General features: G+C 69.4%; 220 protein-coding genes, 5 tRNA genes and 1 pseudogene (2 of these 226 running past the window's edge). 125 read left to right on the top strand and 101 right to left on the bottom strand.

All coding sequences use genetic code 11. The features are described from left to right. Positions 1 to 1,587, bottom strand: the 5' portion of a protein-coding gene (locus tag QUC20_RS11115; protein ID WP_289329903.1) for an alpha-galactosidase. The gene continues 621 nt to the left of window position 1, outside the view; only the first 1,587 of its 2,208 coding nucleotides appear in the window; the start codon lies at positions 1,585 to 1,587; its stop codon lies beyond the left edge, outside the window. A gap of 76 nt (positions 1,588 to 1,663) precedes the next feature. Here QUC20_RS11115 and QUC20_RS11110 point away from each other — a divergent pair, with 76 nt between their 5' ends. Further along, on the top strand, positions 1,664 to 3,490 hold the full coding sequence (locus QUC20_RS11110; RefSeq protein WP_289329902.1) for a beta-L-arabinofuranosidase domain-containing protein: 1,827 nt from the start codon (positions 1,664 to 1,666) through the stop codon (positions 3,488 to 3,490). 22 nt (positions 3,491 to 3,512) lie between these two features. On the opposite strand, the gene QUC20_RS11105 is transcribed toward QUC20_RS11110, so the two are convergent. Then, positions 3,513 to 4,529, bottom strand: coding sequence for a LacI family DNA-binding transcriptional regulator (locus tag QUC20_RS11105; protein WP_120264858.1), 1,017 nt, complete (start codon positions 4,527 to 4,529; stop codon positions 3,513 to 3,515). Positions 4,530 to 4,621: 92 nt separating this feature from the next. Here QUC20_RS11105 and QUC20_RS11100 point away from each other — a divergent pair, with 92 nt between their 5' ends. From QUC20_RS11100 to QUC20_RS11065, 8 genes are all read left to right on the top strand, one after another. After that, complete coding sequence (locus tag QUC20_RS11100) at positions 4,622 to 5,806, top strand: Gfo/Idh/MocA family protein (RefSeq protein ID WP_289329901.1); 1,185 nt, start codon at positions 4,622 to 4,624, stop codon at positions 5,804 to 5,806. After that, the gene (locus QUC20_RS11095; RefSeq protein ID WP_120264860.1) at positions 5,803 to 6,510 is read left to right on the top strand and encodes a ThuA domain-containing protein; all 708 of its coding nucleotides are present in this window, start codon (positions 5,803 to 5,805) and stop codon (positions 6,508 to 6,510) included. Before QUC20_RS11100 ends, QUC20_RS11095 begins: the two co-directional genes overlap by 4 nt. Next, a complete protein-coding gene (locus QUC20_RS11090; protein WP_120264861.1) occupies positions 6,483 to 7,577 on the top strand; it encodes a Gfo/Idh/MocA family protein in 1,095 nt (364 codons plus the stop codon). The genes QUC20_RS11095 and QUC20_RS11090 overlap by 28 nt, the downstream gene beginning before the upstream one ends. Beyond that, complete coding sequence (locus QUC20_RS11085; protein WP_289329900.1) at positions 7,574 to 9,091, top strand: alpha-N-arabinofuranosidase; 1,518 nt, start codon at positions 7,574 to 7,576, stop codon at positions 9,089 to 9,091. Before QUC20_RS11090 ends, QUC20_RS11085 begins: the two co-directional genes overlap by 4 nt. Before the next feature lie 146 nt (positions 9,092 to 9,237). Beyond that, a complete protein-coding gene (gene truB / locus QUC20_RS11080; protein WP_289329899.1) occupies positions 9,238 to 10,170 on the top strand; it encodes a tRNA pseudouridine(55) synthase TruB in 933 nt (310 codons plus the stop codon). Beyond that, positions 10,167 to 10,535, top strand: a complete 369-nt coding sequence (locus QUC20_RS11075) for a hypothetical protein (protein ID WP_120264864.1) — start codon at positions 10,167 to 10,169, stop codon at positions 10,533 to 10,535. The genes truB and QUC20_RS11075 overlap by 4 nt, the downstream gene beginning before the upstream one ends. 34 nt (positions 10,536 to 10,569) lie before the next feature. Beyond that, positions 10,570 to 11,022, top strand: a complete 453-nt coding sequence (locus QUC20_RS11070; RefSeq protein WP_120264865.1) for a hypothetical protein — start codon at positions 10,570 to 10,572, stop codon at positions 11,020 to 11,022. After that, positions 11,019 to 11,990, top strand: a complete 972-nt coding sequence (locus QUC20_RS11065) for a bifunctional riboflavin kinase/FAD synthetase (RefSeq protein ID WP_120265174.1) — start codon at positions 11,019 to 11,021, stop codon at positions 11,988 to 11,990. Before QUC20_RS11070 ends, QUC20_RS11065 begins: the two co-directional genes overlap by 4 nt. Before the next feature lie 44 nt (positions 11,991 to 12,034). On the opposite strand, the gene deoC is transcribed toward QUC20_RS11065, so the two are convergent. Next, positions 12,035 to 12,751, bottom strand: coding sequence for a deoxyribose-phosphate aldolase (deoC, locus tag QUC20_RS11060; protein WP_120264866.1), 717 nt, complete (start codon positions 12,749 to 12,751; stop codon positions 12,035 to 12,037). 92 nt (positions 12,752 to 12,843) lie between these two features. Here deoC and QUC20_RS11055 point away from each other — a divergent pair, with 92 nt between their 5' ends. From QUC20_RS11055 to QUC20_RS11035, 5 genes are all read left to right on the top strand, one after another. Then, on the top strand, positions 12,844 to 13,056 hold the full coding sequence (locus tag QUC20_RS11055; protein ID WP_120264867.1) for a heavy-metal-associated domain-containing protein: 213 nt from the start codon (positions 12,844 to 12,846) through the stop codon (positions 13,054 to 13,056). Further along, on the top strand, positions 13,056 to 15,353 hold the full coding sequence (locus QUC20_RS11050) for a heavy metal translocating P-type ATPase (RefSeq protein WP_289329898.1): 2,298 nt from the start codon (positions 13,056 to 13,058) through the stop codon (positions 15,351 to 15,353). The genes QUC20_RS11055 and QUC20_RS11050 overlap by 1 nt, the downstream gene beginning before the upstream one ends. Positions 15,354 to 15,379: 26 nt before the next feature. Continuing rightward, positions 15,380 to 16,024 carry a hypothetical protein gene (locus QUC20_RS11045; RefSeq protein WP_289329897.1) on the top strand — a complete coding sequence of 215 codons (645 nt, stop codon included), beginning with the start codon at positions 15,380 to 15,382 and terminating at the stop codon, positions 16,022 to 16,024. A 217-nt stretch (positions 16,025 to 16,241) separates the two neighbouring features. Continuing rightward, positions 16,242 to 18,395, top strand: a complete 2,154-nt coding sequence (locus QUC20_RS11040) for a DEAD/DEAH box helicase (protein WP_289329896.1) — start codon at positions 16,242 to 16,244, stop codon at positions 18,393 to 18,395. Positions 18,396 to 18,666: 271 nt separating this feature from the next. Next, a complete protein-coding gene (locus QUC20_RS11035; RefSeq protein ID WP_120264870.1) occupies positions 18,667 to 19,695 on the top strand; it encodes a 6-phosphofructokinase in 1,029 nt (342 codons plus the stop codon). Positions 19,696 to 19,774: 79 nt separating this feature from the next. Here QUC20_RS11035 and QUC20_RS11030 read toward each other — a convergent pair whose 3' ends face one another. Next, positions 19,775 to 21,166, bottom strand: coding sequence for a threonine/serine exporter family protein (locus QUC20_RS11030; RefSeq protein WP_289329895.1), 1,392 nt, complete (start codon positions 21,164 to 21,166; stop codon positions 19,775 to 19,777). 154 nt (positions 21,167 to 21,320) lie between these two features. On the opposite strand from QUC20_RS11030, the gene QUC20_RS11025 reads away from it, so the two are divergent. Beyond that, on the top strand, positions 21,321 to 22,607 hold the full coding sequence (locus QUC20_RS11025; RefSeq protein WP_120264872.1) for an aspartate kinase: 1,287 nt from the start codon (positions 21,321 to 21,323) through the stop codon (positions 22,605 to 22,607). Between the two features lie 94 nt (positions 22,608 to 22,701). Beyond that, a complete protein-coding gene (gene thrC / locus QUC20_RS11020) occupies positions 22,702 to 24,105 on the top strand; it encodes a threonine synthase (protein ID WP_289329894.1) in 1,404 nt (467 codons plus the stop codon). Positions 24,106 to 24,227: 122 nt separating this feature from the next. On the opposite strand, the gene coaBC is transcribed toward thrC, so the two are convergent. Next, positions 24,228 to 25,439: a bifunctional phosphopantothenoylcysteine decarboxylase/phosphopantothenate--cysteine ligase CoaBC gene (coaBC, locus tag QUC20_RS11015; protein ID WP_289329893.1), complete on the bottom strand. Its 1,212-nt coding sequence runs from the start codon at positions 25,437 to 25,439 to the stop codon at positions 24,228 to 24,230. A 71-nt stretch (positions 25,440 to 25,510) separates the two neighbouring features. Here coaBC and QUC20_RS11010 point away from each other — a divergent pair, with 71 nt between their 5' ends. The 6 genes from QUC20_RS11010 (at position 25,511) to QUC20_RS10985 (ending at position 31,689) form a co-directional block, all read left to right on the top strand. Next, complete coding sequence (locus QUC20_RS11010) at positions 25,511 to 26,227, top strand: NRDE family protein (protein ID WP_289329892.1); 717 nt, start codon at positions 25,511 to 25,513, stop codon at positions 26,225 to 26,227. A 94-nt stretch (positions 26,228 to 26,321) separates the two neighbouring features. Continuing rightward, entirely contained in the window at positions 26,322 to 27,380 is a 1,059-nt protein-coding gene (locus QUC20_RS11005; RefSeq protein ID WP_289329891.1) for an aspartate-semialdehyde dehydrogenase, read from the top strand. 63 nt (positions 27,381 to 27,443) lie between these two features. Next, on the top strand, positions 27,444 to 28,916 hold the full coding sequence (locus QUC20_RS11000; RefSeq protein WP_289329890.1) for a malate:quinone oxidoreductase: 1,473 nt from the start codon (positions 27,444 to 27,446) through the stop codon (positions 28,914 to 28,916). A gap of 5 nt (positions 28,917 to 28,921) precedes the next feature. Beyond that, positions 28,922 to 29,536, top strand: a complete 615-nt coding sequence (locus QUC20_RS10995; RefSeq protein ID WP_289329889.1) for a thymidine kinase — start codon at positions 28,922 to 28,924, stop codon at positions 29,534 to 29,536. Positions 29,537 to 29,637: 101 nt separating this feature from the next. Beyond that, positions 29,638 to 30,357: a FadR/GntR family transcriptional regulator gene (locus QUC20_RS10990; RefSeq protein ID WP_289329888.1), complete on the top strand. Its 720-nt coding sequence runs from the start codon at positions 29,638 to 29,640 to the stop codon at positions 30,355 to 30,357. Positions 30,358 to 30,405: 48 nt separating this feature from the next. Continuing rightward, on the top strand, positions 30,406 to 31,689 hold the full coding sequence (locus QUC20_RS10985; RefSeq protein ID WP_120264880.1) for an alpha-hydroxy acid oxidase: 1,284 nt from the start codon (positions 30,406 to 30,408) through the stop codon (positions 31,687 to 31,689). Between the two features lie 118 nt (positions 31,690 to 31,807). Here QUC20_RS10985 and QUC20_RS10980 read toward each other — a convergent pair whose 3' ends face one another. From QUC20_RS10980 to QUC20_RS10965, 4 genes are all read right to left on the bottom strand, one after another. After that, complete coding sequence (locus QUC20_RS10980; protein WP_120264881.1) at positions 31,808 to 32,572, bottom strand: HAD-IIB family hydrolase; 765 nt, start codon at positions 32,570 to 32,572, stop codon at positions 31,808 to 31,810. Between the two features lie 61 nt (positions 32,573 to 32,633). Next, positions 32,634 to 32,707 (bottom strand) — tRNA-Pro (locus tag QUC20_RS10975). 48 nt (positions 32,708 to 32,755) lie between these two features. Further along, positions 32,756 to 33,685 (bottom strand): metallophosphoesterase, encoded by a 930-nt coding sequence (locus QUC20_RS10970; protein WP_289329887.1) that lies wholly within the window; start codon positions 33,683 to 33,685, stop codon positions 32,756 to 32,758. Next, positions 33,685 to 36,222, bottom strand: coding sequence for a transglycosylase domain-containing protein (locus tag QUC20_RS10965; RefSeq protein WP_120264883.1), 2,538 nt, complete (start codon positions 36,220 to 36,222; stop codon positions 33,685 to 33,687). The genes QUC20_RS10970 and QUC20_RS10965 overlap by 1 nt, the downstream gene beginning before the upstream one ends. Positions 36,223 to 36,329: 107 nt before the next feature. Between QUC20_RS10965 and sp36 the strand changes: the two genes are divergently transcribed. The 3 genes from sp36 (at position 36,330) to QUC20_RS10950 (ending at position 38,857) form a co-directional block, all read left to right on the top strand. Then, positions 36,330 to 36,551 carry a Sp36 family protein gene (sp36, locus tag QUC20_RS10960; RefSeq protein ID WP_094261190.1) on the top strand — a complete coding sequence of 74 codons (222 nt, stop codon included), beginning with the start codon at positions 36,330 to 36,332 and terminating at the stop codon, positions 36,549 to 36,551. Next, positions 36,548 to 37,015 carry a RidA family protein gene (locus QUC20_RS10955; protein WP_289329886.1) on the top strand — a complete coding sequence of 156 codons (468 nt, stop codon included), beginning with the start codon at positions 36,548 to 36,550 and terminating at the stop codon, positions 37,013 to 37,015. Before sp36 ends, QUC20_RS10955 begins: the two co-directional genes overlap by 4 nt. Before the next feature lie 102 nt (positions 37,016 to 37,117). Beyond that, entirely contained in the window at positions 37,118 to 38,857 is a 1,740-nt protein-coding gene (locus QUC20_RS10950) for a Na+/H+ antiporter (protein ID WP_289329885.1), read from the top strand. A gap of 39 nt (positions 38,858 to 38,896) precedes the next feature. On the opposite strand, the gene acs is transcribed toward QUC20_RS10950, so the two are convergent. Beyond that, entirely contained in the window at positions 38,897 to 40,861 is a 1,965-nt protein-coding gene (gene acs / locus QUC20_RS10945) for an acetate--CoA ligase (RefSeq protein ID WP_289329884.1), read from the bottom strand. A gap of 413 nt (positions 40,862 to 41,274) precedes the next feature. Between acs and QUC20_RS10940 the strand changes: the two genes are divergently transcribed. The 9 genes from QUC20_RS10940 to QUC20_RS10900 all read left to right on the top strand — a co-directional run bounded on the left by QUC20_RS10940 (position 41,275) and on the right by QUC20_RS10900 (position 50,608). Then, entirely contained in the window at positions 41,275 to 42,291 is a 1,017-nt protein-coding gene (locus QUC20_RS10940) for a TadA family conjugal transfer-associated ATPase (protein WP_289329883.1), read from the top strand. Continuing rightward, the gene (locus QUC20_RS10935) at positions 42,288 to 43,190 is read left to right on the top strand and encodes a type II secretion system F family protein (protein ID WP_120264889.1); all 903 of its coding nucleotides are present in this window, start codon (positions 42,288 to 42,290) and stop codon (positions 43,188 to 43,190) included. Before QUC20_RS10940 ends, QUC20_RS10935 begins: the two co-directional genes overlap by 4 nt. A gap of 90 nt (positions 43,191 to 43,280) precedes the next feature. Then, the gene (locus QUC20_RS10930) at positions 43,281 to 43,481 is read left to right on the top strand and encodes a DUF4244 domain-containing protein (RefSeq protein WP_289329882.1); all 201 of its coding nucleotides are present in this window, start codon (positions 43,281 to 43,283) and stop codon (positions 43,479 to 43,481) included. Continuing rightward, positions 43,478 to 43,816, top strand: a complete 339-nt coding sequence (locus tag QUC20_RS10925) for a TadE family type IV pilus minor pilin (protein ID WP_120264891.1) — start codon at positions 43,478 to 43,480, stop codon at positions 43,814 to 43,816. Before QUC20_RS10930 ends, QUC20_RS10925 begins: the two co-directional genes overlap by 4 nt. After that, positions 43,816 to 44,133, top strand: a complete 318-nt coding sequence (locus tag QUC20_RS10920; RefSeq protein ID WP_289329881.1) for a helicase — start codon at positions 43,816 to 43,818, stop codon at positions 44,131 to 44,133. Before QUC20_RS10925 ends, QUC20_RS10920 begins: the two co-directional genes overlap by 1 nt. A gap of 353 nt (positions 44,134 to 44,486) precedes the next feature. Further along, the gene (gene topA, locus QUC20_RS10915) at positions 44,487 to 47,192 is read left to right on the top strand and encodes a type I DNA topoisomerase (protein WP_289329880.1); all 2,706 of its coding nucleotides are present in this window, start codon (positions 44,487 to 44,489) and stop codon (positions 47,190 to 47,192) included. After that, the gene (gene tmk / locus QUC20_RS10910; protein WP_289329879.1) at positions 47,189 to 47,827 is read left to right on the top strand and encodes a dTMP kinase; all 639 of its coding nucleotides are present in this window, start codon (positions 47,189 to 47,191) and stop codon (positions 47,825 to 47,827) included. Before topA ends, tmk begins: the two co-directional genes overlap by 4 nt. Before the next feature lie 76 nt (positions 47,828 to 47,903). Next, a complete protein-coding gene (locus QUC20_RS10905) occupies positions 47,904 to 49,058 on the top strand; it encodes a DNA polymerase III subunit delta' (protein ID WP_120264895.1) in 1,155 nt (384 codons plus the stop codon). Next, positions 49,055 to 50,608, top strand: coding sequence for an alpha/beta hydrolase (locus QUC20_RS10900; protein WP_289329878.1), 1,554 nt, complete (start codon positions 49,055 to 49,057; stop codon positions 50,606 to 50,608). Before QUC20_RS10905 ends, QUC20_RS10900 begins: the two co-directional genes overlap by 4 nt. A gap of 180 nt (positions 50,609 to 50,788) precedes the next feature. On the opposite strand, the gene QUC20_RS10895 is transcribed toward QUC20_RS10900, so the two are convergent. The 4 genes from QUC20_RS10895 to QUC20_RS10880 all read right to left on the bottom strand — a co-directional run bounded on the left by QUC20_RS10895 (position 50,789) and on the right by QUC20_RS10880 (position 54,384). Then, positions 50,789 to 51,595 (bottom strand): nucleotidyltransferase domain-containing protein, encoded by an 807-nt coding sequence (locus QUC20_RS10895; RefSeq protein WP_289329877.1) that lies wholly within the window; start codon positions 51,593 to 51,595, stop codon positions 50,789 to 50,791. 134 nt (positions 51,596 to 51,729) lie between these two features. Beyond that, a complete protein-coding gene (locus tag QUC20_RS10890; protein ID WP_181574219.1) occupies positions 51,730 to 52,389 on the bottom strand; it encodes a methionine ABC transporter permease in 660 nt (219 codons plus the stop codon). Next, positions 52,382 to 53,419, bottom strand: a complete 1,038-nt coding sequence (locus QUC20_RS10885) for a methionine ABC transporter ATP-binding protein (RefSeq protein WP_289329876.1) — start codon at positions 53,417 to 53,419, stop codon at positions 52,382 to 52,384. The genes QUC20_RS10890 and QUC20_RS10885 overlap by 8 nt, the downstream gene beginning before the upstream one ends. A 68-nt stretch (positions 53,420 to 53,487) precedes the next feature. Then, complete coding sequence (locus tag QUC20_RS10880; RefSeq protein ID WP_289329875.1) at positions 53,488 to 54,384, bottom strand: MetQ/NlpA family ABC transporter substrate-binding protein; 897 nt, start codon at positions 54,382 to 54,384, stop codon at positions 53,488 to 53,490. 230 nt (positions 54,385 to 54,614) lie between these two features. Here QUC20_RS10880 and QUC20_RS10875 point away from each other — a divergent pair. Then, positions 54,615 to 54,690 (top strand) — tRNA-Thr (locus tag QUC20_RS10875). Positions 54,691 to 54,759: 69 nt separating this feature from the next. Here QUC20_RS10875 and QUC20_RS10870 read toward each other — a convergent pair. Continuing rightward, positions 54,760 to 55,887 (bottom strand): Gfo/Idh/MocA family protein, encoded by a 1,128-nt coding sequence (locus tag QUC20_RS10870; protein ID WP_289329874.1) that lies wholly within the window; start codon positions 55,885 to 55,887, stop codon positions 54,760 to 54,762. Then, positions 55,884 to 56,648, bottom strand: a complete 765-nt coding sequence (locus QUC20_RS10865) for a sugar phosphate isomerase/epimerase family protein (RefSeq protein ID WP_183045433.1) — start codon at positions 56,646 to 56,648, stop codon at positions 55,884 to 55,886. The genes QUC20_RS10870 and QUC20_RS10865 overlap by 4 nt, the downstream gene beginning before the upstream one ends. 189 nt (positions 56,649 to 56,837) lie before the next feature. Here QUC20_RS10865 and QUC20_RS10860 point away from each other — a divergent pair, with 189 nt between their 5' ends. The 4 genes from QUC20_RS10860 (at position 56,838) to QUC20_RS10845 (ending at position 60,727) form a co-directional block, all read left to right on the top strand. Beyond that, positions 56,838 to 57,416 carry a TetR/AcrR family transcriptional regulator gene (locus tag QUC20_RS10860; protein WP_289331515.1) on the top strand — a complete coding sequence of 193 codons (579 nt, stop codon included), beginning with the start codon at positions 56,838 to 56,840 and terminating at the stop codon, positions 57,414 to 57,416. Positions 57,417 to 57,485: 69 nt separating this feature from the next. Further along, positions 57,486 to 57,881, top strand: a complete 396-nt coding sequence (locus QUC20_RS10855) for a hypothetical protein (protein WP_289329873.1) — start codon at positions 57,486 to 57,488, stop codon at positions 57,879 to 57,881. Between the two features lie 60 nt (positions 57,882 to 57,941). After that, entirely contained in the window at positions 57,942 to 60,146 is a 2,205-nt protein-coding gene (locus tag QUC20_RS10850; RefSeq protein WP_289329872.1) for an MMPL family transporter, read from the top strand. Next, positions 60,143 to 60,727, top strand: coding sequence for an isochorismatase family protein (locus QUC20_RS10845; RefSeq protein WP_289329871.1), 585 nt, complete (start codon positions 60,143 to 60,145; stop codon positions 60,725 to 60,727). Before QUC20_RS10850 ends, QUC20_RS10845 begins: the two co-directional genes overlap by 4 nt. A gap of 4 nt (positions 60,728 to 60,731) precedes the next feature. Here the strand turns inward: QUC20_RS10845 and QUC20_RS10840 are convergent, their stop codons facing one another. The 5 genes from QUC20_RS10840 to QUC20_RS10820 all read right to left on the bottom strand — a co-directional run bounded on the left by QUC20_RS10840 (position 60,732) and on the right by QUC20_RS10820 (position 67,051). Beyond that, positions 60,732 to 62,300, bottom strand: coding sequence for a serine/threonine-protein kinase (locus tag QUC20_RS10840; RefSeq protein ID WP_289329870.1), 1,569 nt, complete (start codon positions 62,298 to 62,300; stop codon positions 60,732 to 60,734). Positions 62,301 to 62,404: 104 nt separating this feature from the next. Then, positions 62,405 to 63,724 (bottom strand): ABC transporter permease, encoded by a 1,320-nt coding sequence (locus QUC20_RS10835; protein WP_289329869.1) that lies wholly within the window; start codon positions 63,722 to 63,724, stop codon positions 62,405 to 62,407. Next, positions 63,724 to 64,476: an ABC transporter ATP-binding protein gene (locus QUC20_RS10830; protein WP_120264906.1), complete on the bottom strand. Its 753-nt coding sequence runs from the start codon at positions 64,474 to 64,476 to the stop codon at positions 63,724 to 63,726. The genes QUC20_RS10835 and QUC20_RS10830 overlap by 1 nt, the downstream gene beginning before the upstream one ends. Beyond that, positions 64,473 to 66,086, bottom strand: coding sequence for an efflux RND transporter periplasmic adaptor subunit (locus tag QUC20_RS10825; protein WP_289329868.1), 1,614 nt, complete (start codon positions 66,084 to 66,086; stop codon positions 64,473 to 64,475). The genes QUC20_RS10830 and QUC20_RS10825 overlap by 4 nt, the downstream gene beginning before the upstream one ends. After that, positions 66,083 to 67,051 carry a hypothetical protein gene (locus QUC20_RS10820; RefSeq protein WP_289329867.1) on the bottom strand — a complete coding sequence of 323 codons (969 nt, stop codon included), beginning with the start codon at positions 67,049 to 67,051 and terminating at the stop codon, positions 66,083 to 66,085. The genes QUC20_RS10825 and QUC20_RS10820 overlap by 4 nt, the downstream gene beginning before the upstream one ends. Before the next feature lie 113 nt (positions 67,052 to 67,164). On the opposite strand from QUC20_RS10820, the gene QUC20_RS10815 reads away from it, so the two are divergent. The 4 genes from QUC20_RS10815 to QUC20_RS10800 all read left to right on the top strand — a co-directional run bounded on the left by QUC20_RS10815 (position 67,165) and on the right by QUC20_RS10800 (position 70,684). Then, on the top strand, positions 67,165 to 68,517 hold the full coding sequence (locus QUC20_RS10815) for a D-alanyl-D-alanine carboxypeptidase family protein (protein ID WP_289329866.1): 1,353 nt from the start codon (positions 67,165 to 67,167) through the stop codon (positions 68,515 to 68,517). A gap of 234 nt (positions 68,518 to 68,751) precedes the next feature. Then, positions 68,752 to 69,303 carry a CGNR zinc finger domain-containing protein gene (locus QUC20_RS10810; protein ID WP_289329865.1) on the top strand — a complete coding sequence of 184 codons (552 nt, stop codon included), beginning with the start codon at positions 68,752 to 68,754 and terminating at the stop codon, positions 69,301 to 69,303. Between the two features lie 45 nt (positions 69,304 to 69,348). Further along, positions 69,349 to 70,218 (top strand): WcbI family polysaccharide biosynthesis putative acetyltransferase, encoded by an 870-nt coding sequence (locus tag QUC20_RS10805; RefSeq protein ID WP_289329864.1) that lies wholly within the window; start codon positions 69,349 to 69,351, stop codon positions 70,216 to 70,218. A 172-nt stretch (positions 70,219 to 70,390) separates the two neighbouring features. Then, positions 70,391 to 70,684: a hypothetical protein gene (locus tag QUC20_RS10800; RefSeq protein WP_120264912.1), complete on the top strand. Its 294-nt coding sequence runs from the start codon at positions 70,391 to 70,393 to the stop codon at positions 70,682 to 70,684. Between the two features lie 124 nt (positions 70,685 to 70,808). Here the strand turns inward: QUC20_RS10800 and QUC20_RS10795 are convergent, their stop codons facing one another. Next, positions 70,809 to 71,483: a TetR family transcriptional regulator gene (locus tag QUC20_RS10795; protein WP_120264913.1), complete on the bottom strand. Its 675-nt coding sequence runs from the start codon at positions 71,481 to 71,483 to the stop codon at positions 70,809 to 70,811. Positions 71,484 to 71,605: 122 nt separating this feature from the next. Between QUC20_RS10795 and QUC20_RS10790 the strand changes: the two genes are divergently transcribed. Then, positions 71,606 to 73,009, top strand: a complete 1,404-nt coding sequence (locus QUC20_RS10790; protein ID WP_289329863.1) for a DHA2 family efflux MFS transporter permease subunit — start codon at positions 71,606 to 71,608, stop codon at positions 73,007 to 73,009. Positions 73,010 to 73,087: 78 nt separating this feature from the next. Here QUC20_RS10790 and QUC20_RS10785 read toward each other — a convergent pair whose 3' ends face one another. Next, entirely contained in the window at positions 73,088 to 74,107 is a 1,020-nt protein-coding gene (locus QUC20_RS10785; protein ID WP_289329862.1) for an NADP-dependent oxidoreductase, read from the bottom strand. A gap of 82 nt (positions 74,108 to 74,189) precedes the next feature. Further along, positions 74,190 to 74,579 (bottom strand): DUF1304 domain-containing protein, encoded by a 390-nt coding sequence (locus QUC20_RS10780; RefSeq protein ID WP_289331514.1) that lies wholly within the window; start codon positions 74,577 to 74,579, stop codon positions 74,190 to 74,192. A gap of 93 nt (positions 74,580 to 74,672) precedes the next feature. On the opposite strand from QUC20_RS10780, the gene QUC20_RS10775 reads away from it, so the two are divergent. The 4 genes from QUC20_RS10775 (at position 74,673) to QUC20_RS10760 (ending at position 78,810) form a co-directional block, all read left to right on the top strand. Further along, a complete protein-coding gene (locus QUC20_RS10775; RefSeq protein ID WP_289329861.1) occupies positions 74,673 to 75,257 on the top strand; it encodes a TetR/AcrR family transcriptional regulator in 585 nt (194 codons plus the stop codon). 114 nt (positions 75,258 to 75,371) lie between these two features. Continuing rightward, complete coding sequence (locus tag QUC20_RS10770) at positions 75,372 to 76,271, top strand: SDR family oxidoreductase (protein ID WP_289329860.1); 900 nt, start codon at positions 75,372 to 75,374, stop codon at positions 76,269 to 76,271. After that, positions 76,268 to 77,266, top strand: a complete 999-nt coding sequence (locus tag QUC20_RS10765) for a gluconate 2-dehydrogenase subunit 3 family protein (RefSeq protein WP_289329859.1) — start codon at positions 76,268 to 76,270, stop codon at positions 77,264 to 77,266. The genes QUC20_RS10770 and QUC20_RS10765 overlap by 4 nt, the downstream gene beginning before the upstream one ends. Next, complete coding sequence (locus tag QUC20_RS10760; RefSeq protein WP_289329858.1) at positions 77,263 to 78,810, top strand: GMC oxidoreductase; 1,548 nt, start codon at positions 77,263 to 77,265, stop codon at positions 78,808 to 78,810. The genes QUC20_RS10765 and QUC20_RS10760 overlap by 4 nt, the downstream gene beginning before the upstream one ends. Before the next feature lie 24 nt (positions 78,811 to 78,834). Here QUC20_RS10760 and QUC20_RS10755 read toward each other — a convergent pair whose 3' ends face one another. The 3 genes from QUC20_RS10755 to QUC20_RS10745 are packed head-to-tail and all read right to left on the bottom strand — an operon-like array spanning position 78,835 to position 81,993. Further along, a complete protein-coding gene (locus QUC20_RS10755; RefSeq protein WP_120264921.1) occupies positions 78,835 to 80,352 on the bottom strand; it encodes a tripartite tricarboxylate transporter permease in 1,518 nt (505 codons plus the stop codon). A gap of 1 nt (position 80,353) precedes the next feature. Continuing rightward, a complete protein-coding gene (locus tag QUC20_RS10750) occupies positions 80,354 to 80,974 on the bottom strand; it encodes a tripartite tricarboxylate transporter TctB family protein (protein ID WP_120264922.1) in 621 nt (206 codons plus the stop codon). Continuing rightward, positions 80,971 to 81,993 carry a tripartite tricarboxylate transporter substrate binding protein gene (locus QUC20_RS10745; protein WP_434543671.1) on the bottom strand — a complete coding sequence of 341 codons (1,023 nt, stop codon included), beginning with the start codon at positions 81,991 to 81,993 and terminating at the stop codon, positions 80,971 to 80,973. The genes QUC20_RS10750 and QUC20_RS10745 overlap by 4 nt, the downstream gene beginning before the upstream one ends. Positions 81,994 to 82,144: 151 nt before the next feature. Between QUC20_RS10745 and QUC20_RS10740 the strand changes: the two genes are divergently transcribed. The 3 genes from QUC20_RS10740 (at position 82,145) to QUC20_RS10730 (ending at position 84,925) form a co-directional block, all read left to right on the top strand. Next, positions 82,145 to 83,425: a sensor histidine kinase gene (locus QUC20_RS10740; RefSeq protein ID WP_289329856.1), complete on the top strand. Its 1,281-nt coding sequence runs from the start codon at positions 82,145 to 82,147 to the stop codon at positions 83,423 to 83,425. Continuing rightward, complete coding sequence (locus tag QUC20_RS10735; RefSeq protein WP_289329855.1) at positions 83,422 to 84,180, top strand: response regulator; 759 nt, start codon at positions 83,422 to 83,424, stop codon at positions 84,178 to 84,180. The genes QUC20_RS10740 and QUC20_RS10735 overlap by 4 nt, the downstream gene beginning before the upstream one ends. Positions 84,181 to 84,241: 61 nt before the next feature. Continuing rightward, the gene (locus QUC20_RS10730) at positions 84,242 to 84,925 is read left to right on the top strand and encodes a HEAT repeat domain-containing protein (RefSeq protein WP_289329854.1); all 684 of its coding nucleotides are present in this window, start codon (positions 84,242 to 84,244) and stop codon (positions 84,923 to 84,925) included. 16 nt (positions 84,926 to 84,941) lie between these two features. Here QUC20_RS10730 and QUC20_RS10725 read toward each other — a convergent pair whose 3' ends face one another. After that, entirely contained in the window at positions 84,942 to 85,280 is a 339-nt protein-coding gene (locus QUC20_RS10725) for an SH3 domain-containing protein (RefSeq protein ID WP_120264925.1), read from the bottom strand. 55 nt (positions 85,281 to 85,335) lie between these two features. Between QUC20_RS10725 and QUC20_RS10720 the strand changes: the two genes are divergently transcribed. After that, positions 85,336 to 86,190, top strand: a complete 855-nt coding sequence (locus tag QUC20_RS10720; RefSeq protein ID WP_289329853.1) for a PhzF family phenazine biosynthesis protein — start codon at positions 85,336 to 85,338, stop codon at positions 86,188 to 86,190. A gap of 24 nt (positions 86,191 to 86,214) precedes the next feature. Here the strand turns inward: QUC20_RS10720 and QUC20_RS10715 are convergent, their stop codons facing one another. From QUC20_RS10715 to QUC20_RS10705, 3 genes are all read right to left on the bottom strand, one after another. Next, positions 86,215 to 86,493: a PLDc N-terminal domain-containing protein gene (locus QUC20_RS10715; RefSeq protein ID WP_220700934.1), complete on the bottom strand. Its 279-nt coding sequence runs from the start codon at positions 86,491 to 86,493 to the stop codon at positions 86,215 to 86,217. Positions 86,494 to 86,577: 84 nt separating this feature from the next. Beyond that, on the bottom strand, positions 86,578 to 87,618 hold the full coding sequence (locus QUC20_RS10710; protein WP_289329852.1) for a YdcF family protein: 1,041 nt from the start codon (positions 87,616 to 87,618) through the stop codon (positions 86,578 to 86,580). Positions 87,619 to 87,640: 22 nt separating this feature from the next. Next, entirely contained in the window at positions 87,641 to 88,084 is a 444-nt protein-coding gene (locus QUC20_RS10705) for a MarR family winged helix-turn-helix transcriptional regulator (RefSeq protein WP_289329851.1), read from the bottom strand. 57 nt (positions 88,085 to 88,141) lie between these two features. On the opposite strand from QUC20_RS10705, the gene QUC20_RS10700 reads away from it, so the two are divergent. From QUC20_RS10700 to QUC20_RS10690, 3 genes are read left to right on the top strand one after another with little or no spacing between them, the layout of a single operon-like run. Next, positions 88,142 to 88,510, top strand: a complete 369-nt coding sequence (locus tag QUC20_RS10700) for a VOC family protein (RefSeq protein WP_289329850.1) — start codon at positions 88,142 to 88,144, stop codon at positions 88,508 to 88,510. A 20-nt stretch (positions 88,511 to 88,530) separates the two neighbouring features. Next, entirely contained in the window at positions 88,531 to 88,773 is a 243-nt protein-coding gene (locus QUC20_RS10695) for a hypothetical protein (protein ID WP_120264930.1), read from the top strand. A gap of 48 nt (positions 88,774 to 88,821) precedes the next feature. Then, positions 88,822 to 89,154 (top strand): hypothetical protein, encoded by a 333-nt coding sequence (locus QUC20_RS10690; RefSeq protein WP_120264931.1) that lies wholly within the window; start codon positions 88,822 to 88,824, stop codon positions 89,152 to 89,154. A 31-nt stretch (positions 89,155 to 89,185) separates the two neighbouring features. Here QUC20_RS10690 and QUC20_RS10685 read toward each other — a convergent pair whose 3' ends face one another. The 3 genes from QUC20_RS10685 to QUC20_RS10675 all read right to left on the bottom strand — a co-directional run bounded on the left by QUC20_RS10685 (position 89,186) and on the right by QUC20_RS10675 (position 91,583). Beyond that, a complete protein-coding gene (locus QUC20_RS10685; protein WP_289329849.1) occupies positions 89,186 to 89,428 on the bottom strand; it encodes a glycine zipper domain-containing protein in 243 nt (80 codons plus the stop codon). A gap of 79 nt (positions 89,429 to 89,507) precedes the next feature. Further along, positions 89,508 to 89,849, bottom strand: a complete 342-nt coding sequence (locus QUC20_RS10680) for a histone-like nucleoid-structuring protein Lsr2 (RefSeq protein ID WP_120264933.1) — start codon at positions 89,847 to 89,849, stop codon at positions 89,508 to 89,510. 78 nt (positions 89,850 to 89,927) lie between these two features. Further along, positions 89,928 to 91,583, bottom strand: coding sequence for a catalase (locus QUC20_RS10675; protein ID WP_289329848.1), 1,656 nt, complete (start codon positions 91,581 to 91,583; stop codon positions 89,928 to 89,930). 479 nt (positions 91,584 to 92,062) lie between these two features. Between QUC20_RS10675 and QUC20_RS10670 the strand changes: the two genes are divergently transcribed. Continuing rightward, entirely contained in the window at positions 92,063 to 93,367 is a 1,305-nt protein-coding gene (locus QUC20_RS10670) for an ABC transporter substrate-binding protein (RefSeq protein WP_289329847.1), read from the top strand. A gap of 137 nt (positions 93,368 to 93,504) precedes the next feature. Beyond that, the gene (locus QUC20_RS10665; RefSeq protein WP_289329846.1) at positions 93,505 to 97,794 is read left to right on the top strand and encodes a polysaccharide lyase family 8 super-sandwich domain-containing protein; all 4,290 of its coding nucleotides are present in this window, start codon (positions 93,505 to 93,507) and stop codon (positions 97,792 to 97,794) included. A 139-nt stretch (positions 97,795 to 97,933) separates the two neighbouring features. Here the strand turns inward: QUC20_RS10665 and QUC20_RS10660 are convergent, their stop codons facing one another. From QUC20_RS10660 to QUC20_RS10650, 3 genes are read right to left on the bottom strand one after another with little or no spacing between them, the layout of a single operon-like run. Continuing rightward, on the bottom strand, positions 97,934 to 99,022 hold the full coding sequence (locus tag QUC20_RS10660) for a glycoside hydrolase family 130 protein (RefSeq protein WP_289329845.1): 1,089 nt from the start codon (positions 99,020 to 99,022) through the stop codon (positions 97,934 to 97,936). Between the two features lie 31 nt (positions 99,023 to 99,053). Beyond that, positions 99,054 to 99,947, bottom strand: a complete 894-nt coding sequence (locus QUC20_RS10655; protein WP_289329844.1) for a carbohydrate ABC transporter permease — start codon at positions 99,945 to 99,947, stop codon at positions 99,054 to 99,056. Further along, a complete protein-coding gene (locus QUC20_RS10650) occupies positions 99,947 to 100,906 on the bottom strand; it encodes a carbohydrate ABC transporter permease (RefSeq protein WP_289329843.1) in 960 nt (319 codons plus the stop codon). Before QUC20_RS10650 ends, QUC20_RS10655 begins: the two co-directional genes overlap by 1 nt. 196 nt (positions 100,907 to 101,102) lie before the next feature. On the opposite strand from QUC20_RS10650, the gene QUC20_RS10645 reads away from it, so the two are divergent. Beyond that, positions 101,103 to 102,200 carry a LacI family DNA-binding transcriptional regulator gene (locus QUC20_RS10645; RefSeq protein ID WP_289329842.1) on the top strand — a complete coding sequence of 366 codons (1,098 nt, stop codon included), beginning with the start codon at positions 101,103 to 101,105 and terminating at the stop codon, positions 102,198 to 102,200. A gap of 35 nt (positions 102,201 to 102,235) precedes the next feature. Here the strand turns inward: QUC20_RS10645 and QUC20_RS10640 are convergent. After that, positions 102,236 to 102,308 (bottom strand) — tRNA-Lys (locus QUC20_RS10640). A 187-nt stretch (positions 102,309 to 102,495) separates the two neighbouring features. Further along, complete coding sequence (locus tag QUC20_RS10635; protein WP_120264938.1) at positions 102,496 to 103,167, bottom strand: fasciclin domain-containing protein; 672 nt, start codon at positions 103,165 to 103,167, stop codon at positions 102,496 to 102,498. Between the two features lie 236 nt (positions 103,168 to 103,403). Between QUC20_RS10635 and sigK the strand changes: the two genes are divergently transcribed. The 4 genes from sigK to QUC20_RS10615 all read left to right on the top strand — a co-directional run bounded on the left by sigK (position 103,404) and on the right by QUC20_RS10615 (position 106,940). Beyond that, entirely contained in the window at positions 103,404 to 104,003 is a 600-nt protein-coding gene (sigK, locus tag QUC20_RS10630) for an ECF RNA polymerase sigma factor SigK (RefSeq protein ID WP_289329841.1), read from the top strand. Beyond that, positions 104,000 to 104,833: an anti-sigma factor gene (locus QUC20_RS10625; RefSeq protein WP_289329840.1), complete on the top strand. Its 834-nt coding sequence runs from the start codon at positions 104,000 to 104,002 to the stop codon at positions 104,831 to 104,833. The genes sigK and QUC20_RS10625 overlap by 4 nt, the downstream gene beginning before the upstream one ends. 120 nt (positions 104,834 to 104,953) lie before the next feature. Further along, positions 104,954 to 105,592, top strand: a complete 639-nt coding sequence (locus QUC20_RS10620) for a DNA-directed RNA polymerase subunit beta (RefSeq protein ID WP_289329839.1) — start codon at positions 104,954 to 104,956, stop codon at positions 105,590 to 105,592. 463 nt (positions 105,593 to 106,055) lie between these two features. Beyond that, the gene (locus tag QUC20_RS10615; protein WP_120264940.1) at positions 106,056 to 106,940 is read left to right on the top strand and encodes an aminodeoxychorismate lyase; all 885 of its coding nucleotides are present in this window, start codon (positions 106,056 to 106,058) and stop codon (positions 106,938 to 106,940) included. A 130-nt stretch (positions 106,941 to 107,070) separates the two neighbouring features. Here QUC20_RS10615 and QUC20_RS10610 read toward each other — a convergent pair whose 3' ends face one another. The 8 genes from QUC20_RS10610 to QUC20_RS10575 form a co-directional block, all read right to left on the bottom strand. Continuing rightward, positions 107,071 to 107,907 carry a type IV toxin-antitoxin system AbiEi family antitoxin domain-containing protein gene (locus QUC20_RS10610; protein WP_289329838.1) on the bottom strand — a complete coding sequence of 279 codons (837 nt, stop codon included), beginning with the start codon at positions 107,905 to 107,907 and terminating at the stop codon, positions 107,071 to 107,073. Between the two features lie 615 nt (positions 107,908 to 108,522). Beyond that, positions 108,523 to 109,302, bottom strand: a complete 780-nt coding sequence (pstB, locus tag QUC20_RS10605) for a phosphate ABC transporter ATP-binding protein PstB (RefSeq protein ID WP_023954907.1) — start codon at positions 109,300 to 109,302, stop codon at positions 108,523 to 108,525. A gap of 18 nt (positions 109,303 to 109,320) precedes the next feature. Continuing rightward, positions 109,321 to 110,418, bottom strand: coding sequence for a phosphate ABC transporter permease PstA (pstA, locus tag QUC20_RS10600; protein WP_120264942.1), 1,098 nt, complete (start codon positions 110,416 to 110,418; stop codon positions 109,321 to 109,323). 1 nt (position 110,419) lies between these two features. Next, entirely contained in the window at positions 110,420 to 111,373 is a 954-nt protein-coding gene (gene pstC, locus QUC20_RS10595; protein ID WP_120264943.1) for a phosphate ABC transporter permease subunit PstC, read from the bottom strand. A 78-nt stretch (positions 111,374 to 111,451) separates the two neighbouring features. Next, entirely contained in the window at positions 111,452 to 112,555 is a 1,104-nt protein-coding gene (pstS, locus tag QUC20_RS10590) for a phosphate ABC transporter substrate-binding protein PstS (protein WP_120264944.1), read from the bottom strand. A gap of 162 nt (positions 112,556 to 112,717) precedes the next feature. Then, positions 112,718 to 113,656: an NUDIX hydrolase gene (locus tag QUC20_RS10585; RefSeq protein ID WP_289329837.1), complete on the bottom strand. Its 939-nt coding sequence runs from the start codon at positions 113,654 to 113,656 to the stop codon at positions 112,718 to 112,720. Then, positions 113,653 to 115,821, bottom strand: a complete 2,169-nt coding sequence (locus QUC20_RS10580; protein ID WP_120264946.1) for an RNA degradosome polyphosphate kinase — start codon at positions 115,819 to 115,821, stop codon at positions 113,653 to 113,655. The genes QUC20_RS10585 and QUC20_RS10580 overlap by 4 nt, the downstream gene beginning before the upstream one ends. Before the next feature lie 50 nt (positions 115,822 to 115,871). After that, on the bottom strand, positions 115,872 to 116,570 hold the full coding sequence (locus tag QUC20_RS10575; protein ID WP_120264947.1) for a winged helix-turn-helix domain-containing protein: 699 nt from the start codon (positions 116,568 to 116,570) through the stop codon (positions 115,872 to 115,874). 108 nt (positions 116,571 to 116,678) lie between these two features. Here QUC20_RS10575 and QUC20_RS10570 point away from each other — a divergent pair, with 108 nt between their 5' ends. From QUC20_RS10570 to QUC20_RS10550, 5 genes are all read left to right on the top strand, one after another. Next, positions 116,679 to 116,969 carry a hypothetical protein gene (locus QUC20_RS10570; protein ID WP_120265182.1) on the top strand — a complete coding sequence of 97 codons (291 nt, stop codon included), beginning with the start codon at positions 116,679 to 116,681 and terminating at the stop codon, positions 116,967 to 116,969. Between the two features lie 183 nt (positions 116,970 to 117,152). Continuing rightward, positions 117,153 to 117,758 (top strand): nitrobindin family protein, encoded by a 606-nt coding sequence (locus tag QUC20_RS10565; protein WP_120264948.1) that lies wholly within the window; start codon positions 117,153 to 117,155, stop codon positions 117,756 to 117,758. Then, on the top strand, positions 117,758 to 118,846 hold the full coding sequence (gene ygfZ / locus QUC20_RS10560; RefSeq protein ID WP_289329836.1) for a CAF17-like 4Fe-4S cluster assembly/insertion protein YgfZ: 1,089 nt from the start codon (positions 117,758 to 117,760) through the stop codon (positions 118,844 to 118,846). The genes QUC20_RS10565 and ygfZ overlap by 1 nt, the downstream gene beginning before the upstream one ends. Before the next feature lies 1 nt (position 118,847). Further along, positions 118,848 to 119,966 carry an FUSC family protein gene (locus tag QUC20_RS10555; protein ID WP_289329835.1) on the top strand — a complete coding sequence of 373 codons (1,119 nt, stop codon included), beginning with the start codon at positions 118,848 to 118,850 and terminating at the stop codon, positions 119,964 to 119,966. Between the two features lie 409 nt (positions 119,967 to 120,375). Continuing rightward, complete coding sequence (locus QUC20_RS10550) at positions 120,376 to 121,050, top strand: HEAT repeat domain-containing protein (protein ID WP_120264950.1); 675 nt, start codon at positions 120,376 to 120,378, stop codon at positions 121,048 to 121,050. Between the two features lie 24 nt (positions 121,051 to 121,074). On the opposite strand, the gene QUC20_RS10545 is transcribed toward QUC20_RS10550, so the two are convergent. Continuing rightward, a complete protein-coding gene (locus tag QUC20_RS10545; RefSeq protein WP_289329834.1) occupies positions 121,075 to 121,893 on the bottom strand; it encodes a class I SAM-dependent methyltransferase in 819 nt (272 codons plus the stop codon). Positions 121,894 to 121,933: 40 nt separating this feature from the next. Here QUC20_RS10545 and QUC20_RS10540 point away from each other — a divergent pair, with 40 nt between their 5' ends. Beyond that, a complete protein-coding gene (locus QUC20_RS10540) occupies positions 121,934 to 122,683 on the top strand; it encodes a phosphoglyceromutase (protein ID WP_120264952.1) in 750 nt (249 codons plus the stop codon). A gap of 64 nt (positions 122,684 to 122,747) precedes the next feature. Here QUC20_RS10540 and phoU read toward each other — a convergent pair whose 3' ends face one another. After that, a complete protein-coding gene (phoU, locus tag QUC20_RS10535) occupies positions 122,748 to 123,434 on the bottom strand; it encodes a phosphate signaling complex protein PhoU (RefSeq protein WP_289329833.1) in 687 nt (228 codons plus the stop codon). A gap of 171 nt (positions 123,435 to 123,605) precedes the next feature. On the opposite strand from phoU, the gene QUC20_RS10530 reads away from it, so the two are divergent. Further along, a complete protein-coding gene (locus QUC20_RS10530) occupies positions 123,606 to 124,814 on the top strand; it encodes a sensor histidine kinase (protein ID WP_120264954.1) in 1,209 nt (402 codons plus the stop codon). Then, a complete protein-coding gene (locus tag QUC20_RS10525) occupies positions 124,811 to 125,494 on the top strand; it encodes a response regulator (RefSeq protein ID WP_289329832.1) in 684 nt (227 codons plus the stop codon). The genes QUC20_RS10530 and QUC20_RS10525 overlap by 4 nt, the downstream gene beginning before the upstream one ends. 131 nt (positions 125,495 to 125,625) lie before the next feature. On the opposite strand, the gene QUC20_RS10520 is transcribed toward QUC20_RS10525, so the two are convergent. Beyond that, positions 125,626 to 126,141 carry a DNA modification methylase gene (locus QUC20_RS10520; RefSeq protein ID WP_120264956.1) on the bottom strand — a complete coding sequence of 172 codons (516 nt, stop codon included), beginning with the start codon at positions 126,139 to 126,141 and terminating at the stop codon, positions 125,626 to 125,628. A gap of 155 nt (positions 126,142 to 126,296) precedes the next feature. Between QUC20_RS10520 and QUC20_RS10515 the strand changes: the two genes are divergently transcribed. Then, complete coding sequence (locus QUC20_RS10515) at positions 126,297 to 126,779, top strand: CarD family transcriptional regulator (RefSeq protein WP_076690104.1); 483 nt, start codon at positions 126,297 to 126,299, stop codon at positions 126,777 to 126,779. Positions 126,780 to 126,801: 22 nt separating this feature from the next. Further along, a complete protein-coding gene (ispD, locus tag QUC20_RS10510; protein WP_289329831.1) occupies positions 126,802 to 127,983 on the top strand; it encodes a 2-C-methyl-D-erythritol 4-phosphate cytidylyltransferase in 1,182 nt (393 codons plus the stop codon). Between the two features lie 108 nt (positions 127,984 to 128,091). On the opposite strand, the gene QUC20_RS10505 is transcribed toward ispD, so the two are convergent. Both QUC20_RS10505 and QUC20_RS10500 read right to left on the bottom strand, forming a co-directional pair. Then, positions 128,092 to 128,586, bottom strand: coding sequence for a GNAT family N-acetyltransferase (locus tag QUC20_RS10505; RefSeq protein WP_289329830.1), 495 nt, complete (start codon positions 128,584 to 128,586; stop codon positions 128,092 to 128,094). Position 128,587: 1 nt separating this feature from the next. After that, on the bottom strand, positions 128,588 to 129,517 hold the full coding sequence (locus QUC20_RS10500) for a DMT family transporter (RefSeq protein WP_289329829.1): 930 nt from the start codon (positions 129,515 to 129,517) through the stop codon (positions 128,588 to 128,590). A gap of 72 nt (positions 129,518 to 129,589) precedes the next feature. On the opposite strand from QUC20_RS10500, the gene cysS reads away from it, so the two are divergent. The 4 genes from cysS to QUC20_RS10480 all read left to right on the top strand — a co-directional run bounded on the left by cysS (position 129,590) and on the right by QUC20_RS10480 (position 135,279). Continuing rightward, complete coding sequence (gene cysS / locus QUC20_RS10495; protein ID WP_289329828.1) at positions 129,590 to 130,990, top strand: cysteine--tRNA ligase; 1,401 nt, start codon at positions 129,590 to 129,592, stop codon at positions 130,988 to 130,990. Next, positions 130,983 to 131,972, top strand: coding sequence for a 23S rRNA (guanosine(2251)-2'-O)-methyltransferase RlmB (rlmB, locus tag QUC20_RS10490; protein WP_120264961.1), 990 nt, complete (start codon positions 130,983 to 130,985; stop codon positions 131,970 to 131,972). The genes cysS and rlmB overlap by 8 nt, the downstream gene beginning before the upstream one ends. Before the next feature lie 162 nt (positions 131,973 to 132,134). Then, positions 132,135 to 134,585 carry a glycogen/starch/alpha-glucan phosphorylase gene (locus tag QUC20_RS10485; RefSeq protein WP_434543670.1) on the top strand — a complete coding sequence of 817 codons (2,451 nt, stop codon included), beginning with the start codon at positions 132,135 to 132,137 and terminating at the stop codon, positions 134,583 to 134,585. Between the two features lie 55 nt (positions 134,586 to 134,640). Further along, positions 134,641 to 135,279 carry an NAD(P)-dependent oxidoreductase gene (locus QUC20_RS10480; RefSeq protein WP_289329827.1) on the top strand — a complete coding sequence of 213 codons (639 nt, stop codon included), beginning with the start codon at positions 134,641 to 134,643 and terminating at the stop codon, positions 135,277 to 135,279. Between the two features lie 49 nt (positions 135,280 to 135,328). On the opposite strand, the gene QUC20_RS10475 is transcribed toward QUC20_RS10480, so the two are convergent. Together QUC20_RS10475 and QUC20_RS10470 are read right to left on the bottom strand one after the other, a co-directional pair. Continuing rightward, entirely contained in the window at positions 135,329 to 136,633 is a 1,305-nt protein-coding gene (locus tag QUC20_RS10475) for a DUF4032 domain-containing protein (protein WP_289329826.1), read from the bottom strand. Between the two features lie 85 nt (positions 136,634 to 136,718). After that, on the bottom strand, positions 136,719 to 137,822 hold the full coding sequence (locus QUC20_RS10470) for an ABC transporter ATP-binding protein (RefSeq protein WP_120264964.1): 1,104 nt from the start codon (positions 137,820 to 137,822) through the stop codon (positions 136,719 to 136,721). A gap of 246 nt (positions 137,823 to 138,068) precedes the next feature. Here QUC20_RS10470 and QUC20_RS10465 point away from each other — a divergent pair, with 246 nt between their 5' ends. Together QUC20_RS10465 and QUC20_RS10460 are read left to right on the top strand one after the other, a co-directional pair. Beyond that, positions 138,069 to 139,049, top strand: coding sequence for a DsbA family protein (locus QUC20_RS10465; RefSeq protein WP_120264965.1), 981 nt, complete (start codon positions 138,069 to 138,071; stop codon positions 139,047 to 139,049). A gap of 65 nt (positions 139,050 to 139,114) precedes the next feature. After that, positions 139,115 to 139,187, top strand: a tRNA-Thr gene (locus QUC20_RS10460). A gap of 131 nt (positions 139,188 to 139,318) precedes the next feature. Here QUC20_RS10460 and QUC20_RS10455 read toward each other — a convergent pair. Further along, entirely contained in the window at positions 139,319 to 139,666 is a 348-nt protein-coding gene (locus QUC20_RS10455; RefSeq protein ID WP_289329825.1) for a hypothetical protein, read from the bottom strand. A gap of 201 nt (positions 139,667 to 139,867) precedes the next feature. On the opposite strand from QUC20_RS10455, the gene QUC20_RS10450 reads away from it, so the two are divergent. Further along, a complete protein-coding gene (locus QUC20_RS10450) occupies positions 139,868 to 140,197 on the top strand; it encodes a DUF7882 family protein (RefSeq protein ID WP_289329824.1) in 330 nt (109 codons plus the stop codon). Between the two features lie 48 nt (positions 140,198 to 140,245). On the opposite strand, the gene QUC20_RS10445 is transcribed toward QUC20_RS10450, so the two are convergent. The 4 genes from QUC20_RS10445 to QUC20_RS10430 form a co-directional block, all read right to left on the bottom strand. After that, a complete protein-coding gene (locus QUC20_RS10445; protein ID WP_289329823.1) occupies positions 140,246 to 140,602 on the bottom strand; it encodes a DUF7882 family protein in 357 nt (118 codons plus the stop codon). 193 nt (positions 140,603 to 140,795) lie between these two features. Continuing rightward, on the bottom strand, positions 140,796 to 141,155 hold the full coding sequence (locus QUC20_RS10440; RefSeq protein ID WP_289329822.1) for a hypothetical protein: 360 nt from the start codon (positions 141,153 to 141,155) through the stop codon (positions 140,796 to 140,798). 85 nt (positions 141,156 to 141,240) lie between these two features. Then, a complete protein-coding gene (locus QUC20_RS10435) occupies positions 141,241 to 141,516 on the bottom strand; it encodes a hypothetical protein (RefSeq protein ID WP_289329821.1) in 276 nt (91 codons plus the stop codon). Between the two features lie 22 nt (positions 141,517 to 141,538). Then, entirely contained in the window at positions 141,539 to 141,904 is a 366-nt protein-coding gene (locus tag QUC20_RS10430) for a DUF7882 family protein (RefSeq protein WP_120265016.1), read from the bottom strand. 119 nt (positions 141,905 to 142,023) lie between these two features. Here QUC20_RS10430 and QUC20_RS10425 point away from each other — a divergent pair, with 119 nt between their 5' ends. Further along, the gene (locus QUC20_RS10425; RefSeq protein ID WP_289329820.1) at positions 142,024 to 142,977 is read left to right on the top strand and encodes a DMT family transporter; all 954 of its coding nucleotides are present in this window, start codon (positions 142,024 to 142,026) and stop codon (positions 142,975 to 142,977) included. Positions 142,978 to 142,984: 7 nt separating this feature from the next. On the opposite strand, the gene QUC20_RS10420 is transcribed toward QUC20_RS10425, so the two are convergent. From QUC20_RS10420 to QUC20_RS10395, 6 genes are read right to left on the bottom strand one after another with little or no spacing between them, the layout of a single operon-like run. Next, positions 142,985 to 143,959: an NAD-dependent epimerase/dehydratase family protein gene (locus tag QUC20_RS10420; protein ID WP_289329819.1), complete on the bottom strand. Its 975-nt coding sequence runs from the start codon at positions 143,957 to 143,959 to the stop codon at positions 142,985 to 142,987. Beyond that, positions 143,956 to 146,637, bottom strand: coding sequence for an alpha/beta fold hydrolase (locus tag QUC20_RS10415; protein WP_289329818.1), 2,682 nt, complete (start codon positions 146,635 to 146,637; stop codon positions 143,956 to 143,958). Before QUC20_RS10415 ends, QUC20_RS10420 begins: the two co-directional genes overlap by 4 nt. Beyond that, entirely contained in the window at positions 146,631 to 147,725 is a 1,095-nt protein-coding gene (locus tag QUC20_RS10410) for a 3-oxoacyl-ACP synthase III (protein WP_120265020.1), read from the bottom strand. Before QUC20_RS10410 ends, QUC20_RS10415 begins: the two co-directional genes overlap by 7 nt. Positions 147,726 to 147,777: 52 nt before the next feature. Beyond that, positions 147,778 to 148,227, bottom strand: a complete 450-nt coding sequence (locus QUC20_RS10405; RefSeq protein ID WP_289329817.1) for an ImmA/IrrE family metallo-endopeptidase — start codon at positions 148,225 to 148,227, stop codon at positions 147,778 to 147,780. Further along, a complete protein-coding gene (locus tag QUC20_RS10400) occupies positions 148,196 to 148,561 on the bottom strand; it encodes a helix-turn-helix domain-containing protein (RefSeq protein ID WP_289329816.1) in 366 nt (121 codons plus the stop codon). Before QUC20_RS10400 ends, QUC20_RS10405 begins: the two co-directional genes overlap by 32 nt. A gap of 49 nt (positions 148,562 to 148,610) precedes the next feature. Further along, a complete protein-coding gene (locus QUC20_RS10395; RefSeq protein ID WP_183045419.1) occupies positions 148,611 to 148,949 on the bottom strand; it encodes a helix-turn-helix domain-containing protein in 339 nt (112 codons plus the stop codon). 56 nt (positions 148,950 to 149,005) lie between these two features. On the opposite strand from QUC20_RS10395, the gene QUC20_RS10390 reads away from it, so the two are divergent. Next, complete coding sequence (locus tag QUC20_RS10390; protein WP_120265023.1) at positions 149,006 to 149,275, top strand: helix-turn-helix domain-containing protein; 270 nt, start codon at positions 149,006 to 149,008, stop codon at positions 149,273 to 149,275. Positions 149,276 to 149,299: 24 nt separating this feature from the next. On the opposite strand, the gene QUC20_RS10385 is transcribed toward QUC20_RS10390, so the two are convergent. Together QUC20_RS10385 and msrB are read right to left on the bottom strand one after the other, a co-directional pair. Further along, positions 149,300 to 149,836: a nitroreductase family protein gene (locus tag QUC20_RS10385; protein WP_120265024.1), complete on the bottom strand. Its 537-nt coding sequence runs from the start codon at positions 149,834 to 149,836 to the stop codon at positions 149,300 to 149,302. After that, positions 149,833 to 150,240 carry a peptide-methionine (R)-S-oxide reductase MsrB gene (gene msrB, locus QUC20_RS10380; protein WP_120265025.1) on the bottom strand — a complete coding sequence of 136 codons (408 nt, stop codon included), beginning with the start codon at positions 150,238 to 150,240 and terminating at the stop codon, positions 149,833 to 149,835. The genes QUC20_RS10385 and msrB overlap by 4 nt, the downstream gene beginning before the upstream one ends. Positions 150,241 to 150,306: 66 nt before the next feature. Between msrB and QUC20_RS10375 the strand changes: the two genes are divergently transcribed. From QUC20_RS10375 to groL, 5 genes are all read left to right on the top strand, one after another. Further along, a complete protein-coding gene (locus tag QUC20_RS10375; RefSeq protein ID WP_289329815.1) occupies positions 150,307 to 151,302 on the top strand; it encodes a DUF2332 domain-containing protein in 996 nt (331 codons plus the stop codon). A gap of 9 nt (positions 151,303 to 151,311) precedes the next feature. Next, on the top strand, positions 151,312 to 151,554 hold the full coding sequence (locus tag QUC20_RS10370; RefSeq protein ID WP_120265027.1) for a DUF3263 domain-containing protein: 243 nt from the start codon (positions 151,312 to 151,314) through the stop codon (positions 151,552 to 151,554). 29 nt (positions 151,555 to 151,583) lie between these two features. Next, positions 151,584 to 152,168 carry a LytR C-terminal domain-containing protein gene (locus QUC20_RS10365; protein ID WP_120265028.1) on the top strand — a complete coding sequence of 195 codons (585 nt, stop codon included), beginning with the start codon at positions 151,584 to 151,586 and terminating at the stop codon, positions 152,166 to 152,168. 121 nt (positions 152,169 to 152,289) lie between these two features. After that, positions 152,290 to 152,493, top strand: coding sequence for a cold-shock protein (locus tag QUC20_RS10360; protein WP_023954799.1), 204 nt, complete (start codon positions 152,290 to 152,292; stop codon positions 152,491 to 152,493). Positions 152,494 to 152,666: 173 nt separating this feature from the next. Continuing rightward, positions 152,667 to 154,286, top strand: a complete 1,620-nt coding sequence (groL, locus tag QUC20_RS10355) for a chaperonin GroEL (protein ID WP_120265029.1) — start codon at positions 152,667 to 152,669, stop codon at positions 154,284 to 154,286. A 60-nt stretch (positions 154,287 to 154,346) separates the two neighbouring features. On the opposite strand, the gene QUC20_RS10350 is transcribed toward groL, so the two are convergent. The 3 genes from QUC20_RS10350 to QUC20_RS10340 form a co-directional block, all read right to left on the bottom strand. Further along, a complete protein-coding gene (locus tag QUC20_RS10350) occupies positions 154,347 to 154,634 on the bottom strand; it encodes a WXG100 family type VII secretion target (RefSeq protein WP_289329814.1) in 288 nt (95 codons plus the stop codon). Between the two features lie 131 nt (positions 154,635 to 154,765). After that, complete coding sequence (locus tag QUC20_RS10345; RefSeq protein ID WP_396652176.1) at positions 154,766 to 156,424, bottom strand: sensor histidine kinase; 1,659 nt, start codon at positions 156,422 to 156,424, stop codon at positions 154,766 to 154,768. A gap of 142 nt (positions 156,425 to 156,566) precedes the next feature. Continuing rightward, positions 156,567 to 157,259, bottom strand: a complete 693-nt coding sequence (locus tag QUC20_RS10340; RefSeq protein WP_023954791.1) for a response regulator transcription factor — start codon at positions 157,257 to 157,259, stop codon at positions 156,567 to 156,569. A gap of 88 nt (positions 157,260 to 157,347) precedes the next feature. On the opposite strand from QUC20_RS10340, the gene QUC20_RS10335 reads away from it, so the two are divergent. After that, positions 157,348 to 158,352: a CPBP family intramembrane glutamic endopeptidase gene (locus QUC20_RS10335; protein WP_120265031.1), complete on the top strand. Its 1,005-nt coding sequence runs from the start codon at positions 157,348 to 157,350 to the stop codon at positions 158,350 to 158,352. Between the two features lie 24 nt (positions 158,353 to 158,376). On the opposite strand, the gene QUC20_RS10330 is transcribed toward QUC20_RS10335, so the two are convergent. The 3 genes from QUC20_RS10330 to QUC20_RS10320 are packed head-to-tail and all read right to left on the bottom strand — an operon-like array spanning position 158,377 to position 162,085. After that, the gene (locus QUC20_RS10330) at positions 158,377 to 160,020 is read right to left on the bottom strand and encodes a DNA repair helicase XPB (protein ID WP_120265032.1); all 1,644 of its coding nucleotides are present in this window, start codon (positions 160,018 to 160,020) and stop codon (positions 158,377 to 158,379) included. A 60-nt stretch (positions 160,021 to 160,080) separates the two neighbouring features. Then, the gene (locus QUC20_RS10325; protein WP_289329813.1) at positions 160,081 to 161,808 is read right to left on the bottom strand and encodes a helicase-associated domain-containing protein; all 1,728 of its coding nucleotides are present in this window, start codon (positions 161,806 to 161,808) and stop codon (positions 160,081 to 160,083) included. A 1-nt stretch (position 161,809) separates the two neighbouring features. Next, positions 161,810 to 162,085 carry a multidrug ABC transporter ATPase gene (locus QUC20_RS10320; RefSeq protein ID WP_120265034.1) on the bottom strand — a complete coding sequence of 92 codons (276 nt, stop codon included), beginning with the start codon at positions 162,083 to 162,085 and terminating at the stop codon, positions 161,810 to 161,812. A 112-nt stretch (positions 162,086 to 162,197) separates the two neighbouring features. Here QUC20_RS10320 and QUC20_RS10315 point away from each other — a divergent pair, with 112 nt between their 5' ends. Further along, positions 162,198 to 162,581 carry a cold-shock protein gene (locus QUC20_RS10315; protein WP_023954781.1) on the top strand — a complete coding sequence of 128 codons (384 nt, stop codon included), beginning with the start codon at positions 162,198 to 162,200 and terminating at the stop codon, positions 162,579 to 162,581. Further along, the gene (locus QUC20_RS10310) at positions 162,565 to 163,227 is read left to right on the top strand and encodes a DUF3027 domain-containing protein (RefSeq protein WP_289329812.1); all 663 of its coding nucleotides are present in this window, start codon (positions 162,565 to 162,567) and stop codon (positions 163,225 to 163,227) included. The genes QUC20_RS10315 and QUC20_RS10310 overlap by 17 nt, the downstream gene beginning before the upstream one ends. Before the next feature lie 76 nt (positions 163,228 to 163,303). On the opposite strand, the gene serC is transcribed toward QUC20_RS10310, so the two are convergent. After that, positions 163,304 to 164,416, bottom strand: coding sequence for a phosphoserine transaminase (gene serC, locus QUC20_RS10305; protein ID WP_289329811.1), 1,113 nt, complete (start codon positions 164,414 to 164,416; stop codon positions 163,304 to 163,306). Between the two features lie 124 nt (positions 164,417 to 164,540). On the opposite strand from serC, the gene QUC20_RS10300 reads away from it, so the two are divergent. From QUC20_RS10300 to QUC20_RS10290, 3 genes are all read left to right on the top strand, one after another. Continuing rightward, positions 164,541 to 165,239: an iron-dependent transcriptional repressor DtxR gene (locus tag QUC20_RS10300; protein WP_289329810.1), complete on the top strand. Its 699-nt coding sequence runs from the start codon at positions 164,541 to 164,543 to the stop codon at positions 165,237 to 165,239. A gap of 262 nt (positions 165,240 to 165,501) precedes the next feature. Beyond that, complete coding sequence (locus QUC20_RS10295; protein WP_289329809.1) at positions 165,502 to 166,377, top strand: M23 family metallopeptidase; 876 nt, start codon at positions 165,502 to 165,504, stop codon at positions 166,375 to 166,377. 314 nt (positions 166,378 to 166,691) lie between these two features. After that, positions 166,692 to 167,189, top strand: coding sequence for an HNH endonuclease (locus QUC20_RS10290; protein WP_120265052.1), 498 nt, complete (start codon positions 166,692 to 166,694; stop codon positions 167,187 to 167,189). A gap of 16 nt (positions 167,190 to 167,205) precedes the next feature. Here the strand turns inward: QUC20_RS10290 and QUC20_RS10285 are convergent, their stop codons facing one another. Further along, positions 167,206 to 167,856 (bottom strand): TetR/AcrR family transcriptional regulator, encoded by a 651-nt coding sequence (locus tag QUC20_RS10285; RefSeq protein WP_120265053.1) that lies wholly within the window; start codon positions 167,854 to 167,856, stop codon positions 167,206 to 167,208. Positions 167,857 to 167,923: 67 nt separating this feature from the next. On the opposite strand from QUC20_RS10285, the gene QUC20_RS10280 reads away from it, so the two are divergent. Both QUC20_RS10280 and QUC20_RS10275 read left to right on the top strand, forming a co-directional pair. After that, on the top strand, positions 167,924 to 168,847 hold the full coding sequence (locus tag QUC20_RS10280; RefSeq protein WP_120265054.1) for an ABC transporter ATP-binding protein: 924 nt from the start codon (positions 167,924 to 167,926) through the stop codon (positions 168,845 to 168,847). Between the two features lies 1 nt (position 168,848). After that, a complete protein-coding gene (locus QUC20_RS10275) occupies positions 168,849 to 169,604 on the top strand; it encodes an ABC transporter permease (protein ID WP_289329808.1) in 756 nt (251 codons plus the stop codon). A gap of 23 nt (positions 169,605 to 169,627) precedes the next feature. Here QUC20_RS10275 and QUC20_RS10270 read toward each other — a convergent pair whose 3' ends face one another. Then, positions 169,628 to 170,182 (bottom strand): CGNR zinc finger domain-containing protein, encoded by a 555-nt coding sequence (locus tag QUC20_RS10270; protein WP_120265056.1) that lies wholly within the window; start codon positions 170,180 to 170,182, stop codon positions 169,628 to 169,630. 140 nt (positions 170,183 to 170,322) lie between these two features. Between QUC20_RS10270 and QUC20_RS10265 the strand changes: the two genes are divergently transcribed. The 6 genes and pseudogenes from QUC20_RS10265 (at position 170,323) to QUC20_RS10240 (ending at position 179,006) form a co-directional block, all read left to right on the top strand. Further along, the gene (locus tag QUC20_RS10265; RefSeq protein WP_289329807.1) at positions 170,323 to 171,471 is read left to right on the top strand and encodes an epoxide hydrolase family protein; all 1,149 of its coding nucleotides are present in this window, start codon (positions 170,323 to 170,325) and stop codon (positions 171,469 to 171,471) included. A 31-nt stretch (positions 171,472 to 171,502) separates the two neighbouring features. Beyond that, positions 171,503 to 172,039, top strand: a complete 537-nt coding sequence (locus tag QUC20_RS10260; RefSeq protein WP_289329806.1) for a hypothetical protein — start codon at positions 171,503 to 171,505, stop codon at positions 172,037 to 172,039. 86 nt (positions 172,040 to 172,125) lie between these two features. Next, positions 172,126 to 172,722: pseudogene (locus QUC20_RS10255) on the top strand (diacylglycerol/lipid kinase family protein); the annotation flags it as partial. A 632-nt stretch (positions 172,723 to 173,354) separates the two neighbouring features. Further along, positions 173,355 to 174,056 carry a DnaE2-dependent mutagenesis accessory factor ImuA' gene (gene imuA', locus QUC20_RS10250; protein WP_289331512.1) on the top strand — a complete coding sequence of 234 codons (702 nt, stop codon included), beginning with the start codon at positions 173,355 to 173,357 and terminating at the stop codon, positions 174,054 to 174,056. Between the two features lies 1 nt (position 174,057). Beyond that, positions 174,058 to 175,599 (top strand): DNA polymerase Y family protein, encoded by a 1,542-nt coding sequence (locus tag QUC20_RS10245; protein WP_289329805.1) that lies wholly within the window; start codon positions 174,058 to 174,060, stop codon positions 175,597 to 175,599. Then, a complete protein-coding gene (locus QUC20_RS10240) occupies positions 175,599 to 179,006 on the top strand; it encodes an error-prone DNA polymerase (RefSeq protein ID WP_289329804.1) in 3,408 nt (1,135 codons plus the stop codon). The genes QUC20_RS10245 and QUC20_RS10240 overlap by 1 nt, the downstream gene beginning before the upstream one ends. A 123-nt stretch (positions 179,007 to 179,129) precedes the next feature. On the opposite strand, the gene QUC20_RS10235 is transcribed toward QUC20_RS10240, so the two are convergent. The 13 genes from QUC20_RS10235 to QUC20_RS10175 all read right to left on the bottom strand — a co-directional run bounded on the left by QUC20_RS10235 (position 179,130) and on the right by QUC20_RS10175 (position 191,236). Then, positions 179,130 to 180,497 (bottom strand): alpha-amylase family glycosyl hydrolase, encoded by a 1,368-nt coding sequence (locus QUC20_RS10235; RefSeq protein ID WP_289329803.1) that lies wholly within the window; start codon positions 180,495 to 180,497, stop codon positions 179,130 to 179,132. A gap of 62 nt (positions 180,498 to 180,559) precedes the next feature. Continuing rightward, positions 180,560 to 181,879 (bottom strand): MFS transporter, encoded by a 1,320-nt coding sequence (locus QUC20_RS10230; RefSeq protein ID WP_289329802.1) that lies wholly within the window; start codon positions 181,877 to 181,879, stop codon positions 180,560 to 180,562. Then, on the bottom strand, positions 181,876 to 182,460 hold the full coding sequence (locus QUC20_RS10225; protein ID WP_183045422.1) for a winged helix-turn-helix domain-containing protein: 585 nt from the start codon (positions 182,458 to 182,460) through the stop codon (positions 181,876 to 181,878). The genes QUC20_RS10230 and QUC20_RS10225 overlap by 4 nt, the downstream gene beginning before the upstream one ends. A 90-nt stretch (positions 182,461 to 182,550) precedes the next feature. Beyond that, positions 182,551 to 183,294: an SDR family oxidoreductase gene (locus tag QUC20_RS10220; RefSeq protein ID WP_289329801.1), complete on the bottom strand. Its 744-nt coding sequence runs from the start codon at positions 183,292 to 183,294 to the stop codon at positions 182,551 to 182,553. A 292-nt stretch (positions 183,295 to 183,586) separates the two neighbouring features. Continuing rightward, positions 183,587 to 184,276 carry a response regulator gene (locus tag QUC20_RS10215; protein ID WP_289329800.1) on the bottom strand — a complete coding sequence of 230 codons (690 nt, stop codon included), beginning with the start codon at positions 184,274 to 184,276 and terminating at the stop codon, positions 183,587 to 183,589. Beyond that, positions 184,273 to 185,469 (bottom strand): sensor histidine kinase, encoded by a 1,197-nt coding sequence (locus tag QUC20_RS10210; RefSeq protein WP_289329799.1) that lies wholly within the window; start codon positions 185,467 to 185,469, stop codon positions 184,273 to 184,275. Before QUC20_RS10210 ends, QUC20_RS10215 begins: the two co-directional genes overlap by 4 nt. After that, positions 185,466 to 186,308, bottom strand: coding sequence for a hypothetical protein (locus QUC20_RS10205; protein WP_289329798.1), 843 nt, complete (start codon positions 186,306 to 186,308; stop codon positions 185,466 to 185,468). Before QUC20_RS10205 ends, QUC20_RS10210 begins: the two co-directional genes overlap by 4 nt. Further along, positions 186,308 to 187,234 (bottom strand): ABC transporter ATP-binding protein, encoded by a 927-nt coding sequence (locus tag QUC20_RS10200; RefSeq protein WP_289329797.1) that lies wholly within the window; start codon positions 187,232 to 187,234, stop codon positions 186,308 to 186,310. The genes QUC20_RS10205 and QUC20_RS10200 overlap by 1 nt, the downstream gene beginning before the upstream one ends. Positions 187,235 to 187,464: 230 nt before the next feature. Further along, positions 187,465 to 188,016 carry a GNAT family N-acetyltransferase gene (locus QUC20_RS10195; RefSeq protein ID WP_289329796.1) on the bottom strand — a complete coding sequence of 184 codons (552 nt, stop codon included), beginning with the start codon at positions 188,014 to 188,016 and terminating at the stop codon, positions 187,465 to 187,467. Next, the gene (locus QUC20_RS10190; protein WP_183045423.1) at positions 188,013 to 188,390 is read right to left on the bottom strand and encodes an SdpI family protein; all 378 of its coding nucleotides are present in this window, start codon (positions 188,388 to 188,390) and stop codon (positions 188,013 to 188,015) included. Before QUC20_RS10190 ends, QUC20_RS10195 begins: the two co-directional genes overlap by 4 nt. A 23-nt stretch (positions 188,391 to 188,413) precedes the next feature. After that, the gene (locus QUC20_RS10185) at positions 188,414 to 190,009 is read right to left on the bottom strand and encodes an SNIPE associated domain-containing protein (RefSeq protein ID WP_289329795.1); all 1,596 of its coding nucleotides are present in this window, start codon (positions 190,007 to 190,009) and stop codon (positions 188,414 to 188,416) included. Positions 190,010 to 190,198: 189 nt separating this feature from the next. Beyond that, the gene (locus QUC20_RS10180; RefSeq protein WP_071917931.1) at positions 190,199 to 190,480 is read right to left on the bottom strand and encodes a HesB/IscA family protein; all 282 of its coding nucleotides are present in this window, start codon (positions 190,478 to 190,480) and stop codon (positions 190,199 to 190,201) included. Positions 190,481 to 190,597: 117 nt separating this feature from the next. Then, a complete protein-coding gene (locus QUC20_RS10175; protein ID WP_289329794.1) occupies positions 190,598 to 191,236 on the bottom strand; it encodes a hypothetical protein in 639 nt (212 codons plus the stop codon). Positions 191,237 to 191,321: 85 nt separating this feature from the next. Between QUC20_RS10175 and QUC20_RS10170 the strand changes: the two genes are divergently transcribed. The 3 genes from QUC20_RS10170 to QUC20_RS10160 all read left to right on the top strand — a co-directional run bounded on the left by QUC20_RS10170 (position 191,322) and on the right by QUC20_RS10160 (position 193,518). Next, positions 191,322 to 191,393, top strand: a tRNA-Arg gene (locus tag QUC20_RS10170). A 72-nt stretch (positions 191,394 to 191,465) separates the two neighbouring features. Continuing rightward, positions 191,466 to 191,786, top strand: coding sequence for a nucleotide pyrophosphohydrolase (locus tag QUC20_RS10165; RefSeq protein ID WP_120265072.1), 321 nt, complete (start codon positions 191,466 to 191,468; stop codon positions 191,784 to 191,786). Beyond that, positions 191,773 to 193,518: a DNA/RNA helicase domain-containing protein gene (locus tag QUC20_RS10160; RefSeq protein WP_289329793.1), complete on the top strand. Its 1,746-nt coding sequence runs from the start codon at positions 191,773 to 191,775 to the stop codon at positions 193,516 to 193,518. Before QUC20_RS10165 ends, QUC20_RS10160 begins: the two co-directional genes overlap by 14 nt. Positions 193,519 to 193,574: 56 nt before the next feature. On the opposite strand, the gene QUC20_RS10155 is transcribed toward QUC20_RS10160, so the two are convergent. Both QUC20_RS10155 and QUC20_RS10150 read right to left on the bottom strand, forming a co-directional pair. Continuing rightward, entirely contained in the window at positions 193,575 to 194,201 is a 627-nt protein-coding gene (locus QUC20_RS10155) for a response regulator transcription factor (RefSeq protein WP_289329792.1), read from the bottom strand. Beyond that, positions 194,198 to 195,409, bottom strand: a complete 1,212-nt coding sequence (locus tag QUC20_RS10150) for a sensor histidine kinase (protein WP_289329791.1) — start codon at positions 195,407 to 195,409, stop codon at positions 194,198 to 194,200. The genes QUC20_RS10155 and QUC20_RS10150 overlap by 4 nt, the downstream gene beginning before the upstream one ends. 139 nt (positions 195,410 to 195,548) lie before the next feature. Here QUC20_RS10150 and QUC20_RS10145 point away from each other — a divergent pair, with 139 nt between their 5' ends. From QUC20_RS10145 to QUC20_RS10135, 3 genes are all read left to right on the top strand, one after another. Beyond that, positions 195,549 to 196,457, top strand: a complete 909-nt coding sequence (locus QUC20_RS10145; RefSeq protein ID WP_289329790.1) for a CPBP family intramembrane glutamic endopeptidase — start codon at positions 195,549 to 195,551, stop codon at positions 196,455 to 196,457. An 83-nt stretch (positions 196,458 to 196,540) separates the two neighbouring features. Continuing rightward, a complete protein-coding gene (locus QUC20_RS10140; protein ID WP_289329789.1) occupies positions 196,541 to 197,092 on the top strand; it encodes a LysM peptidoglycan-binding domain-containing protein in 552 nt (183 codons plus the stop codon). A gap of 20 nt (positions 197,093 to 197,112) precedes the next feature. Further along, on the top strand, positions 197,113 to 197,340 hold the full coding sequence (locus tag QUC20_RS10135) for an RNA-binding S4 domain-containing protein (RefSeq protein WP_289329788.1): 228 nt from the start codon (positions 197,113 to 197,115) through the stop codon (positions 197,338 to 197,340). A 268-nt stretch (positions 197,341 to 197,608) separates the two neighbouring features. On the opposite strand, the gene QUC20_RS10130 is transcribed toward QUC20_RS10135, so the two are convergent. Then, positions 197,609 to 198,316 carry a GAF and ANTAR domain-containing protein gene (locus tag QUC20_RS10130; RefSeq protein ID WP_289329787.1) on the bottom strand — a complete coding sequence of 236 codons (708 nt, stop codon included), beginning with the start codon at positions 198,314 to 198,316 and terminating at the stop codon, positions 197,609 to 197,611. A gap of 22 nt (positions 198,317 to 198,338) precedes the next feature. After that, positions 198,339 to 199,040 (bottom strand): GAF and ANTAR domain-containing protein, encoded by a 702-nt coding sequence (locus QUC20_RS10125; protein ID WP_120265080.1) that lies wholly within the window; start codon positions 199,038 to 199,040, stop codon positions 198,339 to 198,341. A 632-nt stretch (positions 199,041 to 199,672) separates the two neighbouring features. Here QUC20_RS10125 and QUC20_RS10120 point away from each other — a divergent pair. Continuing rightward, the gene (locus tag QUC20_RS10120; protein WP_289329786.1) at positions 199,673 to 199,900 is read left to right on the top strand and encodes an RNA-binding S4 domain-containing protein; all 228 of its coding nucleotides are present in this window, start codon (positions 199,673 to 199,675) and stop codon (positions 199,898 to 199,900) included. Positions 199,901 to 199,975: 75 nt separating this feature from the next. Here QUC20_RS10120 and QUC20_RS10115 read toward each other — a convergent pair whose 3' ends face one another. Next, entirely contained in the window at positions 199,976 to 200,167 is a 192-nt protein-coding gene (locus tag QUC20_RS10115) for a hypothetical protein (RefSeq protein ID WP_289329785.1), read from the bottom strand. Between the two features lie 110 nt (positions 200,168 to 200,277). On the opposite strand from QUC20_RS10115, the gene QUC20_RS10110 reads away from it, so the two are divergent. The 6 genes from QUC20_RS10110 (at position 200,278) to QUC20_RS10085 (ending at position 204,695) form a co-directional block, all read left to right on the top strand. After that, complete coding sequence (locus QUC20_RS10110; RefSeq protein ID WP_289329784.1) at positions 200,278 to 201,012, top strand: hypothetical protein; 735 nt, start codon at positions 200,278 to 200,280, stop codon at positions 201,010 to 201,012. Beyond that, positions 200,987 to 201,187 carry a hypothetical protein gene (locus QUC20_RS10105; protein ID WP_289329783.1) on the top strand — a complete coding sequence of 67 codons (201 nt, stop codon included), beginning with the start codon at positions 200,987 to 200,989 and terminating at the stop codon, positions 201,185 to 201,187. The genes QUC20_RS10110 and QUC20_RS10105 overlap by 26 nt, the downstream gene beginning before the upstream one ends. Positions 201,188 to 201,236: 49 nt before the next feature. Then, positions 201,237 to 202,880 carry an ABC-F family ATP-binding cassette domain-containing protein gene (locus tag QUC20_RS10100; RefSeq protein WP_289329782.1) on the top strand — a complete coding sequence of 548 codons (1,644 nt, stop codon included), beginning with the start codon at positions 201,237 to 201,239 and terminating at the stop codon, positions 202,878 to 202,880. A gap of 430 nt (positions 202,881 to 203,310) precedes the next feature. Then, positions 203,311 to 203,967: a hypothetical protein gene (locus tag QUC20_RS10095; protein WP_289329781.1), complete on the top strand. Its 657-nt coding sequence runs from the start codon at positions 203,311 to 203,313 to the stop codon at positions 203,965 to 203,967. A gap of 25 nt (positions 203,968 to 203,992) precedes the next feature. Beyond that, positions 203,993 to 204,208 carry a helix-turn-helix domain-containing protein gene (locus QUC20_RS10090; RefSeq protein WP_434543636.1) on the top strand — a complete coding sequence of 72 codons (216 nt, stop codon included), beginning with the start codon at positions 203,993 to 203,995 and terminating at the stop codon, positions 204,206 to 204,208. A 91-nt stretch (positions 204,209 to 204,299) separates the two neighbouring features. Then, positions 204,300 to 204,695 (top strand): hypothetical protein, encoded by a 396-nt coding sequence (locus QUC20_RS10085; RefSeq protein ID WP_289329779.1) that lies wholly within the window; start codon positions 204,300 to 204,302, stop codon positions 204,693 to 204,695. Between the two features lie 13 nt (positions 204,696 to 204,708). Here the strand turns inward: QUC20_RS10085 and QUC20_RS10080 are convergent, their stop codons facing one another. Both QUC20_RS10080 and QUC20_RS10075 read right to left on the bottom strand, forming a co-directional pair. Further along, entirely contained in the window at positions 204,709 to 205,095 is a 387-nt protein-coding gene (locus QUC20_RS10080) for a GntR family transcriptional regulator (RefSeq protein WP_289329778.1), read from the bottom strand. After that, positions 205,092 to 206,156 (bottom strand): hypothetical protein, encoded by a 1,065-nt coding sequence (locus tag QUC20_RS10075; protein WP_289329777.1) that lies wholly within the window; start codon positions 206,154 to 206,156, stop codon positions 205,092 to 205,094. Before QUC20_RS10075 ends, QUC20_RS10080 begins: the two co-directional genes overlap by 4 nt. A 126-nt stretch (positions 206,157 to 206,282) precedes the next feature. Here QUC20_RS10075 and QUC20_RS10070 point away from each other — a divergent pair, with 126 nt between their 5' ends. The 3 genes from QUC20_RS10070 to QUC20_RS10060 are packed head-to-tail and all read left to right on the top strand — an operon-like array spanning position 206,283 to position 208,010. After that, positions 206,283 to 206,528, top strand: coding sequence for a helix-turn-helix domain-containing protein (locus tag QUC20_RS10070; protein WP_120265088.1), 246 nt, complete (start codon positions 206,283 to 206,285; stop codon positions 206,526 to 206,528). Continuing rightward, entirely contained in the window at positions 206,525 to 207,517 is a 993-nt protein-coding gene (locus QUC20_RS10065) for an SRPBCC family protein (protein ID WP_289329776.1), read from the top strand. The genes QUC20_RS10070 and QUC20_RS10065 overlap by 4 nt, the downstream gene beginning before the upstream one ends. Before the next feature lie 34 nt (positions 207,518 to 207,551). Next, complete coding sequence (locus QUC20_RS10060; RefSeq protein WP_289329775.1) at positions 207,552 to 208,010, top strand: DUF805 domain-containing protein; 459 nt, start codon at positions 207,552 to 207,554, stop codon at positions 208,008 to 208,010. 6 nt (positions 208,011 to 208,016) lie between these two features. Here QUC20_RS10060 and QUC20_RS10055 read toward each other — a convergent pair whose 3' ends face one another. Both QUC20_RS10055 and QUC20_RS10050 read right to left on the bottom strand, forming a co-directional pair. Continuing rightward, positions 208,017 to 208,421, bottom strand: coding sequence for a hypothetical protein (locus QUC20_RS10055; RefSeq protein WP_289329774.1), 405 nt, complete (start codon positions 208,419 to 208,421; stop codon positions 208,017 to 208,019). Positions 208,422 to 208,525: 104 nt separating this feature from the next. Next, a complete protein-coding gene (locus QUC20_RS10050) occupies positions 208,526 to 209,956 on the bottom strand; it encodes a carboxylesterase/lipase family protein (RefSeq protein ID WP_289329773.1) in 1,431 nt (476 codons plus the stop codon). Between the two features lie 209 nt (positions 209,957 to 210,165). On the opposite strand from QUC20_RS10050, the gene QUC20_RS10045 reads away from it, so the two are divergent. From QUC20_RS10045 to QUC20_RS10030, 4 genes are all read left to right on the top strand, one after another. Next, positions 210,166 to 211,485, top strand: coding sequence for an ABC transporter substrate-binding protein (locus tag QUC20_RS10045; RefSeq protein ID WP_120265092.1), 1,320 nt, complete (start codon positions 210,166 to 210,168; stop codon positions 211,483 to 211,485). 64 nt (positions 211,486 to 211,549) lie between these two features. Then, entirely contained in the window at positions 211,550 to 212,443 is an 894-nt protein-coding gene (locus tag QUC20_RS10040; RefSeq protein ID WP_183045425.1) for a carbohydrate ABC transporter permease, read from the top strand. After that, positions 212,437 to 213,375, top strand: coding sequence for a carbohydrate ABC transporter permease (locus QUC20_RS10035; protein WP_289329772.1), 939 nt, complete (start codon positions 212,437 to 212,439; stop codon positions 213,373 to 213,375). The genes QUC20_RS10040 and QUC20_RS10035 overlap by 7 nt, the downstream gene beginning before the upstream one ends. 4 nt (positions 213,376 to 213,379) lie before the next feature. After that, positions 213,380 to 214,711, top strand: a complete 1,332-nt coding sequence (locus QUC20_RS10030; RefSeq protein WP_289329771.1) for a cellulase-like family protein — start codon at positions 213,380 to 213,382, stop codon at positions 214,709 to 214,711. Between the two features lie 6 nt (positions 214,712 to 214,717). On the opposite strand, the gene QUC20_RS10025 is transcribed toward QUC20_RS10030, so the two are convergent. Further along, a complete protein-coding gene (locus tag QUC20_RS10025) occupies positions 214,718 to 215,581 on the bottom strand; it encodes an AraC family transcriptional regulator (protein ID WP_289329770.1) in 864 nt (287 codons plus the stop codon). Between the two features lie 89 nt (positions 215,582 to 215,670). Between QUC20_RS10025 and QUC20_RS10020 the strand changes: the two genes are divergently transcribed. Then, entirely contained in the window at positions 215,671 to 218,970 is a 3,300-nt protein-coding gene (locus tag QUC20_RS10020) for a DUF5107 domain-containing protein (RefSeq protein ID WP_289329769.1), read from the top strand. After that, positions 218,967 to 219,995 carry an alcohol dehydrogenase catalytic domain-containing protein gene (locus tag QUC20_RS10015; protein WP_289329768.1) on the top strand — a complete coding sequence of 343 codons (1,029 nt, stop codon included), beginning with the start codon at positions 218,967 to 218,969 and terminating at the stop codon, positions 219,993 to 219,995. The genes QUC20_RS10020 and QUC20_RS10015 overlap by 4 nt, the downstream gene beginning before the upstream one ends. A gap of 27 nt (positions 219,996 to 220,022) precedes the next feature. Here QUC20_RS10015 and QUC20_RS10010 read toward each other — a convergent pair whose 3' ends face one another. Beyond that, on the bottom strand, positions 220,023 to 220,376 hold the full coding sequence (locus QUC20_RS10010; RefSeq protein ID WP_259455396.1) for a helix-turn-helix domain-containing protein: 354 nt from the start codon (positions 220,374 to 220,376) through the stop codon (positions 220,023 to 220,025). Between the two features lie 4 nt (positions 220,377 to 220,380). Then, positions 220,381 to 222,357, bottom strand: a complete 1,977-nt coding sequence (locus QUC20_RS10005) for an ABC1 kinase family protein (protein WP_289329767.1) — start codon at positions 222,355 to 222,357, stop codon at positions 220,381 to 220,383. Positions 222,358 to 222,460: 103 nt separating this feature from the next. On the opposite strand from QUC20_RS10005, the gene QUC20_RS10000 reads away from it, so the two are divergent. The 3 genes from QUC20_RS10000 to QUC20_RS09990 form a co-directional block, all read left to right on the top strand. Next, positions 222,461 to 224,275: a DEAD/DEAH box helicase gene (locus QUC20_RS10000; RefSeq protein ID WP_289329766.1), complete on the top strand. Its 1,815-nt coding sequence runs from the start codon at positions 222,461 to 222,463 to the stop codon at positions 224,273 to 224,275. 143 nt (positions 224,276 to 224,418) lie between these two features. After that, entirely contained in the window at positions 224,419 to 224,553 is a 135-nt protein-coding gene (locus QUC20_RS09995) for a hypothetical protein (RefSeq protein ID WP_289329765.1), read from the top strand. Between the two features lie 57 nt (positions 224,554 to 224,610). Next, positions 224,611 to 224,916, top strand: the beginning of a protein-coding gene (locus QUC20_RS09990) for a DUF1349 domain-containing protein (protein ID WP_289329764.1). It continues 321 nt past the right edge of the window; the window shows 306 of its 627 coding nt (coding positions 1-306); it begins with the start codon at positions 224,611 to 224,613; the stop codon falls past the right edge of the window.

Raw genomic sequence — 224,916 nt, 5'->3', positions numbered from 1 at the left:
GTCATGGCTGTCGGACGGATGGATCCGGTCGGTCCGCTCGAGGATGCCCAGGTCGACCCGTCCGCCGCCCGAGGCGCAGCTCTCGATCTCGAGGTCGGGGTGCCGACGGCGGAGTTCATCGATGAGTCGGTACACCGCAAGGGTCTGCTCGTGGACCGCGGGGGCGCCCGAGGCGGGGTGCCCTGCGGCGATGAGGTCGCGGTTGTGATCCCACTTGAGGTAGCTCACACCGACGTCCTCGATGAGCCCGTCGAGCACTCCCAGGACGTGGTCGAACGCGGCGGGCTGTGTGAGGTCGAGTACCTGCTGGAACCGGTAGCGCGGGGGAAGCTCGGGCCCAGCCCGCAGGATCCATTCGGGGTGCGCGCGGGCGAGGTCGGAGTCCTCGTTGATCATCTCGGGCTCCACCCAGAGCCCGAACTCCATGCCGAGCGCACGGACCTCGTCGGCCAGCGGACGGAGGCCGTCGGGCCAGGCGACGGGGTCGGGTGACCAGTCGCCGAGCCCGGCGCGGTCGTCGTTGCGCCCGCGGAACCAGCCGTCGTCGAGAACGTAGCGTTCGACGCCGAGCTCCGCCGCGCGGCCCGCCAGGTCGACGAGCACACGGTGGTCGTGATCGAAGTACACCGCCTCCCAGACGTTCATCGTGACGGGACGGGGGCGGCGTGAGGAACGCGAGAGTGCGCGCAGGTGAGCGTGGAAGCGAGCTGCAGCGTCGTCGAGACCGTATCCGTAGCTGCCGAACACCCAGGGTCCGGCGTACTCCTCGCCGGGCGCCAACCGGATCTCGCCGGGGAGGAGCGACTCGCCGCCCCGGAAGTGCAGGCGCCCGTCGGTGCGCTCGACGGTGTGCTCGTGGTTCCCGCTGAATCCGACGTGTCCGATCCACACCTCGCCGGCGTCCGCGGAGAAGCCGGGCGTGCCGACGGCCTGCACGAGCGTCGCGTCGAGGCCGGTTCGTCCGCGCCGGGAGGTGCGCGTGTGGTCGCCGCGGACGACCGGATGCCGCTGAGGGATGCGTTCGTGCCCCCACCGACCGGTGAAGTCGAGGACCTCCTGCGCCCATGTCGGCACCGGAAGGGCGACGGCGAGTGCCTGGACCTCGAGAGGCGCGGGGGTCGTCGCGGCGATCGCGGTGTTTCGGACTCGCGCGCGGGTGCGGAGGAGGCCGTCGCGCGTGAGATCGATCTCTAGCGTGAGCTCGATCTCCGCCGTGTCATCGTGAAGGACCGCGCCGACCCGCCCCGCCCCCGCCGAGGTCACGCCCGGTCCGGCTTCGGCGCCATCGACGGCGAGCGAGCGCAGTGCGAAGCGCGGCGCCCATCCCGAGCCTCCTCGATGTGCCGAGAGCCCCGGCGCCCCGAACCACCCGCGGCTGTGCTCCGGGAGCACACTCGCGCGGTACGGAACGTCGGAATCGCCGTCGATCCCGCTCCTCCTCTCAGCTGCGACGAACGTGAGGAGGTCGGGCTCCGACGATGTCAGGGCCGCGCCCCAATGGACGATCTCCGGCATCCCATCATCGGTCGTCGCGATGACGACGGAGACGTCCTCGGCACTGAGGTGGATCACGCGCATGGAATCCATGCTCCTATTCTGCTGACATCGCTCGGGCGGTACAGTCAGAGATCGATCTCAGCACATCGAAGGAGATGGCACAACCATGACCACATCCGCTCTCGCGCCGGACAGCGTCCGGCTGCTGCCGGGTACCTACGATCGCCGTCGTCGCGTCAATCGCGACTATCTCGTATCGCTCGACGAACGCGCTCTCGTGCAGAACCACCGCATCGAGGCGGGCATCGGCGACCAGGCCTGGCACCTGAAGCCCTCGGTCACCCCGGGAGTCGAGAGCGGCTGGGGACGCCACTGGGGGTGGGAGACGCCCGGTGCCCTCTTGCGGGGACACTTCGTCGGCCACTGGATGTCGGCTGCCGCGCGCGAGGTCGCCGTCACCGGCGACCCGGTGCTGCGCGGCAAGCTGTCAGTGGTGCTCGACGAGCTCGAGGCCTGTCAGGACGCGGGCGAGGGATGGGTGTTCGGTATCCCGCGGACGTTCCTGCGCCGGCTCGCCGAAGGTCGCGAGGTGTGGGCGCCGCAGTACAACATCCACAAGACCTTCATGGGTCTGGTCGACGTCCACCGAGACCTCGGCGACGAGCGCGCCCTGCGTATCGCCCACCGTGCTGCCGGGGTGCTCGCGGAATGGGCTCGGGCGTTCGGGCGCGAGGAGTTCCAGGCCCTCCTCGAAGTCGAGACGGGCGGCATGCTCGAAGTCTGGGCCGACCTGCTCGAAGCCACCGGCGATGACGACCTCTACCGCGACCTGCTCGATCGATACGACCACCGGTCGCTCTTCGACGGTCTGCTGGCGGGCGAGGACATGTTGACCAACATGCACGCCAACACGACGATCCCCGAGGTGCTCGGCGCCGCACGGGCGTTCGAGGTCACCGGCGAGGAGCGCTGGCGCCGCATCGTCGAGGCGTACTGGGACTGGGCCGTCGCCCGCCGCGGGACCTTCTGCACCGGGGGACAGACCTCGGGCGAGATCTGGACGCCGCCGTTCTCCTTCGCTGCACGGCGAGGCGCGAAGACGCAGGAGCACTGCGCGGTCTACAACATGATCCGGCTCGCGGACGTGCTCTACCGATGGACCGGTGATGCGTCGTACCTCGATTACATCGAGGCGAATCTGGTCAACGGCATCCTCGCGCAGCAGCATCCCGGCACCGGCATGGTGAGCTACTTCCTGCCGCTGCAGAGCGGAGCACGCAAGGAGTGGGGATCGCCCACGGAGGATTTCTGGTGCTGCCACGGCACGCTCGTGCAGGCGCACACGCGCCACGCGTCGCTGGCGGTGTACGCCGACGCCGAAGCCGTCACGATCGCTCAGTACATCCCCGTCCGCGCCGACATCGACACGCCATCCGGCGAACTCGCGGTCGAGGTGCGCACCCTCGACGACGCGCTGTACGTCGGTCCCGATGCGAACGCGGGCCCCGGCGGATCGACGCATCGGCCGCACGCGCTGCGGGTCTCGGTCGTGATCGAATCAGCGCCGACGGTGAGCGGTCGCGTGCGGATGCGCGTGCCCGCCTGGACCGTGGGTGACGTGGATGTCCGGTCGGAAGCGGCCGCGGTGCACCGTGATCGCTTCATCGAGATCGATCATCCCGGCGGGCGAACCGAGGTCGAGCTGGGTTTCGGATTCGAGCTGCGGACGGTGCCGCTTCCCGACGAGCCCGCCACCGTCGCCTTCGTCGAGGGTGGCGTGGTCCTCGCGGGGCTCGTCGACCGGGAGACGCCGCTCGTCGGCGACGTCTGCGACCCGACGACGCTGCTCGCGGCGGACGACGAACGCCAATGGTCGCAGTGGCTCACGCGGTACCGCAGTGTCGGGCGCTCGGCCGGCATCCGTTTCGTGCCGCTGAACGAGGTCGTCGACGAGCGTTTCGCGGTCTACTTCCCGGTCGTCACGCCCGCGTGAGCCGCCTCGGCGGCACGGCCGGTCAGCGCGGGCGGCCGGTCGAGCCGCGGGCTACGAGGACCGTCGGCAGCTCGACCACTTCGTCGGCGAGCTGTGCACCGCCGGCCATCTGCGCCAGGAGCGTGACGGCCGCGGCCGCCATCTCGCGGATGGGCTGGCGGATGGTGGTGAGCGGGGGGTGCAGCCACCGCGCCCCGCGTACGTCGTCGTACCCCACGACGAGGACGTGGCGCCCCACGGCGAGTCCCGCTTCGGCGATGGCCCGGTAGGCGCCGGCGGCCATCTCGTCGGAGCAGGCGAACAGCCCGATGGGACCGTCGCCGCCGAGGTCGTCGAGCGCTGCGGCGCATGCCCGCCGCGCGTCCGCCGCGCCCCAGTCAGCCGTCGTCAGAACGCGAGGCGCCCCCGGCGCCGCCTCGTCGAGCGCCGAGAGGAAGCCCTCGATCCGCGCGCGGCCGTACCGGTACGACGGTGCCCCGCCGATCACGATGAAGCGGCGGGCGCCCTGTGCGAGGAGATGCTCGGCCGCCGCCGAGCCGCCCGCGTGATCGGTGTTCCGCACGCTCGGCACATGCTGGGTGGTACCCGACGGCGGCTCGAGCAGCACGACGGGGATGCCGGCGCCGTGCATGATCTCCAGCTGCGCCGTCGTGGGCAGGATGAGACCGAGCACGACCCCCGCCGACCCTCGGGAGCGGATGCGGGCCGGCCAGTCGTCATCGGGATCGTCGCGCTCGGCGGTGAGGACGAGATCGTAGTTCAGGCGCGAGGCCGCGGTGTGCGCGCCCGCGACGACCTCGTCGGTGTAGGGGTCGTGGAAATGTCCGAGAACCAGATCGAAGATGCGAGACGTCCCGCCGCGGGGTCGGCCCCGCGGGGTGCCGTTGCGCGCGTAGCCGAGCTGCTCGGCGGCTGCGAGCACGCGTGTGCGGGTCTCGGGCGACAGCTCGCCGCGACCGCGCAGCGCCCGCGAGACGGTCGCCACGCTGACCCCGGCTGCTGCGGCGACGTCGGTGAGGCTCGGGCGGGTAGCGGGCATGTTCCCTATTTTGCGCAAACCGCGCCGTCCGCGTCGAGAGGCTGTGACATCGTGGTCCGCGATCACACGCACCGGTGCGGAGGGAGACGAGGATGTCGAGACGATTGCGCATCGCGATCATCGGAACCGGGTTCATGGGACGGATGCACGCGCACGCCTGGCGCACCGCTCCGCGCTTCTTCGACCTGTCGATCGAGCCGGAGGTCGTCGTGCTCGCGGGAAGCGACGCGCAGCGCGCCGCCGACGCCGCGTCACGCTTCGGTATCGCCGAGTCGAGCGACGACTGGCGCAGCGTCATCGCACGCGACGACATCGACGCCGTCGACATCTGCACCCCCGGCGACACCCATGCCGAGATCGCGCTCGCCGCGCTCGACGCCGGTCTGCACGTGCTGTGCGAGAAGCCGCTGGCCAACGACGTCGCCGACGCCGATCGGATGACGGATGCCGCCGCTGCTGCGGCCTCGCGCGGAGTCGTCGCCATGTGCGGCTTCAGCTACCGCCGAACGCCCGCCCTCGCTCTGGCGCGACGCTTGATCGAAGAAGGACGCATCGGCCGGATCCGGCACGTGCGCGCGCAGTACCTGCAGGACTGGCTCACCGATCCGGACGCGCCGTTCACCTGGCGCCTCGATCGCGAACGCGCGGGATCGGGCGCGCTCGGCGACATCGGCGCGCACAGCATCGACACCGCCCAGTGGCTCACGGGAGCGCGCATCACGAGCGTCTCGGGCGTCCTGCGCACCTTCGTCGACGAGCGCCCCGTCCTCGACGAACGCGTCGGGCTCGGCGGTCGTGCGGGTGCCGGTGCCGCGACCGAGCACGTGACCGTCGACGACGCCGCGGCGTTCACGGCATCCTTCTCCGATGGTGCGCTCGGCGTCTTCGAGGCGACGCGCATGGCCACGGGACACCGCAACGCCAACCGCATCGAGATCAGCGGTGACCGCGGAGCGGTCGCCTTCGACTTCTCACACCTGAACGACCTGCTCTTCGCCGACGCGACACTGCCCGCCGGTGAGCAGGGTTTCCGGCGCATCGACGCTACCGAGCCCGAGCATCCCTACGCAGGAGCCTGGTGGCCGGCGGGACACGGGCTCGGATACGAGCACCTGTTCACGCATCAGAGCGTCGACTTCGTCCGTGCCGTCGCGGGCGAGGTCGAGGCGCATCCGTCGTTCGCCGAAGCGGCGCAGGTGCAGCGCGTCCTCGCGGCGGTCGAGGAGAGCGCGTCAACCGACAGCAGAAGCATCCGAGTGGAAGGGGTCAGCTCATGACCGCGAGACAGGCGCTCATCGTCCGAGGCGGATGGGAAGGGCACAAGCCCGTCGAGGCCACGAACCTCTTCGTCCCGTTCCTCGAGGAGAACGGCTTCGAGGTCCGCATCGAAGAGGACAACGAGGTCTACACCGACCGCGCGACGATGGAGCGCACCGACCTGATCGTGCAGTCCGTCACAATGTCGAAGATCTCGCGCGAGGCCTTCGCGGGCCTGCGCGACGCGGTCGAGCGGGGAACCGGACTGGCGGGCTGGCACGGCGGCATCGCCGACTCGTACCGCGACAACTCCGACTACCTCCAGCTCATCGGCGGACAGTTCGCGACGCACCCCGCGAAGCACCCCGACGCCCGCGTCGGCGACGAGACCGACAACTACCTCTGCTACACCGTCGACCTCACCGAGGCGGGTCGCCGCTCGGAGATCATGGCCGGTCTCGAAGACTTCACGCTGCGCACGGAGCAGTACTGGGTGCTCTCCGACGACCTCAACGACGTGCTCGCGACGACGACGCATCCCGTGCAGCCCTACCACCCGTGGCACCGCCCCATCACCTCGCCCGCCGTCTGGACGCGCGAGTGGGGACAGGGCCGCATCTTCGTCGCGACGCCGGGGCACAGCCTCGTCGTGCTGCGCGACGTCAACGTCCGCACCATCATCGAAAGGGGGATGCTGTGGGCGAGCCGCACGGCATCGGTGTAGTCGGCCTCGGGGTCATCTCGGGCCAGTATCTCGAGACGCTGGGCGATCACCCCGCCGTCCGTATCGCGGCGGCGGCAGACCTCGACGCCGACCGCGCCCAGGCGGTCGCCGAGAGGTTCCCCGGTGCCCGTGCCCTGTCGGTGGCCGAGCTCGTCGCTGACCCAGCCGTGCAGACCGTGCTGAACCTGACGATTCCCGCGGCGCACGGCGAAGTGGCGCGTGCCGCGCTCGCCGCCGGCAAGAACGTCTACGGCGAGAAGCCGCTGGCCGCCACGTTCGACGAAGCGCTCGGCGTCATGGCCGGCGCGAACGGCGCGTGGGTCGGTGGCGCCCCCGACACCGTGCTCGGGTCCGGTGTGCAGACCGCGCGAGCGGTCGTGGATGCCGGTGAGATCGGCCGACCGGTCGCAGCCGTCGCGACGTGGCTGTCGTCGGGCCATGAGGCCTGGCACCCGCATCCCGACTTCTACTACCGCGAGGGCGGCGGGCCGCTCTACGACATGGGGCCGTATTACCTCACCGCGCTGTTCCACGTGCTGGGGCCCGTCGTCAGCGTGTCGGGTGCGTCGTCGCGATCGCGCGATGAGCGCACGATCGGCTCGGGCCCGCGAGCGGGGGAGCGCATCCCCGTCGAGATCGACACGCATGTCACCGGTGTGCTGGAGCACGCCGGCGGTGCGGTGTCGACGGTCACCTTCAGCTTCGACGCCGCCGCGACGCACGCCGCGCCGATCGAGGTGCACGGTGAGAGCGCGTCGCTGACCCTGCCCGACCCCAACTTCTTCGACGGCGACGTGACCCTGCGTCGACCGCGTGCCGGGGAGTGGACGGCGATCGCACCGCGCGCGGGCTACCGCGGCGCGGGTCGCGGTATCGGGGTCCTCGACTTCGTGCGCGGGGGCCCGGGCGCCGGACGTGCGAGCGGCGAGGTCGCCCTGCACGTCCTCGAGATCATGAGCGCCCTCACCCGATCGGCCCGAGACGGCCGCCGCATCACCCTGACCACGACCGCGGAGCGTCCTCCGCTGGTCCCGCTCACCGAGCACGAGCACTGGAGAACCACATGACCTCGTCCGCCCGTGCGGTCATCGACCTCGACGTCGTCGGCGATCGCATCAGCCGCCACATCTACGGGCACTTCGCCGAGCACCTCGGCCGCTGCATCTACGACGGCTTCTGGGTGGGCGAGGATTCGGCGATCCCCAACATCCGCGGCATCCGCACCGACATCGTCGAAGCGCTCCGCGCGCTCGACATCCCGAATCTGCGCTGGCCGGGCGGATGCTTCGCCGACACGTACCACTGGCGCGACGGCATCGGTCCGCGCGAGCAGCGGCCGAAGATCGCCAACACGAACTGGGGCGACGTCGTCGAGAGCAACCACTTCGGAACCCATGAGTTCATGGACCTGTGCGACTTGCTCGGCACCGAGGCCTACGTCAACGGCAACGTCGGCAGCGGCACGGTGCAGGAGATGTCGGAGTGGGTCGAATACCTCACGCGCGACGACGACAGCCCCATGGCGCGTCTGCGCCGCGAGAACGGACGCGACGAGCCCTGGCGCGTGCCGTTCTGGGGCATCGGCAACGAGCCCTGGGGGTGCGGGGGCAATCTGTCACCGGAGTTCTATGCGGAAGAGGCGCGGCGCTACGCGACCTACTGCCACGACCACGGCGAGAACACGTTGACGCTGATTGCCGCCGGTGCCAACGAGGACGACTTCGAGTGGACGCGCGTGCTGGTGAAGTCGCTCGTCGAATCGCACGCCGCGAACCTGTACGACAAGCACCCGTACCAGGCGATCTCGTTCCACTACTACACGCACACCGGATCGGGCATCAACCGCGAGGACGCGACGACCTTCACCGACGCGCAGTTCTACGACACGATGGCCTACGCGCTCGACTTCGAGCGGGTCGTGCGCGGGCACGTCGCGGTCATGGACTCGTACGACCCCGACAACCGGGTGAGCCTCGTCTGCGACGAGTGGGGCACGTGGTGGAACGCCGAGAAGGGGACGAACCCGGGCTTCCTGTTCCAGCAGAATACGATCCGCGACGCGCTCGTGGCCGGCATCCACTTCGACATCTTCCACCGCTACGCGCGGCGCATCTCGATGGCCAACATCGCCCAGACGGTGAATGTCTTGCAGGCGATGATCCTCACCGACGGCGACAAGCTCGTCCTCACCCCGACCTACCACGTGTTCGAGATGAACAAGGGGCACCAGGACGCCCGAGCGCTCGGCGCTCACATGCTCGACGCCCCGACCACGGCGGCGCGACGCGGGGAGCTGCCGTTGGTGTCGATGTCGGCCTCGACGAAGGAGGGGTCGGCGCTCATCTCGCTCACCCATCTGTCGGCGGATGAGGAGTGCGAGGTGCGCATCGACCTGCGCGGCCGCGGTGCCCGCGTGACGCGAGCCCGTGTACTGGGAGCCGACAGCGCCACGACGTTCAACGATGCCGACGTCCCCGACCGTGTCGAGCCGCGGCCTCTCGCGACCGCCCTCGACGACGGTGAGCTGGTCGTGACGATGCCGCCGCACTCGTTCGCGACCGTCGAGCTGGCGCTGGACTGATCGCGCGGGACCGGCGCGCGTGGGGTGAGGCGCAGTTCCGAGCTTCGGGCGCAGATGAAACCGCGCCCGGTGCGACGAACTGCGCCCGAAGCGTCGGCGGTGGGCGCCGGGCCGAGCCGCGCGAGGCGTCGCCGTAGGCTGGAGGCATGCCCGAAACCGCGCCCCGCGGCATCCTGCTCGTCGACAAGTCGGGCGGGATGACCAGTCACGACGTCGTCTCCCGAGCCCGCCGAGCCCTCGGCACCCGCAAGATCGGCCACGCCGGCACGCTCGACCCGATGGCGACGGGGCTGCTGGTGCTCGGCGTGGGAGCGGCGACCCGCCTGCTGACCTACATCGTCGGCCTCGACAAGACCTACGAGGCGACGATCCGCCTCGGCGTCTCGACGGACTCCGACGATGCCGACGGCGCGGTGACCAGGCACGCGACGGATGCCGCGCTGGCCGCCGTCGACCGTGCGGGCATCGATCGCGGCATCGCGGCGCTCACCGGCGCGATAGATCAGGTGCCGAGTCGGGTGTCGGCGATCAAGGTCGGCGGGAAGCGGGCGTACGACCTGGCGCGCGCGGGGCAAGAGGTCGAGCTGAAGGCGCGACGGGTCACCGTCTCACGCTTCGATGTGCGGGAGGTCCGCGAGGTCGCGCTCGACGTCACTCCCGCCCGCGAAGGCGGGCCATCCCGAGCGATCGACGTCGACGTCGTCGTCGACTGCACGAGCGGCACCTACATTCGCGCCCTGGCCCGCGATCTCGGCGCCGCCCTCGACGTGGGCGGTCACCTCACGGCGCTCCGGCGCACCCGCATCGGACCCTTCGACGTGTCGGATGCCGTGACCGAGATCGTCCCGGACCTCGAACTCCTGCGCGATGCGGATGTCGCCGCGACCGTGCTCGGCGCCTTCGACGTGAGCGCCGACGAGGCCCGCGACCTGCGTCACGGCAAGCGACTCGTCGGAGCAGCCGCGCGCCTGTCGGCGCCGCATCCCGCTGCGATCGATCCCGACGGCCGGCTCGTGGGGATCGTCGAGCGTCGCGGCGATGACGTCAAGAGCCTCATGAACATGGCGGAGGACGCATGATCACGGTCTTCACCATCGTTCAGGTCGCCGTGGCGGTCGCCGCGGGCCTGCTCTGCACGGTGCTCGGTCTCGCGAACCGCCGCCCGAGCGACCTCTCGGTCGGAGCGCTCGCCCTCGTCGAAGTGCTTCTGATCGCCCAGGTCGTCGTCGCGATCATCGCCCCGCTGGCGGGCAATGCGCCGTCGGGCAGCCTGCTGGAGTTCTGGGTGTATCTCGTCTCGGCCGTGCTGCTGCCGCCGGCCGCTGTGTTCTGGGCCCTCATCGAACGCAGCCGCTGGAGCACCGTCATCCTCGGTGTCGCCGCCCTGTCCGTGGCGATCATGGTGTGGCGGATGCAGGTGATCTGGACGGTTCAGGTCGTCTGAAGCCGCCCGCGCGCCGCCTATCATTGGTGAGGTCATGGATCATCCCCGCCCTCGAATGACCGGCATCGGCCGCGTCCTGGTGGTCGTGTACGCCGTCATGGCGCTCGCCGCGACGGGACGCTCATTCGTGCAGATCGTCGAGGACTTCGCCAACGCCCCGCTGGCGTACTCGCTGTCGGCGGCAGCCGCGCTCGTGTACGTGCTGGCGACGGTGGCGCTCGTGAGATCGAGCTCGCGCGCCTGGTACGCCGTCGCGTGGGTCGCGATCTGCTTCGAACTGGTGGGAGTCCTCGTCGTCGGTACGCTCAGCCTCGTGCTGCCCGAACTGTTCTCGCACGACGCCACGGTGTGGTCGGGCTACGGCTTCGGGTACTTCTGGGTTCCACTCGCCCTGCCCTTCGTGGGCATCTGGTGGCTCGTGTCGCATCGCGACGGCGCAGCGGACCGCGACGAGCGTCCGGCCGTCCTGGAGGGATCGTCATGGTGACCGTGTATCGAGACCCCGCCGAGGTGCCCGCGGACTTCGGTCCGAGCGTCGTGGCCATCGGCAAATTCGACGGCGTGCACTCCGGACACCGCGCCGTCATCGACCGGGCCCGGGTCGACGCCGCGGCCCGCGGTGCGCGCGTGGTCGCGGTCACCTTCGACCGCAATCCGCTCAGCCTGCTGCGTCCGGAGCTCTGCCCCGAGCCGCTCGTCGCGCTCGATCAGAAGATCGGTCTTCTCGCTGCGGCGGGTGTCGACGCCGTCCTCGTGCTGCGATTCGACGCCGAGCTCGCCGCGCTCTCGGCACGCGACTTCGTCGAGGGCATCCTCGTGCGCGCTCTCGGCGCCGTCGGAGTGCTCGTCGGCGACGACTTCCGGTTCGGACGCGGCGGCGAAGGGGATCCCGACGTGCTCACCGCTCTCGGGCGTGAGCACGGATTCGACGTCGACGTCGTCACAGACGTCCGCGCACGCGACGCCGGTCGTCGCGTGTCGTCGACCTGGGTGCGCGACCTGCTCGCGGCGGGCGACGTCGCGGGTGCCGCTCGCCTCCTGGGCAGACCCCACGCGGTCGAAGCGGAGGTCGTGCACGGGCTGAAGCGGGGCCGCGAGCTCGGGTATCCGACCGCGAACCTGGCGACCGACGCCGCGGGCTTCATCCCGGCGGACGGTGTGTACGCGGGCTGGCTGGTCGATCTCGGAATGCCCGGAGCCGACGGGATGCTGCCCGCGAGCGTCATCCGCTATCCGGCGGCGATCTCCGTGGGCACCAACCCCACGTTCGACGACGTGCCGCAGCGCCAAGTCGAGGCGTACGTGCTCGACGAGACCGATCTCGACCTCTACGGTCACCGCGTCGAGGTGCGCTTCACAGCCCGCATCCGCGGGATGGTCGCTTTCGCGGGCATTCCCGCGCTGATCGAGCAGATGGACGACGATGTCGTCCGGGTGCGCGAGGCGCTCGCCTGAGGACAGCGCCTCGCGCACCCGGAGCGGGCCGGAGCCCGCGAGGGTCAGTACGACGATTCGTCGACTGCGCCGGTGGCCTCGCCACCGGCTTCGAGTCGGCGCGCTTCGCCGAGGATCGTCGCGCTGCCGCTCGTACCGAGGCGCGTCGCGCCCGCATCGAGCATCGCGACGGCATCGGCGAAGCTGCGCACGCCGCCGGACGCCTTGACCTGCACGGCTTCGCCGACGTTCTCGCGCATCAGCCGGACGTGGGCGACCGTCGCGCCGCCGCCGGCGAACCCGGTCGAGGTCTTGACGAAGTCGGCGCCGCCTGCCTCGGTCAGACGGCTGCCGCGTGCGATCTGCTCGTCGTCGAGGAGGCTGGTCTCGAGGATGACCTTGACGATCTTGCCCTCGGCGGCCTCGACCACGGCTCGGATGTCGTCGACGACGACGTCGTCGAAGCCCGACCGCAGCGCGGCGATGTTGACGACCATGTCGAACTCCGAGGCGCCGTCGGCGGCGGCCTGGCGGACCTCGGCGACCTTCGCCGCGGTGGAGGTGGTGCCGTGGGGGAAGCCGATGACGGTTCCGACGGCGACGCCGGTGCCCTCGAGGCGTGCGACGGCATGAGGGATGTCGGAGGGTCGCACGCAGACGGAGAAGACCTGCCACTCGGCGGCGATGTCGAGCTCGGCGTCGACCTGCTCGCGGGTCAGTTCGGGCTTGAGGATGGCGTGGTCGAGGGTCGCGGCGAGCTCGCGCTCGGAGATCGTGGACATGGTTTCAGCGTACGCCGTCCCGATGTCCGAGCATCGACGGGAATACCCCAGGGGGGTATCCTGTTGAGGTCGCTGAACGAAAGAGGATCATCATGACGACTCAGACCTACTCCGTCGAGGGCATGACCTGCGGCCACTGCGCCGCAGCGGTGACCCGCGAACTCGGACTCGTCCCCGGCGTCTCCGACGTCGCCGTCGACGTCGATGCCGGAACCGTCGCGGTCACGGCCGTGCAGCCGCCCGACGACGACGTCGTCTCGGCTGCGGTGGCCGAGGCCGGCTACACGGTGACCGGACGCCGCTGATGTCCGCTGACACCGCCGGGCCGGAGAGCAGCCACGCTGTCCTCGACATCGAGGGGATGACGTGCGCGAGCTGTGTCGCCCGGGTCGAGAAGCGTCTGCAACGCCTGGACGGTGTCCGCGCGACGGTGAACCTCGCGACCGAGACGGCGCGCGTGGAGCATCCTGCGGCCGTGTCGGTCGACGAACTCGTCGAGGCAGTGGGCGAGGCCGGGTACACCGCCCGCGTCCGCGCCCCGCAGCGTCGGCAGCAGCCGCACCCCGCCGGGGAGCACGACCAGCACGCGGACCACGACGCCGACGGCGGCCACCAGCACGACGTCGAGGACGTGCCGGGGCGGACGACCCTGCGCACCCGCCTGATTTGGGGCATCGTGCTGGCGGCGCCCGTCGTGGTGCTCGGCATGGTGCCCGCGTGGCAGTTCCCCGGATGGCAATGGGTGTCGCTCGTCCTCACCGCGCCGGTGGTGTTCTGGGCGGGCTGGCCGTTCCATCGCGCGACGTTCGCGAATGCGCGCCATGGCGCGCTGACGATGGACACCCTCGTCACCCTCGGCACCTTCGCCGCGTTCGCCTGGAGCCTGTGGGCGGTGCTGTTCGGCTCCGCCGGGCGTATCGGCATTCGTCACGACGTCGTCCTCTTCGGGCCCGTGCACGACCCGACATCGCTCGTGTACTTCGAGGTCGCCGCAGCCGTCACGGTGCTCATCCTGCTCGGACGGTACATCGAGCAGCGGTCGCGGCGGCGCGCGGGAGCCGCCCTGCGCGCACTGCTCGAGCTCGGGGCGACCGACGTCGAGCTGCCGGACGGTCGACGCGTCGGGATCGAGACCCTTCGGGAAGGCGACGAGTTCGTCGTGCGGCCCGGTGGGAAGGTCGCGACGGACGGCGTCGTGGTCGACGGCGCAGCGGCGGTCGACGAGAGCATGCTCACAGGCGAATCGGTGCCGGTCGACGTCGGACCCGGCTCCGAGGTGACCGGGGGCACGATCGCGTCGGGTGGACGCCTGCGGGTTCGCGCCACCTCGGTCGGCGACGAGACCCGTCTCGCGCACCTGGCACGTCTGGTCGACGAGGCACAATCGGGTAAGAGCCGCGTGCAGCGCCTTGCCGACCGCGTCTCGGCGGTGTTCGTCCCCGTCGTCATCGTCGTCGCCGCGCTCACCCTCGTCGGCTGGATCGTCGCAGGCGCGCCCGTGGCGGCGGGGTTCACCGCCGCCGTGGCGGTGCTCATCATCGCCTGCCCGTGCGCCCTCGGGCTCGCGACGCCCATCGCCGTCCTGGTCGGCACCGGGCGTGGCGCCGAGCTCGGCATCCTGATCACCGGTCCCGAGGCCCTGGAAGCCGCCGAGCGCATCGACGTCGTCCTCATGGACAAGACCGGCACCCTGACCGAAGGGCGGATGTCGGTCGCGTCGGTGGCCACGGCGGCCGGGGTCGACCGCCACGAGGCGCTGCGGGCGGCCGGCGCCGTCGAATCGGCTTCGGAGCACCCGATCGCACGTGCGATCGTCGCCGCCGCCGGCGCGGTGCCTGCGGTGACCGAGTTCACGGGGGTCTCGGGAGGCGGTGTCCGCGGCTCGGTCGATGGGCGCGATGTCACCGCGGGAAGCATGGCTTTCGTCACCGAACGCCTGGGGTCTCCGGCCGCCGAGCTCGACGCGGCCGCGCGCGACGCTGCGGAGTCCGGAGCATCCGTCGTCGCCGTCGGGTGGGACGGCGCCGTCCGCGCGGTCATCGCGGTCGCGGATCGCGTCCGCGACGACGCTCGCGATGCCGTGGCGCGACTGCACCGCACCGGTGCATCCGTCGTCCTGGTCACGGGTGACAACGCTGGTGCAGCCGCGGCGGTGGCTCGCGAGCTGGGCATCGACGAGGTCGTCGCCGACGTGCGGCCGGAGGGCAAGCTCGACGAGGTGCGACGGCGCCAGGCGGCGGGGGAGCGGGTCGCGATGGTCGGCGACGGCGTCAACGACGCCGCCGCCCTGGCCGCCGCCGATCTCGGTATCGCGATGGGCGGCGGGACGGATGCCGCCAAGCACGCCAGCGACATCACGCTGACCGCAGGAAGCCCCCGGGCGGTGGCCGAGGCCATCGAACTCAGTCGCCGCACCCTCGGGATCATCCGCGGAAACCTGTTCTGGGCGTTCGCGTACAACGTCGCCGCCGTGCCGCTGGCGGTCGCCGGACTGCTCAACCCGATGGTCGCCGCGGCCGCGATGGCGTTCTCGAGCGTCTTCGTCGTGCTCAACAGTCTGAGGCTGCGATCGGCACTGCGGCCCGCGCGCCGGAGCGCGTAGCCGACCGGTCTCGTTAGGATCTGCTCATGGCCGTCACACACCGCACAGCTCTCCGCTTCATCCCGGTCGTAGCGGCGGTCGCGCTGCTGGCCACGGCATGCGCTACTCCCGCTGGGGGAGCTGCTACGCCCGCTCCGTCCGAGTCAGCCGCGACGCCGTCGCCCGCGCTCACTCCATCGGAGACGCCGAGCCCGGTCGAGACGCGGTCGACGACCGACGAGATCAGTCTGCCGTCGTCGTGCGACGAGCTCTTCACGGGTGACCTGCGGGCCACGCTCGACGCGGAGATCGCCCCGCTGAACGATCCTGGCGTGACGATGTACTCGACCGAGAACGCCGAGGCTCTCACGGTGCTCGAGTCGGGTGTGCCGAGCCTGCGTTGCACGTGGGGCAGGCCCTCCGACCGGGGCATCGCGACGACCGTGTCGCTCGTCTCGGCCGCCCAGGCTGACCTCATCGCTGACGCGCTGTCCACCGCGGGCTTCGGCTCGGAGGAAGCATCCGGCGGCGTCTACTTCCGAACGTCGCAGCAGATGCTCTCGATGGACGAGGAAGTCGTCGACTTGGGCGAGACCCACTTCCTTCGCGGGAACGCGTGGGTGTCGACGCGATGGGTCAACTACGGTCCTGATTCCTACACCCCCGGCATCGTCGCTCAGCTCTGGCCCTGAATCACGCCCCACCGCGCACACCTCGCGGGGCGCGCCGGTCGTGGCATAGAATGGTCGGCGGGGACATCGTCGGGTTCGACGCCGCAGCTCGCTGAAGCGAGTGCCCGCGGCCGGCCGGCGCGATCGCCCTTCGCTCGCATGACGCTTCGGTGTCCGTCCGAGCGGCACCCGTACGTTCCGTCACGACGGAATCCCGGCACTCAGGCTCAGGAGGAGCATGCCGACCATGGCCACCGCCGCAGCGACCGCCAACCGCCGACGAAAGTCCTCGTCCGCCCGACGCGACGACGACGCGCCGTTGATCCCGATCCTCGCGCGCAAAGTGCGCGAGGTCGAGGCCAAGGCGCAGCGCGGCAAGCTCGGACCGACCAATCGCGTCAAGTTCCAGGTCATCGCGTTCCTGGTGCGCGAGGAGCGCGCGCGGGTGAAGGCCGACGAGAACATCTCGACCGCTGCCCGAGCAGAGCTGCTCAAGCGACTCGACGGTGTCGCGACCATCCTCGCCAAGACCGCCGCGCGAGACACGTCTCTCATCCAGCTGCTCGAGGTCGACCAGGCGACCTCACCGGTCGCCAAGCGCATGCGGCGCGACTGGCTGCTCGAGTCGGGAGCCGAACTGCCCGAGGACGAGCTGATCATCACCGACATCGTGCCGGTGCAGGCGCCCGTCGTGCCGGCGGCGCTCGCCGAGCGTCAGGTCACGCCGCCGCAGGTGCTCGCACGTCGCGAGTCGAACCCCTTCCTCGCTCCCGACCCCGAGCTGCACAAGCCGCACGACACGCCGCGTCGTCGCCTCGACGGCTGGGAGCTGATGGGCCCGCTCTACAAGGCGTTCGAGACCGGCGCCGGCGGGGCGGCGGCCTCGATGGACCTGCCCCCCGTGCCCGAGTTCGATCGTCTGTCGCCCAAGGGCCTCGAGATCATGCCGCACCAGTCGCGGTTCCTCGAGGCGGTGCGCGCCGGTCACCGCTCGTTCCTCCTCGCCGACGAGCCGGGCCTCGGCAAGACGGCGCAGTCGGTGCTCGCGGCATCCGTCGCCGGCGCTTACCCGCTGCTGGCCGTCGTGCCGAATGTGGTGAAGATGAACTGGGCCCGCGAGGTCGAGCGCTGGACGCCGCAGCGCCGCGCGACGGTGATCTCGGGCGACGGCGATCAGATCGATGCCTTCGCCGACGTCTTCATCGTCAACTACGAGGTGCTCGACCGTCACCTCTCGTGGCTCGGATCCATCGGTCTACGCGGCATGGTCGTCGACGAGGCGCACTTCATCAAGAACCTCGGCTCGCAGCGTTCGCAGAACGTCCTCGCCCTCGCGGGCCGCATCCGCGAGCAGGTCCGCGACCCGCTCATGCTCGCCCTCACCGGAACCCCGCTGATCAACGACGTCGAGGACTTCGACGCGATCTGGCGCTTCCTCGGGTGGACCAACGGCGAGAAGCCCGGGCCCGTCCTCATGGAGCGGCTCGACGAGACCGGCCTCACGCCCGCCGACAAGGCGTTCTACCCGGCTGCCCGCGACGCCGTCATCTCGATGGGCATCGTGCGCCGCAAGAAGAAGGACGTCGCCGCGGATCTTCCCGACAAGCTCGTCGCAGACCTGCCCGTGCAGCTCGACGACGAGTACGGTCGGTCGATCCGCCAGGCCGAGCACGAGCTCGGCGAGCGTCTGGCCGCTCGGTACCGCCGCATCATCGAGGCGCGCGGCGACCGTGTGCTCATCGGTGAGGCCGACTCCGACATCGTGCGCCTCGTCGCGACGCAGGAGCTCGAGGAGTCGAAGGCCGCCGGCACCGGTGCCGAGAACGTCTTCACGATGGTCCGCCGCATCGGTCAGGCCAAGGCCGTGCTCGCCGCCGACTACGCAGCGCAGCTGCAGCGCTCGGTCGGCAAGGTCGTGTTCTTCGCCAAGCACATCGACGTCATGGATGCCGCGGAGGCCCACTTCGCGGCTGCCGGGCTTCGGACCGTGTCGCTGCGTGGCGACCAGACTGCGACCGCGCGTCAGGACGCGATCGACGCGTTCAACAACGATCCCGACGTCGCCATCGCGGTGTGCTCGCTGACGGCCGCCGGTGTCGGCGTGAATATGCAGGCGGCCTCGAACGTGGTGCTCGCCGAGCTGTCGTGGACGGCCGCCGAGCAGACGCAGGCGATCGACCGCGTGCACCGCATCGGTCAGGAAGAGCCCGTCACCGCGTGGCGGATCATCGCCGCCCACACCATCGACACCAAGATCGCCGAGCTCATCGACTCGAAGCAGGGGCTCGCGGCCCGCGCTCTCGACGGTGAGGCCGTCGATCCCACCTCGAGCGACTCCGTGCAGCTGTCGGCCCTCATGCACCTGCTCCGCCAGGCGCTGGGCGCGGACTGAGCCGCATCCGTCGCCGTATCGGTGCGATGACCGTCGAGACGGCTGGATGAGGCGGTAGTCGAAGTCGAGTCGTCGACGAACGCGAACCGCGCCACGACGGCGCCGCTCTGGGCGCGTCTGCCGGTGTCGGTGATGGATGCGACGTCCGCCCGCCCCGCGGCAGCGAGTTCTTCCGGTGGGCTTCGCCTGGCAGCACTCGCGTCGCGACGATAGTCTCGACCTGAGGCAGCGTCGCCACACTCCACCCTGAGCAACAACGAAGGATCTCCCCATGAAGATCGGCATCCTCACCAGCGGCGGCGACTGCCCCGGACTCAACGCTGTCATCCGAGGCGTCGTGCTCAAGGGCACCACCTCGTACAACATCGAGTTCGTCGGCATCCGCGACGGCTGGCGCGGTGTCGTCGATGGCGACTTCTTCCCCCTCACCCGTCACGAGGTGAAGGGTCTGTCCAAGGTCGGCGGCACGATCCTCGGCACGAGCCGCACCAACCCGTACGAAGGCCCCCGCGGCGGCGCCGAGAACATCGCCGCGACCCTCGACAAGCACCGCATCGACGGCATCATCGCCATCGGCGGCGAGGGCACGCTCGCCGCGGCCAACCGCCTGGCGAACGACGGCATCAACGTCCTCGGTGTGCCCAAGACGATCGACAACGACCTGAAGGCGACCGACTACTCGTTCGGCTTCGACACCGCCGTCAACATCGCCACCGACGCGATGGACCGACTGCGCACGACCGGTGACTCGCACCAGCGCTGCATGGTCGCCGAGGTCATGGGTCGCCACGTGGGCTGGATCGCGCTGCACGCCGGCATCGCCGCCGGTGCCCACGTCATCTGCATCCCCGAGGTGCCGATGTCGATCGAGGAGATCACCGCCCAGGTCACCAAGGCCTTCGACCGGGGCCGGGCCCCGCTCGTGGTCGTATCGGAGGGCTTCAAGCTGACGGGCCAGGACGAGGCATACAGCGACAAGGGCCTCGACGCGTTCAACCGTCCGCGTCTCGGCGGTATCAGTGAAGTGCTGGCCCCCGAGATCGAGCGCCTGACCGGCATCGAGACCCGCGCCACCGTGCTCGGCCACATCCAGCGCGGTGGCTCGCCCTCGGCGTTCGACCGCGTGTTGGCCACGCGCCTCGGACTCGCGGCCGCCGATGCGCTCGTCGACGGCGCGTGGGGTCAGATGGTCTCGCTCAAGGGAACCGATATCGTCCGCGTCTCGTTCGACGAGGCCCTCGGCGAGCTCAACACGGTTCCGCTGTACCGCTACGAGGAGGCCGCCGCTCTGTTCGGCTGATCCGCCACGTCGAAACGGCCGCGTCTGCGGCGGGCCCCGCGCCCGCTCGCGACGCGGCCGTTCCGCGTCTCTCGGCTGCTCAGCGCACCCGCGCTCGCGCTCGGATGACCGATCCGAGCGACGCGCGGAGCGGCTGACCGAGGTAGATGCCGAGCGATGCGCCCACCGCGAGCGCGATGCCCACGGTCGCGGCTGCCGCGAGGGTGCTGAACCCGGTCAGCAGGGTCGCGGGACTGTCGCCCGATTCGACGACGCCGAGGAGCCCGCGGAACACCGCGGCTCCGGGCACCATCGGCAGGATCGCGGCTGTCGTGATCGCGACGGACGGCACGTGCAGACGATAGGCGGCGAGGATGCCGACGAGGCTGCCGACGAACGCGCCGACACCGCTCGCCGCCGCCGTCTCGAAGCCGAGCGAGGCCGCAGCCACGTAACCCAGCCAGGCCACGACGCTGAGGGCGACGCTGACGACGATGATGCGCAGCCCGGCTCCGTTGATCACGGCGACCGCGAGGGCGATCAGGCCCGCGCCGAGGAACTGCAGCGGCACGGGTCCGAGCGGTAGCGCCTCCGTCGGCGCCTCGAGGCCCAGCCCGATGACGCGGGCCGTCTCGATCCCCGCGAGGATGCCGAGCACGACGCCGAGCGTCTGCGTCACGAGCTCGAGGATGCGGCCCATGGCCGTGAGCGCGAACCCGTCGATGGCGTCCTGAGCCGCGCCGACGACGGTCAGTCCCGCGAGCATCAGCACGATGCCGGACGCGACGATGACCGACGGGCGCATGGTCATCGCGGCTTCCCACCCTGTCGCGCGGAGGAGGGGGGAAGCCGCTGCCACGATCGTGAGCACGAACGCTCCGGCGATCTGGCTGAAGAAGAACGGCACGCGCGCCCGGCCGAGCAGGAACTGCGTGATCGCCGCGGATCCGGCGGCGAGGAACGACAGCACGATGACGAGCCAGTTCGCCCCGAACATCACCGCGACACCGACCGCCAGCAGCGCCTGCGCGGCGACGGCAACGGGCTGGTGGTATCGGAAGGGCGTCCGACGGATGCCGCGGAAGCGCAGTGCCGCGGCATCCAGGGGGAGTCCCGCGCGGATCTCGGCCACGAGCGCCTGAAGCCGCTGCAGTCGGGAATGGTCGGGCGCGGCGCCGCGGACGACCCGCATGAGCGTGATCGGCCGGTCCTCGCCGCTGCGGTGATGGGCGACCGTGATCGAGTTGTACGTGACGTCGACGTGCACCGGGTCGAGACCGTAGACGCCCGCGACCCGCACGATCGTCAGGGTCACCTCGCTCGCGGGCGAGCCCGCCACGAGCATCGTCTCGCCGAGCCGGATCGCCAGATCGAGCACCCGTACCGCGAACGCGTCGTCGATCACGGGGATCATCTCGGTCGCCGGTCCGCCGGCCGGATCGGACGTGTGGACGAGCGCGTTCAGCGCCGTGAAGAGCGAGCGGCGTCCCATGTGTTCCAGCCTAGATCCGCATGTCCGCGGTGCAGCGCGTGAGCGGTCGTCACATGGCGCCCGGCGCATGGGACGCTCCGTAAGATGGTGCGGTGGGCGCGGCATCCGGGCGCCCGTAGCAATCGCGCCGGCACCGGCATCCGGGAGTCTCCACATGGCATTGATCGTGCAGAAGTACGGCGGGTCGTCCGTCGCCGACGCGGAGAGCATCAAGCGGGTCGCGAAGCGTATCGTCGACACGCGCCGCGCCGGTCACGACGTCGTCGTCGCGGTGAGCGCCATGGGCGACACGACCGACGAGCTGCTCGATCTCGCGAACGAGGTCGCCCCGATCCCGGCCCCGCGTGAGCTCGACATGCTCCTCAGCTCGGGCGAGCGGATCTCGATGGCGCTCCTGGCGATGGCCATCCACTCGATGGGCTTCGAGGCGCGCTCGTTCACCGGCAGCCAGGCGGGCATGATCACGGATGCGACGCACGGTGCCGCGCGCATCGTCGACGTCACGCCCGTGCGGCTGCGCGAAGCCCTCGACGAGGGGGCGATCGTCATCGTCGCGGGGTTCCAAGGGTTCAACCGCGACACCCGCGACATCACGACGCTCGGCCGCGGCGGATCCGACACGACCGCCGTCGCACTCGCCGCGGCGCTCTCAGCCGACGTCTGCGAGATCTACAGCGACGTCGACGGCATCTACACCGCCGACCCGCGCGTCGTGCCCAAGGCCCGCAAGCTCGGAGTGGTCTCGGCGGAGGAGATGCTCGAACTCGCCGCGAACGGCGCCAAGGTCCTCTACATCCGTGCGGTGGAGTACGCCCGCCGTCACGGCGTCATGATCAACGCCCGGTCGACGTTCAGCTCCGGATCCGGCACGTTCGTGCTCGGTCCGGGGATGTCGCCGCCCGAAGGCCGAAAGGAAGAAGAGATGGAAGAGCCGATCGTCGCGGGCGTCGCCACCGACCTCAGCCAGGCCAAGATCACCGTCATCGGCGTGCCCGACGTTCCGGGCAAGGCCGCCGAGATCTTCAAGATCGTGGCGAAGTCGGGCGCGAACGTCGACATGATCGTCCAGAACGTCTCGGCCGCGGCGACGGGGCGCACCGACATCTCGTTCACGCTGCCGAAGACCGATGCGACGATGGCGCTCCGTGCCCTCGCGGGCGAGCAGAACGAGGTCGGCTTCGAGAGCCTCGTGCACGACGACCAGATCGGAAAGCTGTCGGTCGTCGGCGCGGGAATGCGAACGCATTCGGGCGTCTCGGCCACGCTCTTCGAAGCGCTGTCGAACGCCGGCGTCAACCTCGAGATGATCTCGACCTCGGAGATCCGCATCTCCGTCGTCGTCCGCGGCGACGAGCTGGCCGAGGCCGCCCGCGTCGTGCACACCGCGTACGGACTCGACGGCGACACCGAAGCCGTCGTCTACGCCGGCACCGGCCGCTGACGTCCGTCCGGTCGTCGACAGCCGCGTCGTCGCCGGGCAAGCGAACCACCTGCGAGAATCGAAAGCCGTCCCCGACCCGTCCCGAGGAGCCCGCGTGCTGTACATCTCGACCCGAGGCGGCGCTGAGCCGCTGCCGTACTGCGACGCGCTCCTCGAGGGGCTCGCGACCGACGGCGGCCTCGCCGTGCCGCAAGAGATGCCCCGTGTCTCGTCCGAGACGCTCGAGCGCTGGCGCGCGCTGACCTACCCGCAGCTGGCCACCGAGGTGCTCGCTCTCTTCGCCACCGACATCGAGCGCGACGACCTCGCCCGCATGACCGAGGCCGCGTATGCGCCCTTCCCCGACGCCGTCGTTCCGCTGCGCCGCATCGGCGGCGGGATGACGCTGGTCGGGCTCTCGGAAGGGCCGACGCTGGCCTTCAAGGACCTCGCGATGCAGTTCCTCGGTCAGGTCGTCGAGCACGCCCTCGCGCGTACCGGCTCGGTTCTCAACGTGCTGGGTGCCACATCGGGTGACACCGGCTCGGCGGCCGAGTACGCGCTGCGCGGCAAGGAGCACATCGCCGTCTTCATGCTGTCGCCGCAGGGCCGCATGAGCCCGTTCCAGCGTGCGCAGATGTTCTCACTCGACGAGCCCAACATCCACAACATCGCCATCGAGGGCGTCTTCGACGACTGCCAGAACCTCGTCAAAGAGCTCGCGGGCGACCTCGGGGTCAAGCGCGAGCTGCACCTCGGCGCCGTGAACTCGATCAACCTCGCGCGCATCACGGCGCAGGTCGTCTACTACTTCTGGGCATGGCTGCGAGCCACCGACGCCGACGGTCACGCCGAGGTCTCGATCACGGTGCCCTCCGGCAACTTCGGCAACATCCTCTCCGGGTTCTATGCGCGCGAGATGGGCCTTCCGATCCGCCGGCTCGTGCTGGCGGCGAACGAGAACAACGTGCTCGACGAGTTCTTCCGCACCGGCATCTATCGCCCCCGCTCCGCGGCGCAGACGCTGCAGACCTCCAGCCCGTCGATGGACATCTCCAAGGCGTCGAACCTCGAGCGCTTCATCTTCGAGCTCGTCGGCCGCGACCCCGAGCGGGTCGTCGCGGCCTGGCGTGAGCTCGAGTCGCAGGGCTTCGCCGACTTCTCCGCCGACCTCGCTCGCTTCACCGCCGAGTTCGGCATCGTCAGCGGAACCTCGACGCACGCCGATCGCCTCGCGACCATCCGCGAGGTGCACGACGAAACGGGCGAGATCATCGACCCGCACACCGCGGACGGCGTCACGGTGGCCCGCGAGTACGTCGAGCCCGGTGAGATCATGCTCGTCCTCGAGACGGCCAAGCCCGAGAAGTTCGCCGAGACGATCCGCGAGGCCATCGGGGTCGAGCTGAGCTACTCCGACGAGCTGCAGGCCATGCTCGATGCGCCGCAGCACGTCATCGACCTGCCCGACGACGCCGCGGCGCTCACCGCGTTCATCCGCGAGCGCGCGCTCCGCTGACGTCCCGACCGGCGGTGATACATCCGTCGGACCGGTGGTGCTGGTGATGCCCGCACGGCGCCGCGAGTGCTCATGAGCACCGCGTGTCCGACGGATGCATCGCGCTCGGTCCGCTGACGTGCTCAGCCCGCGGCGCGGGCGGCGACGATCGCGTCCCACACCGCATGAGCGACGGTGCTCTTCGGCCCTGAGGCCTCGGCGACGACCGCCCCACCGTCTCCGATGACGGCGACGGTGTTCTCGCCCGCACCGAAGCCGGCATCCCACCCGACCTCGTTCACGACGAGCAGGTCGACGCCCTTGCGTTCGCGCTTGCGTCGGGCGCGTGCGAGCAGGTCCTCGTCGGCGGTCTCGGCAGCGAACCCGACGATGACCTGACCGCCGCGGCGGGAGGCGGCGAGCCCGGCGAGGATGTCGTCGTTGGGAACGAGGTCGATCGTCGCCAGCGGCCCGTCTTCCTTTCGCAGCTTGTGTTCCGACACCCGCGCAGCGCGGTAGTCGGCGACGGCCGCGACCATGATCACGACATCCGCGGTGGCGGCGGCATCCGTCATCGCCTTGCCGAGCTGAGCCGCGGTCTCGACGTGCCGGGTCGTGACGCGCGGATGAGCCGCGACGGTGTCGAGGACCCCGGCGTCGACGGATGCCGCGACGAGCGTCACCGTCGCACCGCGGCGGGCGGCCTCCGCGGCGATCTCGGCACCCTGGCGGCCGCTCGATCGGTTGCCGAGGAACCGCACCGGGTCGAGCGGCTCGCGGGTGCCCCCGGTCGAGACCGCGACGTGCACGCCGTCGAGGTCGGCGGTCTCGGGGGAGGCGAACGAGAGCGCGGCCGCCACGATGTCATCCGGCTCCGACATGCGCCCCGGTCCGCTGTCGCCGCCAGTCAGCGGGCCGTCCGCCGGGCCGACGATCAGCACGCCGCGCTCGCGCAGCGTGGCGATGTTCGCCCTCGTCGCCGGATGCCGCCACATCTCGGTGTGCATCGCGGGAGCGACTGCGACAGGGGCCGTCGTGGCGAGGAGCGTCGTGCCGAGCAGATCGGATGCCAGACCCGCGGCCATTGCGGCGATCGTGTTGGCCGTCGCGGGGGCGACGATGACGAGGTCGGCACTCTGTCCCAGGGCCACGTGCCGCACGCGGGCGACGTCGTCGTGCACCGAGGTCGTGACGGGGTTGCGGCTGATGGCCTCCCACGTCGTGAGGCCGATGAAGCGCAGCGAGTCGTCGGTGGGAATGACGTGGACGTCGTGCCCCTCTTGCACCAGCAGACGCACGAGATGGACGCTCTTGTAGGCGGCGATGCCCCCGGTGACCCCGACTACGATGAACATGCCCCCGATCCTCCCACGGCCCCGGACGGGGTGCGCGGAGCGACCGTCGGGCGCCGAGAGCGAGTGATCACATGTGCACCGTCGTCATCCAGGTGCCCGCCGATCCGACCCGTCCGGTTCGGCTGCTGGCCGTCCGAGACGAGGATCCGGCGCGTGCATGGGATCCGGTCGGTCCGTGGTGGCCGGAAGCGTTCCCGGGGGTCGTCGGCGTGCGCGATCGTCGCGCCGGGGGCGCCTGGCTGGCAGCAGACCCCGCAGCCCGCCGTCTCGCGGTCATCCTCAACCGAGCCGATGTCCTGCCGGACGATGCGCCCGCGCTCTCGCGCGGCGGCATCGTGCTGGATGCCGTCGCCGGTCGCCCTCCCGTGGGCGCTCCGTCCACGCACGGCTTCAATCTCGTCGACGTCTCCGCCGCCGGGGTCCGGGTGTCGATGTGGGATGCCGCGACCCTGCGGACGGTCGAGCTGGGTCCCGGGACCCACATGATCGCCCACGACGACGTCGACGATCCGCGTACGGCCCGCATCCGTCGCTGGCTCGGCGAGTTCGCCGCCGCCGCTCCCGATCTCGACCGCGCGGACGGTCTGCAGCCGTGGCTCGACGTGCTCCAGGACACCGCGGCCACCCCGGCGACCGATGACGCCGCGATCATCCGCGACAATCGCCCCTACGGCGTGCCGACGCTGTCGCTGCTCGTCTGCACGGCGTCGGTCGGAACCGACGGCGTCGAGCTCGCTTACGGTGCGCTCGACGTGCCGGGAGAGTGGAACCGCCCCGAGATGGCGTGAATCGCGCGGTCATCGACCGTCACGTGGCCGGGAGCCGCATCGGCGCGCCGATAGAATCACCGGAACCCGATCCCGCTTCACGCAAGGAACAGCTATGACCCGCATCTCCGATTCCGGACTCTCCGTCGCCGTCGTCGGCGCCACCGGCCAGGTCGGAAAGGTGATGCGCGAGATCCTCGTCGAGCGGAACTTCCCGATCGGCGAGCTGCGCCTGTTCGCCACCGCTCGCTCCGCGGGGACCTCGATCGAGTTCGCCGGTCACGCCGTCATCGTCGAGGACATCGCCACCGCCGACCCCGCCGGCATCGACATCGCCCTCTTCTCCGCCGGTGCGACCGGTTCGCGCGCGCACGCCCCGCGGTTCGCCGAGGCGGGCGCCGTCGTCATCGACAACTCCAGCGCTTGGCGCATGGATCCCGAGGTTCCCCTCGTCGTCAGCGAGGTCAACCCCCACGCCACGGTCAACCCGCCCAAGGGCATCATCGCGAACCCCAACTGCACCACGATGGCCGCGATGCCCGTGCTGAAGGTGCTCGACACCGAGGCCGGCCTCGAGCGCCTCATCGTCTCGACCTATCAGGCGGTCTCGGGCTCGGGCCTCGCGGGGGCCGAGGAACTGCTCGGCCAGGTCGAGGGAGTCCTCGCGCAGGGCCGCACGCTCGATCTCGTGCATGACGGCTCCGCGGTCGACTTCCCCCAGCCCGAGAAGTACATCGCGCCGATCGCGTTCGACGTCATCCCGTTCGCGGGCAGTCTCGTCGACGACGGCGACAACGAGACCGACGAGGAGAAAAAGCTCCGCAACGAGAGCCGCAAGATCCTCGAGCTGCCCGACCTGCGGGTCGCCGGTACCTGCGTGCGCGTCCCGGTCTTCACGGGCCACTCGCTGTCGATCCACGCCGAGTTCGCGCGCGACATCACGCCGGAGCGGGCACGAGAGATCCTGTCGGCGGCGCCCGGCGTCGTGCTCGAAGAGGTGCCCACGCCCCTGCAGGCCGCCGGCAACGACCCGAGCTACGTGGGCCGCATCCGCGCCGACCAGTCCGCCCCGGCAGGCAAGGGCCTCGTTCTCTTCATCAGCAACGACAACCTCCGCAAGGGCGCCGCGTTGAACGCGGTGCAGATCGCGGAGATCGTGGCCGAGCGCCTCTGACGCGAAGGCGGGGCCGCGGTGCGGCGGGATGACGCCCGCCGCACCGGGATAGACTGGTGCATCGTGAGTGAAAAGGTCGACGTCGTCCTGATCGGCGGGGGCATCATGAGTGCCACGCTCGGTGTGCTGCTGAAGCAGCTCCAGCCCGATTGGAAGATCGAGGTGCACGAGCGCCTGTCGGATCTGGCGCAGGAGAGCTCGAACCCGTGGAACAACGCGGGCACGGGCCACGCTGCGCTGTGCGAGCTGAACTACACGCCCGAGGCGTCGGACGGCTCCGTCGATCCGGGCAAGGCGATCACGATCAACGAGCAGTTCCAGCAGAGCCGTCAGCTGTGGGCGTCGCTCATCGAGCGCGGCATCCTGGACGAGCCCTCCACGTTCATCAACGCGACGCCTCACATGACCTTCGTCCGCGGTGAGAAGGACGTCGCCTTCCTCAAGCGGCGCTACGAGGCGCTGAAGGACCAGCCGTTGTTCGCGGGCATCGAGTACTCCGAGGACTCCCGTGTCATCAACCAGTGGGCGCCGTTGCTGATGCAGGAGCGGCGCAAGGGCGAGCCGTTCGCCGCGACGCGCGTTCCGGCGGGCACGGATGTCGACTTCGGGTCGCTGACCCGTCAGCTGTTCTCCCACCTGCAGGAGCAGGGCGTCGAGGTCATCACCGACCGCGAGGTGCGGACGATGACCCGGCAGAAGGACGGCTCGTGGCGAGTCTTCTGGCGCAATCGCCTGGGCAGGACCCCCGGCCACACCGACGCGCGATTCGTGTTCGTCGGCGCGGGCGGCTGGGCGCTGAAACTGCTGCAGAAGTCGGGGATCCCCGAGATCAAGGGGTACGGCGTCTTCCCGATCGGCGGACAGTTCCTCAAGACCACGAACCCCGCCGTCGTGTCGCAGCACAAGGCGAAGGTGTACTCGCAGGCCTCCGTCGGCGCTCCGCCGATGTCGGTTCCCCACCTCGACACGCGCGTGGTCGACGGTGAAGCCTCGCTGCTGTTCGGACCGTTCGCGACGTTCAGCCCGAAGTTCCTCAAGAACGGTCGCATCACCGACATCGTCGCCCAGGTGCGTCCGCACAACCTGTTGCCGATGCTGAAGGTCGCCGTCGACAATCCGAGCCTGATCTCGTACCTCATGGGCGAGCTGCTGAAGAACCACCGCAAGAAGGTCGACTCGCTTCGGGTGTTCATGCCGACCGCGAAGGACGAGGACTGGGAGCTGATCCAGGCCGGCCAGCGCGCTCAGGTCATGAAGAAGGACCCCAAGAAGGGCGGCGTGCTGCAGTTCGGCACCGAGGTCGTGACCTCGGCCGATGGCTCGATCGCGGGCCTGCTGGGCGCCTCGCCGGGCGCTTCGACCGCGGCATCCATCATGCTCGGACTGCTGAAGACCTGCTTCCCCGATCGCATCGCTGGCTGGGAGCCCGAGCTGAAGAAGCTCATCCCGAGCTACGGCCAGCCGCTCAACCCGCGCGCCGATGCGGCCCGCGCGTCGATCGCGGCGACGGCCGAAGCGCTCTCGATCAACCCCTGACGGGCATGGCCAAGCTCTACTTCCGTTACGGGGCGATGAACTCCGGCAAGTCGACGGCTCTGCTGCAGGCGGCTTACAACTACGAGGAGCGCGGCCAGCACGTCCTCCTCGCGAAGCCCGAGATCGACACCAAGGGTGCCGGGCAGATCGCCAGCCGGCTGGGTGTCGAGCGCGACGTCGACTTCCTCGTCGGCGGCGACGACGACCTCCGAGCCGTGTTCGGCGTCCATCGCGAGCGTGTGCGGGCGGAGACGGGGGCGGATGTCGCGTGCCTCCTCATCGACGAAGCGCAGTTCCTGACGTCGGAGCAGGTCGACGATCTGCTCCGGACCGTGGTCGAGGAGAACGTGCCGGTGCTCGCCTACGGCATCCGCACCGATTTCCAGACCCGGGCCTTTCCCGGATCCGCTCGTCTGATGGAGCTCGCGCACAGCCTCGAAGAGCTCAAGACGATCTGTCGCTGCGGGCGGAAGGCGCTGTTCAACGCCCGTCTGGTCGGCGGCCGCTTCGTGTTCGAGGGCGACCAGGTGGCGATCGACGAGCTCGCCCGCGACCGCGTCACCTACGAGTCGATGTGCGCCGAGTGCTACCTCCGCGAGTCGGGCGGTCGTCTCGCCTGACGAGTCGGGCCTCTGATACGTTTCACGACGCGGCCGTCTCGGGCTTTGCGCGGTCAGACCACAAGATGTATCGTGGTCCGGCCACCAACGAGAGGGGCGTCATGGCTGACGGAACCCCGGCGCGCGCCTGGCGCGTCGTACTGGAGAAGATCGAGTCCGATCTTCTCGCCGGCAAGCTCGGTCCCGGCGACCGGTTGCCATCCGAACGCGACCTCGTCGCCCAGCTCGGGGTCGGACGTTCGAGCGTGCGAGAGGCGTTGCGCGTGCTCGAAGTCATGGGCCTCATCCGCACCGCGACCGGTTCGGGCCCCAGCGCCGGCGCGATCGTGGTCGCGCGGCCGACCGGCGGCATGCAGGCTCTGCTCCGCCTGCAGGTGGCCGCGCAGGGCTTCGCGATCTCGGATGTCGTCGACACTCGTCTGCTGCTCGAGGAGTGGGTCGCGGGGGAGCTCGCCAGCTCGTCCGACGTCGATCTCGATCGGGCGCGCGAGGCGTTGCATGCGATGGATGCCCCCGGCCTCAGCCCCGCCGACTTCCTCGCGCTCGATGCGCAGTTCCACGTCGCCCTGGCCGAGGCATCGGGCAACGAGGTCGTCGCGGCGATGATGGCAGGCCTCCGCTCGTCGATCGAGGACTACGTGCTCGAAGGCGCCGCGCGCATCCCTGATTGGAACAGCGCGGTCGACCGGCTGCGCGACGAGCACAACGCGATCGTGGCCGCGATCGACGAGCAGCGCGTCGCGGATGCCCGCATCGCTGTGCGCGATCACATCACCGGGTACTACGCGTCCGCGAACCCCGTCCGGCCCGAATCCGCCTGAACCATCCGGCCCGACCCCTTCGGCCATCTGCCGGAACAGAGGAGAAACATGGTCACCCGCCAGCTGCCCAAGATCCCCGAGCTGCTCGAACTCATGCAGTTCAAAGCTCCCGACCTCAACGGTCGTCGTCGCCGGCTCTCAGCGGCCCTGACGATCGACGACCTGCGGACGATCGCGAAGCGTCGCACGCCCAAGGCCGCATTCGACTACACCGACGGTGCCGCGGAGGGCGAGATCTCGCTCGCGCGAGCGCGCCAGGCGTTCCAGGACATCGAGTTCCACCCCGACATCCTGCGTCCGGCCGAGTCGGTCGACATGTCGACGGAGATCCTCGGCGGACGTTCGGCGCTGCCCTTCGGCATCGCCCCGACGGGGTTCACGCGCCTCATGCAGACCGAGGGCGAGAGCGCCGGGGCATCTGCGGCGGGAGCCGCCGGCATCCCGTTCACCCTCTCGACGCTCGGGACGACCTCGATCGAGGGTGTGCGCGCCGCCAACCCGCATGGGCGCAACTGGTTCCAGCTCTACGTCATGCGCGATCGCGAGATCTCGTACGGTCTGGTGAAGCGGGCCGCGGAGGCGGGCTTCGACACGCTCATGTTCACCGTCGACACCCCGGTCGCCGGCGCGCGACTGCGTGACAAGCGCAACGGATTCTCGATCCCGCCCGCCCTGACCGTCGGCACGATCGTCAACGCGATCCCGCGGCCCTGGTGGTGGATCGACTTCCTCACCACACCCAAGCTCGAGTTTGCGTCGCTGACGACGACCGGCGGCACCGTCGGCGAGCTCCTCAACGCCGCGATGGACCCGACGATCAGTTACGACGACCTCGAGGTCATCCGCGGCATGTGGCCTGGAAAGATCGTCGTGAAGGGCGTGCAGAACGTCGAGGACTCCAAGCGTCTCATCGACCTCGGCGTCGACGGCATCGTGCTCTCGAACCACGGTGGTCGCCAGCTCGACCGTGCACCCGTGCCGTTCCACCTTCTGCCCCAGGTCGTGCGTGAAGTCGGCAAGGATGCGACGGTCATGGTCGACACCGGCATCATGAACGGCGCCGACATCGTCGCCTCGGTCGCGCAGGGCGCGAAGTTCACGCTCATCGGGCGCGCGTACCTCTACGGCCTGATGGCGGGCGGTCGCCAGGGCGTCGACCGGACGATCGCGATCCTCCGCAGCGAGATCGAGCGCACGATGCAGCTGCTCGGTGTCTCGAGCCTCGACGAGCTCGAGCCGCGTCACGTCACGCAACTGCAGCGGCTCGTGCCGATCGCAGGCTCAGCGCCGCGCCGCACCGCCGCGCGCGCCAAGACCGCGTCTCGAGCCTGACGGCGGGACGCGCGGCGGGACAGGCGGGTAGCAAAGCAACGGGCCCCGGAGCCGGCAGTCGGTCGACTGCGGGCTCCGGGGCCCGGATGCGTTCCGCGATGTCGTCCGCGTCAGCGGGTCATCGCAGGGGGAGCGTGGGGATGAGCTGGTCGAGGAAGTCGGCGGTGTCCTCCCAGCCCTCGACCGCGTGGCACGCCACGCCCATCGCGAGCACGGGGTAGTCGTTGCCGTTCTCGTCGAGGCGGTCTCCGACGAACAGGATGTCGTCCTGGGGGATGCCGGACTGCTCGATGAGACGCGTCATGCCGTAGGCCTTGTCGATGCCGCGCTCGGTGATGTCGACGGACGTCGACCCGCCCGCGCGCACCTCGAGGTCGGGGATGCGGTCTGCCACCGCCGCGCGGAGTGCGTTCTTCTTCTCGCCGGTCGGATCCCACGCCATCTTGGCGTCGACGGGAGCCTGCTGACCCAGTGCGGAGAAGGTGATCTGCGATCCGCGGTCCTCGAGAATCGGGCCCCAGGTCTCGCTCTCCCACAGGTCGAGGCGGCGCGCTTCCTCCTCGACCGCGGCGAGGGCGCGCGACTTCTGGTCGTCGGTCAGCGACCGAGCGTAGATCGTCTCGATGCCGGCGGGGGAGAGGCGGTAATACTGCGTGCCGCACGTCGGCAGCAGGTGGAAGTGCGACAGCAGCTCGGCATCCGTCTCCGGCAGCTGGTCGACGACCTGCGCCGTGAACTGCGCGAGCTGTCCGCCCGAGATGATCGCGACCTCGACGCGGGCCGCGAGATCCAGGAGCTGGCGTCCGATGCGGGGATCGATGGCGCTCTTCGAAGGGGCGAGGGTGTCGTCGAGGTCGAAGGCGACCAGGCGGGGGATGGGCATCCGTGCTCCGTTCTCCGGTGGCATGAAAGAGGCCCCGCCTCGCGGCGGAGCCTCTTCGCTGTCGGGGTGACAGGATTTGAACCTGCGGCCTCGTCGTCCCGAACGACGCGCGCTACCAAGCTGCGCCACACCCCGTGGCAACCCTCCAAGCTTACCCCGATCTCGTCCGGAAGACGAATCGGCTCACGCTCGCGCGCGCAGGGTGAGGACGGATGCCTCGGGGCGGCAGCCGAACCGTACGGGGGCGTAGATCGAGTGGCCGAGGCCGGCGCTGACGTTGAGCGGCACGTCGTCGGGTCCCCACGTGCTGAGCCCCCGCGCCTGGTCGAGCGGGATGTCGCAGTTGGCGACGAGAGCGCGCGACGAGAAGGGGATGCGGACCTGCCCGCCGTGCGTGTGGCCGCCGAAGATCATGTCGGTTCCCAGGTCGACGAAACGGTCGAGCACGCGACGATACGGGGCGTGGGTGACGCCGAGCGTCAGGTCAGCGCGCTTGCGACCTTCCAGAGCCGCCAGGGCGCCGGGGAGGGCGTCGAGGTCGTCCCAGTCGCGGTGCGCGTCGTCGACACCGACACCAGTGATCCGCAGCCCGGAGACGCGCACCGCAGCGGCCGCGTTGTCGAGCTCGGACCAGCCGAGGTCGTCGGTGAAGAAGGCATCCATCGCCTCGGTGTCGAGCTTCGCGGCGGTCTGGGGGTACTTCGAGGGCCCGGTGAAGTAGCGCACGGGGTTTCGCCCGCTCGGCTCGTATACGTCATTCGACCCGTGAACGAAGAACCCGGGCACTCCTCGCAGGGGAGAGAAGGCGCGACGGATGCCGTCGAGACCGCGGGTGTGCCCGAGGTTGTCACCCGTGTTGATCACCAGGTCGGGCTGCGTCTGCTCGGCGAGCTCGGCGATCCACCGCTGCTTGCGCTTCTGCCAGGGCGCCATGTGGGCATCGGAGAGGTGCAGGACGGTGATACTCGGGCTGCCCGGTGGCAGCACGTGGAGCTCGTGGCGCCGTGCGGTGAACAGGTAGCGCTCGATGCCGACTCCCCAGACGATCGCACCGCCGGCGCCCAGGGCGCCGGCGGTGGCGATCGTGGAGAGCGTCTTGTGGACGCCTGCCATCAGCAGTTCTTCGCGGTGTACTCGATGGTGATCTGCGTGCCGCGGCCGACCGCCTCGCCGGCTGCCGGGCTCGTGCCCGTCACCGTCGGCTGCGGTGGGTCGTCCTTCTCGGTACACGCCGTCGTCACGCTCGTGAAGCCCGCGGCTCGCAGTTGGCGTTCCGCCTCCTGCGGGTTGCCCGTGACCGGCGGTACCGTCGCGCCCTGACCGTTGCTCGGGGCGATGGTCACCGTCGTGCCGCCCGGGGCGCGGCCCGCACCCGGGTCCTGCGACACGATCCGGCCCTCGGGCTCGGTCGAGTCGGTGGGCTCGGCGACGTTCACCGTGAAGCCGGCCGCCTCGAGGGTGCCGCGTGCCTCGTCCACGGTCTGCCCCACGACGTTCGGCAGATCCGTCAGGACGTTCTTCGTGAGGTTCGTGTCCGGGGTCGGGAAGCGATCGCCACCGAACTTGGCGTTCGCCGCTCCCTGCATCTTCGGCCAGATCGCGTTTCGGATCTGATCGAGACGCCAGCCGTTGACGCGGTACTCGTTGAGCTTTGCGAAGCCGTCGACGTTGCCGACCCAGACCACGGTGGCGACCTTGGTGCTCGCGCCGTCCATCCACGTGTGCTCGTACTCGTGGATACCGGTCTTGCCGAACACCGGCACGCCGTCGAAGATGCGCGCGCCCTGACCCGTTGCATTCATGACGCCCTCGAGCGCGAAGGCGGCGGTGGCGGCGACGTTGGCCGAGATGGCCTGGTCGCAGCTGGTCTGCGGCGTGATGTCGGTGCCGTCGGACTTCACCGCCCGGTCGATGACCTTGGGCTCGCAGCGCATGCCGCCGCCGGCGACTGCGGCGTACGCCTCCGCCATGTCGATGGGCGCGACCGCGGCGGAGCCGAGTACGTCGTAGGGGTTGTTGTTGACGTCCAGCGGGTCGCCGTTGGACTGCATGACACCCATCTTCATCGCGACCTGGTTGGTCGAGCACACCGAGATGCGCTCGGCCATCGCGAGGAAGCCGGAGTTGAGGGAGTCTTCGGTGAACTTCTTGATGGTGCCCGAGTAGCCGTTGCTGCTCTGGAAGTTGCCGATCTCGTTCTGACGGCCGCTGTTGCCGGTGCGGACGTTCTGGGTGGCGCCGTCGCAGCTGGTCAGCACGCGCTTGTTCCCGACACGGCCGTTGATCACTTCGTTGATGGAGTGACCCTGCTCGAGCCAGTTGATGAGGCTGAACACCTTGTAGGTCGAGCCCGCGGAGTGACCACCGCCGCCGTCCTGGTTGCGCACGTTGTAGTTGACGGGCGTGGTGGAGTTGTCCGACGCGACGGGCGCGAACGGACGGTTCTGCACCATCGAGAGCACACGTCCGGTGCCGACCTCGACCTGGACACCCGAGGCGCCGAGGTTCAGGCGGTCATCGGTGGCGGGAACGACCGACATCGCGTCGAGCGCGGCATCCTGCAGCTGCGGGTCGAGCGTCGTGTAGATCTTCATGCCGCCGCGGCGCAGGTTCTGCTGGCGCTCTTCGAGCGACTCGCCGAAGGCCGGGTCGTCGAGGACGATGTTGCGGACGTACTCGCAGAAGAACTCCGCGCCGGCGGCGAGCTGGCAGCCCTGCGGGCGCTCCTGGATGTTGGGGGTGATGGGCTCCGCGACGGCGGCATCCCGCTCTTCCTGCGTGATCTTCCCGTCGGAGAGCATGCGGTTCAGCACGTAGACCTGGCGGTCCTTCGTCAGCTCGTAGCCGTTCGCGGCGCCGTTCGACTCACTGTCGGGGCGGTCGAGACGGTAGGTGTTCGGCTCCTGCACCATGCCGGCGATCGCCGCGGCCTGGCCGATCGTGAGCTGCGAGGCCGGCACGCCGAAGTAGTACTGCGCGGCTGCGCCGATGCCGTAGACGGTGCCGCCGAAGTGCGCGATGTTGAGGTAGCCGAGCAGGATCTCGTTCTTCGGATACCGCTTCTCGAGCTGAATCGCGTACCGCATCTCCTGCAGCTTGCGCTCGATGCCGTCGGTGCCGGAGGAGACGGTGGTCGAGCGGAAGCACGCCTCGACCTCGTCCTGCGACTTGGCCTCCTTCTCGCACGCCTGCTGCAGCACGTTCTTGACGTACTGCTGGGTGATCGACGAGCCACCGCGGGTGTCGCCGCCGCGCAGGTTGCCGAACACGGCGCTGGCGGTGCCGAGCAGGTCGACGCCGCCGTGGGTGTAGTAGTTCTTGTCCTCACTCGAGGTGATCGCGTCGAACATGACCGGCGCGACCTCGTCCCACGTGACCGGGATGCGGTTCTGGTCGTAGAACTGGGTCATGAGGACGTCGTTGCCGTCGGCGTCCTTGCGGTAGAACTCGGTCGGCAGCATGAGCTCATCGACTTCGAGATAGCTCGGCATGTTGTCGAAGACGTCGATCGCGCTGGTCGCGGCGTAACCCGACACGGCGATGGCGGGGGTCACGGTGGCGGTGACGAGGATCCCGGCCACAGCGCTCAGGCCGACCAGGCCGGCGAGACCGCCGAGCACACCGGTGGCCGTGCGTTTCTTGTGAGGCATAGGGTGATCGTAAGCGAGATACCTGGGCATCCGCCTCAGGACCACCCCTTGCGCGCGTGCCTCCGCGCATGTCGGCGCGCGAGCGACAGCCACAGAACGGAGCCCCGATGACGACGTGGGAGTACCTCACGACGCCCCTGCTGATCCACAACACGGCGGCGATCCTGAACAACTGGGGCAAGCAGGGCTGGGAGCTCGTGCAGGTCGTTCCCGGCCCCGAGGGCGGGCTCGTGGCGTACTTCAAGCGGCCCGTCGGTGGGGGAGCGGCCAACGCCGGTCTCGGTGCCGCCCATCAAGCGGCCCAGCAGTTCGAGGGGACGGGCGCATGAGCGTCTCGGCACGCCTGGCCGAACTCGGCATCCAGCTTCCTCCGGTCGTCCCGCCGGTCGCGGCCTACATCCCGGCGACCGAGCACGACGGACTCGTCTACACCTCGGGGCAGCTGCCCATGATCGACGGTTCGCTTCCCGCGACCGGCAAGGTGGGCGTGAGCGAGGGGCTCGTCACGGCCGACACCGCCAAGCAGCTCGCTCGTCAGTGCGCGCTCAACGCCATCGCCGCCGCGGCGGACGTGGCTGGCGGTGTCGACAACCTCGCTCGGGTCGTCAAGGTGACCGGCTTCGTGGCATCCGTTCCGGAGTTCACGGGACAGCCCGGCGTCATCAACGGCGCGAGCGAAGCGCTCGGCGAGATCTTCGGCGACGCCGGACGTCACGCGAGGTCGGCGGTCGGCGTTCCCGTGCTGCCGCTTGATTCGCCCGTCGAGGTCGAGGTCGTCTTCGCGCTCGTCTGATCCTCGGGCGCTCCGCCCATCGCGAACCGAGGGTGAAACACCGCCCGTGGGGTGGTCCGCGGCCCTACGCTCTGGTGTGGACCACGCGGAAAGGCGGTAGGGATGCAGGGACTCGAGGTCACGGTTCTGCTGGGCATCGCCCTTCTGGTCGGAACCGTTCTGGCTCCGCGGTTGCGCGTGGCCACTCCGCTGGTGCTGCTCGTGATCGGGCTGCTGCTCGGCTTCGTGCCCGAGCTGCGGACGATCGAACTGCCTCCCGAGACGGTGCTGCTGCTCTTCCTCCCGGTGCTGCTGTTCCGCGAGGCCTGGACGACGTCGCTGCGCTCGGTGCGCCGGTCGCTCCGGTACATCGTGCCGATGAGCACTCTGCTCGTCGTCGCCTCGGCGTTCGCCGTCGCGGCGGTCGCGACGTGGCTGGGCGTGCCGTGGGAGGCCGCGCTGGTGCTCGGCGCCGCGGTCGCCCCGCCTGATGCCACCGCTGTGGCCGCCCTCGGACGACTGCTCCCGCCCCGCACGTTCATGAAGCTCAAGGCCGAGAGCCTGACCAACGACGGCACGGCTCTCGTGCTGTACGCCATCGCCGTCTCGCTTCTGCTCGGCGACCAGGTCAGTGCCCTCTCCATCACGGGGATGGTGCTGCTGTCGTACCTCGGCGGGGCAGCGGCGGGCATCGCCGTCGCCGCTCTCGCGTTCCTCGCGCTGCGACGGATGCAGTCGACCCTGACGATCAACCTGACGCTGCTGCTCGTCCCCTTCGTCGCTTTCCTCGTCGCCGAGCTGCTCGAGGCATCGGGCGTCCTCGCCGTCGTCTTCGCGGGGCTCATCGTCGCCTGGGTGTCGCCGCGCATCACGACCGCCATGTCGCGCCGCGCAGCCGATGCCACGTGGCCGTTCGGGGTGTACCTGCTCAACGGCGCGCTGTTCGTGCTGATCGGGCTCGAGGTGCAGCTGGTGCTGCATGAGATCTCGCCGTCGGAGATCGGCATCCTGCTCCTCGTCACCGTTGCGGCGTGGATCGCCCTGTTCGTCGTCCGCTACCTCTTCCAGTGGCTGTTCTCGCCCTTCTCGCGGCCGGCGGCCGGGTCGAGCCGATCGCTCCGTCATCGCTCACGGGTCGTGAGCACCGTGTCGGGGTTCCGCGGCGCGGTGTCACTCGCGATCGCCCTCTCGGTGCCGATCACGACAGCATCGGGTGAACCGGTCGAAGGGCGCGACTCGATCGTGTTCGTCACCGCGGGGGTCATCGTGCTCACCCTGCTCGTGCAGGGGCCGCTGCTTCCCGCCGTCATCCGCTGGGCGAAGCTGCCCGCCGACGACGCGGCGATCGAGGAGTACGAGCTCGCCCAGCGGGCGATCTCCGGTGCCGCCCTGGCGGCCCTCGACGATCTCGCCGCCGAGCACGGGGTCAGCGACCGCGTGCGCGACCGTGCGCGCCATGAGGGGTACGAGCGCCTCGAGCTGGCGAACGCGCGGGCCGTCGCGCGGCTGCGAGCCGCCGAGGAACGCGACGCCGATGCCGATATCGACGGCGAGCCGGATGACGAGGATGCCTCGCGCATGGGCCCCGTGCCGCCCGGGCCGGTCGATGGCGACGGGCACCGGCCCGCGCCGCAGCTGGAGATGCTCGCCGTCAGCGACGACATCGACCTCACGCAGCGCTCGCCGCTCATCCGGCACAAGGAGGCGACGCGGCTCCGACTGGCGATGCTCGATCGCAAGCGCGAGGTGCTGCTGCGCCTGCGGCGCGACGGCACGATCGACGATCTGGTGGCACGCCGCATCCTCGCCGACCTCGACATCGAGGAGATCCGGGCTCGCGGCCTCGATCGCGACGCCGAGTGACGCGCCTCGCGCCGCCGTGGGGCGGCGCGAGGCTGCGGGCTACTTCAGCTGAGCGCTGATGACCGACATGACCGCGGTGTCGGCGAGTGTCGTCGTGTCACCGACCTCGCGACCCTCGGCGACATCCCGCAGCAGGCGTCGCATGATCTTGCCGGATCGGGTCTTCGGCAGCTCGCCGACGATGTAGACGTCGCGGGGCCGTGCGATAGGTCCGATCTGCTCGCCGACCCACTGCCGGAGCGAGGTCGCGAGGCCGTCGGGGGAGTGCGCGTCGAGGTAGCTCTGCTTGATGATGACGAACGCCACCACGGCCTGTCCCGTGGTCTCGTCGGAGGCGCCGACCACGGCCGCCTCGGCCGTCGACTCGTGCGCGACGAGCGCGGACTCGATCTCGGTCGTCGACAGGCGATGGCCCGAGACGTTCATGACGTCGTCGACGCGTCCCATGAGCCAGATGTCGCCGTCGTCGTCGAGCCGCGCGCCGTCGCCGGCGAAGTAGTAGCCCTGCTTCTGGAACTTCTCCCAGTAGGTCTCGACGAACCGGTCGGGGTCGCCCCAGATGCCGCGCAGCATGCTCGGCCACGGCTCGGTGATGACCAGGAGTCCGCCGTTGCCCTCGCCGACCCGTTTGCCCTCTTCGTCGACGACGTCGATCGAGATGCCGGGGAGCGCGACCTGGGCCGATCCGGGCTTGGTCTCGGTGACGCCCGGCAGCGCCGAGATCATGATCGCGCCGGTCTCGGTCTGCCACCACGTGTCGACGATCGGTGCCTTCTTGCCGCCGATGACCTTGCGGTACCACATCCACGCCTCGGGGTTGATGGGCTCGCCCACCGATCCGAGCAGGCGGATGCTCGACAGGTCGTACTGCGCCGGGACCTGACGGCCGACCTTCATGAACGAGCGGATCGCGGTGGGGGCGGTGTAGTAGATCGTCACCCCGTACTTCTGGATGATCTCCCACGAGCGTCCGGAGTGAGGGGTGTCGGGGGTTCCCTCGTACAGCACCTGGGTCGCGCCGTTCGCGAGCGGGCCGTACGTGACGTAGCTGTGCCCGGTGACCCACCCGATGTCGGCGGTGCACCAGTAGACGTCGGTCTCGGCGTGCAGGTCGTGGACGACGCGGTTGGTGAACGCGGCCTGCGTGAGGTAGCCGCCGGAGGTGTGCAGGATGCCCTTCGGCTTTCCCGTCGTACCCGAGGTGTACAGGATGAACAGCGGGTTCTCGGCGGGGAACGCCTGCGCCTCGTGATCGGGGGATGCCGCGGGCACGACGTCGTGCCACCACAGGTCGCGCCCGTCGTTCCACTCGATGTCGTTGCCGCCGCGGCGCACCACGATGACGTGCTCGACGGTGAGCTGCGGACCGGCGCCCCGGTCGGACAGCGCCTGGTCGACGGCCGGCTTGAGCGGCGAGACCTTGCCTTTGCGGTAGCCGCCGTCGGCGGTGATGACGAGCTTGGCCCCGGCGTCGTCGATGCGGGTGCGGAGGCTGTCGGCGGAGAACCCGCCGAACACGACCGAGTGCACCGCGCCGACCCGGGCGACGGCGAGCATCGCGGCGACGGCCTCGGGGATCATCGGCATGTAGATGGCGACGCGGTCGCCCTGTTCGATTCCGAGCTCGGTGAGGACGTTGGCCAGGCGCTTGACCTCGTCGGTGAGCTCGCCGTAGGTCACGGCGCGGTCATCGCCCGGCTCGCCCTCCCACAGCAGCGCGACGCGGTCGCCGAGGCCCGCCTCGACGTGACGGTCGAGGCAGTTGTACGCGACGTTCAGCTCACCGTCGGCGAACCACTCGGCGAACGGGGGATTCGACCAGTCGAGCACCTGGGTGAAGGGCTTGTGCCAGTGCAGCTGCCGCGCCTGGTCGGCCCAGAATCCCTCGCGGTCCGCTGCGGCGCGCTCGTAGAGCTCCGCGGTGCCGACGGCGGATGCGGCGAACTCGGGCGACGGCGCGAAACGCCGGGTCTCGGTCAGCAGGTGGTCGATCTGGCTGCTCATACGGCACGCTCCTTCGCGGTCGATGGCGCCGCGCACGGCGGCGTGCGGTCAATCTAGACCGCGACGAGATCAGGAGACTACCGCCGATAGTGGGTGGTCGTGTCACGCCATGCATGGCGTCGCCTGATTGGGTCGCATCGGGTTCGGGAGATAAGCTGATCGACGGCTGCGACATCGATCGCGCCCGTGACGGCCCGACCTACCCCCCAAGCGGCGGGACGTTGCGTGGACGGCACCCCTATCCCCCAATGTGGGGTGCCGTCCTTCTTCTTTTCCTCGGGGGAGCGACTCACTCGCACGGAAGGCGACGGGTTCCTCGTCGAGACTTCTCCCCAGCGCGGCACCGATCTGAGCTGTCCCCTGTTCGGGTACGTGGGTCGGCTGACGGTTCTGACCGTTCCTAATGTCGGGGCATGGCATCAACATTCGTCGTCGCACCGCGCTCGGGCTCCGTTGTCGCCGCACGGCGCGAACCGACATCGCCAGCGAAACCACGGCGCCAGCTTCCCGCCGACGCGGCGTTCGATCCGTTGCGTGAGCATCTGCTCGACCCGGATGCGACGGATGTCTTCGTCAACGGCGAACGCGGTGTCTTCGTCGACCGTGGTGGCGGCGCCGAGGCCGTTGAAGGGTGGCGCCCGAACGAGGCGGAGGTGCGTGCGCTCGCCGTGGCGTTGATCGCCCTCGGCGGACGTCATCTCGACGATGCGACTCCCTGTGCCGACGTGCGGTGGGCCGGCGGTATCCGAGTGCACGCGGTGCTGGCGCCGGTGGCCTGCGAAGGCTCCGCGATCTCGATTCGGCTTCCGGCGGTCGAGCAACTGAGCCTGGCCGAACTCGAGCAACGCGGGATGTTCGACGCCACGGTCGCCGAGGACCTCCGCCGACTCGTCGCGGATCGGACCAATCTCCTCGTCACGGGGGCGACGGGCGCCGGGAAGACGACGCTTCTCGCGGCGTTGCTGTCAGCCGCGAGGCCGACCGAACGGATCGTGACGATCGAGGATGTCGCCGAGCTGCGGCTCGACCATCCGCACCATGTCCGGCTCGAGGCGCGCCAACCCAATCTCGAGGGCGCCGGGGCCGTGCCGCTCGCTCGGCTGGTGCGGGAGGCGCTCCGCATGCGACCCGATCGGCTCGTGGTGGGCGAGTGCCGCGGTGAAGAGGTCCGCGAGTTGCTGACCGCCCTCAACACGGGCCATCACGGCGGAGCGGGGACGGTGCACGCGAGCGGTCTCGCTGACGTCCCGGCCCGGCTCGAGGCGCTCGGTGCGCTGGCGGGGCTCGACGATCACGGCGTCGCCCGACAGGTGGTGAGCGCGATTGGCGCGATCATCCATGTCGGTCATGTCGACGGCGCGCGACGCGTCACGGGGATCGCCCGGCCGGTCCTTCGAGGCGGAAGACTCGGGATCGAGGAGCGGGCGTGAAGCGGCGGTGGCGGCGGGCCCATTCCGCGGCTGAAGCGGATGCCGCGGCGGTGGCCGGTGTTGCCCCGGCCCTGCACCGTCTCGCTGTGCTGCTCGAAGCCGGTATCGCGCCCGACAGGGCTTGGGAACATCTGGCGGCGTCGGGCGACTCGGCACCTCGCCGCGTGGACGAGCGACGTCGGGCGGGTGAACCGCTCACCGGTGCCATTGCTGCCGAACCCGGAGCCTGGCGAGAGGTCGCCACTGCCTGGCATGTCGCGACGACCGTGGGAGCGCCGCTTGCGCGCACGCTGCGAGGGATGGCCGAGGCGCTGCGCGACGCCGAGCAGGCCCGTGATGACATTCGCGTCGCGCTCGCCGAGCCCACAGCCACGGCGCGCCTCGTGGGATGGTTGCCGCTCGTCGCTGTCGGGCTCGCCCTCCTGCTCGGCTTCGACGTCGTCGCCACGGTGCGCCATCCCGTCGGCGCGACGTGCCTCGTCGTCGGCGCGCTGCTGATGGCGACAGCGCACCTGTGGACCCGTCGCCTCGTCGCCCGAGCCCGACCCGTGGGCGGTGTCCCCGGGATGTCCGCCGAGCTGCTAGCGATTGCGCTGTCGAGCGGTGTGTCGACCCGCCGGGCAGAGGAAGTCCTGGCGTCCGTCGACGTCGCGCTTGCGCCAGCGGACCGGGAGGTCCTCGGACTCTCGACCGCGGCCGGGGTGCCCGCGGTCGACCTGCTGCGCGCGACCGCAGACCTGGAGCGTCACCGTGCCCGCATCGAGGGCCGGATGAGGGCGGCGCAGCTGACATCACGGCTCTTGCTGCCGCTCGGAGTGTGCACGCTGCCCGCGTTCCTCCTCATCGGCGTGGCACCGATGCTCCTCAGCGCGATGAGCAGCACCTCGGTGCCGCTGTGATGTCGCGACATCCGCGCGGGTTCGACCGCGCCAGACCAGACCGTGCCCACCGTGCCCATGACGAACACCTGACAACCGAACGGAGCAGACATGACCCCATCCCTTCCCCGACTGACGCGCACGCGCGCCGCACAGCTGTTCGCCGACGAATCCGGCGCCGCGACCGCCGAGTACGCCATCGCGACGATGGCCGCCGTCGCCTTTGCCGGCTTGCTGGTGATCATCATGCGCAGCGACGAGGTGCGCGCCATCCTCACCGACCTCGTGCGGCGGGCGTTGACCGTCGAATGAGACTCCGCCGAGACGATCGCGGCTCGGTCGCCGCCGAGTTCGCGGTCGTCGTCCCGGCGGCGATGCTTCTGGTGCTGCTCGCCGTCGCCGCGTTGGCGGCGGCGGGCACGCAGATCCGCCTCGAGCACGCGGCGGCGCAGGCGGCGCGGCTCATCGCGCGGGGCGAGGATGCCGGGCGGGCGGCGGCCGCCGTTCAGACAGCGGTCGGGGGCGCGGCGCTCGACGTCCGATCCGACGGGGACCTCACGTGCGCGACAGCGACCGCGGGCCACGGCATCCCTCTGCCCCTGCCGCCGCTGCGCGCGGAAGCGTGCGCGCTGTCGGGCGGGCTCTGATGGCTGGGGTTGCCACCGCCGTCGGCGTTCTGGCGGTGACGGCGACGGTCGCGGCGGGCTGCGCCCTCGCCGGGGCCGCCGCGATCCAGTCGGCGCGGGTGTCAGCCGTCGCCGACACGGCGGCGCTCGCCGCAGCCGACACCGCGCTCGGGTTCATCGGGGGAGTGCCGTGCGACCGAGCCGCGCAGGTCGTCGCTCGGTCGGGGCACGCGCTCGCCGCATGCGAGATGGATGGCGTGGTCGCGACCGTCCTGGTCGAGTCGACGGCCGGAGTGTTCGCCATTCAGGCGCGCTCTCGAGCGGGCCCGCCGGAATGATCCCATCGATGTCGCGATCGCCATCGCGCACCTTCCATCCGGGAGAGCGGCCCGGTCGCTTCAGCCACCGGGCCTGGCCGAGTGGGACTGATCAGGAACCGCCGGCGTGCTGCGATCGTATGGGTGTCGCGCATTCGATGCTCAGCCGTCATCCGCAATGCGTGGTTCCGTATGCCGGCGCCCCCGTGCAGCCGGCGGTCGCATACGGCCCACCCGAGGGTGTATTCCGCGGGCACGCGCGCGCCCGCGCGGCCCTCGCTCGCCGACATGCCGACAGAAGGATATGGCGCGGCGCTCCCAGCGTCTTCCACCGTGTGGCGCGTGTATGGTGTGCGCTGGAGAAAGGAAGACTCGTGGCAGGCGGCAAGAAACTCGTCATCGTCGAGTCCCCGACCAAGATGAAGTCGATCCAGGGCTACCTGGGCGACGAGTACGAAGTGCTCAGCTCGGTCGGGCACATCCGGGACCTCGCTAAGAAAGAGGACATCCCGGCCGACAAGAAGCAGGCGTACGGCAAGTACTCCATCGACGTCGACAACGGCTTCGATGCGTATTACGTGGTCAGCGATCGCAAGACCAAGACCGTTGCCGAGCTCAAGCGCGCCCTGAAGGACGCCGACGAAGTCCTGCTCGCCACCGATGAAGACCGCGAGGGCGAGGCGATCGCCTGGCACCTGCTCGAGGTGCTCAAGCCCAAAGTTCCCGTCAAGCGCATGGTCTTCCACGAGATCACCAAGGACGCCATCCGCGCGGCCGCCGACAACACGCGCGAGCTCGACCTCGCGCTCGTCAACGCCCAGGAGACCCGCCGCGTTCTCGACCGCCTCTACGGCTGGGACGTCTCACCCGTGCTGTGGCGCAAGATCGGCTCCGGCCGCGACGGTCAGGCACTGAGCGCCGGCCGCGTGCAGTCCGCCGCCACACGCATGGTCGTCGAGCGCGAGCGCGAGCGGATGTCGTTCGTCTCCGCCTCGTACTGGGACATCGAGGCCCATGCCGCGAAGGACGGCGGCTCGTTCTCGACCCGCCTCGCTCGGCTCGACGGTGCCCCGCTGGCCCGCGGCACCGACTTCGACGACACCGGTTCACTCAAGAAGGCGGTCGTCGTCCTCAACGAGAAGGACGCCCGCGAGCTCGCCGCCGCGATCGAGAAGGCTGCCACCGCAGCCGTCACCGCGGTCGAGGCCAAGCCCGGAACCCGCAGCCCCAAGCCGCCGTTCACGACCTCCACGATGCAGCAGGAGGCCGGCCGCAAGCTCTCGATGAGCGCAAAGCACGCGATGAGCGTCGCCCAGCGTCTCTACGAGAAGGGCTACATCACCTATATGCGTACCGACTCGACCGCGCTCTCGGCGCAGGCCGTGACGGCGGCGCGCACGCAGGCGGTCGCGCTGTACGGCGACCGTGCGGTTCCCGCGGGCCCGCGCTCGTACCGCAACAACGCCAAGAACGCCCAGGAGGCGCACGAGGCGATCCGCCCGTCGGGCGAGGAGTTCCGCACGCCCGCATCCGTCGCCTCCGGTCTCGACCGCGACGAGCAGCGCCTGTACGACCTCATCTGGAAGCGCACCGTCGCCAGCCAGATGTCCGACGCGAAGTACGAGACCACGACCGTCACGCTCGAGGTCGACGCAGCCGGCAAGCGGGCCGCGTTCACGGCATCCGGTACCGTCTACACCTTCAAGGGCTTCCTCGAGGCGTACGAAGAGGGCAACGACGAGAAGCGCGGTGACAATGACCGCTCCGCCGACCAGTCGCTGCCGCCCGTCGCCGTGGGCGACGAGCTCGCGCTGTCGGATGTCGAGCCCAAGGGCCACGCGACGAGCCCCAAGCCCCGCTACACCGAGGCGAGCCTCGTCAAGGCGCTCGAGGAGAAGGGCATCGGGCGTCCGTCGACCTTCGCGAGCATCATCGACGTCATCCTCGAACGCGGCTACGTCACCAAGCGCGGCCAGGCGCTCGTGCCCAGCTGGCTCTCGTTCAGCGTCGTGCGGCTGCTCGAGCAGCACTTCTCCGACCTCGTCGACTACGACTTCACGGCCGCCCTCGAAGACGACCTCGACGCCATCGCCCGTGGCGAGCAGGCGCGTGAGGCCTGGCTGCAGGAGTTCTACTTCGGCTCGGACAACCACGTGGGTCTGCGCAACATCGTCGAGAACCTCGGCGACATCGATGCGCGCGAGCTCAACGCGACGCCCATCGGCGACGTGGCGACCCTGCGCTTCGGCAAGTACGGTCCGTACCTCGACGTCCCGGTCGGCGACGGCGAGACGCGCATCGTCAACGTGCCCGACGACCTCGCGCCCGACGAGTTGACGCCCGAGAAGGCGCAGGAGCTCATCGACGCTCCCGTCGCCGGTGACCGGGTGCTCGGTGAGAACCCCGAGAACGGCAAGCTCATCGTGGTCAAGGACGGGCGCTTCGGCCCGTACGTGCAGGAGCTCGAGCCCGAGCCCGACGAGACCGTCGACGAGTCGACCGGCGAGGTCGCGCCCGCCAAGAAGAAGACGACGAAGAAGAAGGAAGCGGCCCCCAAACCGCGGACGGCGTCGCTCTTCAAGTCGATGAGCGTCGACACGGTCGACCTCGACCAGGCGCTCAAGCTGCTTTCGCTTCCTCGCGTCGTGGGCGTCGACCCCGAGTCGGGCAACGAGATCACCGCGCAGAACGGCCGGTACGGCCCGTACCTGAAGAAGGGCACCGACTCGCGCACGCTCGCCAGTGAGCAGCAGCTGTTCGACATCACGCTCGAAGAAGCTCTCGCCGTCTACGCGCAGCCCAAGTACGGCGCCCGCGCCGCATCCAGCGCGCTCAAGGAGTTCGAGGCCGACCCCACCAGCGGCAAGCCGATCAAGCTCAAGGACGGCCGGTTCGGTCCCTACGTCACCGACGGTGAGACCAACGCGACCATCCCGCGCGGTGAGAACGCCGAAGAGGTCACCTTCGAACGCGCCGTCCAGCTGCTCGCCGACAAGCGCGCCAAGGGCCCCGCGCCCAAGCGCAAGACGGCCGCGCGCAAGACCACCACGACGCGCAAGCCCGCGGCAAAGAAGAAGTGACCGGCTCCGCCGACCGCGGACTCTGGATCACCCTCGAGGGCGGCGACGGGTCGGGTAAGACGACTCAGGCGACCGCTCTCGAGGCCTGGCTCCGCGAGAGCGGTCGCGAGGTCGTGCGCACGCGAGAGCCGGGCGGCAGCGACGTGGGCGTGCTCATCCGCGACATCGTCCTGCATCACCGGGGCGACATCGCGCCGCGCGCCGAAGCCCTGCTGTACGCCGCCGACCGGGCACACCATGTCGCGACCGTCGTCCGTCCGGCCCTCGACCGCGGCGCCGTCGTCGTGCAGGACCGGTACCTCGACTCGTCGGTGGCCTACCAGGGGGCCGGACGCATCCTGGATGCCGGCGAGGTGCGTGACCTGTCGCTGTGGGCCACCGACGGCGCGCTGCCCGACATCACGGTGCTGCTCGACCTCGATCCCGCGGCCGCGCGGGCCCGTCTCGACGCCGACGACAAGCCGTTCGACCGGCTCGAAGCCGAGAAGGCCGACTTCCACGAGCGTGTGCGCACCGCCTTCCTCGGGCTCGCCGCAGCGGAACCCGAGCGGTTCCTCGTGCTCGACGCGACTCGCCCGCCGGTCGACCTCGCCGTCGAGATCCGGGCTCGCGTCGAACGCTCGCTGCGCGGTTGAGTCGGCGCCGACGAGGGAGCCGTCGCCCGCCCGGTGCGGGGTCACCGAGGTCGGAGGCTCCCCGTAGGCTGGACCCATGACCGTCTCCGCTCCGCTCGCACCGCCGTGGGGCGAGGTCTGGGGCCAAGACTCCGCCGTGGCGGCGCTGCAGGCCGCGGCATCCGATCCCGCGCAGCTCGCGCACGCCTGGCTCATCACGGGCCCGCCCGGCTCGGGGCGCTCGACGCTCGCGCACGCCTTCGCGGCCGCGCTGATTGCCGAGCCGGGCGACGAAGCCGCGATGCGGCAAGTGCTCGCTGGTACCCACCCCGATCTCACGGCACTGCGCACGGAGGGCGTCGTCATCTCGATCCGCGACGCTCGGGCCCTCGTCGAACGGTCGTACTTCTCGCCGTCGCTCGGCCGATACCGCGTCATCGTCGTCGAAGACGCCGACCGGATGGTCGAGCGCACGAGCAACGTGCTGCTCAAGGCTCTCGAAGAGCCGCCGGAACAGACGGTCTGGGTGCTGTGCGCGCCGAGCGATGCCGACCTGCTGCCGACGATCCGCTCGCGCGTACGCACGCTGCGGCTTCGTGAGCCCGACGTGGCGGATGTCGCGCGGCTCATCTCTGCGCGCACGGGGGTCGACGACGCGGTGGCCGAGCAATCCGCTCGCCTTGCCCAGCGACACATCGGCATGGCCCAGCGTCTGGCGACGGATGCCGCCTCTCGGGAGCGCCGCGATGCGACGCTGCGCGCGGTGCTGGCGGTGCGCGGGGTGTCCGACGCCGTCGAGACGGCCGGCCGGATCGTGAGCGCGGCGACCGAGGACGCGAAAGCCCTGACGGCGGAACGCGACGAGTCCGAGCGTGAGGCGTTGCGGCGCACGCTCGGGGTCGCACCGGGCGCGCCCGTCCCGCCTGCGGTGCGTGGTCAGCTGAGCGCGCTCGAAGACGACCAGAAGCGCCGCGCCACCCGCAGCCTGCGCGACGGTATCGATCGCGTCCTCACCGATCTCGAATCGATGTATCGCGACACGCTGATGCTCCAGTTCGGCCGCGAGGGCGACTTGATCAATCGGGAGCTGACGAGCGAGCTCGCCGCTCTCGCGTCGGCATGGACCCCCGACCGCACACTCGTCGTCCTCGATCGCATCTCGGCCACCCGCAGCGCCCTCGAAGGCAACGCGGCGCCCCTGCTCGCTCTCGAGAGCATGCTCATCACCGTCGCCAGCGGAAGGACACCGTGAAAGCTCCCCGTCGTCTGGTCACCGTCGTCGCCATCGCCGCGGCCACGGTGACGGTCCTCACCGGATGCGTCTTCAAGGGAAGCCCCGATCAGGCTTCGCCCGCGCCGAGCCGCACCCCTGTCACCGAGGGCGTGTCGGAAGATCTGATGCCGTTCTACGGACAGGAGCTCGATTGGGCTTCCTGCTCGGGCGCCGACTCGGGAACGTATGACTGCACGACGGTGCGCGCGCCGCGCGACTGGAACGATCCCTCGGCCGGTGAGATCGAGCTCGCCGTCGTGAGGCGCGCGGCGGGATCGGGGGAGGCGCTCGGGTCGCTGCTGGTGAACCCCGGCGGTCCCGGCGCGAGCGGGTACGACCTGATCGCCGACAGTGCTCAGTTCGCCGTCGGCTCGGTGCTGGCCGACGCCTACGACGTCATCGGGTTCGACCCGCGCGGAGTGGGGCGCTCCAGCGCGGTCGCCTGCTTCGACGCCGCAGGCACTGATGCCTACTTCTTCGACATCCCGGCGGCGCCCCGCGGCACGCCCGAATGGGAAGCGGAGCTGACTGCCCGCAACGAGCAGTTCGCCGCCGCCTGCGATGAGAACAGCGACGGCATCCTTCCCTTCATCACGACCGAGTTCGCCGCGCGCGACATGGATCTGCTGCGTGCGGTGCTCGGCGACGAGAAGCTCAACTACCTCGGCTACTCGTACGGGACCTTCCTCGGTGCGACGTACGCCAAGCTGTACCCCGAGAACGTCGGGCGCCTTGTGCTCGACGGGGCGATCGACCCGAGCGTGTCGTCCCTCGATGTCAGCGCGACCCAGGCGGTCGGCTTCGAGTCGGCGCTGCGTGCGTTCATGGCGGCCTGCCTCGAGGAGGAGGACTGCCCCTTCCGCGGCTCTGTCGACGACGCGATGACCGACCTCGGCACGCTGCTCGCGAGCGTCGATGCCTCGCCGCTGCCGGCATCCGATGGTCGGCGGCTCGGCGCTGACTCGCTGATGACCGCGATCATCGCGGCTCTGTACTCGCAGGACAACTGGCCCATCCTGCGCCAGGCTCTTGCGCAGACGCTCACCGGTGACCCGGCGACGGCGTTCCTGCTCGCCGACTTCTACTACGCGCGCACGGCCGACGGGCGCTACGAGGACAACTCGTCCGAGGCGTTCCGCGCCTACAACTGCATGGACTACCCGGTCGAGAACGACCCCGAGGCGGAAGCCGCCTCGAAGGCACGCCTCGCGGTAGAAGCCCCGACAGTCGCGCCGTACTGGGAGGGTGTCGACGCCTGCGCTGTCTGGCCTTACCCGCCGACGGGCACGCGGGGCGAGATCACGGCCGACGGTGCCGCACCGATCGTCGTCGTGGGCACGACCAACGATCCCGCCACCCCGTACGAATGGTCGGAGTCGCTGGCCGGTCAGCTCGTCTCAGGCGTGCTCATCACGCGCGAGGGCGAAGGACACACCGGGTTCCAGAAGGGAAACTCGTGCGTCGACGACGCGGTCGAGGCCTTCTTCATCGACGACACGGTTCCCGAAGACGGACTCGTCTGCCGCTAGGCCTCTGCCCCTCGCCCTCCCACCCGAGGTCCCAGTTCGGCCGGGAACGCTGCCCCGAAACCCGGCCCAAGTGGGACCTCGGGGAGGTTCGCCCGCCGAGGTGGCGCCGTGCTTGCCGCGAGGTCCCAGTTGAGCCGGGAATGACGTCGCCGTTCCCGGCCGAAGTGGGACCTCGCCGGCTCAGCGAGGCCGGGGCAGGGCCCGGAACATCTCGATTGCTGCCCGGACGCCCTCGGGTGAGGCGCCAACCGCGCTGAGCGCCGCGGTGACCTGAACGCCGAAGTCGCCGGGTGCGGACGGGAGGCGCGAGACCCCCGGCACGATGCCCTTCTCGTTGATGGCCCAGACTCTGGCGTGCGCGTGCCATGCGTAGGCAAGTCGCACGGCCGCGTTGCTCAGGCAGAGGTCGACGTAGGCGGTGTCGCCGCGGTCGGCGACCTTCGCTGCGGCGTCCACGAGGAAATCCACCTGCCACAGGTCCTCGATGAACGCCCGCCGCAGCGGTTCCGGGTAAGGGTCGAGGGAAGCGGCGTTGTCGCGCAGGAAACGGGCGCCATCGACGAGTGGCTTCGCGAGGGCGACCTCGCCGGCGTAGGCGACATCCAGGAACCCGGAAGGATGCCCCGGCTGTGCGTGGAAGGCGAACGTGCCGCGACGCGCCCTCGCGATCTGAGCTCGAACCCGTTCGACGTCACGAATGATGATGTCCACGGGCATGCCCGCGATCGTCGACCATGCTCCGCTGTCCACCCACGGGCCCCAGCTCCCCGCGTGTCCGACGGTGACCGGTGCCTCAGCCCAGCGAGACACCGTCGCTGAGACGGCGGCGCGGTCGATAGTCCGTCCATCGACGTAGACGCCGAGGTCGACGTCCGAGCCGGGGGCATGTGTTCCGCGCGCCCGACTGCCCCCGAGTGCCACCGCGACCACTCCGGGAGTTGCTGCAAGATCGTGCGCGATCCGAACCAGATCGGTATCCGAGAGCATCGTGCCAGGCTAGCGAGCACGCCGAGGTCCCAGTTGGGCCGGGAATGGTGTCGCCATATCCGGCCCAACTGGGACCTCGGGTGGGGTTATCTCGGCCTGACCGACGCGGTGCGCGGCCGACAGGCGGCAGGGCGTCAGCGGCGAAGGATGCGGCGGGCGAGGGCGTTGCCGAGGAACTGCACGCCCTGCACGAGCAGGATGATGATGATCACGGCCGCCCAGGTCACCCACGGGTTGAACTGGCGGAAGCCGTTCACCAGGGCGAACTGACCGAGCCCGCCCGCGGCGATGGCACCGGCGACCGCAGTCATGTCGACGAGCGCGACCACGATGAAGGTGTAGCCGAGCACGAGCGGGCCGAGCGACTCGCGGGGGACCAGCCGGAAGAGGATGCGCGAGCGACTCGCACCGGCGGCGCGGGCGGCCTCGATCACCCCGGGCCGTACCGTCAGCAGGTTCTGCTCGACGATGCGTCCGATGGCGAACATCGATGCGATCGAGATCGCGAAGACCGCGAACTCGATGCCGATGCCGCGAATGCTGAACGCGCGCGCGAGAGGCTGTACCGCGGCCATGAAGATGATGAACGGGATCGGTCGGAAGGTGTTCACGATCACGTTGACGATGCCGAACACCACACGATTGGGGAACAGGCTGCCGGCCCGTGTCGCGTAGAGCGCGAGGCCGATGAGGAATCCCGCGATACCGCCGAACACCAGGCTCAGCGTGATCATGTAGAGCGTCTCGGCCGTCGCCGGCCAGAGGTCGGGCAGCAGGTCGATGAGCCTATCCACGGGAGTCCTCCTCGATGAGCGGTGCGTGGGCGGATGCCGCGGCCACGGCACGGTCGACGGCATCCGTCTCTCCCGACAGGGCGAGCGTCAGGTGCCCGAAGACTCGCCCGCGGATGTCGTTGATGCCGCCGTGGATCAGCTCGAACCGCACACCGTGCGACGACAGTGCCGCGAACACGTCCGCCTGCGGCGACTCGGCCTCGCGGATCGTGAAGGTGACGATGCGACCGGGATGCCGCGCGCGCAGCGCGGCGAGCTTCTCGCCCGTGGGGGCCTCGTCGATGATGCTCGCCACGAAACGGCGCGTGGCGTCATGCGACGGTGCCGAGAGCACATCGAAGACGTCTCCGCTCTCGATGACGCGACCATACTCCATCACGACGACGCGGTCGGCGATCGCGCGAACGACCTCCATCTCGTGGGTGATGACCAGGATCGTCACCCCGAGCTCGGCGTTGATGCGCTTCAGGAGGGCGAGCACCTCCTGTGTCGTGTCGGGGTCGAGCGCGCTCGTCGCCTCGTCGGCGAGCAGGATGCGGGGACTCGTGGCGAGAGCCCGAGCGATGCCGACCCGTTGCCGCTGACCACCCGAGAGCTGCTCGGGGTAGTTCTTGGCCTTGCCCGACAGCCCGACGAACTCGAGCAGCTCCGCCACGCGTTGCTTCACCTCGGCGCGCGGGTGCCCGGCGACCTCCAGCGGGTACGCGACGTTGCCCGCGACGGTGCGAGAGTCGAACAGGTTGAACTGCTGGAAGATCATGCCGATGTCGCCGCGCAGGGCGCGCAGCTCGCGCTCACGAAGCCCCGTGATGTCGCGGCCGTCGATCTCGACGCTCCCGCTCGTCGGCGTTTCCAGGGCGTTGACCAAGCGCAGCACGGTGCTCTTCCCGGCGCCGGAGTAGCCGACGATGCCGCACACGGTTCCGGCTTCGATCTCGAGGTCGACGCCATCGACGGCGACGACCGGGTCGCCGCCCTTCGTGGACGGTGGGAAGCGCTTTGTCACGCCGGACAGGCGGATCAGGGTCATGCGGGGGCTCCTCGAACGGGACATGCGTGTGCGGCCCGTCCTGTGGAGCGGGCCGCACACGCATGATGTCACTGGTTGGCGCGGACGTCGTCCTCGACCTGCTTCAGGGCGGAGGCGAGCTCGTCCTTGGGGGTCTTCACGAGCACGGCGGATCCACCCGAAGCCTCCTGGAGGCCGTCGGTCACGGCCTTCGTGTTCTGGAAGATCTCGACGAGCTTCTCGTACGTCGGGTTGTCGGCGTCCTCGGCCTTGGCGGCGAAGATGTTGATGTAGGGCTGTGCGCTCGGGTCGCTGGGGTCGTCGGTGGCGAGCGCGTCGTCGAACGTCAGCCCGGCATCCTCGACGAAGTCGTTGTTGATGATCGCGGCGGCGACATCGGGAAGCGAGGTCGCGGTCAGAGCTGCGTCGAGAGCCTCGACCTTGACCTTCGATCCCGGCTCGACGTCTGCCGTGGTGGAGAAGACCGAGCCACCGTCCTTGAGCTCGATGAGGCCCTGCGCCTGCAGCACGAGCAGGCCCCGGGCCTGGTTGCTCTCGTCGTTCGGGACGGCGACCGTCGCGCCCTCGGGGATGCCGTCGACCGAGTCGTACTGCGTCGAGTACAGACCCAGCGGGTAGGTCGCCGTCGAGCCGATGGCCACGAGGTCGTCGTCGGCGTTCACGTTGTAGGTCGCGAGGTAGATGATGTGCTGGAACTGGTTCAGGTCGAGCTCGTCCGCCGACAGTGCCGGGTTCGGCTGCGTGTACTCGGTGAAGTCGACGATGTCGACCTCGATGCCCTCGTCGGCGGCCGCTTCCTTGTACGTCTCCCAGTAGGGGTCGCCCGCGCCCACGACACCGATGCGGACGGGGCCGTCCTGTGCGGCATCGTCGGCGTCGCCGGAGCCCGCGTCCGACGCGCACGCGCCCAGCAGAAGGGTCAGGGGGAGGGCCAGGGCGGCCGCGGTCAGAAGTCGCTTGGACATGAGTGGTGCTCCTCGGATCGGGCACCGCGGGGCGGTGGCCCGCCCATGCGCGACCGGGGTCGCGCTCGCCTCATCGCGGTGCGCTACGACGGTAAGCGCCACCGGCGGACGGCGAGTAATCGTCGCGTAACACGGCGTCTCCCGGTATAAGGCCGCAGGCCTCGCCGCCGGTTCGCGGCGGGGTCGGAGACCATGTAACATTGCTGATCGTGCATCGCACAGCGACGCGCGCCGCCTTAGCTCAGACGGCAGAGCGATTCACTCGTAATGAATAGGTCAAGGGTTCGATTCCCTTAGGCGGCTCCACAACGAAAGGCCCGGACTCCGAAGAGTCCGGGCCTTTCGCATTACCCGCTCGGCGGGTCGCCGTGGGCGTTACAGCGTCGCGGCGAAGGGGTCGAAGTCGACGGGCACGGTGGGCACGGGCGCCACGGTGCTCGCGACCTTCACGAATTCCCCCGAGGCAGCCGATTCCTGCGCCGAGAGCATGACGTCGAGCACGTGGTACCCGAGCTCGCCGGTGGCGACGTGAGGCCGGTTCTCGGCGATCGCGCGAACCATGTCGAGCAGACCCAGGCCGCGGCCGGTGAGCTTGCCCTCCTGCTCGATCTCGATCCACTCCTGCTCGCCCCAGTTGCCGTCCGAGATCGACGTGCGCGCCTTGACGTACGCGATGCGTCCCTCGAACTGGTTGGGGTCGGGCAGGACGATGGAGCCCTCGGTGCCGTGAACCTCGAAGACGCCGTGGCGTTCGAGGGCCGAGTCGAAGCTCAGCAGGCTCGCCGCCTGCTGGCCCGCTTCGAAGGCCGTGACGACCTGCATCGTGGTGGGCACCTCGACGGGGAAGACGGTGCCCGCGTTGGGGCCCGCCTGGATCGTGCGCTCCTCGAGCTTCTTGCGCCCGACGGCAGCCACTCGGTCGACAGAACCGAAGAGGCTGACGAGACCGCTGAAGTAGTACGGTCCCATGTCGAGCAGCGGGCCGGCCCCCTGGGCGAAGAGGAACGCGGGGCTCGGGTGCCACAGGTCGGGGCCGACGGTCTGGAAAGCCGTCGAGGCGAACATGGGCTCGCCGATCACACCGCTCTGGATCGCGCGCTTCGCGGTCTGGAAGCCAGGGCCGAGAAGCGTGTCGGGCGCCGAACCGATGCGCAGGCCCGCGGCATCCGCCTGGCGCAGGAGCTCCGCGGTGCTCTCGCGATCGAGGCCGAGCGGCTTCTCGGTCCAGACGTGCTTGCCCGCGGCGATCGCTCGCGAGGAGATCTCGACGTGGACGGCGGGGATCGTCAGGTTGACGATGACGTCGACGTCGGGGTGGGCGAGGACATCATCGGTCGTGCCCCATTCCGCGACGCCGTGCTTCTCGGCCTGGGCCTTGGCGCGGTCGACGTCGAGGTCGCCGAGGATGACGACGCGGACATCGGGGAACGAGCCCAGGTTCTCGAGGTAGGTGTCGCTGATGACACCGACGCCGACGAAACCGACTCCGACGGGCCCGGTCATGCGCTGACGCCGTTCTCACGCAGGAACGCCAGGCTGGCGGCGACGTCGGCGAAGACGTCTCCGGGGGCCTTGTCGTACTCGACGACCGCGTACTTCAGTGCGGTCGCGGCACGCAGCGACTCGGCGAGCGGCACATCGCCCGTGCCGGCGTGGCGCTGGTCGAGGCTGTCCGAGCCGAACTGCTCGGCGCCGGGGGCCCAGGGGTTGGATGCCGGCACGACACCGTCCTTGACGTGCACGGCGATGAGGCGGTCGCCGAGGCTCTTCACCAGGGCAGGCACGTCCTGGCCGCCGGTCAGCGCCCAGAACAGGTCGAGCTCGAGGGTGACGCGCTCGTCGAGGAGCGAGACGAAGCGCTCGTAGGCGCTCTGACCGTCGAACGACGCGACGAACTCCTGCGCGTGGTTGTGGTAGCCGACGCTCAGGCCGAACCCTGCAGCGATCTCAGCCTGCGCGTTGAGGCGCTCGGCGATGTCAGCGACGCCTTCTTCGGTGAGCCAGCGGTCGGGGGCGACGAACGGGTCGATGACCGTCTTCATGCCGATGGTGGCGGCGGCCTCGTAGACGACCTCGGGCGCGGGCGTGGGGATGGAGCCGTCGGGCGTCCAGAGCTCGTCGGTCAGCAGGGGAGCGTGACCGGTCGGCGAGGTGAGACCGGCGGCGTCCAGGGCCGCGCGGATCTCGGTCGGGCGCGAGACGAAGTCGAACGCCTCGACGTGTGCGAATCCGATCTCGGCGAGCTTCGCCAGCGAGCCGGACATGTCGGCGGAGAACTCCTTCGCAAGCGAATAGAGCTGGACGGATGCCTGGACCTGAGTCACAGTCGACCTTCTTTCGTACGTCATCGTGCGGGGTGCCTGTGGTGGCACGACGTCACGCTAACACGTAATACATCCAGGTGGAGGTTTTGTTGTTACAGTCGCCCTGTGAGCAACGACGATCGCGCGAGGATGGGGCGCCCGGGCGCCTACGCCAAGGGCGTCGCGCGGCGCCAGGAGATCCTCGACCGCGCGATCGAGGTCTTCCAGGAGCGCGGCCTGCAGGGCACGTCGCTGCGGCGCATCGCCGAGGCCATCGGGGTCTCGCACGCTGCGCTGCTGCACTACTTCGAATCGCGCGAGCAGCTGCTCGTCGCCGTCTACGAGCACGCCGAGACACAGCGTGGTCGGCGCAACCCCGTTCCGCCCGAGACCGCGGTCGGCGTCATGACGCGTGCCGCCGTCGACAACCTCGAGGTGCCCGGCCTCGTCGAGCTCTACTCGATCCTCGTCGCCGGGGCGCTCGAGGCGGGGAGCGAGCACGGCAAGCGATTCTTCACCGAGCGATTCGAGCGCATCCGTGGTGAGCTGACCGCGAGGCTTCGCGCCGAGCAGCGAGCCGGAACCGTTCGCGACGATGTGCCCGCGGAGCAGCTCGCGGCGCTGCTCATCGCGGCGTCGGACGGCCTGCAGATCCAGTGGCTGCTCGAGCCCTCCATCGAGCTCGAGCGCACGCTCGCCTCTCTCTCGGTGCTGCTGCGTCCCGCGTGAACCTGCGCCGCGCGTGAACCATACTGAGTGCATGGCGCGAGCGACCTGTTTCCCGAGTCGGCGGTGCGCGTGACGAGCACCATCGACGCGGTCCTGGAGATCCTCAGCTGGGCGGGTTTCGGCGGTGCCGCCGTGTTCGGGATCGCGTTCCTCGCGCTGTGGGCGATGGACGGCACCTGGCTGGCGGCCGAAGCTCTCGTCGATCATGAGGCCGATGGCACGTGGGTCCGGTGGTTCGACGATGAGGGTGAAGCCAACAGTGCGCGGGTCGACGAGCACGCGGCGACGCTTCTGGCCGGCCGCGATCGGGCCGACATCTGGTATCGGCGCGGGTGGCGGGGGAGGATGCGGCTGACCCGGCGCCCGCCCGCCCATCACCTGCTCGTCGGTCTGTCCTCCGGGTTCCTCGCGGTGGGCGTCGTCTCCCTCGTCGCATCCTGGATCGTCCTCTTCGCGCGCGGCTGAGTCTGCGCGGCGATCGGCCGTGAGGTGGCGCGTCTCTAAATAGCTAGATAAGCTACCTACGTGAAGAGCGAACGAATTGTGCCGCGCTGGCTGCGCATCGGCATCCCCGCCCTGCTCGTGCTCGTCTGGATCGTGGGCGGTTCCGTGGGCGGGCCGTACTTCGGGCGGGTCAGCGAAGTGGCCACGAACGATCAGTCGTCGTTCCTGCCCGCCAGCGCCGATGCGACGCAGGTCAGCGAACGCCTGACCGACTTCACGGGCGGCGAAGAGATCCCGGCAGTCGTCGTCGCCGCCGCATCCGACCCGCTCGACGAGGCCCAGCTGACAGCACTCACCGAGCTCACCGCCGCCATCGGCGAGCTCGAGGGAGTCGGTGAGGTCTCGCCGCCCATCCCGTCCGAGGACGGTCTCGCGGTTCAGGTATTCGTTCCCGTCGATGCCTCGGGTGAGGTGCGCGACGTCGTCGAAGAGATCCGCGTCCTCGTCCAGAAGGACCTTCCCGCAGGCGTGGAGGCGTGGGTCACCGGACCAGCCGGCTTCACGGCCGATCTCGCCGAGGGCTTCCTCGGCATCGACGGACTTCTTCTCCTCGTCGCGCTCGCCGCGGTGTTCGTCATCCTCGTCATCGTCTATCGGTCGCCGCTGCTGCCGATCCTCGTCCTCCTCACATCGGTGTTCGCGCTCTGCGTCGCGCTGCTGACGGTCTGGTGGCTCGCGAAGGCCGACATCGTCGTCCTCAACGGACAGGTGCAGGGCATCCTGTTCATCCTGGTCATCGGCGCCGCGACCGACTACGCCCTGCTGTACACGGCTCGCTACCGAGAGGCGATCGGGGCCGGTGCGTCACGCTGGGATGCGACGCTGCGCGCCTGGAAGGGCGCCGTCGAGCCGATCCTCGCCTCGGGGGGAACCGTGATCGCGGGCCTGCTCTGCCTGCTGCTGAGCGATCTCGCCAGCAACAAGGCGCTGGGCCCCATCGCCTCGATCGGCATCGCCTTCTCGATGCTCTCGGCGCTGACCTTCCTGCCGGCCCTCCTGGCGCTGTGCGGTCGAGCCGCGTTCTGGCCGTTCATCCCGCGCACCGGCGCGATCGATCTCCCCGACGACCCGAGTCAGCCGGTCCGCGGGCTGTGGCCGCGTCAGGCGCGCTTCGTCGCGCGCCGCGCCCGCCCGGTCTGGATCATCAGCACTGTCGTGCTTCTCGTCGGCGCCGCGGGCGTGCTGCAGCTCAACGCGAACGGTGTGCCCTCGAGCGACCTCGTGCTCGGAACCTCGGAAGCCCGCGACGGCCAGGCCGCTCTCGCCGAGCACTTCCCCGCGGGGTCGGGCAGCCCGGCATCCGTCATCGTTCCCGAGGGCCGTCTGGCTGACGCGCTCGTCATCCTCGACGAGAACCCCGGCATCTCCTCGGTCGCCGCCATCGCGGCCGACTCGCCGACCGGTCAGGTCTCCGTCGCTCTCGAGGACGGCGAGCCCGTCTTCACGGCGGCAGGCGCTCCGGGCGCACCGGTGCCCGAGCCGACGGTGTCGGAGGGCGACATCCTGCTCTCGGTGACGCTCACCGATCCCGCCGACTCGCTCGAGGCCGAGCAGACCGTGCGCGACCTGCGCGCGACCTTCGCCGAAGAGGTGCCCGGGGTGCTCGTGGGCGGGACGACCGCGACCGACGTCGACACCAACGACACCTCGATCCGTGACCGCACCGTCATCATCCCGGTCATCCTGGTGGTGATCCTGCTCATCCTGATGCTGCTGCTGCGCTCGATCCTGGCGCCGGTGCTGCTCATCCTGAGCACGATCCTGTCGTTCGGCACGGCGCTGGGCGTGAGCGCTCTGGTGTTCAACCACGTCTTCGACTTCCCCGGAGGCGACCCCGCCGTGCCGCTGTACGGCTTCGTGTTCCTCGTGGCGCTCGGAGTCGACTACAACATCTTCCTCATGTCGAGGGTGCGCGAAGAGACGCTCGAGCACGGAACCCGTCGGGGCATCGCGCGAGGACTCGTGGCGACAGGCGGGGTCATCACCTCGGCGGGACTCGTGCTCGCAGCGACGTTCGCGGCCCTCGGCGTCATCCCGATTCTGTTCCTCGCGCAGATCGCGTTCATCGTGGCGTTCGGAGTGCTGCTCGACACGTTCGTCGTCCGCTCGCTCCTCGTTCCCGCGCTCGCCCACGACATCGGCGCCGCCATCTGGTGGCCGTCGAAGCTGTGGCGTCGTGAACGGGCCGTGCGCCGCGCGGACGCGGAGCGTAGCCTCGACGCATGACCCGTGCCCTGTTCATCGTCGATGTCCAGAACGACTTCACCGAAGGCGGAGCGCTCGGTGTGACCGGAGGTGACGCGGTCGCCGCCGCGATCACGCGTCACCTCCGGGATCACGCCGACGACTACGAGATCATCGTGGCCTCGCGCGATTGGCATCACGCTGATCATGACAACGGCGGACATTTCGCCGACGGTGAGCCCGACTACGTCGAGACCTGGCCGGTGCACTGCGTCGCCGATACGGCGGGAGCCGAGTACGACCCCGAGCTCGACGTCTCCGCCGTCACCCATCACGTGAAGAAGGGCCAGGGGGTGCCCGCCTACTCGCTCTTCGAGGGCACGACCGAAGCGGCGGATGCCGTCGCCGACCTGCTGACCCGGCACGGGGTCGTCGACGTCGACATCGTCGGCATCGCGACCGACTACTGCGTGCGCGCGTCAGCACTCGACGCGATCGCGCACGGTCGTCGCGTGCGCATCCTGACCGACCTCGTCGCGGGTGTCGCCGAGGAGTCGAGCGCCGCCGCGCTCGCCGAGCTGGCCCACGCGGGAGCACTGCTCACCTCCGCCGACGGACGCTGAGGGCTCAGCCGCCGGGCTTGTCCGGTTTACCGGGCCCCGTCGAGCCCGGTCCCTTGCCGCTGTTCGAGCCGGGGCCGTTTCCGTTCCCGTTGCCGCTGTTCGAGCCGGGGGCCAACCCGTTGTTCTGGGCCGGCGCGGCGGGGGTGTCGACGGTCGTCGCCCCGGCGGGGACCGCCCCGGCCGGCGTGTCATCTCCGGCGTCGCCCGTCCCCGGCGTGACGACCGTCTCGGTCGCCGCCGGGGTCTCGTCCGTCGGAGCCTCGACGTCGGCGACGCCGTTGCCCGTCGAGATGTCTGCCGGAGTCTCCACGACGGCGGGTACGGTCACATTCGTCGTCGGCGAGGCCGGGGGCGGCATCAGCAGCAGGTGAGCGGTGAGCGCTACTCCGATCGCGCCGACGGATGCGGCGCCGACGGTGATCGCCGTTCGCCTCCGGCGCCGCGTGGTCGTTCCGCGAGCCGCCGTCGAGGCACCGGTGGCGCGGAGGGGTGGCGACCCGAACAGCGGCTCGATGCCCGGTTCTGCTGTCGTGCCGCGTGCCCACAGGGCAGCGGTCGCGGCTACCGGGGCATCGGATGCCGTCGTGGTCTCGAGATCCCGAGCCTCGGTGACGGGCCACGCCGCGGTCGCGACATCCGCCTGAGCGGTGCGAGATGCGTTCTCATCGTCGCCTCCCCTCGCGGCAGGCGCAGCCGGTGCGGCTGGCGCGGCGCCACCCGAGGCGCCAGAGCCACGACGACTCAGCCGCGACATCACCTCGAGCGCCGTGGGACGGTCGTCGGGACGCCGCGAGGTCATCGCGCAGAGCAGGTCGCGCCACGGGTGGTCCAGCATCGGAGGCATGTCGGGGTCACGCGACAGGCGCGCCAGCAGCTGGCCGCGATTGCCCTCCGACCCGGAGAATGCGCGCTCGCCGGTCGCTGCTTCGAGCAGGACCAGACCGAGCGCGTAGATGTCCGACGGCGGGGCGGGATCAGCGCCGTGCAGCAGTTCGGGCGCGATGTATGCGGCGGTGCCGATCAGCAGGCTGGGGGAGGTGACACGGTCGCTGTCGAGAAGGTGGGCGATGCCAAAATCGGCGAGCTTGGCGCGCAGCGGCACGCCGGGCACCGTCGACCGGGCGAGGAGGATGTTCGACGGCTTCACGTCGCGGTGCACGATTCCCGCGTCGTGCACCACGTGGAGTGCGTCGGCGAGCTGAGAGCCGAGCGCGGTCAGCTCCCCGTCGTCGAGGACACCCGTCGCGATGCGCTGCGACAGCGTCATCCCCACCACGTGCTCCATGACGAGGAAGCGCGGCTCGTCGCTCAGATGCGCGTCGAACAGGGTCACCAGGCCGGGGTGATTCAGTGACGCGAGCAGCCGCGTCTCGATCGCGGCGCGGTCCGCCGCGGTGCTGTCGGTCAGCTCGGACCGCAGCACCTTGACAGCTACCGGACGCCCGAGCGCTTCGTCGCGCGCGAGGAACACGCGGGCCATGCCGCCCGAGCCGATCGCCTCGACAACGCGGTACCGACCCGCGAGGAGCACGCCAGGGAGGACGGAATCATCGCTCGCGACACTGTCGATCATCCCGCGTCCTCGTCCTCGGCCGTCCCACCGCGAGCAACGGTAGACCTCGACGACTCGAGGCGAGGAGGACTGGCGCTCGGGCGCCGTCCGCGCTATGGGCGGGATCAGGCGTTGCCGCGCAGCGCCACGACCGGTTCGATGCGCGATGCGCGCCGGGCCGGGATGCCGCCGGCTGCGAGCCCGATGATCGCTCCGAGCACGGTTCCGCCGAGAGCCACCCAGGGATCGAGGACGGGCGACCACTGCTGCACGATCGATACGCCGATCACGGCGAACACGCCGAGGGCCGACCCGATCAGGCCGCCCAGCAGTCCGATGACGATCGACTCGACGACGAACTGTCCGGCGATCTGCCTTCCGGTCGACCCGAGCGCGCGTCGCAGCCCGATCTCGCCGGTGCGTTCGAGCACCGACAGGGTCGTGACGTTCGCGATCCCGAGGCCTCCCGCCAGCAGCACGATGACGCCGAGGATGAGGAAGACGACGTTGACGTCTCCCTGCACGTCGCGGGCGAGATCGGAACGGCCCTGCGGCGCGCTCACCTCGAGCGTGTCGACCGCGTCGGGCGCGAGGGCCAGAGGTGCCTGCTGACGCAGCTGCGGTCCGGTGCCGACCACGATGCGCGCGATGGCGTCACCGGGGGAGGCGAGCTGGAAGTCCTGTCGCGCGGCACCGGTGGGGATCACGACGGCGTCGACGACCTCGGCGCGGCGGTCGAGCTCGTCGAAGATCCCGACGACGGCGTAAGCCACGCCGCCGATGAACACCGAGGGCTGCGTGTCGACGCGATTGATCGCGAGGCGTTCGGCGGCGCGGGAGCCGAGCATCGCGACGCGATCGCCGCGGGCATCGTGTCCAGCGTCGAACGACCGACCCGTGACGATGCGCCCGCCGAGGGTGTCGAGGAACTCGCCCGAGGCCGCGAAGAGCGCCGGGGGAGCGGCAGCCGCGATCGAGGGATCGTTGATCGGCACGGCGGTGATCGTGTTCTCGCGCAGCGTGACCGGTGCCAGCACGGCGGCCGACTCGACGCCGGCGAGGTTCTCGAGGCGCGCCGGCGCATCCCACGGCAGCGAGGCGGTCGCGACCCGCTGGCCGCCGCGTGCCTGCGCCTCGCTCGGACCGATGCTCAGATGGGTCGCGGCAGCGGCATCGAACTGCCGAGCGATCTGCCCGGCGGCGGTCTGTGCGAAGCCGATGGTCGCCACGAGCGCGCCGATGCCGAGCACGGTGCCCATGACGGTCATCACCAGACGGCCCGGGCGCGAGCCGATGTCGGTCGTCGCCTCGAGGACGAGGTCGCCGAACCCGAAGCGATCGGCGCGTGCCACCTGGCGGGCTTCGGCAACCGCGGTCGTCGTCGCCGAAGCGTCGGTCGAGCGGTCGGACCGCCGGCTGCGGAGCTTCTTCCAGAGCGCGGCCATCAGCTCAGCTCGCTCATCCGGCCGTCCGCGATGCGGATGCGCCGAGCCGCACGATCAGCCACGCCCTGATCGTGCGTGATGACGACGAAGGTCAGCCCGCCCGCGTTGAGCTCTTCGAACAACGCCATGATGTCGGCGGTGGTGGCCTGGTCGAGGTTGCCGGTCGGCTCGTCGGCGAGGATGACGCGGGGTTGTGTGACGACGGCACGCGCCACCGCCACCCGCTGTCGCTCACCGCCCGAGAGCAGCCCGGGACGGAAGTCGACGCGGTGACCGAGGCCGACCCGGTCGAGGGCGGCTCGTGCGCGCTCCGCGCGCTCGCCGCGTGGCGTGCCGCTGTAGAGCATCGGCAGCATGACGTTCTCGAGCACGGTTCGCCGCGGCATCAGGTGGAACGCCTGGAAGACGAAGCCGAGACGTCGTGCACGCACCGCTGCCCGCTCGTCTTCGGTATAGCCGCCGGTCAGCTCGCCCGCGAGGCGGTACTCGCCCACGGTCGGCCGATCGAGGAGTCCGAGGATGTTGAGCATCGTCGACTTGCCCGATCCACTCGGCCCGACGATCGAGACGTACTCACCGTCGGAGACCGTCAGGTTGATGCCCTTGAGTGCTTGCACCTCCGGTGGGCCGGGGAACGAACGGGTGACATCGCGCAGCTCGATTACCGGTGGATTTTCATCCGATCGGATGACGTCGACGAACTCGTCCGGGGCGGCGGGGCGATCGGAGGTGACGATGGCGGCGTCGGTCATCGCCCGACCACGACGAGATCGTCTTCCGCGAGCTCACCGTCGGTAGCTCGCACCTCGACGGCGCCGCCGGCGGAGAGACCGGTCTCGACGACGACGAGGCGGGTGCGGGCGTCGGGGTCGCGCGGGTCGCCCTCGACGACCTCGACTCTCGTCTCGCCGCCTGGGCCTGCCGTCAGCGCCGCCGCGGGAACGCTGAGCACATCGCCCGCCGTCGCGCCGACGGCGATCGTGACGCGCACGTTCGTGCCCTGCAGCTGCGAGATCTGCTCGGGGGTCAGCGCGGCCGGCTCGAGGCTGACCTTCCACCGGCTCTCCCCGCCCGTTCCGGGGTCGACCGCGGTGACGGTCGCAGCGTGCTCGGTCCCGTCGGGCAGCGCGAAGCTGGCGGTCGAGCCGGCCGTCAGGAGCTTGGCGTCGGCTTCCGCAGCTGATCCGGTCAGAGCCACGGTCGCGCCCGACACGGTCATCGCCGCACCGGAGAGGATGCTGCCGCGTTCAGCCGACACCGCGTCCACACGGCGCGGCAGCTCGGTGAGATAGAGCACCTCTCCCGCCGGAAGTGCGGGCAGGGCTTGCTGACGGGCGCGCACGAGGTCGTCCTGCGCCTGCGAGAGCTGGCTGGCCGCGGCGTCGACCGCCGCGCGCTCGCTGCTCGTGTCGGGCGCGGCGTTCAGCTGCTCGCGCGCGAGCTCGGCGGTGGCCACCTGGTTCTGGGCCGCGACGATCTCGTCCCACGAGGCACCGTTGTCGCGGGCGCCCTGCAGCAGCGCGCGCGCATTCGCGACCTCGAGGTCGGCACGTGCGATGGCATTGCCGTCTCGCCCGGCCGCGTTCAGGGCTCCGCGCGCGGCGGCGAGGGCCTGCTCGGCGGACCGGACGTTGTCCTGGGCCGACCGGACGCTGCTCGTGCCGTCCTCCTCGGACTCGGGGCCGGTGTAGCCGACTGCCGCGTACAGCGCGGTGACCGCATTCGCGGCCTGCTCGTCGAAAACGTCGTTACCGGGGTCGCCCGCATCGATGCCGACGGCACGCATCGCCTCTTTGAACTGCACGACGTCGGGGCCGGCGACCCCGAATCGCAGGGTGCGGTAGGCGGGCAGTTCGCCCGGCAGCGTGATCACGGGACGCCCGGCCACCTCGAGCGCGACGGAGAGCTGCGTCAGCTCGGCTCCGAGTGCCGGAACTTGTCCGGTGACCACTGCCGGACCCGAGATCGCGGACGTGTCGATCTTCACCTCGACGGGGTCGGCGAACCCGACCTCGCCGCGGATCGTGACGTCATTGCTGAGCGGACCGAACTCCACCGGCACCGTCACGAGACCGGGAGCGGGGGCGTCGTCGGCCGCGGCCGAGGCGGGCGCCATGACGAACCGCCCGACGAGGAGCCCGCCGACGAGCGCGACCACGGCGACCGCCGCGGAGACCCACAGCACGCGGTTGCGGGCGGCCACCGACCGCCAGACGGCGAACCGGCCGCCGCTCGACAGTGTCGTGGAGGCCGCGGCATCCGGGCCGTCGACGGCGGTTTCGGCCGGGCTCAGGGGATCTGCGACGAGGTCGTCGAACGAGTCATCGGGCTCTGGTGCGTCGTTCACGGGGCGGTCGCTCACGGACGAGCCTGCTCAGCCGCCGCCTTCATCGCCTCGAGCTCCGTCTTGTGATCGGCGATGAACTGCTCTTCGGCCTCGTACTGCGCCTTCTGGTACTTGGCGCGGTAGTCGGTCTCCTTGCGGCAGTCGAGGTCGGCGAGGGCCAGCTCGACCTCTCGCTCGTGGATCTCGTCCATCGTCGCCTCGTCCGGGCCGGTCTCCGTCATGTTCTCGTATATGGCGTTGAGCTCGTCGTAGATGGAGTTCTGGGCATCGGTCTGCGTCGCGAATCCGGGGTACCCCGCGGTGTCCATGCACGCGGCCCACTCACGGTCGATGTCGGCGATGGCGGGGAGCGACGCGGTGCTCTCGTAGAACTTCGTGATGGCGTCCATGACGTCGGCGAACTCGTCGGACTGCAGCGGGTCGTCGCCGCTGATCTCGTGGCTGGCCCAGCCGTGACAGCCCGAGGTCTCCCAGTTGTACTCGTAGGAGCCGTCCTCGGACATCTCCTCCTCGCTCGGGGTCGGGCCGTACAACGCTTCGTAGTACGCAGCCTGCTCCGACTCGGAGAGGGCCGTGACGTAGTCCGAGTTGGGATCGGTGGTCTGCTGCTCGGGCGCAGGCTCCGCGTCGGCGTCGGGATACTTCACGGCGCCGTAGCCCCACTGGGAGACGAACTCGCGGTCTTCGGGCTTCCATTCCGTGCCCGAACTGAACGAGGCGTTGGTGGGCGCGGGGATGTACTCGAAACCCTCGTCCTGCATGCACTGCGCGACGAGCTCCTCGCGCTGCTTGTTCTCCTTCTCGAACCGGGCCTGCTGCTCCTCCTCGCTCATATCGCCGCCGTAGAAGGCGGAGAAATACTCGTTCAGCGGCGAGTCCTCGGTGTCGTTCGCGGACCCGTCCGCGGCCGTACAACCGGCCAGCACGAAGACGAGACCGACCGCGGCCGGCGCGGCCCATCGGAGTGTTTTGCGGTGCACGTGCAACCCCCTTGTTTCAAGATCGCCTCAAGACTAGGGGTTCGCTGAGAGACCCGAATCATCCGCGAGTATGACGTTTGCGTGACGATGGACGTGACGACGAAGGGAATGAGATGGCGCGACGCGACCCGAGTGACGACGACGTCGCCGACCTCGACGACCTCTTCGCGGCGTCCACGCCCGACCGGTCCGTGAGCACGTCGGAGGCCGCGGCATCCCGTCGCCGACGCCGACGCAGCGGGTGGATCGCCGCCGGTGTCACCGCGGGGATCGTGCTCGGTGCGCCCGGCGGGTATGCCGCGTGGGCGCTGACCGCCCCGCTGAAGCCGGCCACGGGCGAGGTGTCGATCCCGCGAGCCCCGGTTCCGGCGGCAGCGGTCGACATCGCCTTCACGGCCGACGGGGCCGCGGCACTGTCCGTCGCCGGCGCGGAACCGTACCTGGGGCCCGAGGCGGCCGGCGTGTGGATGACTCACGGCGGCGACGACCCTCGCCCCATCGCCAGCATCACCAAGCTCGTCACCGCGCTCGTGGTCCTGGACGCTTATCCGATCGCGGACGGCGACCGGGGGCCGACGCTCACCTTCGACCGCGACGATCACGCGCTCTACGACGCCTACTTCGTGCGCGACGCGACGATCGCCCCGATGCCGATCGGCAGTTCGCTGTCGCTGCGCGACGCGCTGGCGACGATGCTCATCCCCTCGGCGAGCAACTACGCCGAAGCCATCGCCGTCTGGGCATTCGGGTCGGTGTCGGGCTTCCGTGCTGCGGCCGACCGATGGCTGGTGGCCAACGGGCTGGAGAGGACGAACATCGTCGAGCCCTCGGGCCTCGATCCACGCAACACCAGCACTCCGAGCGACCTCATCGCGCTCGGGCGCATCGCGGCGGCGGACCCGACGGTGGCGGCTATCGCCGCGACGCCGTCTCTGAACCTGCCGGGGCCGGGACGCCTGGCCAACACCAACGGACTGCTCGGCCAGAGCGGGATAACGGGGCTCAAGACCGGAACGCTCGATGACAGCGGCGCGAACCTCCTCTACACGGCATCCGTCGACGTCGGCCTTCCCGAGCCGTTGAGCGTCGTGGGGGTGGCCCTCGGCGGGTCATCGAAGGGCGGCGTGGCGGACAGCGTTCTGGGTGTCCTGCGGCGCCTGGCCGATGGCTTCCATGACACCTCGGTCGCACAGCACGGGCAGGAGATCGGCGTGTACACGACGGCGTGGGGCAGCTCGGTACGAGTCGTGCTGGAAAAGGGGGCGTCGCTGCGGACGTGGTCCGACACGCCCATCACGGTCGACGGTGACGTGCGCGTGCCCCGGGATTGGATAGACGGAGAGGTGCTGGGACAGATCACGTGGACGGCCGGCCCCGAGTCGGTCACCGTGCCCGTCGTGCTCGACGGCGACATCGAACCGCCCACGGAGTGGTGGCGTCTCACTCATCCGGGTGAAATCGGCTGACGGATTTCTGCGCTCTGCGCGACCGGCGCGTGCGATCCCGCCGTCTGCAGGTCGACCCGTCGCGTCCCGCATCCGTCGCACCGCACGTAGCGCACGATCCCGTCCGACGTCCGGTGCGCCGACTCGGTCGTCCAGCCGTGCTCGTGGATGCGAGCAGGGAGCTGTGCGGTGGGCGATTCGGATGGCGATGCGGATGGCGACGGGGTCATGACTCGATCGTGATGTAATGCCGTTATGCAACTCAACCCTTACGGGGAGTATGCGGTTCTCCTCGCCGCCTCGCTCGCGAACGATTGGCCGCGCGATCGCGACGGCATCGTCGCGCGCACCTACGAGTTCGGGATGACCGCGATCTACGCTCCGGCGGCTCCATCCGACCTCGCGTCGACCCGGGCGGTCATCGACTCCTGGCTCGAGGTCGTCGACGCCGAGACGCCGGCGCTCCGTGCCACGCTGCTGAACCGGCTCATGGCGGAGGCGACCGCGTACCCTCGCTTGACCGACCACGACGGCGCGTGGCACCTGCACTACCGCGACGACGATCAACGTCTGCCACAGGTGCTGGGAGCGGTCGTCGCCGTCGGTACGGCGCTCCACGTGACGACGCGGGGGATGGGGCGTCTGTCGCGCTGCGCGGCCGGACGCGCCCCCGGCGATCCGTGCCGCAACGTCGTGGTCGACGTCACCCGCAACGGCCGGCAGCGCTACTGCTCGGTGAGGTGCGCCAACCGCGACGGCGTGCGACGGCATCGGGCGAGGTCTGCCGTAGCGCATTCCCGGGCCTGACGGCAAACGGCGTCGTCTCGCGGCGCGAACGGACACAGTGGTGGGATGCCTCACACCCCTGTCCCGTTCCGAGGTGCAGACCTCCCCGAGGGCTTCGGGCTCGTCGTCGGCAATTGCCAGGCGGAGTCGATGCGGATCGTCCTCGACGCCGCCGACCGTCCAACGCTCCGGGTGCCTCCCGTCCATGAGATGGATGCCGCAGACGTCGAGCGGCTGCACGAGCTGCTTCCGCGGGCATCGTTCCTCGTCGCGCAGCCCGTGCGCGACGACTACCACGGCCTGCGTCTCGGCACCCGCCAGCTGGCCGCATCGCTCTCCTCATCCGCGCGCCTCGTCACCTTCCCGGTCGTGCGCTACGCGGGGCTGCATCCGTTCCAGGCGGCGTTGCACGTCGACGGGATCGACGAGGTGCCGCCGATCGTGGCCTACCACGACATCCGCACGCTCGCCGCGGCCGCGGGGCTCCCGACGGTGTCGGGACTCGATCGCCGCACGGTGCGGCGGATCGAGAGCGACTCGCTGGCCGAGCTGCGTCGGCGCGAGGCGTCGATCGATGTGGCCGCATCGGATCTGTTGCGGCCGTCATCGGCCGAACTGATGCGCACCGTCAACCACCCCGGCAACGGCGTGTGGCTGCCCCTCGCCGAGCGCGTGCTCGCGGCCCTCGGTTTACCGGGCGAGCCGACGGATCCGGGGCGGCCGCTGCTGAACGCGGTCCGGGCGCCCCTCGAGGACTGGGTGGTCGATGCCTGGGGGCTCCCCGAATCACCGCGGCGCTCGTGGATCGTGGACGGCGTCGAGGTCGAACCCTCGCTCGTCGCGGAGGCGCACGCCGAGTGGTATCGGGCACACCCGGGCTTCGTCGCCGCGGCGACCGTCCGACTCCGCGACATGATCGACCACTGGCGAGAATGACCTCGTCCGGCCCTCGCCCGTCGGGGGCATGCTAGCGTTGGGACGTCCCTTCGGGGCTCGTGTGTCGTTCGTCTGGCTCACTGTCGAGCAGATCGTCTGACGCGATCACTGGTTCATCCAGCCCTCATCTTTCCCTGCGCACCGTGCTGTGCGCGCTTCTTCTCAGGACATCGTGCTTTCTACACTCTCTACTTCCGCGCCTTCGCTCGTCTGGCGACAGGCTGATGCCGACTTCTTCGTCGCGACCCTCGACGGCCAGTACGCCGGCTTCGTGACCACCGGTCCGGTGCCGACGACATTCGACGCCGAGAGCGGCCACGGCGCCGACCTCGGCACCCACGAGTCGCTTGAGGCGGCGGCTGCGGCCGTCGCCGGTGCCGCGCGACCGGCGACCCCGCGCCGCGGTGCGCGCTCGCAACGGAGACGCGCCCGCGGCGCGGTCCCGCCTCAGCGCGTGCGCAGCTGAGGCCCGAGCCCGCTACGGTGAGGCCCCGCGAGGTCCCCGCGAGGTCCCAGTTGGGCCGGGTTCCCCGACGGCATAGCCGGCCGAAGTGGGACCTCGGCCAGAGGCCGGGGCAGCCGGGCGCCGGTCAGTCGTGGTGGGGCGGGTCGGTCTCGAGGTCGCGGGCCACCGTCGCGACGCCTCGCCGCATCTCGAGGTAGATCTGGCGCACACTCGCGCGCTCGCTGAGCTCGGCACGGCGAACCCACTCGTCGATCGTGAGCCGGAGGACGAGCGCCATGGTCGACACGGCGGCGCGAGCGGCGAGCACATCGGCATCCGCGCCCGCCGCGTCGACGGCTGCGTCGGTGAGCTGCTCGACTTCTTCCGCCTCGTTGCGCAGCGCCACCGCCAGAAGCGAGGGTTCCGCTCCGACGAGGCGGCGGATGCGCAGGGCGCGGACGTGCTCATCGGGATGGGCGTCGAAACGATCGAGGAGTTTCAGCCAGCTGCGTTCGATGCCCTCGACGACCGAGGCTCCCGCTCGCACGGCGTCGATGGCGTCGCCGACGACGCGCGCCGAATCGTCGGCGCTGGCGAAGACGGCGGCCTCCTTCGTGGCGAAGTAACGGAAGAACGTGCGCTGTGATGTCCCGGCGCGGCGGGCGATGTCGTCCACCGTCGTGCCGTGGACGCCGTGCTGCTCGAAAAGATCGAGTGCGGCATCCGACAGCTCGCGCTGGGTCTCCTGCCGTCGTCGCTCGCGCAGGCCCGCAGGATGGTCCTCGATGACCGGGGTGTCCTGATCGCTGTCGCGGTGCATGGCCCCAGTGTCGCACAACGCCAATGTGGCAGAGACTGCCATATGATCAGTGAGTGACACTTGAGCAGCAGCATCCCGAAACCTCCGCTATTCCGACCTCGGCCGCATCTCGAGCGACGTCCGTGCGCACCGGACCCGTCATCGCACTGCTCGTCGCGTCGGCGTTCGTGGTCATCCTCAACGAGACGATCATGGGCGTGGCCCTGCCGCGGCTCATGGTCGACCTCCAGATCTCCGCGGCGACCGCGCAGTGGCTCACCACCGGGTTCCTCCTGACGATGGCCGTCGTCATCCCGCTGACGGGTTACGTGCTGGCGCGATTCCCGATCCGAGGTGTCTTCTTCACCGCGATGTCGTTGTTCGCGGCGGGAACGCTGATCGCCGCTCTCGCGCCGGGCTTCGGCATGCTGCTCGCCGGGCGCGTCGTGCAGGCCTCGGGTACGGCCATCATGATGCCGCTGCTGATGACGACCGTACTGAACGTGGTCGAGCCGGCGCGCCGCGGACGGATGATGGGCGTAATCAGCATCGTGATCGCCGTCGCTCCGGCGATCGGCCCCACCGTCTCGGGTCTGATCCTGTCGGTTCTCGACTGGCGCTGGATGTTCTGGCTCGTCCTCCCGATCGCCCTGCTCGCGATCGCTCTCGGTGCGATCTGGGTGCAGAACGTCACCGAGACGCGCGAGGCGCGTTTCGACGTCGGGTCCGTCGTGCTCTCGGCCCTCGGTTTCGGCGGCCTGATCTTCGGGCTGAGCTCGATCGGCGAGTCGGCGGCCGGGCACGCACCTGTGCCGGTGTGGATCCCGCTCGTCGTCGGCGCTCTCTCGCTCGCCGCCTTCGTCATGCGTCAGCTGAAGCTGCAGCGCAGCGACGCGGCCCTGCTCGACCTGCGGACCTTCCAGTCCCGGTCGTTCAGCCTTGCGGTCGTGCTGGTCGTGGTCGTGATGTCGGCGCTGTTCGGCTCGCTCATCCTGCTGCCGCTCTACCTGCAACAGGTGCTCGGTCTCGACACCCTGACCGTGGGTCTGATGCTGCTGCCGGGCGGTGTGCTCATGGGACTCATCGCGCCGGTCGTCGGAGCCCTGTTCGACCGTTTCGGCCCGACCCCGCTCGTGATCCCGGGCATGATCGTCGCGGCCTCGGCGCTCTGGGGGATGACGACGTTCGGGGTCGGAACCCCGATCGCCTGGATCATCGCCGTGCACATGGGTCTCAACCTGGGCCTCGGATGCGTGTTCACACCCCTGCTGACCTCGGCGCTGGGATCGCTGCCGGTGCGGCTGTACTCGCACGGCAGTGCGACGGTAAGCACGCTGCAGCAGGTCGCCGGTGCCGCCGGGACGGCGCTGTTCGTCACCCTCATGTCGGTCGGCGCCGCATCCGCGGCCGCCGACGGGATGGATGCCGTCGCCGCGACCGCGACCGGAGTCCACACGGCGTTCGTCACCGGCGCGTGCATCGCCTCCGCCGCTGTGGTGCTGACCTTCTTCGTCCGCCGCCCGGCGCCGGTCCCACGGCAGCACTGACGGCGTCGAGCCGACGCGAAAGGCGGTGACGCGCGAAGCGTCACCGCCTTTTCGGTCGGGTCGGGGGAGCGGGAGGGGTCAGGCCTGCGAGGTGCGCACCAGCATCTTGCCGGTGTTCGCACCGCGCATCATCGCCAGGAAGGCCTCGACGGTGTTCTCGATGCCGTCGACGATGGTCTCGTCGTAGGCGATCTTCCCCTCGGCGAACCAGCCGGTCATCTTCTCGGTGAACTCCGGCGCCAGGTGCAGGTAGGCGGCGAGCGTGAAGCCGGTCGCGGTGAGTCCCCGGGTGATCATGTTGGCCATGTTGTCGGGTCCGGGGGTCTTCTCGGTGGTGTTGTAGCCCGTGATGGCGCCGCAGAGCGCCAGGCGCCCGCCGGTGTTCATGACGTCGAGCGCTGCCTCGAGGTGGTCGCCGCCGACGTTGTCGAAGAACACGTCGACGCCGTCCGGCGCGTGGGCGGCGAGCTGCTCGCGGACCGGGGCGTCCTTGTAGTTGAACGCCGCGTCGTAGCCGTACTTCTCGGTGAGCAGCGCGACCTTCTCGGCTGAGCCCGCCGAGCCGATGACGCGACCCGCGCCCAGCAGCTTGGCGATCTGGCCGACCGCGGTGCCGACCGCACCGGCCGCGCCGGAGACGAACACGGTGTCACCCGGCTTCATGTGAGCGATCGCGGTGAGTCCGATGTAGGCGGTCAGACCCGTCATGCCGAGGATGTGCAGCCGCACCGAGAGGGGGAGGCCGGCGATCTCGGGGACGGCGCGGAACGTCGAGGCGTCAGCCTGCACGACATCCGACCATCCGTGCTGGTGCAGGACGACCGTGCCCACGGGGAGGTCGTCAGAGGCGCTCTCGACCACGCGGCCGATCGCGCCGCCGGCGATCACGTCGCCGAGGGCGTAGGGCGGCACGTAGCTTCGGACGTCGTTCATGCGTCCGCGCATGTAGGGATCGACCGAGACGAACTCGTTGGCCACCCGCACCTCGCCGGGGGCGGGGTCGCTCAGCTCGACGCGTTCGATCGAGAAGTCCTCGGGTGTCGGCCATCCCTGCGGGCGGCGTGCGAGACGGATCTGCGTGCTGGTTCCGTGGGTCATTTCTCTCCTTCGTGAGGGGTCGGTGACGGATGCCGCGGGACTCGGTCGGAGTCGCGGACGAGGGGTGGCGCGGTGCGCCGGGTCAGAGTGCGAGGCCGAGCGCGAGCGCCACGACGCCGAGGGCGGGGATCACGCCCTGCTTGAGCGCGGCGGACGCCTTCGAGGTATCGGAGAGGATCAGCACGAGGCTGGCCGCGACCATGGAGCCGGCGCCGGTGAACACGAGCGCCGCGCCGACCGGGAGTGCCCCGGCGATGACGAAGGCGATGCCGACGAACACCGTGATCGCGAGGAACAGGTTGTAGAAGCCCTGGTTGAAGGCGAGCGCCTTCTGGGTCTCGGCCTGGGCGACGGTCCCGGTTCCGAACGTCTCGCGCGCCCGCTTGCTCGTCCAGGCGATGGACTCGAGGTAGAAGATGAAGACGTGGATGAGCGCTGCGAGGCCCGCGAGCGCGAGACCGACGGTGATCATGAGCTGTTCCCTTCCGGCGGTGGACACCGCAGTTGTGTATCGCTTGGTTCAATATATACTGAACTGACCGATACACAAAAGGGGGTGCGGCGCATGGGTCGAACGCAGAGCTACGATCGCGACGATGTCGTCCGCGCGGCGCGGAGCGTCTTCTGGCAGCAGGGATACGAAGGTGCGCCGCTGCCCGAGCTCGAGCGTGTGACGGGCCTGAACCGATCGAGCATCTATCATGCGTTCGGCTCGAAGCGCGGCCTGTTCGACGCCGCCGTCGACAGCTACCTCGACGAGATCATCCGACCGCGGCTGTCGCCCCTGACGGCAGACGAGGTGGGCCCGGGCGCACTGGAGGCGTATCTCGAGGGGTTGCGCGACGCGCTCCGGCAGCCGAGTTCGCTTCCTGCGTCGAGCGGATGTCTGCTCGTGAATACGGCGGCCGCGCCCATCGCCCGTGACGAAGCCGTCGCGCACGTGATCGCGGGGTACCGCGCCGAACTGCGCACAGCCTTCGGCCGGGGGGTCGCCGCGCGTCGACCCGATCTCGAGGGCGCTCAGCACGCCATCCTCGCCGACGCATGCACGGGACTCGTCGTCTCGGCGTTCGCCCTCGCGCGCGTCGACGCCGTCGGTGCTGCGGATGCCGTCGGCACAGCCATCGCCCTGGTCACCGGGGCGCCGTAGTCCTGACGCGGCCGACGGGGGCCCAGCGCGCCCCGTGGTCATCCGCTTTACGCCCCTCGCTTGACTTTTGGCAAGCGTTCGCGCCGAGATGAGGCCGAGACCTACCGTGAGGCCGTGGAGCAGAGCGATCAATACACCTTCGACAACCCGGTGACCCGATACGACCGGGTCGAGCCGCCGGTCCAGCACCAGCCCGAGCCCGGCATCCAAGCCGACATGCAGCCCGTGCCCGACCTCGGCGAGCAGACCTACCGCGGCTCCGGGCGCCTGTTCGGACGCAAGGCTCTCATCACCGGAGGCGACTCGGGCATCGGCGGTGCGACCGCGATCGCGTTCGCGCGAGAAGGCGCCGACGTCGTGATCGTCCACCTGCCCGCTGAGCAGCGTGATGCCGAGCGCATCCTCGGCCTCATCGCCGATGCGGGAGTGCGCGGACACGCGATCGCCGCCGACATCTCCACCGCCGACGCGTGCGGTTCGCTCGTGGCCGAGGCCGTCGAGTTCCTCGGGGGCATCGACATCGTCGTGAACAACGCGGGGAAGCAGGTCGCCGTCGAGCGGCTGGAGGATCTGTCGGACGAGCAGTTCGCCGCCACCTTCCACACCAACGTCTTCGCCAACTTCTGGATCACGAAAGCCGCGCTGCCCCACCTACCGGCGGGTGCATCGATCATCAACACCGCCTCGCTCGAGGCATACAAGCCGGCGCCCGACCGTGTCGACTACGCCGCGACGAAGGCCGCGATCAACAACTTCTCGAAGGGGCTCGCTCAGCAGCTGGCGCCCCGCGGCATCCGGGTCAACGTCGTCGCCCCCGGCCCGACGTGGTCGGCGCTCCAGGTGAGCGACGGAGTCTCGGACGAGCAGATGCGCGCGTTCGACGACGAGAGCACCTACCAGCGCGCGGGTCAGCCCGCCGAGATCGCGCCCGCGTTCGTCTTCCTCGCCTCGGCCGAGTCGAGCTACGTCTCGGGTGAGACGCTCAACGTCAATGGCGGCATGGTCACCCCGTGACCGGATCGGATTTCGCGGTCGTCTCCCTGCGCGGCGACGTACCGCAGCTCGACGATGCGTCCGATGACGCCGTCGGCCCGTTCCGGCAGCTCGTCCTCGACCCGGCGCAGGGTTCCGAGGCGCTGATCGAGGCCATCGCCGACGCAGAGATCGCCACGCCGTGGATCCTCGTCGGTGGGTTCGACCATCATGAGGTCGCGGCACACCTCGTCGCCCGGGTCCTCGAGGGTGCGATCGGCGTGTTCGGCCTCTCCGGAGTCGTGCTCGAGGGCACGCAGATTCCCGACGGCATCCGCGAGCACGAGGTTCCCGCCGCGGTCACGACGGACGACGTCGCAGCATCGGTGCGAAGCCTCGCAGCAGACATCGCCGCGTGGGGGCCACGCGTCCCCGAGTCGTGGGCACGGGTGATCGCCTCGTCACGGACGGATGTCGCGGTGCGCGCCACCCTCGCTCGCCGTGCGCTCGCCGACGACCCGGCGTACCGTCCGCGTGCGCTGACTCCCGAGCAGCTCGCCCTCCTGCGCGACGTCGCGCGGCGCATCGTGCCGCAGGGCGAGGGAGCGACGATCGACCTCGCTGCCCGCCTCGACCGCATGATCGAGGCGGGGGAGAGCGACGGCTGGCGCCCGACCGGCATGTCGACCGACGTCGAGGCCTACCGGGCCGGTCTCGACGCGCTGGCCGCGATCTGGATGCGCGGCGCGGCTGCTCAGGATGCCGTCATCCGACGGGTCATCGACGGCGACGCGCCCTCGGGAGCGGTCCTCACGGCCGACCAGCTGAGCCTCTGGTTCGAAGACGCTCGCAACGACCTCGCGCGCCTCTGGCTGTCGCATCCTGCCTCCCTCGCGCGCGTCGGCTACTCGGGATTCGCGACCGGGGGCACCGGACCGGAGCCCGCCGGCTACCTCGTCCTCGCCGCCGGCGAACGCGAGGAATGGGAACCCGAAGAGCTCGGACGCCTCGGCGCCGCGAAAGGACGCACCGCATGAACCTCTCCGGAATGCGCCGGTACGACCTCGACGAGATCGTCGACGTCGTCGTCGTGGGCACGGGGGCCGGTGGCGGTCCGCTGCTCAGCAGGCTCGCCGAGCGCGGTCTGCGCGTCGTCGCCCTCGAGGCCGGACCGAACCTCGAGATGGACGAGTTCACCCCCGACGAGCGCGAGGCGACACGCATCAACTGGATGTCCGAGCGGTTCAGCGGCGGCGACACCCCCACTGCCTTCGGTCCGAACAACAGCGGCTGGGGAATCGGCGGCGGCACGCTGCACTGGGGGGCGTTCACGCCGCGACCCGACCGTCGCGACCTCTCGTTGCGCAGCGAGACAGGCCTCGGTCGCGACTGGCCGATCGACTACGACGAGCTCATCCGCTACATCGTCGAGGTCGAGAGAGTCATCGGCGTCAGCGGTCCCACCCCCTACCCGTGGGATCCGCAGCGCGAGTATCTCGACGAGCCGACGCGCCGCAACGCCCCGGCAGACCTCGTGCTGCAAGGGTGCGAACGTCTGGGCATCACGGCGACCGATGCCCCGGCCGCGATCATCACGCGTGACCGGGAACAACCCCATTACGGACGGCGCAAGGCGAGCATCGACGTCGGCGGCATCCACCAGGGAGACCGCTTCGGCTACAAGGCGACGACGGCGATCACCTACCTCCCCGTCGCCGTCGCGCACGGGGCCGAGATCCGGGCCGACTCGATGGTGCACCGCATCGAGCAGGATGCCGCGGGCCGGGTGACCGGGGTCGTCTATCTGCACGAGGGAGCCGAGTACCGGCAGCGCTGCGCGGCCCTCGTCCTCGCCGGCGGCGGCATCGAGACCCCGCGGCTGCTGCTGAACACGGGGCTCGCCAATTCGAGCGGGCAGGTGGGACGCAACTTCCTCGCACACGGCGCGGTGCAGGTGTGGGGTCGGTTCGACGAGAGTATCCGCGGATACCGCGGCTACCCGTCCGCGGCCATCACCGAGGATTTCGTGCGTCCCGCGGGCGTCGACTTCGCCGGCGGATACCTCATTCAGAGCCTCGGGGTCATGCCCCTCACGTACGCCACCTCGCTCGTCCGCGGCGGTGCGCTGTGGGGTCAGGACCTCATGGATGCGCTCGACGTCTGGCAGTTCTCGGCGGGCATCGGGATCAACGGCGAGTGCCTCCCCTCCGACGGCAACCGGCTGGTCTTGTCGGCGGAGACCGACGAATGGGGCATCCCGCGCGCGGAGATCAGCTTCTCGCCGGGACCGAACGAGAAGGCGATCGACGAGCACTCCGTCGGAGTCATGACACGCATCCTCGAGGCGGCGGGCGCGCGCGAGACACGTGTGCTCGCGCGGACGGCCCACACGATCGGCACGTGCCGCATGAGCTCCGATCCCGACGACGGGGTGGTCGATCCGGACGGGCGATCGCACGACATCCCGAACATGTGGATCTGCGACAACTCGACGTTCCCGAGCGCGCTGTCGGCGAACCCGGGCCTGACCCAGATGGCGCTGTCGCTGCGCACCGCGGATCGGCTGCTCGCCTCTGCCTGATCGGTCCTTCCTTCCCTACCGTGTTCAGGCGTTCGTGAGCTGCTTCTCGCGCTTGCGGGCGACGATGCGGCCCCGCACCGAGAAGATCAGGACGAGCGCGAGGAGCGCGTAGAGCACGATCGTGATCGGGCTCTGGACGAGCACGGAGAAGTCGCCGTTCGAGCTCATCGCGGCATCGCGCAGGCTCGTCTCGGCGAGCGGCCCGAGGACCATGCCGATGATGAGCGGTGCGAGCGGGAAGTCGAGGGCGCGCATGAGGAACCCGAGCAGCCCGATGCCGAGCAGCATCAGCAGATCGAACGTCGACCCCGAGGTCGCGTAGATGCCCAGGCCGCAGAACACGGTGATGCCGGCGTAGAGGTAGGGGCGAGGGATCAGCAGGAGCTTGGCCCACAGCATCGCGAAGGGCAGGTTCAGGATCAGCAGCACCACCATGGCGATGAAGAAGCTCGCCAGCAGCGACCAGACGAGGTCGGGCGCCCGATCGAACAGCAGCGGGCCGGGCTGCAGCCCGTACTGGCGGAATGCGGCGAGCATGATCGCCGCGGTGGCAGAGATCGGCAGCCCGAGTGCGAGCAGGGCGCCCATCGCCATGCCGGTGGTGGAGTTGCCCGCGGCCTCCGGGGCGGCGAGGCCGCGAATCGCGCCCTTGCCGAACTGCGGGTCCTTCCGCCGCGCGTCGAGCCGCTTCTCGACGCCGTAGGCCAGGAACGTCGGGATCTCCGATCCGCCGGCGGGAACGACGCCGAAGGGGAGGCCGATCGCGGTGCCGCGTGCCCAGGCCGGGGCCGCCTCCTTCAGCTCGCGACGGGAGAGCCACGGGCGACCCGTCGGCTTGATGAGCGCCTTGTTCGAGGTGTGCCGCTCGAGGCAGGCGACGTAGATCACCTCACCGAGGGCGAGGATCGCCACCGTCACCGTGACGAGGGAGACGCCGTCGAACAGGTTGGGGGAGTCCATCGTGAAGCGCGGCGCGCCCGAGACGCCGTCGATGCCGATGACGGCGATGCCGAGGCCGATGAACAGGGCGGTGAGGCCCTTGACGACGTTGTCGGTGACGACCGACGAGGTCGCCGCGAACGCGAAGACCGCGAGCGCGAAGAACTCGGCCGGGCCGAACCTGCTCGAGAAGTCCGCCAGCGCCGGCGCGACGAACACGACGACGATCGAGGCGACGAAGCCGCCGATGAACGCGCCGATGGCTGCGGTCGCGAGCGCCTGCGCCGCGCGTCCGTTCAGCGCCATCTTGTGGCCTTCGAACGTCGACGCGATCGCCGAGGCCTGGCCGGGCGTGTTCATGAGGATGCCCATGGTCGAGTCGCCGAACAGTCCGCCGAAGTACACACCCGCGAACATGATGAACGCGGCCGTCGGGTCGAGCGAGAACGTGATCGGCAGCAGGAGGGCGACGGCCATCGAGGAGCCGAGACCGGGGAGCACGCCGACGGCCGTGCCGAGCAGGCAGCCCACGAGCACCCAGAGCAGGTTGGCGGGGGTCAGGGCACCGGCGAAGCCCTCGCCGAGAAGCTGGAGCACATCCATGTCAGAACCCTCCGAGGATGCCGGAGGGAAGCGGCATCCCGAGCACCATGTCGAAACCGATGTAGGCGATCGAGCTCACGGTGAGCCCGACGATGAGACCGCCGAGGTGCTTCGTCGAGCCGAACGCGCGGGCGACGCACCAGAACAGCAGCCCCGCTGCGATGATCCAGCCCAGGATGTCGAGGAGGAACGCGAAGCCGAGGAAGGAGAGGACGACCCACAGCAGCGAGCGCACGTCCACCCGTACCGGCCGCGCCGGAGCGGCATCATCCGACTCGGCATCCAGCTCGTCGCCTCCGATGGCGTCCGCAGTGACCGCAGCGATGTCGGGTCGTGCCGCACTCGTCTCGCGCATCTCTCTGAGGGCCGAGACGACGAGGGCCACCGCGAAGATGTAGAGCCCTCCCGCGATGATCGCGGGGAAGAACTGGGGGCCGGGGAACACGGCGTTCGCGGGCACCTTCATGGTGAAGATCCCCACCACCAGGTACGTGGCGAAGGCGGTGATGATCGCCGGCATCGTCAGGCCTTTGAGCAGCGCCGCGATCCCGGGGCCCGAGACGAGCCTCAGACGGTCGCCGACGACGGCCGAGGTCGCGGTCGGATTCGGGGGGAACGTCATAGCCCCATCTCCTCGTACAGGTTCTTGATGCGTTCTTCCTCGTCGTCGAGGAACGCCGTGAGCTCGTCGCCGGTGATGATGCGCTCGGTCCAGCGGTAGCGCTCGATCGCGTCCTGCCACTCCGGGGTCGCGACCGAATCGAGCACGAGCTCGGTCAGCGCGGTCACATCGGCGTCGTCGAGCCCCGAGGGCGCCGCGAGCATGCGCCAGTTCGACAGCGAGATGTCGTACCCCTGCTCCGCGGCCGTCGGGATGTCGATACCGTCGATCGGCTCCTGCGAGACGAGCGCGAGTGCGCGCAACCGGCCCGCCTCGATCTGGTCGATGTTGTCGGGGTATCCGCCGGCGGCAGCTTTGGCGGTGCCGTTGAGGAGCGCCTGGATGGCCTCGCCGCCGCCGTCGGACGAGATGTACGTCGTTTCGACGGGGTCGATTCCCGCCGCGAGCGCCAGGTCGGTGACCACGAGCTGGTCGAACGATCCGCCGCCCGTCCAGGGGATCGACTTCGGGTTCTCACGCCACGCGTTCACCAGGTCGTCGAGGGTCTCGTAGGGCGAGTCGGCCGGCACGACGATGACGTCGTACTCCTCCACGACCACCGCGAGCGGGGTCACGTCGCTCAGCTTCGCGGCGGAGTCGAACTGGATGGTCGCCGCGAGAAGCCCGGTCCCACCGACGAGCATGTTGCTCGGCTGACCGTCGAGCACCGAGACGTTGCCGAGCGCGATCGTCCCGCCGGCGCCCGGCATGTTCACCACCTGCACGTTGTTGACGAGGCCGTTGGCCTTCTGCGCCTGCTGCAGCTCGCGGGCCACGCCGTCCCATCCGCCGCCGGCGGCCGCGGGGGCGATGATCGTCATCGAGGCGCTGATCTCCTGACCGGTGGCGGCCGAGGTGACCGAGCCGACGGCGGCCGTCGCGATCGCCGCCGCGGCGACGGCGCCCCCGATGATGCGGGCGGCGAGCGTGCGGCCGCGGTGCGCCGGGTGCGCGCCGGCATCTGTCGCGCTATGCGTCATCATCACTCCATTCGCGCGGACATCGTCGTCGCCGCGAGATCGAACTAGGATGGCACTTCGCCGAGCCGCCCCCGAGGGTGGCGGGATTTGTTCTCATAAATGCTCACGGGCACCGCCCGACAACGTCCGATCGCACGAGGAAGTGGACAGGATGCCGTTCACGGTGAGAGCGTCTGCTGCCCGCCTCGTGCTGCTCGTGCTCCCCTCGGTGGTCACGCTCGCGGCGCTATCGGCCACCGTGGCCATCGCCCTCGCGGCGCAGGAGCGGACCATCCGAGAGGCGACCGGCGAACGGGTGCTCGACGTCGCGGAGAGCCTCGCCGACCTGCCAGAGGTGCGTGAGGCCGTGGCGGGGGCGATGAGCGCGGGGTCGCCGACCATGCTCGCCGATGCAGCCGACCTGGCTCCGGCGACCGCGATCCTTCAGCCGATCGCCGAGCTCGTGGGCGAAGCGGCCGGCGTCTATTACGTCGTCATCACCGACGACGAGGGCGTCCGCATCACCCACCCGCTCGCGTCCGAACGCGGCGTGCAGGTCGAGACCGCCAACGCGTCGGTGCTCGCCGGCGACACGTTCGTCGGCACCGAGGTCGGGGCCTCGGGGCCGTCGCTGCGTGCAAAGGTGCCGGTGCGCGATCCCGGCGGCACCCCGATCGGGATGGTGGCGGTCGGGGTGCTCGAGTCGCAGATCGCGGGGGAGCTCGACGACGCCGTCGGCGCCCTGTTGCCCTGGGCGATCGGCGCGCTCGTCGTCGCGACGCTCGCGAGCTCGGTCCTCACCGCCGCGGTCGAGCGCCGGTTCCGTCGGTTGGACGTCATCGCGGCGGAGCACGCGCAGATGCGCCGCACGGCGACGGCACTCCGCGAGCAATCGCACGAGTTCAGCACGCGGCTGCACGTCATCCACGGCCTGCTCTCGCGGGGTGACGCCGACGAGGCCCGCGGGTACATCGAAGAGATCGCGAGCGTGCGTCGCCCCGTCGACATCGGTGACGACGAGGCGAGCGCGGACCAGCCCGTGCTCGCCGCGATGATCCCGACCGTGCGTGCCGAACTGCACGAGCACGCATCCCGGGTCCGCTTCGACCTCGCCCTCGACCACGACATCGACGAGGGCATCGTGTCCGTGGTGTCGAACCTGTGCCGCAACGCCGCGGAGGCGGGGGCGGCGAACGTGATCTGCGAGCTGCGGCACCGGGGTTCGCGCATCGCGGGCGCGGTCGACGACGACGGCCCCGGCGTCGACCAGCGCATCGCCCGCCGCATCTTCACCCCGGGCTACTCCTCGAAGGCCGACACGACGGGCCTCGGGCGCGGCCTGGGACTGGATGTCGTCCGCCGCATCGTCACGGCACGATCGGGCACCGTCGAGGTCGGGCGCTCACCGCTCGGGGGAGCGCGATTCGCCTTCGAGCTGGAGAGCTGCCGATGACCGGCCCGATCCGGGTGCTCGTCGTCGACGATGACCGTGGCGCGCGCGCCCTGCATGCCGGATTCGTCGCCGACATTCCCGGTTTCGTCGTCGTGGCGACGGCGGGCACGGGCGAGGCGGCTCTCGAGCACAGCCGCTCCGGGGTCGATCTGATCCTGCTCGACATGCGGTTGCCCGGCATCAGCGGCATCGAGGTGCTCCACCGCCTGCGTACGCTCGGTGACGACGGACCCGACGTGCTCGTCATCAGCTCGTCGCAGGATCAGACCACGGTGCGCCAGGCTCTCGCGGCGCGCGTCGTCGGCTACCTCGTCAAACCCTTCACGCAGGCCGCGCTGAGCGAGCGACTGGAACGCTACGCGGCCGATCGCGAGCGCATCGTCGCCGGTGGGCGTGAAGCGATACTCGCGCAGGGTGAGATCGACCGGCTGTTGTCCACCGGCACCATCCGCACCGCATCGGCGGCGGCGTCCGGGTCTCGCCGGGGAGCGGGCGGGATGACGGGCGGCGGCTATCCGTCCGGGCTGCCGAAGGGCCTCGCTGCTCCGACCCTGACGCAGGTCGTCGCCGCCCTCGACCCGGTCGTCGCCCTCACGACAGCCGAGGTCGCGACAGCCTGCGGCATCTCGCGCGCGACCGCGAACCGGTATCTGACGCACCTCGTCGATACCGGCGTCATCCATCTGTCGCACCGATACGGCAAGCGTGGCCGGCCCGAGGTGCTGTACCGGCTTGCTCCGTCGCCCGAGCGCTGATGCGTTTGTCACGCCGCCTGCCCCGGTGACGGGCGCGGCCGATGGGCGTAGCGTGCGGTGCATGGCCACCGTGACCGCATGGGCGGCGGAGCTCCGGCGACTCGGCACAGACGCCTGGGTCGATTACCTCGTCGAGCATTCGGGTCTGCCCGGGCCGCGGGCGAACACGACGCTGGCCGCCACCGTCGCGGAGGTCGCCGATGCCCGCATCATCGACGAGCTCGTCCGCGACGGTGGTGAGTACCCCATGATGTGCGCCGCGGCGGCGGTCGCCCGGCGCGCGGCTCCGGGTCGCGACGCTGAGGCCCTGCGGTTCGCGGCCGATGATCGGTGGCGGGTTCGTGAGGGAATCGCGCTCGGCCTGCAGCTTCTGGGCGACGCCGATCCGCACACCCTGGCGGCGACCGTGCGGGCATGGGCAGACGAAGACGACCCCCTCGTGGTGCGAGCCGCCGTGGCAGCGATCTGCGAGCCGCGACTGCTGCGGTCGCCCGAGATGGCGGCGATCGCCGTCGAGGTGTGCGCTCGCGCGACCGTTCACCTCGTGGCACGGCCGCAACCGCAGCGGCACGACAGTGCAGCCCGCACGCTGCGTCAGACCCTCGGATACGCGTGGAGCGTCGCCGTCGCGGCCGATCCCGGTCCCGGCCTGCGCGCGTTCGAAGCGCTCGACACGACCGACCCGGACATCGCCTGGATCGTCCATGAGAACGCGAGCAAGAAGCGGCTCTCGCGCCTGCTGTGATCTCCCGACGCCCCGCTCAGGCGTCGCGGAGGACCCGATGGGGGATCCAGCCCTCGCGGCCGGATTCGGCACGGCACCACGACCAGCCGCTCTCGGCGTCGTCCACGACCACCTCGACGACGCTCCCTTCGGCCTGGGAGAGCTCGGTGGTGTCATACCCCGTCACGACCGTGCCGACCGATCCCTCGATGTGGATGTGTCTTCCGGGCACCCAGCCCGAGCCGTCGGACGCGGTGACGAAGACGAAGGCCGGCCATTCGGTATCCCAGGCGCCGACGGAGACGACGTCGCCGGGCTCGACCTGCAGCGGGGGCCGTTGAGGTGCTTCATGGTCAGAGATGAGAACACGTCGCATCGTTCCATCATGGCGCCGGCGTCGGACACCGCGGAGGCGGGCGTAGCCTGAGCTGATGAGCACGCCCGAGGTCCTGCGATACACCGCGTTCAGCACCCGATCCGAAGGCGGCAATCCCGCCGGCGTCGTCCTCGATGCGGGCGCGCTCGACGCCCGGGCCATGCAGCGGATCGCGGCCGACGTCGACTATGCCGAGACGGCCTTCGTCACCGGGACGACCGCTGATGGGGCCCGCTCGGTCCGTTACTTCTCGCCCATCGCCGAAGTCCCCTTCTGCGGGCACGCCACCGTCGCCACCGCAGTGGCGCTCGCCGAGCGGGGCCAGGTCGCCCCCGACGGCGCGGTCCGGTTCGACACCCCCGTCGGCGACGTGTCGATCGCGGTCTCGCGCGACGATGACGGCATCCGGGCGTCCTTCACCAGCGTCGAGCCGTCCGTCCGCGAACTCGATGACGTCGATCTCGACGCGATCCTCGCTCTGCTCGGTCTCTCGCGAGCGGACCTCGATCCCGAACTGCCGCCGCGACTCGCGAACACGGGCAACGCGCATCCGGTCGTCGTGCTCGCGGATCAGAAGACCTTCGACGGTTTCTCCTTCGAGCCCGACGCGGTTCGCGCGCTGCTCGATGACCGAGGCTGGCCGGCCACCATCACTGTGGCGTTCCGGGCTGCATCCGATCGGTTCCAGGCGCGCAACCTGTTTCCCGTGGGGCGCATCACGGAAGACCCGGCGACGGGGTCGGCTGCGGCGTCGTTCGGCGCCTATCTGCGCTCGCTCGGCGCGGTCGATGCTCCCGCGGTCATCGTGATCGAGCAGGGCCGACACGTCGGCCGGCCAGGGGAGCTGACCGTCGACATCCCCGCCGAGGGAGGCATCACCGTGACGGGCCACGCCGTCGCCATCTCGTGATGTCGTGATGCCGGCCGCGTCGGGTCACACGCGGTCGGTGCGGATGCGGGCGTTGCGGCCGCCGAGCCACCAGACGAGCGGACCGGCGATCGGGAAGACGAAGATCCCGATGATCCACAGCAGCTTGCCGCCGCCGGTGTAGCGCGACGAGGCGAGGATCGAGATCAGGCTCGAGACGAACAGGATCGCTGCTACCGCCGCGACCACCGCGAACACCACGAAGACGGATGCCGTCACCCCCGGCATCCAGTCGCGAGGCAGCCAATCGTCGGAGACGACGAGGATTCGTGCGGTTTCGATCATGCTTCCAGCCTCGTGGGGAATGAGCCTGGTGTCGTGAGCCTGCCGACGGATCTCGCGTAGCCCGGCAGGATGAACTTCAGAATTTCAATCCGCGAGGAGCAGCACCAGGTTCATCGCCACGAACGAGACGAGAGGCACCATCAGCACTCCGAGGGCGATGCCGTTGAGCACACGGTGGTCGCGGAGCACGGCGAGATACTCGCGCAGCAACGCGCTCGGCCGGTAGTAGCGGGCGGTGCGGGCTCCGATCGCGTTGCCCGGCATGCCGAGCGTCCGCAGCAGCGTGGCGGCCCGGAAGGCGTGGTAATCGCTCGTCACGGCGAGCACCGGGCCCGTGATGCCCCGCTCGGCGAGGATCGCGCGGGTCAACGTGAGGTTCTCTTCGGTGGTGCGGGACGAGTCCTCCATCACCAGGCGCTCGGGCGGGGCGCCCAGCCCGGCGGCGTGCTCCGCCATACCCGCCGCCTCGCTTCGGGGCTCGTCGGCGCCCTGGCCGCCCGAGAGCACGAGTACCGCGTCGGGGAAGCGCTGCAACGTGTCGACGCCGAGCGCGACGCGCTGGGCGAGTAACGGTGGAACGCTGCCGTCGCGGCGCAGACCCGAGCCGAGCGTGACGATCGCCGCCGGGGCCGGGCCCCGACGTGCGATGCGGGCGTAAACGGCCGACCAGCACAGGTAGGCCACGAAGCCCATGCCGACATAGCCGATCGGTCCGGCGAGGAGCAGGAGGATGACGGCGAGCTCGAACCAACCGGCGAGGACGGCGACGACCCCGAGCGCGAGGATCGCCAAGACTCCGGCTCCAGCCAGAAGCGAAAGGCGATTGGCGAGCGAGCGTCCTTCACGCTTGATCATCACGATGCCGTTGCCGACCAGTGCGATGCCGAGTCCGACGCCCGCGAGCAGGGGAACGATGAAGACCAGGAGGACTGCTGCCATGCTGCCGCCGGTGCCGGTCAGCGAAACCAGGAGGACGCCGCCGATGCCGAGGACGAAGACCGCGACCGCGGCGACGAGCGATGTCGCCGCGAGCGTCAGCAAGACGCCGGGCAGCAGGCGGCGAGGGTCGCGGGCCGCGAGGGCGATGCCGAGGGCCGCGAAGAGGAGCGTGAAGAATCCGGGCACGCGCCCAGCCTAGAGACCGGGGTTAAGACCGCAGCGATCCGGCCATCGCGCGGAGAGCCCGGAACGTCGTCATCCGGTCGGCGTCATCGAGGCCGGACAGCATCCGCACTTCCACTCCGCGCACCGCGGCGGTGGCGGCGGCCAGGCGTTCGCGCCCGCGTTCGGTGAGCTCGGTCGGCAGCGCCTTGCCGGCCGCCGGGGTGGCCGCCCGGACCACCTCGCCGTCGCGTTCGAGGGCCTGCAGCAGCACGTTCATGCTCTGGCGCGTGACGAACGTGCCGCGGGCGAGCTCGGAGTTGGACAGTCCCGGGCGCTGGGCGAGCAGTTCCAAGCACGAGTAGTGCGTGATGTTCATGCCGAGCGGGCGCAGCACGTCTTCCATCGCCGATCGCAGGACGCTCGAGACCTCCTTGACGAGGTAGCCCATCGAGGTCTCCAAATCGATGCCGGCACCGTCTTGACTCATGTCAGTATTCTGACATACGGTGGGGTGTCAGAAAACTGACACGAAAGGACTCTCCTCATGCCTGCCACCGGACCCGACTTCATCTCTATCCAAACCCGCGACCTCGCGGTCGCCCAGGCCTTCTACGAGCGATTCCTCGGCCTCGAGCGATCGCCGCAGGGACCGCCTCACGCCGTGGTGTTCTCGACGTCACCGATCGCATTCGCCCTGCGGAATCCGATGCCCGGCGTTGATCTCGACGCGCTCGAGCAGCCGGGCCGGGGTGTCGCGCTGTGGCTCCACGCGACCGGTGTGCAGGCTATCCACGATGAACTGGTTGCCGCCGGCCATCGAATCGTGTCTGAGCCTGTCGACGGGCCGTTCGGGCTGACGTTCACCTTCGCCGACCCCGACGGATACCACGTGACGCTTCACGACCGGGCCTGATCGACTGTTAGGTTCGCTGGGTGCAAAGTCTGTGGCAACGAATCGGAACGGCCTCCGCCGCGACCCCGTTCGGTGTCATCGTCATGCAGACGATCGTCTGGGTGGGGATGTCGGCGATCTGGATTCCGTGGGCGATCAACGGCGGCGACGTCATCCGCATCGTGCTCGCCGTCATCTCACCGCTCCTGGCCCTCTACTGGGTGGTGGCGCTGGTCTACGGCATCCGACGGCGGCGCGCTCTCCGGGCCTCTCGCGACGACTGATCTCTTCATCGCTGGCCGTCGACGCATCCGTGTGATTGCATCGAACTGATGGATCTCTCGTGGATGTGGTTGTTACTCGTTGCGGCCGGAGCAGCGATGCAGGTCGTCTCGGTCGTCTGGCTCGTGCGCTTGCGCCCGGATGAGCCGTATCCGATGTGGACGTATGTGCCGAAGGAACCCGGTCGGGTGCGTACGGTGCGCATCGGTGGGGCCAGTCTCATCCTCTTCGGCGCGATCATGTTCTCGTCGTCCCTGGGCCCGCTGTGGTTCCTGACCCCCGTCGCCGTCGCGCTCGCATTCGTACCCATGTTCATCGCGATCTACGCCGTGAACGGGAGCTTCGAGCGGCGCGCGGCGAGCGCTGCGGGGCCGACGGAGTGACGCCCCGGGGCGAGCGTGCCAGGCGGCGCGCTCAGTCCGTGGTGTCCGCGCCTTCGGTGGCGTCGGCGCCTGCAGACTGATCGCGTCTACGGGCGTCGGCCGCGACGCCCAGCACGATCCCGAGGGAAAGGCCGATCGCGCCGCCGAGCGCGATGTTGTCGAATACCAGCATTCCGATGGCGCTGCCGAGCGGGAGGCCGAGAGCGATCCCGATCGCAACCCCGTTCGCGCCGCTGCTCGCGGGATCGCTCGTGCCGGGTGTTTCTCCGTTCATGGCGCACTCCGTCGATCTCGAGGAACGAGAAATGGCTCAGGCCTGGAGGCGCCTGAGCCATTTCTGCGATGGGGTGGTGTCAGTTCGCGGCGCGGTAAGCGTCGATCACGGCTGCCGGAACACGGCCGCGCTCGTTGACCGTGTGCCCGTTCGCGCGCGCCCATTCGCGCACCGCACCCAGGTCGAGGTCGCTCTTGTTCGCACGTGACGAGCGCGAGCGCGAGGTGTTGTTGACACGGATCGAGCGAGCGACGTCCACGAAGGGTGCGAGCGCCTTGTAGAACTTCTCGGCGTTGTCGTCGGAGAGGTCGATCTCGTACGCGCGTCCCTCGATCGAGAACGTGATCTGCTTTCCCTCACCGCTCTCCAGAACAGTGCCGTCGAGGTCGTCGATGAGTTGAGTGATTTGTTTGCGGGCCATGGCAGACATGTTAGCGGTTTGTCGGCGTTTCGCATCACCACTCGACGACACTATTTCGTGTCATGTAACCCGAACGCCTCACACCCTCTGTGCGCGAGCATTGGGAACGCAATGAGTCATCTGGAGATCTGCCACATCACGAGGGCCGTTGTTTCCCAGATTTCGCAGGCGTTCGAGCTCGTCGACGCTGAGCGTCTGGGACTGGAGAGGGGGGAGGTTGGCGATGTCGTTCAGCGTGATTCCCAGGCCTTCGCCGACACGACGGCCCAAGTCGTCCTCCACCATGTAGAAGTGCCAGAGCATCCGCTCCTGCACGGGACGGGCGGCTTGTCCGATCAGCTCGACGAAGTTCGCCACAAGGTCATCGCGCTCCCAGTCCTCCATCAGCAGATAGCGCTGACCGGCCTGGGTGTAGTCGTTGGTCCGAGGGATCCGTTTGCGGGTGAGTCGCCCGACGATCTCCGGCCCCTGCTCGTCGTGAGTGGGGTATTGCGCCTCGCGGAGGCCACCGGTGATGGACGGCTCGTAGTTGACGTGCGGATTCTCGCCGCCGTTGTCCACGTGGTAGGCCATCTGGCCGTCGCGGAGGTTCGTGGCCACCGACGCGTTCTTCGGTGAATTGACCGGCAGCTGTAGGTAATTCGGGCCGACGCGGTAGCGCTGGGTGTCGGAGTACGAGAACGTGCGTCCTACGAGCATCTTGTCATCGGAGAAGTCGAGCCCGTCGACGAGGACGCCGGTGCCGAAAGAGATCTGCTCGTTCTCGGCGAAGAAGTTCGAGACGTTCCGATTGAGCACCATCGTGCCGACGGCGCGCGGCGGGAACTCGTTCTCCGGCCACACCTTCGTGTCGTCGAGCGGGTCGAAGTCGAGCTCGGGGTGGTCGTGGTCGTCCATCATCTGCACCCGCAACTCCCATTCGGGGTATTCGCCGCGTTCGATGGCCTCGTACATGTCGCGCGACGCGTGACCGAGATCGCCGGCCTGGACGGCGGCGGCGTCGGCTTCGGTCATCGAGCTGACCCCGACCGAGGGGATCCAGTGGTATTTCACGAGCTTCGTCTCGCCCTGTTCGTTGACCCACTTATAGGTGTTCACCCCGAAGCCCTGTTGGGTGCGATAGTTCGCCGGGATGCCGCGGGGGCTGAACAGATTGACGAGCATGTGCATCGACTCGGGCGTCTGAGACATGAAGTCGAAGATGCGCGCCGGTTCCTGCCGGAAGGTGACCGGGTCGGGTTTGAGCGAGTGGATGACGTCGGGGAACTTGATCGCGTCGCGGATGAAGAAGACGCCGAGGTTGTTTCCGACGAGGTCCCAGTTGCCGTCCTCGGTGTAGAACTTCACCGCGAACCCGCGCGGGTCGCGCGCCGCCTCGGACGAATCGCGTCCGCCGATCACCGTGGAGAAGCGGACCGCGACGTCGGTGCGCTTGCCCGGCTGCTGGAAGAGCTTCGCGCGCGTGAACTGCGCGATGGGCTCGTCGCCCCACATGCCGGTGGCCTCGAAGTGGCCGAAGGCGACGAAGCCTCGCGCGTGCACGACGCGCTCCGGGATGCGTTCCCGATCGAAGTGGCTGATCTTCTCGAGGAAGTGGTAGTTCTCGAGCGTCGCCGGACCGCGGGGTCCGACCGTCCGCTGGTTCTGGTTGTCGTAGACCGGGTGTCCCTGCCGGTCGGTCAGCTCGGTGCGGTCGTCGCCCGCAGTGGGGCCCTGGCTCGATACATCGGTCATCGCGTCCTCCGTGTGGTTCGCCTGTCGTGGGGATGCGGGCGACGCTACGGGTGAGCGGGTGGCGCTCGGAAGGGGGTTGCGGGCTCCGAGGCGGTCGCAGATCACCCGGCGCGGGGTGCGGCCCGATCGTCGAGTCGCCACGAATTGCGGATTCTGGGTCTCCGGCATGCGCAGGTCCTGGCGAATTGACCGGGCGGATGGTTCCCGCACGGAGGCGTCGGCACGCGAGGAATAGACCGATTTAGTGCTCTTCCAAGCGGTCTGATTGACTCTTGACAGGCCTTTGACCAAACCGGTTTACTAGAGGCGCAGCATCCACCGTCACGACGAACGCGACCCGCACGCGTGAATCGCGGCAGGACGCGGCTCTCAACTCGTTCCGACGTGTCGAGGTCGTCGTCGGTGAACGCACCAGGAGCCGCACCACATGAAGTTTCGCCGCTGACGCGGGCAGCGCCACACGAAGGAGTTAGCGCGCAATGAAGCGTTCCGTTGTCGCGGCCGCCGCACTCGTCGCCGTCGCCCTGCCGCTCACCGCATGTGCCGGTGGGAGCACTGCACCCGGCGCAGGTTCCGAGCTGACCGAAGGCCCGATCAAGATCTGGTACTCGACCAACGAGCAGGAGATCGCGTGGGCTGAGGCGGTCGTCGATGCCTGGAATGCGGACAACCCCGACGCGCAGGTGACCGCCGAGGCGATCCCGTCGGGTAAGTCTTCCGAGGATGCGATTGCGGCCGCCATCACCGCGGGCAACACCCCGTGCCTCGTCTACAACACGGCACCGGCCGCGGTGCCCGCGTTCCAGAAGCAGGGCGGTCTGGTCAACATCTCGAAGACGTTCGATGATGGCGAGTCGTTCATCACCGAGCGCTCGGGGGATGCTGCCGACGGATTCCGCTCGCCCGACGGCGACCTGTACCAGGTGCCCTGGAAGGCGAATCCGTTCATGCTCTACTACAACAAGGCGGCGTTCGCCGAAGCCGGACTGGATGCCGAGAACCCGAGCCTGTCCACGTACGACGACGTGCTGGCCGCCGCGGCGGCGATCAAGACCGCAGGCTCGGCGGACTTCGCGCTGTACCCGCCGGCATCCGGTGACTACACGAACGCCCTGTTCGACTTCTACCCGTTCTTCCTGGCCAACTCGGGCGGTGAGCAGCTGGTCGTCGACGGCGCCGCGACGTTCACGAGCCCGGAGGGGCTCGAGACGCTCGAGTTCTGGAAGACGCTCTACGCCGAGGGGTACTCGTCGGCCGAGGCATACTCCGGCGACGCCTGGGCAGGCCCCTTCGCCGATGGCGTTGCGGCGATGGGCATCGCCGGGCCCTGGGGCGCTGCGCAGTTCGAGGGCAAGGTCGACTTCGGCGTGGTGCCGCTGCCCACGGCCGACGGCATCCCGCTGGAAGAGACGTACACGTTCGGCGACTCGAAGAATGTCGGCATCTACTCATCGTGTGAGAACAAGCAGACCGCGTGGGACTTTGCCCAGTTCTCGATGAACGCCGACAACGACCTGGCGCTGCTCGAGACGACGGGGCAGTTCCCGATCCGTACCGACCTGACCGAGGTCGCCGGCGACTACCTCGCCGGCGACCCACTGCTCGCCACGTTCGCTGAGGAGGTGCCGCTGACGGTCGACGTGCCCAACATCGCGAACGCTTCGGAGATCTGGCAGACATTCCGCGATGCCTGGGGCGCCTCGGTGCAGACCGGCAACGCTGATCTCGACGAGGCCATGCAGAGCGCGGCCGACACGATCGACCAGCTCGCCTCTCAGGGCTGATCCCCGGGCCGGGCGGAGGACATCCTCCGCCCGGCCCTCCCGTTTCATCGACGGTCTCCGCGCCGTCCTGCATCACCCCGTCTCCGCAGCGTTGCGTACCGATGCTCCGCTGCGCCCGTCAGGCCGAAGGAGCCGTCTTGAGATTCCTTACCGCGCTCGCCGCGACCATCACCGCCCTGGTGCTCGGCGCCTGCGCCCTCATCGCACCGCCCGCGGCGGCTGCCACACCCGACGACGACGTCGACACGATCGTCAGCCGTCTGCAGGGCTACTACCTGGCGCAGGGCGACGACATCATCATCGCCAACGGCATCTACCTCGCTCGCACGTCGGAGGCCCAGGAGTACGCAGCCTCACAGAACGAGGACGGCTCATGGTCGGACGTCAACTACGCCGACCGCACGAGCTCCGCGAACGGCTCGACGTGGTCGGCCTACATCGCGCTGTACCGCATGCTCGCGATGGCGCAGGCCTACCGGGCGCCCGATGCCCCCGGCTTCGAGGACCCCACCCTGATCGCCGCCCTCGACCGTGCGCTCGTGCACTGGGACCGCGTCGACCCCGGCAATCAGAACTGGTGGGAGACCGAGATCGGCGAGTCGATGGCCATGGGCCGCATCGCGATCTTCGTGGGCGGTGAGCTGTCGGACGAGGCGTTCGACGCGGCGCAGGAGCACAACACCGGCAAGCTCGACCCGGTCGGTGCGAACGGGGCTTGGCGGACGACGAACTACCTCTTCGAGGCGGTGTCGACCCGCAACTTCGAGGACATCACCACCGGGTTCGCCACGATGGTCGAGACGGTCGAGGTCGACGAGTCCGGCGACGTCAACGAGGCCGTGCAGCCCGATGCGAGCTTCTGGGCCCATGAGGCCCAGCTGTACAGCGAGGGCTACGGCATGGCGCTGTTCACCAACGTCGCGATCTGGGCGGACGCGGCTCGTGGCACGAGCCTCGGCTTCACCCGCGAGCAACTCGACACGATCGCGTTCTACATCATCAACGGCACACGCTGGATGATCCGCGGCGAGGTCGGGATGCTGTACCTCGGCTACCGTCCGCCCAAGACGGTCGACGGCGTCACCGGCTACGCGGCCGAGTTCCTCGAGCCGCTCGACCAGATGGTCCGCACCGATGCCCTATACGCCACCGCGTACCGCGATCTCGCGGCCAACATCCGGGGACAGGCGCCCGGCAACGGGGTCACCGGCAACAAGTACTTCTGGCGTTCGGAGTTCTCGTCGCAGCTGCGCGACGACTACGGCATCTTCACCCGTCTGAACTCCAGCCGCACGGTCGGCGCCGAGTACCGGTCGACGTTCCGTCCCGCCGTCGGCAACGAGGTGTACTGGAACTCCGCCGGCGCGACCGCGATCCAGGTGACCGGTCGCGAGTACCTTGAGCTCGGGCCCGCCTTCGACTGGTTCCACTACCCGGGAGTGACTGCTCCCTATGTCAAGGAACAGACACGCGGCACGAACGGGCGCGTCGGCAACGGCGGCAGCTTCACCGGCGGCGTCTCCGACGGCACGTACGGTGCGAGCGTGTACACGCTCGACCGTTCGTCGTCGAAGGCGAGCAAGAGCTACTTCTACTTCGACGACGAGATGGTGGCGCTCGGCACCGGCATCCGGTCGACTTCGGACGGCGCCGTGCACACGGTCGTCAACCAGGCGGCTGCGAAGCCGAACGCCTCGGTGGGCGGCGAGGCGCTCGACGTCGGCACCGCGGACCAGGCGCTCGACGGCGCACGCTGGGCGTACAACGACCAGGTCGGCTACGTCGTGCCGGACGACGGCTCGCTGCGCGTTTCGCGTCAGCTGCAGAGCGGAAGCTGGGTGGGCGAAGACGTCGTCGAGCGCGACGCTTTCACGCTGTACTTCGATCACGGCGTGCGGCCGACGGACGCGAGCTACGAGTACACGGTGCTGCCGGCGGCGGAGCCCGGCGAGGTCGCGGCGTATGCCGCCGCGCCCGCGGTCGAGACGCTGCGCAACGACGCGTCGGTGCAGGCGGTGCGCCATGCGGGACTCAAGCGCACGATGGCCACCTTCTACGAGTCGGGAGACCTCGATCTCGGCGACGGGCGCGTGCTGCGCGTCGACCAGCCTGCGATCGTCATCCTCGACGAATCGGGCGACACGCCCGTCGTCAGCGTCGCCAACCCCGACAAGCCGGCGCTCCTGGTGCGCGTAGACCTCATCGGCGCCGACACGATGCAGCGCGGTACGTTCGCGCTCGGTTCGGGTGCTTACCTGGGGCAGACGGTGACCGCCCCGCTGACCGACTCCGATGGCGGCGTCGCGTCGCCGTTCGGCGCCAGCAGCACCGCGGTCGGGTCCGACGCCGCGTTCGCGGGCGACGGTGACGCCGGCACGGCGTGGCGATCGAGCGAGGCGGGGGTGCAGTGGCTCACCGCCGATGTCGGCGTCGGGTCTTTCGTCACGGGCGCCACGATCGTCTGGGAGGATGCCGCGGCCGAGCGCTACCTGCTGCAGACATCTCTCGACGGCCGCACCTGGGCCGATCAACGGGTCGTGCAAGGGGGCGACGGCGGCACCGACACGCTGGAGTTCGCACCGCAGGCGGCGACGTACGTGCGGCTGCTCATGCTCGAGAGCGTCGGAGACGCGCCGTACGGTGTCGCGGGGTTCGAGATCAGCTCGACGCGCAACATCGCCCTCGGTCGATCGGTGGCCGCATCGGGAGGCAGCGCGACCGGCGCCATCACTGACGGCAACATGGCCACCCGGTGGAGCTCGAACCTGTCGGACACCGCGTGGACGCAGGTCGACCTGGGATCGGTGCAGTCCATCGGCGCGGTGCGGCTCTGGTGGGAGGCGTCGTACGCGACCCGCTACCGCATCCAGGTCTCGGATGACGCTGCATCGTGGCGCGACGTCTACGCCACCCCGGAAACCGGCAGCGACGGAGGAGTCGACGCGCTCGGGATCGACGCCCGCGCCCGGTACGTCCGGATGCAGGCGTCGGCACGGAGTGCTTCGCAGTACGGCGTCTCGTTGTGGGAGTTCGAGGTGTTTCCCGACGACCTGATCGTCTCGGCGAACGCAGCGCCCGCGGGCCGCGAGAATCTCGCCCTCGGCAAAGACACGACAGCCGATTCGCAGTTCAGCGACGCGCTCGCCGCTCGGTACGCCACGGACGGCAACACGACGACCCGGTGGGCGTCGCAGCGGCAGAACGCGCCCTACACCACTCCACGCTGGCTCCAGGTCGACCTGGGCGTCGACCGCACGATCAACCAGGCGGTCATCACGTGGGAGACGGCGACGTCGAACGACTTCCGGGTGCAGGGCTCGATCGACGGCACGACGTGGAGCGAGCTCGCGCGGGTGCAGAAGACGTCGGCCGAGCTGCGCAACGTCGTCGATTTCGCCGACGCCGAAGTGCGCTACGTGCGCGTCGAGGGGCTGCCGGTCACGCGTTATGGCATGTCGGTCTTCGAGCTCGAGCTGTATGGCGGCTACAACTTCGTGCCGCTGACCGAGTCGGTGACCGCCGATGCGGACAGCACCGCGGTGGTCGCGGCATCCATTACCCCGCTCGACGATGACGATACGTTCTCGGCCTACCCGCTCGACGCCTCCGTTGTGGCCGTCGACGGTGACGCTCAGGTCGCGGCCGACGGCCGGATCGAGTTCGACCTCACGACGGGTCGCTCGGGAACGACGCCTGTGCTGCTGCTGCATGCAAACGGCGACGAGTCGGTCTGGTCGACCGTGAGCATCGCCGTCTCGACCGCCGAGCTGCAGACGCTGGTCGACCGGGCGAATGCGCTCGACAGCACGGAGTACACCGCCGAGAGCTGGCAGCCGTTGCTGCCGGCCCTCGAGGCGGCGAAGGTGGTACTGGGGGCGCCCGCAGGCATCTCACAGGAGACGGCCGATGCTCGAGCCGCGGCACTCCGGACGGCGATCGACGGACTCGTCGTCGACGAAGCACCCGCGCCCCCGGTGCTGTCGGCGCCGGGCGAGGTGCGGGCCGGCTCGACGATCAGTGTCCTCGGTACCGGGTTCGCGAGCGGCGGCGAGTACGTGGTGCAGCTGCGTTCGACGCCTGTGGACCTCGGTATCGTCGTCGCGGACGCCGGTGGGGAGTTCCGGCTGACGGCGACCGTTCCCGCAGATGTCGCACCGGGGGAGCACACGCTCGTCGCGATGCAGGGTGGGGCGGATGTCGCGACGCTGGCGATCACGGTCACCGCCGCGCCTCCGGATGGCGGCACGGGCGGCGGCTCGGATGACGGCGCCGCCGGCCCGCCGGCAGTCGGAGGTGGGGACCGCGACGGTGAACTGTCGGCCACGGGCGGGCACATCGCGGGCGTCATGTGGGCGATCGGCATCGCCGCGGCGCTGCTGGTGGCGGGAGCCGCCGCGGTGCACGGCGCTCGACGAGGCCGCGTCTGACGTCGGAGCAACCGTGCGGCCGGACCCCTGCGGGGTCCGGCCGCATCCGTCTGGCCGTCCGCGTCGCCCCAAGCGCACGCGCAACGAAACCCCCTCCGTGTGGGAGGGGGCTCCGTTGCGCGTCGGTGCGTGCTGCGGATCAGTCCACGATGCGTCGCAGCTCTGCGACGCCGATCGACGAGTCAGCCATGCCGTAGAACACGAAATCGCGCCCGCCGATGGTCTCGATCGCCGTCGGGAAGACGACGTTGCCGAGCGTTCCCGACACCTCTTCGGCGACTTCGGGGGCGAGCAACGGCTCGGATGAACGCGCGATGACCCGGCGGGGATCGGTGGCGTCGAGGATGATGGCGCCCGCGGCGTACTTCGATCCGTGTGCCAGCTCGAACCCCTTCGGCTTCGCGCCCGAGACGCCGTGGTGCAGCAGCAGCCAGCCTTCGGGAACGCGGAGCGGGGAGGGGCCGGCGCCGATCTTGGCACTCTCGTACCAGGCCTCCGGCGCGACGATCATCTCGGACTTCTCGATGTAGGTGAGTGCCGAGAGGTCGCGCGTCGCCGCTTCGAGATCGATGTACCCGATCCAGATCGACGGGCGGTCGTCATCGATCCCCGCCGGGGTGCGCGCGCCTTCACCGTCACGCAGCCAGTCCAGGTCCCACATCGGGCGGTGCAGCACCGCGAGGCTCGGGCGGCCGTCGGGGCCGGGAACGGCCTCGGGGAAGAACACGATGTCCTTGTTGGGGAACAGGTTCAGGTCTGAGTCGAGCTCCGGCTGGTAAGCGAACCGCACGGGGCCGAGTCGACGCCAGGTGACGGTATCGGTCGACACGGCCATAGCCGACTTCGGGCCGAGTGGACCGTAGGCGACGTAGGTCATCACATGCAGGCCGAGCGGCTCGACGAACGTGATGCGCGGGTCTTCGACACCGGCGTTGCTCGCGCCGTACTCCCATCCCTCGTCGGGCGAGAGTGCGACGCCGAGGCGTTCGACCGCGACCGGTTCGCCGTTCTCGACCACGACGCGTGCGCGTGCGATGCGCGACACGTTGCCCTCGGCGACGATACGCGGATAGAGATACAGCTCTCCGTCCGGGCCCCAGGCGGTGCCGGGATTGAGTACGCCTTCTGCCTCGAACGGGTCGTTCGAGTCGGCGGTCATGATCGTGCCGATCCGGCGAAGCGCGTACGGCACGTCGGTCGTCGATTCCACGGGGGAATGAGTGGTCATCGTGTGTCTTTCATTCGAGGGACGGGCTGCGTCAGCCCTTGACGGCGGAGCCGAGGTTCGCCGAGGTGAAGTGGCGCTGGAAGACCAGGAACAGAACGACGACCGGCACCGCCAGCACGCAAGCGCCCGCGAGCACGGCGCCCATCGGGTTGGCGAGGAAGGTGCCGTTGGACTGCGAGAAGTTGGCCAGGCTCACGGCGAGGGTCTGTAGGTCGGCGTTCTTGGTGACCAGGAAGGGCCAGAGGAACTCGTTCCATGGCCCGATGAAGGTCACGAGCATGGCCGTCAGCACAGCGGGCCGCACGAGGGGGACCGCGATCGAGCGCAGGATCCGCATCTCGCTCGCCCCGTCGATGCGGGCGGCGTCGAAGATCTCCTTCGGGATCTGCAAGAAGTACTGGCGAAAGATCAGCACCGCGACCGAGTTGATCGCGAACGGCAGGATCATGCCGATGTAGTTGTCGGCGAGGTTGAAGTAGCGCACGACCATGACGTAAAGCGGGATCATGAGCAGCTGGAAAGGGATCGCCTGCACCAGCAGGACGAGGGCGAACACCAGACCCTGACCGCGGAACTGCAGGATCGACAGCGCGTAGCCGACGAGCAGGCCGAACACGAGCGTGCAGCCGACGACGCCGGCGGTCATGATAAGCGAGTTGCCGAGTGAGCGCAGCAGATTGATCGACTCGTTGACCTCGGTGAAGTTGTCGAGCGTCAGGTTGCCGGGCAACGGCAGGAGTCCCCACAAGCTCGTGTCACGTTCGCGCTGCAGCGCCCCGATGACCATGTAGTAGAAGGGCACGAGCGCAGCGAGAGCGCCGAGGGTGAGGGCGCCGAATCGCAGGGCGGAAAGGACGCGCGACCCGCCGGCCTTGCGGGCGCGAGTCGTGCGGGCATCGACGGGGAGGGGGGTCTCGGTGGTCATCAGCTCTTCCTCTCCGTCAGGCGGCGCGACACGAGCGACACGGTCATCACGGCCACGACGAGGATCATCCCGATGGCAGCGGCGATGTCGGGCTGACCCTGCTGGATGCCCTTCTGGTACATGAGCAGTGCGGGTGTCAGCGACGCGCCGTTCGGTCCACCGCCGGTGAGCAGGTAGGGCTCGGTGAAGATCTGACCGGTCGTGATGATCGTCAACAGGATGACCAGCGAGGTCACCGGCGCCACTCCCGGCAGGGTGACCGAGCGGAAGCGCTGCCAGCGGCCGGCGCCGTCGAGCTGCGCGGCCTCGTACTGCTCTTCGGGCACGTTCTGCAATGCGGCCAGGTAGAGCAGGATGTAGAAGCCGAGGTTCTTCCACGTCACGTACACCGCGATCAGCGGCATGATAATCGCCGGATTGGCCAGCCATGTCGGGTCGGGGGCGAGACTGCCCAGCAGCGAGTTCACGACGCCGTTTCCGTTGAACAGGAAGATCCACACGGCGATCGTCGCGACCGACGCCGTGACGTACGGGATGTAATAGGCGACGCGGAAGAAGCCCTTCCAGTGCACGACCGCGTTCAGCCCGCTCGAGAGCAGCAGACCGAGCACGACGGTCAGTGGCACGTTGATGACGAGGAAGATCAGCAGGTTCACGAACGCTTGCCGCACCTGCCTGTCGCCGAGCACCGTGGCGAAGTTGTCGAACCCGACGAAGGGATGCGGCACAGCGACGCCGGGGGCGGTGAAGAAGAACTCGTGGAACGACATCCAGATGCCGAAGCAGAACGGCACGAGGAAGACGACGACGACGAAGGCGACATAGGGGCTGCTCAAGAGCAGGCCGATCGGATTCTCTCCCAGCCAGCGATGCACTCGTCGCTTCCGTCGCGGCGCGGCGGCCGCTTGGGGCGAGAGGACGCCGGTCGAACCGGAGGCCCTGTCTGCTACGCGCGTCATCGCGACACTCCTCATTCTCGAGTCGCATGCGCCGTCGGTCTTGGGCGACCGGCGGGCATCCCGACGATGGTAGTAAACCGGTTTGTCTCCCGCAGGTCAACTCCTGGAGTCGGACGCGCCACAGCCCTGTTACGACGCGGTTCGATGCCGAGTCATCTCTACTAAAAAGAGCTAAAACCCGCGCTATGATGGCAAAATGACAACGCCTCGACCCGACCCGACGGCTTCGCAGGGCCCCGAGGGTCGGCCCCGCCCCTCTCGCGGCGAGCAGCGGGAGCGAAAGGTGACCATCGGCGATGTCGCCGCGCGCGCGGGTGTCTCCAAGAGCGCCGTGTCTTTCGTGTTCAACGGACGTGGCGGCGTGGGGGACACCGCGCGTCAGCGCATCCTGCAGGCCGCGGCCGATCTCGACTGGCGCCCCGATTCGCGCGCGCGAGCCCTCTCTCGTAGCCGCGCACAGGCTCTGGGCTACGTCGTGCGTCGTGAGCCCGAGCTGTTCAGTACCGACCCCTTCTTCCCGCAATTCATCGCGGGTGTCGAGAGCGGCTTGTCGGGCATCGGCTACGCGCTCATGCTCCAGGTGGTCGAGAGCGAGGAGGCCGAGCATGCAGCGTATATCAGCTTCGCGCGCGAATCACGGGTGGACGGCGTCTTTCTCGGCGACCTGCGCATGGACGACACCCGGCCCGACGAATTGACGCGCCTCGGCATGCCGTTCGTCATGGTCGGGCCGGCAGGTCCGGCGGACGGTGCGATAGCGCCGATCGGCTTGGACGACGCCGCGGGCGTGCGGCGCGCGGTGCGCCACCTGAGTGCCCTGGGACACAGACGCATCGGCCACGTCGGCGGACCCGACCGCTACATCCACTCCCACGTGCGCCGTAGCGCCTGGGAGCAGGAGATGGCGCAGCTGGGCTTGCCGCCGGGGCCGGCCGTCAGCGCCGACTTCACGGGTGCGGCGGGGGCCTCGGCCACTCACGAGTTGCTCGACCTGTCGGATCCGCCGACGGCGATCGTCTACGCCAACGACCTGATGGCCATCGCCGGAATGTCGGCCGCCATCGACCGCGGGATGAGCGTGCCTGGTGATGTGTCGATCGTCGGGTTCGACGACATCCCGCTCGCGCCGTACATGGTGCCGCCGCTCACGACGGTGCGTCAGGACGTGATCGCCTGGGGCAGAGCCTGCGCGCATGCGCTTGTCGCGTTGGTCGAGGGCAACGAGCCTGAGGTGGTCCAGCTGCCTTCGGTCGAGTTCGTGGTGCGCGGAAGCACTGCTCGAGTGCCGCGCTGACGGCGTTCTGACCGCCGTCGCGTCCTCCGGGTGGGTGGGCCCCGTGGGGCTCGAACCCACGACCCGCGGATTAAAAGTCCGATGCTCTACCGACTGAGCTAGAGGCCCTGAGCTTCCCAGCTTAGTAGCCGCGGGGGAGGGCCCGAACCGCCGACATCCGAACCGCCGGCGACCCGACCCGCCGACATCCGTCCGGGCACGACAAAGCCGCCGGTGTGCTCGCACCGGCGGCTTCGCCTCGGCCACGGAGATACCGAGGCCGTGCCGCGGGAACCCCTCACCGCGGCTGTTCGGGTCACATCGGGGGCATCAGCACCGTGTCGATGAGGTAGACCGTTGCGTTGGCCGTCGTGACGCCACCGCAGATGACCGCGGCGCTGTCGTTGACCATGATGTTGTCGCCCGAGCCGGTGACGGTCAGGTCGGCACCGTTGACGGTGGTGTGGGTGCCGTCGATCTCGTCGGGCGCGATCTGGCCGGGCACGACGTGGTAGGTGAGGATCGACGTCAGCGTCGCCGAGTCGGTCTTCAGCGACTCGATGGTGGCGGGGTCGATCTTGGCGAACGCGTCGTCGACGGGAGCGAAGACGGTGAACTCGTCACCGTTCAGCGTGTCGACGAGGTTGACGTCAGGGTTGAGCTGTCCGCTGACGGCGGCGACGAGGGTGGTGAGCAGCGGGTTGTTCGACGCCGCGGTGGCCACCGGGTCCTGCGCCATGCCGGCAACCGAACCCGAGCCGTCCGGAACGGCGGCGGCGTAGTCGGCGCAGCCGGGGCCGACGAGGTTGGCGGCCGGGTCCATCGAGGCGTCGGGCGAAGCCGACTCCATCGGGGCGGCCGACGACGAGGGGGCCTCGGTCTCCTCGGTCATGTTGTCGCCCGAGCCCGACGAGCAGGCCGAAAGGGCGAGGGCTCCGGCGAAGCCGAGGGCCAGGGCAGCAGTGAACTTCTTCTTGGTGCTGAGCATGATTGCCTCCGTGTGTTCTCCGCCGTAGGTCCGTCCCCGGCGTCGAGGGTTCTTCGGAGACCCGCGGGGATCGGATCGGAAAAAGTTCGAGAAACTTTGAAACCGAGTTTTCAGGCATCCGAAGCGGCCCTCTTATAGGAAGCGAGCTGAGACGGATGCTCTCGGCCGCGCGGCGCGCCAGGTAGAGAACGCATAACAGGTCGGCGCTGCATCCGGGAACGGGCCGGGAATGCGGCATGCTGGTAGCGATGGTCATAGATGGAATGGACGTGCCCGACGACGGGCCGTCGACGGATCACGTCGCGGAGCTGATCCAGCGCTGCGCCGACGGTGACCACAGCGCATTCGCCAGCCTGTACGACACGCTGTCGGGGAGGGTCTTCGGGCTCATCCTCCGTGTTCTCGTCGACCGCGCGCAGAGCGAGGAAGTGCTCCAGGAAGTGTTCCTCGAAGTGTGGCAATCCGCTTCGACGTTCGCTCCGAAGAGGGGGCAAGGAAGGTCGTGGGTTCTCACGATCGCCCACCGCCGCGCGGTAGACCGGGTTCGGTCGTCGCAGGCGAGCAGCGATCGCGACGTCCGTGCGGGCTACCGAGAGATGGCGACACAGCCCGAAGGTGTCGCCGAACAGGTTGAGCTGCGCATCGAAGGACGGCGCGTCGCTCGGGCTCTCAGCTCTCTACCCGAGGCGCAACGAGAGGCCATCACCCTCGCCTACTACGGGGGTTACAGTCAGAGCGAGATCGCAGCGCTGGTGGGAGCGCCGCTCGGAACTATCAAGACACGGATGCGTGATGGATTGACCAAGCTCCGTAGTGCAATGGGGGTGACATCGTGAACGAGCAGACATTCGCCGAACTCTCGGCAGGGTACGCGCTCGGAGCGCTGTCGCCTGAAGACGAGCTCGCCTACCGCGAAGCCCTCGAGGCGCACCCCGAGTGGATGCCGCTCGTCGAAGCGGATGCCGCGGCTGCGGCGCTGCTTTCCGAAGGCGTCGCCGATGTGGCTCCTCCGCCCGCCCTGCGGGCCAGCCTGCTCGCCCAGATCGGCGCGCCGGTCGCGGAGCCAGTCGCGGAGCAGCCGTCGTCTCGCGAGGACGACGTCGCGGACCCCGCCGACGAGCTGCACGACGACGACCCGCGTGCCGCGGCATCCGGCTACTCCGTCGGCTCTCCGGCGACAGAAGAACTTCAGACCGTGCAGCGTCGCAACTGGACGCGCAGCCTTTTCGCGCTGACGGCGTCGATCGCGCTCCTCGTGGGCATCGGTTGGGGCGTCGGCGCGCTGACCCAGGACATGCGGGCGCCGTCCGCCGAAAGCGTGCTCGCACAGATCGAGCGCTCCGACGACGCGCAGTCGAGCACCGCGCAGCTCGGCGACGGCGGTGAGGCCACGGTCCACTGGTCGCCGAGTGTCGACGGTGTCGTGCTCGTCGCCGATGGCCTGCCCGAGATCGCCGACGACCAGTCATACGAGGCGTGGTTCGTCCGCGGCAGCGCGCCGATCCCGGCCGGGGCGTTCGAATCGAGCGATGGCTCGGCCGCAATGCTGCTCGAGGGCGACATGCAGCCCGAAGACGTCATCGCGCTCACCATCGAGCAGAGCGGCGGGTCGCCGAGCGGCCTGCCTACCACCGACCCGATCGTCGCGATCCCGACGAGCGCCTGACTGCCCGACCCCGTTATCCGGCAGCGAAACGGCCGGCCCTCTTCGGGCCGGCCGTTTCGTCGTCCTCCGGCTTGTGTGGAACAGCGCCGGAGGGATGCCGCTCTCGCTTAGCCTGGAATGATGACGGACGGATCCCGGGACTACCACAAGCCCGTTCGGCGACCCGCCGACGAGTTCGACCGGCACTTCGCCGGTGAAGATCCGGCGGAGGTCTCGCGCGTCGCCCACGCGACCGCGGGAGCCCTGCTGTCGCGCGTGCGCGAAGACCCGAGTGACGCCGTCGTCGACCGCCTCGTGGGCTTCACGGCCGAACACGGGATCGATACCGTCGCCGAGCTGTGGTCGCGCTCACCTGCGAAGTCGCTGCCCGGAGCACTTTGGCGGCTCTACCTGCTGCAACTGATGATCCACCGCGACCCGCGCACCGCTGCGCTTCTCTACGAACGCGGACGGGTTGTGCTGCGTTCGGCCGACGAGGTGATCGCGGGAGCCCCGACGCCCGCCGGGCCGGACGAGCTGGTGGCGCTCATCGACACGATCATGCGGGGCGTGTTCCGCGGCGACTTCGCGGTGGCGCTCGAACGCGCCGCATCGTTCTGCCGGGTGCAGGCGGCGGGGGCGACCTCGATGGCCGACGACCATGATGTCAGTGAGCCCGATCGGTCCTCGGCGCTCACCGCGCGAGCGCTGCGCCTGAGTACGTACGCCGACGACCTCGGTTCGTGCGCCGGGCTGTGGCGGCGTGAAGCGCTGAGCTGAGGCCGCGCGGACGAAGTCTCGTGCCGTGGGGGGCGCGGGGTGGGGCCGAAGCGGGCGCGGAGCGGGGGCGAACCGGCTTCGAAGCAGTCGTCTCACGTCGCGCGCGTTCGGTGTGCGCCGCGATTCTCGGTCCTCGGCGGCTACTCGAGCGCGAGAAGACCCCGGAAAAGCGAAGTGCCGGGCCGCAGAACGCCTCTCGGCGCGTGGCCGCTCGCAGCGGCTGAAGATGGAGCCCGGGGTTACTGCGGCCCGGCACTTACAGTCTAACGGAGCCTCGGCCGGGGGCATTCCCGGGGTGGACATGTTCGGCGCCCGACCGGTAAGGGGCGGGGGTCGCCGCGGCGGGTCGGGTGGGCCGCGATGCAAGGGATGGTGGGCGACGCGCCGGGGGAGCGGCATCCCTACCGGGGTGTCGGGCCGGATGTCGTGCATCCCGGCACCGGGCGCGTCGTAGGCTCGGCGCATGGCACTGCGTTTCGCGCTGATGATCGACCCGCTCGCGGCGGATGAGACCCGGTCGGACTTCGCGTCGACCTTCACCTCGGTCGACCCCGCGGCCCCGGCGTTGACGGTGGGGGAGCTCAGCACCCAGCGCGGCGACGGGATTTTCGAGTCGATCGGGGTCGTGGGCGGTCACCCCCAGGAAGTCGAGGCGCATCTGGAGCGACTCGCGCACTCCGCCGAGCTCTGCGACCTGCCGGCGCCGAACCTCGCCCAGTGGCGGGAGGCCGTGGCGATCGCGGCATCCGAATGCGGCCCGGGCGAAGGCGTCGTCAAGCTGATCCTGAGCCGCGGAATCGAGCACGGACCGACCCCGACGGCGTGGGCGACCGCAGCGGCGGCCGCGGACTTCACGGCGGCGCGCACCGACGGCATCCGCGTCGTGACCCTCGACCGCGGCTACGCCATCGACGCCCCGGCACGCGCTCCGTGGCTGTTGCTGGGAGCGAAGACCCTGTCTTACGCGGTGAACATGGCCGCCCTGCGCGAGGCGCACCGGCGCGGCGCCGACGACGCGATCTTCCTCAGCTCCGACGGGTACGTGCTCGAAGCCCCGACGGCGTCGCTCATCCTGCGACGTGGCGACACGTTCATCACGCCGGCACCCAACGGCGGCATCCTGCACGGCACCACGCAGCTGAGCCTGTTCGACCACCTTGCCGAGCGTGGTTTCGAGACGGCGTACGAGACGATCCCGGTCGATGAGCTGCGGCGAGCGGATGCCGCGTGGCTGGTGTCGAGCGTGCGGCTCGCGGCCCCCATCATCGAACTCGACGGCGCGGCGCTGGCGGTGGACGCCGAGGTCACGGCATCCCTCAACTCCTACCTGCTCTCACCCCGCGACTGAGGCGCCGCGGGTGGCGGTGCCTTAGCGGTGGCCCGCGAGGCAAGGGATCGTGCGCGGCGCGCCGGAGAATGGCAGGCGTCGTCGGGGTGTCGGCGACGAACCATTGCATCCGGGTGCGGCCGGTCGCGGTTCAAACGGATGCTGCAAGCCGCAGGCTCGGGTGCGAGCGCAGGGCTCCGAGGATGGCTGACTCGACGAGCTCCCAGTCGTGGATGACCAGCGCGTAGTCGAAGCGCAGCGTCACGTATCCCCATGTCGCCGCATTCGCATCGCGCATGAGGTCTTTGTGGCGCTTCGCCCCGCTGTGGTGATTCTCGCGGCCGTCGAGCTCCACGATGAGCCGGTCGCCGATGAGGGCGTCGACGACTCCGACCCCGAAGATCGACACCTGGGTTCGCACCCGTAGTCCGAGTGTGCGCAGACGCCACCGCAGGAGCGATTCGAGCCCGCTGTCGGCATCCGCCCGGGCGAGCTGAAGCGCCTCTCGGCCGCGGGCATTGGTGTGCATGCGGAGCCACCGCAGGTCGGCCGTCGTGAGACGGCGCTGTCGCAGGGCCGACTCGAGCGTGACGAAGAAATGCTCGGGGCCGCGGCATCCGAGGATCTGGCGCAGCACCTGTCGGAGCGGAAGAGCACCGGATGCCGTGGGGCGCAGGTCACGGTCCCAATGCTCGACGCACCCGCACGACGAGCCGTGATGCGCGCGCTGGCCGGTCTTGAGCCACACGTGCGGTTCGTCGTCATCGGCGAGCGTCCAGAGCCCGTGGTGGCGGGCGGCCGTGACGCATGCCATCGAGCCGCCGTGCGCCGCGATCGCTCGGGCCGAAGGGCAGGCACCCGGCGAGGCGTACACGCCGATTCGGATGCGGCTGAGCCTGCCGGTGTCGAGTGCAGCCGCCATCTCGCGACGGCTCAGGCCGTCGGCGCGGAGTTCCCGCGTGGTGAAGATCGATCGCGACTCGCACATCTCTTCACCGTGACCCGCCCGCGCCTGGCTGACGGGAGACCATCGACGATCTGTGCACCGCGGTCTCGTCCTCCGAGACGGGGAGGAACGGTTAGCCGGGTGCGGCGCGGTCCGCGATGCAAGGGTTGCGGTGCGACACCCCGCGACAGCGGCATCCTCACCGGGGTGTCGGCTTCGATCCCTTGCATCCGCGTACTGCCACCGCCGGAGAGGCGTCCGGCCGGGTGGGCCGTTCGGTCTATTGGTGGGGTGGGTGGGGCTGGGCGATGCGTGTTCCGCGATGCAAGAGATGCCGTGCGACACCCCGCAGGGGCGGCATCCTCATCGGGGTGTCGGCCTCGATCCCTTGCATCCCGGCACGGAGGGCAGCGAGCTCGGCAGAGTCCGAGCCGGCCTTCGCCCCCGGTCGGCCCGACCGGCCCAACAGGCCCGACCCCCCGGTTCCCCCGGGCCGGCCCGCCTAGCTGGCCCACCTACCCGAGCCACCGGGCCACCGCCAACCCCACGCGCGCCGGGATGCAAGGCCGAAACGGCGACGCGCCGGGCGAGGAGCCCTCGCACCGGCGCGTCGCGCACGATTCCTTGCATCCCGGCCCACAGCGAGCCGGGCGCGGCTCACCCGAAGCGGCCGGAGACGTAGTCCTCGGTGGCCTGAACGGACGGGGTGGTGAAGATCGAGGTCGTGTCGTCGTACTCGATGAGCTTGCCGGGCTTGCCCGTTCCGGCGATGTTGAAGAACGCGGTCTTGTCGCTGACGCGCGAGGCCTGCTGCATGTTGTGCGTGACGATGACGACCGTGTAGTCGCTCTTGAGCTCCTGGATGAGCTCCTCGATCGCGAACGTCGAGATCGGATCGAGGGCCGAGCAGGGCTCGTCCATGAGAAGCACATCGGGTGAGACGGCGATGGCCCGCGCGATGCACAGACGCTGCTGCTGTCCGCCCGAGAGTCCCGAGCCGGGCTTGTCGAGACGGTCCTTGACCTCGTTCCAGAGGTTGGCGCCGCGCAGCGACTTCTCGACGAGGGCATCGGCGTCCGACTTCGAGATGCGACGGTTGTTGAGCTTGACGCCTGCCAGCACGTTCTCGCGGATCGACATCGTGGGGAAGGGGTTCGGCCGCTGGAACACCATGCCGACCTGGCGCCGCACGAGCACCGGGTCGACGCCCGGTCCGTAGAGGTCGTCGCCGTCGAGCAGCACGCTGCCCTCGACGCGCGCGCCGGGGATCACCTCGTGCATGCGGTTCAGGGTGCGGAGGAACGTCGACTTGCCGCAGCCCGAGGGGCCGATGAAGGCGGTGACGCTGCGGGGTTCGATGTCGAGGGAGACGCCCTCGACGGCGAGGAAGTCGCCGTAGTAGACGTTGAGGTCGTTGACTTCGATGCTCTTGGACACGGAGATTCTTCTTTCGGGTCAGCGGCCGGTCTTGGGTGCGAAGAACTTGGCGATCAGGCGCGCCACGAGGTTCAACAGCATCACGATGACGATGAGGGTCAGGGCGGACGCCCACGCGCGGCCGACGAAGGCCTCGGCGGGAATGCCCTGGTTCATGTACTGGGTGTAGGTGAAGACCGGCAGGGTCTGCATACGACCGTTGAAGAGGTCGTAGTTCATGGATGCCGTGAAGCCGGCGGTGATCAGCAGCGGGGCGGTCTCGCCGATGACGCGCGAGATCGAGAGCATGACGCCGGTCGTGATGCCCGCGATGGCGGTGGGCAGCACCACCTTGGCGATCGTGAGCCACTTGGGCACGCCGAGTGCGAACGAAGCCTCGCGCAGCTCGTTGGGGACGAGGCGCAGCATCTCTTCGGTCGAGCGCACGACCACGGGGATCATCAGCACCGCGAGCGCCACCGACCCCATGATGCCGAGGCGGATGCCGGGGCCGAGGAACAGCGCGAACAGGGCGTAGGCGAAGAGGCCGGCCACGATGGAGGGGATGCCCGTCATCACGTCGACGAGGAACGTGATGCCCTGTGCGAGACGCTTCCCCTGCCCGTACTCGATGAGGTAGATCGCGGTGAAGATGCCGATCGGGATCGAGATGACCGCGGCGGCGAGCGTGATCAGGACCGTGCCCATGATGGCGTGGAGCGCACCGCCACCCTCGCCGACGACGTTGCGCATCGACGAGCTGAAGAACTCGCCGCTCCAGCTGGGGGCGCCCAGCGTGATGACGGTGAACGCGACGGAGACCAGCGGCACCATGGCGATGAGGAACGCCACCGTGACGACGCCGGTCACGAGGCGGTCGACCGACTTGCGGCGGCCCTCGACGGCGGCGGAGACCGCCGTGATGAGCACGAGGTAGGCCACCGCCGACAGGATGAGCCAGCCGGGCACATTGAGAGCGTCGCCCGAGGCGGCAGCGATCACGCCGAAGAAGACGCCCACGACGACCAGGGAGGCTCCGAGGATCGCCCAGGGCGCCCACCTCGGCAGGTGGCCGGTCGTGAGGCCTGTCGAGGCGCTGCGCGCCGACGTGCTCGGGGGAGTCAGAGTCGCGGTCATGTCAGTTGGCCCCCGAGAATTCCTTGCGGCGGCTCACGATGTAGCGCGCGACCGCGTTCACCGCGAAGGTGACGACGAAGAGGATGAGGCCCGTGGCGATGAGGACGTTGACGTTCGTCCCGTAGGCCTCGGGGAAGGTGAGTGCGATGTTCGCCGCGATCGTCGAGGGATTGCCCGAGGTGAAGAGCGCGAACGTGACGCCGCCCGACACCGAGAGCACCATGGCGACGGCCATGGTCTCGCCGAGCGCACGGCCGAGGCCGAGCATGGCGGCCGAGACGATGCCGCTGCGGGCGAAGGGGAAGACGGCCATCCGGATCATCTCCCAGCGCGTCGACCCGAGGGCCAGGGCGGCCTCCTCGTGCAGGGTCGGCGTCTGCAGGAAGATCTCACGGCAGATCGCGGTGATGATCGGGGTGACCATGACGGCGAGGACGACGGATGCCGTGAAAATCGTGCGGCCCGTGCTGGAGACGGGGCCGTTGAAGAGCGGGAACCAGCCCACGTTGTCGACGAACCAGCTGTAGACGGGCTGCACGGCCGGTGCCAGGACGCCGATGCCCCAGAGGCCGAAGACCACGGAGGGGACGGCCGCGAGCAGATCGACGACGTAGCCGAGAGCCTGAGCGAGCTTGCGCGGGGCGTAGTGCGAGATGAAGAGCGCGACGCCGAGCGACAGCGGCACGGCCATGAGCAGCGCCAGCGCTGCTGCCCAGACGGTGCCGAAGACGAGCGGCCCGACGTACGACCAGAAGTTGTCGGGCAGGATCGAGGCGTCTTCGTTGGTGGCGACGAAAGCGGGCAGCGACTGGATGACCAGGAAGATCGCGACCGCAGCGAGGGTCACGAGGATCATCGAGCCGGCGAAGAGCGCCGTGCCGGAGAACCAGCGGTCGCCCGCTCGGGTCTTGGCCCTCGGGGCTCCGGTGCGGGTGACCTCGGGTGTGGTGGTCATGGCTTCGATTCTGTGCGACGGACGGGAACCGCGCGAGGTGCCCGGTCCGGCGAAACCGGACCGGGCACCCGGAGCGTCTTACTTGATGGCCTCGATGGCCTCGGTGACCTGCGTGCGCAGGGTCTCCGAGATGGGGGCCGAGCCGGCAGCGGATGCCGCGGCGTCCTGACCCTCGGCGCTCGCGGCGTAGCTGAAGAAGCCCTTGACCATCTCAGCGGTCGCGGCGTCCTTGTACTCGGCGCAGCCGATGAGGTAGCTCACGAGGACGATGGGGTAGACACCGGCCTCGGTGCTCGTGCGGTCGAGCTTGATCGCGATGTCGGTCGCAGCGCGGCCCTCTTCCTCGGGCGATGCGTCGACGATCGCCGCCGCGGCCTCGGGGGAGTACTCGACGAACTCGTCGCCGACCTTGATCGCGACGGTGCCGAGGTTCCCGGCGCGCGAGGCGTCGGCGTAGCCGATGGTGCCCTGGCCGCCCTCGACGGCCGAGATGACGCCCGACGTTCCCTGAGCGGCCTCGCCGCCGAGGGCCGGCCACTCCTCGACCGAACCGGCGGTCCAGACATCCGGCGCGGTCTTGCCGAGGTAGTCGGTGAAGTTGCCCGTGGTGCCCGACTTGTCGGAGCGGTGCACCGGCGTGATCGCCGTCGCCGGCAGCTCGACGCCCTCGTTCAGGGCCGCGATCGCCGGGTCGTTCCACGTCGTGATCTGGCCGGCGAAGATCTTCGCGAGCGTGTCGGCGTCGAGGTTCAGCGAGTCGACACCGTCGATGTTGAAGACGACGGCGATCGGCGAGATGTAGGTCGGGAGCTCGACGAGGTCGGAGTCGGCCGCGCATGCCTCGAACGGGCCGGCAGTGATCTCGTCGGTCTTGAACGCACGGTCCGAGCCGGCGAACTGCACGGCGCCGGCCTGGAACGACTCGCGTCCCGTGCCCGAGCCGGAGGGGTCGTAGTCGATCGTGAGACCGGGGTTCGCGGTCTGCAGGCCCTGGGTCCAGGCCTGGACGGCGACTTCCTGCGACGAGGCGCCGCCGCCGACGAGGTTGCCCTCGAGGGAGGGGGCCGAGGAGTCGCTCGAGCCGGCGCCGGGCGCAGCGCTTTCGTTTGCAGCGCAGCCGGCGAGGGCAAGAGAGGCCACGGCGGCCACGGCGCCCAGCTGGGCGAGTCGGGAGAGCTTCACTGTGTGAATCCTTCGCATGTTGATGACGAGAACCCGGTGCAGGTTCGTCCCGAACGGTAGACACCGTCCCTTACGAGAGTGCGCTCTGGGGGTGAACAGAAGGTGAACGACGCTCGTGAACCGCGGAACGACGGGCCTCTCAGCGTGGTGTCGCGTGCGAGATCACACCTTCGGCATGTGCGTTTCGATCGCGACGATCCCCGAACCCGGGTTCTCGCGCGGCAGGTGCACGACCGAGAACGCACCGGTCTCGAGCGCCGAGGCACTGCCGAGGTAGGACCCGCGCAGGGTTCCGGTGGCCAGCGCCATCTCGTTCAGCAGGTCGGGCAGCACGGGGCCGTGGGAGCAGAGCACGACGGGTTTCCTGGCACGCACACGGTCGCCGATGACCGACCGGACATCGGCCCGGCCGTTCTCCCATGCGTCCTGCGAGAGGTGGTGCGAGGTGTCGATGCGTCGGCTGATCGCCGCCGCCAGCGGCGTCACGGTCCGCACGCAGCGGCGCGCATCGGAGGAGACGATGCGGCGGACGCCGAAGGCGAGGAGCGGGCCGACGATGGCGTGCGCCTGCTTCTTGCCGCGGGCCGACAACGGCCGCGCCGCATCCTCGCGGTCCCAGTCCTCGCGGGGCACGGCCTTCGCGTGGCGCAGAGCGATGAGGGGGAACGTGTCGATGGCGCGCTCGTCGACCAGCCGCACGAACTCGTCGAGGATCTCGACGTCGACGGGGTAGCTCAGCGCCTTGCGGGCCTTCTTGAGGCCCATCCACTCCAGCGCCGCGATCTCCTTGTTCGGCACGAACGTCGACATCCGGATGGCCAGGTCGGTCGCTTCCGCCGCCCAGTAGTGCACGATCTTCTGCTTCTTGCTCGGCAGGTGGTACCTCGACACACCGACGGGCGGCCCGAGCCGGACCGAGATGCCGGTCTCTTCCCGGATCTCGCGCACGGCGGTCTCGGCGAGCATCTCACCGGGGTCGACCTTTCCCTTCGGAAGCGTCAGGTCGCGGTACTTGGTGCGGTGGATGATCAGCACCTTGACCTTGCCGTCGACCCACCGCCAGACCACGCCACCGGCCGCGTACACCGCGGTGTCGGTCATCGCACCGCGCGCGCCCGGCGACGCCGCTGCACATGCGCCATCGTGCGGTCCTGCAGGTCGGCGAGCGGCTTGCCATCGTCGTCGAACGCATGGCGCGTCCAGACGCCGCCCTCGCCGAGATGCCACGAGCTGGTCGCGTCGCTCATCGCGAGGTCGAACAGCGTCGTCAGCTCTTTGACGTGCGCGGGCGCGACGACCCGGACGAGCGCCTCGACACGGCGGTCGAGGTTGCGGTGCATCATGTCAGCGCTGCCGATGTAGGCGATGGTGTCGCCGGCGTTGTGGAACGTGAAGATGCGCGAGTGCTCGAGGTAGCGTCCCAGGATCGAGCGCACCGTGATGTTGTCGGTCACGCCCGGAAGATCGGTGCGGAGCGAGCAGATACCGCGCACCCAGACGTCCACCCGCACCCCGGCCTGGCTCGCCCGGTAGAGGGCGTCGATGATCTGCTCGTCGACCATCGAGTTGACCTTGATGCGGATGTGGGCGGGCTTGCCCTCGAGCGCGTTGCGTCGCTCGGCGTCGATGTGGCGCAGCAGGCCCTTGCGCAGATGGAGGGGGGCCACCAGCAAGCGCTTGAACTTCTTCTCGATCGCGTAGCCGCTGAGCTCGTTGAACAGTCGCGTCAGGTCTCGTCCGACCTGCTCGTCGCTCGTGAACAGTCCGAAGTCCTCGTAGAGGCGGCTCGTCTTGGGGTTGTAGTTGCCCGTGCCGATGTGACTGTAGCTGCGCAGGGCGCCGTCTTCTTCGCGGATGACGTGCAGCAGCTTGCAGTGCGTCTTCAGCCCGACGAGGCCGTAGACGACGTGGACACCGGCCTTCTCGAGCTTGCGGGCCCAGACGATGTTCGCGGCTTCGTCGAAACGGGCCTTCACCTCGACGAGAGCGAGCACCTGCTTGCCGCGCTCGGCGGCGTCGATCAGCGCCTGCACGATGGGGCTGTCGCCCGACGTGCGGTAGAGCGTCTGCTTGATGGCGAGCACGTGAGGATCACGCGCCGCCTGCTCGAGGAACGCGACGACGCTCGTCGTGAACGACTCGTACGGGTGGTGCACGAGCACGTCGCCGGCACGGATGGCGCCGAAGAAGTCGGTGCGCCCGTTCTGCTCGGCGGGCTGGAACGCGGTCGCCGTCGTGGGAACGTGCGGCTTGTACCGCAGCTCGGGACGGTCGATGCGGGCGAGGTCGAAGAGGCCGCGCAGGTCGAGCAGCCCCGGCAGGCGGTACACCTCCTGATCGGTGATGTCGAGCTCGCCGAGCAGGAGGTCGAGCGTGACGTCGTCCATATCCTCGGTCACTTCGAGCCGGATCGGCGGGCCGAAGCGACGCCGGAGAAGCTCGGCCTCGAGCGCCTGGATCAGGTTCTCGGTCTCGTCCTCCTCGATCACGACGTCTTCGTTGCGCGTGAGTCGGAAGGTGTGATGCTCGAGGATCTCCATGCCGGGGAAGAGGTCTTCGAGGTTGTTGGCGATCAGGTCCTCGAGCGGAAGGTAGCGCTTGACCGAGGTGCCGGTGTTGAGCTCCACGAACCGGGGGAGCATCGGCGGCACCTTGAGGCGTGCGAATTCCTGTCGTCCGGTCTTGGCGTTGCGGATCCGGATAGCGAGGTTCAGCGACAGGCCCGAGATGTAGGGGAAAGGGTGCGCCGGGTCGACGGCCAGGGGCATGAGGACGGGGAACACCTGCGCCTGGAAGTAGTCGTACAGGCGTCCGCGCTCGGACTCGTCGAGGTCGTCCCATCCGACGATCTCGATGCCGGCATCCCGGAGCGCCGGCTGGATCATGTCTCCCCACGCGCTCGCGTGACGTAGCTGCAGCGCGTGCGCATCGGCGGAGATGTCGGAGAGCACCTCCTGCGGAGCTCGCCCGACGTTGGTGGGGACGGCGAGACCCGTCACGATGCGCCGCTTGAGCCCGGCGACGCGCACCATGAAGAACTCGTCGAGGTTGCTGGCGAAGATCGCGAGGAAGTTGGCTCGCTCGAGCACCGGCAGAGTCGGGTCTTCGGCGAGCTCGAGCACGCGCTGGTTGAACGCGAGCCAGCTGATCTCACGGTCGGTGTAGCGGTGGTCGGGCAGCTGTGCGTCGACGTCTTCGACGGCCGGGTCGAAGTCGTCGTCGTCGGCGTCGCCCAGACCGGAGTCCAGAGCCTCGGTGTCGATCATCCCCTCATCATGGCAGTCCTGCGTGTCCTGCCGGTGAACGAGACGGAGAGTCAGCTCTGCGCGGAGTCGCCGCCGGCGGGAACCGGCTCGTCCTCATAGACGTTGAAGCGGTAGCCCACGTTGCGCACGGTGCCGATCAGCTGTTCGAGATCGCCGAGTTTCGCGCGCAGACGCCGCACGTGAACGTCGACCGTGCGGGTGCCGCCGAAGTAGTCGTAGCCCCACACCTCGCTCAGCAGCTGCTCACGCGTGAAGACCCGTGAGGGGTGCGTCGCGAAGAAGTGCAGCAGCTGGAACTCCTTGTACGTCAGGTCGAGGGGCCGCCCGTGCACCTTGGCCGAGTACGACGACTCGTCGATCGTGATGCCGGAGGTCTGGATGCGGCTCGACACCGCTTCTTTGCTCACGCGTCCGATTGCGAGGCGGATGCGGGCGTCGATCTCGGCGGGGCCGGCTGTGACGAGGATGACGTCGTCGATGCCCCAGTCGGTGGACACGGCGGTGAGGCCGCCCTCGGTGACGATGAGCACGAGAGGTGCATCGATACCCGTGCTGCCCAGGATCTTGCACAGCGACTTCGCGCCGACGAGGTCGTGACGCGCGTCGACGAAGACCACCTCGGCGCTGGGGGCGTTGACGAGCTGGGCGGGTTCGGCGGGGATCTGCCGGACCCGGTGGCTGAGCAGCTCGAGCGCCGGGAGCGCGAGACCACCGCCGTGCGTGGAACTCAGAACGAGAAGCTGTGCCAACGGGGATTCCTCCGGGAGCGGCCGGGACGTGCACTCATCTTAGGCGTTCGCTGGGCGCGGGCTGTGCGCAGCGTCGCGCAGGGCGACACCGTGGGCCACAATGGGACGGTGACCACGCCCGATCTCGCACCGCCGCGCACCGTCGCCGGAGTCGTCGCCGTCTGGATCGCCGCCGCTGTCGCGGCCATCCTGGTGGGGGTTCTCGCGCCGGTCGACGAGCGTGCGATGTGGATGCCGGTGGCCCTGGGCGGCTGCCTCGTCCTGGCGTTCGTGATCCAGCTGGTGCTCGGGCGCGTGCGGGGATTCATCGAGCGCGTGGCGGTCAGCGTGCTCGGTGCGCTGTTCGTCATGGGGTTCATCGGCATCGGATTCGGGCTGTCGTCACTCGTCGGCGCGTGAACGCGGCGGGCACCACGGCCCCCTTCTACAGGCGCGGACGGCCCGTGCGGGCATAGAGTAGAGGCATGGATCTCCTCGCGCTTGAAATCTTCTACGTGGGCCTGCTCGGACTGGCGTCGCTCGCCATCGTCTTCGTGTCGGGCGTCGTCGTGAAGAACCTCTACCGCGGCCAGCGCTGACACCGTGCTCGAGCTGCCCACCGACCTGCCGGCGGACCTCGTTCCGCTGTCGTGGCTGCTCGGAGTCTGGGAGGGCTCGGGCGTCATCGACTACGAGACGGCCGACGGCCATCTCACCGGCGAGTTCGCGCACCAGGTGAGCTTCAGTCACGACGGCGGCGACTATCTGAACTACTCCGCCAACGCCTGGCTGATCGACGACAGTGGTGCGCGTATCCGTCCGCTCGTGGCCGAGACCGGATATTGGCGAGTCGCGCGACCGGCCGCGGCCGAGGACGCCGGACCGGGCCTGTTGCCGGCATCCGCTCCCGCGCGCGAGCGGACCGTCGACGATGTCGAGGCGCTCCGCAACGACGAAGGCGGTTTCGACCTCGAGGTCGCGCTCGTCCACTCCGACGGCGTGAGCGAGCTGTACCTCGGGCAGGTCCGCGGTCCGCGCATCGACCTCGCCACCGACGCGGTCGTGCGCACCGCGGGGGCGAAGGAGTACACCGCAGCCACGCGCATGTACGGCCTCGTCGACGGGCATCTCCTGTGGGCCTGGGACATCGCCGCACTCGGGGGCGAGCTCGCCTCACACGCGTCGGCCCGCTTGGCCAAGGCCGAGTGATGTCGGGCGACGGCGCGACCTTCGCCGACGTCGACGGGGCCGTGTGCGACGAACTCGGACTCCTGCACATCGGCAACCCGATGCGTGAGCAGCAGCTTCTCGACAGCGGCAGTGCCGTCGCGCCGCTGGGCGATCGCGCGGTGGTGACCGTCGCGGGCCCCGACCGTCTCAGCTGGCTCGACTCGCTGACCTCGCAGGCGCTGACGCGGCTTCTCCCGGGCGAGAGCACCGAGCTGCTCGTGCTCGACCCGCAGGGTCACGTGGAGCACGCGGCATCCGTCGTCGACGACGGCGAGACGACCTGGCTCATCACCGATGCCGAGCGTCTCGACGGGCTCGTCACCTGGCTCACGCGCATGCGGTTCCGCTTGCGCGTCGAGGTGACCGATCGTTCCGGCGACACCGCCGTCGTCGGCGGAACGGCGGCCGCGGTCGCCGACCTGACGTCATCCGTCGTGTGGCGCGATCCGTGGCCGGAAGTCTCCATCGGTGGATGGGGATACGCGGCGGACGAGGGTCATCCCGCGGCCGGACGTGACTGGGCCGAGGCGGTCCTCGACCGCGACGAACTCCGCCGGCTCGCCGATGACGCCGTCGCGGGACGCCGCCGCGTCGCCGGACGATGGGCGGCCGACGCTCTGCGCATCGCCGCCTGGCGGCCGCGTGCGACCACCGAGGCCGACGGCATGACGCTTCCGCACGAGGTCGATTGGCTCCGCACCGCCGTCCATCTGTCGAAGGGCTGCTACCGCGGCCAGGAGACGGTGGCGAAGGTGCACAACCTGGGGCATCCTCCCCGTCGCCTCGTGGCGTTGCAGCTCGACGGCAGCGACGCGGTGATTCCCGAACCCGGCGCGATCGTGCGCCGCGACGGCGACGAGGTGGGGCGGGTCACCTCGGCCGCGCGGCACTTCGAGCAGGGGCCTATCGCCCTCGCCATCGTGAAGCGTTCGGTGCCGGTCGACGCCGACCTCATCGTCGATGCCGGTGACGACACGGTCGCGGCGGTCCAGGAAGTCGTCGTTCCGCCCGATGCCGGCCGCACCGCCGCACCGCCGCGGCTGCCTCGCCTGAGCCGCCGCACCTGACGTGGCGCCCGAGCGTGCCGATGAGCCGCCCGCCGTCACCGCGCCCATCGCGACCGGCTGGCGGGCTCGCGTACGCCCACGGCGGGGTTTCGAACGCGCCCGCGACTCGGCTCCGGCCATCGTGCAGATCGTCGTCGCGGCATCCGCGGCCTATGCGTTCGCGCACCTCGTCCTGGGGCACCCATCACCCCTGCTCGCCGCGACCGTGACCATCTCGAGCCTCGGGCTCGTCCGCGACGCCCGGCCGCGGCGCGTGCTCGAGACGGTGATCGGGATGCTGGTCGGTGTGCTGGTGTCGGAGCTCATCGTGCTCGCCGTCGGTTCGGGCACCTGGCAGCTCGCCCTGGCCCTCGCTGCGACGCTGCTCACCGCGAGGCTGCTCTCGGCACAGCCGAGCTTCGCCATTTCGGCCGCGATCCAGTCGGTGATCGTCATCGCGATTCCGGGGAGCATGCCGTTCCTCCGTCTCGTCGACGGCTCGGTGGGCGCGGTCGCCGCCCTGCTCGCGACGGCCCTGTTGCCGCGCCGACCGCTGCGTGAGGTCTCGCGCGCGGGCCGGGCCCTGTTCTCCGGGTTCGAGGGCGCTGCCGTGGCCGTCATCCAAGCACTGCGCCGCGGCGACCGGGTCCGAGCCGACCGGGGGCTCGAGAAGGCGCGGGCGCTACAGCCGCTCGTCGACGATTGGACGACATCGCTCGACTCCGGCCTCGCCGTGGCCCGCATCTCGCCGTTCCTCCGGCGCCAGCGCGAGGAGTTGCAACGTCAGGACCGCATGCGGGCCTCACTCGACCTGGCCACGCGCAACCTCCGGGTCATCGCCCGCCGTGTCGTCTACGCCCTCGAAGACCGCCAACCGCGCCCGATCGCCGCCGACCTGCTCGCCCAGATCTCCCGTGCGGCCGACCTGCTGGGAAGGTCGATCGACGACATCGCGCTCGAACCCGCCGCCCGCGAGTCGCTGCTCGCGGTCGCGACCCGCCTCGACCCGACGACTCTGGCGCCCGGTTCCTCGCTCGGAGACCAGAACGTCATCACCGCGCTGCGTCCGCTCGTGGTCGATCTGCTGACCGCCGCGGGGATGCCGCAGGCCGAGGCCCGCGCGACGATGCCGCGCATCTGAGCCCGTATCGCTCGCACGTGAGGCGCTGCCTCACGGCCGCCACGGCTCGCCGCTCAGCGCCGAGGACGGTGCCGTCGACAGGCTGTACTTGCGCCGTGCTTGCCGAACCGTGCATCGGGCCGCATTCAGCCTGTCGCCGGAACGGGCTCGCGACCGAATGGAGCGGACGTGCGACCGGTCGCTGTCGCCCGCGCGGGACGTGAGCACCGAAGCATGGAGCCGCAGGCTTGTGCGCCGCGAACAGGCTGCGCTCGTGCGTCGGTCGCTGCAACCGGGCCATCGTCGCGGCCAGCCTGATTGCGGCGCCGACGAAGCCACGCACGGTCCCACCTGGGACGGCGTTGTGAAATCGACGCGCACGGAGCCCGCGGGCCGGCGAGCGTGTTCGATGGAGGGGGAGGAATGTGACATGACCAGCGAGAACACGCCGACTGCCGCCGACCTGCTGCGCCGCGCACTGGGATCAGCCGACGGGTCCGAGCGGGTCCGCAGTGCGATGGCTGCCGGAACGTATCCCCGCCCCGAATACGTTCCGGTTCTCGTGGAGCAGTGCGCCCACGAGCCCGACTTCACCGTGCGCGAGACCCTCACCTGGGCGCTGACCCGACAAGACCGCGACACGACCCTCGAGACGGTGCTGCCCGAGCTCGGATCGGCGTCGCCGCAGGCGCGTGCCCAGGCGCTCCACACGCTCTCGAAGATCCGCGACCCGCGGGCCTGGCCCGCGATCACGCGGGAGCTCCTGCACGACGACGACACCGCTGTCGCACGGACCGCGTGGCGCACGGCGGCGGGGCTCGCCCCCGAGGCCGAGCGTGCCGCCCTCGCATCGGAGCTGGCCGCCCACTTCGGAGTCGGCCCGGACGACCTCCAGCAGAGCCTCAGCCGGGCGTTCGTGATGCTCGGTGAATCGGGCCGTGAAGCGATCGACGCTGCAGCGGCGTCGGCGCAATGGAATGTCCGTCTTCACGCGCTCGCGACCGATCACCTCGTCTCCTACCCCGAGGACGGCTACGAGGCCGCCGTCGCCGTGGCCCGCCGCGCTGCCGCTCGGCGCGACGCGGCCGACTGGCACGAAGGCTGACATCGCGGCGCTCGGCGCCCGGGCTCAGCGCGGCGCGACCGCACTCCAGGGAACCGTGAACTCGCCCAAACGCCACCGTGAGCGGTCGCCAAGGTCGAATCCGCGGTCGGCCATCGCGCCCAGAGCGGAACGCCACCGCTGGACGGGACCGAAAGCGGATGCCGGCGCGGCCCGGCGCCACTCGTCGTCGAGCAGGGCCAGCAGATCGTGCACGCGCTCGCCCACGACGTTGCGGTGGATGAGGGCTTTCGGCAGACGTTCGGCCGCGATGGCGGGCGAGTCCAGTCCAGACAGGCGCAGTGAGACGGTGAGGCTGCGGGGCGCGGCATCCGGTCCCACCTCGATCCAGGTGCTGACGCGGCCGATCTCGTCGCACGTGCCCTCGACGAGCATCCCGTCGGGCGCGAGGCGCGACGTCATCCGCGTCCACGCGTCGGCGACATCCGCCTCGTCGTACTGGCGCAACACGTTGAAGGCGCGGATGATCGCGGGTCGGCGCCCGCCCGGCGCGGGCACCTCGAATCCACCTCGTTCGAACCCGACGCGGGCATCCGGTGCGAAGGACGTGCGCCCGGCGCGGACCTCCTCGAGCTGCTCGCGCGCCCGGGCGACGCGCTCGGGATCGATCTCGAGTCCGACGACCTCGACGTCGGCTCGTGCGAGGCGCAGACGTGCCTCGAGCTCGAACGCTGTCACGCCGCTCGCCCCGTACCCGAGGTCGATCACGAGGGGATCGGCGCACCGGCGCAGCACGGGATGCCGCGCGATCCAGCGATCGACGCGCCGCAGGCGATTCGTGTTGGTGGTTCCACGGGTGGCCTGCCCGATATGTCCCGGGGCCATGCCCCCATGATCGCAGGCCCCGGCTCGATAGACTCGGAGTATGAGTGCGCCGTACACGCTGATCCTCCTCCGCCACGGGCAGAGCGAGTGGAACAAGTCCAACCAGTTCACCGGCTGGGTCGATGTCCGACTGACCGACCAGGGCAAGGCCGAGGCCCAGCGCGGCGGTGAGCTGCTCGCCGAGGCCGGCCTGCTGCCCGACGTCCTCTACACGTCCGTCCTCAGCCGTGCCATCCAGACCGCTCAGATCGCGCTCGACGCCGCCGATCGCCTGTGGATCCCGGTCAAGCGGTCGTGGCGCCTGAACGAGCGTCACTACGGAGCGCTGCAGGGCAAGGACAAGGCGCAGACGCTCGCCGAGTTCGGCAACGAGCAGTTCATGCTGTGGCGCCGCTCGTTCGACGTTCCGCCGCCGCCCCTCGCCGACGACGACCAGTACAGCCAGGTCAACGACCCGCGCTACGTCGGCATCGACGGCGAGGTGCCCCGCACCGAATCGCTCAAGCTCGTCATCGACCGTCTGCTGCCGTACTGGGAGTCCGACATCGCCGCCGACCTGCGCGACGGCAAGACCGTGCTCGTCACCGCTCACGGCAACTCGCTCCGCGCTCTCGTCAAGCAGCTCGAGGGCATCAGCGACGACGACATCGCCGAGCTGAACATCCCGACCGGCATCCCGCTGGTCTACAAGCTCGACGAGAACCTGAAGCCGCTCGGGCCGGGCGAGTACCTCGACCCCGAGGCCGCCGCCGCCGGCGCCGCAGCCGTGGCCAATCAGGGCAAGGCGTAAGCACGACACGTACGAGGGGGCGGTGCCGATCGGCACCGCCCCCTCGTCGTCGATCGGATGTCGGTCAGAGACCGTTCTCGTTCACGATGACGTTGATCGTTTCGGTGTCGGGACGCCATTCGCCCGTGGCGAGGTAGGCCACCCGCTTGCCCACCGTCACTGCGTGATCGGCGAAGCGCTCGTGGTAGCGGCTGGCGAGCGTTGCATCGACGGTCGCCGCCGCCTCGCCCTGCCAGTTCTCGCTGAGGACCTTCTCGAAGACGCTCAGGTGGAGGTCGTCGAGCCGGTCGTCGAGACCACGCAGCGTCTCGACGAGCGCGAGGTCCTCGGAGCGCAGCAGCTCGGTCAGCGTACGCGCGACCTCGACGTCGATCTCGCCCATCTTGGTGAAGGTGCCCTTCAAGCCCTTCGGGATCGCGCGCTCGGGAAAGCGCATGCGCGTCAGCTGCGCGATGTGCTCGGCGATGTCGCCCATGCGCTCCAGCGACGCGCTCGTGCGCAGCGCTGAGACGACGATGCGCAGGTCGCGGGCGACCGGCTGCTGACGCGCGAGGATCTCGATGGCGAGCTCGTCGATCGCGATGGCCTTGTCGTCGATGACGGCATCCGCGTCGATGACCTCTTCGGCGAGGGTGATGTCGCTCGTGCCGAATGCACGCGTGGCCTTCTCGATCGCGACGGTCACCAGCTCGGAGATCTCGACCAGGCGGGTCTGGACGTCCTCGAGGGACTGGTGGAAGACTTCGCGCATCGGAGCACCTTTCCTTCTTGCGGAGACAGCACGACGCCGTACTCACGGCGACGCGATTGTCGCTCGACAAGGTTAACGAACGGTGCCGAGGCGATGAACATCAGTCCGAGTCGGGGTAGGAACGGCCCGGACGCGATGGGAGGGCGCCGTGCCACGTCTTAATCTGAAGGAATGAATCCGACGCAGCTCGCGCTGGTCGCCCTTCTCGCGGGCGCGTTCGTCGGCCTTCTCATCAGCGCTGTGGCCTTCCTCGCCTGGCGTGCGCGCGCCCAAGCGCAGGAGCAGGCCGACGGCGATCTCCCGGCGGGCGCGCGCGACGTGCTCGCGGCACTCGATGAAGCCGCGCTGATCGTCGACGCGTCGTTCACCATCGTGGCCACGTCTCCCTCCGCCGAGCTGTTCGGGCTCTTCGAGGGCGAGACGGTCCCCGGCGACGAGTTGCGCGAGCTGCTGCGGTCCTCCCGCGGCGTGCCGCACTCCGAGACGGGCACGCTCAAGCTGCGTCGCGGGGTGGCTCCCGCGGAGCCGCGGCTGATCGTCGCGCGCGCGAGCAGCATCACCCCCCGGTTCACGCTGGTGCTCGTGCGCGACATCACCGAGCGGGAGCGGCTCGCGGAGATGCGACGCGACTTCGTGGCGAACACGAGCCACGAGCTGAAGACGCCGGTCGGAGCCGTCACCCTGCTCGCCGAGGCGATCGAGTCGGCGGCCGACGACCCCGAGCAGGTGCGCTCGTTCGCCAGCCGGCTCAGTGCCGAGGCGATGCGGCTCGGGAACCTCACCTCGCGCATCATGAGCCTGTCGCGGCTGCAGTCGTCCGACGAGCTGACCGAACTGCGGGATGTCGCCATCGACGAGGTCGTGACGTCGGCGATCGAGACGCACGCGATCGCTGCCGAGTCGGCGGGCGTCGCGCTCGTGCGGGGCGGCGATCGCGGCCTGTACGTGCGCGGCGACGTGCAGGTGCTGAGCGAAGCGGTCGGCAACCTCATCGCGAACGCCATCGTGTACTCGCCGCCCGCCAGTCAGGTCGGCGTGGGCATCCGGGGCACGGACGACACGGTCGAGATCGCGGTGACCGATCGCGGCATCGGCATCCCCGAGAGCGAGCAGCAGCGTGTCTTCGAGCGCTTCTACCGCGCCGACTATGCCCGCTCGCGGCGCACGGGCGGCACCGGGCTCGGGCTCGCGATCGTCAAGCACGCCGTGCAGCGCCACGGCGGCGAGGTCCAGCTGTGGTCGCGCCCCGGTCGTGGCTCGACGTTCACGATCCGCCTGCCCGCGATCGCCGCCCCCGACGGTGCGGCGACGGCCCCGCGCAAGACCAGAAAGAAGATCGGCCGGGCGCTGCCCGCCCGACCCAAGGGAGACCCATCATGACCCGTGTCCTGCTCGTGGAGGATGAGCCCGACCTCGCTGACCCCCTGGCGTATCTGCTGCGGCGGGAGGGTTTCGAGGTAGAGATCGCCGAGGACGGGCCCGCCGCGCTCGAGGCGTTCCAGTCGCGCGGAGCCGACATCGTGCTGCTCGACCTCATGCTGCCCGGGATGCCGGGAACCGAGGTCTGCCGCATCATCCGGACCACCTCGAAGACGCCCATCATCATGCTCACCGCCAAGGACTCCGAGGTGGACATCGTGGTGGGGCTCGAGCTCGGTGCCGACGACTACGTCACGAAGCCCTACTCGTCGCGCGAGCTGCTCGCACGGATGCGCGCTGTGCTGCGCCGGGCCGCGACAGCCGATGTCGACGTGGATGAGCGTGTCCTCGTGGGCGGCCGGGTCACGATCGACCTCGACCGCCACACGGTGGCCGTCGACGGCGGCGAGATCAATATGCCGTTGAAGGAGTTCGAGCTGCTCGAGGTGCTCATGCGCAACGCGGGCCGTGTGATGACCCGTGGCCAGCTGATCGACCGCGTGTGGGGGAGCGACTACTTCGGCGACACGAAGACGCTCGACGTGCACATCAAGCGCATCCGCTCGCGCATCGAGACCGATCCGGGGCGACCGTCGATGCTGCTCACCGTACGGGGACTCGGCTACCGCTTCGAGGGCTGACGACGCACGAACTTCGGAGGGTGACGCGGCTCTCGGAGGAATCTGCGCCAACGGTCCGAGGTCCGCGACGTACTCCGAAGTTCGTGCGCCCCGCAGCAGGCGGGAAGCGGGAAGTCAGAGGCGCCGAGTCGTCACGGGGTCGGCGTGGCCGACGGCGTGGGAGTGGCCGACGGGGTCGGCGCCTCGCGCGGGACGTACTCGGTGTAGTACGGGAGCGTGCCGTCGAGGACCGGGACGTCGATGAGAACGCCCTCGGCGTCGCCCGACTGGAACGCCATCGGCAGCGTCGCGCCGGGCTGGGTGTCGATGCCGTCGAGCAGGATCGGCTCGTTGCCGTCGACACCGAGGCTGATGCTGTCGCGGGCCGGAACCTCGAGGGTCGTGGTGACGCCGCCGAACCCGAAGATGAGTGTGTGGTCGTCATCGGTGGGGTTGACGATGGCGGCGAGGAAGTTGCCCGAGGTGCCGGACTCGTCGGCGATGACCATCGCGTTGCGCACGTCGAGCGGGCCCGACGGCGGGATGTTCACGCCGTCGGAGGCGGAGAAGTCGATGGTCGTCGCCTGCGGCGAGATCATGCTGCAGCCGGTGGCTCCCAGGGTCAGGGCGGCGCCCACGGCAATCGAGGCGACGATTCGCAGTTTCACGGATCCTCCAGGCAGGCAGACAGCGACCTCAGCAGTCTAAACGGTGACGGGGGTCGCGCGCCGACACCGCCGGGATGCCGCCGGGCACAAGCGGCGGCAAACCTTACTGTATGCCCCCTGTGTTATCCTGGATGTTGCCGAAGGGATATAACTCCATGCTTTTTGAGGTTGGCGAAACCGTCGTCTACCCCCACCACGGGGCAGCCACGATCATCGAGGTCAAGGACCGGATCATCAAGGGCGAGACGAAGAAATACCTGAAGCTCAACGTCACCCAGGGAGACCTCATCATCGAGGTCCCGGCTGACAACGTCGATCTGGTCGGCGTTCGCGACGTCATCGGCAAGGACGGGCTCGAGCGTGTGTTCGACGTCCTGCGTGCTCCTTTCACCGAAGAGCCGACCAACTGGTCGCGCCGGTACAAGGCCAACCTCGAGAAGCTCGCCTCGGGCGATGTCATCAAGGTGAGCGAGGTCGTCCGCGACCTGTGGCGTCGCGACCAGGATCGTGGTCTGTCCGCAGGTGAGAAGCGCATGCTCGCGAAGGCGCGTCAGATCCTCGTGTCAGAGATCGCGCTCGCGCTCAAGGCCGACGAGGAGCACGCTTCGGGCGTCCTCGACGAGGTCCTCGCTTCCTGAGGCCGAGTCGGCATCCGCTGCCGTGGGCATCATCCCCGTTCCGCGCGTCGCGGTCATCGTGGTCGCCGCCGGCTCCGGAACGCGACTCGCTGCCGGAGCGCCGAAGGCGTTCGTCGGCATCGACGAGCACTCGATCCTGAGGCACGCTCTCGAGGGGGTGGTCGCCGCGCCGACTGCCCAGGTCGTGATCGTCGCGCCGCACGGGCGTGAGGGCGACGCGCAGACCGAAGCCGAGGCGGTTTTCGGCGAACGCGCCGACCTCGTCTCAGTCGTCGTCGGTGGTCAGACACGTCAGCAGTCGGTCGCCGCGGGGCTGGACGCGCTGTGGGCCGACGTCGAGGTCGTGCTCGTCCACGACGCTGCTCGTGCCCTGACCCCGCCGGAGGTCTTCGAACGGGTGATCGCCGAGGTCGAGAGGACCGGTGCCGGCGTAGTGCCCGTCCGCCCCGTCGTCGACACGCTCAAACGCGTGACCGGCCGGGTGGTCGATGAAGCCGTCGATCGCGCCCCGCTCGTCGCGGCACAGACGCCGCAGGGCTTTCCGCGTGCGCTCCTCGAAGCGGTGTACGCCGGGGCGACCGAGGAACACACCGACGACGCTGCGCTGTTCGCAGCCGCCGGTCACCCAGTGCAGACCGTGGCCGGTGATGACGTGTCGTTCAAGATCACCACGCCGGCCGACCTCGACCGGGCGCGTCATCTTCTCGGGCCCGCCGCGAACGCGGCATCCGTGCTGCCGCTCGTCGGCATCGGCACCGACGTCCACGCGTTCGGCGGAGACGGAGCGCTGCGTCTGGCGGGATTGGAATGGCCCGGCGAACCGGGCCTGCGTGGGCACTCCGACGGCGACGCCGTCGCTCATGCCATCGTCGACGCGGTGCTGGCCGCCGCAGGTCTCGGAGACATCGGCACGCATTTCGGGGTCGATCGTCCCGAATACGCGGGTGCCTCGGGGGTCGTGTTCCTCCGTCGCGTGCGCGAGCTCGTCGCCGAGGCCGGCTTCGCGATCGGAAACGTCTCGGTGCAGGTGCAGGCCAATCGGCCGCGGTTCGCCTCGCGCCGTGCCGAGGCCGAGGCGGTCCTGACAGCGGCACTCGGGGCGCCGGTCTCCGTCGCCGCGACGACGACTGACGGCCTCGGGTTCACCGGCGCCGGCGAAGGCGTCTCGGCCACCGCGGTCGCGCTCGTGCACCGCATCCGCTGACGTCTCAGCCGGCGGCCTGGCCCGAGTGGGGCGCACTTTCACGTGTGAGGCGCGGTTCAAGCTGCGCCTGATGCCTCGAACTGCGCCCGACGGCGACCGCGTTGCGGCTCAGGGCGCAGCGGGGCCGGGCGAGGGGGCGAGGTCGCGCGTCATGAAGACCGACAGCGGGTCGGGGGAGTAGTCGCCGAAAGGCGGGCAGTACGAGAACCCTGCGCTCTCGTACAGGGCCCGTGCGGCGACGAAATCGGGGCCCGCCCCGGTCTCGAGCCAGAGCGATCGGACGCCGGCTTGCCGCGCCTCGCGCTCGAGATGCCGGAGCATCGCGCGCCCCAGCCCGCGCCCCAGGAACGCATCGGCGACCCGCATCGACTTGAGCTCGGCACGATCGGAGTCGAAGGTCTTGAACGCGCCGACGGCGGCGATCTCATCGCCGATCCAGGCCGAGTACACCTGGACCGACGGATGCTGCAGCTCTCCGAGGTCGAGTGCGTGCACGCTCTCGACGGGCGTGTTGGCGAGCATCCCGGCCAGGTGCGCGGCGATGAGACCCCGTGTCGCCTCGCCGGTCAGGTCGTCGCGCACGATCGTGAGGGAATGCGTCATGTCAGGCCTCCAGAGGCGTAGGGGCGGGGTTTCGGCGAGACCGCGAGGTGACGGCGAGCAGCACCAGCCCGGCGGCCAGTACCGCAAGCCCCACCAGCGCCAACGGGGCGAGGCGTTCGCCAAGCATGAGCACGCCCAGCAGGCTCGCGGTCAGCGGCTCGGCGAGGGTGAGGGTGGCGGCGGTCGCCGCACTCAAGCCGCCCAGTCCCCACGTGAACAGGGCGTACGCGAGCGCGACCGTCGCGATGCCGAGCCAGAGGGTCATCGTCCAGCCCCGCGGGTCGGTCAGCCAGCCCATGTCGGTGAAGGGAACCATCGCGGCGCCGCAGACCGCCGCTCCGGCGCCCATCGCGCCCGAGACGGTGAACGCGTCCCAGCCTCCGGAGATCAACCGCCGTTGGGCGTTCGCGATCACGGCGAACGACGCGCCCGCCCCGACCGACCCCATCACGCCGAGGCCGTCGGCTCCTGCCGAGCCGCCTCCCGCGATGGCGAGCAGCGCCACTCCTGCGGTGGCCAGCGCCGTCGCAGTCATCCACGACGTGGTCGGCCGTCGCCGGGTGAGCGCCCACTCCAGCAGGCCGGCGAGCACGGGTGCGGAGCCGAGAGCGATCACCGTTCCCACGGCGACACCGTTGCGGGCCGTGCCGAGGAAGAACAGCGGTTGATACAGCGCGAGGCACAGCCCGGTCACGATCATCAGCGCGACGGCCCGCGGACCGCCGGCCGGGCGGATGCCGTCACGCGCGAGGCGCGTGCGCTGTCGGCGCGCTCCGATCGCCAGGCCGACGACCGCGAGGGCCGTTCCTCCGACGATGAGACGAGCGGCTCCGACGCCCAGCGGCGTCGTGTCCCCGGGCCCGAGTGCCTGCGCGGTGCCGGTGGTGCCGAACAGCACCGCCGCGACGAGGACGGCGATCACAGACAGCACCCTCCAGTTCTACCGTGTCGGCGAGCGTGCGCATGCCACGGCGGCGCGGCGCCCCGCCGGTAGGCTGGTGCAGTGACCGTTCGCCTCTACGACACCCGCGCGCAGGCGCTGCGTGATTTCGCGCCCCGCGACCCGTCGAACGTCACGGTCTACGTCTGCGGTCCGACGGTGCAGTCGGGCCCGCACATCGGTCATGTGCGGGCAGCCGTCGGGTTCGACATCCTGCGCCGTTGGCTCGAGCACCGTCACGGGCGTGTGACGTTCGTGCGCAACGTGACCGACATCGACGACAAGATCCTCGCGAACGCGACGGACACGGAGCCCTGGTGGGCGCTGGCGTATCGGATCGAGCTCGAGTTCACGCGTGCTTACGCGGCTGTCGGGGTGCTGCCCCCCACGTACGAGCCGCGCGCGACGGCGTCCGTTCCGCAGATGATCGAGCTCATCGAGACTTTGATCGAACGCGGTCACGCCTACGCGGCGCCCGACGGTTCGGGCGACGTGTACTTCGACGTGCGCTCGTGGCCCGAGTACGGGTCGCTGACGCGCCAGTCGCTCGATGCGATGGAGGCCGCGACCGACGCCGATCCGCGGGGCAAGCGGGATCCTCGCGACTTCGCCCTGTGGAAGGCCGCGAAGCCCGAGGAGCCGTCGGATGCCGGCTGGAGCTCGCCCTGGGGGACGGGCCGTCCCGGATGGCACATCGAGTGCTCGGCGATGAGCCGGCGCTACCTCGGCGGCGAGTTCGACATCCACGGCGGCGGCCTCGACCTGCGCTTCCCGCACCACGAGAACGAGCTGGCGCAGTCGACCGCAGCGGGCGACGCCTTCGCCCGGTACTGGGTGCACAACGGCCTCGTGACCGTCGGCGATCAGAAGATGTCGAAGTCACTCGGCAACTTCCTGCTCGCCGAAGATGTGCTGCGTGGGCGTGACCCTCAGGTGGTGAGGTACGCCCTCGGGGCCGCTCACTACCGATCCAGCCTCGACCTGACGCCCGCGAGCTTCGACGAGGCCGAGGCGGCCCTCGGGCGCATCCAGTCGTTCCGGCAACGTGCAGACCGCATGGTTCCCGAGGCATCGGCCGCTCGCGGCGACCTGCCCGCCGCCTTCGCTGCCGCGATGGATGACGATCTCGCCGTGCCGCAGGCCCTCGCCGTGCTCCACGAGACCGTCCGCGCGGGAAACACCGCTCTCGACGAAGGCGACCGCGAAGCTGTCGCGGGCGCCGTAACGGCCGTGGATGGGATGCTGCGCGTCCTCGGACTCGACGCCGCGGATCGAGCGCGTGGCGACGACGCCGGAACCATCGCCCTCGATGCGCTCGTGCGCACGATGATCGACCAGCGCGCCGAGGCGCGCGCCAGCAAGGACTGGGCGACAGCCGACCGTATCCGCGACGCGATCGCGGCGGCCGGCATCGTCCTCGAAGACGGTCCCGAGGGGACCCATTGGAGTGTGAACCGTGGCTAAGCCAGGAAACCCGTCCGCCGGACGCGGCAAGAAGAAGGGGCCCACGAAGGGCACCGGTGGGAAGAACCGCCGCTCGCTCGAGGGGCGCGGCCCGACTCCGAAGGCGGAGGATCGCGCCTGGCACCCCGCCGGCAAGCGGAAGGCCGCCCAGGAGCGCTACGTCGCCGCAGGCGGCAAGCCGCAGCAGCGCCAGGGCAGCTCGAACCGGTCGCCGAAGTCGAAGTCGGGTGACGACACCGAGACCGTCACGGGCCGCAACAGCGTGCTCGAGGCACTGCGCGCGAAGATCCCCGCGACGGCCTTCTACATCGCGCAGCGCGTCGAGATGGACGACCGCGTCAAGGAGATGCTGTCGATCGCGACGAACCGCGGCATCCCGGTGCTCGAGGTCACCCGTCAGGAGCTCGACCGTATGGCCGGCTTCGACGGCGTGCACCAGGGCGTGGCGATCAAGGTGCCCCCGTACGAATACGGCCACCCGCAGGATCTGCTCGAGGAGGTCATCGACTCGGGTGAGACTCCGCTGTTCGTCGCCCTCGACGGCGTCACCGACCCGCGTAACCTCGGCGCGATCATGCGTTCGGCGGCGGCCTTCGGCAGTCAGGGCGTCATCGTCCCGCAGCGTCGCTCGGCTGGCGTCAACTCCGCGGCGTGGAAGACCAGCGCCGGCGCGGCCGCGCGTATCCCGGTGGTGATCGCGCCGAACCTGACGACCACGCTGAAGGAGTTCAAGAAGCAGGGCGTCTTCGTGCTCGGCCTCGACGGCGGGGGCGACGTCGAGCTGCCCTCGTTGCAGCTCGCCGATCGCCCCGTCGTCATCGTCGTGGGCTCGGAGGGCAAGGGTCTCTCGCGCCTGGTGACCGAGACGTGCGACCAGGTCGTCTCGATCCCGATCTCGTCGGCGACAGAGTCGCTGAACGCCGGGATCGCGGCATCCGTCGCGCTCTACCAGGTCGCCACGATCCGCGCGGCCCAGGAGTGATCGGCAGGTCGCGCCGGGCTGTGACCGGGCGATGACCTTCCTGTAAATTCCGCTCAGTTCATGGCCGGTGGCCCGACGCGATCGCGGTCGACCGGGTAGTTTCGAACCGTGAGCGAGAACGACAAGACCTCCGATTCCCGCACGGCCGTTGCGACGCACCCGCTGGCGCTCGCGCCGGTGGCCTCGCCTCCGGCGACGGTCGACGGCTTCGTGCGCGAGTTCCTGCTGAATCTCAACATGGAACGCGGCGTCGCGCTCTCGTCGGCCACCGAGACCGACAAGTACATGGCGCTGGCCGCGACCGTGCGCGACTACCTCGTGGCGCGGTGGCTCGAGGACCAGCGTCGTCAGCGCGAAGACCAGCGCAAGGCCGTGTGCTACCTGTCGGCGGAGTATCTCCTCGGCCGCCAGCTCGACAACAACCTGCTTGCCGCCGGGCTCACCGAGATCGCCACCGAAGCGCTCGCCGCGTGCGGGATCGACATCGACACGATGCGCGGGCACGAGGTCGAGCCGGGGCTGGGCAATGGTGGCCTGGGGCGGCTCGCCGCGTGCTTCGTCGACTCGCTCGCGACCCTCAGCGTTCCGAGCATCGGCTACGGCATCCGGTACGAGTACGGCATCTTCCGCCAGGTCTTCCGCAACGGCGAGCAGATCGAGAAGCCGGACGCCTGGCTCGCGCTCGGGTCGCCCTGGGAATTCCGCCACCCGGAGGCGGCGCAGACCGTGTCGTTCGGCGGTCACACCGAGACCTACGACGACGAGGGCGTCATCCGCAGCCGCTGGGTGCCGGCCTGGAGCGTCCGCGCCGTGCCCTACAACTACATGGTGCCCGGCTACCAGAACGGGCGGGTGAACACCCTCCGCCTGTGGAGCGCGGAGGCGACGAAGGCATTCGATCTCCGCACCTTCAACAGCGGCGACTACGTCGAGGCGGTGCGCGCGCAGACCTTCGCCGAGAACATCTCGAAGGTCCTCTACCCCGAAGACTCCACGCCGCAGGGCAAGGAGCTGCGGCTCCAGCAGCAGTACTTCTTCGTCGCGGCATCCATCGCCGACTACATGACGAAGGTGCTGCCCGACGACTTCGTGATCGAGGATCTGCCCGACCGCGTGATCTTCCAGCTCAACGACACGCACCCCGTCATCGCGGTCCCCGAGATGATGCGCGTTCTCGTCGACGAGCGGAAGCTCGACTGGGACGCCGCGTGGGCGATCACCCAGAAGTGCTTCGCCTACACCTGCCACACGCTGCTGCCGGAGGCGCTCGAGGTCTGGTCGGTCGATCTGCTGGGACGGCTGCTGCCGCGGCATCTCGAGATCATCTACCGCATCAACGACGAGTTCCTGCTGCGCGTGCGCGAGCGGTTCGGCGACGACGAGCAGCGCCTGCGCGACATGTCGATCGTGTCCGAGCACCGCGCGGTGCGCATGGCCTACCTCGCCACGGTCGCCGGTGCGAAGGTCAACGGCGTCGCCGAGTTGCACTCGCAGCTGCTGCGCGAGAAGGTGCTGCATCAGTTCGACGAGATGATGCCCGAGAAGTTCACGAACGTGACGAACGGGGTGACCCCGCGCCGCTTCATGCGTCTGGCGAACCCCGAGCTGTCGGATCTCATCACCGCCGCGCTCGGCACGGGCTGGCTCACCGACCTCGAGCGGCTCCGCGAGCTCGAGTCGTACGCCGAAGACCCGGACTTCCGCGTGGCGTTCGCCGACGTCAAGGCGTCGAACAAACGCCGCCTGAACGACGTGCTGATGAAGCGCGACGGATTCCAGATCGCCGACGATCACCTGCTCGACGTCATGGTCAAGCGGCTGCACGAGTACAAGCGCCAGACCCTCAAGCTGCTCCACATCGTCACGCTCTATGAGCGGGTCGTGTCGGGCCGGGTCGCGGCATCCGATCTGCAGCCGCGCACATTCATCTTCGGGGCCAAGGCGGCCCCGGGGTACGCGATGGCCAAGCGCGTCATCCACCTCATCAACGCCGTGGGCTCGGTCGTCAACAACGACCCGCGTCTCGAGGGGCGGCTCAAGGTCGTCTTCCCGCCGAACTACAACGTCACCCTCGCCGAACGGGTGATTCCCGCGGCCGACCTGTCGGAGCAGATCTCGCTCGCCGGCAAGGAGGCCTCGGGCACGGGAAACATGAAGTTCGCCCTGAACGGGGCGCTCACCATCGGCACCGACGACGGCGCGAATGTCGAGATCCGCGAGCTCGTCGGCGACGACAACTTCTTCCTGTTCGGCATGAGCGAGCCCGAGGTCGAAGAGCTCTGGGCCGCGGGGTACCGTCCGGGGGAGTTCGCCCAGGCCGACGAGGAGCTGCGTCGCGCGCTCGACCTCATCGGCTCCGGGGCATTCTCGGACGGCGACCGCTCGACCTTCGAGCCCGTCGTGTCGAACCTGCTCTACGACGACCGCTTCATGGTGCTCGCGGACTACACGTCGTACATCGCCGCTCAGGAGCGGGTGGATGCCGCCTACGCCGACCGCGACGCCTGGACCCGATCGGCCATCCTGAACGTCGCCCGAACGGGCTTCTTCTCGTCGGACCGCTCGATCCGCGACTACATCGACCGCATCTGGCACACCCAGCCCGCTCGCTGATCGGCCGCATGCGCGGGCCCGTGCCCGCGCTCGACACCCAATGGAGGAAACAGTCATGGCACGTATCGCCGTCATCGGAGGCACCGGTTACGCCGGCAGCCACATCGTCGAGGAGGCCGTCTCGCGCGGCCACACCGTCGTCTCCGTCGCCCGCAAGGTTCCCGCCGAGCGCGTCGAGGGTGCGACCTACCTGGAGGGGACGCTGCTCGACGTGCCCGCCCTCGTTTCGCAGCTGGAAGGGGTCGACGTCGTGGTCTCGGCCGTGGCACCGCGCGGTGACATGCAGGGTCAGGTGCGCCCCAACACGGCGCTACTGGCCGAGAGCCTGCCCGAGAACGTGCGTCTCGGCGTCGTCGGCGGCGCGGGCGGCAGCCTGGTCGCGCCGGGCGGCCCGCGTCTGGTCGACAGCGGCTTCCCCGAAGAGTTCAAGGACGAGGCGCTCGAAGCCATCGGCATCCTCGACGACCTGCAGGCCGACGACAGTGGCCGCGATTGGTTCTTCATCCACCCCGCGGGTGGTTTCGGCTCGTTCAACCCGGGTGAGCGCACCGGACACTACCGTGACGGCGGCGACGTCCTCGTGACCGACGAGAACGGCGATTCGTTCATCTCGGGCGCCGACTTCGCCATCGCCGTCGTCGATGAGATCGAGAACCCGAAGCACGTCCGCGAGCGCTTCACCGTCGGTTACTGACGCGCGGCACGGTCCGCGGGCGTGACCCGCGGGCCGTGCCGGTGGACGTTCAGACCAGGTCGCGCCAGTCGACCTCGGCGTCGTCATCGTCGACCGGGACCGCGTCGGTGATGGTCGGTACCGACATCGTCTCGGTCATCGGGCCCATCACCGTCGCTTCGTCGCGTCGGTGACGAAGCACGTTCTCGACGTAGGACGACAGCACTTCGGCGAGCGGCACCGAGCGGCCCTCGGTCTGCGACAGGTACCAGCGGTGCTCGAGCACCTGGTGGAACAGCTCCGCAGGCTCGAGCTTGGCCCTCAGATCCCACGGCACCGAGAGCACGACGGGCTCGAACACGCGGGTCAGCCATTCGTGCGCGACCATCTCCTCGTTCGATCCGAGTCGTGACACGCGTGCACTGAATTCGTCGAGGTCGTTGAGCAGACGCCGGGCCTGGTTCTCCTCGACATCCAGTCCCGTCAGCCGGAGCAGACGCCGCTGGTGGTGGCCGGCATCGACGACCTTCGGCTGGATCGACACGCGCGTGCCGTCGGCTGCGGCGTCGATCGACATCTCGCCGATGTCGAAGCCGAGCGAGTTGAGCTTCTGAACGCGCTCGGTGATGCGCCACGACTCGTTCGCCGAGAACGTCTCCTGGTCTGTGAGAGCCGCCCACAGCGAGTGGTACGACGACATGATGCCGTCGGCCACGGCGATCGCGTCGACGCCGCCTTCGAGGCGCCCGCCGGCCTCGAGGTCCATGATCTCGCCGGCGATGTTCGTACGGGCGATGTCGAGGTCGTGCATGCGCTGACCGCGCGTGAGGCCGCGTTCGTGCAGCTCACCGGTCTCGGCGTCGACGAGGTAGGCGGCGAACGCGCCGGCGTCGCGGCGGAAGAGCGTGTTCGACAGCGAGACGTCACCCCAGAAGAAGCCGACGTTGTGCAGACGCACGAGGAGGACGGCAAGGGCGTCCACGAGACGCGTCGCGGTGTCGGGGCGGAGCACCTGGGTGAACAGGGCCCGGTAGGGGAGCGAGAACTTCAGGTGCGCCGTCACGAGGGCCGCAGGCAACTCCCCGCCGTTCTTGTCACGGCGGCCGTCGATGACCGCGACGCGCTCGACGCAGGGCACGTCGAGGCGCTGCAGCGAACCCAGCATCTCGTACTCGCGCCGAGCCATCGCCGCCGTCGTCTCCTTGATCGCCACGACCCGTCCGGAGAGGTTGGCGAAACGCACGAGGTGGCGCGAGATGCCCTTGGGCAGATAGACGATGTCGGGCGTCGACCAGTCGGCGAGGGTCGTCGACCAGGGGAGGGCGAGCAGACCCGGGTCGACACTGCTGGCGGTGATCGAGAGCGAAGCGGTCACGGGGTCTCCGATCGGATGTGAGGCGCAAAGACTGCGGCGCGGGCGACCAGAGGCCACCCGCGCCGCAGCGTACGAAGATACCGGATCAGGCCGAAGCGATGGCCTTGTCGGTCAGACGCTCACCGGTCTCGCCGTCGAACACGTGGATGTGTCCGGTGACGGGAGCCAGCACGACCCGGTCGCCCGCGTTCGGGTGACGGCGGCCATCGACGCGCGCGACGATGTCGGTGCGCTTGCCGTTGATGTCGGTGTGGCCGTAGAGGTAACCGTCAGCACCGAGCTCCTCGACCAGGTCGACGTCGACGGTCAGACCCTGGCCGTCCTCGGGGTTGACGATGATGTCCTCGGGGCGGACGCCGATGGTGACCGTCGAACCGTGAGCCTTGCCGAGGGTGTCGGCCTCGATGGCCGCGACCTTCGTGCCGAACTGCACGCCGCCCTCGGCGAGCGAAGCCGAGAACAGGTTCATGGCGGGCGAGCCGATGAAGCCGGCGACGAAGACGTTGTTGGGCTTCTCGTACAGGTCGCGCGGGGTGCCGACCTGCTGCAGGACGCCGTCCTTCAGGACCGCGATGCGGTCGCCCATGGTGAGGGCCTCGGTCTGGTCGTGGGTGACGTACACCGTGGTGACGCCGAGGCTGCGCTGCAGCGAGGCGATCTGGGTGCGCGTCTGCACGCGGAGCTTGGCGTCGAGGTTCGACAGCGGCTCGTCCATGAGGAAGACCTGGGGCTTGCGGACGATGGCGCGACCCATCGCGACGCGCTGACGCTGACCACCCGAGAGGGCCTTCGGCTTGCGGGTCAGGTACTCCTCGAGGTCGAGGAGCTTGGCGGCCTCGAGCACGCGCTGAGCGCGCTCTTCCTTGCCGACGCCGGCGATCTTGAGCGCGAAGCCCATGTTCTCGGCGACCGTCATGTGCGGGTACAGCGCGTAGTTCTGGAAGACCATCGCGATGTCGCGGTCCTTCGGGGGCACGTCGGTGACGTCGCGCTCACCGATGCGGATGCTGCCCGAGTTGACCTCTTCGAGGCCGGCGAGCATGCGCAGCGAGGTGGACTTTCCACAACCCGAGGGGCCGACCAGGACGAGGAACTCGCCGTCGCCCACTTCGAGGTTGAGCTTGTCGACCGCGGGGCGCGTGCCACCGGGGTACAGACGGGTTGCGTTGTCGAAAGTGACAGTCGCCATCGTTTCTTCTCCTTCACCGGCAGGTACGTGCCGGACGATCCGTTGTGAATGGAACGGGGTCGCCCCCGTACGCCCCTCATCGGGCGCGCTCTCAGTATGGCACGGGCGCGAGCGCGCGGGAGACAACGCGATCGGGCCGGTGCTCTGGGCTTTCCCAGGCTGGCTGATTACCATCGAATCACTCGTGAAGCCCGTCGCGAGCGCCGCCAACTCGGCCCTGATCCTTTCTCTGTTCCCCGAGGTTCCATGTCTTCTGACGACACCCCTGACGCACCTGAAACGCCGGCAGTCACCGACCGCCGCGAGGCGGTGCGTGAGAAGGCGCTCCAGGTTCACAGCCGGCAGTCGCGTGCGCGCATCGCACGTCGCTCGGGTCTGGGAGTGCTGGCCGTCGGGATCGTGGCGGCAGCGGCCGTCGCCGTCACCTGGACGGTCTCGAGCGCCGGCAGCAAGCCGCAGCTCGAGCCGGCGACCGCGTCGGGCGACGGCTTCGTCGTCGCCGATGTCGTCAACACGTCGGTCTCGACCGACATCGCCGCCCAGACCGACGCGTCTGCGCCGGCAGAGGCCGCCCCGGATGCCGCGGCCGCGACTCCCGCGGAAGGGCTTCCCGCCCCGACGAGCACGGCGACCCCGCCCGTGGAGATCCGCGTCTACGTCGACTACCTCTCGGCCGGCGCGCGCGAGTGGCAGGTCGCCAACGCTCAGCAGCTCACCTCCTGGGTCGACGACGGCGCCGTCACCCTCAGCTACTACCCGGTGGCGATGCTGACGGCGAAGTCGAACGGCACGAAGTACTCGCTCCGCGCGGCCAGCGCCGCCGCCTGCGTGGCGACGAACGCCCCCGACGCCTTCTTCGCGTTCAACAACGAACTCCTCACGCGTCAGCCCGAGGTCGACACCGACGGCTACTCCGACACCGAGCTCGCCAACATGGCGCAGGCCTCCGGGGTCGACTCGACCCGCGTCGTCCGCGACTGCATCGAGTCGGGCTCGTACGCCGCGTGGGCGAAGTCGGCGACCGAGCGGGCCGTGGCCGGCATCCCCGACACCAACGGGCTCTCGCTCACCGGCACGCCGATGGTGCTCGTCAACGGCAAGCAGTACATCGGCGATCTGAGCGACCCGGCAGAGTTCTCGCAGTTCGTCCTGACGACCGCGAGTGACGCGTACTACAAGTCGGCACCCACCCCCACCCCGACGCCCACCGAGGCGCCCGCGTCCTGACGCGCCCGAGCCTCGGCCGTCGGAGTTTCTGCGCGGCCCCTGTCCGTCGGTAGACTGGACACCTTGCCGACTTGGCGCAATTGGTAGCGCACCGTACTTGTAATACGGGGGTTACGGGTTCGAGTCCCGTAGTCGGCTCTGAAAGCGCAGGTCAGCCGACCCGCCGATTCGGACGGCGCTTCCCACGGGTCGCCACGAGGTCGTAGACGGTACCGGCTCCCGTCGGCCTGGTCGGCGACGACGATCGGGGGACGCGTGGGTCGCCTGCGTCAGTAGCCCTCGAGATCCGGGTCCCAATTGTCCATTTCGATCGGCGTCGCCGGTTGCGCGCGCCCGGTGGCACCCCGGTGCGGATAGTGGGGATGCATCCGGAGCAGGGTCGCGCCGGTCGAAAAGTCCGGTTCGTCCCCATGCCACGGGGCGGGCTCGGACATGATCGCGATGCCCGGGCCGAGGAGTATGTCGGCGCTGCCGTAGGCAGGATCGTCCCTAGCGACGGGAAAGGTGACCCGCTCGGTGTGGGAGAGGTTCGCGAGGGCGACGCCGAGACGGAGCAGCGCGTCGGCGACGTCGTCCGTGGTGAGGACGACGCCCCCTCCGTACATGATTCGACGCACCCGCCAATTCTCCCCGGGCGAGCAGTGTGCGCAAGGCGGGTTGTGCGAGCGGGGACCGACGCGCACCCTTCCTGCGCACGGCGCAGTCACGTGACCCCTCCCGGTGGAGGTACATTTTGGTCAGCCGCTCATGACGCTCAGAGTCAGGAGTGCTCTGGTCCCGAGGTCGGGGCCGGACCGTTGCTCGAGAGGGTGGGGACCATGGGGCATCTGATCTACGGTGTCGCACCGGCCATCAACATCGATGACTGGGCGCTGCAGCACCTGCGAGCGGTGATCGTCACCAAGCTCCGACGCGACGAGAGCTTCATCTTCACGTGGGGCAGTGAGCCCGGCACGCACGGCGACGACGCGATCGACGGTCGAGACGGCGGCCACGGAAGCGTGTGGATCTCACGCGCATCCTCGCTGTACTTCAGCTTCGCGGAGGCGCCGTCCGGCGCACTCAATCGGCGGTGGCTGGTGCTTCTCAACGAGGCGGCGAACAGTGCGGCGGGGTTGCGGTTGGTACCCGAGCCTGCGGCCGCCTGACCTCTCAGGTCACGCCGCTGGCCGCGAGAACGGAGCGCGAGAGATCCGTCATCCGGCGACGCGTTCACCGTGGAGCTCCGCGCCGCCGTGCGAGGATGCCGCCCGCGGCGCCGGCTCCGGGATCACGTACAGCCCTGTGGGAGAGCTCGCGACGGCGGCGAGGGCCGCGATCCACTCCCGGTTGAGCCGCGGTTCGCGGCTGCCATGGAACTTGAACTCGATGTCGGCGCTCGGGTGGACCCACACAGCCCGCCGCCCGCCGCCCACACTCGGGTCGTCCTTCCAGGTGAAGAAGAAGGGCTCGCTCCGGCGGAGCTTCGCTCCGAAGACCTGTTGCAGGTGGGCGAGCGTGCGGTCCTCGATCTCGACCTTGCTGTTCCCGTTTCCGTAGATGAAGCGGCCCATGATGGCCTCCGTGCGTGCACAAAGCGTCGGCCGCTCCGATGAAATGGGGGAGCGGGGAGCCGAAGCAACTTTGCATGCTTGCTGACTGTCAACGGTCCTCGTAGTTCGGCCTGCAGTCAAGGGGCGCGCGTGGAATGGCTCACGGACGGCCACCTCGGCGGCGCCGTCGTGGCCACACCGACCGGAACGGGGCTCAGATGATGTCGATCGCTCCGCCGAAGTCGTCGTTCCACGACGACGGGTCTTCGGGGTTCGACCCCACGTCGGGTTCGGCCTGACGCCGGGGGAAGTCGGGATGCAGCTGCAACCAGCCGACGGCATCCTCGAAGTCGGGTTCGGGGATGTCGACGGCCGCGGGCCGCGAGAGGATGTGGATGCCGCTCCCGATCACGAGGTCGACCTGCGCGGGCTCGTCCGAACCGGGCTCGATGGCGAGGATGGTGACGACCTCGCTTCCCGAGGTCGCCGCGACGCTCGCCGTCAGAGCCAGCAGGGCACGGGCGACAGCATCGCTGGTGATGAAAGTCTCGCCCCCGTACTTCACGTAACGCATCGCCCTGCACGATGCCACGGCAGCCCCCCGACGAGCACGGGGTTGCAAAGTCGAGTGCGGCGGGCTAGCGCGCGCGCTCGTCGTGTCAATGCTTCCGGATGTTGACGAGCTGCCAGCCCTCGGGCACCTTTGCGAACAGGGCTGCGCGGTCGTCTGCTTCGATGTCGCGCAGGCCATCGCGTCGCTGGTAGGTCGCGGTGGCTTTGAGCTCGGTGCTGCCCTTGATCATCTGCACCGGTGCCGACACGAGGTCGAAACCCTCGGGGGCCGCAGCCTGTGCCTGATCCCGGATCTCCTCGAGCGAGTGCCCCGCGAGTTCGACGGAGGTGTTCTCGACCCGACGAATGGTGCCCACGTACATGGGAACCAGCCTAGGCCGGGTGTCAGTCGAGACCGACCGCGTCGGCTCGGTCGGGCAGCGGCGTGGGGTCCTGGCTGCTGCGGCTGCGCGGCGCGGGTTCGGGGGTGAGGTAGAGGCCGCTGCCGGAGTTCGCGACCGCGGTGAGCGCTTCGAGCCAATCGCGATTCAGCTGCGGTGAGCGATGGCCGTGGAACTTGAAGACCAGGTCGGCGTTCTGATGGATCCACACCGACCGACGGCCGTCGCCGATGCTCACATCATCGCGCCACGTGAAGAAGAAGCACTCGTTGCGGCGCAGCTTGGATCCGATGACCTGTTGCAGGTGCGCGAGCGCGCGATCCTCGATCTCGACCTTGGTGTTGCCGTTGCCATAGATGAATCGCCCCATGATGATCCCCGTCCTCCTCATCCACGCTCCCGGTTCGCCACGACAGCGTCAAGAGGGGGCACACGCAGTGCGAGGCCGCGGTTCGTGGTGTGCGGCGCTCCTGATGCACTATTGACCGAGTGACCGACCAGATCCGACCCCCAGCTCTACCGCTCGGCGTGGCGATCGCCGCGACGGTGTTCATCGGCGTCCTCACCGCCGTGCAGGCGCGCATCAACGGCGCGCTCGGCGCCGCGCTCGGAGACGGTTTCGTCGCGGCATCCATCTCGTTCGGAACCGGACTGGTGCTGATCCTCGTCATCACCCTGTCAGTGCCCAGCGGCAGGCTGGGTCTGCGCCGGCTCGTGGCAGGTGCGGGGCGCGGCATCCCGATCTGGATGCTCCTCGGCGGGCTCGCCGGGGCCGTTACGGTCGCGACCCAGGGGCTCACGGTCGCCACGATCGGGGTGGCGCTGTTCACCGTCGGTCTCGTGGCGGGGCAGACGGCAGGAGGGCTGGTGCTCGACCGCGTCGGGTACGGCCCCGCCGGTGTCGTGGCCGTGACCGTCCCGCGCCTGGTCGGCGGACTGCTGGCGATCGTCGGCGTCGTGCTCTGCGCGCTCGGGCAGCGGGGCGAGCCCGTCGCCTGGTGGATGCTGGCGCTGCCGCTGATCGCGGGAGCCGGCATCGCCTGGCAGCAGGGGACGAACGGCCGGTTGCGCCAGGAGCTGGGCAGCCCCCTCTCGACGACGGTGGTGAACTTCACAGGCGGCTCGATCGCGCTGGGTATCGCCGCGGCGGTGAGCGTGACGGTCAACGGGATGCCGTCGGCGCTGCCCGCCGAGCCCTGGATGTACCTCGGCGGGGCGATGGGCGTCGTGTACATCGTCATCTCGGCCGCTCTGGTGAAGCGCACCGGAGTGCTGCTCCTCGGCCTCGGATCGGTGGTCGGGTTGCTCGCCGCGTCGATCGTCCTCGACGCGATCGCACCGCCGCCGTCGGGGCCTTCGCTGTTGGCCGCGACGACCGCTGCTGCCGTCGCATTCGTCGGTGTCGTCATCGCGGTCGTGCCGTGGCGGCGACGCGTGCGCTGAGCGGAATTCAGCGACGCGCGGCGTAGTGCTCCGCGAGCCGTGACAGTCCCTCGTCGATCGAGACGGTCGGCGCCCACTGCAGATCACGACGGATCTCGGTCTGATCGAACCAGTGCGCGGTCGAGAGCTGTTCGGCGAGGAACCGGGTCATCGGCGGCTCGTCGGCGCCGGGACGGACGTCCCACACTTTCTCGACGGCGGCTCCGGCAGCACGGGCCACGGCGGCCGGCAGGCGCAGCTTCGGCTCGGGGGCGCCTGCAGCCCGGCAGATGCCCGCCATGAGGTCGCCGACGGGTCGCGGTTCGCCATTCGTGAGGACGTAGGCGCGGCCGCCGACGGCATCCGCTCGGTGCAACGCCGCGACGATGCCCGACGCGGCGTTGTCGACGTAGGTGGTGTCGATCAGGGCGGTGCCGCCGTTGAGGAGGGGCAGTGTGCGCCGTCGGGCGCGAGCCACGATGCGCTCGATGAGCTGCGGGTCGCCCGGACCCCACACCAAGTGCGGCCGAACGGCGACGACGCGCATCGCCTCGGTGTCTCGGCCGAGGGCGATCAGTTCGGCCTCGGCCTTCGTGCGGGCGTACTCGCCGCGCGCCCGGACCGGATCGGCCGGATCGGCTGCGGCGCCGGCCAGGGCGGAGCCGGCGTGGGCGACCGAGGGGGATGAGACCTGGACGAAGCGCGACACCCCGGCCGCCGCGGCGGCATCGAGCAGGGTCGTCGTGCCGCCGACGTTGACGTTGTAGAACTCGCGTCGGTCGCCGGCGAGCGACACCTTCGCGGCGAGGTGGACGACGGCTTCCACACCGGCGACGGCCTCCGTCACGGTCGCCGCGTCGGTGACCGAGCCGCGGATGTCGCGTGCTCCCGCGATGCCCGAGGGTCGGCGCTGCAGCGTGCGCACGTCATGCCCGGCGGCGATGAGATCGGCCACGACCGCGCGGCCGAGGAATCCGGATGCCCCGGTGGCCAGGACGATCACGGTGCGCTCGGCTTCTCGCCGGCGAGCACCCGCTCGGCCCAGGCCGCCAGACGCGATCGGTCGATCTTCGAGTTGTGCCGGATGTCGGTGGGCAGCGCCGGGACGACGAGGGCGGCGGCGACGGGAGCATCGGATGCCGCGCGAATGCGTTCGGCCAGTGCCGATGGCGCGAGGCCGGGCCGGCGCGCGCCCGGCGTGGTCTCGACGACCGCGACGCATACCTGACGGCCTCGGGGTCCGACACCGACGACCGCCGCGCGGCGAACGTCGTCGAGCTTCTCGATCTGCTGCTCGGGGCCGACGGGGGTGACCGGGCCCTCGTTCGTGACGATGACGTGGGGGAGTCGTCCCTCGACCCACAACCGGCCGTCGGCGTCGAGGTGTCCGACGTCGCCGGTGCGGTGCCAGCGCCCGGGGTGAGAGGCGGTGTCGCGCACGGCGTCGCGATCGGTCGCCCACAGGCGGTGATAGCCGCGCTTGAGGTGCGGGGCCGAAACCACGATCTCGCCGGTGACGTGGGGCGCGTCCGAAAGGTCTCCGGTTGCACGACCGTCGGCGTCGAGCGCGGAGATGCGTACCGTTCCCGTGCCGATCGGCGTACCGACGCACACCCCCGCATCGGGCGACTGCTGTGCGCGCTCGAGCTCGTCGAGGGTGACGTCCGTGACGAGCAGGCACTCGGTCATGCCGTAAGGAGTATGCGCTTCCGCCTCGGGCATCAACTCCTGCGCCCGGCGCAGGAGGTCGATGCTCACCGGCGCCCCGGTCGACAGGAACGTCCGCACCTGTGCGAGTGCCGCGCGGTCGTCGGCAGTGAGGGCACCGGCGGTCGCGCAGACGTTGGCGACGGCCGCCGGCGAGAGGAACACGATGCGGGCACGCGAGGCGCGGACCGCTTCGGCGACCGCCGTCGCGGTGAGGGTACGTGGTGCGGACACATCCATGCGCGGTGTCGCCGATCGCGTGCCGAGCGCGGGACCGAGCAGGGCGAAGGGGGCGAAGCCCGTCACCAGTCCGATGTCGGGGGTCACATCGAAGTGCGCACCGAGGGCGTCGCGGAGAGCGGCGAGCTGGGCGTGCGTGTACACGACGCCCTTCGCGGGTCCGGTCGAACCCGAGGTGAAGAGGATCGCCGCATCATCGTCTGCGGACGGCGGCGCCGGCACCGCGCTGCGAGCACCGGACGCCGCGATCTCGGCGAGCGAGGCTTCAACGCCGAGCGCGCGCGCCGCGGGGGCCGGCAGGTTCGGAGCCGAGATGCGTCGGCCCGGCCAGCCGAGTGCCCGCGCCGCGGCGAGGCCGGCCCGCTCGCCGATGACGAACGCCGGCTCGGTGCCGCGGACGGCGCGCGAGAGCCCGCGGATGCCCAGCCCGCGGTCTGCGACGACCACGACAGCGCCGATGCGCAGACACGCGTAGAGCACGGCGGTCAGTGTCGGTCCGGGCTGCACCAGCAGCGAGACGCGGTCACCGCGTCGGATGCCGAACGACGCGAACCCCGCGGCGAGCTCGTCGACACGCTGCGCGAGCTCACGCCAGCTGACATCCAGCGGTTCGCCGCCGACTCGGCGCGTGAGATCGACCACGGCGGTGTCGTCGTCGTCCCGCCTGTCGGCGAGCCGCTGCCAGATCGGCACGAACGCCTGCGCGTCGCTCGCGTCGGCATCCTCGACCTCGGGAGACGCGCCGCGGTCGACGGCGCCCTCGGCTTCACCCGCGTCGGCGGACGAGAGCCCGGCGTCGTCGAGCCAGTCGAGCAGGATGTCGGCGTACGGCCGTTCCTCAGCGAGCATGTGGCCGGCACCTTCGAAACGGTGCACATCGGCGTGAGGCAGACGGCGCGCGAGGTCGTCGAGATGGTGCTCGCCGAACACCGGGTCGCGCGGTCCGCGCAGCAGCAGCGCGGGCACCGTCAGATCGACCAGACCACCGGCCAGCTCATCGAGCGCCGGCGTGCTCGGATGTTCGGGGGTCGCCGGGATGTCTGCGACGAACGCACCGATGCCGCGCCGCAGCTCGCTCGACGCGTAGGGCGCGCGATATGCGGCTCGAACCTCGGGAGCGAGTGGCGGATCGGCCAACGCCAGGGTCGTGTCGAGGAACGCGGTCGTCTTGACCGTGGTCGTGGCCAGCAGCGACCGGGCGCCTGCGACTCGCAGAGCGGAAGGAAGCGGCATCCCCGCGGGGTGATGGACGGCGGTGTTGAGCACGGCGACGGCGTCGACACGGTCGCGGTGACGAACGGCCCACCCCAACGAGATCGGCCCGCCCCAGTCGTGGCCGAGGGTGACGAGCGTGCCGGCGATGTCGAGGTCGTCGATGAGCGCGCCGAGGTCGTCGATGCGCTGCGGCAGTCCTCGCGTCAGCGTCGTGCGCTCGGAATAGCCCATCTCGAGCTGATCGACCGCGACGACGCGCCACGCCGGACCCCCGGCACGCGCGCGCTCCAACGAGGTCGCGACGAGGGCGCGCCACAGGTACGACCAGGTCGGATTGCCGTGCACCGCGACGATCGTCCCGACGGGAGAGATGCCCTCGCGCTCGAGAACCGACGCGGTGTCGAGCAGGTGCCACCGGCGCTGCGCGCCGGCGTCGGCTCCGACACCGGCGACGACGCGCGTCGTCGACACGCCGCTCTCGATTCCGGGGAGTCCGCGCGGCACGGTGGGGGTCACCACGCGAGCTCCAGCATGCTCGTGTTCAGACCCGAGCCGACACCCATGAGCAGCACCCGGTCGCCGTGCTGCAACGTCGCCTTCTCCGCGTCGAGTGTGATGGGGATCGAGGCCGGCCCCACGTTGCCCAGATGGGGGTAGGTCACCGGCACGCGACGGCGATCGAGGCCGACGGCCTTCACGATCGCGTTGGTGTGCACCGACGAGACCTGGTGCGTGACGTAGCGGTCGACCGTCGACCATGAGAAGGTCGACTGTGCTTCCTTCCACGCGTCGACCACGAGGGCCAGTCCGCCCTTGAGGAGGGCCTTGGCATCGGTGAACATCCCGTCGACGCTCCCGACGCACAGCTCGTGGAACTGCGTCGCGGCGCGCGTCACGCCGCCGACGATGCGATGGCCGCCGGGGTTCGCGCTCGCGCGCCCCAGCACCGCCGCAGCGGCGCCGGAACCGAGCGTCAGCGAGGCGAACTCGCTCATGAAGCCTTCGCGGTCGAGACCGCCGCGGTTGAGGCGCTCGACGGTGTTCACCTGGATCTCATCGGCATCCTCGCCGTTGACGATGATGGCGTAGTCGATCTGGCCCGACTGGATCATGCCCGAGGCGAGGCTCATGCCGTTGATGAAACCGAGGCAGGCGTTGGCGACGTCGAAGTTGATGGCCGAGGTCGGCAGCCCGAGCCCGTGATGCAGGCGAACGGCGACGGAGGGCTCGAGGTGCTTGCGCGACACCGAGGTGTTGATGAGCAGGCCGATCTGGTCGGGGCGCACGCCGGCCTCGTCGAGTGCCCGGCGCCCTGCCCGGATCGTCGCGTCGTCCGACGACTCGCCCGCCGCCCAGTTTCGTCGCTCGTTCACTCCCGCGACGCGGCGCAGCAGGCCGGGCTTGAGCTTGAGCTCACGCAGCACGCCCGACAATCGTTCCTCGATCGCGTCGGATGAGGTGACGCGAGAGGGGAGGACACTCGCGACCGAGAGGAGGGCGACGTCGTCGTAACGAGTGGTGGCGTTTCCGTGCAATGCGACTCCCGCGGTGTCTCCGGTGGCCAGCGGCTTCTGCCTCCGACCCGCGCTCGAGGCGCATCCGGGCATCCGTCGATTTTACGTCTCGACTCATGCGGTCGGCTGCATGCGGAACGCTGTGCTACCGCGACGCGCCCGTCGGGATGTCCGGCATGCGAAGGGCGCGAGGATGCTGGAGCGTGCGTTGGAAGGCCCGGATCAGGTCGACGGTGACATCCAGTTCGAGGGCCATCGCATCCACGTGACCGTCGTGGATGCTCTCGGCGCGCGCATAGTCGTCGACCGGCACCAGCATCCGTGCCGCCCATTCGTCGGCTCTCACCTCTTGCCGTTCGGCGTGGTGCGGATCGCGGAGTGGTACGTCACCGTAGACGGCGTGGGCGCACTCGTGCGCCAGCACCGACCGGTGGAGGCGGCGGGCCATCCCCGGACGGAGCCGGACGATGCGGAGCCCGTGCTCGTACTCGCCGTCGCGGTCGGGTGGCAGATCGGTGATGCTCAGGCTGACGCCGAGAACATCGAGTGTGTCGAGAAGCTCGTCATCCGTCACCGTGATCCCCTCCGCGGTCATGCGGTGGCGCTTTGGCCACCGCCCGCTCAGTATCGCGTGAGGGTCCGACATCGATGCGAGGGATGTGGGACCGGTCGCGGGGGCGGCGGGACCGCTGGCCCGGCATGACGACGACATCGAGGAGGGGGATGCCGACGGCGCGGCAAACGGCGTCGAGCTGGTCGATCGTGAAGACCTTCTTCGCCGCGAGGACACGCGACAGCTGCGAGGCCGACATGCCCGCTTGTAGGGCGATGTCGGTCTGACGCAGCCCGCGCCGCGCGATCTCGCCGGCGAGCACATTCGCGACGTGAAGGCTGAGTGGGCCGGGTTCCGGTGTTCTTCCTGTGGGCACGTGCCCAAGTTTGGCCGAGTTGCCGCCGTTCCGCCGCCCCGTCCCCAGATCAGGCGGATGGCGACTCGGCCACCGCGCGACGGGGTCGGCTCGCAACACCCACGTCATTGCGCGAGATGTCGATGGGGCCGGGGCCGCGGCTCCGCCGCTGGCCGGGGATCACCACGACGTCTGCGATGCGGATGCCGACGGCACGGCACACCGCGTCGAGCTGGTCGATCGTGAAGACCTTCTTGGCGCCGAGGACGCGCGACAACTGTGAGACCGACATGCCCGCCTGCGCTGCGATGTCGGTCTGACGCAGTCCGCGCCGCGCGATCTCGCTGGCGAGCACCTCGGCGACATGACGACTGAGTGGGCCGGGTTCCGGTCTCTTTCCTGTGGGCACGTGCCAAGTTTGGCGGAACAATTGCCATGTAGCAAGAGTGTCAATAGTGTTGCCATATGGCAGACGGCTTGCTAAGTACCCGCGTGGCCCGCTCCATCCGCGCGGTCCTCGCGGACGAGCGGTTGACACAGGAATGGCTTGCCGAGGCGAGCGGCATCCCGATGCGCACGCTCGCTCGTCGCTTGCACGTGCGGCGCCCGTCGGCGATGTCGATCGAAGAGCTGGCGCGGATCTCGGCGGCACTCGAGGTCGATATGACGGACCTGCTCGACGACAGCCGCCTGACGACCCGCCGGGTGGGATCCCGCGCTCAGCCGCCGACCTGAAGCCCAGTCTCGGACCCGAGCCGATCAGGGCATCGGGCTGAGGAAGGCCTCGCCGTCGATCGTCTTGCGGCGGCCCGAGTCGCGATCGGCGGGCTTGCCGCCCACGTAGAGCCACCCGAGCAGTTCTTCGCGTTTGCCGAGCTTGTGGGCTTTCGCGACGGCCTTCGATCGTGTGGCACCTCCTGTGCGCCAGAAGACGCCCCAGCCGGCCTCGTCGAGCAGCAGGCTCAGGAGGTGTGCGACACCGGATGCCACGGCCTCCTGCTCCCAGCGCGGCACCTTGCTCTTCTTGCTGTAGCTCGCCACGACGGCGATGAGGAGGGGCGCTCGCATCGGTTTCGTCGAGACCCCCCGCTTGCCCTCGGCCTTGTTCAACGCGCGGCCCAGCCGGGTGCGACCGTCGCCACGGATCTCGATGAGCCGCCACGGGCGCAACGACGAATGATCGGCGACGCGCCCCGCGGCTGACACCAGCCGCACGAGCTCGTCATGGCTGGGCGCCTCGTCGGTGACCTTCGACCACGACCGGCGCGCGCCGGCGGCCTCGAAGGCTCCGGTCACTTCTCCTGCTCGGGCGTGAACGACAGCGACAGCGAGTTCATGCAGTAGCGGTCGCCGGTAGGGGTGCCGAAGCCGTCGGGGAACACGTGGCCCAGGTGCGAACCGCAATTGGCGCAGCGCACCTCCGTGCGCACCATCCCGTGCGAGCGGTCTTCGATGAGCTCGACCGCCTCGGGGCGCACCGACTCGTAGAAGCTCGGCCAGCCGCAGTGCGAGTCGAACTTGGTTCCGCTCTGGAACAGCTCGGCGCCGCAGGCGGCGCAGGTGTACAAGCCCGCGCGGCTCTCGTCGAGCAGCTCACCTGTCCAGGCGCGCTCGGTGCCCGCCTGGCGCAGCACCGCGTACTGCTCGGGGCTGAGCTCCTCGCGCCACTGCTCGTCGGTCTTGTTCACGGAATACGTCATGTCTGCTCCTTCGCCTCGTCCTATTCAACTCGACGTTGCGGGTCGATGTTCCCGGAGAATGTCCTCATGTCCGACGAGTTAGCCGCCGTGATCGAGCGATACCGGCGTTTCGCCCGAGACGAGGCCCCCGGGCGCTCCGACCTGTACGCCGCCTGGGCGCGGCGTGTCGTCGACGACACGGCTCTCCAGGAGGTCCTCTCCCGGCTGCCGGCGAACCGTCGTCAGCCGCCGCTCGTGTTCGCGGTGTGCCGGCTGCTCGGCTCGGGTGATGTGGCCGCCGAGTCGTGGGCGGCGTGGGTGCTCGAGAACGCTGACGCTGTCGTCGCCGAGAGCCTTGCCCGCTCGGTGCAGACGAACGAGCCCTTGCGGTGCGCGGTGCTTCTTCCGACGCTGTCGCGTATCGAAGGTCCGATCGCGCTGCTGGAGGTGGGGGCGAGCGCGGGGCTGTGCCTGTATCCCGACCGCTACTCGTACCGCTACGTCGGTGCCGACGGCGAGGTGCGGCTCGATCCGGCGGCGGGAACCTCGGAGGTGGAGCTCGTCACCGAGGTCGTGGGGGAGCGGATGCCGCAGGTGCGGCATCCCGAGATCGTCTGGCGTGCCGGCATCGATCTCGCGCCGCTCGACGTGCGCGACCGCAGCGACGTCGACTGGCTCGCGCGTCTGGTCTGGCCCGGGGAGGACGGTCGTGCCGAACGCATCCGGGCCGCGGCCGCGGTCGCGGCATCCGAACCGCCGCTGATGTTCGCCGGGGACGCCCTCGATCTGCTCCCGGAGGTCGCGGCCCTCGCGCCGGCCGAAGCGACGTTGGTGGTCACGACACCCGGCGTGCTCGTGCACATCCCGCGCGAGCGCCGCGCCCCGGTGATCGAGCGCGCGCGTGGGCTCGGCCGGTGGCTCACGATCGACGACCCGGCCACCCACGAGGGGTGGTCCGCGGCCGTGCCGACCGGTTGGCCGGGCGGCTTCGCCGTCGCCCTCGACGGCGAGATCGACGCCGCGGCCGACCCGCTCGGTCGGTGGTGGGAGTGGCGTCCGGACTCCGGGCGTCCGTCGTCGTAGCGTTGACACGTGGCCCTGTCTGATCGCGACCGTTCGCTCCTCGACTTCGAGGCACGTTGGGGAGCCCACAGCGGGGAGAAGGAAGAGGCCGTGCGCGAGGAGCTCTCGCTGAGTCCCGCACGCTACTACCAGCTGCTCGGGCGCGTCATCGACTCGCCCGACGCGGTCTCGCACGACCCGTTGCTCGTGCACCGGCTGCGGCGTATGCGGGCGGCGGCCGAGCGCTCACGCGCCGACCGCGCGGCCATGTGACGCGGAGCTTCGGCAGATAGCATTCCTCCGTGCCGACAACGACATACCCGAAAGACCGCTTCGACGAGCTCCCCGCCGACACCACCCGAGTCGGCGCCCACCGGGCGGAGAATCCCCGGCTGCGCGCCGGCGTCCTCCTGGTGTGGGCAGCGGTGGCGATCCTCGTCCTGGTCGCGGCGGGTGTCGTCGGCACCATGATCGTCACCGGACGCATCGCACTCTTCCCGGCGGAGCCGACCGCGACGGCCGTGGTCGAGGCTCCGGTCGAGGCCGACCCTGTGGTCGACACCTCGTATCCGGTGCTGATCCTCAACGCCACGTCGGAGCGGGGGCTGGCGAGCTCGTTGCGCGACACCGTCGTGGGCGCGGGATGGAGCTCGGATGTCGTCGACGCGGGCGAAGCGAGCACTCATGACTTCGCGACCACCACGATCTTCTACGTGACCGCGGCGGACGAAGGTGCCGCGCGAGGCCTCGCGCAGGTCATCGGCGGCGCGGACGTGGAGATGAGCGAGGCGTATGCCGGCCCCGACAGCGCCGACGGGGCGCCGAGCAAGCAACTCACCGTCGTCGTCGGACAGGACCGCGCGAGCGGGACATCGGACGGCGAATGAGCGGGCGTGTTTCACGCTCGTGAAATTCTCGATGCGGCCGTGTCAACAGTGACCGGAACCGCCTGATCCGGCGGAACGCCCTGCTTACGATGACGCTGTCGCACAGCATCAGGAGATTTGCATGACACAGGGCACCGTCAAGTGGTTCAACGCCGAGAAGGGTTTCGGCTTCATCACCGTGAACGAGGGACAGGATGTCTTCGTCCACTACTCCAACATCGAGATGAGCGGCTTCCGTGTGCTCGAGGAGGGGCAGGCGGTCGAGTTCACCGTGGGGACGGGGCAGAAGGGCCCGCAAGCGGAATCGGTGCGTGTCGTCGCCTGAAACCCGCCTCTCGCACAGAGCGCGCCGCCGTCGCGGCGCGCTCTGTCGTTTCCCGGCCAGTCGCCGACGACGCGGCTTGCACTCCCCATGGGCGAGTGCCAGAATGGCTTTAGCACTCACCTTCATCGAGTGCTAAAGACTGTTCTCCACCGTCCGGGAGGGACGACACACACATGGCAAAGATCATCGCTTTCGACGAGGAGGCCCGCCGAGGCCTCGAGCGCGGCCTGAACACGCTGGCCGACGCCGTCAAGGTGACGCTCGGCCCGCGCGGTCGCAACGTCGTGCTCGAAAAGAAGTGGGGTGCCCCCACCATCACGAACGATGGCGTCTCGATCGCCAAGGAGATCGAGCTCGACGACCCGTTCGAGAAGATCGGTGCGGAGCTCGTCAAGGAGGTCGCCAAGAAGACCGACGACGTCGCCGGTGACGGAACGACCACCGCGACGGTTCTCGCTCAGGCGCTCGTGCGCGAAGGTCTGCGCAACGTCGCAGCCGGCGCCGACCCCATCTCGCTCAAGAAGGGCATCGAGAAGGCCGTCAAGGCCATCACCGACCAGCTCCTCGCTGACGCCAAGGAGGTCGAGTCGAAGGAGCAGATCGCTGCCACCGCTTCGATCTCGGCCGCTGACCCCTCGATCGGTGCGCTGATCGCCGAGGCGATCGACAAGGTCGGCAAGGAAGGCGTCGTCACCGTCGAGGAGTCGAACACCTTCGGCACCGAGCTCGAGCTCACCGAGGGTATGCGCTTCGACAAGGGCTACATCAACCCGTACTTCGTCACGGACCCGGAGCGCCAGGAGGCTGTCTTCGAGGACCCGTACATCCTCATCGCGAACCAGAAGATCTCGAACATCAAGGACCTTCTGCCCATCGTCGACAAGGTGATCCAGGAGGGCAAGGAGCTCCTCATCATCGCCGAGGACGTCGAGGGCGAAGCTCTCGCGACGCTGGTGCTGAACAAGATCCGCGGCATCTTCAAGTCGGCTGCCGTCAAGGCTCCCGGCTTCGGCGACCGCCGCAAGGCGCAGCTGCAGGACATCGCGATCCTCACGGGCGGCCAGGTCATCACCGAAGAGGTGGGCCTCAAGCTCGAGAACGCGACCGTCGACCTGCTCGGCCGCGCTCGCAAGGTCATCATCACCAAGGACGAGACCACGATCGTCGAGGGTGCCGGTGACTCGGCTCAGCTCGAGGGCCGCGTGACCCAGATCCGCCGCGAGATCGACAACACCGACAGCGACTACGACCGCGAGAAGCTCCAGGAGCGCCTCGCGAAGCTCGCCGGTGGCGTCGCCGTCATCAAGGCCGGAGCTGCGACCGAGGTCGAGCTCAAGGAGCGCAAGCACCGCATCGAGGACGCCGTCCGCAACGCCAAGGCGGCTGTCGAAGAGGGTGTCGTCGCCGGTGGTGGCGTCGCGCTCATCCAGGCCGGCAAGAACGCGTTCGCCGGGCTCGAGCTCACGGGTGACGAGGCGACCGGTGCCAACATCGTTCGCGTCGCCATCGAGGCCCCGCTCAAGCAGATCGCCCTCAACGCCGGCCTCGAGCCGGGCGTCGTCGCCAACAAGGTCGCCGAGCTCGAGATCGGTCACGGCCTCAACGCCGCGACCGGCGAGTACGGCAACCTGTTCGAGCAGGGCATCATCGACCCCGCCAAGGTGACGCGCTCCGCGCTGCAGAACGCGGCGTCGATCGCGGGCCTGTTCCTCACGACCGAGGCGGTCGTGGCCGACAAGCCGGAGAAGACCCCGGCTCCCGCGGGCGACCCCACGGGTGGCATGGACTTCTGATCCATCGCATACAGAACGGCCCCTCCTTCGGGAGGGGCCGTTCTGCGTTTGGAGGTGGCGTCAGCGGAACATGCCTGTTGCCGCGGCCTCGGCCTGCAGGTACTGCTGACCCGCCGCGTCCAACGCCGACCCGATGTCGCCCAGTGCCGCTTCGACCTCGCGCTGTGCAGCGCGCCAGCGTTCGGCGACCGCATGGAAGGCGAGGGCGGCGCCTCCGGTCCACGAGCCCTGCAACTGCGTCAGCTGGGCCATCATGGCCCCCGTATCGGTCTCGAGGCGTGCCGAGGTGGCCCGGATGGCGGCGGTCGCGCTCGCCACGGCGTCGCTGTCGATCGAGAAGATGGCCATGTCGCTCCTTGCGTCGTGCGGTGGGATGCCGAAACGCTATGTCGTGGGTGCCGGGCCGCGCTCGCGCGCGTGGGCGATCGGGGACAGGGCTGAGCCCGACGCGGCGGGGGAGAAACCCCGCGGAGCTCGGCTCAGCGCTCGTCGCGCAGACGCGGCAAAGGCTGCGTCTCGATCCACAGGTGCTCGGCTGCCTCGCGGCGATCTGCGAGAGGGAAGGCGACGCGGAACGTCGCCCCGCCGCCGGGCGTGCCCTGGACGTCGATCGAGCCGTGCAGCGCTTCCACGATCGAGGCCACGATCGACAGGCCGAGACCTGAGCCGCCGGTCTCACGCGTGCGCGAGGTGTCGGCCCGCCAGAACCGCTGGAAGATCTTCTCGCGCAGCGGCTCGGGGATGCCTTCCCCGTGGTCGATCACCGAGATCCACCCCATGCGGGCGTCACGATCCAGGCCCACCGCGATCTCGATGGGGGTGCCCTCCGGGCTGTAGCGTCGCGCGTTGCCGATCAGGTTCGCGACGACCTGGCGGATGCGGTTCTCGTCGCCGAGCACCACGGGCACCAGGGGCGGTTCGGCCGGTTGCAGCAGCGGCTTCGTGTCGGAGGTGGTGTCGGCGGCGGTGCCCGCTGACGCGGCATCCGTCCTCCGCGACGTCGGAGCCGTGTCGCCTCCCGAACGGGTGGAACGCTCGTCTTTGGGGCGTCGCCGCAAGCGTGAGAGCGTCTGGCCGGTGCGGTTGCGGGCGCCGCCCGGACGCTTGGTCGTCGATCCTGCTCCCGTGTTCGTCGGCACCTCGACCGTGAGGGTCTCGTCGGAGAACTCGATCACCGAGACCTCGCGCTCGGGTGCTGCGGCCCGCGTGTCGAGCGCGGCATCGCGGGCGATCGGACGCAGATCGACGGGCTTGATGACGAGGTCGCGTCGTTCGTCGAGACGCGCGAGGGCCAGGAGGTCTTCGACGAGGCCGCTCATGCGAACGGCCTCCTTCTCGATGCGCTCCATCGACTGCGCGGTGTGCTCCGCATCGGTGATCGCGCCCATGCGGTAGAGCTCCGCGTAGCCGCGGACGGTCACGAGCGGAGTGCGCAGCTCGTGGCTGGCGTCGCCGATGAAGCGGCGCATCTGCTGCACGGTCGCGTCGCGCTGCGCGAGCGCGGTGTCGATACGGTCGAGCATCGCGTTGATGGCGATCTTCAGGCGCCCGACCTCGGTGCCGGGCGAGATGTCGCCCATGCGCTGACTCAGGTCGCCCGCCGCGATCGTCATCGCCGTCTCCTCGACCTGGCCGAGGCTGCGGAAGGTCAGGGTGACCAGCCACCGGGTGCCGAGCGCGCCGGCGAGGAGGATCAGCGCGGCGATCACCGTGTAGATGCTGATGAAGTTGGCGACCGTCTGCGTGACCGAGGTCAGTGGCAGGGCGACCAGCTGGGTGTAGCTCTCACGCGAACCCTCGGGCTGGAGCACGTCGACGCTCGCGTGGAAGGTGCCGTTGCCCTGGCGGGCGGGGAGCTCGAAGGGCTCCGTGCCCTTGACGACCGTCCGGTCGAGGGGGAACGAGGCGGGCAGGTCGGGGCGCACCGATTCGGGTCCGCCCGCGACCGACAGCAGCTCTCCCTCGGCGCTGTAGATCGCGACGACGAAGTTGGTCGGCGCCGGCGCCGCCTTCCCCTCGAAGAGGGCGATGCCGTCCTCGACGGTGACGTCCATGACGGTGCTCGCCAGATCGGTCGGAGCCAGCGACCGCAGGCTGCCGTCGAGGGCCGCGACCTGCGCGTTGCGGAGGAAGATCATCGTGCCCACGCCCGCGGCGATCAGCCCCATCGCGAGCAGCGTGACGATGACCCCCGTCACCTTGGTGCGCAGGCTGATGCCGCGCCACCAGCGGGTGACGCCGTCGTTCGCGGAATCGCTCAGGCGTCTGCGCTCCCGCGGATCAGGCCGACTTGTCGGCCTTGAGCATGTACCCGAAGCCGCGCTTGGTCTGGATGAGCGGCTCGGAGGAGTGCGGATCGATCTTGCGGCGCAGGTACGAGATGTAGCTCTCGACGATGCCGGCGTCGCCGTTGAAGTCGTACTCCCACACGTGGTCGAGGATCTGCGCCTTGCTGAGCACCCGGTTCGGGTTGAGCATCAGGTAGCGCAGCAGCTTGAACTCGGTGGGCGACAGATCGATCGACACGTCGCCGACCTGGACATCGTGGGTGTCCTGGTCCATCGTCAGCTCGCCGGCGCGGATGATCGACTCCTCGTCGGCCTGCATCGTGCGGCGAAGGATGGCCTGGATACGAGCGACGATCTCGTCGAGGCTGAACGGCTTCGTGACGTAGTCGTCACCCCCGGCGTTGAGGCCCTCGATCTTGTCCTCGGTCTCGTCCTTGGCGGTGAGGAAGAGGATCGGCGCGGTGTATCCCGCCCCGCGGAGCCGTTTGGTGACGCTGAAGCCGTTCATGTCGGGCAGCATCACATCGAGCACGATCAGATCGGGCTCCTCCTCGAGCACCGCCGAGATCGTCTGCGCGCCGTTGCCGACGGCGCGGACCTGGTATCCGGCGAACTTCAGCCCGGTGATCAGCAGGTCACGGATGTTCGGTTCGTCGTCCACGACGAGAATGCGCGGTGCTGTCATAGGCCCATACTGGCACCGGATCCCATCGGTTTGCTGGATATCGCGCGGCAGTGGGTCGACCTGGTAGAGGTCGGGAGAGGATGGAAGCATGCCGCGTCCGATCGATTCCGACCGTCTCGCATTCCACAGACTCGTCTTCGCGCGCCGTCGTTCCGGCTGGTGGACGCCGCTCGCGGTGGGTGCTCTCGGCATCATCCTGTTCCTGCTCATGGTGCTCGTCGTCTCGCTCGCCGCGATCCTCGTCGCGTTGTCGAACGACGACGCGGCACGGGCGCTGAACCGCGTGCTCGACGATCCCGGGGCGCTGGATGTCACGAATCCGCTGTCGCTGCTGATCGGTCTCGGCTCGGTCGCGTTGCTGCTGCCCGCCTACCTGCTCGCCTCTCTGATCGTCAACGGGCGTCGCCTCGGATTCGTCTCCGCCGTGTTCGGCCGACTGCGATGGCGCTGGCTGCTCGTGTGCTCCGGGCTCGGCGTCGCCGTCGCGCTCGTCGTCACCCTCGTGACCGCGCTGCTGCCCGCCGAGGATCCCGGGGCACAGCTCACGCCCCCGACGGGCGGCGCCCTGTGGCTGAGTCTGCTCGTGGTCGTCCTCGTCGTGCCGGTCCAAGCCACCGCGGAAGAGTACGTCTTCCGCGGCTACCTGATGCAGTCGATCGGGCGGTGGCTGCGGCATCCGCTCTTCGCGATCCTGCTCCCGGTACCCCTGTTCGTCATCGGGCACCTGTACGACCCGGTCGGCCAGGCGGGCGTGGCGCTCTTCGCGATCGCGGCGGGTTGGCTCACCTGGCGCACCGGAGGATTGGAGGCGGCCATCGCGGTGCACATCGTCAACAACCTGCTGGCCTTCGTGACCGGGATCGTGGCGGGGTCCGACCCCTCGGCGACGGATGTCGGCTGGGTGAGCTTCGCGACGTCGGTCCTGCTGCTCGGGGGGTACTGTCTCGCCGTCGAGTACGTGCTTCGGCGGCGCCCGATCGCGCGCACATACGCGATGCCGCGGACGCCGATGCCGGCGCCGATCCCCATGCCCACGCCGACGGCGACCGTTCCGCTTCCCGGCGAGCCGACGCCCGAGCTCACCAAGCCCTGACGCAGCCCGCCGGCGGCGGTGCGCTCAGGCTGCCTCGAGCTTCTCGGCGTCGAGGATCGTGTAGCTGTATCCCTGTTCGGCGAGGAAGCGCTGCCGGTTCTGCGCGAAGTCCTGGTCGACGGTGTCGCGCGCGATGAGGGTGTAGAAGCTCGCCGTGTGGCCGTTCGACTTCGGTCGCAGCAGGCGTCCGAGACGCTGCGCCTCTTCTTGGCGCGAGCCGAACGAGCCCGAGACCTGGATGGCGACGGAGGCGTCGGGCAGGTCGATCGAGAAGTTCGCGACCTTCGAGACGATCAGCACGGGGACCTCGCCCGTCCGGAACGCGTCGTACAGCTCCTCGCGCTCATCGACGGGAGTCGACCCCGTGATCTTCGGTGCCCCGAGCGCCTCCGCGAGCACATCGATCTGATCGAGGTACTGCCCGATCACCAGGATCTGCTCGCCCGCGTGCTTCGCGACGAGGTCTCGGACGACCCCGATCTTCGCGTGCGCGGTCGCCGCCAGACGGTACCGCTCGTCATCGGCCGAGGCGGCGTACTCGAGGCGGTCGGATGCCGGGAGGTCGACGCGCACCTCGTAGCAGACGGCGGGGGAGATGAAGCCCTGGGCCTCGATCTCCTTCCAAGGCGCGTCGAATCGCTTGGGTCCGATGAGGCTGAACACGTCGCCTTCGCGGCCGTCCTCGCGAACGAGGGTCGCGGTCAGGCCGAGGCGGCGTCGCGCCTGAAGATCGGCGGTCAGCTTGAACACGGGAGCGGGGAGCAGATGCACCTCGTCGTACACGACCAGGCCCCAGTCGAGAGCGTCGAGGAGCGCGAGGTGGGCGTACTCGCCCTTCCGCTTCGCCGTGAGGATCTGGTAGGTCGCGATCGTGACCGGCTTGACCTCCTTCGACTGACCGGAGTACTCGCCGATCTCTTCCGGGGTCAGGCTCGTGCGCTTGAGCAGCTCGTTGCGCCACTGCCGTGCGCTGACGGTGTTGGTCACGAGGATGAGCGTCGTCGTCTTGGTGTCGGCCATCGCCGCGGCGCCCACGAGCGTCTTGCCCGCGCCGCAGGGGAGCACGACGACGCCCGAACCGCCCTCGGTGAAGATGTCGACGGCTTTGCGCTGGTAGGGCCGCAGGCTCCACCCGTCTTCGTGCAGCTCGATCTCGTGGGGCGTGCCGGGGGTGAAACCGGCGAGGTCTTCGGCGGGCCATCCGATCTTCAGCAGCTCCTGCTTGATCTGACCGCGCGCCCAGGCATCGATGATGTAGGTCTCCGGGGTGGGGTGGCCCAGCAGCAGCGGCTGGATCCGCTTGTTGCGGGTGACCTCCGCCAAGACGGCCGCGTCGTGCGAGCGCAGCACGAGCGTTCCCTCGTCATCACGTTCGATCACGAGACGTCCGTAGCGCGTCACCGTCTCACGGATGTCGGTCGACACCGAGGGCGGCACCGGGAAGCGCGACCACCGGTCGAGCGTGGCGAGCATGTCTTCGGCGTCGTGCCCGGCCGCACGTGCGTTCCACAGGCCGAGCCGCGTGATGCGGTAGGTGTGGATGTGCTCGGGTGCACGCTCGAGCTCGGCGAAGATCGCGAGCTCGTGGCGTGCGTCCTCTGCGTTCGGGTGGGCGACCTCGAGCAGCACGGTGCGGTCGCTCTGGACGATCAGGGGGCCATCAGCCATAACGAGCAATCGTACCGGTGCTGAGCGGACATCGGCCTGCGCGCCGAGCGTCGGCGATGCTCAGGCCAGACGTGCCGACACGATGCTCGACACCGGGAGGGTGCGCTCCACGTCCGACGCGCGGTCGCGCCCGCGCAGGCGGCCGCCGCCGAGACCCGTCGCCTCGAGCACGAAGTCGCGCGTCGTCCCGTCGGGCAGGCGCACGCTGACCTCGATCACCGCGCGCGCCTTCACCGCCTGCTCGAGCTCGCGCCCCAGCCACGCCGCATCCGCGTCGTCGGAGGAGTGCGCGCCGCGGATGCGGTCGATCAGCGTGCGGTACGACGCGTCCTCGGAGCGGGCCGTCGCGACCTCGGACGAGTCGGTCAGACGGGCCCGGTCGAGGATCCGCACCGCTCCGTCGTCGTCGACCGCGGCGACGGGATAGCGGGCATCGCTCAGCATCCAGAAGACGGCGTCGACGGAGCTGCGGCTGATGAGCCGGTCACCATCACGCACGAGTCCGAGGGGACGGAGCGCCTGATCCACCGCGAGCGTGTCGAGTGCGCTCCGATCGGATGCGGTGACCTGCGTCCGACCGGTCGCGTCGGTCCCCACGCGCAGCCGGCCCTGGCGCTGCGCGGCGCGTTCGAGCTCGTACGCCAACGGCTGAGGCAGGCCCGTGAGCGAGATGGTCGTGAGGAACTCGGCGAGGGATGCCGCATCCTCGCCTGCGGCCAGCGCCGCTCCGATCGACTCGGCGGAGAAACGATAGGTCGAGGCCTGTGCACGTGACTCGCGGCGTGCCGCCCGGCGCAGCCGCGCGTCGATCGCCGGTTCGAGGGGGCCCGGCGCGATGGCGGTGAGGTCGTTCTGGAGGAAGATGCGGTCTACCTCGCCCGGCAGGTTCTGCTGGAGGGCAGCCCGGTCGACATCGCCGCCGTCGGCCATGGCCGTCGCCCACGCGGCCGGCCGACCCGAGGCGTCGATGATCGCCCAGAACCGCCACTGCGCAGCCAGACGCTCGGCACGTGCCGGCCACTGCGGGTCGAGCGGGTACGCGTGATGCCATTCCGTCAGCGGCTGCCAGCCGCCGCTCGTCGTGCGCAGAGCTGCGGGGAGCGCGTCACGCAGGTGTGACGCGGTCTCGACCCACCGATCGACCGATCCGCGCAGGAGCCACGCGCTGCCCTCGGTCGTCACGCGCCATTCTCGGTCGACCGGACCCAGCAGACCTGCGTCGAGACCGATGCCGATCACGAGGTCGACCGTCGCCGCATCCGGCACCGCTCCGGCCTCGATCAGGCGGCGACGATCACCCGCGCCGAGGGTTCCCGCCCCGGTGCGTCCCAGCGGTGACGGCTGGGTCAACGACAGGACGTCGGCGAGCGACGAGAGCGCGGTGAACGCTCGCTCCGCCAGCTGCGCGTCGTCTTCGCGAGACGCGTCAGCGACGAGCGGGGCGGCGGCGTCGGGTCGAGAGAGGTCGCGCCATGCTGATGCGGCGCCGGCGTAGGGCAGCCCGTCGGGGGAGACGAGCCCGAGGTGAAGAAGTTCCTCGCGCGCCGCGCCCGGGGGCACCGGCGCGTCCGACGCCACGGCCTCGTCCATGGCGGCGACGAGCGGTCGCGACAGCAGCGGAGCGGCCTTCGCGACCGCGGCGGGATCGAGCAGGGCCTCGGCGGCGTCGAAGAAATCGGCCCAGGCGGCATCGGCCCCGACGCGACGGCGACGCAGAAGTGCCGTCAGGGCGTCGTCGTCGACCGTGGCGAGCCAGGTCGCGAGGGCACGAGCGTCGACGGGAGACACGTCACCGGCCCTTGTTGGCCCGGCTCCGTCGGATGAAGGTCATGATGAGCACCGTCAGCAGCAGGGCGAATGCGATCGGCGGAGCGATCCACACGATCGCGCTGACCGTCGGCCAGGCTCCCGAACCGAAGTCCGCCTGTTCGAGGCCGGTCGCGGTGCCGATGATGATGGCGAAGAAGCAGACGATCGCCAGGACCAGCAGCCCCAGCGACATGAACGCGAGGATGCGGTCTATACGGCGGACCGGGAGGTCGTCGCTCGGGCTGCGCGTGCTCATCCGCATCAGCGTAGCGCTTCGCGGCGGTGCCGTAGGCTGGTTACCGGGGCTCACACGGCCCCGGCATTCCGTTCTGCCCGCGAAACGCGGTCCGTGACAGCGAGGTACGCACATGCCCACCGGCAAGGTCAGGTTCTACGACGACGAGAAGGGGTTCGGCTTCATCTCCTCCGATGACGGCCAGGACGTCTTCCTGCACGCCACGGCACTCCCGGCGGGCACCGAGTCGCTCAAGCCGGGCACGCGCCTCGAGTTCGGCGTCGCCGACGGCAAACGCGGCCTGCAGGCGCTGGCCGTTCGCGTGCTCGAGGCTCCCGTGAGCCTGAGCAAGCGCAACCGCAAGCCCGCCGACGACATGGCGATCATCGTCGAGGACCTGGTGAAGCTCCTCGACGGCATCGGCGCCGATCTCCGTCGCGGCCGATACCCCAGCTCGGGTCACGGCAAGAAGATCGCCGCGGTGCTGCGCAAGGTCGCCGATGACCTCGACGCCTGAGTCTCCCGACGTCTCGACGTCGGACGAGCCCACGGCCCCCGAGGCGGTGACCGTCGACGAGCGACTGCTCGCCGCGCATGATCTGGCACGCGCGGCGCTCGCCGAGATCACCCCCGCCTCGACGATCGGCGACCCGGTCGACTACGTCATCGAGGCCGACGGCGTCGTCTCGCTGCGCTTCGCCAACCGTCTCGCCGGCTACCCCGGATGGCTCTGGACGGTCAGCGTCGCGGCGGTCGACGGCGCCGAGCCCACCGTGCTCGAGGTCGAACTGCTGCCCGCGGCGGGTGCACTGCTGGCCCCCGATTGGGTGCCGTGGGCCGTGCGGCTCGCCGACTACCAGGCGGCTCAGGCCGCCGCCGATGAGGACGAGTCCGAGTCCGACGACCTCGACGATGACGACGCGGCCGAGCTCGACGACGCCGATGACATCGACGATGAAGACGACGACGAGGTGGACGAGGACGACTTCGCCGACGGCAGCACTGCGGTCACCCACGCGGGCGATGTCGACGGCGTCGACATCGATGCTCTCGACGACGCCGCTCTCGACGACGACCTTTCGGACGCCGACTCCGACGACGAAGACGCCGAGGACGACGAGGACGAGGAGTCGGATCACGACGAATCGCTCTGGGAGCGCTGACCGCTCTCACGCACCTGACGACGGAGGGATGCCGCGCGATGCGGCATCCCTCCGTCGTTTCAGTGGCGCGAGGCGGTCAGAGGCGCTCGATGGTGTAGTCGATGCACTTGATGAGCTGACGCACATCGTCGGGCTCGATCGACACGAACGTCGCGATGCGCAGCTGGTTGCGGCCGAGCTTGCGGTACGGCTCGGTGTCGACGATGCCGTTGCCGCGGAGGCTCTTCGCGACGGCCGCTGCGTCGACGGTGTCGTCGAAGTCGATCGTGACCACGACGGGGGAGCGGTCGGCGGGGTCGGCCACGAACGGGGTCGCGTGCTCCGAGGCCTCGGCCCAGTCGTACAGCGCGGACGAGGACTCGGCGGTGCGGTCGGCCGCCCACTGGAGGCCGCCGTTGCTGTGGATCCACTCGAGCTGCTTGTCGAGCAGGTACAGCGTCGCGACGGCCGGAGTGTTGAGCGTCTGGTTGAGACGGGAGTTGTCGAGCGCGTTCTTGAGGCTCAGGAACTCGGGGATGTAGCGGCCGGAGGCGGCGACGCGCTCGATCCGCTCGATCGCTGCGGGAGAGACCGCGGCGAACCAGATGCCGCCGTCGGAGCCGAGGTTCTTCTGCGGAGCGAAGTAGTAGACGTCGCACTGCGAGACCGAGAAATCGATGCCGCCGGCCGCGCTCGTCGCGTCGATGACGGTGAGTGCGCCGTCGTCGCCGACGACACGGCGCACCGGGGCGGCGACACCGGTCGAGGTCTCGTTGTGCGGCCAGGCGTAGACGTCGATGCCTTCGACGGGCTCCGCCGCGATGCTCGACCCGGGTTCGGCCTTGCGGATGTCGGGTGCCTGCAGCCACGGGGCTGACGCCGCCGCACCGAACTTGCCGCCGAACTCGCCGAAGACGAGGTTCTGGCTGCGGTTCTCGATGAGGCCGAAGGCCGCGGCATCCCAGAACGCCGTCGATCCGCCGTTGCCGAGGATGATCTCGTACCCGTTGGGGAGTCGGAGCAGGTCCGACAGGCCCGATCGGACCTGACCGACGAGGCTCTTCACCGGCGACTGGCGGTGCGACGTGCCGAGCAGGATCGAGCCGGGGCCCGACAGGGCGGCGACCTGCTCGGGGCGGATCTTGGCGGGGCCGCAGCCGAAGCGGCCGTCGCGGGGGAGGATGTCTCGGGGCAGGGTGACGTGCGCCATGAGCCGATTCTAGGGGCGGCGCCCGGTCCCGCCGTGCCACGGGCCGGAGGTAAGGGCAGCCTCGGATGTCCTCGCCAGCGGATAGGCTGGGATCCTCTCGACCACGCGCACGACAAGGGCTGTGATGACCGATCTCATCGACACGACAGAGATGTATCTGCGTACCATCCTCGAGCTCGAGGAAGAGGCGATCGTCCCCCTGCGCGCCCGCATCTCCGAGCGCCTCGGGCACTCCGGCCCCACCGTCTCGCAGACGGTCGGCCGCATGGAGCGCGACGGCCTGGTCGTCGTCTCGGAAGACCGGTCGCTCGAGCTGACCGACAGCGGTCGCCAGAAGGCGGTCGACGTCATGCGCAAGCACCGTCTCGCCGAGCGCCTGCTCAGCGACGTCATCGGTCTCGACTGGGCCTACGTGCACGAAGAGGCCTGCCGCTGGGAGCACGTGATGAGCGAGCTCGTCGAGCGTCGCCTCATCGAGCTGCTCGGTCACCCCACCGAGTCGCCCTACGGCAACCCGATCCCCGGTCTCGACCAGCTCGGAGACGTGCCCGCGCGTACGTTCGACGACGGTGTGGTCGGCCTCGTCCGCCTGCTGAACGAGACCGGCGGTCCGATCGCCGGCACCGTGCGTCGCCTGGCCGAGCCGGCGCAGGTCGATCCCGAATTGCTTCAGCAGCTGCGGGCGGCGGGCGTCGTCCCCGGTCGCGACGGCACGTTCCAGTTCTCCGAGGGGTACGTGCTCGTGCAGATGGACGGCATCGACGAGGGGCTCGAGCTTCCGGTCGAGGTCGCGTCGCACATCTTCCTCACGCGCCGCGACTGAGGTCGCCTCCCCGCCGCCCGACCCTGAGCGTCGGGTGGGGATGGGAGTGACGGCGTGACTTATTCGTTACCTTCCGGTAGCCTCGAGAAGTCTTCAGGCGAGAAGCCCGCCCGAGACCGCTGCGTGGATTGCCTCTTCGGCTCGTCGTCTCCGCGGTGACACCCGAACGTCGCGTGGACCTACACGCAGTATCGACGAGCCAGCGCAGGTCATCGCGCAGAGGCGCCGGAGGACTGATTTGGCTGAAAACAACGATTCGTCGGTGGACGTACCCGAGGTCGACGCGACGAATCCCGACCGTTCCGGTCGCGCTCTGCGTGGCCGCCGCTTCCCGCTGGCGAAGAAGCAATCGCGGGGAGTCGCGACCGTCGAAAATCGCGCTGCCCGCCGCCGTAATCGCCGGGTGCACCCCGTGCGCAGTACCTTCACGGTCGCGGCCGTGGTGGGTCTCGTCGCCACCGTCGCCATCCCGGCTTTCGCCGCTGTGCGCGGCACGTCGGCCGACGCGATGACGCTGCAGCAGGTCGCCGCCGACAACGCGCAGTCGATCGTCGTCGCGTCCGAGGTGGGCCCCGCCTCCCTCGACCGCAGCGGGTTCACCGCGACCACGCCCGAGGAGATCCAGAAGAAGAAGGACGAGGAGGCTGCCGCCAAGGCCGCCGCCGAGGCCCTCGCGAACCGCATCTCGGCGAGCAGCTCGACCGCGTCGTCCTCGTACGGCGAGCCCATTCCGCTCGTCGCTCCGGGTTCAGGCCTCGTGCGTCGTCCGCTGATGTCGTTCAACAACTTCGGCACCCCGTATGCCGGCCACCGCGGCACCGACTACATGGCCGACCGCGGCACCCCGATCTACTCGGTCGCCGACGGCACGGTCGTCGCGTCGAGCGAGAGCGGACCGGGTTGGGGCGTGTACGTCAAGGTCGCCCACAACATCAACGGCACCAACGTCACGAGCCTCTACGCCCACATGGACTGGGGCACCCGCGCGGTGCAGGTCGGCGACACCGTCTCTGCGGGTCAGCTGCTCGGCCAGGTCGGCGACACGGGGCGCGCGTTCGGCACGCACCTGCATCTCGAGATCGTGGTCGACGGCGCGTACGTCAACGCCGAGTCATGGCTCGTCGCGAACGCGGGCTGACGACACGCATCATCCGTTCATCTTCCGTCGACCTTTCCGGGGTCGAGGGTGTATTACCCTGAACGCGACGCTCGCGCACGCCGAGGGGGAGCTGATGGGACCAGTACCGGGCATTCGAACCGTGAATGCGATCGGTCGCTACGTCCTGCGGCATCGTGTGCACCACTGCGGCCTCGGCCGTGAATCAAGGCGCTGTCTTCATGACGGCGCCTTTTTTCGTGCTCGCACCCTCGCGGGACCTGCCCGCACGGCATGCGCGACGTCGGTCATCGAACATCCGCTGAAGCCGTCAGGGCAGTTCGTGAGGACAGGAAATGCGCACTCTGGTACTGAATGCCGGGTATGAGCCACTCGCTGTGGTGTCGTTCCGTCGGGCCCTCCTCCTGGTGTTGAACGACAAGGCGACGATCGTCGAGCACGTCGTCCACGACCCCGTTCTCGGGATCGACGGGACGTACGAGCGCCCGGCGGTGATCGTCCTGACCCGGTATGTCCGTATCCCGAATGCGCGCCGAGTGCCGGTGACGCGACGCGGGGTGCTCCGTCGCGATGCACACCGATGCGCCTACTGCGGAAAGGCGGCATCGACTATCGATCACGTCATGCCTCGTTCGCGCGGCGGTAGCAACTCGTGGGAGAACCTCGTCGCCTGCTGCCTGCGGTGCAACAACCTCAAGAGCGATCACACGCCGCAGGAGATGGGATGGGAGCTGCGGTGGTCGCCGAAGCCGCCGCGCGGACCGCAGTGGACGGTGCGCGGAACGGAGCGATCCGATCCGCGGTGGGAGCCCTACCTGTCGCTCGCGGCCTGATCGTCGCTGTGCGCTGCTACTCCGGTTGTCGGCCGTAGGCGCGCAGGAACGCGTCGGCGCCATCGGTCATGATCTGCCGAACCCGTTCGGTGTCGGTCCGGCGGCGAGCCGGTTCGTTGAGAACTCGGAGCGTCGTGAGGGCATGAAAATGCTCGGCGGCGAGCCCCGGGTCGTCGAGGTCGAGCAGGCCCGCGGTCGCGAAGTGAGCGAAGCGCTCGGCGAGGACGTCGGCGTGCGCTCGGTCCAGAGGGTGGTCCTCGAGCTCGGGCAGGAGTGACTCGTTCTCCGAGATCAGCTTGATCGCGGCAGCGTAGTTCGTCGACGTGGCGAGGAAGCCCCCGAGTTCGGCCGCGAATGCGCTCACGGCCCGGTGCAGACCGCCGTGCGCTTCGAGCGCGATGGCGTCGGGCAGGTGCTTCTCGGCCAGCTCGCGAAGGGTGCTCACGGCTGTCTCGCCCGCGTTCTCGACCACTCCGAGCAGGAGCCTCCGCTTGTCGCCGTAGTAGTCGTAGACGGTGCGCTTGGACACGCCTGCGCGTGCGGAGACCGCATCCATACTCGATCGCTCGACGCCTACCTCGACGAAAAGCTCTCGCGCCGCCGTCAGTATCGCGGAGCGTTTCTGCTCTTGGCCTTGCCGGACCGGGCTCGCATCGATCATCGTCATCCATCTCCTCGCCCCAAATCTACACCGATCGGTGCAGTGGTACACCACACGGTGTAGTGTATCTGCCGTGCACAAGACAACCGAGTTATCTCTCCAAGCTCACGATCTCGTCAAGCGATACGGAACCGTCACCGCTGTCGACGGTCTCTCGTTCCAGGTGCGCCCCGGGCTGGTGACGGGCTTTCTCGGACCGAACGGAGCGGGCAAGTCCACCACCCTCCGCATGTTCCTCGGCTTGGACAAACCCACGAGCGGCGCCGCGACCGTGAACGGGCGTCGCATGCACGAGTTACCCCATCCGACGCGGGTGATCGGCGCCATGCTCGATGCACGTGCCGTCCACCCGCGGCGTACGGCCGTGGATCATCTGGCGTCCGTCGCGCGCGCCGGGGGCGTGCCGCGGGGGCGGATCGGGGAGGTCTTGGAGTTGGTGGGCCTGGCCGACGCGGGCGGCCGGCCGGCCGGCGACTTCTCCCTGGGGATGAAGCAACGGCTGGGGATCGCTACCGCGTTGATCGGCGACCCCGGCATCGTCATCTTCGACGAACCCCTCAACGGCCTCGACCCCGAAGGCATCCGCTGGGCTCGATCCCTGATGCGCGAGCTTGCTGCGGAAGGCCGATTGGTGCTGTTCTCGAGCCACCTGATGGGTGAGATGCAACTCACCGCGGACCGCCTCATCGTCATCAACCGCGGTCGCCTGCTCGCAGACCAGGCCCTGGACGACTTCATCGCCTCGCACACGAACGAGCATGTTCGCGTGCGCACCCCGGATGTCGCGGTCCTGCGTGATGCGCTCATGCGAGCCGGCTTTCTGGTGCGGGCAGACGCCGATCGCACCGACGTCCTCATCGTCGCGGGGGTGACGACGGAGAGCGTCGGCCGCATCGCCGCCGCTTCCGACGCCGAGGTGTTCGAGCTCACCCTGGTTCGGGATTCGCTCGAAGACGCGTTTCTCGCCATGACCACGACCGAGCAGAAGGCCGCCTGACATGAACCTCTTCGCTTCCGAATGGATCAAAGCCCGCAGTGTCCACAGCACCTGGATTCTCGCTGCCTCGGCGGTCGTCGTGACGGTGATGGTCAGCCTGCTGGGGGTAAGCGGGCTCGTGGCCGATTGGCAGGCCGCGCTCCCTTCCGATTTCGACCCCACCGGTATCAGCTTCAAGGGAATCCTGGTCGGTCAGATCCTCCTCGCGACCATCGGATCGCAGGCCATCACCAGTGAATACGGCTCGGGCCAGATCATTACGAGCCTCGCCATCGTGCCCCGGCGCGGAGCCCTGCTGGCTTCGAAGCTCGGAGTCTCGGCGCTCATCGGCGTGGTCGTGGCCGTCGCGGCGGTGGCAGGCAGCTTCGGTGCCACGCAGGCCGCGCTCGCGGCGGCCAGTCTGCCCGTGTCGGCGCTCGATGACCCTGACACCGTTCGGGCCATCGTCTGTGCGATCGTTTACCTCGTCCTGACGGCCGTCCTCGGCCTCGGGTTCGGCATCATCACCCGAAGCTCTTCCGGTGCGCTCGCGATCATCGTGACCGTCGCGCTTCTCGTGCCCGCCCTCGCCCCGGGGATGCCCGGGGTCATCGGCGAGTTCGCGGGTACTTATTGGCCCACGACGGCCGGGCAGGCCTCTTATGAGGTGTCGACGACGAGCGGGATGCCGCCGCTGGCGGGACTCGGGATCATGGCGATCTTCACCCTGTGGACGACACTCGCCGCTCTCGTCGTCCTCAGAGCGCGTGACGTGTGACGTCGGTACGGACGTCGTCCCGCTTATGCGTGCTTCGCGCGTAAGCGGGCTTTCTTCGCGTGGTTTCCGCACGTGTTCATGTCGCACCACCGCCGAGTGCGGCTCCTGCTGGCGTCGAAGAATGCCGCACGACAGGTCGGTGAGGCGCACAGAGCGAGCGCGCCGGGCCGTGCGCCGGAGATGATGTCCACCGCATCCGCGGCGATGACCCCCAGCGCGGCGTCGACCGTCGCGCGGGAACCGAGGTGCCAGCGCCGTTCGCCGGCCCCGGTCAGCACCGGGTTCGCCGTGCCTCGTGCACTGAACTCGTTGATCAGTGCCACCGCGTCGGGCGGCAACGTCGCATCCTGAGCGCGCGCTGTCGCGGCCGCATGGATCGCCTCGCGCAGGACGTATGCCCGGTCGAGGTCCGACGCCGAGCATCGCGCGACCGCCAGATCGAACTCGTCGAACCAGGCCTGCAGTCGAGCTGGTGTCGGAATGCGCTCGACTCTGGCGCCATGCCGCTCGGTCAGCGTGCCCGTGAAGCTCGTCGCCAGCACCGAGCCGATCCGGAATTCGGGAAAGTCGTCCGACATGGCACCACCATAGCTGGTTCCATTGATTCCGCGTCTCTGGTAGAACCGGCTATGGCGGTTCGCACCTGCGTGCTGCGACGAATGGAGTGAACATGACCGCTTCCCACCCGTCAGAGTCGGTATCGCCGTTCACTCCTCAGGTGACGAATGCCGAGCTCGACGACCTGCGTGCGCGGCTGGGCGCGACCCGCCTGCCCGAGCGCGAGACCACTCGCGCCGACGCCCGCGGGCAGGATCGCTGGGCCCAGGGCCCACCACTGGCCGATGTCGCCGCCCTCGTCGAGTACTGGCGGACAGCCTACGACTGGCGCCCGTTCGAGCGGCGTCTTGCCGAGATCGGTCAGTTCCGCACGGTCGTCGATGGTCTCGGCATCCACTTCCTGCACCGACGGTCATCGCGCCCCGATGCGGTACCGCTGATCATGACGCACGGCTGGCCGGGCAGTGTCGCCGAGTTCGTCGACGTGATCGATGACCTCGCAGAGCCGAACGATCCGACGCTGCCGGCCTTCCATGTCGTGGCGCCGTCTCTGCCGGGCTACGGCCACTCCGACAAGCCCGACGAACCCGGATGGGGCACCGAACGGATCGCCGCAGCATGGGTGCAACTCATGGCTCGCCTGGGCTACGACCGGTTCTTGGCGCACGGCGGCGACTGGGGCGGCCCCATCACGATCGCGCTCGCCGGACGGTTTCCGAGCCACGTGATCGGGATGCACACGACCACACCGCAAAGTCTGCCGGGCCTCAGCATCGATGGTCTCGACGCGACCGAGCGGCGGTGGGTCGCCGAGACGCACGCATTCGAAGAGAACCGACTCGCCTACGCGAAGGTCATGGCGACGTCGCCGCAGACCATCGGCTACGCGCTGGTCGACTCTCCGGTGGGCTTGCTCGCGTGGATACTCGAGAAGTTCTCCGAGTGGACGGACACGGTCGACACCCCTTTCGAGAGCATCACGCGCGACCGGCTGCTCGACAACGTGACGCTCTACTGGCTGACGCGCACAGGTGCGTCAGCGGCGCGCATCTACTTCGAGAGCCACCAGTCGCTCGACCCCCACCTCCGTGTCGACGTGCCGGCCGCTCTCACGACGTATCCCCACGACATCGAGAAGCACCCCCGTCCGTGGGCGGCGCAGCGCTTCCGAGACATCGTCCGGTGGCGAGAAGCGGAGCGCGGCGGGCACTTCCCGTCGCTCGAGATGCCCGGCGCCTTCGTCACCGATCTGCGGCAGGGGCTCGCCGCCGTGCTCGCGAAGGCCGGAGATGCGGTCGGCAACCTGTGAGCCTCACATCTGGGAGGCGTAACGTCCGGTCATGAGCGCATATTCACACCACGAAGCTCCTTCCACCCACAATCTCGGCCTCGATTCCGTGTTGGTGGGGTCGCTTCCCGCCGGCTTGATGACCGACGACCCGCCCGCGCGGTACACCGTGGAGGCGGTGTTCACCCGGCGTCCGGGTAAAGAGGAGGTCCGAGACGTTCTCGGCGAGTCCACGCGCGAGCTCCTGGCGCATTCCGGTTATCCCGATGTCGAGCTGACTGTCTCGGACCGGCGTCTGGAGATCCACAACACGACGCTGGAGGAGCTACGCGACGGCCTCGCGGAGCTGATCGCGTTGAGACTGGCGGAGATCAGCGAACGGATCCGAAGCGAGAAGGAGGCATCGGACGACAGCGCACGCACGTTCGCGGCACGGGAGCTGGAGCGGGCTGCGGCGGTTGCGACCCTGGCGGAGACGGTGGTTTTCACCGCGCCGAGGGTCGAGGGTGACGCGGCTCGGCAGCGTGCCGAGGCGTACCGCGCGCAGATCGAGGGGTGGTCCGCCGTCGGGGGCGGCGTCTCTCGGTGAGTCAGGATTCGGGGAGGAGCGCACCCCACGCGGCGGTGGTCTTCCATCCCGGTAAAGCAGACGTCGAACGGCTTCGCCAGATCGCTATGGCTCATGAGCGCGCGGCGGGTTGGGCACCGACACGGTGGTATCCGACCCAACCGGAGGACTCCGGGCGTGGAGCCGCTCAGGATGCCGTGGACGACAAGCCGGCCGTGGTGCTGGTCGCGGGCGGCGATGGGACGGTCCGTGCCGCGGCGGGGGTCCTGCAGGGCACCGGCGTGCCCATCGCGCTCATCCCCGCCGGGACGGGGAACCTCCTCGCCCGCGAACTGGGCGTCGCTCTCGCTGATCTCGATACGGCGGTGTCGGCGGCCTTCTCCGGGTGCGAGCGGCGCATCGATGTGGCTGTCGCCGATCTCAGCGACTCCGACGGCGAGTGGACCTCGCACGCTTTCGTCGTGATGGCGGGGATCGGGCTCGATGCGGACATGGCTGCCAACACGAATGCTCGTGCGAAGAAGCATCTCGGGTGGCTCGCGTACGTCTCGCCGATCGCGCGATCCGTCCTTGCCAACCGGCTGTTCCGCATCGACTACCGGATCGACGGGAGTCGGTCGCGCACCGCGCGGGCGCACACCGTCATCGTCGGCAATTGCGGAACGCTCGCCGGAAACATGCTGCTCATTCCGCGGGCGAGCATCGATGACGGGTTCTTGGATGTGGTGATGATGCGACCACGTGGCCGGCTCGGATGGGCCGGGATCGGTTCCCGTCTGACGCTGCAAGGAGCCGCGCGGCGATCGCGCTTCACCCGCCGTATCCTTGCTCGGGCTCCGGAGCTCCACTCGCTCGCCTATGCACGGGGTCGGGTATTCGAGGCCACGTTCGAGGTTCCGCGTGTGGTGCAGCTCGACGGTGACAGCTTCGGTCACGTCAGTGCTGCGCGCATCACCGTCCGTCCTGGCGCGCTCCTGATCCGTGTGTGCAAACGGGACCCTGAAACCGCTCCGGTGTCAGGGGCGGCGCCCCGCACGCTGTCGGATGATCCCGAACACGAGGGTCCCGATGGTCAACACGACGCCGATGATTCCCAGCCAGAGCAGCCCCTCGAACGCGAACCCCACGATCGACAGCACCACCCACACGATGATCAAGATCACGAGTACTGTCCACATGCTTGTGACCATACGCCTCGCCAGCCGCGGGGGATACGGGTAGCAGCGGCAGCAGGCCTCACACCGACGCGGAGCGGATGTCGGAAGTCGGTCGTATCTTCGATCTCGACATTGATGGTCTAGAACATATGTTCTACCCTTGCTGAGTGAGGTCGATCATGCGCAATCCTGCTGCCGCCGAGGACGTGCAGCGACTGCGCGCGCAGATGGAGCGGATGCAGGGGCGCCGCCTCGACGCTCCGGTGCTGCCGACTCATCCTGCTCTGACCGGACTGCTGCCCGGGCGGGGGCTGCGGCCCGGCGCCGCCTACTCGCTCGGCTCGTCGTCCTCGCTGCTGTTCGCGCTGCTCGCACAGCCGTCGCAGACCGGCTCGTGGTGCGGCGTGGTCGGGATGCCGGGCTTCGGCGCCGAGGCGGCGGAGCACGCCGGGGTCGATCTGTCGCGTGTGGTGCTGATCCCCGACCCGGGCGCACGCTGGCTCGCCGTCACCGCGACGATCGCCGATGTGCTGCCCATCGTCGCCGTGCGCCCGCCCGAACGGGCGAAGGACTCCGACATCGCCAAGCTCGCCGGCCGGCTGCGCGACCGAGGAACGGTGCTGCTCGTGCAGGGGCCGTGGCCGCAGACCGAGGCGATGCTCGACGTCGCCGATCCGCGGTGGTCGGGGTTGGGCGACGGCGATGGTTACCTCAGCGACCGCGAGCTGACGGTCACCGTGTCGAGCCGGCGGTTCCCGGTGCCCCGGTCGGCGCGAATGCTGCTGCCCGCGCCCGATGGCGCGATCTCGGCTGCTCCGCACGAGCGGGCTCTCGCGGGCGGCCCGGTCGTCGAGCCGATCCCGATGCGACGGGCGGTCTGACGTGGGGGAGCAGGAGGCGACGGCACCGGTACGCAGCCTCGTGGTGTGGGTGCCCGACTGGCCGGTCGTGGCGTTCGTGCGTGAGAGCGGCGTCGACTCGAACGCACCGATCGCGGTGTTCGAGAAGGGGATGGTCGTCGCGTGCTCGGCGTCGGCCCGAGCCGACGGCGTCTCCCGGGGGCAGCGTCGCCGCGACGCGCAGGCGCGATGTCCCGCACTGCAGGTGGTCGATGCCGACGCGGTGCGCGATCATCGGGAGTTCGCGCCGATCGTCGCGCGTCTCGAAGAGATGGCGCCGGGTGTACAGGTGCTCGAGGCGGGGCTCTGCGCGCTGCGCGTGCGCGGACCGGCGCGTTTCTACGGCGGCGAGACCGAGGCTGCCGGTGCCCTGCTGGCGGCGGTCGCCGAGGGTGATCTCGATGTGCGGGCCGGTGTCGCCGATGGCCCGTTCACGGCGCAGCAGGCGGCTCGGATGAGTACCCGTCCCGACCGGCCCATCCGGGTGGTCGAGACCGGACACTCGGCGGAGTTCCTCGCGCCGTTGACGATCGCCGTGCTCGACGACGACTCCGTCGACCTCTTCGCCCGGCTGGGTGTGCAGACCCTCGGCGACCTCGCCGCGATCGAACCCGAGCGTCTTGTCGAACGGTTCGGTCCCCGAGGCGTCCGGCTGCACGGGCTCGCAGCCGGCGCCGACTCCCGCCCCGTCGTCCCGCGCACCCCGCCGCCCGAACTGCACCGCGAGGTCGCGTTCGAGCCGCCCCTCGATCTCGCCGATCAGGTCGCGTTCGGCATGAGGGTCGCCGCCGAGGAGTTCATCGCCGGTCTCGGGGCGGTCGATCTCGTGTGCACCGAGCTGCGCGTGATCCTCACCGGCGACCGCGGCGAGACGAGCAATCGCGTCTGGCTCCACCCCGGCACCTTCGACCCCGCCGCCGTCGTCGACCGGGTGCGGTGGCAGCTGGCCGAGAGCGGCAAGCTCACCAGCGGTGTGGCTCGGGTCAAGATCGAGCCCGAAGCGGTGGACGCGGCATCCCATCACGCCGTCTCGCTGTTCGGCTCCGGTCCCGAGCAGCGGGTGCACCACGCCCTGTCGCGCGTCCAGGCGATGCTCGGGCACACGGGTGTCGTCACGCCGGTCGTGGGCGGCGGGCGCTGGCTCGCCGAGCGCCAGGTGCTCGTGCCGTGGGGCGACCGGCCGGTGACGAGTTCGCGCGAGCGGCCGTGGCCGGGCAGCCTGCCCGATCCGCTGCCCTCGACGGTCTTCGAGCGAGCGCTGCCGCTGGCGGTCGTCGATCGGGAGGGCGACATGGTGGCCGTTGACGGGCGGGGCGAGCTGACGGCGATCCCGGCCGCCCTGGTGTCGTCGACCGGGTCTCGCGGCATCCGCTCGTGGGCGGGACCGTGGCCGGTGATCGAACGGGCGTGGGATGCCGCGCGAGCGCGCCATGCCCACCGCTTCCAGATGGTCGATGCCACCCAGACCGCGTGGCTGCTGGTGTGCGACGGCGGCGAATGGTCGGTCGAGGGGCGGTACGACTGATGGGCTTCAACAACCCCTCGGTGCCGTGGTCCGAGATGGAACGCCTGCTCAGCGGCAACCGTGCCCCGAGCGCGCCGCCGGGGGCGGACGGCGGCGACAGTCCTGCGTGGTCGCGCAAACGGGGGAAGTACTCCGCGCCGAGGATCGAGCGTCCCGACGACGCGGTGCCGTACGCCGAGCTGCACGCTCATACGTCGTACTCGTTCCTCGACGGCGCCTCGTCGCCCGAAGAGCTGGCCGAAGAGGCCGAGCGGCTGGGGCTGCATGCCCTCGCGGTCACCGATCACGACGGCTTCTACGGCATCGTCCGCTTCGCCGAGGCCGCCGAGCAGCTCGCCGTGAAGACGGTGTTCGGGGCCGAGCTGTCGCTCGATCTGCCGCAGCGCGTCGGTGCAGCGCGCAATGAGGCCGACCCGCCGGGCGAGCATCTGCTGGTCCTCGCCCGCGGTGAAGAGGGGTACCACCGGCTGGCCCGCGCGCTCACCCAGGGGCAGCTCGCGGGAGCCGAGAAGGGCAAGCCCCGGTACCGGCTCGACGATCTGGCCGACATCGCCGGAGGCGAGTGGAGCATCCTCACCGGATGCCGCAAGGGAGCAGTGCGCCGGGCGCTCATCGAGCGTGGACCGGATGCCGCCGCCGCCGAGCTCGACGCCCTGGTCGACCGGTTCGGGCGCGATGCCGTCGAAGTCGAGCTGATGGATCACGGCGAGCCGCTCGACTCGCGGCACAACGACATCCTCGCCGGCCTCGCCCGTGAGCGCGGCCTGCCGATCCTCGCGACGAACAACGTTCACTACGCCGTGCCCGAGCGCGCCCACCTCGCTGCCGCGATCGCGGCGGTCCGAGCCAATCGCGGGCTCGACGAGCTCGACGGGTGGCTGCCCTCGCATGCGGGCGCGCACCTGCGGTCGGGCGCCGAGATGACGCGGCGCTTCCGCCGGTTCCCCGGCGCCGTGGCGCGCACCGTCGAGCTCGCCGACGAGCTCGCCTTCCCGCTGCGCCGTGCCAAGCCCGCCCTGCCGAAGCTTCCCGTTCCCGAGGGGCACACGCCGATGACGTGGCTGCGGCACCTCGTGTGGGAAGCCGTGCCGCGCAAGTACCCGAACCTGCCGGCCGAAGACCGCGACCGCATCGAGCGAGAGCTCGCCGTCATCGAGCAGAAGGACTTCCCGGGTTACTTCCTCATCGTCCACGGCATCGTGCAAGAGGCACGGCGGCGCGGCATCCTCTGCCAGGGGCGTGGATCGGCGGCCAACAGCGCCGTCTGCTATCTGCTCGACATCACCGCGATCGACTCCATCTACTACCGGCTGCCGTTCGAGCGCTTCCTCTCGGCCCTCCGCGAGGAGGAGCCCGACATCGACGTCGACTTCGACTCCGACCGGCGCGAGGAGATCATCCAGTGGGTCTACACCACCTACGGGCGCGAGCGCGCGGCGCAGGTCGCCAACGTCATCCAGTACCGGCCGAAGAACGCCGTCCGCGACATGGCGAAGGCGCTCGGGCATTCGCCGGGCCAGCAGGATGCCTGGTCGAAGCAGGTCGAACGCTGGGGTGCGACGCTCGACACCGGGCCCGACCACGACATCCCCGAACGGGTGCTCGTCTACGCCGCCGAGCTGCTCAAGGCTCCCCGGCACCTGGGTATCCACTCGGGCGGCATGGTGCTGACCGACCGGCCCGTCGGCGAGGTCGTGCCGATCGAGCACGCCCGCATGCAGGACCGCACGGTCATCCAATGGGACAAAGACGACGCGGCCTGGATGGGCCTGGTGAAGTTCGACCTGCTCGGCCTCGGGATGCTCGCCGCGCTGCAGTACTGCTTCGACCTCATCGAGGGGGCGACGGGCGAGAAGTTCGAGCTGTCGACCCTGCCGAAAGAAGAGGCCGCGGTCTACGACATGCTGTGCCGGGCCGACTCGATCGGGGTGTTCCAGGTCGAGTCCCGCGCCCAGATGGGGCTGCTGCCGCGGCTGCAGCCGCGCCGGTTCTACGACCTCGTGATCGAGATCGCGCTCATCCGGCCCGGTCCCATCCAGGGCGGTGCGGTGCATCCGTACGTGCGGCGCAAGCTCGGGTACGAGACCACGACGTACCCGCACGAGAAGCTCAAGCCCGTGCTCGAGCGCACGCTCGGGGTGCCGGTCTTCCAAGAGCAGCTCATGCAGATGGGCATGGTCATCGGCGGACTCTCCGGCGAGGACGCCGACCTGCTGCGCCGCGCGATGGGGTCCAAGCGCGGCATCGAGCGCATCGACTCGCTCAGACAGAAGCTCTACGACGGCATGGCCGAGAACGGCCTCGTCGGAGATGCCGCCGACGACATCTACGCCAAGATCCAGGCGTTCGCGAACTTCGGCTTCGCCGAGAGCCATTCGCTCTCGTTCGGGCTGCTCGTCTACGCGAGCTCGTGGATCAAGCTGCACTACCCGGCGGCGTTCCTCGCGGGGCTGCTGCGGGCTCAGCCGATGGGCTTCTACTCACCGGCGACGCTTGCGGCCGACGCCCGCCGTCACGGGGTCGAGGTGCGACGCCCCGACCTGCAGCTCTCGGGGGCCGAAGCCGTGCTCGAACACGTGTCGGGCGCGGCGGGACGGCCGGGTCCGACGGGACTCGACAGCTGCCTGGGCGAGCAGCCGCCGGTGCCGGTTTTCGACATCAACGCTCCCGACGAGTCGGCGGCGCATCGCCGTGACGGCGGCTTCGCGGTGCGGCTCGGGCTCGCCGCGGTCACCGGTATCGGCAAGAGGTTCGCCGAGCGGATCGTCGCCGAGCGCGCGGCATCCGGCCCCTACCGCGACATGCGCGACCTGGTGCGCCGCACCGGCGCCGACACGACGCAGCTCGAAGCGCTCGCCACCGCGGGTGCGCTGGAGTGCTTCGGGCACACCCGCCGCGAGGCGATCTGGCTGGCGGGGGCGGCCGCGCAGGACCGCATCGAGTACTTGCCCGATTCGCTCATCGCCGTGCAGCCGCCGCTGTTCACCGATCAGTCGAGCTACGACGTGCTCGCCTCCGACCTCTGGGCCACGGGCATCTCGCCCGACGACCATCCGATGACCCACTACCGCTCGCAGCTCGACGCCCGCGGGGTGCTGACGGCGAACGATCTGCGCGCACACGAGACCGGACGCCGCGTCGAGATCGCCGGGCTCGTCACCCACCGGCAGCGTCCGGCGACGGCATCCGGCATCACCTTCCTCAACATCGAAGACGAGCACGGGCTGATGAACGTCATCTGCTCGACGGGGATGTGGCACCGCTATCGGAGAGTCGTGCGCGACAGCCCGGCGCTCATCGTGCGCGGCATCCTCGAGCGGTCGAACGAGGGCGTCGTGAACATCCTCGCCGATGCCTTCGAAGACCTGCGGGTGGGGGTGAGGCACCAGTCACGAGACTTCCGGTGAGCCGCGCCGCGACGCGCCCCGGCCCGCCGCAGCGCGCGCCGACCCGACGCGAATGGTTGCCACGCGCGGGGGAGAGCAGCCATCCGGGTCGGGTCGGGTCGGGTCGGTTGGACGCGACGCGGGTCAGGCGGGGAGAGCCGACAGCACCGCCCAGCCGCGCGAGGGGAGGGATGCCTCGCCGGCGCGCCGGTCGATGTCGCCGGACAGTGCTCCGGCGAGCAATCGCGTCGCATCGGCGACCGGCACCGTCACGGGGGCGTCGCCGATATTGAGGGCGGTGATGACGGCATCCGTTCCGGTCGCGGTCCGCAGCACCATCGCGGTGTTGTCGATGTGGATGACGTCGGTGTGCGCGCGATGCAGCCAGGGATGCTGTCGCCGCACGGCGATGAGCTGCTGATGCGTGCGGAGGATGTGCTGCGCACTCTCGGGCAGCGAATCGGGCGCGGGCGGCGTTTCTGCGAACTCGGGGCGCACCGCATCGTCGCCGCCGAGGCGTTCCTCCTTCACCGCCTCGTAGCCGTATTCGTCGCCTGCGTAGACCGACGGCACACCCGCGACGGTGAAGAGCGCAGCCAGCGCATGCGGCACCAGGTCGAGGCCGACTGCCGAGGCGATGCGTGTGACGTCGTGGTTGCCGACGAAGGTCTGCGGTGCGAACACCGGCAGCAGCTCGTTGTTGCGCTCGATCGCGTGCTTGAGCTCGAACAGGTTGCTGTCGGCGATGCTGTGCCAGATGCCCTGCCACAGCTCGTACTGCGTCAGCGAGTCGATCGTCGACTCCTCGACGATGCGGGCGGCGTCGCCGTGGATGACCTCGCCGAGGAACCACGCCTCGGGGTACTCGGCCCGAACCCGTGGCAGCACCTGAGCCCAGAAGGCGGGCGGCACGGCGTAGGCGGCATCCAGTCGCCATCCGTCGATGCCGCGGTCCAGCCAGTGGGTCATCACCTCGACGACGAGGTCGGCGACGGCGGGGGAGTCGTGGTTCAACGACACCAGGGCATCATGTCCCTCGAAGACGTCGGCGTCGACCGGCTCGCCCTGCTGCCATCCGTCCCATCGCACGCGGAAGAGGTCGGCGGTGGCGGCGTCGGGGCCTCGCTCCTCGAGCTCGTGGAACGCGGGGTGCTCACGACCCACGTGATTGAAGACGCCGTCGAACAGCACACGGATGCCGCGGTCGTGAGCAGCCGCGATGAGGCGGTCGAGGTCGTGCCCGTCACCGAGGCGCGCGTCGAGGCGGAAGTAGTCGGTCGTGTCGTAACCGTGCGTGCTCGAGGCGAACACCGGGCCGAGCAGCAACCCGTTGAGCCCCAGCTCGACCGCGTGATCGAGCCAGGCCTCGATGCGACCGAGCCGGTGCTCGACGGGCTGGTCCGCGCCGGCGGCATCCGCTAGAGCGTCGTGCTGGTCGGGCCGGATCGGCGCTCCCGTGAATCCCAGCGGGTACACGTGCCACCACATGACGGTCTCGGCCCAATTGCTCATCCCCGCAGTCAACACGAGCGGGCACCCCTCCGGGAACGACGTGCGAGAAGCCGCGCGGAGGCTTAGGGTGCGGCGCCGGGCGCGGGACGGCGGTCCATCAATCGCCACGATCCGCCTGTCAGCGGCGTGAGCGTCACGACGGTGTACACGACGGCGATCACCCCGAACGCGACGAAGAGTCCCACGCCGTCGGCCATGAATCCGCCGACGAGTGCACCCAGCGGAACGCCCGCCCACGTGCCGGCGTTGAGCAGGCCGAAGACCCGCCCCCGCATGCGCGCGGGCACGCGCTCGAGCTGCACGGCACCGAGGATCGGGTTGAGTGCTCCGGCCGCGAGTCCGGATATGGCGACGACGGCGATCAGCACCGCGAAGGGCGCACCGAACGCGAAGACGGCGCTCGACGGACCGCCCGCGATGAGGAAGCAGATCGCGAACGTCAGCCGCCGAGGCACCCGGTGCGCGACGAAGCCGAAAGCGATGTTGCCGACGAGCGCGCACCCGCCCATGACAGCGACGATCACCGCGAGCGCGCCGGCGCCGCCGAGCTCGGCGTTCGCGTACAGCGGCAGGAGGGTCGAGCTGCGCGCGGCGTCGAGCAGGTTCGTGATCAGCACCATGCCCACGATGAGTCGCATGAGCGGATCGCGGACCACGAACCGGAACCCGTCGCGCAGCTCGCGCCAGTACGAACGCGGGGTTTCGGCATCCGTTTCGGCATCCGCGTCGCCGTCGGCGTTGTCGTCAGCGGCGATCCGGACGGTCGTGGCGGGAACCATCAGGCGGGTGACCGCGGCCGAGACGAAGAACGCGGCGGCGTTCGTGATGAGCGCTGCCATCGGCCCGAGGAGAGCGACGAGGGCGCCGGCGACGGATGCGCCGATGAGCTTCGAGAGGCGCTCCGAGCCGTCGAGGAGTCCCACGCTCCGCTCGAGCCGGATGCGAGCGGCCTCAGTGAGCTCGGGCAGCATGACCCGGCGCGCGATCTGCCCGGGTGTATCGAGAATGCCGCTCGCGAACACGATCAGCAGCAGGGCCCAGAACGGCAATCCCACGGTGAGGGCCAGCGCGGGGATCGCCAGCACGGTCGCTCCGCTCACGACGTCGGCGATGATCGCGGTGCGGCGGCCGCCGACCCGGTCGATCACCACGCCGCCGAAGACCCCGCCGAAGATGACGGGCGCGGTCGCGGCGAACGCGGCGAGACCCACCTCGACCCCGGAGCCGCCCGTGGCCAAGACGTAGAACGGGATCGCAAAGGCCGTGATGACATTGCCGGTCTGCGAGATCGCGTGGGCCGAGAGCAGCGCGTACAGCGCTCGGGATGCCGCGCGCCGCGGAGCCTCGTCAGCGGCGCGCGCCCGGGAGTCGGTCGTCGTCATGGCCGGCGGTAGGCCTGATAGACGAGGGCGACCGGTGCGGCGGTGTCGTCGTCATCGTCGTGCCGCGCGCTCGCTTCCTCCCACCGGTGCATCAGGGATTCGAGCTCGGCGCGCATCGCGGTGAGCTCATCGAGCGTGAGGCGCAGCGTGCGGTCGCCGGTCGCACCGGCGGCGACCCATTCGGCGGGGAGCGTCGGCATCGCGTCGATGTACTCGCTGTAGCGCGCGGCATAGATCTGCGCGATCGACTTCTCCAGAGCCGACGATGCGGCAAGCTGCGACGGATCGTCGAGGTGCGCGGCCGGCTCCCACGTCGTCAGGGCGCTCGCCGCCTGCCACCAGCGCTCGCGCTGGTCGGCGCTGCGCGGCTCGGCGGGCTCGATGAGGTCGATCGAAGCGAGTTTGCTCAGGTGGTAGCTGATCGTGCCGGGCGCCTCGTCGACGACGTCGCCGAGCTGCGCGGCCGTCTGCGGTCCGTTCTCGCGCAGGATGCCGAGCAGGCGCAGTCGCGTGGGATGCGCGAGTACGCGCATCGCGGCAGCGGTCTCGAGGCGTGACGTCGATCGGTCTGCTGAAGGCATACCCGCAACGCTAGATGCACAAGAACCATTGCGCAACATCTGTTGTTCATCTGGGTGGGCGGTCGGCGGCTCCGCCTGGCCCGCGCTGGCTCAGCTCTGCGCGGCGAGCCACTCCGCGAAGGTGACGGTGCCGCGTTCGGCGTTGGCGTGTCCGCGCAGGCGCCCCGATGACATCGCGCGGCCGAATGATCCGGGCAGGCGCATCTCGAGCGTGACCCTGCGGATGCCGCGGGCATCGAGCAGCGCCCGGACCATGTCGATCAGCAGCTCGTCACGCGGTCCGGTCAGGTCGCGTGCCCGGCCGGCCGGCGCGCCTTCTGCGAGGGTGACGAGGTGCTCGGCGACCTCCTGAGCGGCGACGGGGCGGACCCGGGCCGCGGGCACCACCGTGATCGGCCCGATCTTCCCGCGGACGAGGGTCTGTTCGGCGAACTCGTGGAACTGCGCCGCGCGCAGCAGCGTGTGAGGGAGCGCCCCACGTTGCACGGCCCGCTCGTGCGCGAGCTTGCCGCCGTAGTAAGCGGCATCCACGCCGTCGATGCCGACGATCGACAAGGCGACGAGGTGCCCCACCCCGGCCTCGATTCCCGCCCGCTGCACGTTCGCCGACACCCTCTCGAAGAACCGGCGCGATCGGTGCCGCGAGAGAGTCTGGATGCCGCTGACGTCGACGATCGTGTCGACGCCTTCCAGCACCGCGGCGGGCAGCGGGCCGTGTTCGAGGTCGTGCCCCTCGCTGCGCGCGAGCGCGACGACCTCGTGACCCCGGTCGGTCGCGATGCGATGGACGTGCCGGCCGACGGTGCCGGTGCTCCCGGCGATCGCGATTCTCACGAGGTCAGTATGACGGGGCCGGAAGCCTCGAACGAGACTCGAACGAGACTCGAGGGTGGATCTCGCACTCCTGACCGACCCCGCCCTTCGCGGATGCGCGGGTTACCGGGCGAATGCTCGACCGAGGCGAGCTCGTCTGCGTTCGCCTGTCACCTGTCGCCCCTATGCACGTCGTGAAGGGGCGTGACGTGGCAGGTGACGTGGAGGCTCGGGCTAAGCCGCGGCCTCTCGCGGGTCGCATCGAGTTCCGCTGCATCCGGCGAGCGGCCGTCGTGGTGTGCCGCCGACAGGCTCAGCGGTCGACGCTGACCACTCCGAGCTCGTAGGCGAGGATCACAGCCTGTACACGGTTCGCGAGATCGAGCTTCACGAGGATGCGGCCGAAGTGCGCCTTCACCGTCGATTCGCTCAGGTGCAGCGCCGCGGCGATCTCCGCATTGGTCAGGCCCTGTCCGACGTGGCGGAACACGTCGCGCTCGCGCGGTGACAGCGCTGAGAGAGCCTCGGGGGATGCCGGTCGGCCTGTCGGCGAGAGATGCGGCATCGCTGCGTCGATGAGCTTCGCGGTGATCCGGGGCGACACGACGGCATCGCCCGCCGTCACGGCCCTCACCGCGGCGACGAGTTCGTCGGGGCGGGTGTTCTTCAACAGGAATCCGGCCGCGCCCGCGCGCAGCGCGCCGAACGCGAACTCGTCGAGGTCGTACGTCGTCAGCACGATGATTCGCGTGTCCGGCAGCGCCGCGGTCAGCTGTCGCGTGGCCTCGATACCGTCGAGTCCCGGCATCCGCACGTCCATCAGCACGACATCGGGCCGCAGCCGCTGCGCGGCGTGTACCGCTTCGGCGCCATCTGATGCCTCACCCACCACAACCAGGTCGGACTGAGCCTCGAGCACGAGCCGCAAGCCGTACCGGATGAGCTCCTGATCGTCGACGAGCAGCACTGCGGTACGCGCGTCGGCTGCGCCGGGCTGAGTCATCGTTCCTCCGTCGAGAGGCGGACGAGAACCCGCCAGCCACCGCCGGCGACTGGTCCCGCCTCCACCGAGCCATCGTAGAAGGCCGCACGTTCGCGGATGCCGACGAGCCCGCGCCCCGGGGTCGCCGAAGGCATAGCCGGCGCCGACACGTCCTTCACCAGGATCGTCACCTCGGAGCGCTCGAACACCAGCCGCACGAGCACGTCGCGCACGTCGCGGCCATGCCGCAGGACGTTCGTCAGCGCTTCCTGCACGATCCGGTAGATCGTCAGGCTCACGGCAGCGCCCTCCGTTACCGCTCCGGTCTGTTCCAGGCGCACCGGGATGCCGGCCGACCGGAACTCCTCGACGAGCGCCGGGATCCGTTCCACCCGCGGCACATCCGTCGCCGGCGATGCGTCGCGCTCGTCGCGCACCGCGGTCAGGAGTCGCCGTACCTCGCCGAGCGTCCGCCGTCCGGTTTCGCTCACCCGGCCGATGGCGCGATGGGCCTCGTCGGGCCGCTGGTCGACCGAGGCCTGCGCGCCGTCGGCGAGCGCGACCATGACCGCGACGCTGTGCGCGATGACGTCGTGCATCTCGCGGGCGATGCGTTCGCGCTCGGTCGCGGCCGCGATGCTCGCCTCTTGGTCGCGTTCGCGCCGCAGGTGCTCGGCCCGCTCGGCGAGCGCTGCGGCCTGCCGCCTGCCGTGCCCGGCGTTGATGCCGAGCAGCGTGGCGATGAGGAACGCGGCGACGAGCACGACGGCGACGCTCGCCCAGTCGGTCGGCCAGGCTGCGGCATCCTCCCGTTGGGCCAGACCGAGCAGCGGCACACCGAAACGGACCCGAAACGCGAGCGCGAGCGACGCCACTATCGCTCCCGCGGTGGCCCACCCGAACCAGAACCAGGCGCGGCGGGCCTCGTCGAGACCGGCGCGGTAGAGCGCGACGACCACGAGGAGCATCTCGGCTCCGGTGCCGACGGCGAACGACATCAGCATCAGCGCGACGGCAGCGCCGAAGCTGATAGCCGCACGCCGCCGCGAGATCACGATCGCGGCCACCCCGGCGAGGCCCAGCAGCACGATCGGCCACAAGGGAGTGGTGATCGTCGATTCGACGGACAGGTACCCGAAGAACGCCGCGATGATCGAATACGAGACGAGGATGACGGCATCCGCCACGTCTCGTCGTCGTTGGGACGGGCTCACGCGTCCCTCGTCCGCAGCGCCACCGCGCCGATCACGAGCGCCCCCGCAGCCCAGACCGCCGCGATCAGCCAGCCCGCTCCGACACTCATGTGTCCGCCCCACAGGTCGAGGAACGGTCCGCCCTCGATCCCGACTCGGCCCATGGCGTCGCCGGCGTTGCCGAGCAGGCCGAGACGGATGACACGCGAGAGGAGCCCGAACGGCAGCAGCGAGCTGAGCACGGGAAGCAGCAGCGTCGCGGCGAACACGATGATCGATCCTGTGGTCGTCGAGCGGACGAGCGTCGTCGCGCCGAGACCGAACACCGCGCAGAGCCCGAGATAGACGGCCGATCCTACGAGGGCGAGCATCACGCCCGGTGCGGTGAGGGGCGCGCCCAGGCCGAAGCCCTCGTAGATCGGGTTCGTCACCGCCCACGCACCGAACACAGTGACGAGCGACGCTGCGGTGACGGTGGTGAAGGTGACGAGCGTCTTGGCCGCCAGCATCCGCACCCTCTGCGGCACCGCCACCAGCGTCGTCTGCATGGCGCCGGAGGAGTACTCGGCGCCGATCGTCATGACGCCGAAGATACCGGCGATGATCTGCCCGAGCACGACCATCGGCACGGTGACGTCAGCGATCGTGCGCTCGATGGATGGAACCGAGGGCACGCCGGATGATTCGAGGGTCAGGCCAAGGAAGAGGCTGCCGCCGATTCCGACGGCCAGGATGCCGACGAGCGCGAGCACGGATGACGGCAGGCTCACGACCTTGATCCACTCGGAGTGCACCACCGCGGTGAACGGCGGGCGCTGGGTGCGGGCGTCGGCGCGGTGCGGCTTGGTGGTGATGGCCATTACTTGTCCTTCTCGTGGTGGCTGGGAGCCGACGGGTATTCGGTCGCCTGCGCGGTGAGGGCGAGATAGGCGTCTTCGAGCGAGCCCGACACCGAGGCCACTTCGTAGAGCACGACTCCCGCGGCACCGGCGATGCGCGCGACGTCCTCGGCGGGCAGGTCGGTGATGTCGAGTGCGCCGTCGTCGCGCGTCATGACGGTGACTCCCGGGCGCGCGACCGCCGCCACGAGCCGTTCGGTGTCATGCGTGCGTACCCGGACGACCGGCTGCGTGACTCCTGCGATGACGTCCCGCATCGGCCCGTCGGCGATGATCGCGCCGCGACCGATGACGATCAGGTGGTCGGCGGTCTGGGCCATCTCGCTCATGACGTGCGAGGAGAGCAGCACCGTGCGGCCCTCGGCGGCGAGTTCGCGCAGCAGGCGGCGGATCCACAGGATGCCGTCGGGGTCGAGGCCGTTGATGGGCTCGTCGAGGATGATCGTCTGCGGGTCGCCGAGGAGCGCTGCGGCGATGCCCAGCCGCTGGCCCATGCCGAGCGAGAAGCCGCCGACGCGCTTGTTCGCTACCGAGTCGATACCGGTGCGCTCCATGACCTCGCGCACGCGCGGCGCGCGGATTTGATGGGTCGCGGCGATCGCGAGGAGGTGCTTGTAGGCGGTGCGGCGCTTGTGCGCGGCGCGCGCGTCGAGCAGCACCCCGACCTCGCGTAGCGGTGCGGGCAGGTCGCGGTAGGCGCGGCCGTTGACCTCGGCCGTGCCGGATGTCGGCTTGTCGAGCCCCACGATCATGCGCATGGTGGTCGACTTGCCGGCGCCGTTCGGGCCGAGGAATCCCGTCACCCGGCCCGGCTCGACGGCGAAGTCGATGCCGTCGACCGCGACCTTCTGCCCGTACCGTTTCGAGAGCGATTGAACACGAATCATGTGTCACCTTTCGTCCCCATCGACGCTACGAAGGGGCGCGAGATGCCACATCGGACTGCGGTTCGGACTTACTCCGGCGACCAGTACCTGGGTCTACATGGGCGGTTCGGGCCGGGTCGGGCCTTGCCTTGATGGGCGCGCGGGACCGCGATGGGATTCACCTGGCACCTGTTGCCGCTACCGGCGCCGGGACAGGGCGCGAAGTGCCAGCTGAGGCGTCGTGTCAGCTCTCAGGCCCCGAGGATCCGCTGGAACAGCCGGTGGTCCTGCCAGCGTCCGGCGATGAGCAGATACTCGGGAGCGAGCCCGAACTCGACGAAGCCGCATTTTCTGAGCACGGCCTGCGACGAGACGTTGTCGACGAGCGTGCCGGCCTGGATGCGGTGCAGCTGCAGGTCGTCCGTCGCGAGGCGCGAGATCTCGTTCACCGCGGCGGTCATGAGGCCGCGACCCGCGTAGCGCTGGTCGATCCAGTAGCCGAGGTTGCCGCTCTGGAACGCCCCACGGGTGATGCCCGAGAGGGTGATCCGCCCGATGATCCGCGATGCGTGGGCGAGGACGAGGGGGAGGGCGGTGCCCGCTTCGTGGCTCGCGATGAGCGCGGCGATTTCGGTGCGCTGACCTGCTTCAGTGCGGAAGTCGTTGGAACGGATCGGCTCGAACGGCGCGAGGTGGTCGCTGTTCACGCGGTACGCCTCGGCGAGGGCGGCGGCATCCTCTGCGCGGAGCGAACGCAAGACGACGTCGTCGTGCAGGTCGATCTCGACGGGAGATGCAGTCATCGTGCTGCCTCCGTCGCCGCTGTCGCCGCCAGAGCGGCCTTGATGCCGACGCGAGTTCCCCACATCATCACGATGACCATGAGCGCGGCGCCTACGAGCACCATGATCCCGAGCGCCGCCGGCGGCATCGGCACGAGCGAGACCACGCCGATCGCGACGGACACGTAGCCCGTGACGAGTGTCGCGCCTTTCGAGCGCACGTGAGCGGCGAGCCAGGCTGCGTCGCTGGACATGGTGCTGGGTGTGCGGATGCCGGCGAGCGAGTTCCGCTTCAGCTTTCCGGATGCCGCGGCCCGCGCCATCCAGATCAGCAGAGCACCCGAGCCGGCCATCGTGACGAACAGGACGATGCGGGGGATGATCTCGGCTTCCATCCCCTCGACCCTAACGATGGTGGTCAGGCAGCCGCGATCGAACTCCGATACTCAGCCGCGACCGGATCGAGGGTGTACTCGAGGACTTCGACGTGATGTTCGTTCAGCGCCTTGAGTACGTCTTCGGGAGTCACGCGGAAGTACTCGCGACGCAGGTTCACCTTGTTGATTCGCTGCGCAGCGAACTGCTGATGCAGCATCGTCTCGATCGCCACGGCATCGTCCGCGAAGAACAGTGCGTGAACATCGAACCGGAAAGGCACCGACGCGTCGCCGAGTTCGTTGACCCGGTCCATCGGGTCGAGTCGGCGGGTGAGTCCGATCTTCACGACGTCGGGCCCGAACGCTCCAATGTTGCTGATCACATAGACGTAACCGGCGCGGATGTTCGCGGCACGGTAGTCGACGTTCTCGATGGCGTTCTCGACGTCGTTGAGCTTCTCTCGAAGGCGTTGTGCCCCTTCGAGGTCACCCTTCGCTTCCAGAGACGCGAGGGCGTTCGCGTAGTGTGAGCGCTCCTTCTGCAGTCGCTCCTTCTCTCGCGTGAGTTCCTGCTCTGCCTTCTTCTGTTCCCGCAGTTCCTCACGGCGAGCGCGCTCGAGTTCCTTCTCAGCCTGGACGGCCTGGAGGTGGCGGCTGGCGAGTTCGAGCTCGCGCAGTCGCAGGCGATGGTATTTGGGAGTGATCCGGAGGTCGATCATCTTTCCGAGGCGCTCGACCTGGTCCACGACGGTCGAGAGACGCTTGCGCGCTGCCTCGAGATTCCCAGCTCGCACCGTCTTCACACAGTTCTCGGCCTCGGCGTTATAGGCGCGAAGAAGCAGCTTAGACATGTCAGCGACGAACTTTCGGCCCTTGGCGGCGCTGTTGTTGAACGTGAAGCTCTGCGTCGCCTGAGTGGCTCTACCAGCTCTGACCTGGCTCTTGATCTCGCTGCGCACGGACTCGAGGTCTGTCGCCAGCGCTACTGAGCTTTCCGCGGGGTGCTCGAAATCGAACAGCCCGAACTCCTGCAGTTCGATCTGGTTACGAAGGTCGATGAGCTGGCTAGCCACCGTCGCCTTCTCCTGGTGGGCTGCAAAAGCACCAGAGCGCGCGCGATCGAGGTCGGCTTCTGCGCGTGCGGTCTCCGCCTGGATCCTCACCTTTGCGGCATCCAGGTCGGCGAGCTCGCGGAGGCCGTAACGAGAGATCAGTTCCTCCAGGCGTGCATTCTCGGCCTGGAGGTCCTGCGCGAACTTGCGGGCACCGAAGAAGGGTACCTTCTGCGGAGGCGTCGACCGAGCTACCAACCGCTCATGCGAAAACGGGGGCGCGGTCGGCTGGGACGCGAGGGGCGGGGAGTCGTTTGGGAGTGGTGTGCCGACCAGCTCAGTCGCAGGAGCCGTCTCGTTACGTGCATGCTCGCCGGCTACCGACTCGCGCGCTGCTCGCCGCGTCGCGGGCAGGGGTGACGCCTCGGCCGCCTTCTCGGCTGTGTCCCCGAGCTGCTCGCGTGTCTGCACGCCTTCGATCACGACGTGGTCGGTCCAGGCAGCACCGTCCCAATAACGACTCTCGAATTTCCCGCTCGGGTCGGGGTACCACGACGCGGGCGGGGGAGTTGTGAGATCGGTCACTTCTTTGGGCCTTTCAGATGAGACCTCTCTAATATGCCGGATGGTCGGCCATGGTCAAATTTGAGCCCCTCGATCGAGGAAAGTCCCGTCGCATCCTGGACCGCCTCGCACAGGTCCTCTATACAGACGAGAGCCCCGACTTCCGCACTGAGGATACGGATGCCGGGGCTCTCGAAGTCTGTCGGGGTGTCAGCCCCGGACGCCGAGCGCGAAGCTGATCGCGCCCTCGCCGTCGACCTGTGCGTCGAGCACGCGGTCATCCAGCGCAAGGGCTGCGGCCGGGTCGACGAAGATGCGGGCACCGTCGGCTTCGACGACGGCATCCTCGCTCTGCGGGGCCTCGGCGAGGGAGAGGGCGAAGCCGGTCTCGGGCGAGCCGGAGTCGCTGATACGGATACCGCCGGTCTCGGCGGGGATCTGGGCGGTGAGGTTCTTCACCGCGGTGGCGGCGTTCTCGGTGAGCGTGAGCATGAAGCTCTCCTTCCGTGGATTGCTGCGGAGCCGGCCACGATTCCGAGAATCCGAGTCGAACGCAAACGTGAGCGCCGACTCTCAGGGAATTCTGAAGGTCGGCGGGCGACTACCGCGTCAAAGGGTTTTGACGAGAACGAAGCTCACGATCAGCCCGAGGAGCAGGCAGCAGACCCACGCGGTCGCCGCCGACACGTACCAGTTCTGCCGGAGCTCGAGACCGAGGCGATCCGGGTGGTCGCGCGGGGTGCGGCGGAGGCTCCGCTGGGTGATGAGCATCGGCGGAACCATCAGCGCGAAGCACAGCAACAGACCGATCAGTTGCAGGAGCGCGCTCGATGAGCGTCCGCCGGGAGCGATGATCTGCCACGCCTCGGCCAGCGCGAGAGTGATGTTGCGCGGCCCGCACAGCGCGACGAGACCCGCGGCGCCGATGATCATGACAAGGATGCGCAGGACGCGATCCGGTGTTGTCGCGGGGGCTCTCGGCGGCGTTGCGCCGTGGTGCTGGCGAGCCCAGAACTCGCGGTGCGCTCGCCGTCCCGCGAGGGGCCACACCGCTGCCGCGATGAGTCCCGCGATCACCCAGCCGAGCCACTCGACGCCCGTCATCGGGATGCCGAGCGCATTGAACGCGATGAGTCCGCCGATCCAAGCGGCCATCGTGGCGACGAAGAGGACGAACGCAGCGATTATCCCGAGCGCCGTTCGCAGCGGCCGGCGCGCTGGCGCGGTGGCTGGGGCGTCTCGGGTCACGTTGGTCAGCATAGGGCTGGGGCGCGCTGGGGTTGAGGAGGGACGGGATGCCGCGGCCCGCGGCCGTCTAGACTTGGGGTGCCTTGCCTCTGTAGCTCAGTGGAAGAGCCACTCCGTCCTAAGGAGCGGGTCGGGGGTTCGAATCCCTCCAGGGGCACCGTTTTCGCCGGCTGGCCTACGCGAGACCGTCACATCCGCGAGCAGGGGCAGTCTGCGGTACGGTCACACCGTGACGAGTGAGCCGGTGAAAGAAGCGTTGTCGCAGTTTGTCGAAGAGCGTGACTGGGGTCAGTTCCACACGCCGAGCAATCTCGCCAAGAGCATCTCCATAGAAGCTGCGGAGCTGCTCGAGTGCTTCCAATGGAGCGACGATGCTGACGAGACTCGGGTCCGAGAAGAGCTGGCTGATGTCGTAACCTACTGCACGCTTCTCGCGGAGCGGCTTGGTCTCGACCTCGACCAGATCGTTCTCGACAAGCTGGCTGAGACTCGCACGAAGTACCCCGTGGACAAGTCAAGGGGACGCAGCGCCAAGTATGACGCCCTCTGAGATTGAGGAGCTCGACCTCACCGTGTCGGACGTCCGGGCATGGGCATCTGAAGATGAGCGGCGGACAAATTGGCCGGTCGTGTATGTCCTTGACAGTGCCGGCGCCCCGGGCCCTCCACTCGTCTATGTCGGCGAGACCATCAACGCCGCCTCGCGGATGGAGCAGCACCTCCGGAATCCGGCCAAGGCAGCGTTGCGCCGGTCACGGGTGGTGATCGACGAAGCATTCAACAAGTCAGCTTGCCTCGATCTCGAGTCGCACCTCATCCGTTGGCTTGCAGGTGACGGGCACTTCACCGTGCTCAACGGTAACGAGGGCATCATCGATGCGCGCTACTACGAGCGGGAACGGTACCGGGAGAGCTTCCGTGAGGTCTTCGAGCAGCTGCGCGCCGAGGGAGTATTCCAGCGGAGCATCCCCGAGATCGAGAACACCGATTTGTTCAAGCTCTCGCCGTTCAAGGTCCTCACGCACGAGCAAGCTGTTGCCGTCGAGCAGATCGTCGAGGCGCTTCTCCAGGATTTGGCGGCGGGCACTCGATCGACCAGCGTCATCCAGGGGCACCCAGGCACCGGCAAGACCATCGTCGCGATCTTCCTCATGAAGCTGTTGGGTGACATCCGCGACTATGACGACGCCGACGAGGTCGAACAAGACTCTCTGTTCGCGGAGTTCTTCGTCCCCGAGAACCGGGAGTTGCTGAAGGGCGTCCGTATCGGGCTCGTCGTCCCGCAGCAGTCGCTTCGCGACTCGATCAAGAAGGTCTTTCGGAAGACCCCCAAGGTCAGCGAAGACCTTGTTCTCAACCCCTTCGATGTGGGCAAATCGACGGTGCCGTTCGACCTGCTGATCGTGGACGAAACGCACCGGCTCAATCGCCGCGCGAATCAGTCCTCGGGCATCCGAAACCGGGACTTCGCTGAGATCAACGCACGGCTCTTCGGATGGGACGACACGACCAAGACTCAGCTCGACTGGATCCGTGCGCAGAGCCGTCACCAGATCTTGCTCATCGACGAGCGGCAGGGCGTACGGCCAGCAGACCTCCCGAGTGACGTGCTTGACACCGAGATCAGGGACGCGCAGCGAAACAAGCGGTGGTTCCCCCTAGCGAGACAGATGCGCGTGAGGGCGGACGCCGACTATGTCGGATTCACTCGTCAGCTGCTGCGGGGCGAGGCGCGGGCGGGAGACCGCCCTGACTTCGGCGAATACGATCTGAGGTTCTTCGACAGCGTCGCGGCCATGCAAGCTGCGATCCGCAAGCGCGACCGCGAGGTTGGGCTCGCCCGTCTCGTGGCCGGTTACGCCTGGGATTGGAGGACACGAGGGAACAAACCCGGATCCGACTTCGAGCTGGAAGGTATCCCGTTCACGTGGAATCGCACTGACAAGGACTGGATCAACTCTCCCGGGTCGCTGGACGAGGTGGGATCCATCCATACGGTTCAGGGATACGACCTCAACTACACCGGCGTGATCATCGGCAACGACTTGCGCTATGACGGACGAGTCGCTGTGGATCGCGATTCGTACCGCGATAGGAAGGGCAAGGAGAACCTCGGTCAGCTCGGTCGGCCTACGACTGATGCAGATCTCCTTGCGTTGGTCCAGAACATCTACGGTGTCCTGCTGACGCGCGGGATCTTAGGGACGTACGTGTACGTATGCGACCCCGGTCTCCGCGATTACATGAGATCAGTCGTCGATGGCGGCCCGCGAGGAGGCTGAGCCTGATCCGAGTGTGAGTGCACGTGAACGGTTCTCTAGCGGAGTCCCGGTTCGGCTCACCTCCCGCGCGCTAACTCCAACGCCAGCGACGTGCGGTCCGTGTGCCCAAACTTCCTCAGCAGCGCCGAGACCGCGTTCTTCACGGTGCCGTGGGCGAAGTGCAAACGCGCCGCGATGTCCGCGTTCTGCAGCCCGAGCGCGAGCAGGGCAGCTACGGCCTGTTCCGTAGGCGTCAGCTCGGGGGAGAGCGGGGGAGCGGCACCGCTCTCACGGTTGAGCGCGACGCGAGCGACACGCGGGTCGATGACCAAGCCGCCATCCACGACCTGCCTGATCGAGTCGAGCAGGCGGTCGGCTGAGACATCCTTCAGAAGGAAGCCCGCGACTCCCGCTTCGAGCAGCGATCGAACGAGTTCCGCGTCGTCGAACGTCGTGAGGGCGAGCACCGGCAGACCCGGATGATGCACCGCGCACTCTCGGACGAGCCCTAATCCATCGAGGACCGGCATGCGCGCATCTGCGAGGACGATGTCGGGGCGAAGGCTCGGGATGAGCGCAAGCGCCCGCGAACCGTCCTCCGCTTCGCCGACCACCTCGACGCCGCTGTCGGTCTCGAGGATCATTCGCAGGCCGCGACGGAGCAGCTCTTGATCGTCGACGACGAGCACGCGGATGGCGTTCACGCGATTCCCGCCGGCACGCTCGCATCTTCCGGGACTCCCGCAGTCTCGCCGGCCGCCCGGACGGGCAGCAGCATCGAGAGGCGGAAACCCGACGCTCCTCCCTCAACCGCCAGCGAGCCACCCAGCTCCTCGGCCCGAGCACGCAGCGAGCGCAGGCCGAAGCCTTCTGCCGGCGGTGTCCCACCCTGGGACGCAGTGCCGTCGTCGTCGAGCGTCGCCTGGATCGACGAGGGGCCGACCTCAATGCGCAGGCTGGCCGTCGCGGCATCCGCATGTCGGATGACGTTCGTCAGACCTTCCTGAACGAAGCGGAGGAGAAGCAGCGCGTGCTGCCGAGGCAGAGATCGCTCGCCGTCGATCTCGACCGTGACGGTCAGCCCCGTGCCGCGGAAGCTCTCGGCCAGCGTGCCGAACGCTTCGATGTCGCCGAGCTCTCCGAGCTCGATCGGGTGCATCGCGCGGACGAGCCGCCGCATCGCTTCCAGGCTCTCGCCGACGACCGCTCGGGCGTGGACGACCTCATCGCGAGCTGCAGCCGGATCGGCGACGCGGCTCGCGTAGTCCAGCGAGAGCCCGACCGCAGTGAGGCGATGGCCGAGGTCGTCGTGCAGTTCGCGAGCCGTACGCTCCCGTTCCTGCGCGAGGACCAGATCACGATCGGCGGCGTACCGTCGCTGCAACTCGGCATGCGCCGCGTCGAGTTGCGCGAGGGCATCCTGCAGATCATCGTTCACACGCAGACTGTCTCGCAGCACGACCGCGACCGCCGCAGCGATCCCCGCCAGCACTGCCGTGCCAATGGCCTCCGCGAGCATGAACTCTGCCGGGCTGCCGCTGGTGAGATGCAGGGTCAGGACGATGATCACGAGCGCGGTCGCATAACCCCACAGCACTCTCGTCGCGGAGAACGTGACGCCCAGCATCAGCAGAGCCGCCCAGATGATGCCGTAGTAGAGGGCGCCGTTGCCGAACGACATCACGACGACGGCGATGACTGCGAACAGAGCGGCCGCAACACGCGAACGCTGGCCCGATCTACGCCACAGCATCCAGAGGGCAATGGCGATAGCCGTCAGAACCGTGACCGTCGCGGTGAGCCAGAGGGGGCGGATGTCGTAGGAGTAGAGCACCATCAGAACCGGACCGGCCAGCCCCAGGCTCATGGCGATGTCGAGCAGACCGGTACGGAGAGTCGGAATGCGCGCCATGGCTTCAGCGTAGGCAGGCGGACCATGTCATGGCGGTGACCCGAGTCACGACTTTTGCCCGCCGAGCAGTGACCGCCGGAATCTGCACCGCTGACCCGAGGGCGATGCTCAGCCCGAGGTCCGCTCTTAGCTTTGCGACATGAGCTCCTCATCGGCATCCAGCGCCACTACTTCGGGCGACCCCGCTCAGTCACCGCAGCCTCCCCGACTCGGTCTCAGCCCGCTCGGCATCGTGGTGAGAGCAGTCGTCGCGGTCGCGATCCTCATGGCGGGCAATCTCGTCGCGGGGGTGATTCCCGCCATCGTGGTTCTCATTCCGGGGGCGGCCGAGATCTTCGGCGGTTCTTCCCCGTGGGGGTTCGCGCTGGCCGCGGTCGTCCAGCTATCAGTCCTCGGGTTCGTCCTACTCGTGCTGCGACTCTGGATGACCACGGTCGAGCGCGCACCCCTGCGAGCCGCAGGCTGGAACTGGCGACGCGGCTCCGGTCTGTGGCTGGCTCTTGGCATCGGGGTCTCCGCCCTCACCGTGGTCATCGTTTATGCAGTGCTCCCGGCGGTCGGCCCCGTCCGAGCCGACGAACTTCCCGGCGGGGAACAGGATGTCGTCCTCGTCAGTGCGCTGCTGACCATCTACTACCTCGGGCTCGCCTTCATTCAGCAGTCGCTGCCGGAGGAACTGCTGTTCCGCGGATGGCTGCTCTGGCGGCTGCGTGACCGCCCCGTCTTGGCGATCACCGTCACCACGCTCGTCTTCACAGCCATCCACCTGGTCTCGCAAGGCGGTCAGCAATCGATCGCGGAGCACGTGCTGTACCTCGCACTTCCGCTCGGCTTCTCCCTGCTCGCCGTCGGACTCCTCCTGTGGACCGGGTCGCTGTGGGCTGCCGTCGGCGTGCACGGTGGCTTCCACGTCGGCAACTACATCGCCGTGGCGGCGATGCCGGAAGTGGATGCCGTCAGCTCGTGGCTTGCTATCGGGGGAGTCCAGGCGGTTACGGGAGTCGTGCTGACGGTTAGCGCGCTTCGGCGCGGGAAGGTCATCGGCTGACGTTTTCCCTGTTGGCATCAAAGACCGGAAGGCCGTTTTCGGGTTGGTGCGAGAAGGCGAAGTGTTCGATAGCCTCCTCAACAATGAACAAGCGCGAAGGGATTCTGCTGGGCGCCGCCGGTTTAGCGGTCGTCGGTCTTTTCGCGTTGGCTATGCCGGTCATTTCATCGCTCGCCGGTTCGGTGACCACGCAAACTGCGGCGAACGGTGGGCCGACAGCCCCGCCGTCGTCGTCGGAGAGTCCACCGTCGGGTGCCGTGGCAGAGATCAGCACACCGCTGGACGGCCAGGGCGGCGTGGCCGGGTACCAGGACATCGACGGCGGAGTCAGTATCCGTGCCAAGGGGCCGGGCGACTGCCCGACGTGGGCGATGATCAATCCCTACGATGCGTGGAATCCCACGGCGCGGCTGGGTGGCACGATCACCGACCTCGGTCCGACCACCTACGCATCTGGCGAGGTCGGGCTGAACGATGAGGGCGAGATCTCGACGTACACGGTGGCGTCCGGCGACACGGCATACGGCATCGGGGATCGCCTGTGCATCGACTACATCACTGTGCTGGCCTACAACGGCAAGTTCATGCCCGCGCCGGAGATTCAGCCCGGCGACATCCTGATCCTGCGGCCGTAGCGCTCGGCTAGCATTTCGGCATGGCTGAAACTCTCCGGATCATCGACGTCTCGATCGGGAGCGACGGCATCCGCCTCGGTCAGTTCATGAAGTTCGCTGGCCTGCTCGACTCGGGCGGTGACGTGAAGGAGGCCATCATCGATGGCTTCGTCACGGTCAACGGCGAGGTCGACCGACGCCGCGGACGTCAGCTGCAGCACGACGACGTTGTCGTCTTCGATGGACGCGGGGCTCGGGTTCGTCCGTAGCGCCGAGGCTCTCAACACCGCCCTCACGAGTCGCTCTCATGGCTGGAGCGTCCCGGTAACGGTCGGGTTCGATGCCACGCACGGGCAGCGGCTGGGACGCCGTCCGCCACGAGCGCGGATCGTTCTCGAACGGGGTTCTCGCTCACGACGGCGACCTCGTCCTTTTGTGATGGACCACGTCCGGTCGCGGCATGCGCTGCCCTCTGGCCGGGCCTGCGCGCGCAGCGACGCGGCACTGCTCGCCTCCGCGGCCGAGTCGTGGGGCGGTCTACAAGCGGAGGCTGCCGCTGATAATCGCTTCAGCGACGACGCTGAGGCGAGTTTGCGTCGATCTGGCGTGGGCGCGGATGAGGCGGAAAGCGCCGTCCATGTCGAGGCCATGACTCTGCGCGATGTATCCCTTGGCCTGCTCGATGACGACGCGGCTATCCAGCGCATGTTGCAGCTTGCTCTGCGTGGTGAGCGACTCTTCGACGATGCGCTGTTGCAGGATGCTGATGGTCGCGATATCGGTGAGGGTTCGCGCGGCAGCGGCGTCAGGCTCGTTCAGGACGCCGGGGCGGTCCCGGAACAGATTCAACGAGCCGAGGATCGAGTTGCGCAATCGCATCGGGATGGCGTGCAGAGAGGCGAACCCCGATCTGCGAGCATCGTCGGCGAACTTCGGCCAACGGCCGCCGACCTCACGGAGATCCTCTACCGAGACAACTTGCCCTGTGGCCACCGCTTCGACGCAGGGCCCCTCACCGGCCTCGACCTGCATGAGCCCGACGAGTTCGCTGCGCTCGCTCGTGGAGACGATGACCTCGAGGTCGCCGGCAGGGCTGAGCAGGAGAATCCCGGCGGCGGCGGCGTCGAAGATCCTCGTGCATTCGTCTACCAGCAATTGGAGGAGGTCGACGATATCGAAATCGTCGACGAGGGAGTCAGCCAGCGTTCCCACCGTCTGCAAGAGCTGATCTTCGCGAGTGCTCATAGTTCAGTCTAGGACGCGGACGTCAGGCGTCGAAGGTGAGCCGTCGCTCGACGACGTCGGACGATACCTCGCTCAAGGTGCGGCCGCTGGAAAACGCACGACCCCGAAGAACGAGGAGCGCGTCATCAACCCCGATCGATAGCTGCGCAGCGACCATACCGGTTGCTTGATGCACTTCACGTCGGGAATGGGGGCCGTCGAGGATGCCGTCCTCGACACGGTCGAGGTTCTCGAGTGCCCGCCTCAACAGGTGTCGTGACGCGACCTCGGCGAGTACCTTCACGTCTTGGACGGTTTGCGACGGCAGTCGGCCCGGTTCCTCGTTGTACAGGTCGACGGCCCCGACATTCAGCTGACCGACGAACAGTGGAAACGCGTATAACGAGCCGATGTGAAGCGCTCGTAAGGAAGTCATCGTCGCCGGCCAACCGCTGGAGCTGCGTTGCAGATCGTTCTCGAGGATCGGTCGGCGTGTCCGCACCGCGTCCCAGCACGGCCCTTCTCCCAGGTCGATTTGAATCTCGTCGATGCGAGCAGCGATGCTGCTGCTCGCGCACACTGTCTGGCTTCCGAGCGGTTTTCCCAGGGTAGAGATCGCAGCGCCGGTCACTCCCGTCGCTGTGACGAACGGATCGCACAGGTTGTCGGCCGTGTCGGCGGTGACCAAGCGCGTGAGGGCCTCAGCGAACGCATGTCGGTCGTCGCCCGGGAGGGACGTGCCCATGGATCCCTCCTACCGTCCTTGTCGCAAAACTAGGCGCTAGGTCCTGGTGTCGTGTGCTCAACATAACAGCCGGAACGCTCATCGCCCCGCAAGGCCCTCATGCATCTCAGCGACCGGATCACAGAACGATCGAATGGGTTGCTCTTCTCGGCCGACCCTGTGTAAGCGTCTCTGAGCCGGCCTCCCAGTTGCCCCGCCCCGGCCAACACTGTCGACACGCTGCGGGGAACGGTGCTCTTCGATCCCCAAAATCGCTCCAGTCCCGTGCGTCCGCTCGTTCAGTGTCGACGGGGTCGGCCGGGGTCTGGGGCAACCTGGGATGACCGTACTCGTCGCCGCCTGCGACCACAACCCCGTGTTGAAACGAGTGCACGCGAAACAGACGGTCTCAGCTGCTTGTTCTCGGCAACTGGCGTCCAGCGAAAAGAGGGTATCGGGCGCACGGGTTTTCACGTACGGTGTGCAGATCCAGCAGACCCCGTACCGGCGGCGGTCTTGCACGGAGCGGCCCCAAAACGCCCCGGCAGGATCGCCGCCAACCCGAGCGATCGCACGTCAGCCGTGGCGGCAGGCAGCTTGGACCGCTGCGCAGTGCTCGCCGGCGCATTCCCGCCTCCGGTTAGCATTTCGGCATGGCTGAAACTCTCCGGATCATCGACGTCTCGATCGGGAGCGACGGCATCCGCCTCGGCCAGTTCATGAAGTTCGCTGGCCTGCTCGACTCGGGCGGCGATGTGAAGGAGGTCATCATCGATGGCTTCGTCACGGTCAACGGAGAGGTCGACCGACGCCGCGGACGTCAGCTGCAGCGCGACGACGTCGTCGTCTTCGACGGCCGCGGGGCTCGCGTCCGCCCGTAGCGCCAGCAATGACGGCAACGACCGCGACGGTTCCAGCGACGAAACCGGGGCTGCGGAACTCACTGGGCGCGGACATCAGTTTCGGCGGCGGTCCTTTTCGCGCCGTTTCCGATGGAGCCAGTACAGCCCACCGCTCGAAAAGGCGATGGTCGCGAAGGTGACGAAAGTCACGACGGGGGAGTCAGGAGGGAGCACGTTTCCCAGAACCACGATCAGGGTCAGCAGAGCCAGTACGGATACCGACCATATGGTCCAGCGCTTCTTCACGAGCCCTCCACGATTGACCCCGATGCTATCGACTCGTATCCGTCTTTCGGACGGGCGCACCTGAGCCCCACCTCGCCAGCCCTCACGCCCACCTGCGCCAAACTGTCGACATGGAACAGTTCCTCGACGCCGACGTTCCCGCGGGGCGTGCGGCGGTCGCCGGCATCCCGCTTCCGCCGTTCGCGACGGCCGCCGACCACCGGCGGTACCTCGACATGCTGCAGCTGTATCTCGCGATGCTCGATCCGGGAGCGCCCGCGACGAACACGGTCATTCTCAACGAAGCTCTCGCCGCCGAGCGTCGGAGCGCGGATGCCGGACCTCTCAGCCCCCTCGCGCTGACCGCGAGCCTCTCATCGTTCTTCCCCGCGCCCTGGACTCCCGACGCCCTCGCCGAAGCACTCGCCGGCCGTAGCGGCGCGCCCGTCCGCCACCGAGACGCGTGGCGGTGGATGGGTGATCCCGACTTCTCCGCGGTTCCCCGCGAGGGCGGCGGCTGGGACATCGTCCGCCATGAGCGCGGATCGTTCTCGAACGGGGTTCTCACCCACGACGGCGACCTCGTGCTGCTGTGGATGGACCATTTCCGGTCGCGCTTCCCCCTGCCCTTCGGTCACTCGTACCAGCGCAGCGACGCGGCTCTGCTCGCGCCCGCGGTCCGTGCCGCTCGCCACGCCCACGACGTGAACACCGCCTACCCGTACCTCGTCACCTGGCGCACAGAACGCGACGCTGCGCTCGGCGAGAGCCAGACGCCCACCCGTCGCGAAGCGACACCGGGTGCTCGACAGATCCTCACCGGCCTGGAAGGGTGTCCGGATGAGAAGCACCGAGAGCAGGCGTAAGTGGGCGTGGGTCGGACTCTGGTTCGGTGTCATCTACGGCGTGATCGTTGCGCTTCTCCTCATCGCGGGTGTCTTGGCGCCGGGGCTGTGGTTCACCGTCGTGGCGATGGTCCTCCTGGCCGTCTCCCAGGGCCTCGTGCTCAGGTCGATCAGCCGCGAAGAGCGGCGACCGTGAGATGAGAGCCCGCTCCTAAGGTCGCCGGCCTAGATGGGAGAATCGTCCGGTGACCGCAACTCTCGTCGCTCAGGGCCTCGCCGGCGGATACGGCCACCGCACACTCTTCGACGGCGTCGATCTCACCGTCAGCCCGGGTGACGTCGTCGGGGTCGTCGGGGCCAACGGCGCCGGCAAGTCGACGCTCCTCCGCATCCTCGCCGGACGCGACACGCCCCAGTCGGGCACCGTCAGCCTCGCTCCCGCCGACGCGTTCGTCGGCTGGCTGCCGCAGGAGCACGAGCGCGTCGAGGGCGAGACCGTCGCCGCGTACATCGCCCGGCGTACCGGATGCGCGGAGGCGACGGCGGAGATGGATGCCGCGGCATCCGACCTCGGCGATCCCTCGATCCCCGGCGCCGACGACCGGTACGCCACCGCTCTGGAGCGCTGGCTCGCGAGCGGTGCGGCCGACCTCGACGAGCGCCTGCCGATCGTGCTCGCCGACCTCGGGCTCGAGCTCGACGCCGACGGCATCCATATGACATCTCTCTCGGGCGGTCAGGCGGCACGCGTCGGACTCGCGGCCCTGCTGCTCTCGCGCTTCGACATCGTGCTGCTCGACGAACCGACGAACGACCTCGACCTCGACGGGCTCGAGCGCCTCGAAGCGTTCGTGCGCGGCCTGCGCGGGGGAGCCGTGCTGGTCAGCCACGACCGCGAGTTCCTCGCACGAAGCGTCACGCGCGTGCTCGAACTCGACCTCGCGCAGAACTCCCACCGCATCTACGGCGGCGGCTACGACGCCTACCTCGAAGAGCGGGCGACCGTGCGGCGTCACGCGCGCGAGAAGTACGACGAGTTCGCGGGCAGGAAGGCCGACCTCGTCGCGCGTGCCCGCGTGCAGCGCGAGTGGTCGAGTCAGGGCGTCCGCAACGCGATGAAGAAGAACCCCGACAACGACAAGATCCGGCGCAAGGCCGCGACCGAGTCGAGCGAGAAGCAGGCGCAGAAGGTGCGCCAGATGGAGAGTCGCATCGCGCGGCTCAAAGAGGTCGACGAGCCCCGTAAGGAGTGGCAGCTCGAGTTCACGATCGGCGCCGCGCCGCGGTCGAGCTCCGTCGTCTCGACGCTCAACGGCGCCGTCGTCCGGCAGGGCCCGTTCACGCTCGGGCCGGTGTCGTTGCAGGTGAACGCGGGCGACCGAATCGGCATCACCGGGCCGAACGGTGCCGGCAAGTCGACGCTGCTGCGCACGATCCTCGGTCGCCAGGCTCCCGACGAGGGATCGGCCGGCCTCGGGTCGAGCGTGAGCATCGGCGAGATCGACCAGGCCCGCTCGTTGCTCGTGGGCTCGCGACCGCTGGCCGACGCCTTCGAAGCGCTCTTGCCCGAGATGGCATCCGGCGAGGTCCGCACGCTGCTCGCGAAGTTCGGTCTCAAGGCCGACCACGTGCTGCGCCCGGTCGACGAGCTGTCGCCGGGGGAGCGCACGCGCGCCGGTCTGGCGCTGCTGCAGGCGCGCGGCGTGAACGTCCTGGTGCTCGACGAGCCGACCAACCACCTCGACCTGCCCGCGATCGAACAGCTCGAACAGGCGATCGAGTCGTACGACGGCACGCTCCTGCTCGTCACCCACGACCGGCGGATGCTGGATGCCGTGAGCACCAACCGTCGCTGGCAGGTCGAGGGCGGCCGCGTCACCGAGGCCTGAGAGTACTGCGTCCGCCCGGGAGCCAAAGGCGATCGCGAAAAGCGGCACAGATAGGCCGCGAGACAAGGCATGGCTTCGGCCGGCGCGAGAACCTCAGAGCGATATATGGGCAGACTATGAGGCTCGTCGGATGCCCGGCCCTCAGACCGGAGTGACGAGGGGGCAGTGGACCTCATCGACGTGCGGCCAGCATGTCGAATCTTCGGCGCGCCCGAAGTACCGCGCTGGCCCGAGCGGGTCTGGGGATAATTCGACGCCGCGTCAACCGAATGAGTCAATTATCAGTTCGAGTATGCGGTGCTCGGTTGCCGAGGATGCGATACCGCCGATACGCATCTCGTGCCTTGGCCGCACCGCGCTCTTCGGATAGGTCACCCTGGACCTTGTTGCCGTTTTTCGATAACATCGATTAACGGCAACAAGGGGGCTCATGGTGAAGAAGTATCAGCAGGTTGCAGTCGTCGGAGCTCCTTCCCGCAGGGATGTCATGTGGATCAGATTTGCCATCGCGGTTGTGGCGGCGCTGGCGTCGCTGAAGCTCCTTATCGAGGCGGCAGTGATCGTCGCGGGGCACGCACTCATCGTCGGGCAGGGGGCCGATGGTGGCCTACCGCTCACGGTGCTGCCCGGTGTTGAGGTCGCAATCCTCGCGCCCGGACAGCAGGGTGATCTCCGGGATGCGGATCCCGTCCTTCGTGCGTTCGCGTCACTGCCGCTGTTGATCGAGGCAGCCACGATCGTCGCGGGCACCGCGATGCTCTTGGCGGTCCTCCGCCAGGTCGCTGCTGGTCGTTCGTTCGAGCAGCGAAACCTGGGTGTCTTTCGCATGATGTCTCTCACTTTCTTGTGGGGGGGAATCGCGGCTGGGCTGATGAGTTCAGCATCGAATGTCTACCTGGTGGCGAATGCAGGGCCGGTCGACAGTGACACTAGGGCGGAAATTCTGGGAGCTCGATACTCGGACCTCGTGATCGGACTGCCACAGTGGCCGCTGCCACTCGTTATCGCCGGCCTCGTAGCGATCGCCATACGCGTGGCACTCGACGCGGGAGCGCGATATGCGGAAGAGGCGGACGGTGTCATCTGACCATTCGCCCGGGGCGCCTCATCGGGTGCGCATTCTGCTGGATGACGTGCTGCAGGAGCGTGGCGTCACACTGACCGAGCTGGCTCGAAGGACTGGCATCACGATCGCGAACCTGTCGGCCCTGAAAAACAATCGCGGTAAAGCGATCCGATTCACGACGCTCACCGCGATCTGCGATGCACTCCAGGTCGAACCCGGGCGTCTTTTCGAACTCGCTGATCGTGAACAGACCCCGCGATGAGTGCGTGAAGCCAGGTCATCGGGGGTGGCCGCGTCAGTGGAGCCCGACTCCCCGACAATCCGGTCGATAGGGTGCAGGCATGCGATCGCCGATGAAATCACTGCTCCTGGCCGCACCAATCCTGTTGCTCGCCGGCTGCTCGGCAGGCGATCTGCCCGAGTTTGCGACCGAGCAGACCGACCGCGACGTCGTCGCTGACGCGCGGGCAGCCGACGGCATCGCGTCTGACACGACGCGCTTCGTCGGCGAGGTGGACGGCGTCGAGCTGTTCCTCGCGAAGAGCCAGGACGACGAGATCTGCCTCATTCAGCTCCGCGATGGCAACTTCGAGAGCACCGCATGCTCCTCCGGCGGCGGACTCGGGACGATCATCACGGGAGGGCCCGCCGTCGAGGTCGGCGACTTCCGCTACCTGCCGGATGCCGAGAACCGCCCGGGCCGTGAACAGATCAGTGACAGCGTCGTCGTCATCCGGGGTGGGCTGTAGCCCGACCCCTGCCTCAATCGGCCGGCGGCTGCTCGGTCTGAGCGCTCCACTGCGCACGCAGCACGCTGATGACATCGTCGAGCCCCGCTCCGGTGCGCAGCGCCTCGTCGGTCAGCTCGCGGATGCGCTTGAGCACGGCGTGGGGGAGCACCGCCGCCGATTCGGCGACGCGGGTTCCGGCGGCGGTGCGGGTGATCACGAGCCCCTCCTGCTCGAGCAGCTTGTAGGCCTTCGCGACGGTGCCGGGCGCGACGCCGAGGTCGGCGGCGGTCTGACGGACGGTGGGCAGGCGCTCATTCGCGGCAAGCATGCCCGACACGATGAGCCCACGCAGCTGGAGATAGATCTCGCGCGACGGCGTGCTCTCGTCGGCGCTGGAAAGCGGCCGGGTGATGGTCATCGGGCGTACCCGACATCCGTCCCCGGCGCTCCGGGCGCGGGGGCGATCGCGGCGGCGACCGAGTCGCGATCGGCGCGCGGGACGAGCGAACCGCCGACGACGAGGAGCATGCCGACGGCCACGATCTCGACGATCGGCGCGGCCGCGCCGGCGAGAGATGCAAGCTCCGCGTATCGCCATGCGACGTCGTACGAGGTGGTGGTGCCCGGGCCGTCGATCATCAGGGTCGTCGTCGAGGCCGCGTTGCCGATGAGACGCCACGCTGCCCCCAACGCGAGCAGGCACGCGCCCGTCGCCAGCCACACGATGCCGCCGGCGGTGCGGCGGCGGGCTGCGCGCTCGAGTGCGACGGTCTCGGGCCGGAGGAACGACCGCGCGGCGTTGCGGTCGAGGGCCCGCCAGACGACGATCACCAGCAGCGTCAGGCCGACGAGGGCGGGAACGCCGTAGGCCCAGCCATAGAACACGACGCGGAGGGGATCGACATCCGCTGCATTCGGGATCGGGATGACGAGCCATAGCCAATCGCCGTCATCGTTCGGCGACGAGGCGAGGCAGGCCGCGACGGTCGTCGCGACGAGCCCGAGCGCTGTGATCGTCAGAGCGACGAGGGTCATGGGCGAGCTGAACGAGACCCACGACCTCCGCACCGGCGGCGATACGGGACGCTCGGGCGCGCCCGATCCGCGCGTGCGAACGATGGCGAGCGCGGCGATGATGCCGGTCAGTGCGACGGCGAGCGGCGCCGCTACACGCCACCACGACGCCCCGGAGCCGTCCCAGACGTAGCCGCGGAAGAAGAACTCGAGGAAGAAGCCCAGAGCCACGGCGACGCCCGCGACGGCCAGGGCGACATGCTCCCCGGCGTACCGGCGCCGAAGCGCGGATCCGCGCTCTCCGATGAGCCCGGCTCCGCGCTCGGCGCCACCGCTCGTGTTCGCGCGGATCGCGACGACGGTCGCCGCGGCGACGAGTCCGAGCACGAATGACACTGGCGGCCATGTCGCGATGGCGCCGGTGAGTTCGAGGGGCCCGAAGGTCGCGAGAGAAAGGATGAGCATGCGTGACGCCTTTCGTTTGTACCCCGATGGTGGAACAAAATGTATCAGGTTGATGGCACAAGGCGCCCCGCAGCTCGTGAGCAACTAAGGTTGACAAGCGCGCTCCGAGCAACCTAGGTTGCTTACATGGAATCCACTCGAATCGCCGGCGTCGCCGCAGACACGCGTGATCCGCGCGCGGGGCTGCGTGCCATCGCGTCGCTGCGTTCCCTCACGGAACGCCTCGAGCTCGCGCAGGTCGAGGCCGGCCTGCGCGCGGGCATGAGCTGGCAGGAGATCGCCGATGCGCTCGGCGTCTCGCGTCAGGCCGTGCACAAGAAGTACGCCAAACGGATCGACCCGACCATCGACATCCCGAGGAGAACCCGATGAGCAAGCTGACGGTCGCGACCGCGACGATGTACGAACTGTCACTCGCCGGTGCGGAGGAAGCCTCCCGGCTCGGCGAGCAGAGCGGCGACATCGACCACCTGCTGCTGGCGCTGACGATCAACGAGCAGGTCGCCGGGCAGGTTTTGCGCGCCCTGAGCGTCGACCTCGAACGCACACGTGCGGCGGTCGAGCAGCAGCACGCCGATCAACTCGCCTCGCTCGGGGTGCAAGCGGCGGCCCCCGGCCCCGGTCGCATCACCTACCACGAGCGCGGTGACTTCGAGTGGAACGACCGCGCCCTCGAGGTGCTGCGGCGCGCGGCCAAGGGCGGAAAGCGCGGCGACGCCGCTGCGGTGCTGCGCGAACTGCTCGCCGAGGGCAGCGGGCTGATCGCAGCGATTCTCGAGCGCCTCGAGACGACTCCCCAGCAGGTGCATGAGGTTCTCGATCAGGCGGAGCGGTACCCCGCCGTACCGAGCCGGGCCATGGATGACGGCGCGTCGATCTCGGGCGCCGGCGAAGCCCATGTCTCCGCCCCGGTCGCGGAGGTCTGGGCGCTCCTGAGCGATCCCGCACGGATGCCGGAGTGGGATCCCGGTTTCGGCCGGGTCGATGATCTGCCCGACGAGATCGAGCCGGGGGCGAGCTGGACCGCCTACGCGCTCGAGACCGCGCCGAACGGCAAGCCGCAGCGGGTGAATCCCGAGCGTCGCCGTGCCCGCATCGAGCTCGTCGAGAGCGAGCCGACGAGCGCGATCGAGTGGGTGACGACCTGGCCCGATTCGCCGAAGTCGAACCGGCGCCGCATGCGGATCGTGCTGGAACCCGCTGCCGGCGGCACCCGGCTGCTGATCCAGCAGGGGTGGGAGCGCACCGCGAAGCGACGGGCTCTTCCCCTGCTGCGTCGAGTGATGCGGCCGCTGTACAACGCCGCGATCTGGCTGCAGATCTCACAGATCGGCGCGTCGATCGGTCGCGCGTTCCGGTGAACGCCGGGTGAGGCGCCCCGCGTAGGGTCGGGGGATGACGAGTGAAGCGACACCCCGACCGAACCGTCTCACCGAGCCCCCTCTCACCCGGCCCTACGTCGGCGCGCCTGCGCTCGTCGCATTGCGGCGGTTCGTCCAGAACTACGCGAACTTCCGCGGGCGTGCGAGTCGGTCCGAGTTCTGGTGGCCGATGCTCGTTGTCGTGCTGTTCCCGATCGTCGTGCAGATCATCAACGGCCTCGTCACCGGGGACTGGCGACCGATCGACACCCGGGTCGTGCAGGATCTACCCGACGTTATCGTGCTGGTGTTCTCGCTGGTCACCCTGCTGCCGATGCTGGCGGTAACGTGGCGCCGGCTGCACGATACCGACCGCAGCGGCATGTGGTTCTTCTTGATCGTCCTGCCCCTGATCGGATGGATCGCTCTCGCGATCATGCTCTCGATCCGGGGCGAGCGCGGCGGAGCGCGATTCGACTCCGCCGGCGCGTGACGCCGCCTACGAGCGGCGGGCGATGAGTACGGCGATGACGGCGACGACACCGATGACCGCCGCGATGCGCGCGGCCTTGCCGGTGCGACGGGTGAGGCTCAGCGCGCCGTCGGCGATCGCGACGTTCTGATCGATCCGGGCGGTGGCGAACCCGGCGGCCGCGTCGACGATTCTGTCCGCCACGTCGGGTACGGCGTCGGGCAGTGCCTCCTTCGCGGCATCCCGAACCTTGTGGATGGCGCCCTTGCCGGCATCCCCGACGCCGTGCACGACCCGCGAAGCCGCGCCCGTCACGCCCTTCGGGCGCTCGGGCTGGTCGGGCGTGGACGCGTGGTCGGCCGTGTCGGCGGCGGCGGCAGCAGGCGTGGCGTCATCATCGGCCGTGGCAGGTGAGGTGTTGGCGTCGGTCATGACGGCTCCGTTCGTCGGTGCGAGAGGTCCCGAGGAAACTGTCGCACCGCCGACGAGTTGCCGAGAGGCCCTAGCCGCGGCGTGGGTTTTCGCGTATGCCGGCCTCAGCCGAGCGCGTCGATGACCTCGGTTCGGCGCTGCGGGAGATCGCGGCTCGCGGCATCCCAGATGCGCGTCATGCACGACGTCGAGAAGCGCGGCCACCCGGGGTCGCCGTCGCGGATGAAAGCGACCCACGCCGCGTGCATGTCGCGCGCGAGGTCGGCGGGCGCGTCGGGGCCCGCCAACAGCAGCGCCTCGGGGTCGCCGAGCCGATCGAAGGCGAAGCCGATCTCGAGGGCATGCGCGGCATCCAAACCCCGGATGGGGCTGCGCCAGCTGAACTCGTAGACGAACGTCGGCGCGGTGCGGGCACGGGCGATCCGCGTGGCGGGGGCGCGCAGCATCCGGTCGGTGAGGAGCTGACCGAGCACCTCGCCGGGCGATGCGCCGGGCAAGGCGCGCGCGACGGCCCGCGCCGCCCGCTCCGGCACACCGATAGCTCGTCGCGCGACCCACGCCTTCAGATGCCCGATCCCGGCGATGGCCTCGGGCGTGAGCCACAGGCGGTACTCGTCGGTGTTGGTCCCGATCAGGACCGGCACATCCGCTGACCGCAGCGCGATCTCGGGCGCCTCGGGCAGCGACTCCTCGTCGAGAGCGAGCACAAAACCGGGAGCGCCGCGCAGCGGGCTCGACCCCGCCGACGCTCGCGAACGGGCACTCAGCAGATCGGCGATCGGCGCCGCGGCGAAGGCGTCACGAGTGGTCGGGATGCCGAGCTCGCGGGCCACCGCGTCAGACGCGCGGCGTGCTCTGTCAGGCTCGGCGGCCTCGAGCGGTCCCGACTGGATGATGGCGCCCGCGACGAGAGCGCGAGAGGAGGGCTCGCTCACGAGCGCGGCGACGAGGGCACCGCCCGCCGACTCGCCCATGAGCGTGATGCGCGCCGGATCGCCCCCGAAGGCGCCGACCTCGTCGCTGACCCAGCGCAACGCCGCCGCGGCATCCCGCAGTCCGAGGTTGAGGGGTGCACCATCGAGCACGCTGAAGCCTTCGACGCCGAGCCGGTAGTTCGCCGAGACGAAGACGATGCCGTCCCGGGCGAACGTGGTGCCGTCGTACATCGTCTGGGCGGCAGCGCCGCGCTCCAGCGCGCCGCCGTGCAGCCACAGAACGACGGGCGCATTCTCCGCCTCCGCGGGCGCCCACACGTTGACGGTGAGGATGTCGTCGCCCTCGATCGTCGGCACGGTGAGGAGTTCGCCGAGGGCGCCGGGGTAGGGGGTCTGCGGCGCGGTCGCACCGAACCGCGTCGCGTCGCGCTCGCCGTCCCACGGGTCGACCGGTTCGGCGACGCGGAACCGGCGCTCGCCCACCGGCGGTTTCGCGTACGGGATGCCGAGGTAGCGGTCTATCCCGTTCGCGTGAGTGCCCCGCACCACGCCCCGCCCGATGGTGGCCCGTGCCTCGTTCGAGACCGCTTCGTGCGACATCCCTGCTCCCTCCGTTCCGTCCACCGTATGAGAGCCGCTTATGAGGCGTCTCGGCATCACCCCGGCGCGGTCGGCAAGCGCGACGACCGATCAGCGGATCGTCCAGGGCGCACGCTCATTCGGCTATGTCGGCGTGGCATCGCCGGTTCTAGCGTGTGAAATCCGGCTGCTACCCGAGCAGCTCGTCGCACACATGCAAAGGGGCATCGATGTCTACTCCACCCCGGCGGCTCCGCGGCCGTCGCCTTCTTCCGCTCGCGATCACGGTCGCCGTCATCGCGCCGCTCGCGGCCTGTTCCGCACCCGCCGACGAGGGCCCGGTCACCCTCACATTCCAGACCTGGGTGCCCGGTATCGACCAGGCCGTCGACCTCTTCAACGAGCAGCACGACGACATCCAGGTCGAGCTGCAGACGATCGTCTCGGGCGCCGAAGGCGGCTACGCCAAGATGCTCTCGGATGTCCAGGCCGGCAACCCCGCGGATGTCGCGCAGGTCGGCTACGACCAGATGCCGACCTTCCTGCTCAACGGCGCCCTCGAAGACATCACCGACTACGTCGGCGACGACGTCGACGTCTTCTCCGACTGGCAGATCGGCGCGACGACGTTCAGCGACCGGGTGTACGGCATCCCGCAGGCGGCGGGCCCGATGGGGCTCTACTACCGATCGGACGTGTTCGCCGAGGCGGGCATCACCGAGGCCCCCGCGACGTGGGACGACTTCTACGCGGCCGCCGTCGCGGTGCGGGCGACGGCGCCCGACCGCTACATCGCGGCGTTCGCGCCGAACCAGGCCGCCTGGATGGAGGGCCTCGCCGAACAGGCGGGCGAACCCTGGTTCCAGGTCGAGGGCGACGCCTGGAAGGTCGCGATCGACAACCCCGACACCTTGCGCATGGCCGAGTACTGGCAGCGCCTCATCGACGAAGACCTCGTGAAGGTGCAGGCCGACCTGTCGAGCGAGTGGTTCGCCGACGTGCAGGCCGGGCGCATCGTGTCGTGGATGAGCGGCTCGTGGGCCGACGCGATCATCCGCAACAACGCCCCCGAGACCTCGGGCCTGTGGTCGGTCGGACTCATGCCGCAGTGGGACGAGGCGAACCCCCGCTCGGCGAGCTGGTCGGGCGGGTCCGCGAACGTCGTGCTGAAGGGTTCGGCGCACCCCGAGCAGGCGGCCGAGTTCGCCCTGTGGCTCAACAGCAACCTCGACAGCGTGAGCCTGCTCACCGAGAACGGCGCCGGCTGGCCTGCGATCGCCGACGTCGACTCGATCCCGTCGATCCAGTCGGCCCCCGAGGTGTTCGAGTTCTTCGGCGGCCAGGACATCTGGGATGTCTTCGCCGAGTCGAATGAGCAGGTGGCACGCGACTGGCAGTGGCCGCCGCTGGTCGACGCGCTCAACGCGAGCCTCCTCGACGAGGTCGCCGCCGCTGTCGAGTCGGGCACGCCCCTCACCGAGGCCTACGCCAAGGTGCAGGAGCAGATGGTGGCCGAGATGACGGCGAAGGGGATCTCGGTCGCCGACTGATCCGAACGGGGCGGGTGGCAGCGACGCCACCCGCCCCTCCCGGTCGCGCCCCGAAGGGAATCGCATGCACACCACCCGAAGCCGGCTGCCGCTGTTGCTGCTGCTCGGCCCGTTCCTCCTCGCCTTCGCCGTCTTCTACGTCGCCCCCATCGTCTGGGCGATCGTGCAGAGCCTCTTCTCGGTCCGCGCGAGCGGGCTCGGGCTCGGTGCGCCGGAAACGCTCTTCGTCGGCCTCGACAACTATGTCCGGGCGCTCGCGAACCCCGCGTTCGTCTCGAGCCTCGGACGCATCGCCGTCTTCGCACTCATCCAGGTGCCGTTGATGGTCGTGCTCTCGGCGGTGCTCGCCCTGCTGCTCGAGTCGACCCGGGCCCGCTGGCCGCAGTTCTTCCGCGTGGCGTTCTTCATGCCCTACGGCGTGCCGGGCGTCATCGCCTCGCTGCTGTGGAGCTTCCTCTACGTGCCGAGCACGAGTCCGATCCTCCAGGGGCTCTCCGCCCTCGGCATCTCGGCCGCCCCGCTCGAATCGGGCACCGTCATGTTCGCCATCGCGAACATCGGCATCTGGACGTTCGCCGGCTACAACATGCTGGTCCTCATCGCGGCGCTCCAGGCCGTGCCCGCCGACCTGTACGAGGCCGCGCGCATCGACGGGGCGGGCGAATGGCGCATCGTGTGGGAGATCAAGCTGCCGCTGCTGAGGCCTTCGCTCGTACTGACGACGGTGTTCACGATCATCGGCACGCTGCAACTGTTCGTCGAACCTCTCGTGCTCCGCCCGCTGACGACCGCCATCAACACCGACTACACACCGAACCTCGCCGCCTACAACCAGGCGTTCACGCAGAGCAACCCGAATCTCGCCGCCGCGATGGCCGTCATCGTCGCCGTCATCGCCTTCGTGTTCTCGTTCGTCTTCCTGCGGCTGGTCAATCGGAAGGGGAACCGCGCATGGTGATCGCACCCGTCACCGAATCCACCCGCTCGGTCACCACCGGCGCGGCATCCGATCGCCGCGCTGCCCGCCGCAGCGGCGCCGGGGGACCGGGTGCCGGCTTCTGGGGGTCGCTGCCGACCCTTGCCGTCCTCGTCGCCGCCCTGGTGTACTTCGCGCTGCCGGTGGTGTGGGTGCTGTTCGCGGCGACCAAGAGCAACGCCGACCTGTTCGGCTCGTTCGGGCTCTGGTTCAGCGACGCCCCGCAGCCGCTGACCAACCTTCAGAACCTCTTCGCGACCGACCGCGGCATCTACACCCAGTGGCTGCTCAACAGCCTGTTCTACTCGGGGCTCGGCGCGCTCATCGCCACCGTCCTCAGCGGGGCCGCGGGGTACGCGTTCGCCAAGTACGCCTTCGCCGGGCGTGAAGCGGTGTTCGCGATGATCCTCGGCGGCGTCCTCGTGCCCGCGACCGTCATCGCGCTGCCGACCTACTTCATGTTCAATGCGGTGGGCCTGACCGGGACGTACTGGTCGTTCCTGCTGCCGAGCATCGTCAGTCCGTTCGGTGTGTACCTCTGCCGCATCTATGCCACCGCGGGCGTGCCCGACGAGGTGATCGAGGCTGCGCGCCTCGACGGTGCCGGCGACGTGCGCATCTTCGCGACGATGGCCACCCGCATGATGGCGCCCGCCCTCGTGACGGTGTTCCTGTTCCAGTTCGTGGGAATCTGGAACAACTACCTGCTGCCGCTCGTCATGCTCAACGACGCCCGCACGTTCCCGGTCACCCTCGGGCTCATGCTCTGGAACGGTCAGACGCAGCGAGCGCCGCTGTACTACGAGCTCGTCGTCACGGGAGCCGCGGTCTCGGCCGTCCTGCTCATCGTGGTCATGGCCGCTCTGCAACGATTCTGGCGAGCCGGTCTCACCGCCGGCGCGACGAAGGGATGACCCGATGACCCGCTATCTCGGCTCCGGACACGACCCAGCCCCCGACACCCGCGCGCTGACGGGGGTCGTGCCCGCGCACCTTCCGCCGCGCCTGACGATCACGCTCTGGGACTTCTCCTGGTACACGCGTGCCGGCGACGGCGAGCCCTACGCCGACCTCGGCGCCGCCCTCGATGAGGCGGTCGATCGCGGCTACAACGCCGTCCGCATCTGCGCGGCACCGCTACTGCTGTTCGGCGGCCTCGGGCTCGACGACCTCGCGAGCAACCTCGAGATCGAGGGGCTCGGGCGCTCGCCGCACGGCGAGGTGTTCGGCAACGGAACGCGGTGGTACGACGTGCCCGGCGGCTACCGGCTCGACCTGCGCTCGCGCTTCTTCGATCTGCTGCGCGGTGCCCGTGAACGAGGCATCGTCGTCATCCTCGCAAGTTGGGAGTACCAGCAGTCGCCGGCGTTCGCGGCTGACGAGCGCTGGTTCCGCGCGATCGATGCGGTGCCGCTCGCCGAGCGCTACGACGTCCTGGCGACGGCGACGATCCGGATGCTCGACGAGATCGAGTCCGCGGGGCTGGCCGACACGATCGCGTTCACCGAGCTCCACAACGAGGTCGACTTCTCGATCGTCCCCGCCTTCGCCGACGGCGGAGACCCCGCCCTCGATCGAGTGCGCGCCGCGCATCCCCGCCACCTCGTCACCGCGAGCTACGGCAAGGCCCCCTTCCTCGATCTCGCCGGGCTGTCCGACCGATTCCAGGTGGCGCAGCTGCACGTCTACGCGTACGGCGTGCTCGATGCGCTGCAGCGACGCATCGACATCCGTTCCGAAGGCACCGACGGCTTCCCCGGTGAGGTCATGCGGGCGCTGCTGGTCGACGACGCGCCCTCGTTCGCCGAGTACGGCCGGGCCGCCGACTGGAAGTTCGAGGCCACCGTCATCACCGACCAGCAGATCTACGGCTACGACTGGGTCGACCCCGACCTGTGGGACCGGTGGCTCTACAACCATTACGGGCTCTACCGCGAAGAGATGCTGCGCGAGATCGGGTCACGGGTGACGGCGCTCGCCGCGTGGTCGCGGCGCCGCGGCATCCCCGCCGTCGTGGGGGAGGGCTGGGTGGGTTACACCCCGCTCCGGGCCGACTTCGAAGACGGCCCCGTCGGCACCGAGCTCGCCGAGCACGGCGTGCGCACGGCGCTCGAGCACGGCGTGTGGGGCATGGTGCTCAGCTCGAACGCGGCGCCCCATCATCCGCAGTGGTCGGATGTCGCGTGGCAGCGGCGCCTCAACGCCGAGATCCTCGCTGCCCCGACGACGGCCGCCGACGACCGGGATTGAGCGGCGTCATCCGCGACGCTCCTCGCGGTAGCGGCTCGGGCTCATCCCGTGCACGCGTCGGAAGTGCCGCGAGAAGTAGAACGGGTCGCTGTAGCCGACGTCTGTCGCGATCTGGCCGACGGTGCGATCGGAGCGCTCCAGGAGGGTGCGCGCCGCCGTCATCCGGAGCGCCGTGTGGTACGCCAGGACGCCGCCGCCCGTCGCGCGCCGGAAGAGCGACGTGAGATGGGATGCCGACACCCCGACCAGTGCCGCCAGCTCGCTGACCGGCACGGCGCTGTCGAGCCGCTCGGACAGGAACGTCATCGCGCGCCCGAGCGGGTCGCCGCGCTCGGGTAGTGCCTGGTCGGACGCGAGCTGAGTCATGAGCTTGAACGCGGCACCCGTGACGGCGACCAGACGCACGGGCGACTGGTCGCGTTCGAGCCCCCGCACGATCTCGTCGAGCAGCGACACCGCGCGCTCGACGCTGTGGAGGCGCACGAGCGGTCGTGCGGCCGTGGTGCCGATCGCCGCGGTGAGGTCGTCGACATCGGAGCCGACGACATGGCACCACCAGATCGTCCAGGGATCGTCGGCAAACGCGCCGTAGGCGTGCGGCGTGCGGGCCGGGATCACCACCGCGGTGCCCGCCTGCACGCGGTGGCGCGTGCCGCCGATCTCGACCCACCCGGAGCCCGCCGTGCAGACGATGACGATCGTCGTGCGGATGCCGCGGTCGCGGGTGCGACCATGATCGGCGGCATGCGGGAACCAGCCGGCGTCGGTGACGACCAGGCGGCGGGTCACGGGGCGCTGCAGCGCGGCGGTGATCGCCGGTGCTGGCACGACGCACAGGCGTTCGCCCGCGAAACCGTCTGAGATGGCCATGATCGTCATCCTGACACATCGGCGGATCGTCCAGGTGCACGGCCGCTTCCGCCATGTCGCGGCCGGGCTCGCTCGGCGACGCTGGAGGCATGCATTCGACCTCGACATCCTCGCTGCGTCTTCCCGAGCCGCCCGCGGACGAGCAGGTGACGCTCGATGACGGCGGCGTGGCCGTCTGGGAGCAGCCGCTCACGATTCCCACGTACGAGCCGGCGCCACCGGAGAAGCTTCCGATGTTCTTCGAGCGCCGGGTCTACCAGGGGTCGAGCGGACGGGTGTACCCGCTGCCCTTCACCGAGCGGATCGCCGCCGAGCCGCGCGACCGCGACTGGCGTGCCGTGCACCTCGAGAACCGCTGGATCCGGCTGGTGCTCCTCCCCGAGCTCGGCGGGCGCATCCACATCGGCTACGACAAGACCGCCGAGTACGACTTCTTCTACCGCAACAACGTGATCAAGCCCGCCCTCGTCGGGCTCGCCGGTCCGTGGGTGTCGGGAGGCGTCGAGTTCAACTGGCCGCAGCATCACCGACCCGCCACCTTCCTGCCCATGGAGAGCTGGATCGAACGCGAACCCGACGGGGCGGTCACGGTCTGGATGTCGGATCACGATCCCTTCGCGCGCATGCGCGGCACCCACGGCATCCGCCTGCGTCCCGACAGCTCGCTGATCGAGCTGCGCGCCCGGCTGCACAACCGCACCGAGGTGCCGCAGACGTTCCTCTGGTGGGCGAACGTCGCCGCGCGAGCGCACGAGGATTACCAGTCGTTCTTCCCGACCGACGTCCGGTACGTCGCCGATCACGCGCGTCGCGCCATCACAGCCTTCCCACGAGCCGACCGCCCCTACTACGGCGTCGACTACCCGGCTCGGGTCGATGCGGCCCACCCCGATGCCGACCGCATCGACTACTACGGCAACATCCCCGTGCCGACGTCGTACATGGTGGTCGAGACGCGGGACGACTTCTTCGGCGGCTACGACCACGCGGCCGGAGCGGGCTTCGTGCACTGGGCCGATCGCCGCATCGCGCCGGGCAAGAAGCAGTGGACGTGGGGCAACGCCCCCTTCGGCCACGCCTGGGACGACCAGCTGACCGACGGCGACGGCCCCTATGTCGAGCTGATGGCCGGTGTGTACACCGACAACCAGCCCGACTTCTCTTACCTCGCGCCCGGCGAGGTCAAGACGTTCTCGCAGTTCTGGTTCCCGATCACCGGCATCGGCGCCGCGCATCAGGCCACGAGGGATGCCGCCGTCTCGGTGCGTCTCGAGGAGGGTCACGTGCACATCGGCGTTGCCGTCACCTCGGATGCGCCTGGCGCCCGCGTGCGCGTGACGGTCGGGGACGACCCGCAAGAGCACGTCGTCGACCTCGGGCCGGGCCGCCCCTGGATCGACTCGGTGCCCTGCCCCCACGGGGTCGACGCCACCCGGATCGAGGTCGTCGTCCACGACGGCGATCGCGAACTCATCCGGTGGCGGCCGCGCTCGGATGACGACGGCGCGCCCGAGCCCGCCGTCGCGACCGAGCCGCCGCTGCCCGCCGACATCGCCTCCGCCGACGAGCTCTACCTCACGGGGGTTCACCTGGCGCAGTACCGCCATCCCACACGGCATCCCGAGCCCTACTGGGAAGAGGCGCTTCGCCGTGACCCGGGCGACGCGCGCTCGAACACCGCGCTCGGCGCCTCGGCCTACGCTCGCGGCGAGTACGACGTGGCTGCCGGATACCTGCGCGCAGCCGTCGAGCGCCTCACGTTCCGCAACCCGAACCCCGCGGACGGCGAGGCGCACTACCGCCTCGGACTCGTCGAGACGCGCCGGGGCCACGACGCTGGTGCCTACGACGCGTTCGCGAAGGCCGCCTGGGATGTGCGGTGGGCGCACCCCGCCAGCGTGCAGATGGGGTTGCTCGACGCGCGGGCGGGGCGCGACCTCGCCGCACTCGGCCGCCTCGACGACGCGCTGCGTCACGGGTCGGATGACCCGCTCGCGCGCAACGTCCGGGTGATCGTGCTGCGCCGTCTCGGGCGCGAGTCCGAAGCCGACGCTGAACTCGCGACGCTTGAGCAGAGCGATCGGCTCGACGTGTTCACCGCCTACCTCGCTCGCCGCGCCCTGCCGGACGACGGGCTCATGCTGCTCGATCTCGCGGGCGACCTTGCCCGCGCGGGGCAGCGAGACGACGCGCTCGCCGTCCTCGCCGCGGCGGCCGGGGCCTCGGCCACCGGCACCGGCGGCATCGCTCCGGTCGCCGAGTACGAGCGGGCGCGGCTGCTCGACGAGGCAGGCGAGACGGATGCCGCCGCCGACGCTCGCCATCGCGCGCAGCGCGCACCCGCTGACTGGGTGTTTCCCGCGGGGCTCGGCGCCCACGACGCCCTTGAAGCTGCCGTTGCAGCCGATCCGGCTGACGCGCGGGCGCGGGCGCTGCTCGGCATGTGGCTCTACGACCGCGGCCGCCGGACGGATGCGCTGGCGCAGTGGCGTGCGGCCCTCGACGACGCGACGCGCGATGGCGTGCTGCTGCGCAACGCCGCGCTGGCCACGGCGGAGGTCGAGGGCGATCTCGACGCCGCCGCCGCCCTGTACGACCGGGCCGTCGAGGTGAGCGACGACCCGCGCCTGTGGTTCGAGCTCGACCAGCTCGCGCAGCGGCGCGGCATCTCGGCAGCGGCCCGGTTGGCGAGACTCGAGCCGTATCGAGACCGGCTCATCGTGCGCGATGACCTGCTCGTCACGGTGGCCGACCTGCTGACGACGACCGGGCGTGCCGCCGAGGCCCTCGACCTGCTCCTGAGCAGGCCGCTCCAGCCCTGGGAAGGCGGCGAGGGCGTCGCGATCCGCGCGTTCGCCCGGGCATCGATCGCGCGCGCCGGCGAACTCGGACACGACGCCGCGCGCGCAGCGGCGCTGCTCGAACGAGCGCTCGACACGCCGCGCTCCCTCGGCGAGGCATGGCATCTGCTCGACAGTCGTGCGGCCCTCTGGCTGCGGCTCGGGCATTGCCGGGCGAGCCTGGGTGACGCGGCCGCGGCCGACGACGCCTGGCGCACGGCGGCGACGGAAGCGGCGACCGCCGAGATCGACGCGGAATCGCTCGACGGCGCGCGGGCCGCCTGCGCCCGGGGAGACGAGGAAGCTGCCGCTGACCTGCGGTCACGCGTCGCGGCACGGGTGAGCGAGCTGCGCTCGGCTCCCGCGCGCGTCGACTACTTCGCGACGTCACTGCCCGAGACGCTGCTCTTCTCGCTCGATCCGGCCGAGGCGGCGCGGCGCCGTGCGGACGAGCTCGCGGCGGCCCTCGCTCGCTACGACGAGGAACACGCCGCGGCTCGCGCAGCCGGCCCGGCGACCGGATCGGCGAAGCGGCCGGTGAACGCATGATCGGCATCCCCGACCGCATGATGGCCAGCGTGCTGGTCTCGCCGGGCCGGCTCGAGGTCCGCGACGTCGCCCTGCCGGTGATGGAACCGGGCGACGTGCTCGTCGAGCTCACCGCCGTCGGGCTGTGCGGTTCGGACGTGCACTTCTTCGAGCACGGCCGGGTGGGTGACCTCGTGGTGGAGAGCCCGCTCATCCTCGGTCACGAGGCCGCGGGAGTCATCGCTGCGGTCGCCTCGGCAGCCGACGAGCACCGGATCGGCGAGCGCGTCGCGATCGATCCGCAGCGCCCCTGCCGGTGGTGTCCGGCATGCCGGGCCGGGCGCTCGAACCTCTGCGAGCGGATGCGGTTTCCTTCGGCGCCGCCCGAGAACGGCGCGTTCGCGCGATACCTGGCGGTGCCCGCCGATGCGGCGCACCCGTTGCCCGAGACGATGAGCGACGACGAGGGAGCGCTGCTCGAGCCCTTGTCGGTCGGTATCGCGGCGGTGCGCAAGGCCGGGGTGGTGCCGGGTTCGAGGGTGCTGGTCGCCGGGGCCGGACCCATCGGCATCCTCACCGGTGCCGCGGCGCGAGCCTTCGGTGCCGCGGAGGTCGTCGTGGCCGACCCGGTGGCGGCTCGACGGGATGTCGCGCTCGCGCACGGAGCCACACGCGCGGTCGATCCCGCCGAGGTGGCCGAGCTCGACGGCCGCATGGACGCGTTCGTCGACGCTTCGGGTGCACGAGCGGCGATCGCCGCGGGCCTCCGGTCGCTCCGCGGCGCCGGGCGTGCCGTGCTCGTCGGCATGGGGTCCGCGACCGTCGACCTCGACCTGTTCCTGCTGCAGAGCCGTGAGCTCGTGGTCGAGGGGCTCTTCCGATACGTCGACACGTGGCCGCTCGCCATCGAGCTGGTCGCCTCGGGTGCGGTGCGGGTCGACGACCTCGTCACGGCGCGTGGCGGGCTCGACGACCTCGCGGGCTTCTTCGCGCGCAACTCCGACCCCGACACGATGAAGTTCCTCGTCGACCCCCGGGTGCGGTGACGGTCGAGGGCTCCCGCGGGTGAGGGGTCAGCGCCCCTGGCGCTTCTTGTAGGGCTTGGGCTGGCCCTTCACGATGGGTGCGCGACCCGATCCCTTCGAGGCCTTCGCCTTGCCGCCGCCCGCTGCCTTCTGCCGGGGCGCGACAGCCGGCGCGGGCGCCGCGGCAACCTCGGCTCGGGCGTCGGCGAGCAGCAGGGTGCCCGCGGGCGTGAGTCGCGGCTTACCGCCGTCCTTGACGAACAGCGGCTGCCCGACCTCCTCTTCGAGCCGGTCGATCGACGAGTAGAGCACGGCGAGCGAGACGCCCAGGTGCTCGGCGGCGCGCGGGAAGTGCAGGGTGTCGGCGACGGCGACGAAATGGACGAGGTCGCGGATCTTCACAGGGTCACCTTCCATCGCGGCGGATGAGCGCCGAGCGTAGCGAACGCAGCAGCAGCAACAGGCCGCCGAGCCCGACCACACTACCCAGGAACGGGAACACCGACACCGAGTCGGTCAGCAGCGGGCCGTGCTGGACGACACCGAGCATGACGCCGACGATCACGAGGGTGGCCCCCACGAGCGTCGTGGTGAAGCGCCCCGTCAGCGACTCGACCCACGACCGGTCGTCGGGCGATTCCAGCGCGCGCAATCGCACCGTGAGCCGGCCCGACTCGAGATCGTTCAGGATCCCGTCGACCCGGCGGGGCAGCTCTCGCGCACGCTCGATCCCGAGCTGCACCTGCACCTGAGCGGTCATCGCCGCCGACCGCGGGTCGCCCATGTGCAGGGCGTACTGCGGCGCGCGCGAGAGGGCGCGCTTGATCATGTCGTAGTCGGGATCGAGTCGCCGCAGCGTTCCCTCGATCGCGCCGAGCGTCCGGAATCCCAGCAGCAGACCGGGCGGGAGCGCGAGTCGGTGGCGCCGGAGCACCTCGATCAGCGCGGTGAAGAGGTGCTGGTCGGAGTTGGAGTTGTGCAGTCGTGTGAGGATGACGCCGATGTCGTGCTGCAGCGCCCCGACGTCGAGCTCGGCGTCGGGGCGGGGCTTCACGAGCATCAGCACGGCATCCGTCGCGCCGGAGTCGTCCTCGTTGTGGAGCGCGACGAGCATCGGCAGCAGTAGCCGCCGCATGCTGCGTTCGATGATGCCGACCGAGCCGAAGTCGATGAGGGCGACGATGCCGTCGGGCTGGAGGATGAGATTGCCCGGGTGCAGGTCGGCATGGAAGACGCCCCGCAGGGCGATCTGCCCGACGATGACGTCGAGCACGGCGTCGGCGATGCGCGTCGCCTGCTCGGGATCCACGGCCCCCGGTGCGTCGCTTCCCGGCTCGGGCAGTCGGCTGAACGGGATGCCCTGGACGTGCTCCATGACGATGAGCTGTTCCGTGCACAGGTCGGGATAGACGTCGGGTATCCGCACCGCGCGGGCATCGGCGGCCGTCATCGAGTCGCGCAGCATCTGCATGTTGCCCACCTCGACGCGGTAGTCGAGCTCTTCACGCAGGGCGACCGCGAACTGCGCGGCGAGGGCCGAGGCCCCGACATCCTTCGCCCACGTCGTGCGCCGCTCGAGGTCGGCGGCCGCCCGCTCGATGATGTCGAGGTCGGTGGCGACCTGCGCGCGTGCCTTCGGGCGCTGGATCTTCACCACGACGGGGCGGCCGTCCTTCAGATGAGCGCTGTGGACCTGGCCGACGGATGCCGCCGCCAGCGGCGTCTCGTCGATGTCGGCGAAGACGAGCTCGATCGGCCGGCCCAGCTGCTTCTCGATCGCCGCCTTCGCCTCGTGCCAGGGGATGGGGGTCGTATCCATCTGCAGGGAGGCGAGCGCGCTGGTGATCTCGGCGGGGAGCAGGTCGTTGCGCGTGGAGAGGATCTGGCCGAGCTTGACGAAGGTGACGCCCGCGTCGTCGAGGGTGGCCGCGAGTGCCCGGGGCAACTCGGCCCGCGCGGATTCGCTGCGCATCCCACCGAGACCGTGGCGCGAGGCGATCGCGACGATGCGGGCGTACCGCACCGCGCGTCGGCGCCGGTGCAGTGCCTCGCGCACGTAGGTGATGGGGCCGACCGGAGGGCGCGCCGGCCACATGAGCTCGAGCGTGATGAGGGCGATGAGGACGATCGCGAACAGCCAGGCCAGCACGAGGAACACGAAGCCGATGGCTACGGGCGCGTCGGTGAGCAGGCCGTTCTCCTGCAGCACGCCGGCGCCGCGCAGCACCCAGATGCCGAGCGGCCCGAAGACGATGAAGACCACGAGCGAGACGAGCGGTCCGCGCACCCAGCCGACGCGGGCCTCGAGCGCTCGCTTGGCCAACCACGTCGCGGCGACGGAGAAGACCACCGCCGCGATGGTGAAGAGCAGCCACTCCGGCATCGGTACCCCCTCGAGTCCGTCGACCTGCTTCGAGGCTAGGGCACCGGGCTCTGCCACGCCGGGCCGATCATGCGATCTCGGCGGAGGCGGACTACCCTGAAGCGTGTCCACTTCTGCTGAACAGTCTGTATCCGAGTCCGTCGACGAGCCGCCCGTCATCACCTTCCGCGACCTCGGGCTGGGGGAGCAGGTGCTCAAGGCGCTCTCTGATGTGGGCTACGAGACACCGTCGGCGATCCAGGCCGCGACCATCCCGACGCTCCTCGAGGGACGCGACGTCGTGGGGCTCGCTCAGACCGGAACCGGCAAGACCGCGGCCTTCGCGCTGCCGATCCTCGACCGGCTCGACCTGACGCAGAAGACCCCGCAAGCCCTGGTGCTGGCACCCACGCGCGAGCTCGCGCTGCAGGTCTGCGAGGCGTTCGAGAAGTACGCGTCGCGCACGAAGGGCGTTCACGTGCTGCCCGTCTACGGCGGTCAGGGCTACGGCGTGCAGCTTTCGGCGCTGCGCCGCGGAGTCCACGTGATCGTCGGAACCCCCGGCCGCATCATGGACCACCTCGACAAAGGCACGCTCGACCTCTCGGAGCTGAAGTACCTCGTGCTCGACGAGGCCGACGAGATGCTGAAGATGGGCTTCGCCGAGGATGTCGAGACGATCCTCGCCGACACCCCCGACACCAAGCAGGTCGCGCTGTTCTCGGCGACGATGCCGGCAGCGATCCGCCGGATGTCGAAGCAGTACCTCAACGATCCCGAAGAGATCACCGTCGCCTCGAAGACGACGACCTCCTCGACGATCAGCCAGCGCTACCTGATCGTGTCGTACCAGCAGAAGATCGACGCGCTCACCCGCATCCTCGAGGTCGAGAACTTCGAGGCGATGATCGTCTTCGCCCGCACCAAGAGCGCGACCGAGGAGGTCGCCGAGAAGCTGCGCGCCCGCGGCTACTCGGCAGCCGCCATCAACGGCGACGTCGCCCAGGTGCAGCGCGAGCGCACCGTCAACCAGCTGAAGTCGGGCAAGCTCGACATCCTGGTCGCCACGGATGTCGCGGCCCGAGGCCTCGACGTCGAGCGCATCTCGCACGTGGTGAACTTCGACATCTCGACCGACACCGAGTCGTACGTCCACCGCATCGGCCGCACCGGGCGTGCGGGCCGCACCGGAGACGCGATCAGCTTCGTGACCCCGCGCGAGCGCGGGCTCGTGGGCGCGATCGAGCGTGCGACCCGCCAGCCGCTGACGCAGATGCAGCTGCCGAGCGTCGACGAGGTCAACGTCACCCGCCTGTCGCGCTTCGACGACCGCATCACCGCGGCGCTGGAGGAGACGGAACGGCTCGAGCGCTTCCGCGACATCGTCGCCCACTACGTCCGTCACCATGACGTCCCCGAGGTCGACGTCGCCGCCGCGCTCGCCCTCGTCGCTCAGGGCGAGACCCCGTTGCTGCTCGAGCCCGACCCCGAGCCGCGTGCCCGAGCTCCGCGAGAGGACCGCGCCCCGCGCTCGTTCGACCGCGACGATCGTGACGGTCGCCCCGAGCGCCGTCCGCGCGCGAGCAACCCCAACATGACCACCTATCGCATCGCGGTCGGCAAACGTCACCGCGTCGAGCCCCGTCAGATCGTCGGCGCACTCGCGAACGAGGGCGGCCTCAGCCGCGGCGACTTCGGTGCGATCCAGATCCGCCCCGACTTCTCGCTCGTCGAGCTGCCGTCCGACATGCCGCAGTCGACGCTCGATCGGCTCGCCGACACCCGCATCTCGGGCAAGGCGATCGAGATCCGCGTCGACACGGGCGGCCCGAGCCGCAGCCCGCGCGGTCGATTCGATCGCGATGACCGCCCGCGTGACCGCGACCGCGACGACCGTCCCGCGCGCAAGCCCCGCCACCGCTCGGAGACCGCCGACTGACATCGCGGCGTCGCCCCGGGAGCTGAGCGCGTCTCGCACGCATCCGCTCTCGGGGCAAGCCCGGTTCGCGGCATCCGCTTCGCGTGCACAGTGGAGGTGTCCCGCAGGCGCGGGACGTCACACGAGCCGATCGGAGAAGTGACATGAGCGCGGACCATCACGGACGAGACGACGAGCACCAGGACGAGAGCGACGACGCGGCATCCGCCGGTTCGGAGTCTCCCGAAGAGGGCGCCGAGGCCGAAGAGGCCGCGGAGGAGGCCCGAACCGATCGGTGACGGCCACGGCGCTGTCACCGACGTCGGCGGTGCTCTGTTCCCGGGATACTGGGGAGCATGAGCACCGCCGACGTCGTCGTTTCCGCGTTCCCCGTTCCTCTCGTTCCGTCCGAGGCCTGGCCGTGGGAGGTGCGCGAGGACGGTCTCGCCGTCACCGCGAAGCCGCACAGCGACCTGTTCGTCGACCCCAGCGGAGCCGGTAGCACGGCGGCCGAGTCGATGATGAACGCCGTGAGCCTGACCGCGGTGCCGCCCGCGGGGGACTTCACGCTTCAGGCACGCGTCGGCGTCGACTTCGGGGCGACGTTCGACGCGGGGGTGCTGCTGATCTGGATCGACGAGCGCCGGTGGGCGAAACTCTGC

The organism is Microbacterium arborescens, from assembly GCF_030369635.1.
GTDB lineage: Bacteria > Actinomycetota > Actinomycetes > Actinomycetales > Microbacteriaceae > Microbacterium.
This window is presented reverse-complemented; position numbering and strand designations above follow the sequence as displayed.

Coding starts and splice junctions, on each gene's coding strand:
- QUC20_RS10025 (WP_289329770.1), bottom strand. CDS start 215,581: ATGGCCATCTCAGACGGTTTCGCGGGCGAACGCCTGTGCGTCGTGCCA.
- QUC20_RS10715 (WP_220700934.1), bottom strand. CDS start 86,493: ATGATCGAAACCGCACGAATCCTCGTCGTCTCCGACGATTGGCTGCCT.
- QUC20_RS10940 (WP_289329883.1), top strand. CDS start 41,275: ATGGCATCAACATTCGTCGTCGCACCGCGCTCGGGCTCCGTTGTCGCC.
- QUC20_RS10985 (WP_120264880.1), top strand. CDS start 30,406: ATGGTCACCCGCCAGCTGCCCAAGATCCCCGAGCTGCTCGAACTCATG.
- QUC20_RS10700 (WP_289329850.1), top strand. CDS start 88,142: ATGCCTGCCACCGGACCCGACTTCATCTCTATCCAAACCCGCGACCTC.
- QUC20_RS10650 (WP_289329843.1), bottom strand. CDS start 100,906: ATGACGCGCGTAGCAGACAGGGCCTCCGGTTCGACCGGCGTCCTCTCG.
- groL (WP_120265029.1), top strand. CDS start 152,667: ATGGCAAAGATCATCGCTTTCGACGAGGAGGCCCGCCGAGGCCTCGAG.
- QUC20_RS10445 (WP_289329823.1), bottom strand. CDS start 140,602: ATGGGCCGCTTCATCTACGGAAACGGGAACAGCAAGGTCGAGATCGAG.
- QUC20_RS10760 (WP_289329858.1), top strand. CDS start 77,263: ATGAACCTCTCCGGAATGCGCCGGTACGACCTCGACGAGATCGTCGAC.
- QUC20_RS10610 (WP_289329838.1), bottom strand. CDS start 107,907: ATGTGCGAGTCGCGATCGATCTTCACCACGCGGGAACTCCGCGCCGAC.
- QUC20_RS10240 (WP_289329804.1), top strand. CDS start 175,599: ATGGGCTTCAACAACCCCTCGGTGCCGTGGTCCGAGATGGAACGCCTG.
- QUC20_RS11025 (WP_120264872.1), top strand. CDS start 21,321: ATGGCATTGATCGTGCAGAAGTACGGCGGGTCGTCCGTCGCCGACGCG.
- pstC (WP_120264943.1), bottom strand. CDS start 111,373: ATGACCACCACACCCGAGGTCACCCGCACCGGAGCCCCGAGGGCCAAG.
- QUC20_RS10440 (WP_289329822.1), bottom strand. CDS start 141,155: ATGCGTTACGTGAAGTACGGGGGCGAGACTTTCATCACCAGCGATGCT.
- QUC20_RS10315 (WP_023954781.1), top strand. CDS start 162,198: ATGCCCACCGGCAAGGTCAGGTTCTACGACGACGAGAAGGGGTTCGGC.
- QUC20_RS10350 (WP_289329814.1), bottom strand. CDS start 154,634: ATGGCCATCTTCTCGATCGACAGCGACGCCGTGGCGAGCGCGACCGCC.
- QUC20_RS10140 (WP_289329789.1), top strand. CDS start 196,541: ATGAACAAGCGCGAAGGGATTCTGCTGGGCGCCGCCGGTTTAGCGGTC.
- QUC20_RS10095 (WP_289329781.1), top strand. CDS start 203,311: ATGGTGAAGAAGTATCAGCAGGTTGCAGTCGTCGGAGCTCCTTCCCGC.
- QUC20_RS11050 (WP_289329898.1), top strand. CDS start 13,056: ATGTCCGCTGACACCGCCGGGCCGGAGAGCAGCCACGCTGTCCTCGAC.
- QUC20_RS10970 (WP_289329887.1), bottom strand. CDS start 33,685: ATGGCAGGCGTCCACAAGACGCTCTCCACGATCGCCACCGCCGGCGCC.
- QUC20_RS11045 (WP_289329897.1), top strand. CDS start 15,380: ATGGCCGTCACACACCGCACAGCTCTCCGCTTCATCCCGGTCGTAGCG.
- QUC20_RS10720 (WP_289329853.1), top strand. CDS start 85,336: ATGAGCACGCCCGAGGTCCTGCGATACACCGCGTTCAGCACCCGATCC.
- QUC20_RS10230 (WP_289329802.1), bottom strand. CDS start 181,879: ATGACGACGACCGACTCCCGGGCGCGCGCCGCTGACGAGGCTCCGCGG.
- QUC20_RS10030 (WP_289329771.1), top strand. CDS start 213,380: ATGACCCGCTATCTCGGCTCCGGACACGACCCAGCCCCCGACACCCGC.
- QUC20_RS11005 (WP_289329891.1), top strand. CDS start 26,322: ATGACCCGCATCTCCGATTCCGGACTCTCCGTCGCCGTCGTCGGCGCC.
- QUC20_RS10020 (WP_289329769.1), top strand. CDS start 215,671: ATGCATTCGACCTCGACATCCTCGCTGCGTCTTCCCGAGCCGCCCGCG.
- QUC20_RS10375 (WP_289329815.1), top strand. CDS start 150,307: ATGTCCGACGAGTTAGCCGCCGTGATCGAGCGATACCGGCGTTTCGCC.
- QUC20_RS10740 (WP_289329856.1), top strand. CDS start 82,145: ATGCCGTTCACGGTGAGAGCGTCTGCTGCCCGCCTCGTGCTGCTCGTG.
- QUC20_RS10270 (WP_120265056.1), bottom strand. CDS start 170,182: ATGTCGGACGACTTTCCCGAATTCCGGATCGGCTCGGTGCTGGCGACG.
- QUC20_RS10965 (WP_120264883.1), bottom strand. CDS start 36,222: ATGCCTCACAAGAAACGCACGGCCACCGGTGTGCTCGGCGGTCTCGCC.
- QUC20_RS10685 (WP_289329849.1), bottom strand. CDS start 89,428: ATGAACGGAGAAACACCCGGCACGAGCGATCCCGCGAGCAGCGGCGCG.
- QUC20_RS10080 (WP_289329778.1), bottom strand. CDS start 205,095: ATGACCATCACCCGGCCGCTTTCCAGCGCCGACGAGAGCACGCCGTCG.
- QUC20_RS10335 (WP_120265031.1), top strand. CDS start 157,348: ATGCCGCGTCCGATCGATTCCGACCGTCTCGCATTCCACAGACTCGTC.
- QUC20_RS10430 (WP_120265016.1), bottom strand. CDS start 141,904: ATGGGGCGATTCATCTATGGCAACGGCAACACCAAGGTCGAGATCGAG.
- QUC20_RS10290 (WP_120265052.1), top strand. CDS start 166,692: ATGCGCACTCTGGTACTGAATGCCGGGTATGAGCCACTCGCTGTGGTG.
- QUC20_RS10130 (WP_289329787.1), bottom strand. CDS start 198,316: ATGAGCACTCGCGAAGATCAGCTCTTGCAGACGGTGGGAACGCTGGCT.
- QUC20_RS10465 (WP_120264965.1), top strand. CDS start 138,069: ATGTCTTCTGACGACACCCCTGACGCACCTGAAACGCCGGCAGTCACC.
- QUC20_RS10780 (WP_289331514.1), bottom strand. CDS start 74,579: ATGATCACCGTCGGTCTCGCGCTCGCGGGCCTCGCAGCGCTCATCCAC.
- QUC20_RS10615 (WP_120264940.1), top strand. CDS start 106,056: ATGGCACTGCGTTTCGCGCTGATGATCGACCCGCTCGCGGCGGATGAG.
- QUC20_RS11100 (WP_289329901.1), top strand. CDS start 4,622: ATGTCGAGACGATTGCGCATCGCGATCATCGGAACCGGGTTCATGGGA.
- phoU (WP_289329833.1), bottom strand. CDS start 123,434: ATGCGCGAAGTCTTCCACCAGTCCCTCGAGGACGTCCAGACCCGCCTG.
- QUC20_RS10750 (WP_120264922.1), bottom strand. CDS start 80,974: ATGACGTTCCCCCCGAATCCGACCGCGACCTCGGCCGTCGTCGGCGAC.
- QUC20_RS10075 (WP_289329777.1), bottom strand. CDS start 206,156: ATGCTCATCCTTTCTCTCGCGACCTTCGGGCCCCTCGAACTCACCGGC.
- QUC20_RS10885 (WP_289329876.1), bottom strand. CDS start 53,419: ATGACCCTGATCCGCCTGTCCGGCGTGACAAAGCGCTTCCCACCGTCC.
- QUC20_RS10995 (WP_289329889.1), top strand. CDS start 28,922: ATGGCCAAGCTCTACTTCCGTTACGGGGCGATGAACTCCGGCAAGTCG.
- QUC20_RS10990 (WP_289329888.1), top strand. CDS start 29,638: ATGGCTGACGGAACCCCGGCGCGCGCCTGGCGCGTCGTACTGGAGAAG.
- QUC20_RS10525 (WP_289329832.1), top strand. CDS start 124,811: ATGACCCGTGTCCTGCTCGTGGAGGATGAGCCCGACCTCGCTGACCCC.
- QUC20_RS10410 (WP_120265020.1), bottom strand. CDS start 147,725: ATGCCCGGATGCGCCTCGAGCGCGGGTCGGAGGCAGAAGCCGCTGGCC.
- QUC20_RS10725 (WP_120264925.1), bottom strand. CDS start 85,280: ATGCGACGTGTTCTCATCTCTGACCATGAAGCACCTCAACGGCCCCCG.
- QUC20_RS10515 (WP_076690104.1), top strand. CDS start 126,297: ATGCTTTTTGAGGTTGGCGAAACCGTCGTCTACCCCCACCACGGGGCA.
- QUC20_RS10110 (WP_289329784.1), top strand. CDS start 200,278: ATGGAACAGTTCCTCGACGCCGACGTTCCCGCGGGGCGTGCGGCGGTC.
- msrB (WP_120265025.1), bottom strand. CDS start 150,240: ATGACGTATTCCGTGAACAAGACCGACGAGCAGTGGCGCGAGGAGCTC.
- QUC20_RS10390 (WP_120265023.1), top strand. CDS start 149,006: ATGGCAGACGGCTTGCTAAGTACCCGCGTGGCCCGCTCCATCCGCGCG.
- QUC20_RS10145 (WP_289329790.1), top strand. CDS start 195,549: ATGAGCTCCTCATCGGCATCCAGCGCCACTACTTCGGGCGACCCCGCT.
- QUC20_RS10865 (WP_183045433.1), bottom strand. CDS start 56,648: ATGTCCGGCTCGCTGGCGAAGCTCGCCGAGATCGGATTCGCACACGTC.
- QUC20_RS10840 (WP_289329870.1), bottom strand. CDS start 62,300: ATGATCGACAGTGTCGCGAGCGATGATTCCGTCCTCCCTGGCGTGCTC.
- QUC20_RS10930 (WP_289329882.1), top strand. CDS start 43,281: ATGACCCCATCCCTTCCCCGACTGACGCGCACGCGCGCCGCACAGCTG.
- QUC20_RS10505 (WP_289329830.1), bottom strand. CDS start 128,586: ATGACGCATTCCCTCACGATCGTGCGCGACGACCTGACCGGCGAGGCG.
- QUC20_RS11070 (WP_120264865.1), top strand. CDS start 10,570: ATGGATCATCCCCGCCCTCGAATGACCGGCATCGGCCGCGTCCTGGTG.
- QUC20_RS10530 (WP_120264954.1), top strand. CDS start 123,606: ATGAATCCGACGCAGCTCGCGCTGGTCGCCCTTCTCGCGGGCGCGTTC.
- QUC20_RS11105 (WP_120264858.1), bottom strand. CDS start 4,529: ATGCCCGCTACCCGCCCGAGCCTCACCGACGTCGCCGCAGCAGCCGGG.
- serC (WP_289329811.1), bottom strand. CDS start 164,416: ATGGCGCACGTCACCCTGCCCCGAGACATCCTCCCCCGCGACGGCCGC.
- QUC20_RS10160 (WP_289329793.1), top strand. CDS start 191,773: ATGACGCCCTCTGAGATTGAGGAGCTCGACCTCACCGTGTCGGACGTC.
- QUC20_RS11010 (WP_289329892.1), top strand. CDS start 25,511: ATGTGCACCGTCGTCATCCAGGTGCCCGCCGATCCGACCCGTCCGGTT.
- QUC20_RS10215 (WP_289329800.1), bottom strand. CDS start 184,276: ATGACTCAGCCCGGCGCAGCCGACGCGCGTACCGCAGTGCTGCTCGTC.
- QUC20_RS10125 (WP_120265080.1), bottom strand. CDS start 199,040: ATGGGCACGTCCCTCCCGGGCGACGACCGACATGCGTTCGCTGAGGCC.
- QUC20_RS10055 (WP_289329774.1), bottom strand. CDS start 208,421: ATGACCGACGCCAACACCTCACCTGCCACGGCCGATGATGACGCCACG.
- sp36 (WP_094261190.1), top strand. CDS start 36,330: ATGACGACGTGGGAGTACCTCACGACGCCCCTGCTGATCCACAACACG.
- QUC20_RS10360 (WP_023954799.1), top strand. CDS start 152,290: ATGACACAGGGCACCGTCAAGTGGTTCAACGCCGAGAAGGGTTTCGGC.
- QUC20_RS10275 (WP_289329808.1), top strand. CDS start 168,849: ATGAACCTCTTCGCTTCCGAATGGATCAAAGCCCGCAGTGTCCACAGC.
- QUC20_RS10815 (WP_289329866.1), top strand. CDS start 67,165: ATGGCGCGACGCGACCCGAGTGACGACGACGTCGCCGACCTCGACGAC.
- QUC20_RS10550 (WP_120264950.1), top strand. CDS start 120,376: ATGACCAGCGAGAACACGCCGACTGCCGCCGACCTGCTGCGCCGCGCA.
- QUC20_RS10345 (WP_396652176.1), bottom strand. CDS start 156,424: ATGATCTTCCTCCGCAACGCGCAGGTCGCGGCCCTCGACGGCAGCCTG.
- QUC20_RS10120 (WP_289329786.1), top strand. CDS start 199,673: ATGGCTGAAACTCTCCGGATCATCGACGTCTCGATCGGGAGCGACGGC.
- QUC20_RS10895 (WP_289329877.1), bottom strand. CDS start 51,595: ATGCTCTCGGATACCGATCTGGTTCGGATCGCGCACGATCTTGCAGCA.
- QUC20_RS10785 (WP_289329862.1), bottom strand. CDS start 74,107: ATGACCCACGGAACCAGCACGCAGATCCGTCTCGCACGCCGCCCGCAG.
- QUC20_RS10450 (WP_289329824.1), top strand. CDS start 139,868: ATGGGGCATCTGATCTACGGTGTCGCACCGGCCATCAACATCGATGAC.
- QUC20_RS10285 (WP_120265053.1), bottom strand. CDS start 167,856: ATGACGATGATCGATGCGAGCCCGGTCCGGCAAGGCCAAGAGCAGAAA.
- QUC20_RS11095 (WP_120264860.1), top strand. CDS start 5,803: ATGACCGCGAGACAGGCGCTCATCGTCCGAGGCGGATGGGAAGGGCAC.
- QUC20_RS10920 (WP_289329881.1), top strand. CDS start 43,816: ATGGCTGGGGTTGCCACCGCCGTCGGCGTTCTGGCGGTGACGGCGACG.
- QUC20_RS10035 (WP_289329772.1), top strand. CDS start 212,437: ATGGTGATCGCACCCGTCACCGAATCCACCCGCTCGGTCACCACCGGC.
- QUC20_RS10150 (WP_289329791.1), bottom strand. CDS start 195,409: ATGGCGCGCATTCCGACTCTCCGTACCGGTCTGCTCGACATCGCCATG.
- QUC20_RS11030 (WP_289329895.1), bottom strand. CDS start 21,166: ATGGGACGCCGCTCGCTCTTCACGGCGCTGAACGCGCTCGTCCACACG.
- QUC20_RS10925 (WP_120264891.1), top strand. CDS start 43,478: ATGAGACTCCGCCGAGACGATCGCGGCTCGGTCGCCGCCGAGTTCGCG.
- sigK (WP_289329841.1), top strand. CDS start 103,404: ATGCTGGTAGCGATGGTCATAGATGGAATGGACGTGCCCGACGACGGG.
- QUC20_RS10620 (WP_289329839.1), top strand. CDS start 104,954: ATGACGGACGGATCCCGGGACTACCACAAGCCCGTTCGGCGACCCGCC.
- QUC20_RS10745 (WP_434543671.1), bottom strand. CDS start 81,993: ATGACGCATAGCGCGACAGATGCCGGCGCGCACCCGGCGCACCGCGGC.
- QUC20_RS10060 (WP_289329775.1), top strand. CDS start 207,552: ATGACGAGTGAAGCGACACCCCGACCGAACCGTCTCACCGAGCCCCCT.
- QUC20_RS11055 (WP_120264867.1), top strand. CDS start 12,844: ATGACGACTCAGACCTACTCCGTCGAGGGCATGACCTGCGGCCACTGC.
- QUC20_RS10830 (WP_120264906.1), bottom strand. CDS start 64,476: ATGACCGACGCCGCCATCGTCACCTCCGATCGCCCCGCCGCCCCGGAC.
- QUC20_RS10065 (WP_289329776.1), top strand. CDS start 206,525: ATGAGCAAGCTGACGGTCGCGACCGCGACGATGTACGAACTGTCACTC.
- QUC20_RS10950 (WP_289329885.1), top strand. CDS start 37,118: ATGCAGGGACTCGAGGTCACGGTTCTGCTGGGCATCGCCCTTCTGGTC.
- ygfZ (WP_289329836.1), top strand. CDS start 117,758: ATGTCGGGCGACGGCGCGACCTTCGCCGACGTCGACGGGGCCGTGTGC.
- QUC20_RS09995 (WP_289329765.1), top strand. CDS start 224,419: ATGAGCGCGGACCATCACGGACGAGACGACGAGCACCAGGACGAGAGC.
- QUC20_RS10755 (WP_120264921.1), bottom strand. CDS start 80,352: ATGGATGTGCTCCAGCTTCTCGGCGAGGGCTTCGCCGGTGCCCTGACC.
- QUC20_RS10195 (WP_289329796.1), bottom strand. CDS start 188,016: ATGACTGCATCTCCCGTCGAGATCGACCTGCACGACGACGTCGTCTTG.
- QUC20_RS10205 (WP_289329798.1), bottom strand. CDS start 186,308: ATGGCCATCACCACCAAGCCGCACCGCGCCGACGCCCGCACCCAGCGC.
- QUC20_RS10470 (WP_120264964.1), bottom strand. CDS start 137,822: ATGGCGACTGTCACTTTCGACAACGCAACCCGTCTGTACCCCGGTGGC.
- QUC20_RS10880 (WP_289329875.1), bottom strand. CDS start 54,384: ATGTCCAAGCGACTTCTGACCGCGGCCGCCCTGGCCCTCCCCCTGACC.
- QUC20_RS10645 (WP_289329842.1), top strand. CDS start 101,103: ATGACAACGCCTCGACCCGACCCGACGGCTTCGCAGGGCCCCGAGGGT.
- QUC20_RS10435 (WP_289329821.1), bottom strand. CDS start 141,516: ATGTACGTGGGCACCATTCGTCGGGTCGAGAACACCTCCGTCGAACTC.
- QUC20_RS10735 (WP_289329855.1), top strand. CDS start 83,422: ATGACCGGCCCGATCCGGGTGCTCGTCGTCGACGATGACCGTGGCGCG.
- QUC20_RS10730 (WP_289329854.1), top strand. CDS start 84,242: ATGGCCACCGTGACCGCATGGGCGGCGGAGCTCCGGCGACTCGGCACA.
- QUC20_RS10085 (WP_289329779.1), top strand. CDS start 204,300: ATGAAATCACTGCTCCTGGCCGCACCAATCCTGTTGCTCGCCGGCTGC.
- QUC20_RS10180 (WP_071917931.1), bottom strand. CDS start 190,480: ATGCTCACGCTCACCGAGAACGCCGCCACCGCGGTGAAGAACCTCACC.
- QUC20_RS10300 (WP_289329810.1), top strand. CDS start 164,541: ATGACCGATCTCATCGACACGACAGAGATGTATCTGCGTACCATCCTC.
- QUC20_RS10690 (WP_120264931.1), top strand. CDS start 88,822: ATGGATCTCTCGTGGATGTGGTTGTTACTCGTTGCGGCCGGAGCAGCG.
- QUC20_RS10545 (WP_289329834.1), bottom strand. CDS start 121,893: ATGGCCCCGGGACATATCGGGCAGGCCACCCGTGGAACCACCAACACG.
- QUC20_RS10040 (WP_183045425.1), top strand. CDS start 211,550: ATGCACACCACCCGAAGCCGGCTGCCGCTGTTGCTGCTGCTCGGCCCG.
- QUC20_RS10905 (WP_120264895.1), top strand. CDS start 47,904: ATGACCGTCTCCGCTCCGCTCGCACCGCCGTGGGGCGAGGTCTGGGGC.
- acs (WP_289329884.1), bottom strand. CDS start 40,861: ATGAGCAGCCAGATCGACCACCTGCTGACCGAGACCCGGCGTTTCGCG.
- QUC20_RS10705 (WP_289329851.1), bottom strand. CDS start 88,084: ATGAGTCAAGACGGTGCCGGCATCGATTTGGAGACCTCGATGGGCTAC.
- QUC20_RS10860 (WP_289331515.1), top strand. CDS start 56,838: ATGGGGCGCCCGGGCGCCTACGCCAAGGGCGTCGCGCGGCGCCAGGAG.
- QUC20_RS10070 (WP_120265088.1), top strand. CDS start 206,283: ATGGAATCCACTCGAATCGCCGGCGTCGCCGCAGACACGCGTGATCCG.
- pstA (WP_120264942.1), bottom strand. CDS start 110,418: ATGACCGCGACTCTGACTCCCCCGAGCACGTCGGCGCGCAGCGCCTCG.
- QUC20_RS10405 (WP_289329817.1), bottom strand. CDS start 148,227: ATGACCGCGGAGGGGATCACGGTGACGGATGACGAGCTTCTCGACACA.
- QUC20_RS10805 (WP_289329864.1), top strand. CDS start 69,349: ATGCCTCACACCCCTGTCCCGTTCCGAGGTGCAGACCTCCCCGAGGGC.
- QUC20_RS10540 (WP_120264952.1), top strand. CDS start 121,934: ATGAGTGCGCCGTACACGCTGATCCTCCTCCGCCACGGGCAGAGCGAG.
- imuA' (WP_289331512.1), top strand. CDS start 173,355: ATGCGCAATCCTGCTGCCGCCGAGGACGTGCAGCGACTGCGCGCGCAG.
- QUC20_RS11035 (WP_120264870.1), top strand. CDS start 18,667: ATGAAGATCGGCATCCTCACCAGCGGCGGCGACTGCCCCGGACTCAAC.
- QUC20_RS10775 (WP_289329861.1), top strand. CDS start 74,673: ATGGGTCGAACGCAGAGCTACGATCGCGACGATGTCGTCCGCGCGGCG.
- QUC20_RS10845 (WP_289329871.1), top strand. CDS start 60,143: ATGACCCGTGCCCTGTTCATCGTCGATGTCCAGAACGACTTCACCGAA.
- QUC20_RS10200 (WP_289329797.1), bottom strand. CDS start 187,234: ATGATTCGTGTTCAATCGCTCTCGAAACGGTACGGGCAGAAGGTCGCG.
- QUC20_RS10980 (WP_120264881.1), bottom strand. CDS start 32,572: ATGCCCATCCCCCGCCTGGTCGCCTTCGACCTCGACGACACCCTCGCC.
- QUC20_RS11110 (WP_289329902.1), top strand. CDS start 1,664: ATGACCACATCCGCTCTCGCGCCGGACAGCGTCCGGCTGCTGCCGGGT.
- QUC20_RS10045 (WP_120265092.1), top strand. CDS start 210,166: ATGTCTACTCCACCCCGGCGGCTCCGCGGCCGTCGCCTTCTTCCGCTC.
- QUC20_RS10340 (WP_023954791.1), bottom strand. CDS start 157,259: ATGACAGCACCGCGCATTCTCGTCGTGGACGACGAACCGAACATCCGT.
- QUC20_RS10050 (WP_289329773.1), bottom strand. CDS start 209,956: ATGTCGCACGAAGCGGTCTCGAACGAGGCACGGGCCACCATCGGGCGG.
- QUC20_RS10135 (WP_289329788.1), top strand. CDS start 197,113: ATGGCTGAAACTCTCCGGATCATCGACGTCTCGATCGGGAGCGACGGC.
- QUC20_RS10810 (WP_289329865.1), top strand. CDS start 68,752: ATGCAACTCAACCCTTACGGGGAGTATGCGGTTCTCCTCGCCGCCTCG.
- QUC20_RS10635 (WP_120264938.1), bottom strand. CDS start 103,167: ATGCTCAGCACCAAGAAGAAGTTCACTGCTGCCCTGGCCCTCGGCTTC.
- QUC20_RS10330 (WP_120265032.1), bottom strand. CDS start 160,020: ATGGCTGATGGCCCCCTGATCGTCCAGAGCGACCGCACCGTGCTGCTC.
- QUC20_RS10680 (WP_120264933.1), bottom strand. CDS start 89,849: ATGGCCCGCAAACAAATCACTCAACTCATCGACGACCTCGACGGCACT.
- QUC20_RS10660 (WP_289329845.1), bottom strand. CDS start 99,022: ATGACCACTCATTCCCCCGTGGAATCGACGACCGACGTGCCGTACGCG.
- QUC20_RS10580 (WP_120264946.1), bottom strand. CDS start 115,821: ATGATCGACACCGAGGCTCTGGACTCCGGTCTGGGCGACGCCGACGAC.
- deoC (WP_120264866.1), bottom strand. CDS start 12,751: ATGTCCACGATCTCCGAGCGCGAGCTCGCCGCGACCCTCGACCACGCC.
- QUC20_RS10015 (WP_289329768.1), top strand. CDS start 218,967: ATGATCGGCATCCCCGACCGCATGATGGCCAGCGTGCTGGTCTCGCCG.
- QUC20_RS10835 (WP_289329869.1), bottom strand. CDS start 63,724: ATGGCCGCGCTCTGGAAGAAGCTCCGCAGCCGGCGGTCCGACCGCTCG.
- QUC20_RS10675 (WP_289329848.1), bottom strand. CDS start 91,583: ATGACCGATGTATCGAGCCAGGGCCCCACTGCGGGCGACGACCGCACC.
- QUC20_RS10310 (WP_289329812.1), top strand. CDS start 162,565: ATGACCTCGACGCCTGAGTCTCCCGACGTCTCGACGTCGGACGAGCCC.
- QUC20_RS11085 (WP_289329900.1), top strand. CDS start 7,574: ATGACCTCGTCCGCCCGTGCGGTCATCGACCTCGACGTCGTCGGCGAT.
- QUC20_RS10655 (WP_289329844.1), bottom strand. CDS start 99,947: ATGACCACCGAGACCCCCCTCCCCGTCGATGCCCGCACGACTCGCGCC.
- QUC20_RS10190 (WP_183045423.1), bottom strand. CDS start 188,390: ATGGAAGCCGAGATCATCCCCCGCATCGTCCTGTTCGTCACGATGGCC.
- QUC20_RS10320 (WP_120265034.1), bottom strand. CDS start 162,085: ATGAGCACGCGCAGCCCGAGCGACGACCTCCCGGTCCGCCGTATAGAC.
- QUC20_RS10260 (WP_289329806.1), top strand. CDS start 171,503: ATGAGCGCATATTCACACCACGAAGCTCCTTCCACCCACAATCTCGGC.
- QUC20_RS10480 (WP_289329827.1), top strand. CDS start 134,641: ATGGCACGTATCGCCGTCATCGGAGGCACCGGTTACGCCGGCAGCCAC.
- coaBC (WP_289329893.1), bottom strand. CDS start 25,439: ATGTTCATCGTAGTCGGGGTCACCGGGGGCATCGCCGCCTACAAGAGC.
- QUC20_RS10955 (WP_289329886.1), top strand. CDS start 36,548: ATGAGCGTCTCGGCACGCCTGGCCGAACTCGGCATCCAGCTTCCTCCG.
- QUC20_RS11075 (WP_120264864.1), top strand. CDS start 10,167: ATGATCACGGTCTTCACCATCGTTCAGGTCGCCGTGGCGGTCGCCGCG.
- QUC20_RS10670 (WP_289329847.1), top strand. CDS start 92,063: ATGAAGCGTTCCGTTGTCGCGGCCGCCGCACTCGTCGCCGTCGCCCTG.
- QUC20_RS10225 (WP_183045422.1), bottom strand. CDS start 182,460: ATGCCTTCAGCAGACCGATCGACGTCACGCCTCGAGACCGCTGCCGCG.
- QUC20_RS10235 (WP_289329803.1), bottom strand. CDS start 180,497: ATGAGCAATTGGGCCGAGACCGTCATGTGGTGGCACGTGTACCCGCTG.
- QUC20_RS10870 (WP_289329874.1), bottom strand. CDS start 55,887: ATGACCGGGCCCGTCGGAGTCGGTTTCGTCGGCGTCGGTGTCATCAGC.
- QUC20_RS10005 (WP_289329767.1), bottom strand. CDS start 222,357: ATGCCGGAGTGGCTGCTCTTCACCATCGCGGCGGTGGTCTTCTCCGTC.
- QUC20_RS10105 (WP_289329783.1), top strand. CDS start 200,987: ATGAGAAGCACCGAGAGCAGGCGTAAGTGGGCGTGGGTCGGACTCTGG.
- QUC20_RS10795 (WP_120264913.1), bottom strand. CDS start 71,483: ATGCACCGCGACAGCGATCAGGACACCCCGGTCATCGAGGACCATCCT.
- QUC20_RS11040 (WP_289329896.1), top strand. CDS start 16,242: ATGCCGACCATGGCCACCGCCGCAGCGACCGCCAACCGCCGACGAAAG.
- QUC20_RS10585 (WP_289329837.1), bottom strand. CDS start 113,656: ATGACCGACACCGCGGTGTACGCGGCCGGTGGCGTGGTCTGGCGGTGG.
- truB (WP_289329899.1), top strand. CDS start 9,238: ATGCCCGAAACCGCGCCCCGCGGCATCCTGCTCGTCGACAAGTCGGGC.